The 230,686-nt window shown below is 64.6% G+C and carries 198 protein-coding genes, 10 tRNA genes and 11 pseudogenes (1 of these 219 cut by a window edge); 143 read left to right on the top strand and 76 right to left on the bottom strand.

The genetic code is table 11. The features are described from left to right. Window positions 1-126 precede the first annotated feature (126 nt). A pseudogene (gene istB / locus BIGA_RS00005) lies at window positions 127-913 on the top strand (IS21-like element helper ATPase IstB). A 112-nt stretch (window positions 914-1,025) separates the two neighbouring features. Here istB (BIGA_RS00005) and BIGA_RS00010 read toward each other — a convergent pair. Beyond that, window positions 1,026-1,489, bottom strand: a pseudogene (locus BIGA_RS00010) (IS30 family transposase); the annotation flags it as partial. Window positions 1,490-1,618: 129 nt separating this feature from the next. Between BIGA_RS00010 and istA the strand changes: the two are divergent. Both istA and istB (BIGA_RS00020) read left to right on the top strand, forming a co-directional pair. Then, window positions 1,619-3,086: pseudogene (gene istA, locus BIGA_RS00015) on the top strand (IS21 family transposase). Further along, window positions 3,083-3,847, top strand: a complete 765-nt coding sequence (gene istB / locus BIGA_RS00020) for an IS21-like element helper ATPase IstB (RefSeq protein ID WP_034259497.1) — start codon at window positions 3,083-3,085, stop codon at window positions 3,845-3,847. Before istA ends, istB (BIGA_RS00020) begins: the two are co-directional and overlap by 4 nt. Before the next feature lie 82 nt (window positions 3,848-3,929). Here istB (BIGA_RS00020) and BIGA_RS09395 read toward each other — a convergent pair. Next, a pseudogene (locus BIGA_RS09395) lies at window positions 3,930-4,106 on the bottom strand (helix-turn-helix domain-containing protein); the annotation flags it as partial. A gap of 475 nt (window positions 4,107-4,581) precedes the next feature. Between BIGA_RS09395 and BIGA_RS00030 the strand changes: the two are divergent. The 5 genes and pseudogenes from BIGA_RS00030 (at window position 4,582) to BIGA_RS09710 (ending at window position 11,263) form a co-directional block, all read left to right on the top strand. After that, window positions 4,582-5,571: an MFS transporter gene (locus tag BIGA_RS00030; RefSeq protein WP_034259502.1), complete on the top strand. Its 990-nt coding sequence runs from the start codon at window positions 4,582-4,584 to the stop codon at window positions 5,569-5,571. Between the two features lie 332 nt (window positions 5,572-5,903). Continuing rightward, window positions 5,904-7,019, top strand: coding sequence for a DMT family transporter (locus BIGA_RS00035; protein WP_202805494.1), 1,116 nt, complete (start codon window positions 5,904-5,906; stop codon window positions 7,017-7,019). A 475-nt stretch (window positions 7,020-7,494) separates the two neighbouring features. Continuing rightward, complete coding sequence (locus tag BIGA_RS00040; RefSeq protein ID WP_152596026.1) at window positions 7,495-9,300, top strand: hypothetical protein; 1,806 nt, start codon at window positions 7,495-7,497, stop codon at window positions 9,298-9,300. Window positions 9,301-9,571: 271 nt separating this feature from the next. Then, a pseudogene (locus BIGA_RS09705) lies at window positions 9,572-10,621 on the top strand (anion permease); the annotation flags it as partial. A gap of 18 nt (window positions 10,622-10,639) precedes the next feature. Beyond that, window positions 10,640-11,263, top strand: coding sequence for a DUF47 domain-containing protein (locus BIGA_RS09710; protein ID WP_033507500.1), 624 nt, complete (start codon window positions 10,640-10,642; stop codon window positions 11,261-11,263). Window positions 11,264-11,265: 2 nt separating this feature from the next. On the opposite strand, the gene BIGA_RS00050 is transcribed toward BIGA_RS09710, so the two are convergent. Both BIGA_RS00050 and BIGA_RS00055 read right to left on the bottom strand, forming a co-directional pair. Further along, the gene (locus BIGA_RS00050) at window positions 11,266-11,907 is read right to left on the bottom strand and encodes a response regulator transcription factor (RefSeq protein ID WP_033507498.1); all 642 of its coding nucleotides are present in this window, start codon (window positions 11,905-11,907) and stop codon (window positions 11,266-11,268) included. Then, window positions 11,904-13,115 (bottom strand): sensor histidine kinase, encoded by a 1,212-nt coding sequence (locus tag BIGA_RS00055; RefSeq protein ID WP_033507496.1) that lies wholly within the window; start codon window positions 13,113-13,115, stop codon window positions 11,904-11,906. The genes BIGA_RS00050 and BIGA_RS00055 overlap by 4 nt, the downstream gene beginning before the upstream one ends. A 139-nt stretch (window positions 13,116-13,254) precedes the next feature. On the opposite strand from BIGA_RS00055, the pseudogene BIGA_RS09755 reads away from it, so the two are divergent. From BIGA_RS09755 to BIGA_RS00070, 4 genes and pseudogenes are all read left to right on the top strand, one after another. Then, window positions 13,255-14,202 (top strand): annotated as a pseudogene (locus BIGA_RS09755) (ATP-binding cassette domain-containing protein); the annotation flags it as partial. A 75-nt stretch (window positions 14,203-14,277) separates the two neighbouring features. After that, window positions 14,278-15,405, top strand: a pseudogene (locus BIGA_RS09760) (ABC transporter permease); the annotation flags it as partial. Further along, window positions 15,392-16,702: an ABC transporter permease gene (locus BIGA_RS00065; RefSeq protein WP_081929277.1), complete on the top strand. Its 1,311-nt coding sequence runs from the start codon at window positions 15,392-15,394 to the stop codon at window positions 16,700-16,702. The pseudogene BIGA_RS09760 and the gene BIGA_RS00065, both read left to right, overlap by 14 nt. Before the next feature lie 129 nt (window positions 16,703-16,831). Continuing rightward, window positions 16,832-18,232, top strand: a complete 1,401-nt coding sequence (locus BIGA_RS00070) for an MATE family efflux transporter (RefSeq protein ID WP_081929279.1) — start codon at window positions 16,832-16,834, stop codon at window positions 18,230-18,232. A gap of 12 nt (window positions 18,233-18,244) precedes the next feature. Here BIGA_RS00070 and BIGA_RS00075 read toward each other — a convergent pair whose 3' ends face one another. Together BIGA_RS00075 and BIGA_RS00080 are read right to left on the bottom strand one after the other, a co-directional pair. Next, the gene (locus BIGA_RS00075; RefSeq protein WP_033507491.1) at window positions 18,245-19,594 is read right to left on the bottom strand and encodes a nucleobase:cation symporter-2 family protein; all 1,350 of its coding nucleotides are present in this window, start codon (window positions 19,592-19,594) and stop codon (window positions 18,245-18,247) included. 21 nt (window positions 19,595-19,615) lie between these two features. Next, window positions 19,616-20,197: a xanthine phosphoribosyltransferase gene (locus tag BIGA_RS00080; RefSeq protein ID WP_033507489.1), complete on the bottom strand. Its 582-nt coding sequence runs from the start codon at window positions 20,195-20,197 to the stop codon at window positions 19,616-19,618. A 157-nt stretch (window positions 20,198-20,354) separates the two neighbouring features. Between BIGA_RS00080 and BIGA_RS00085 the strand changes: the two genes are divergently transcribed. Next, entirely contained in the window at window positions 20,355-23,054 is a 2,700-nt protein-coding gene (locus BIGA_RS00085; RefSeq protein ID WP_033507488.1) for a UvrD-helicase domain-containing protein, read from the top strand. A 265-nt stretch (window positions 23,055-23,319) separates the two neighbouring features. Further along, window positions 23,320-23,946 (top strand): 30S ribosomal protein S4, encoded by a 627-nt coding sequence (gene rpsD, locus BIGA_RS00090; protein WP_033507486.1) that lies wholly within the window; start codon window positions 23,320-23,322, stop codon window positions 23,944-23,946. An 82-nt stretch (window positions 23,947-24,028) separates the two neighbouring features. Here the strand turns inward: rpsD and BIGA_RS00095 are convergent, their stop codons facing one another. Next, complete coding sequence (locus tag BIGA_RS00095) at window positions 24,029-24,394, bottom strand: phage holin family protein (RefSeq protein ID WP_033507484.1); 366 nt, start codon at window positions 24,392-24,394, stop codon at window positions 24,029-24,031. A gap of 124 nt (window positions 24,395-24,518) precedes the next feature. Here BIGA_RS00095 and BIGA_RS00100 point away from each other — a divergent pair, with 124 nt between their 5' ends. The 6 genes and pseudogenes from BIGA_RS00100 (at window position 24,519) to mltG (ending at window position 30,352) form a co-directional block, all read left to right on the top strand. Further along, a complete protein-coding gene (locus tag BIGA_RS00100) occupies window positions 24,519-25,193 on the top strand; it encodes a histidine phosphatase family protein (protein WP_033507482.1) in 675 nt (224 codons plus the stop codon). Between the two features lie 89 nt (window positions 25,194-25,282). Beyond that, window positions 25,283-25,636, top strand: a pseudogene (locus tag BIGA_RS00105) (DUF948 domain-containing protein); the annotation flags it as partial. A 30-nt stretch (window positions 25,637-25,666) separates the two neighbouring features. Beyond that, window positions 25,667-25,903, top strand: coding sequence for a hypothetical protein (locus BIGA_RS09085; protein WP_033507480.1), 237 nt, complete (start codon window positions 25,667-25,669; stop codon window positions 25,901-25,903). Between the two features lie 115 nt (window positions 25,904-26,018). Then, window positions 26,019-28,697, top strand: a complete 2,679-nt coding sequence (gene alaS, locus BIGA_RS00110; RefSeq protein ID WP_033507478.1) for an alanine--tRNA ligase — start codon at window positions 26,019-26,021, stop codon at window positions 28,695-28,697. Between the two features lie 10 nt (window positions 28,698-28,707). After that, the gene (gene ruvX / locus BIGA_RS00115) at window positions 28,708-29,166 is read left to right on the top strand and encodes a Holliday junction resolvase RuvX (RefSeq protein WP_033507476.1); all 459 of its coding nucleotides are present in this window, start codon (window positions 28,708-28,710) and stop codon (window positions 29,164-29,166) included. 13 nt (window positions 29,167-29,179) lie between these two features. Continuing rightward, window positions 29,180-30,352: an endolytic transglycosylase MltG gene (gene mltG / locus BIGA_RS00120; protein ID WP_033507474.1), complete on the top strand. Its 1,173-nt coding sequence runs from the start codon at window positions 29,180-29,182 to the stop codon at window positions 30,350-30,352. Between the two features lie 72 nt (window positions 30,353-30,424). On the opposite strand, the gene BIGA_RS00125 is transcribed toward mltG, so the two are convergent. Beyond that, window positions 30,425-30,889: a prepilin peptidase gene (locus BIGA_RS00125; RefSeq protein WP_051912058.1), complete on the bottom strand. Its 465-nt coding sequence runs from the start codon at window positions 30,887-30,889 to the stop codon at window positions 30,425-30,427. A gap of 54 nt (window positions 30,890-30,943) precedes the next feature. Here BIGA_RS00125 and aroC point away from each other — a divergent pair, with 54 nt between their 5' ends. The 5 genes from aroC to BIGA_RS00150 all read left to right on the top strand — a co-directional run bounded on the left by aroC (window position 30,944) and on the right by BIGA_RS00150 (window position 37,045). Continuing rightward, complete coding sequence (aroC, locus tag BIGA_RS00130; protein WP_033507472.1) at window positions 30,944-32,137, top strand: chorismate synthase; 1,194 nt, start codon at window positions 30,944-30,946, stop codon at window positions 32,135-32,137. A 100-nt stretch (window positions 32,138-32,237) separates the two neighbouring features. Continuing rightward, a complete protein-coding gene (locus tag BIGA_RS00135; RefSeq protein ID WP_033507470.1) occupies window positions 32,238-33,860 on the top strand; it encodes a bifunctional shikimate kinase/3-dehydroquinate synthase in 1,623 nt (540 codons plus the stop codon). Between the two features lie 21 nt (window positions 33,861-33,881). Beyond that, complete coding sequence (locus tag BIGA_RS00140) at window positions 33,882-34,331, top strand: type II 3-dehydroquinate dehydratase (RefSeq protein WP_033507468.1); 450 nt, start codon at window positions 33,882-33,884, stop codon at window positions 34,329-34,331. A 470-nt stretch (window positions 34,332-34,801) separates the two neighbouring features. After that, a complete protein-coding gene (locus BIGA_RS00145) occupies window positions 34,802-35,278 on the top strand; it encodes a hypothetical protein (RefSeq protein ID WP_051916974.1) in 477 nt (158 codons plus the stop codon). 105 nt (window positions 35,279-35,383) lie between these two features. Further along, entirely contained in the window at window positions 35,384-37,045 is a 1,662-nt protein-coding gene (locus BIGA_RS00150; protein ID WP_033507466.1) for a CTP synthase, read from the top strand. Between the two features lie 95 nt (window positions 37,046-37,140). On the opposite strand, the gene BIGA_RS00155 is transcribed toward BIGA_RS00150, so the two are convergent. From BIGA_RS00155 to BIGA_RS00165, 3 genes are all read right to left on the bottom strand, one after another. Then, entirely contained in the window at window positions 37,141-37,974 is an 834-nt protein-coding gene (locus BIGA_RS00155) for a TraX family protein (RefSeq protein WP_033507464.1), read from the bottom strand. A 319-nt stretch (window positions 37,975-38,293) separates the two neighbouring features. Then, window positions 38,294-39,496 carry a sensor histidine kinase gene (locus BIGA_RS00160; protein WP_033507462.1) on the bottom strand — a complete coding sequence of 401 codons (1,203 nt, stop codon included), beginning with the start codon at window positions 39,494-39,496 and terminating at the stop codon, window positions 38,294-38,296. Then, a complete protein-coding gene (locus BIGA_RS00165; RefSeq protein WP_081929281.1) occupies window positions 39,493-40,221 on the bottom strand; it encodes a LuxR C-terminal-related transcriptional regulator in 729 nt (242 codons plus the stop codon). The genes BIGA_RS00160 and BIGA_RS00165 overlap by 4 nt, the downstream gene beginning before the upstream one ends. A gap of 478 nt (window positions 40,222-40,699) precedes the next feature. On the opposite strand from BIGA_RS00165, the gene sufB reads away from it, so the two are divergent. The 6 genes and pseudogenes from sufB (at window position 40,700) to BIGA_RS00190 (ending at window position 46,899) form a co-directional block, all read left to right on the top strand. Further along, window positions 40,700-42,205, top strand: coding sequence for a Fe-S cluster assembly protein SufB (sufB, locus tag BIGA_RS00170; RefSeq protein ID WP_033507523.1), 1,506 nt, complete (start codon window positions 40,700-40,702; stop codon window positions 42,203-42,205). 5 nt (window positions 42,206-42,210) lie between these two features. Beyond that, window positions 42,211-43,434 (top strand): annotated as a pseudogene (gene sufD, locus BIGA_RS00175) (Fe-S cluster assembly protein SufD); the annotation flags it as partial. Beyond that, on the top strand, window positions 43,435-44,214 hold the full coding sequence (sufC, locus tag BIGA_RS09090; RefSeq protein WP_033507456.1) for a Fe-S cluster assembly ATPase SufC: 780 nt from the start codon (window positions 43,435-43,437) through the stop codon (window positions 44,212-44,214). A gap of 99 nt (window positions 44,215-44,313) precedes the next feature. Further along, the gene (locus BIGA_RS00180) at window positions 44,314-45,585 is read left to right on the top strand and encodes a SufS family cysteine desulfurase (RefSeq protein ID WP_033507521.1); all 1,272 of its coding nucleotides are present in this window, start codon (window positions 44,314-44,316) and stop codon (window positions 45,583-45,585) included. A gap of 118 nt (window positions 45,586-45,703) precedes the next feature. Then, window positions 45,704-46,261 (top strand): Fe-S cluster assembly sulfur transfer protein SufU, encoded by a 558-nt coding sequence (gene sufU, locus BIGA_RS00185; protein ID WP_033507455.1) that lies wholly within the window; start codon window positions 45,704-45,706, stop codon window positions 46,259-46,261. 62 nt (window positions 46,262-46,323) lie between these two features. Further along, the gene (locus BIGA_RS00190) at window positions 46,324-46,899 is read left to right on the top strand and encodes a metal-sulfur cluster assembly factor (RefSeq protein ID WP_033507453.1); all 576 of its coding nucleotides are present in this window, start codon (window positions 46,324-46,326) and stop codon (window positions 46,897-46,899) included. 154 nt (window positions 46,900-47,053) lie between these two features. On the opposite strand, the gene glgC is transcribed toward BIGA_RS00190, so the two are convergent. The 3 genes from glgC to BIGA_RS00205 form a co-directional block, all read right to left on the bottom strand. Further along, window positions 47,054-48,301, bottom strand: coding sequence for a glucose-1-phosphate adenylyltransferase (gene glgC, locus BIGA_RS00195; RefSeq protein WP_033507451.1), 1,248 nt, complete (start codon window positions 48,299-48,301; stop codon window positions 47,054-47,056). 141 nt (window positions 48,302-48,442) lie between these two features. Then, complete coding sequence (locus BIGA_RS00200; RefSeq protein WP_033507519.1) at window positions 48,443-49,309, bottom strand: TrmH family RNA methyltransferase; 867 nt, start codon at window positions 49,307-49,309, stop codon at window positions 48,443-48,445. 58 nt (window positions 49,310-49,367) lie between these two features. Further along, window positions 49,368-49,454: transfer RNA gene (locus BIGA_RS00205), tRNA-Leu, on the bottom strand. A 97-nt stretch (window positions 49,455-49,551) separates the two neighbouring features. Here BIGA_RS00205 and BIGA_RS00210 point away from each other — a divergent pair. The 6 genes from BIGA_RS00210 to era are packed head-to-tail and all read left to right on the top strand — an operon-like array spanning window position 49,552 to window position 54,833. Beyond that, window positions 49,552-50,349, top strand: coding sequence for a 16S rRNA (uracil(1498)-N(3))-methyltransferase (locus tag BIGA_RS00210; protein WP_033507449.1), 798 nt, complete (start codon window positions 49,552-49,554; stop codon window positions 50,347-50,349). 60 nt (window positions 50,350-50,409) lie between these two features. Beyond that, window positions 50,410-50,748, top strand: coding sequence for a histidine triad nucleotide-binding protein (locus BIGA_RS00215; RefSeq protein WP_033507447.1), 339 nt, complete (start codon window positions 50,410-50,412; stop codon window positions 50,746-50,748). Window positions 50,749-50,805: 57 nt separating this feature from the next. Beyond that, window positions 50,806-51,903 carry a PhoH family protein gene (locus BIGA_RS00220; RefSeq protein ID WP_033507445.1) on the top strand — a complete coding sequence of 366 codons (1,098 nt, stop codon included), beginning with the start codon at window positions 50,806-50,808 and terminating at the stop codon, window positions 51,901-51,903. Then, on the top strand, window positions 51,893-52,441 hold the full coding sequence (ybeY, locus tag BIGA_RS00225) for an rRNA maturation RNase YbeY (protein WP_033507443.1): 549 nt from the start codon (window positions 51,893-51,895) through the stop codon (window positions 52,439-52,441). Before BIGA_RS00220 ends, ybeY begins: the two co-directional genes overlap by 11 nt. A 9-nt stretch (window positions 52,442-52,450) precedes the next feature. Further along, the gene (locus BIGA_RS00230; protein WP_033507441.1) at window positions 52,451-53,854 is read left to right on the top strand and encodes a hemolysin family protein; all 1,404 of its coding nucleotides are present in this window, start codon (window positions 52,451-52,453) and stop codon (window positions 53,852-53,854) included. A 4-nt stretch (window positions 53,855-53,858) separates the two neighbouring features. Then, the gene (gene era, locus BIGA_RS00235) at window positions 53,859-54,833 is read left to right on the top strand and encodes a GTPase Era (RefSeq protein ID WP_033507439.1); all 975 of its coding nucleotides are present in this window, start codon (window positions 53,859-53,861) and stop codon (window positions 54,831-54,833) included. Window positions 54,834-54,990: 157 nt separating this feature from the next. On the opposite strand, the gene BIGA_RS00240 is transcribed toward era, so the two are convergent. Further along, the gene (locus BIGA_RS00240; protein ID WP_033507438.1) at window positions 54,991-57,024 is read right to left on the bottom strand and encodes an AMP-dependent synthetase/ligase; all 2,034 of its coding nucleotides are present in this window, start codon (window positions 57,022-57,024) and stop codon (window positions 54,991-54,993) included. Window positions 57,025-57,248: 224 nt separating this feature from the next. Here BIGA_RS00240 and BIGA_RS00245 point away from each other — a divergent pair. The 3 genes and pseudogenes from BIGA_RS00245 to BIGA_RS00255 all read left to right on the top strand — a co-directional run bounded on the left by BIGA_RS00245 (window position 57,249) and on the right by BIGA_RS00255 (window position 60,151). Then, window positions 57,249-58,395, top strand: a pseudogene (locus tag BIGA_RS00245) (NAD(P) transhydrogenase subunit alpha). 8 nt (window positions 58,396-58,403) lie between these two features. Continuing rightward, a complete protein-coding gene (locus BIGA_RS00250) occupies window positions 58,404-58,706 on the top strand; it encodes an NAD(P) transhydrogenase subunit alpha (RefSeq protein WP_033507434.1) in 303 nt (100 codons plus the stop codon). Next, entirely contained in the window at window positions 58,706-60,151 is a 1,446-nt protein-coding gene (locus BIGA_RS00255) for an NAD(P)(+) transhydrogenase (Re/Si-specific) subunit beta (protein WP_033507432.1), read from the top strand. The genes BIGA_RS00250 and BIGA_RS00255 overlap by 1 nt, the downstream gene beginning before the upstream one ends. Window positions 60,152-60,331: 180 nt before the next feature. On the opposite strand, the gene BIGA_RS00260 is transcribed toward BIGA_RS00255, so the two are convergent. Next, a complete protein-coding gene (locus BIGA_RS00260; protein ID WP_081929283.1) occupies window positions 60,332-60,787 on the bottom strand; it encodes a MerR family transcriptional regulator in 456 nt (151 codons plus the stop codon). Window positions 60,788-60,915: 128 nt separating this feature from the next. On the opposite strand from BIGA_RS00260, the gene BIGA_RS00265 reads away from it, so the two are divergent. Together BIGA_RS00265 and BIGA_RS00270 are read left to right on the top strand one after the other, a co-directional pair. Further along, window positions 60,916-61,776 (top strand): aldo/keto reductase, encoded by an 861-nt coding sequence (locus BIGA_RS00265; RefSeq protein ID WP_033507430.1) that lies wholly within the window; start codon window positions 60,916-60,918, stop codon window positions 61,774-61,776. Window positions 61,777-61,886: 110 nt separating this feature from the next. Next, window positions 61,887-62,528, top strand: a complete 642-nt coding sequence (locus BIGA_RS00270; protein ID WP_081929285.1) for a flavodoxin — start codon at window positions 61,887-61,889, stop codon at window positions 62,526-62,528. 30 nt (window positions 62,529-62,558) lie between these two features. Here the strand turns inward: BIGA_RS00270 and BIGA_RS00275 are convergent, their stop codons facing one another. Further along, window positions 62,559-63,428 (bottom strand): LysR family transcriptional regulator, encoded by an 870-nt coding sequence (locus BIGA_RS00275; protein ID WP_033507428.1) that lies wholly within the window; start codon window positions 63,426-63,428, stop codon window positions 62,559-62,561. A gap of 215 nt (window positions 63,429-63,643) precedes the next feature. Between BIGA_RS00275 and BIGA_RS00280 the strand changes: the two genes are divergently transcribed. Together BIGA_RS00280 and BIGA_RS00285 are read left to right on the top strand one after the other, a co-directional pair. Beyond that, window positions 63,644-64,492 (top strand): aldo/keto reductase, encoded by an 849-nt coding sequence (locus BIGA_RS00280; protein WP_033507426.1) that lies wholly within the window; start codon window positions 63,644-63,646, stop codon window positions 64,490-64,492. An 11-nt stretch (window positions 64,493-64,503) separates the two neighbouring features. After that, window positions 64,504-65,376, top strand: a complete 873-nt coding sequence (locus tag BIGA_RS00285; protein WP_033507424.1) for an aldo/keto reductase — start codon at window positions 64,504-64,506, stop codon at window positions 65,374-65,376. Window positions 65,377-65,503: 127 nt separating this feature from the next. On the opposite strand, the gene BIGA_RS00290 is transcribed toward BIGA_RS00285, so the two are convergent. Beyond that, a complete protein-coding gene (locus tag BIGA_RS00290; RefSeq protein ID WP_033507422.1) occupies window positions 65,504-66,514 on the bottom strand; it encodes an alpha/beta hydrolase in 1,011 nt (336 codons plus the stop codon). A gap of 279 nt (window positions 66,515-66,793) precedes the next feature. On the opposite strand from BIGA_RS00290, the gene BIGA_RS00295 reads away from it, so the two are divergent. The 3 genes from BIGA_RS00295 to BIGA_RS00305 all read left to right on the top strand — a co-directional run bounded on the left by BIGA_RS00295 (window position 66,794) and on the right by BIGA_RS00305 (window position 69,561). Further along, window positions 66,794-67,390, top strand: a complete 597-nt coding sequence (locus BIGA_RS00295; protein WP_033507420.1) for a 50S ribosomal protein L25/general stress protein Ctc — start codon at window positions 66,794-66,796, stop codon at window positions 67,388-67,390. A 188-nt stretch (window positions 67,391-67,578) separates the two neighbouring features. Next, window positions 67,579-68,706: a branched-chain amino acid aminotransferase gene (locus tag BIGA_RS00300; protein WP_033507418.1), complete on the top strand. Its 1,128-nt coding sequence runs from the start codon at window positions 67,579-67,581 to the stop codon at window positions 68,704-68,706. A 162-nt stretch (window positions 68,707-68,868) separates the two neighbouring features. Continuing rightward, window positions 68,869-69,561 carry a trimeric intracellular cation channel family protein gene (locus tag BIGA_RS00305; protein WP_081929287.1) on the top strand — a complete coding sequence of 231 codons (693 nt, stop codon included), beginning with the start codon at window positions 68,869-68,871 and terminating at the stop codon, window positions 69,559-69,561. A 109-nt stretch (window positions 69,562-69,670) separates the two neighbouring features. On the opposite strand, the gene rpsT is transcribed toward BIGA_RS00305, so the two are convergent. Further along, the gene (gene rpsT / locus BIGA_RS00310) at window positions 69,671-69,931 is read right to left on the bottom strand and encodes a 30S ribosomal protein S20 (protein WP_033507416.1); all 261 of its coding nucleotides are present in this window, start codon (window positions 69,929-69,931) and stop codon (window positions 69,671-69,673) included. A gap of 260 nt (window positions 69,932-70,191) precedes the next feature. On the opposite strand from rpsT, the gene lepA reads away from it, so the two are divergent. The 14 genes and pseudogenes from lepA (at window position 70,192) to BIGA_RS00370 (ending at window position 87,226) form a co-directional block, all read left to right on the top strand. After that, window positions 70,192-72,072, top strand: coding sequence for a translation elongation factor 4 (gene lepA, locus BIGA_RS00315; protein ID WP_033507511.1), 1,881 nt, complete (start codon window positions 70,192-70,194; stop codon window positions 72,070-72,072). Window positions 72,073-72,209: 137 nt separating this feature from the next. Then, entirely contained in the window at window positions 72,210-73,469 is a 1,260-nt protein-coding gene (gene hemW / locus BIGA_RS00320) for a radical SAM family heme chaperone HemW (protein ID WP_033507414.1), read from the top strand. A 215-nt stretch (window positions 73,470-73,684) separates the two neighbouring features. Further along, window positions 73,685-78,256 carry a glutamate synthase large subunit gene (gene gltB, locus BIGA_RS00325; RefSeq protein WP_033507412.1) on the top strand — a complete coding sequence of 1,524 codons (4,572 nt, stop codon included), beginning with the start codon at window positions 73,685-73,687 and terminating at the stop codon, window positions 78,254-78,256. 1 nt (window position 78,257) lies between these two features. Next, window positions 78,258-79,790, top strand: coding sequence for a glutamate synthase subunit beta (locus BIGA_RS00330; RefSeq protein WP_033507410.1), 1,533 nt, complete (start codon window positions 78,258-78,260; stop codon window positions 79,788-79,790). 89 nt (window positions 79,791-79,879) lie between these two features. After that, window positions 79,880-80,527: a response regulator transcription factor gene (locus BIGA_RS00335; protein WP_237744006.1), complete on the top strand. Its 648-nt coding sequence runs from the start codon at window positions 79,880-79,882 to the stop codon at window positions 80,525-80,527. Next, window positions 80,524-81,723 (top strand): sensor histidine kinase, encoded by a 1,200-nt coding sequence (locus BIGA_RS00340; protein ID WP_033507408.1) that lies wholly within the window; start codon window positions 80,524-80,526, stop codon window positions 81,721-81,723. The genes BIGA_RS00335 and BIGA_RS00340 overlap by 4 nt, the downstream gene beginning before the upstream one ends. 322 nt (window positions 81,724-82,045) lie before the next feature. Further along, a complete protein-coding gene (locus BIGA_RS09765) occupies window positions 82,046-82,759 on the top strand; it encodes an IS110 family transposase (RefSeq protein ID WP_237744007.1) in 714 nt (237 codons plus the stop codon). Between the two features lie 90 nt (window positions 82,760-82,849). Next, a pseudogene (locus BIGA_RS09770) lies at window positions 82,850-82,918 on the top strand (hypothetical protein); the annotation flags it as partial. 235 nt (window positions 82,919-83,153) lie between these two features. Further along, entirely contained in the window at window positions 83,154-83,327 is a 174-nt protein-coding gene (locus tag BIGA_RS09775) for a helix-turn-helix domain-containing protein (protein WP_237744025.1), read from the top strand. Between the two features lie 296 nt (window positions 83,328-83,623). Further along, window positions 83,624-84,286 carry a hypothetical protein gene (locus BIGA_RS00350; RefSeq protein WP_033505558.1) on the top strand — a complete coding sequence of 221 codons (663 nt, stop codon included), beginning with the start codon at window positions 83,624-83,626 and terminating at the stop codon, window positions 84,284-84,286. Between the two features lie 83 nt (window positions 84,287-84,369). Next, window positions 84,370-85,044 carry a hypothetical protein gene (locus BIGA_RS00355; RefSeq protein WP_152595944.1) on the top strand — a complete coding sequence of 225 codons (675 nt, stop codon included), beginning with the start codon at window positions 84,370-84,372 and terminating at the stop codon, window positions 85,042-85,044. Between the two features lie 35 nt (window positions 85,045-85,079). Next, the gene (locus BIGA_RS00360; RefSeq protein ID WP_051916976.1) at window positions 85,080-85,865 is read left to right on the top strand and encodes an ATP-binding cassette domain-containing protein; all 786 of its coding nucleotides are present in this window, start codon (window positions 85,080-85,082) and stop codon (window positions 85,863-85,865) included. 107 nt (window positions 85,866-85,972) lie between these two features. After that, window positions 85,973-86,656 (top strand): hypothetical protein, encoded by a 684-nt coding sequence (locus tag BIGA_RS00365; RefSeq protein WP_033505561.1) that lies wholly within the window; start codon window positions 85,973-85,975, stop codon window positions 86,654-86,656. A 111-nt stretch (window positions 86,657-86,767) separates the two neighbouring features. Next, window positions 86,768-87,226, top strand: a complete 459-nt coding sequence (locus BIGA_RS00370) for a hypothetical protein (protein WP_033505562.1) — start codon at window positions 86,768-86,770, stop codon at window positions 87,224-87,226. Window positions 87,227-87,311: 85 nt separating this feature from the next. On the opposite strand, the gene BIGA_RS00375 is transcribed toward BIGA_RS00370, so the two are convergent. Beyond that, window positions 87,312-87,554: a hypothetical protein gene (locus BIGA_RS00375; RefSeq protein ID WP_033505564.1), complete on the bottom strand. Its 243-nt coding sequence runs from the start codon at window positions 87,552-87,554 to the stop codon at window positions 87,312-87,314. 179 nt (window positions 87,555-87,733) lie between these two features. Here BIGA_RS00375 and glgA point away from each other — a divergent pair, with 179 nt between their 5' ends. From glgA to BIGA_RS00500, 25 genes are all read left to right on the top strand, one after another. Further along, window positions 87,734-88,969 (top strand): glycogen synthase, encoded by a 1,236-nt coding sequence (gene glgA, locus BIGA_RS00380; protein WP_033505566.1) that lies wholly within the window; start codon window positions 87,734-87,736, stop codon window positions 88,967-88,969. A gap of 152 nt (window positions 88,970-89,121) precedes the next feature. Beyond that, on the top strand, window positions 89,122-89,973 hold the full coding sequence (locus BIGA_RS00385; protein WP_033505568.1) for an ABC transporter ATP-binding protein: 852 nt from the start codon (window positions 89,122-89,124) through the stop codon (window positions 89,971-89,973). Window positions 89,974-90,112: 139 nt separating this feature from the next. Next, window positions 90,113-91,843 carry an ABC transporter ATP-binding protein gene (locus tag BIGA_RS00390; protein ID WP_033505570.1) on the top strand — a complete coding sequence of 577 codons (1,731 nt, stop codon included), beginning with the start codon at window positions 90,113-90,115 and terminating at the stop codon, window positions 91,841-91,843. Then, window positions 91,843-93,774: an ABC transporter ATP-binding protein gene (locus tag BIGA_RS00395; protein WP_033505571.1), complete on the top strand. Its 1,932-nt coding sequence runs from the start codon at window positions 91,843-91,845 to the stop codon at window positions 93,772-93,774. The genes BIGA_RS00390 and BIGA_RS00395 overlap by 1 nt, the downstream gene beginning before the upstream one ends. A gap of 282 nt (window positions 93,775-94,056) precedes the next feature. Further along, window positions 94,057-95,187: a tRNA (adenine-N1)-methyltransferase gene (locus BIGA_RS00400; protein ID WP_051916977.1), complete on the top strand. Its 1,131-nt coding sequence runs from the start codon at window positions 94,057-94,059 to the stop codon at window positions 95,185-95,187. Window positions 95,188-95,326: 139 nt separating this feature from the next. After that, window positions 95,327-95,884, top strand: a complete 558-nt coding sequence (locus BIGA_RS00405; protein WP_033505573.1) for a SixA phosphatase family protein — start codon at window positions 95,327-95,329, stop codon at window positions 95,882-95,884. 303 nt (window positions 95,885-96,187) lie between these two features. Further along, the gene (metE, locus tag BIGA_RS00410; RefSeq protein WP_033505575.1) at window positions 96,188-98,497 is read left to right on the top strand and encodes a 5-methyltetrahydropteroyltriglutamate--homocysteine S-methyltransferase; all 2,310 of its coding nucleotides are present in this window, start codon (window positions 96,188-96,190) and stop codon (window positions 98,495-98,497) included. Between the two features lie 82 nt (window positions 98,498-98,579). After that, on the top strand, window positions 98,580-99,419 hold the full coding sequence (gene metF / locus BIGA_RS00415) for a methylenetetrahydrofolate reductase [NAD(P)H] (RefSeq protein ID WP_033505576.1): 840 nt from the start codon (window positions 98,580-98,582) through the stop codon (window positions 99,417-99,419). A gap of 59 nt (window positions 99,420-99,478) precedes the next feature. Further along, window positions 99,479-102,607 (top strand): bifunctional [glutamine synthetase] adenylyltransferase/[glutamine synthetase]-adenylyl-L-tyrosine phosphorylase, encoded by a 3,129-nt coding sequence (locus tag BIGA_RS00420; protein ID WP_033505578.1) that lies wholly within the window; start codon window positions 99,479-99,481, stop codon window positions 102,605-102,607. Window positions 102,608-102,685: 78 nt separating this feature from the next. Beyond that, on the top strand, window positions 102,686-103,681 hold the full coding sequence (pyrB, locus tag BIGA_RS00425; RefSeq protein ID WP_033505580.1) for an aspartate carbamoyltransferase: 996 nt from the start codon (window positions 102,686-102,688) through the stop codon (window positions 103,679-103,681). After that, complete coding sequence (locus tag BIGA_RS00430) at window positions 103,681-104,100, top strand: aspartate carbamoyltransferase regulatory subunit (RefSeq protein ID WP_033505582.1); 420 nt, start codon at window positions 103,681-103,683, stop codon at window positions 104,098-104,100. Before pyrB ends, BIGA_RS00430 begins: the two co-directional genes overlap by 1 nt. A gap of 22 nt (window positions 104,101-104,122) precedes the next feature. Further along, on the top strand, window positions 104,123-105,574 hold the full coding sequence (locus BIGA_RS00435; protein WP_033505584.1) for a dihydroorotase: 1,452 nt from the start codon (window positions 104,123-104,125) through the stop codon (window positions 105,572-105,574). A gap of 15 nt (window positions 105,575-105,589) precedes the next feature. Beyond that, complete coding sequence (gene pyrF / locus BIGA_RS00440) at window positions 105,590-106,561, top strand: orotidine-5'-phosphate decarboxylase (RefSeq protein ID WP_033505586.1); 972 nt, start codon at window positions 105,590-105,592, stop codon at window positions 106,559-106,561. Window positions 106,562-106,622: 61 nt separating this feature from the next. After that, window positions 106,623-107,444 carry a dihydroorotate dehydrogenase electron transfer subunit gene (locus BIGA_RS00445; RefSeq protein WP_033505588.1) on the top strand — a complete coding sequence of 274 codons (822 nt, stop codon included), beginning with the start codon at window positions 106,623-106,625 and terminating at the stop codon, window positions 107,442-107,444. A gap of 41 nt (window positions 107,445-107,485) precedes the next feature. Next, window positions 107,486-108,430, top strand: a complete 945-nt coding sequence (locus BIGA_RS00450; RefSeq protein ID WP_152595101.1) for a dihydroorotate dehydrogenase — start codon at window positions 107,486-107,488, stop codon at window positions 108,428-108,430. An 81-nt stretch (window positions 108,431-108,511) separates the two neighbouring features. Further along, a complete protein-coding gene (pyrE, locus tag BIGA_RS00455; protein WP_033505591.1) occupies window positions 108,512-109,210 on the top strand; it encodes an orotate phosphoribosyltransferase in 699 nt (232 codons plus the stop codon). Between the two features lie 187 nt (window positions 109,211-109,397). Further along, window positions 109,398-109,733 carry an AbrB/MazE/SpoVT family DNA-binding domain-containing protein gene (locus BIGA_RS08860; protein WP_081929289.1) on the top strand — a complete coding sequence of 112 codons (336 nt, stop codon included), beginning with the start codon at window positions 109,398-109,400 and terminating at the stop codon, window positions 109,731-109,733. Beyond that, complete coding sequence (locus BIGA_RS00465; RefSeq protein ID WP_033505593.1) at window positions 109,730-110,080, top strand: type II toxin-antitoxin system PemK/MazF family toxin; 351 nt, start codon at window positions 109,730-109,732, stop codon at window positions 110,078-110,080. The genes BIGA_RS08860 and BIGA_RS00465 overlap by 4 nt, the downstream gene beginning before the upstream one ends. A gap of 111 nt (window positions 110,081-110,191) precedes the next feature. Beyond that, on the top strand, window positions 110,192-110,836 hold the full coding sequence (locus tag BIGA_RS00470; protein ID WP_033505594.1) for a GyrI-like domain-containing protein: 645 nt from the start codon (window positions 110,192-110,194) through the stop codon (window positions 110,834-110,836). Between the two features lie 114 nt (window positions 110,837-110,950). Next, window positions 110,951-111,661, top strand: coding sequence for a nucleotidyltransferase family protein (locus tag BIGA_RS00475; RefSeq protein ID WP_033505596.1), 711 nt, complete (start codon window positions 110,951-110,953; stop codon window positions 111,659-111,661). Between the two features lie 178 nt (window positions 111,662-111,839). Next, window positions 111,840-112,544, top strand: a complete 705-nt coding sequence (locus BIGA_RS00480; RefSeq protein WP_033505900.1) for a response regulator transcription factor — start codon at window positions 111,840-111,842, stop codon at window positions 112,542-112,544. After that, the gene (locus tag BIGA_RS00485) at window positions 112,516-113,772 is read left to right on the top strand and encodes a sensor histidine kinase (RefSeq protein WP_051916979.1); all 1,257 of its coding nucleotides are present in this window, start codon (window positions 112,516-112,518) and stop codon (window positions 113,770-113,772) included. Before BIGA_RS00480 ends, BIGA_RS00485 begins: the two co-directional genes overlap by 29 nt. A 121-nt stretch (window positions 113,773-113,893) precedes the next feature. Then, a complete protein-coding gene (locus BIGA_RS00490) occupies window positions 113,894-114,883 on the top strand; it encodes a D-alanyl-D-alanine carboxypeptidase family protein (protein WP_051916980.1) in 990 nt (329 codons plus the stop codon). 177 nt (window positions 114,884-115,060) lie between these two features. Continuing rightward, window positions 115,061-115,903 (top strand): ABC transporter ATP-binding protein, encoded by an 843-nt coding sequence (locus tag BIGA_RS00495; RefSeq protein WP_033505598.1) that lies wholly within the window; start codon window positions 115,061-115,063, stop codon window positions 115,901-115,903. Window position 115,904: 1 nt separating this feature from the next. Continuing rightward, complete coding sequence (locus BIGA_RS00500; protein WP_033505600.1) at window positions 115,905-116,654, top strand: ABC transporter permease; 750 nt, start codon at window positions 115,905-115,907, stop codon at window positions 116,652-116,654. On the opposite strand, the gene BIGA_RS00505 is transcribed toward BIGA_RS00500, so the two are convergent. Next, on the bottom strand, window positions 116,565-117,377 hold the full coding sequence (locus BIGA_RS00505; protein WP_033505602.1) for an ABC transporter permease: 813 nt from the start codon (window positions 117,375-117,377) through the stop codon (window positions 116,565-116,567). The genes BIGA_RS00500 and BIGA_RS00505 overlap by 90 nt on opposite strands. Before the next feature lie 97 nt (window positions 117,378-117,474). Here BIGA_RS00505 and BIGA_RS00510 point away from each other — a divergent pair, with 97 nt between their 5' ends. After that, window positions 117,475-118,428, top strand: a complete 954-nt coding sequence (locus BIGA_RS00510; RefSeq protein WP_033505604.1) for a LytTR family transcriptional regulator DNA-binding domain-containing protein — start codon at window positions 117,475-117,477, stop codon at window positions 118,426-118,428. Window positions 118,429-118,541: 113 nt separating this feature from the next. Here BIGA_RS00510 and BIGA_RS00515 read toward each other — a convergent pair whose 3' ends face one another. From BIGA_RS00515 to BIGA_RS00525, 3 genes are read right to left on the bottom strand one after another with little or no spacing between them, the layout of a single operon-like run. After that, window positions 118,542-119,465, bottom strand: coding sequence for a LysR family transcriptional regulator (locus tag BIGA_RS00515; protein ID WP_033505606.1), 924 nt, complete (start codon window positions 119,463-119,465; stop codon window positions 118,542-118,544). Further along, complete coding sequence (locus BIGA_RS00520; protein ID WP_033505608.1) at window positions 119,462-120,094, bottom strand: HAD family hydrolase; 633 nt, start codon at window positions 120,092-120,094, stop codon at window positions 119,462-119,464. Before BIGA_RS00520 ends, BIGA_RS00515 begins: the two co-directional genes overlap by 4 nt. A gap of 20 nt (window positions 120,095-120,114) precedes the next feature. Then, a complete protein-coding gene (locus BIGA_RS00525; RefSeq protein ID WP_033505610.1) occupies window positions 120,115-121,887 on the bottom strand; it encodes a bifunctional ADP-dependent NAD(P)H-hydrate dehydratase/NAD(P)H-hydrate epimerase in 1,773 nt (590 codons plus the stop codon). A 182-nt stretch (window positions 121,888-122,069) separates the two neighbouring features. On the opposite strand from BIGA_RS00525, the gene BIGA_RS00530 reads away from it, so the two are divergent. Next, window positions 122,070-123,113 (top strand): zinc-dependent alcohol dehydrogenase, encoded by a 1,044-nt coding sequence (locus BIGA_RS00530; RefSeq protein WP_033505612.1) that lies wholly within the window; start codon window positions 122,070-122,072, stop codon window positions 123,111-123,113. Window positions 123,114-123,118: 5 nt separating this feature from the next. Further along, on the top strand, window positions 123,119-123,487 hold the full coding sequence (locus tag BIGA_RS00535; RefSeq protein ID WP_033505903.1) for a metallopeptidase family protein: 369 nt from the start codon (window positions 123,119-123,121) through the stop codon (window positions 123,485-123,487). Between the two features lie 16 nt (window positions 123,488-123,503). On the opposite strand, the gene BIGA_RS00540 is transcribed toward BIGA_RS00535, so the two are convergent. Both BIGA_RS00540 and BIGA_RS00545 read right to left on the bottom strand, forming a co-directional pair. Continuing rightward, window positions 123,504-125,162 carry a serine/threonine-protein kinase gene (locus BIGA_RS00540; RefSeq protein ID WP_033505614.1) on the bottom strand — a complete coding sequence of 553 codons (1,659 nt, stop codon included), beginning with the start codon at window positions 125,160-125,162 and terminating at the stop codon, window positions 123,504-123,506. A gap of 97 nt (window positions 125,163-125,259) precedes the next feature. Continuing rightward, window positions 125,260-125,700, bottom strand: a complete 441-nt coding sequence (locus BIGA_RS00545; protein WP_033505615.1) for a helix-turn-helix domain-containing protein — start codon at window positions 125,698-125,700, stop codon at window positions 125,260-125,262. A gap of 389 nt (window positions 125,701-126,089) precedes the next feature. Between BIGA_RS00545 and BIGA_RS00550 the strand changes: the two genes are divergently transcribed. The 3 genes from BIGA_RS00550 to BIGA_RS00555 are packed head-to-tail and all read left to right on the top strand — an operon-like array spanning window position 126,090 to window position 129,007. Next, on the top strand, window positions 126,090-127,487 hold the full coding sequence (locus tag BIGA_RS00550) for a DMT family transporter (protein WP_051916981.1): 1,398 nt from the start codon (window positions 126,090-126,092) through the stop codon (window positions 127,485-127,487). A 60-nt stretch (window positions 127,488-127,547) separates the two neighbouring features. Then, window positions 127,548-127,784 (top strand): hypothetical protein, encoded by a 237-nt coding sequence (locus BIGA_RS09095; protein ID WP_081883094.1) that lies wholly within the window; start codon window positions 127,548-127,550, stop codon window positions 127,782-127,784. A 56-nt stretch (window positions 127,785-127,840) separates the two neighbouring features. Beyond that, window positions 127,841-129,007, top strand: a complete 1,167-nt coding sequence (locus BIGA_RS00555) for an SPFH domain-containing protein (RefSeq protein WP_033505617.1) — start codon at window positions 127,841-127,843, stop codon at window positions 129,005-129,007. 29 nt (window positions 129,008-129,036) lie between these two features. Here the strand turns inward: BIGA_RS00555 and BIGA_RS00560 are convergent, their stop codons facing one another. Next, window positions 129,037-129,558: a helix-turn-helix transcriptional regulator gene (locus BIGA_RS00560; RefSeq protein WP_033505619.1), complete on the bottom strand. Its 522-nt coding sequence runs from the start codon at window positions 129,556-129,558 to the stop codon at window positions 129,037-129,039. A gap of 195 nt (window positions 129,559-129,753) precedes the next feature. After that, a complete protein-coding gene (locus tag BIGA_RS00565) occupies window positions 129,754-130,272 on the bottom strand; it encodes a hypothetical protein (protein ID WP_033505621.1) in 519 nt (172 codons plus the stop codon). Window positions 130,273-130,345: 73 nt separating this feature from the next. Between BIGA_RS00565 and BIGA_RS00570 the strand changes: the two genes are divergently transcribed. After that, complete coding sequence (locus tag BIGA_RS00570; RefSeq protein ID WP_152595945.1) at window positions 130,346-131,353, top strand: hypothetical protein; 1,008 nt, start codon at window positions 130,346-130,348, stop codon at window positions 131,351-131,353. Window positions 131,354-131,491: 138 nt separating this feature from the next. On the opposite strand, the gene BIGA_RS00575 is transcribed toward BIGA_RS00570, so the two are convergent. Further along, window positions 131,492-133,093, bottom strand: coding sequence for an ABC-F family ATP-binding cassette domain-containing protein (locus BIGA_RS00575; RefSeq protein ID WP_033505625.1), 1,602 nt, complete (start codon window positions 133,091-133,093; stop codon window positions 131,492-131,494). 182 nt (window positions 133,094-133,275) lie between these two features. Between BIGA_RS00575 and BIGA_RS00580 the strand changes: the two genes are divergently transcribed. The 12 genes from BIGA_RS00580 (at window position 133,276) to BIGA_RS00635 (ending at window position 149,327) form a co-directional block, all read left to right on the top strand. Then, the gene (locus tag BIGA_RS00580; RefSeq protein WP_081929295.1) at window positions 133,276-134,484 is read left to right on the top strand and encodes an MFS transporter; all 1,209 of its coding nucleotides are present in this window, start codon (window positions 133,276-133,278) and stop codon (window positions 134,482-134,484) included. A gap of 104 nt (window positions 134,485-134,588) precedes the next feature. Next, entirely contained in the window at window positions 134,589-137,585 is a 2,997-nt protein-coding gene (uvrA, locus tag BIGA_RS00585; RefSeq protein ID WP_033505627.1) for an excinuclease ABC subunit UvrA, read from the top strand. Between the two features lie 5 nt (window positions 137,586-137,590). Continuing rightward, window positions 137,591-140,077 carry an excinuclease ABC subunit UvrC gene (uvrC, locus tag BIGA_RS00590; protein WP_051916982.1) on the top strand — a complete coding sequence of 829 codons (2,487 nt, stop codon included), beginning with the start codon at window positions 137,591-137,593 and terminating at the stop codon, window positions 140,075-140,077. Between the two features lie 94 nt (window positions 140,078-140,171). After that, complete coding sequence (locus tag BIGA_RS00595) at window positions 140,172-141,152, top strand: shikimate dehydrogenase family protein (RefSeq protein WP_033505629.1); 981 nt, start codon at window positions 140,172-140,174, stop codon at window positions 141,150-141,152. Beyond that, window positions 141,149-142,081: an RNase adapter RapZ gene (gene rapZ / locus BIGA_RS00600; RefSeq protein ID WP_033505631.1), complete on the top strand. Its 933-nt coding sequence runs from the start codon at window positions 141,149-141,151 to the stop codon at window positions 142,079-142,081. Before BIGA_RS00595 ends, rapZ begins: the two co-directional genes overlap by 4 nt. Window positions 142,082-142,247: 166 nt before the next feature. Next, window positions 142,248-143,195 carry a DNA-binding protein WhiA gene (gene whiA / locus BIGA_RS00605; RefSeq protein ID WP_033505632.1) on the top strand — a complete coding sequence of 316 codons (948 nt, stop codon included), beginning with the start codon at window positions 142,248-142,250 and terminating at the stop codon, window positions 143,193-143,195. 139 nt (window positions 143,196-143,334) lie between these two features. Then, window positions 143,335-144,540, top strand: a complete 1,206-nt coding sequence (locus tag BIGA_RS00610) for a phosphoglycerate kinase (protein ID WP_033505634.1) — start codon at window positions 143,335-143,337, stop codon at window positions 144,538-144,540. A gap of 91 nt (window positions 144,541-144,631) precedes the next feature. Next, window positions 144,632-145,426 (top strand): triose-phosphate isomerase, encoded by a 795-nt coding sequence (gene tpiA / locus BIGA_RS00615; RefSeq protein WP_033505636.1) that lies wholly within the window; start codon window positions 144,632-144,634, stop codon window positions 145,424-145,426. Window positions 145,427-145,550: 124 nt separating this feature from the next. Beyond that, entirely contained in the window at window positions 145,551-145,778 is a 228-nt protein-coding gene (secG, locus tag BIGA_RS00620; RefSeq protein ID WP_033505638.1) for a preprotein translocase subunit SecG, read from the top strand. A gap of 84 nt (window positions 145,779-145,862) precedes the next feature. After that, on the top strand, window positions 145,863-146,819 hold the full coding sequence (locus tag BIGA_RS00625; RefSeq protein WP_033505640.1) for an L-lactate dehydrogenase: 957 nt from the start codon (window positions 145,863-145,865) through the stop codon (window positions 146,817-146,819). Window positions 146,820-146,857: 38 nt separating this feature from the next. Next, window positions 146,858-147,694 (top strand): HAD family hydrolase, encoded by an 837-nt coding sequence (locus tag BIGA_RS00630; protein ID WP_033505641.1) that lies wholly within the window; start codon window positions 146,858-146,860, stop codon window positions 147,692-147,694. 124 nt (window positions 147,695-147,818) lie between these two features. After that, the gene (locus BIGA_RS00635; RefSeq protein ID WP_152595946.1) at window positions 147,819-149,327 is read left to right on the top strand and encodes an aminotransferase class I/II-fold pyridoxal phosphate-dependent enzyme; all 1,509 of its coding nucleotides are present in this window, start codon (window positions 147,819-147,821) and stop codon (window positions 149,325-149,327) included. Between the two features lie 219 nt (window positions 149,328-149,546). Here BIGA_RS00635 and tal read toward each other — a convergent pair whose 3' ends face one another. Continuing rightward, window positions 149,547-150,650, bottom strand: a complete 1,104-nt coding sequence (gene tal / locus BIGA_RS00640) for a transaldolase (protein ID WP_033505643.1) — start codon at window positions 150,648-150,650, stop codon at window positions 149,547-149,549. A gap of 142 nt (window positions 150,651-150,792) precedes the next feature. Then, the gene (gene tkt, locus BIGA_RS00645) at window positions 150,793-152,889 is read right to left on the bottom strand and encodes a transketolase (RefSeq protein ID WP_033505645.1); all 2,097 of its coding nucleotides are present in this window, start codon (window positions 152,887-152,889) and stop codon (window positions 150,793-150,795) included. Window positions 152,890-153,174: 285 nt separating this feature from the next. On the opposite strand from tkt, the gene hrcA reads away from it, so the two are divergent. Both hrcA and dnaJ read left to right on the top strand, forming a co-directional pair. Further along, window positions 153,175-154,272: a heat-inducible transcriptional repressor HrcA gene (gene hrcA, locus BIGA_RS00650; protein ID WP_033505647.1), complete on the top strand. Its 1,098-nt coding sequence runs from the start codon at window positions 153,175-153,177 to the stop codon at window positions 154,270-154,272. Window positions 154,273-154,325: 53 nt separating this feature from the next. Then, on the top strand, window positions 154,326-155,468 hold the full coding sequence (gene dnaJ / locus BIGA_RS00655) for a molecular chaperone DnaJ (protein WP_033505649.1): 1,143 nt from the start codon (window positions 154,326-154,328) through the stop codon (window positions 155,466-155,468). Between the two features lie 90 nt (window positions 155,469-155,558). Here dnaJ and BIGA_RS00660 read toward each other — a convergent pair whose 3' ends face one another. Beyond that, entirely contained in the window at window positions 155,559-156,359 is an 801-nt protein-coding gene (locus BIGA_RS00660) for a fructosamine kinase family protein (protein WP_033505651.1), read from the bottom strand. Between the two features lie 176 nt (window positions 156,360-156,535). Here BIGA_RS00660 and BIGA_RS00665 point away from each other — a divergent pair, with 176 nt between their 5' ends. Then, window positions 156,536-157,417, top strand: a complete 882-nt coding sequence (locus BIGA_RS00665) for an undecaprenyl-diphosphate phosphatase (RefSeq protein ID WP_033505653.1) — start codon at window positions 156,536-156,538, stop codon at window positions 157,415-157,417. A 155-nt stretch (window positions 157,418-157,572) separates the two neighbouring features. On the opposite strand, the gene BIGA_RS00670 is transcribed toward BIGA_RS00665, so the two are convergent. After that, the gene (locus BIGA_RS00670; protein ID WP_033505655.1) at window positions 157,573-158,409 is read right to left on the bottom strand and encodes a PAC2 family protein; all 837 of its coding nucleotides are present in this window, start codon (window positions 158,407-158,409) and stop codon (window positions 157,573-157,575) included. Between the two features lie 366 nt (window positions 158,410-158,775). Here BIGA_RS00670 and BIGA_RS00680 point away from each other — a divergent pair. The 20 genes from BIGA_RS00680 to BIGA_RS09100 all read left to right on the top strand — a co-directional run bounded on the left by BIGA_RS00680 (window position 158,776) and on the right by BIGA_RS09100 (window position 173,199). Beyond that, window positions 158,776-158,848: transfer RNA gene (locus BIGA_RS00680), tRNA-Gly, on the top strand. 29 nt (window positions 158,849-158,877) lie between these two features. Continuing rightward, window positions 158,878-158,948: transfer RNA gene (locus tag BIGA_RS00685), tRNA-Cys, on the top strand. A gap of 40 nt (window positions 158,949-158,988) precedes the next feature. Next, window positions 158,989-159,060, top strand: a tRNA-Val gene (locus BIGA_RS00690). Window positions 159,061-159,096: 36 nt separating this feature from the next. Continuing rightward, window positions 159,097-159,169, top strand: a tRNA-Val gene (locus BIGA_RS00695). 33 nt (window positions 159,170-159,202) lie between these two features. Next, window positions 159,203-159,278, top strand: a tRNA-Gly gene (locus BIGA_RS00700). A gap of 45 nt (window positions 159,279-159,323) precedes the next feature. Next, a tRNA-Val gene (locus BIGA_RS00705) sits at window positions 159,324-159,395 on the top strand. A 280-nt stretch (window positions 159,396-159,675) separates the two neighbouring features. Next, window positions 159,676-161,733, top strand: coding sequence for a threonine--tRNA ligase (thrS, locus tag BIGA_RS00710; RefSeq protein ID WP_033505658.1), 2,058 nt, complete (start codon window positions 159,676-159,678; stop codon window positions 161,731-161,733). A gap of 110 nt (window positions 161,734-161,843) precedes the next feature. Next, on the top strand, window positions 161,844-162,437 hold the full coding sequence (locus BIGA_RS00715; RefSeq protein ID WP_033505660.1) for an HIT family protein: 594 nt from the start codon (window positions 161,844-161,846) through the stop codon (window positions 162,435-162,437). A 132-nt stretch (window positions 162,438-162,569) separates the two neighbouring features. Continuing rightward, the gene (gene pgsA, locus BIGA_RS00720) at window positions 162,570-163,220 is read left to right on the top strand and encodes a phosphatidylinositol phosphate synthase (protein ID WP_033505661.1); all 651 of its coding nucleotides are present in this window, start codon (window positions 162,570-162,572) and stop codon (window positions 163,218-163,220) included. Between the two features lie 138 nt (window positions 163,221-163,358). After that, the gene (locus BIGA_RS00725) at window positions 163,359-164,114 is read left to right on the top strand and encodes a YebC/PmpR family DNA-binding transcriptional regulator (RefSeq protein WP_033505662.1); all 756 of its coding nucleotides are present in this window, start codon (window positions 163,359-163,361) and stop codon (window positions 164,112-164,114) included. Window positions 164,115-164,121: 7 nt separating this feature from the next. Beyond that, window positions 164,122-164,703, top strand: a complete 582-nt coding sequence (gene ruvC, locus BIGA_RS00730; RefSeq protein WP_033505663.1) for a crossover junction endodeoxyribonuclease RuvC — start codon at window positions 164,122-164,124, stop codon at window positions 164,701-164,703. Window positions 164,704-164,829: 126 nt separating this feature from the next. After that, window positions 164,830-165,447: a Holliday junction branch migration protein RuvA gene (gene ruvA / locus BIGA_RS00735; protein ID WP_033505664.1), complete on the top strand. Its 618-nt coding sequence runs from the start codon at window positions 164,830-164,832 to the stop codon at window positions 165,445-165,447. Between the two features lie 13 nt (window positions 165,448-165,460). Continuing rightward, window positions 165,461-166,525 carry a Holliday junction branch migration DNA helicase RuvB gene (gene ruvB, locus BIGA_RS00740; RefSeq protein WP_033505910.1) on the top strand — a complete coding sequence of 355 codons (1,065 nt, stop codon included), beginning with the start codon at window positions 165,461-165,463 and terminating at the stop codon, window positions 166,523-166,525. 72 nt (window positions 166,526-166,597) lie between these two features. Next, the gene (gene yajC, locus BIGA_RS00745) at window positions 166,598-167,008 is read left to right on the top strand and encodes a preprotein translocase subunit YajC (RefSeq protein WP_033505912.1); all 411 of its coding nucleotides are present in this window, start codon (window positions 166,598-166,600) and stop codon (window positions 167,006-167,008) included. 47 nt (window positions 167,009-167,055) lie between these two features. Beyond that, complete coding sequence (locus BIGA_RS00750) at window positions 167,056-167,640, top strand: adenine phosphoribosyltransferase (protein WP_033505666.1); 585 nt, start codon at window positions 167,056-167,058, stop codon at window positions 167,638-167,640. 39 nt (window positions 167,641-167,679) lie between these two features. Then, window positions 167,680-168,876, top strand: coding sequence for an ADP-forming succinate--CoA ligase subunit beta (sucC, locus tag BIGA_RS00755; protein ID WP_033505668.1), 1,197 nt, complete (start codon window positions 167,680-167,682; stop codon window positions 168,874-168,876). Further along, window positions 168,873-169,799 (top strand): succinate--CoA ligase subunit alpha, encoded by a 927-nt coding sequence (gene sucD, locus BIGA_RS00760; protein ID WP_033505669.1) that lies wholly within the window; start codon window positions 168,873-168,875, stop codon window positions 169,797-169,799. The genes sucC and sucD overlap by 4 nt, the downstream gene beginning before the upstream one ends. Beyond that, window positions 169,796-171,160 (top strand): cell division protein PerM, encoded by a 1,365-nt coding sequence (locus BIGA_RS00765; protein ID WP_033505671.1) that lies wholly within the window; start codon window positions 169,796-169,798, stop codon window positions 171,158-171,160. Before sucD ends, BIGA_RS00765 begins: the two co-directional genes overlap by 4 nt. Further along, a complete protein-coding gene (gene purH / locus BIGA_RS00770; RefSeq protein ID WP_033505673.1) occupies window positions 171,135-172,763 on the top strand; it encodes a bifunctional phosphoribosylaminoimidazolecarboxamide formyltransferase/IMP cyclohydrolase in 1,629 nt (542 codons plus the stop codon). The genes BIGA_RS00765 and purH overlap by 26 nt, the downstream gene beginning before the upstream one ends. A gap of 148 nt (window positions 172,764-172,911) precedes the next feature. Then, a complete protein-coding gene (locus BIGA_RS09100; protein ID WP_033505675.1) occupies window positions 172,912-173,199 on the top strand; it encodes a hypothetical protein in 288 nt (95 codons plus the stop codon). On the opposite strand, the gene BIGA_RS00780 is transcribed toward BIGA_RS09100, so the two are convergent. Continuing rightward, window positions 173,113-174,144, bottom strand: coding sequence for an MIP/aquaporin family protein (locus BIGA_RS00780; protein ID WP_033505677.1), 1,032 nt, complete (start codon window positions 174,142-174,144; stop codon window positions 173,113-173,115). The two genes, BIGA_RS09100 and BIGA_RS00780, sit on opposite strands and share 87 nt — an antisense overlap. 163 nt (window positions 174,145-174,307) lie before the next feature. On the opposite strand from BIGA_RS00780, the gene BIGA_RS00785 reads away from it, so the two are divergent. From BIGA_RS00785 to BIGA_RS00825, 9 genes are all read left to right on the top strand, one after another. Next, window positions 174,308-175,078: a pseudouridine synthase gene (locus BIGA_RS00785; protein ID WP_033505678.1), complete on the top strand. Its 771-nt coding sequence runs from the start codon at window positions 174,308-174,310 to the stop codon at window positions 175,076-175,078. Then, window positions 175,075-177,204, top strand: coding sequence for a bifunctional cytidylate kinase/GTPase Der (der, locus tag BIGA_RS00790; RefSeq protein ID WP_033505680.1), 2,130 nt, complete (start codon window positions 175,075-175,077; stop codon window positions 177,202-177,204). Before BIGA_RS00785 ends, der begins: the two co-directional genes overlap by 4 nt. Before the next feature lie 79 nt (window positions 177,205-177,283). Further along, a tRNA-Pro gene (locus BIGA_RS00795) sits at window positions 177,284-177,357 on the top strand. 284 nt (window positions 177,358-177,641) lie between these two features. Next, window positions 177,642-179,039, top strand: coding sequence for a UTP--glucose-1-phosphate uridylyltransferase (locus BIGA_RS00800; RefSeq protein WP_081929343.1), 1,398 nt, complete (start codon window positions 177,642-177,644; stop codon window positions 179,037-179,039). A gap of 133 nt (window positions 179,040-179,172) precedes the next feature. Then, window positions 179,173-181,098: a helix-turn-helix transcriptional regulator gene (locus BIGA_RS00805; RefSeq protein ID WP_033505684.1), complete on the top strand. Its 1,926-nt coding sequence runs from the start codon at window positions 179,173-179,175 to the stop codon at window positions 181,096-181,098. A gap of 11 nt (window positions 181,099-181,109) precedes the next feature. Next, a complete protein-coding gene (locus BIGA_RS00810) occupies window positions 181,110-181,430 on the top strand; it encodes a Sec-independent protein translocase family protein (protein WP_033505686.1) in 321 nt (106 codons plus the stop codon). A 23-nt stretch (window positions 181,431-181,453) separates the two neighbouring features. Continuing rightward, complete coding sequence (locus BIGA_RS00815; RefSeq protein WP_033505688.1) at window positions 181,454-184,048, top strand: DEAD/DEAH box helicase; 2,595 nt, start codon at window positions 181,454-181,456, stop codon at window positions 184,046-184,048. Between the two features lie 83 nt (window positions 184,049-184,131). Continuing rightward, window positions 184,132-184,479 carry an RNA polymerase-binding protein RbpA gene (locus BIGA_RS00820; RefSeq protein ID WP_033505690.1) on the top strand — a complete coding sequence of 116 codons (348 nt, stop codon included), beginning with the start codon at window positions 184,132-184,134 and terminating at the stop codon, window positions 184,477-184,479. Window positions 184,480-184,598: 119 nt separating this feature from the next. Beyond that, window positions 184,599-185,315, top strand: a complete 717-nt coding sequence (locus tag BIGA_RS00825) for an HAD hydrolase-like protein (protein ID WP_033505692.1) — start codon at window positions 184,599-184,601, stop codon at window positions 185,313-185,315. A gap of 220 nt (window positions 185,316-185,535) precedes the next feature. Here the strand turns inward: BIGA_RS00825 and BIGA_RS00830 are convergent, their stop codons facing one another. From BIGA_RS00830 to BIGA_RS00955, 26 genes are all read right to left on the bottom strand, one after another. Further along, the gene (locus BIGA_RS00830; RefSeq protein ID WP_033505694.1) at window positions 185,536-185,916 is read right to left on the bottom strand and encodes a hypothetical protein; all 381 of its coding nucleotides are present in this window, start codon (window positions 185,914-185,916) and stop codon (window positions 185,536-185,538) included. 43 nt (window positions 185,917-185,959) lie between these two features. Then, complete coding sequence (locus tag BIGA_RS00835; RefSeq protein WP_033505696.1) at window positions 185,960-186,607, bottom strand: MerR family transcriptional regulator; 648 nt, start codon at window positions 186,605-186,607, stop codon at window positions 185,960-185,962. Window positions 186,608-186,688: 81 nt separating this feature from the next. After that, a complete protein-coding gene (locus BIGA_RS00840; RefSeq protein ID WP_033505697.1) occupies window positions 186,689-187,126 on the bottom strand; it encodes an FHA domain-containing protein in 438 nt (145 codons plus the stop codon). A 5-nt stretch (window positions 187,127-187,131) separates the two neighbouring features. Continuing rightward, a complete protein-coding gene (locus BIGA_RS00845; protein WP_033505699.1) occupies window positions 187,132-187,962 on the bottom strand; it encodes a DUF881 domain-containing protein in 831 nt (276 codons plus the stop codon). A 4-nt stretch (window positions 187,963-187,966) separates the two neighbouring features. After that, window positions 187,967-188,299 (bottom strand): small basic family protein, encoded by a 333-nt coding sequence (locus tag BIGA_RS00850; RefSeq protein ID WP_033505701.1) that lies wholly within the window; start codon window positions 188,297-188,299, stop codon window positions 187,967-187,969. Then, window positions 188,299-189,258, bottom strand: coding sequence for a DUF881 domain-containing protein (locus BIGA_RS00855; protein ID WP_033505703.1), 960 nt, complete (start codon window positions 189,256-189,258; stop codon window positions 188,299-188,301). Before BIGA_RS00855 ends, BIGA_RS00850 begins: the two co-directional genes overlap by 1 nt. Before the next feature lie 3 nt (window positions 189,259-189,261). Then, window positions 189,262-189,867: a CDP-alcohol phosphatidyltransferase family protein gene (locus tag BIGA_RS00860; protein ID WP_033505705.1), complete on the bottom strand. Its 606-nt coding sequence runs from the start codon at window positions 189,865-189,867 to the stop codon at window positions 189,262-189,264. 13 nt (window positions 189,868-189,880) lie between these two features. Beyond that, on the bottom strand, window positions 189,881-190,732 hold the full coding sequence (hisG, locus tag BIGA_RS00865) for an ATP phosphoribosyltransferase (protein WP_033505707.1): 852 nt from the start codon (window positions 190,730-190,732) through the stop codon (window positions 189,881-189,883). Between the two features lie 36 nt (window positions 190,733-190,768). Beyond that, a complete protein-coding gene (locus tag BIGA_RS00870; RefSeq protein WP_033505709.1) occupies window positions 190,769-191,032 on the bottom strand; it encodes a phosphoribosyl-ATP diphosphatase in 264 nt (87 codons plus the stop codon). Between the two features lie 17 nt (window positions 191,033-191,049). Beyond that, window positions 191,050-191,715, bottom strand: coding sequence for a ribulose-phosphate 3-epimerase (rpe, locus tag BIGA_RS00875; protein ID WP_033505711.1), 666 nt, complete (start codon window positions 191,713-191,715; stop codon window positions 191,050-191,052). A gap of 52 nt (window positions 191,716-191,767) precedes the next feature. Then, on the bottom strand, window positions 191,768-192,736 hold the full coding sequence (gene lgt / locus BIGA_RS00880) for a prolipoprotein diacylglyceryl transferase (protein ID WP_033505713.1): 969 nt from the start codon (window positions 192,734-192,736) through the stop codon (window positions 191,768-191,770). Between the two features lie 26 nt (window positions 192,737-192,762). Then, window positions 192,763-193,638 (bottom strand): tryptophan synthase subunit alpha, encoded by an 876-nt coding sequence (gene trpA / locus BIGA_RS00885; RefSeq protein ID WP_033505714.1) that lies wholly within the window; start codon window positions 193,636-193,638, stop codon window positions 192,763-192,765. Between the two features lie 16 nt (window positions 193,639-193,654). Further along, window positions 193,655-195,745: a bifunctional indole-3-glycerol phosphate synthase/tryptophan synthase subunit beta gene (locus BIGA_RS00890; protein ID WP_033505716.1), complete on the bottom strand. Its 2,091-nt coding sequence runs from the start codon at window positions 195,743-195,745 to the stop codon at window positions 193,655-193,657. A 142-nt stretch (window positions 195,746-195,887) separates the two neighbouring features. Continuing rightward, window positions 195,888-196,319 carry a phosphoribosyl-AMP cyclohydrolase gene (gene hisI, locus BIGA_RS00895; protein WP_033505718.1) on the bottom strand — a complete coding sequence of 144 codons (432 nt, stop codon included), beginning with the start codon at window positions 196,317-196,319 and terminating at the stop codon, window positions 195,888-195,890. 30 nt (window positions 196,320-196,349) lie between these two features. Further along, on the bottom strand, window positions 196,350-197,120 hold the full coding sequence (hisF, locus tag BIGA_RS00900; protein ID WP_033505720.1) for an imidazole glycerol phosphate synthase subunit HisF: 771 nt from the start codon (window positions 197,118-197,120) through the stop codon (window positions 196,350-196,352). Window positions 197,121-197,304: 184 nt separating this feature from the next. Continuing rightward, on the bottom strand, window positions 197,305-198,498 hold the full coding sequence (gene rlmN / locus BIGA_RS00905; protein ID WP_033505914.1) for a 23S rRNA (adenine(2503)-C(2))-methyltransferase RlmN: 1,194 nt from the start codon (window positions 198,496-198,498) through the stop codon (window positions 197,305-197,307). 99 nt (window positions 198,499-198,597) lie between these two features. Beyond that, window positions 198,598-199,584: a phosphatidate cytidylyltransferase gene (locus BIGA_RS00910; RefSeq protein WP_033505722.1), complete on the bottom strand. Its 987-nt coding sequence runs from the start codon at window positions 199,582-199,584 to the stop codon at window positions 198,598-198,600. Between the two features lie 35 nt (window positions 199,585-199,619). Then, entirely contained in the window at window positions 199,620-200,174 is a 555-nt protein-coding gene (gene frr, locus BIGA_RS00915) for a ribosome recycling factor (RefSeq protein WP_033505724.1), read from the bottom strand. Window positions 200,175-200,230: 56 nt separating this feature from the next. Then, window positions 200,231-200,977 carry a UMP kinase gene (gene pyrH, locus BIGA_RS00920; RefSeq protein ID WP_033505725.1) on the bottom strand — a complete coding sequence of 249 codons (747 nt, stop codon included), beginning with the start codon at window positions 200,975-200,977 and terminating at the stop codon, window positions 200,231-200,233. Window positions 200,978-201,061: 84 nt separating this feature from the next. After that, window positions 201,062-201,511 carry a PH domain-containing protein gene (locus BIGA_RS00925; protein WP_033505727.1) on the bottom strand — a complete coding sequence of 150 codons (450 nt, stop codon included), beginning with the start codon at window positions 201,509-201,511 and terminating at the stop codon, window positions 201,062-201,064. A gap of 147 nt (window positions 201,512-201,658) precedes the next feature. Further along, a complete protein-coding gene (gene tsf, locus BIGA_RS00930; RefSeq protein ID WP_033505729.1) occupies window positions 201,659-202,510 on the bottom strand; it encodes a translation elongation factor Ts in 852 nt (283 codons plus the stop codon). A gap of 72 nt (window positions 202,511-202,582) precedes the next feature. After that, window positions 202,583-203,404, bottom strand: coding sequence for a 30S ribosomal protein S2 (gene rpsB, locus BIGA_RS00935; RefSeq protein WP_033505730.1), 822 nt, complete (start codon window positions 203,402-203,404; stop codon window positions 202,583-202,585). Window positions 203,405-203,631: 227 nt separating this feature from the next. Beyond that, window positions 203,632-204,114, bottom strand: a complete 483-nt coding sequence (locus tag BIGA_RS00940) for a peptide deformylase (protein ID WP_033505732.1) — start codon at window positions 204,112-204,114, stop codon at window positions 203,632-203,634. Window positions 204,115-204,152: 38 nt separating this feature from the next. Next, entirely contained in the window at window positions 204,153-206,237 is a 2,085-nt protein-coding gene (locus tag BIGA_RS00945; protein ID WP_033505734.1) for an AMP-dependent synthetase/ligase, read from the bottom strand. Between the two features lie 56 nt (window positions 206,238-206,293). After that, complete coding sequence (locus BIGA_RS00950; RefSeq protein WP_152595949.1) at window positions 206,294-206,776, bottom strand: hypothetical protein; 483 nt, start codon at window positions 206,774-206,776, stop codon at window positions 206,294-206,296. A gap of 140 nt (window positions 206,777-206,916) precedes the next feature. Further along, window positions 206,917-208,041: a GuaB3 family IMP dehydrogenase-related protein gene (locus BIGA_RS00955; RefSeq protein ID WP_033505736.1), complete on the bottom strand. Its 1,125-nt coding sequence runs from the start codon at window positions 208,039-208,041 to the stop codon at window positions 206,917-206,919. A 117-nt stretch (window positions 208,042-208,158) separates the two neighbouring features. Between BIGA_RS00955 and BIGA_RS00960 the strand changes: the two genes are divergently transcribed. Together BIGA_RS00960 and BIGA_RS00965 are read left to right on the top strand one after the other, a co-directional pair. After that, window positions 208,159-209,376 carry an NADP-dependent isocitrate dehydrogenase gene (locus BIGA_RS00960; RefSeq protein WP_033505738.1) on the top strand — a complete coding sequence of 406 codons (1,218 nt, stop codon included), beginning with the start codon at window positions 208,159-208,161 and terminating at the stop codon, window positions 209,374-209,376. Window positions 209,377-209,505: 129 nt separating this feature from the next. Continuing rightward, window positions 209,506-211,050 carry a substrate-binding domain-containing protein gene (locus BIGA_RS00965; protein WP_033505739.1) on the top strand — a complete coding sequence of 515 codons (1,545 nt, stop codon included), beginning with the start codon at window positions 209,506-209,508 and terminating at the stop codon, window positions 211,048-211,050. A 130-nt stretch (window positions 211,051-211,180) separates the two neighbouring features. Here the strand turns inward: BIGA_RS00965 and BIGA_RS00970 are convergent, their stop codons facing one another. Both BIGA_RS00970 and BIGA_RS00975 read right to left on the bottom strand, forming a co-directional pair. Then, window positions 211,181-212,995, bottom strand: a complete 1,815-nt coding sequence (locus tag BIGA_RS00970) for an AMP-dependent synthetase/ligase (RefSeq protein WP_033505741.1) — start codon at window positions 212,993-212,995, stop codon at window positions 211,181-211,183. A gap of 59 nt (window positions 212,996-213,054) precedes the next feature. Then, a complete protein-coding gene (locus tag BIGA_RS00975) occupies window positions 213,055-213,663 on the bottom strand; it encodes a M23 family metallopeptidase (protein WP_033505743.1) in 609 nt (202 codons plus the stop codon). A 208-nt stretch (window positions 213,664-213,871) separates the two neighbouring features. On the opposite strand from BIGA_RS00975, the gene BIGA_RS00980 reads away from it, so the two are divergent. The 3 genes from BIGA_RS00980 to BIGA_RS00990 all read left to right on the top strand — a co-directional run bounded on the left by BIGA_RS00980 (window position 213,872) and on the right by BIGA_RS00990 (window position 214,798). Then, window positions 213,872-213,947: transfer RNA gene (locus tag BIGA_RS00980), tRNA-Asn, on the top strand. A 62-nt stretch (window positions 213,948-214,009) separates the two neighbouring features. After that, window positions 214,010-214,552, top strand: a complete 543-nt coding sequence (locus BIGA_RS00985) for a flavodoxin (RefSeq protein WP_033505745.1) — start codon at window positions 214,010-214,012, stop codon at window positions 214,550-214,552. A gap of 170 nt (window positions 214,553-214,722) precedes the next feature. Next, window positions 214,723-214,798, top strand: a tRNA-Asn gene (locus tag BIGA_RS00990). Between the two features lie 95 nt (window positions 214,799-214,893). Here the strand turns inward: BIGA_RS00990 and tsaD are convergent. From tsaD to BIGA_RS01035, 9 genes are all read right to left on the bottom strand, one after another. Next, window positions 214,894-215,937, bottom strand: a complete 1,044-nt coding sequence (gene tsaD / locus BIGA_RS00995) for a tRNA (adenosine(37)-N6)-threonylcarbamoyltransferase complex transferase subunit TsaD (protein WP_033505747.1) — start codon at window positions 215,935-215,937, stop codon at window positions 214,894-214,896. Continuing rightward, a complete protein-coding gene (rimI, locus tag BIGA_RS01000; RefSeq protein WP_051912210.1) occupies window positions 215,930-216,457 on the bottom strand; it encodes a ribosomal protein S18-alanine N-acetyltransferase in 528 nt (175 codons plus the stop codon). Before rimI ends, tsaD begins: the two co-directional genes overlap by 8 nt. Beyond that, on the bottom strand, window positions 216,457-217,287 hold the full coding sequence (gene tsaB, locus BIGA_RS01005) for a tRNA (adenosine(37)-N6)-threonylcarbamoyltransferase complex dimerization subunit type 1 TsaB (RefSeq protein WP_033505749.1): 831 nt from the start codon (window positions 217,285-217,287) through the stop codon (window positions 216,457-216,459). Before tsaB ends, rimI begins: the two co-directional genes overlap by 1 nt. Window positions 217,288-217,376: 89 nt before the next feature. Continuing rightward, a complete protein-coding gene (gene tsaE / locus BIGA_RS01010) occupies window positions 217,377-217,940 on the bottom strand; it encodes a tRNA (adenosine(37)-N6)-threonylcarbamoyltransferase complex ATPase subunit type 1 TsaE (protein ID WP_033505751.1) in 564 nt (187 codons plus the stop codon). A gap of 1 nt (window position 217,941) precedes the next feature. Further along, window positions 217,942-218,916 (bottom strand): DNA polymerase III subunit delta, encoded by a 975-nt coding sequence (gene holA / locus BIGA_RS01015; RefSeq protein ID WP_033505753.1) that lies wholly within the window; start codon window positions 218,914-218,916, stop codon window positions 217,942-217,944. 5 nt (window positions 218,917-218,921) lie between these two features. Then, window positions 218,922-220,712, bottom strand: a complete 1,791-nt coding sequence (locus tag BIGA_RS01020) for a ComEC/Rec2 family competence protein (RefSeq protein WP_152595951.1) — start codon at window positions 220,710-220,712, stop codon at window positions 218,922-218,924. Continuing rightward, window positions 220,712-221,497: a ComEA family DNA-binding protein gene (locus tag BIGA_RS01025; RefSeq protein ID WP_081929299.1), complete on the bottom strand. Its 786-nt coding sequence runs from the start codon at window positions 221,495-221,497 to the stop codon at window positions 220,712-220,714. The genes BIGA_RS01020 and BIGA_RS01025 overlap by 1 nt, the downstream gene beginning before the upstream one ends. Window positions 221,498-221,701: 204 nt before the next feature. Then, window positions 221,702-224,668 (bottom strand): leucine--tRNA ligase, encoded by a 2,967-nt coding sequence (gene leuS / locus BIGA_RS01030; protein ID WP_033505755.1) that lies wholly within the window; start codon window positions 224,666-224,668, stop codon window positions 221,702-221,704. Between the two features lie 69 nt (window positions 224,669-224,737). Beyond that, window positions 224,738-225,688, bottom strand: a complete 951-nt coding sequence (locus BIGA_RS01035; RefSeq protein ID WP_033505757.1) for a magnesium transporter CorA family protein — start codon at window positions 225,686-225,688, stop codon at window positions 224,738-224,740. A gap of 246 nt (window positions 225,689-225,934) precedes the next feature. On the opposite strand from BIGA_RS01035, the gene BIGA_RS01040 reads away from it, so the two are divergent. Then, window positions 225,935-226,465, top strand: a complete 531-nt coding sequence (locus BIGA_RS01040) for a DNA-deoxyinosine glycosylase (protein WP_033505759.1) — start codon at window positions 225,935-225,937, stop codon at window positions 226,463-226,465. Window positions 226,466-226,482: 17 nt separating this feature from the next. Here the strand turns inward: BIGA_RS01040 and BIGA_RS01045 are convergent, their stop codons facing one another. From BIGA_RS01045 to BIGA_RS01065, 5 genes are all read right to left on the bottom strand, one after another. Beyond that, entirely contained in the window at window positions 226,483-227,199 is a 717-nt protein-coding gene (locus BIGA_RS01045; RefSeq protein WP_033505761.1) for an ABC-2 transporter permease, read from the bottom strand. Continuing rightward, window positions 227,196-228,092, bottom strand: a complete 897-nt coding sequence (locus BIGA_RS01050) for an ABC transporter ATP-binding protein (RefSeq protein ID WP_033505763.1) — start codon at window positions 228,090-228,092, stop codon at window positions 227,196-227,198. The genes BIGA_RS01045 and BIGA_RS01050 overlap by 4 nt, the downstream gene beginning before the upstream one ends. Continuing rightward, the gene (locus BIGA_RS01055; protein WP_033505764.1) at window positions 228,089-228,469 is read right to left on the bottom strand and encodes a GntR family transcriptional regulator; all 381 of its coding nucleotides are present in this window, start codon (window positions 228,467-228,469) and stop codon (window positions 228,089-228,091) included. Before BIGA_RS01055 ends, BIGA_RS01050 begins: the two co-directional genes overlap by 4 nt. A 154-nt stretch (window positions 228,470-228,623) precedes the next feature. Next, the gene (locus tag BIGA_RS01060; protein WP_033505766.1) at window positions 228,624-229,616 is read right to left on the bottom strand and encodes a hypothetical protein; all 993 of its coding nucleotides are present in this window, start codon (window positions 229,614-229,616) and stop codon (window positions 228,624-228,626) included. A 260-nt stretch (window positions 229,617-229,876) separates the two neighbouring features. Beyond that, window positions 229,877-230,686 carry the 3' portion of a S10 family peptidase gene (locus BIGA_RS01065; RefSeq protein WP_033505768.1) on the bottom strand. 756 nt of this gene lie beyond the right edge of the window, so only the last 810 of its 1,566 coding nucleotides appear in the window; its start codon lies beyond the right edge, outside the window; it ends in the stop codon at window positions 229,877-229,879.

Here is a 230,686-nt window from a genome sequence, read left to right on the forward strand (position 1 = left end):
TCGACGAGGCGAGCCTGATGACGCTGGCGCGCAGGATCGCCGCGGGCGAGACGCCGCACGACGAGCCCGCCCGGACCTGCACGACTACGACCGGTTCATGCGGCCGTCCGACGACCGGAAGGAGGCATGATGACCAAACCCGGAACCGCACAGCCCGACACGAGACGGCGTCGCGCGTCGACCGGGCAGCTGATGGACGGGATCATGGGACTCGCCCGCCGGCTGCCGCTGACCCGCCAGGTATTGGCCGACCAATTGGAGACGGCCACGCCCGCGCAGACGGGGGTTCATGCACGCGTGGATGAACGCCGAGATCGATTCCCGGGAACGTTCCAAACGCGCGCGACTGCTCAAGCAGGCCGGGTTCCCCCAAACCAAGACGCTCGACGGCTACGACTGGACACCCCTGCGCTTCCCCGTCGACTACGGGCGGCAGGCATTGGAATCCCTCGACTTCGTCGAGCACACGCAGGACGTGGTCATGTTCGGCCCTCCCGGCACCGGCAAGACCCACCTGGCCATCGCGCTGGCCCGGCAGGCCTGCCTGGAGGGCGTACCGACCAGGTTCTTCACCGCCGCCGAGCTCGTCATGCGACTACTGCGCGCCAACGCGGAGAACAGGCTCGACCGGGAGCTCTCCCAGATCGGCAGGGCCAGGCTCCTGGTCGTCGACGAGCTCGGATACATCCCGATCGACGAGGAAGGCAGCCGCCTCCTGTTCCAGGTCGCCGCCAACGCGTACGAAAGACAGAGCATCGTCTACACCACCAACATCGAGTTCAGCGGATGGGGCAGGATCTTCGGCGACCCCAACACGGCACGCCGCTTGTCAATCGACCGCACCGTCCACCACGGCAGGATGATCAGATTCGAGGGCGACAGCTACCGCAAAACCCACGCCCTCATGCAATAACCCAGAAACCACCGACCGGACAGGCCCAGCCACGACAAACCGGCAACATAACGACCGGTAACCCGGTCAACTTCCCCACGGTAAGACGGCACACGCCGAGTTGACAAAATACAATCACGGTGTCGGACTCCCAGTGGCCGAACTGCCCGCGCGAGTCCACAGCCCTGGGTCGTTGGCCGATGTCCACGCGCATCGGGATGCGCGGCCCCCTGACCTTGCGTCCCTTCCGTCCGGCCCGGCGCTTCCTGCCCGCGGCAGGTACTGGCGCAGGTCCAGGCCGCGCTGCGGCTTCGCGTAGATCCACTGGTGGAGGCACTCGTGACTGACCCGCATCACGGGGTCGCCGGGGTACTCCAGCTTCAGCCTGCCCTCGATCAGCTCGGGGCTCCATCCACGGCGCAGCGCGTCCATGACCCACGAGCGCAGCCGGTCCGAGTCCATGCGATGCGGTTTGCGGGACTCGTGGCGCCTCAGGTCGGCCCTCCGCTGCGCCGCGAGGGCGGAGTGGAACGGCATGGACGTCCACGGGCCGGTCTTCAGCCGCCGCGGCCGGTACGGGCGGTGCGTGTTTTTGTTCAATTGTTTGTTGAGGTTTTAGTCATGTAGTTTTTTCGGGTTTAGGCAAAGGCATGCCGACCACCCGTGGGCCTTATCTTGATGGTGCTTCGTTTTCCGTCAAGGAGGTCCGGAAAGGCTATGATCAGCATGCCCAAAGTCCAGTCTATCCGTCGTCGCAGGATGAACGGCGAGTCGATCGCGTCGATAGCGCGCAGCGAGAACGTCAGCGAGCCGACGGTGCGCAAGTACCTGAAGACAGGGGACCTGTCACCCAGGCCGCCGGTCAAGCGGAAACACGCGGAGTCGGTCATCGACCGTTACGTGCCGGTGATCGAGCAGTGGCTCGCGGAGGATCGCTGCACGTGGCGCAAGCAGCGGCATACCGCGACCCGGATATGGGAGCGTCTGCGTGACGAGTACGGGGCGGAGGTGTCGCTGTCGACCGTGACGAGGAAGGTCGCGCAGCTGCGGCGCGAGTTCGCCGCGGAGCGCGAGGCCGGCTACCTCGACCTGGTGTGGCATCCGGGCGAGGCGCAGGCCGATTTCGGCGAGGTCGACGTCAGGTTCCGGGGCGAGGTGTCGCGCATGCGTCATTTCGTGCTGGATTTCCCGTATTCGAACGTCGGGCCGGCGCAGCTGATGCCCGGGGAGAACGCTGAGTGCGCGTGCCAGGCGCTTCGCGACATCTTCGAGTGGCTGGGCGGCGTGCCGCCGCGGATCGTGTTCGATAACGCCGCGGGCGTGGGGCGCAGGATGTTCGAGCGGGTGAGGCTGACGCGCCTGTTCCAGTCGTTCCAGGCGCATTACGGGTTCGAGTACGTGTTCTGCAACGCGTACGCGGGCCACGAGAAGGGCGGCGTGGAGTCCCGGGTCGGCGCGGTGCGCCGCAAGCTGTTCGTGCCGGTGCCGAGCGTGTGGAGCATGCCGGCGTTCAACGTCAGGCTGCTCGAGCGGTGCCTCGCGCTGGGCGACAAGGACCACTACCGCAAGGGCGGGCGCGAGACGGACCTGTTTGCCGAGGACCGCAAAGCACTGCTGGCGCTGCCGGAGGCGCGCTTCGACGTGGTCACGTGGAAACGCATGAAGGCCGACAAGTACGGGATCGTCACCGTCGAGGGCAGGCACCGGTACGCGGCCGGCCCCGAGCATGCGGGGCGCGAGCTGATCGTCGGGCTGCGCGCGTTCGAGGTCGAGCTGCTCGATGCCTCCGGGGCCCGCATCACGACGCATCCGCGCGCCTACGGCGACAACCCCACCAGCAGCGACGACCCGTCCCTGCGGATCGGGCTGCCGTGGCGACAGGCCCGGGGCCTGGCCCAACAGCCAGGTCCGAGAGGCGCTTCCCGACCCGCTGCGCGAATGGCTCGACGGGCAGGAGCGCGCGGTCCTCGCCGAGGGGCTGCGCACGCTCAGGCAGGCCGAACGCGAGAGCGGATGGGCGAACGCGGTGGCGGCGATGGCCGAGATCCTCGAGACCACCGGCGGCATCGACCGCGCCGGCGTATGCCTGGCCGCGGCCCGACACGCCGCCGGGACCGAGCCCGTCGCCTACGACGAGCCCGTCGACCTGACCGAATACGACCTGGCGTTCGCCGGGAGGAAGGACAACGCATGAGCCAGAGGAACGAGGAACGCACGGACATCGACCGGCTGCGGGCGAGGGCCCGCGCCCTGTTCATCTCCCAAGCCACCATCGACGACCTGCTGGCCTGGGCCACGCCCAGGCAGCTCCAGGCCGTCGACAGGCTGCTGCACACGGAACTGGACAACCGTGAGACCTCGAAGCGCGCCAGGCTCCTGCGCCGCGCCCGGTTCCCCGTCCCCAAGACGCTGGACGGCTACGACTTCACGAACGTGAAGCTGCCCGACGGGTACGCCCGGGACGAGCTGCTCTCCCTGGACTTCGTCGGCAGGGCCCAGGACCTCGTGTTCTACGGGAAGACCGGACGCGGCAAGACCCACCTGGCCACCGCGCTGGGCATGAGCGCGATCGACCGGGGCATGAACGTACGCTTCCTGCCCACCGCCGAGCTCGTCCTTCAGCTGGGCCGCGCCAAGCGCGAGGGAACCCTCGAGACCATGCTCAAGGACATCGCCAAAGCCGATCTGATCATCCTGGACGAGTTCGGCTACGTGCCCTTCGACGTCGACGGCGCCAGACTGCTCTACCAGGTCATCGCCGGCAGCTACGAGAGAAGGAGCATCATCTTCACCACGAACATCGAGTTCAGCAAATGGGGCACGATCTTCGCCGACGACAAACTCGCCGCCTCGATCATCGACCGCATCGTTCACCACGGACGACTCATCGAGTTCACCGGACAAAGCCACCGCATCAGCCAGGCACTCATGTTCGGCAAACCCCAAAACCAATAAAACACACCCGGCCGGCACACCCACGCCCAAAACCGAAAAAAATACCTGACGAAAACCGAAACACCAACTTGACTAAAAACAGGTGCGATTCGTTCTCGTTGGACGCGAACCACAGTCCCCGTTTCAGATCGCGGCTGACGGTGGCCTTGTCCCGGCCGATCAGCCTGGCCGTTTCCCTGACGCTCAGACCCTGCTCGCAATGCAGCCTCTCGATCCGGATCCGCTCGTCCGGGGACAGGTGCGAATAACATGTACCCACGAGTGCAACACCTCCAGCTGGAACCTAGACACTTCCAACCCTAGGCAGGTGTTGCACTTCTATCTAGAACCCGCGGACGCCTGTGGCTTGACGGCCCGTTTGATAAAATGACTAACTGGCGGTCGCTTGCGGAATTGGCCTTTGTGCATACTTCCGTCGGCAAGCCCCTGAACGATAAAAACGCGTTGAGTTCATTTTGAGTTCAACGCAGACGTGGATTTCGGGGTGAATCTGTGAACATGATAGACACTGAGACACTACAGAGACGAGAGAGTGCCCCGTACATATTCTGATTACTGAGTGGGAGTAGTCCAGCAGAAAAGTGTTGCACCGCTCGGGGGTGCGTTCCGCGTTCGCGGGATGCGCCCCTGTTTCGTATGTGCCGATTTTGGACCCGCTAGCCGTGTGGCGCGGAAACGTTGACTTTCTTTGTAGAATGCTAGTTTTCTACCATGCTCGGCCGTCGCGGTGTGGCATGTCTGGCCGCTGGCTGCACGTGGTTTCCGAGCTGGGATTCGACATCTCCCGCACCGGCTATACGGTATCGCTTGTGCCCAGGGACCGTCTGCCGCACGCCAACGCGCTGATCGAGGGCGCCAACGCAATCGGCGAAGGCATCGGGCCGAGCGTCGGCGGATGGCTGTTCGACACGCTCGGGGTCGCTCTGTCCCTGCTGTTCGATTTCGTGACGTACGTGTGCAGCTCGCTGCTGGTGCTGCTCAACGTACTCGAACGCAGGAAACGGAAGACGGCCGCGGCATCGGAGCATACGCCCCGGCAGGATGAATCAGCGCGCGTCAAGACCGATGATGAATACGATGACGACGGTGATGTGCTGAGTGGCCTGCGCTTCGTCTGGGGGATCGGGATCATCCGTTCCATCGCGTTCTCCGCGGGCCAGTTCAACTTCTTCACCGCCGTGTTCTTTACGATCTACTACGTGTTCGTGATCCGCGTGCTGCATATGGATCCCGTGGCGGTGGGCCTCGCCGCCACGTGCAGCGGCATCGGCGGTATTGTGAGCTCCGTTGCGGTGGGGCCCTCATCCGGCGCATGGCGTCCGGCCCCCCTGTTCATCGCCACGCTGTTCGCGCCCGCTTTGGCGGCGCTGCTCGTGTCGCTGTCGGCCTTCACAATCGAGTACGGCAACGCCGTGGTGATCGCATTGGTATGCGTCTCCCAGTTCGTGTGGAGCTTCACCGTGACGGTGAACCTCGTCCTGAGCGAATCCATCAAACAGGTCACCGCCCCGGAACGGCTGCTCGGGCAGGTCAGCTCGGTGGAGCGCGTCATCGCCCTGGCAGCCGAGCCCATCGGCGCGCTGGCGGGCGGACCGTTCGCGGACATGATCGGAGAGGACATCGCCCTGTACCTGTGCGCTGTGGGACTGGCCGCATCCACGGCCTGGGCGTTGGACGAACACGGGATCCTGTCCTTCCGTAAGCCGGACGAATGGCAGTGCTGAATCCGCAGCCCCGTCCTTCCCACGCGACAGAACATGTCATGATCGGTATGATCGCGGAATCATTCGCTCCAGGGAATCGGTGCAGACTATTGTCATGCGTTGGGAGCAATTTCGCGACCGCGTTTGACATTTCCAGGAAGACCTCGTAGATTGGACCCGTCTAAAATCGTGTGGACTTTTCTGGGCGTAAGCCACCTTTTTGCCACGCAGCCGAGCATCGGTCGCGTGGTTTTTGTATTGGTCGGCAACATCCGACGAGATGACCTCTCTTCCGAAGACTCGGGACGTGTGAAGCTTGCCTTGCATGGGATGGGGCGAAGGAAGGAGAGAGCATGGAAAACGCAATCGATTCGCAGACGACGTCTGTGGTTACCTCGGCTTCGGGACATCGCCAGGTAACGGCTGCCCTGCAGGTATTTGCAGGTGGTGCCTGCTACGGCGCAATGGCCACTACGTACAAGCTCGCCTACGCGGCGGGTTACACTTCGGCGCAGGTGGTGGCGAGTCAGGCGTGGTTCGGCTGCCTGTTCTTCATCCTCGCAACGGTCGTACGTTTGCTGCGCGGCGGCCGTCTGAGCCGTCTTGGGGGCGCACAGGTGTTCAAGCTCATGGGGCTTGGTGCCCTCACCTGCACCACCTCGATTCTGTATTGCTATGCCATGAGCGTGCTGCCTGCTCCGGTGGCCCTCACACTGCTGTTTCAGTTCACTTGGATGGGACTTGTCTGGCAGACCATTATGATGCGGCGCGCGCCCAGGCTTCTTGAGATCGCCTCGGCCGCGCTCATCGTGTTCGGCACCGTGTTCGCGAGCGGCGTCTACAGGACGGGACTCGCCGGCTACAATCCTGTCGCGCTCGTCTGCGCCCTCGGCGCAGCGGTCACCTGTTCGTTGTTCGTCACACTTTCCGGAAAGGTCAAGGTGGACTGCTCCAACGAACAGCGAGGTGTTGTCGTGTGTCTGGGCGCGGGTCTCATGTCGCTCACCGTGTGCCCGGACTACCTCTTCTCCGGTGTTGTTTTCCAAGGCATCCTGCCTTTCGCCGCCATAGCGGGATTCTTCGGTCTTACATGTCCGGTGCTGCTCTTTGGCCTAGGCTCCCCGCACCTTCCCGCCGGGCTCTCGACCGTTATGGCCGCTGCGGAGCTTCCCGCCGGCCTCCTCATCGCCATGATCGTGCTCGGCGAGCCGCTTGGCATTGCCGAGTGGCTGGGCGTGGTTGTGATTCTTGCTGGAGTGTGCCTTGCACAGGTGCCCTGGTTTCCTCGCGCGGCACCGCGAGGAAGTCTGACCGCCGTTCCGATGGCTTATGCGGAGGGCAAGGCGCTCCTCAGGGAGTGGGGCCTGCCCGAGACGCTGCGCGGCGTGGGCGCCATCGCCTTGGGATACGCCGCGGGGCCCGAGGGCGCGGCCGCCCCGCGCAAGGACGGCTATGTTGTGCGCATCTAGCAGGATTTGGTCTTGCCAGAGGCGTCCGTCCTCCTCGGCGGGAATGCAAGCCGCTCGGAAGCTGTCGAGCGAACATCGGCGTTGAGTTCATATTGAGTTCAACTCAAGTGCTCGAAAATTGCCAGATTCCGGCGAATAGGGGGACACCGATACACCACGTGGACGAGAGGCTATGGAAGTGCACGATTTGATTACTGAGTGGGAGTGATGTAGACAGGGCGCACATAACGGCCCGATACGATGACATTGACTCTGTAGGGAGGTCTTCGGACCTCCCTTTGCTGTTGTCTGGTCCTATTCCGGCTCTCGTGCGGGCATTCGTTGGCGCATTCGGTCGTACGCATGGGCCGGTTCCCTGTAGCGTCAGTCCAAGTGCAATCTATGGTGATGCTACCGGGAGTGTTCCATCCAAGACTGATCTGGCTGCGGATTACACTTGTATACCAATCGAACGGGAAGAGCGATTGGGACGGATATGGAAGAAGCCTTGACCTCAGCGAGCAAGTGTTTTGCTCGCAAACCTGTGCCGAAATCATGGAAACGATGGGGGCTGTACCTCATTGAGTCCATGGTTCTCATCGGCCTGCTGTTCCTGATGTCTCGCCTGGTACCGGTTATGCCTTCATTCGTGATTGCGCTGCTTTGGGCGGTGCTGACTTTTGTCATGACGATCGGTCATGTTTACCGTGTCGTTGTAAAGAAGACATATCGTCAGGTCAGATATCGTGAAGGCGGTATGCACGCCCGCTTCAACAATGGGCGAATTCTGTCCATCATTATTGGATTCGTGTTTTCCGCGGTATGTTCGGCCGGATTGATCCTGAGCACTCCTCGATGGGGAACCCTCGAATGGATCCTTACCGTGATTTCGATTCCGCTGTATATTGTCGTGTTCCTTGTCGCGGACAAGTTGTCGCGTAGGGAATATACGGAGAATTACCGTTTGTCGGGCTGTTTGTTCTGGAGCTATATCGTCGTGGGGGTGCTACTGGTTGTTTTGTATACCGTCGCCACGTTGGTACGGCCGATGACGACGTACGACAGTGCGGTTGATGCGTTCCTGGCTGCGAAGAACCCTCTCGAAGGCGCATCTTCCACGTTGGTGTCCGAGTCGGGGATATTGATGAGTTTCGTGGATGGGATGAAGCTGTATGGCATCTCGACGGCATCCCACGTGTCCGCGGCCATCTCATTCGCGATCGTGATCATCTTGTCTGTTTCCACGTTCTTCGGCATCGCGGGTTTACTGAGGGTGGCTTCCATCGATATCGGTGAGATGAAGAGGGTGTTTTCGCCTTTGCCGGCGGAGGGACAGAAGATTGCGGATCTGCATGTCAAGAAGGCGTATATCGTCGTGGCTGCGGCTATGCCTGCCGTCCTGATCGCATCATTCGTCGGCGCCGATTCCTGGATGGCCACTGTAGCGACGACTCAAGGATATACCATGGCCGAACGATTCGTCCGTGACCAGATGGATCTTGCCATATATGTGCTCGACGGAAAATACTACGACCAGCGGGCAGTCGAAATGGTGCGTGAGGAAACCGAAAGGAAGGTCGCCAAGCTCAGCGAGAAGAATAGCGAGGTGCTAACGAATCTCATTAACGAATCGTTCGATAAGCGTCTCGAGAATGTGGATGACTACCTTGATTGGTACTACAGCCTGCCTGCCGATTACGAACGATTGGCGAGTATGATCACCGGTTCCGCGGAGGAATTCGTAACCGATCAGTTCACCGCGCACATCGAAAACGGCATCGACGACTCCGCTATTGACGAGCAGTTGGAGCGTTACGCCGCCCAGATCGACCAATATCGCACGGATGCGGAGGAGGAGCTCGCCGCGTATGAAATGGATGACGTACCCGAATGGCTGATCGTCGAGAAGGAGGAACTGGATGACGATTTCTTCTCCGACTCGTTTGAACCGGCCCAGCGGCTACTCGATGCGAATGATCGGGTCGTGATAAGCAGTACGATCGGCCTGGCCGCCGGTGTGCTCATGAAAGCGGCATCGAAACAGTTCTTTAAGAAATTCGTAAGTCAGATCGGAAGCAAACTCGGTGCGAGCGCTATAGGAAGCGCCATCGGCGGTACTGCGGGTACCGTTGCGGGTCCACTCGGCACGGTTGCGGGGCTTGCCGCCGGTGCCGCGGTCGGAGTCGGCGTGGACGCATTGATGTTGAACATCGACGAATGGCAGAACCGCGACGAGTACAAGGCGGAGATCGTCGAAGCCATCGAGGAACAACGCAGTGAGGTTTTGGGCGCATTGGGATAGGAGCCAGTCTGTTCTTCATCCACGCATGGTCTTCGCGGCAAGGCTGAACGAAGAGGCACGATATGGCGGAGCATCGACTCGGCATCGGCGTATTTCGCTGCAATGTCGTGTCGTGACATGGATGGAATACGACCGTGACGGGGGATGATTTCTGCCGCGACACGCCATTGATGAAACGCTACGTAGCCACGCTGCATGACTCTCGGGTGAACATCGGGTAAACTCAGTGTGTTCACTGTTGAAAACCTGAGCGAAAAAGGTGGCGAGTCCGTTGGACGTTTCATTCATGACTTTTATCCAACAGGTCCTCACCAATCCGGCGTTGATGGTGACTACGTTGCTCACGCTCGGCGTCATCTTCGTCAACGGTTGGACCGACGCCCCCAACGCCATCGCCACCTGTGTGACCACGCGCTGCATGCGTGTACGCTCCGCGGTCATCATGGCCGCGGTCTTCAATTTCCTGGGTGTGTTCATCATGACCCAGCTGAACGCCTCGGTGGCCTCCACCATCAGCAACATGGTGGATTTCGGCGGCAACACGCATGAGGCGCTGATTGCCCTGTGCGCCGCGCTGTTCTCCATCGTCGTCTACAGCGTGATCGCTTCGCTGTTCGGCATCCCCACCTCCGAAAGCCATAGTCTGATCGCCGGCCTGTCCGGTGCGGCCATCGCCATCCAGAGCGGCATCGGCGGCATCAACATGGACGAGTGGGTCAAGGTGCTGTACGGTCTGGTGGCCAGCCTGGTCATCGGCTTCGCGATGGGCTGGGTCGTCTGCAAGCTGGTCACGGTGATCTGCGCCGGCATGGACCGCCGCCGCACCAACGGGTTCTTCAAATACGCGCAGATCGTGGGCGCCGCCTCGATGAGCTTCATGCACGGCGCGCAGGACGGCCAGAAGTTCATCGGCGTGCTGTTCCTGGGCATGGCGTTCTGCAACGGGCAGTCCAGCGTGGCCGGCGTGGTGATCCCGGTGTGGCTGATGCTGCTGTGCAGCGTCATCATGGGCCTGGGCACCTCGGTGGGCGGCGAGCGCATCATCAAGTCGGTCGGCCAGGACATGGTCAAGCTGGAGAAGTTTCAGGGCTTCTCCGCCGACCTGTCGAGCGCGTTGTGTCTGCTGCTGATGACGGTGCTCGGCATCCCCGTGTCCACCACGCACACCAAGACCAGCGCCATCATGGGCGTCGGCGCGGTCAAGCGTCTGTCCGCCATCAACTTCGGCGTGGTCAAGGACATGATGCTCACCTGGGTGTTCACATTCCCCGGCTGCGGCATCATCAGCTACATCATGGCCAAACTGTTCATGTTCATCTTCGAACGGAATCTGCTTCACATGGCAAGAAAGAACGACGCGTTCTACTTCGACTCCTTTGACAGGAGCGCCGAATACGCCTGTCAGGCCGTGCAGCTGCTGGCGGACGTCATGCGCCATTACGACCCGGATACGCTCCAAGAGCGCATGGGGCAGATGCATGCCATCGAGCAGGCGGCCGACGAGGTGCGTCACGCGTTGGTCGACGAGCTGGTCACCGCGTTCATCACCCCGATCGACCGCGAGGACATCGCGCTGCTCAGCGACTATCTGGACAGCGTGGTCGATGAGATCGAAGGCGTGCTGCACCGGCTGTACTACGACAACGTTCGCGAGATCCGCCCCGATGCGCTCGTCACCCTCGACAAGGTGGTCGAGGAGGTGGGCCAGATGAAGGACCTGGTCGCTGAGATGCGCCGGTTCAAGCGGTCCAAGACCCTGCGCGAGCGTGTGTTCACGATCAACCGCATCGAGCAGGAGGCGGATACGATGTTCGTGGATGCGTTGCGCACGCTGCACACCGCCGAGACCGACCCGCTGCGCGTGTTCGCCTGGCATGAGGTGTACACGCAGCTGGAGGAGTGCGCCGACGCCTGCGAGAAGGTGGCCGACGTCATCGACAACGTGGTGATGAAGAACAGCTGAGCCTACCGCTCGCTCTTGAGCCAGGCGATGGCCAGCTGCGTGCGGTTGGTCATGCCGAGCTTGTCCAGGATTCCGCTGATGCGGTTGCGCACGGTGCCCTCCGACAGGCACAGTCGGGAGGCGATGTCACGGTTGTCGAGTCCCTGCGCGACCAGCGCGGCGATGTCCCGCTCGCGGTCGCTCAGATTCGGGAACGGATCGCTGGGCACGTCGCCGTCGTGGCGGTGGGGCCGTTCCGCCGTCAGCTTGCCGAGCACCTCGGCGCCGAGCACGACCTGACCCGCCATCACGGCCTGCAAGGCGGGGGCGACGGCGGACACGTCCTGCTTGATGAGGTATCCACGGGCGCCGATGGCGATGGCCTCGTCGATATAGGCCCGGTCCGAGAACGTGGTCAGGAACAGGATGCGCGCGGCATGGTCGAACGCCAGGATGCGCCGGGCCGTGTCCAATCCGCTCACGCCGGGCATCTGGATATCGAGCAGCAGCACGTCCGGCCGGTGGTGCGGGCCGGATCGATAGCGTTCCACGGCGTCGGTTCCGTTGTTCGCCGTCCAGAGCACCTCGGCCGCCCCGGTGGCGGCGAGGATGGTGGCCAGCGACTGGCAGACGATGGGGTCGTCATCCACGATGGCGGTTTTCATGCGCGTCCTCCCTCGGCGGTCCATGGTGTTTTGGGAATCGATGCGAAGACGCGCCATCCGTCGTTGAATGGTCCGCACAGCGCCGTGCCTCCCAACGCCCTGACGCGGGCCTCGATGTCGGCCAGCCCCATGCCGCGCGGAGCGGCGGCCTTGACGTGCGGCGTGCGGCCTCCGTCATCCTGCACGGTCAGCTGCCAGAAGGCGGGGAACTCGTGCAACAGCACCGACACCTGCGCGGCGTCGCTGTGATGGGCCACATTCGACACGGCCTCGCGGATCACCGCGGACAGGCACCGCGCGACCGGCGCGGGCGCCGTCCTGATATCGTTGCGCAGCCGAACGTCGAAATCCGCCGCACCGTCGAACGCGTGCGCCGCGGCATGGATCTGCGCGGCGAAATCCGTGCCGTCATCCTCCAGATCGTGGACGGAACGGCGGATCATCGTCATCGCCTGGTCCGCCGTATCGTGGATCTGTGCGAACCCACGGGCGGCATCGTGCGCGCCGCCGGCCTCGGCCACCAGCCGGCCCGCCTCGGCCTGCATGATGGCGCGGGTGAGCAGATGGCCGACGTTGTCATGGATATCGCGGGCGATGCGCGTGCGTTCGTTGACGGTGGCCGTATGGATGGCCGCGGCGCGTTCCTCGCTGCCGTCGGCGAGCCGGATCCGGTAGCGGCGCAGCATGTCCCGGGACTCATCCTCGATCCGGGTCCTGCCGGTGTCGAGCGCGTCGCAGCGCCTCGCGGATTCCCCGAGCAGCGCACCCACCGCCGCAACAACGACGATGAGATACGAATCCGGACCGGCCTGCCCGCGGTCGGCACCCAACCCGAACAGGCGCATCGCCAGCGGCGCGACCCACAGCCAGCACGACACGGCCATCATCCAACGCGGCGGCCCGGCCGCACCGTTCCCGCGGGCGGGCGATGTGTCGGCCCGTACTAAGCGGAGGGGCCGCAGACGCATGGCGTCATAGGCGATCGTCGGCAGGAACCAGAGGAATTCATCGGACAGACATGCCATAACCGCGTAGCAGCCCGGCATCAGGGGACGAAGCCGTGCGGCCGGCAGCCATTCGCACAGCGACGTGCAGCAGACCGCGGCCAGCAGCGCCACGACCGAACCCGGCCGCATATCGCCGGTGAGGGTGATATGCAGGATCAGGCACAAGGCGAACATCGCGGCCTTGTCGAGGAGTGTGCGCATGTCTCCACCATACCGTGACTTCGGGGACGGGCACGGTGACATTCGTCACGATCCGGGCGGAAACGATGACGTGTCTCACCATGCAGGCCCCGTCGGCATCCTGCATCATGGAGATACCTACACAAGACAGGAGGCAGCGATGACCACATCCGTTCCATCCGCGGTCAGCGTTCATGGGCTGGTCAAACGGTACGGCGACGTGCTCGCCCTCGACTATTTCGACCTGGACGTCAGACAGGGGGAGATCTTCGGCCTGCTCGGCCCGAACGGTTCGGGCAAAACCACCGCCATCAACTGCATCCTGGCGCTGCTGACCTACGACGCCGGGCAGGTGGGCGTCTTCGGATCGCCGATGACGCCCACCAGCTATGCGCTCAAACGACGCATCGGCGTCGTGCCGCAGGAGGTCGCCGTCTTCTACGAGCTGACCGTCGAGGAGAACGTCGACTATTTCTGCTCCCTGTACGTGCCCGACAGACGCACCCGAACCCCCATGGTCGACGAGGCCATCGCCTTCGTGGGACTCGACGACTACCGGCGGTTCCGTCCGGGCAAGCTCTCCGGCGGTCTGCTGCGCAGGCTCAACATCGCCTGCGGCATAGCGCACAGGCCCGACCTCATCTTCTTCGACGAGCCGACCGTGGCCGTGGACCCGCAAAGCCGCAACGCCATCCTGGAAGGCATCATGACCCTGCGCGACCGCGGCACCACCGTCGTGTACACCAGCCACTACATGGAGGAGGTCGAGCAGATCTGCGACCGGATCCTCATCATGGACCACGGCCGGCATCTGGCGCTCGGCACCGCCGAGGAACTGAAACTCATGATCGACACCGGCGAACGCATCACCGTCCAGACCCTGGACCTCACCCCGGCCACCCTGGAGCAGGTCGACGCCCTGCCCGCGGTCATCGCGGCCACCTATGACGGCCAGCAGCTGGACATCCGCTGCCGGCGCGGCGAGACCAACCTCATCGACATACTCGGCGTGCTGGAGCGATCCGGCACCAACATCGGACACCTGACCTCGCGTCCGCCGAGCCTGAACGACGTGTTCCTCGAACTGACCGGCACGGCGCTGCGCGACTCAAAGGAGCGGACGATGCTCACCACATTCATCGCACAGATCAAAACCATGCTGCACCGGCCGGCCATGATCTTCTGGGCGCTCGCCTTCCCGATCATCCTGGCCACCATGTTCCACGCCATGTTCCAGAACATCGAGAGCAGCTACAGCATCGAGGCCCAGCCCATAGACATCGTGCGTGACGACGCATGGGACGGCCTGACAGGCGCGCAGGACCTCGTGGAAGCCCTGCAGGACGCCGACACGGCCGTGCTCAAGGCCACGCAGGTGCCGGACGCGGACGCGGCGCTCGCCGACCTGCGTGAGGGTCGCGCGGTGGGCTATCTGGCCGCGCGGGACGGCGAACTGGCGTTCGTCATCAGCGATTCGGCCGCGACCACGGCCGAATCGGACGGGGCCGTGGGCATAACCCTCAGCATCATCTCGGATGCCGTGGCGCGGTACAACGACACGGCGCGGCTGGGGGAGGCGGTGGGGCGGTACGCTCCCGAAGCCTTTCTGGACGACTCCTTCACCGGGCAGCTGGGGGCCACCGCGGGGTTGAGCGAGGAGATCCGGCTCACCCGCACGGCCCCGGACGAACCCGTGCGCTACCAGTTCGCACTGCTGGGCATGGCCTGTCTGATGACCATGACCCTGGCCATCGGCGCCATCAGCGAATCCCAGCCGAATCTGTCCACCCTCGGCGCGCGCCGCTGCCTGGCGCCGCTGCCGAAGTGGCGCATACTGACGGCGGGGTTCCTGGCCGCCTGGCTGGTGTCCGCATGCTGCATGAGCCTGTCATTCGTCGTCATCCGATACGTGTTCTCGGTGGGCGTGGCCGGGCGTGAACCGTTCGCGTTCCTCGGCATCGGCGTGGCCACGTTCATGGCGTCGTCGCTGGGCTCGCTGATCGGCGCGTTGCCGAAACTGGGCGTGGGCTCGAAGGTGGGCATCTCCACCGGCATGACATGCCTGCTGTCGCTGTTCGCCGGGCTCTACGGCCAGCCGGCCATGCAGCTGGGCGACATGATCCAGCGGGAGCTGCCGCTGCTGGCGGACATCAACCCCGTCCGGCAGGTCTCCCAGCTGTTCCACGACATCCTGTATTACGACAGCCTGCAGCCCTTCGTCCGCACGGCCGCGCTGCTGGCGGGGATGAGCATCGTGTTCCTGGCCATTGCGGCGCTGATGTTGAGGAGGCAACGCTATGAACACCTTTAAAGCCGCATTGCGGGTCATCTGGCGGCACCGCGCCTATCTGCTCGTCTACCTGTTCGGGCTGAGCCTGATGATGATCGTCCTGATGTCCGGCTCGGTGGCCGGCGCGCAGCAGGATGCGGCGTCCGCCGGCGTCTACGAGTCCGATAGGGCCACGGTCGCCGTGGTGGACCGCGACGGCGGTGAGGCCGGCATCGCGCAGGGGCTGCGCGAGGGGCTCTCCGCCGGTTGCGATCTGATCGCGCTAGACGATACCGAGCGCGCGCTGCAGGACGCCGTGGCCACGAACTATGTGGACCTGATCATCATCGTGCCGGAGGGTTATGCCGCACGGTTCGCCGAGGCGGTTCGCACGGGCGGCGACGTGCCGGCGGTGCGGACCGTGACCAGCTACACCTCCGGCGTGGGGGCGATGGCGAGGATGCAGATGGAAGGGTTGCTATCGTCGCTCCGATCGGAATACCGCGCGCGGCTGGTGCATGCGGGAGTCGACACGGACGCCGACGGGGCGCTGCTGGCGCACAGCGTGCAACGGGTGATGGACGAGGCGCAGGTCAACGGACGCGACGGCATCGCCGTGGCGCAGACGGGAACGGCCGGCGACTCCCGCACCGGGGCGTCGATGTTCGGTGTGTCGATGAGATTCGGCGGGTATCCGATTATGGCATCGATGACCGTGACCGTGGCGCTGGTGGCCGGTGTGTTCAACGCGGGTCGGGTCCGGCGCAGGCTGGCCGCGTCGGCGGAGCATCCCTCTCGGCGGGGGATGGGCGTGTTCCTGGCCTGCCTGCTGCTCGGCGTCATCGCGTCGGCCTATTACCTGGCGCTGTCGGCGCTGCTGATGCTGCCGTTGGGCACGGACGCCTCGATCGCGCCGGAGTCCTTCGCGCTGTGCGCGGTGACGGTGCTGACGTACGCGCTGATGGCCGTGGCGTTGGGATTCGCGCTCGGGCAGTGCGGCGTGTCCGAGGAGGCGGCGAACGGGTTCGCGAATGTGTTCTCGCTGATGGTCGCCTTCACCGGCGGCGCCTGGTTCCCCGCCTCGCTGATGCCGGACGCCATGCTGGTGCTCGGCCATCTGCTGCCCGGCTGGTGGTACGGCGACGCGCTGGGCGCGGCGCTGGGACTGGGGGAGCATGCCGCCTCCGGTCCGGATGCGGGGGCGTGGGCGTCATCGACCGGTCTGGTGCTGATGTATGCGGCCGCCTTCACCTGCGTGGGATTGGCCGTGGGCGCCATCCGGGCGCGCCGGCCGCGCTCGGATACCGCGGAGAGGACCACCGAGCTGGCCGTCGGCTGAGTGCGATCGGTGGACGGTTCCGGGCCGCGCCGCCGGCCGCGATGATAGAATGCGGGCGTGAGTAGAGGACACGGAACGGCTGCGGCAGCATCGGACGTCCATGCCAAGGCGGACGCGAAGTACGTCCAGATGACCCAATCCCCGCTGGAACCGCTGATCCTGCGTCTGGCCGTGCCGGCCATCGTCTCGAATCTCGTCACCGTGACCTACAACATGGCCGACACCTGGTTCATCGGCCGGCTCGGCACCTCGCAGTCCGGCGCCGTGGGCGTGGCCTTCTCGGTGATGACCATCATGCAGGCCATCGGCTTCTTCTTCGGCCAGGGCGGCGGCAACTCGCTGTCGCGAGAGCTCGGCAAACGCAACGAGGAACGCGCCTCAAGACTGCTGTCGGTCGCCTTCTTCGGATCGGTGGGCTTCGGCGTACTGCTGGGCGTGCTGGGGCTGCTGGTCCTGCATCCGCTGGTGCGCGGCCTGGGCGCCACCGACACCATCGCCCCCTATGCGGTGCAGTACCTGACGCCGCTGCTGGTCGCCACGCCCTGCGTCACCGGCTCGTTCACGATGAACGGCCTGCTGCGCTTCCAGGGGTTGTCCGCCTATTCGATGATCGGTCTGGTCACCGGGGCGATCCTGAACATCGCTCTGGCCCCGGCGCTGATCTTCGGCGCCGGTCTGGGCATCTTCGGCGCGGGCTTGGCCACCGCGATCTGCCAGACCATCAGCTTCACGATCCTGACCGTGATGTGCGTCAAGGTGGGCGTGGTCCGGCTGTCCCCGCGATGGTTCCAGCCGGACATGCTGCTCATCCGGGAGATGATCGGCGGGGGACTGCCGTCGCTGCTGCGCAACGGCGTGGGGTCGGTGGCCGTGACCTGCGTGAATCTGGCCGCGAACCCGTTCGGCGATGCGGCGATCGCGGCCATGGCGATCGTCAACCGCATCGCGTTGACCGCCAACTCGATGATCGTCGGTTTCGGACAGGGGTTCCAGCCGGTGTGCGGCTATAACTACGGCGCCGGTCTGTTCGCCCGCGTCCGCCGCGGATTCTGGTTCGGCGTGCGCGTGGAGACGGCGATCCTGGTCTGCGCGACCGTGGTGTTCGCGCTGTTCGCCCCCGAACTGGTCGGCCTGTTCCGGGCCGACCCCGACGTGATCCGGATCGGCGAGGTGGCGTTGCGGCTGCAGTGCTGCACGCTGTGGATGAACGGGTTCAACATGATGTCGAATATGAGCCAGCAGACCATGGGCAGGACGTTGGCAGCCTCGATCCTGGGTGTGGCCCGTCAGGGGCTGTTCCTGGTGCCGCTGGTCTGGCTGCTGCCGGCGATCCTGCCGGCGTTCGGCCTGCCGGCGCTGCTGGGCATCCAGATGGCCCAGCCGATCTCCGACCTGCTGACGTTCGCGATCACGGTGCCGATCCAGCTGCGCATGCTGCGGGGGCTCAAGGCCGCGGAAGGCAATCCCGCCGACACGCTGGCGCGGTCCGTCGCCACGTCGTTGTCGTCGACCGTCAGGAAAGCCTCATAGCTGAGGCGTGAATCAGTCCTCCCTGGCGGCCAGGAAATGCTTCTCGCTGGGCAGGACCAGACTGAGGATCAGCGCGACGACGAAGGCCACCGCAATGCAGTTCGAGGCGAAGATCTGCTGGAACAGGGCGGGGAAGTGCACGAAGATGTCGCTCACCTGCGTGAATCCGATGCCGATCGTCAGGCTCAGCGCCGCGATGGTGATGTTGCGCTGGGTGAAGCCCGCCTCGGCGATCATCTGGAATCCGGAGAGGATGATGTTGCCGAACATCATAATCGTGCAGCCGCCGAGCACGGCCTGCGGCATCGAGTTGAACACCTCGGCGATGGCCGGCACGAAGCTGGCCAGGATCAGGATCAGACCTCCGGAGAGGATCACCTTGCGGTTGACCACCTTGGTCATGGCCACCAGGCCGATGTTCTGGGCGAAGCTGGTCAGCGGCAGGCATCCGAACAGGCCGGAGACCGAGGAGATCAGGCCGTCGCCGGCGATCGCTCCCGCCGTCTCGCGTTCGGTGGGCAGACGGTTCAGACCCACCTTCGTCAGCGCGGCCGTGTCTCCCAGCACCTCCACGGAGGAGACCACGTACAGCAGGCCCAGCGAGATGATCGCACCCGGGTCGAACTCGGGCTTGAACGGCATGATCCGCGGCACGGACACGATCTGCAGGTGCGCGAAACCGGAAAGATCGACCTTGCCCATCGCCATCGCCACCACATAGCCGACCACCAGGCCGAACAGCACCGAAAGCTGCTTGGCCGTGCCCTTCATCAGCAGCTGGAACGCCAGGCAGGCGACCAGCGAGATCAGGCCCAGCGTCAGGTTCTGCCAGCTGCCGAAATCCTCGGCCCCGGAGCCGCCGCCGAAACTTTCGGCGCCCACGGTCAGCAGCGAGAAGCCGATCGACGTGACCACGATGGCCGAGACGATCGGCGGCACGAACCGGCGCCAGTAGCGGGCCGTCAGACCCAGGACCAGCTCCAGCAGGCCACCGACCAGCACCGCACCGACCACGGCGCCATAGCCCTTGTCTGCGCAAATCGCCACGGCCGCAGCCACGTAGGTGAACGAGATGCCGGTCACCATCGGCAGCCGCGAGCCGATCAGCCACGCGCCGTACAACTGCAGGCAGGTGCCCAGGCCCGCCACCAGCAGACCGGCCTGAATCACCGTGGCCGACTGCTGCGCATCCATGTTTGCGGCCGACGCCACAATGAAAATCGGCGCCAGGTTCGCCACGAACATGGCCATCACATGCTGCAGCCCAAACGGGATGCCGCGCCAGAACGCAATCGGTGCATCCAAACTGCTCAGTGCTTCGAACGAAATGCCGGAGGTCGTTTTGGTCTTCTTCTCGCTCATATTCTCTCCTCTCGCGCGGGCTCAGTGACGGAACGTGATATCACCGGTCTCGGGATCCATCGACTCCACAATCGCCAGCGAGTCGACATCGTATCCTTCCTGACGCAGTCGGTCCCCGCCACCCTGGAATCCCTTTTCCACGGCGATGCCGATGCCTTCCACCGTGGCGCCGGCATGCTCGCAGATATCGATCAGGCCTCGCAGCGCCTTGCCGTTGGCAAGAAAATCGTCGATGAGCAGGACATGATCCTCAGGCCCCAGATACTTCTTCGACACGATGACGGGGAACTCGCGCTGCTTGGTGAACGAATACACGGTGGTCACGTATTGATCGCCATCCAGATTGATGGACTGCGCCTTCTTGGCGAACACCACCGGCACGTTGCCGAAATGGCGGGCAGCCACGCAGGCCATGCCGATGCCGGAGGCCTCGATGGTGAGGATCTTCGTGATCGTGCGCCCGGCGAAATGCTCGGCCCAGGCCCTGCCCATGGCGTCGTACAACGCCACGTCGCACTGGTGGTTGAGGAAGGCGTCGACCTTGAGCACATTGCCCGGCTTGACGGTGCCTTCCCTGCGGATACGTTCCTCGAGTTCCTTCATACTTCTCATCCTTTGCGCTGAATGCTGCCGACAACGTGCTGATGCGCGTATAACCGTCCAGCTTACGTGCGTCACCTGACCGAACGATGTGGTAGACATGAATGCGCCGATACCCGACGTATCGGACTCGATCGATTCTTGAAGGAAAGGGGCCAGCGTGCCACAGGATCCGGATCTCATCGTGCGTGCCGCCGACGATCTCATCGGCGACCTGAACCCGCAGCAGGCCGAGGCCGTGCAGTACCGCGGGCAGGCGCTGCTCATCGGCGCCGGCGCGGGCTCGGGCAAAACCCGCGTGCTGACGCGCCGCATCGCCTGGATCCTCACCCAGTTCGGCGCCTGGCCCAGCCAGATCCTGGCCATCACGTTCACCAACAAGGCCGCCGCCGAGATGCGCGAACGCCTGACCGGGCTGATCGGGCCGGTGGCCCAGCGCATGTGGGTGTCCACCTTCCACTCCGCCTGCGTGCGCATCCTGCGGCGCGACGGCGAGCAGATCGGACTGAAATCCGGATTCTCCATCTACGACACCGCCGACTGCGAGCGCCTGGTCAAGCTCATCGGCGCCGATCTGAACATCGACCTCAAACGCTATACGCCCCGCTCCATCCTGGCGCGCATCTCCGATTACAAGAACAACCTGCAGGGGTGGCGGGAGCAGCTGAACACCTACGCGGCCGACTACAAGCCGGGCCAGAAGGGCTACCAGCTCGGCCGGTTCGGCAACGTGGAGGAGCTGTACGCGGTCGTCTACGCCGAATACCAGCACCGGCTCGCCATGGCGAACGCCGTGGACTTCGACGACCTGATCGTGCGCACCGTCGAACTGCTGCGCGGCTGCCCGATGGTCGCCGAATACTACCGGCACAAGTTCCGCTACATCCTCGTCGACGAGTACCAGGACACCAACCACGCGCAGTACGTGCTCGTGCGGGAGCTGGCCGGCGTGGATGCGGGGGAGCGGCCCCAACCGGACGCCGTGGCAGCCGGACGGCAGGGGCCGGCCTGGATCACCGTCGTCGGCGACTCCGACCAGTCGATCTACGCGTTCCGCGGCGCGGACATCCGCAACATCCAGGACTTCGAACAGGACTTCCCGAACGCCAAGACCATCATGCTCGAACAGAACTACCGTTCGACGCAGACCATCCTGGACGCGGCGAACGCGGTCATCGCCCACAACGAGGGCCGCAAGCCCAAGAAACTGTGGACCGCGCTGGGCAAGGGCGAGCCGATCGTCGGCTACGCCGCGGACAACGCTCAGCAGGAGGCGGCGTGGATCGCCTCCGAGATCGCGCGGCTGCACGTCGAAGCCGGTGTCGCCTACTCCGATGTGGCCATCATGTACCGGGCGAACGCACAGTCGCGCTCGCTGGAGGAGGCGCTGATCAAGGCGGGTCTGCCGTATCAGCTGATCGGCGGCACGCGCTTCTACGAACGTCGTGAGGTCAAGGATGCCATCGCCTATTTGCAGGCGATCGTCAACCCCGCGGACGACGTGAACATGCGGCGCATCCTCAACGTGCCCAAGCGAGGGCTGGGGGCACGGGCCGAATCATTGGTCACGATGTACGCCGACACGCACGCCGCCACGTTCTTCGACGGCGTGCTCCACGTCGACGAGCTGGGCGCGCCCACACGCACCGCGACACAGCTGCGAGCGTTCCGCGACCTGATGACGGCGTTACGCGAGTTCGCCGTCGCCCATGACGGCAAGCCCTCCGAAATCGTGGCGGAGGTGCTCTCCAAGTCGGGGCTGCTCGAGGAACTGCAGCGTTCCGATGACCCGCAGGATGCCTCCCGCGTCGAGAACCTGTCCCAGCTGCAATCCGTGGCCGCCGAATACGAGCAGAAGACCCCGGACCCCTCGTTGGCGGGGTTCCTCGAGACCACGGCGCTGGTGGCGGATTCCGACCAGCTGCCGATGCAGGGCGAGGACAGCGGTTCGATCACGCTGATGACGCTGCACACCGCCAAGGGTCTCGAATATCCGGTCGTCTTCTTGACGGGCCTCGAACAGGGCACGTTCCCGCACTCGCGCTCGATGGAGGACACCAGCGAACTGGCGGAGGAACGTCGTCTGGCCTACGTGGGCATCACCCGCGCCCAGCGTCGGCTGTATGTGACCCGTGCCGCCGTACGCGCCCAATGGGGGCAGGCCGCCGAGATGATGCCCAGCCAGTTCCTCGACGAGATTCCCGACGAACTCATCGATTGGAAACGTCGCGAGGCGGGCATGGAGCGCATGCGCGGCGGCTGGGGCAACGGCGGTTTCGGCGACGACGAATTCGGCGGATGGGATGACGACGACTTTGGCGGCGTCAGCTACGGGGGAGCGGGGTCGACGTTCGGCTCTACCTACGGGTCGGCCCGTGGAACGGGCTCCTCCTATGGGTCCGGTTCGTCCTCCGCGGCGCGGTCCGGGTACGGATCGGGCCGGTCGTATGGCTCCTCGTACGGCTCACGGTCCACCTATGGCGGTTCCGGACGTTCATACGGCTCCTCGGGCTCATCGTATGGCTCGCGCTCGTCGAAATCGTATGGTTCCTCCGGCTCACGTTCGTCGTCCTACGGATCGGGCTCCTCCGGATCCGGCCGCAGCGGGAAGGTGACGACCCGCCGCATCGCGCCGTCGTCGGGAAGCAAGCCGAAGCAGAACCCGGGGGCGTCCACGGCAGGCAACGGGCTGTCGATCGCGGATTTCCAGATCGGCGACAAGATCACGCACGACAAATTCGGTCTGGGCACGGTCGTCGACCTGCAGGACAAGGGCCCCAAGTCGGTGATCACCGTCGACTTCGGGTCGGACGGCGTCAAGCGGCTGATGCTCGCGGTCGCCCCCATCGAAAAGCTCTAGTCCTCACCCGGGCGTCTTCCTCCGCGGGGAGCGCCCGGACCGCGTCCCGCAGTGGTCCACCCCCTGCGCGTATACTGGACAATTGGTGTCTGCCTGCCGGCTGACACCGTCTGGAGCCTTAGCCCATCAACGGGTCGGCGGCCGTCGGAATCCCGTTTCGCGGCCGTTCGTGCCTCGGCACGAGGAAGCGTTGGAGAGGCCGGCTCAGCACAAGGCGGTCCGCCGCCCTGTGTTCCGTTCAAACAACGACAGAAGGAATATCTCAATGACGAACGTTCAGCGTTCCCGCCGTCAGGTGCGTCTTTCCCGCGCCCTCGGCATTGCACTGACCCCCAAGGCTCAGCGCATCTTCGAAAAGCGTCCGTATGCCCCGGGTGAGCATGGCCGCACCCGCCGCCGCACCGAGTCCGATTACGCGGTGCGTCTGCGCGAGAAGCAGCGTCTGCGCGCCCAGTACGGCATCTCGGAGAAGCAGCTTCGCGCCGCTTATGAGAAGGGCACCCGTACCGCCGGCCAGACCGGTAACGCGATGCTCTCCGATCTGGAGACCCGCCTCGACGCCCTGGTGCTGCGCGCCGGCTTCGCCCGCACGACCGCCCAGGCCCGTCAGTTCGTGGTGCACCGTCACATCCTCGTCGACGGCAACGTCGTCGATCGCCCGTCCTACCGCGTCAAGCCCGGCCAGACCATCCAGGTGAAGGCCAAGAGCCAGACCATGGTGCCGTTCCAGATTGCCGCCGAAGGCGTGCATCGTGACGTGCTGCCCGCGGTTCCGGGTTATCTCGACGTGAACCTCCCGTCGCTCAAGGCGACCCTGACCCGCAAGCCGGAAGCCGAGGAAATCCCGGTGCAGGTCAACATCCAGTACGTCGTCGAATTCTATTCGCGCTGATCTGGATCTTTTACCAACAAGGACATACCGAAAAGACCCCGCAGGTTCGCCCTGCGGGGTCTTTTCGTTGTCCGGACGGCCGTCAGTCGCCGATCACGGCGCCGACGATGGCCGAGACGATGGACATGATCAGTGAGCCGAGCACCGACCACCAGAACCCGTCGATGCCGACGCCGACCCCGAAGATCGAGACCGCCAGCCAGGAGGCGAGCTCCATGAACAACCAGTTGATCACCAGAGCCACGATGCCGAGCGAGAGGATCGAGAACGGCAGCGCCAGCGTCTGGACGATCGGTTTGATGGAGGCGTTGATCAACGCCATGAACAATGCGAACGCGGCGATGCCGAGCACCGGCGGCTCACCGAGCGCGCGCATGCCGGGCAGCAGGGCCACCATGACGCCTGCTGCGATGGTCATCACCAGCCAACGAGAGATAAAACGTCCCATACCAGCCAGTAAACCATGCCAGGCGGGCCAACGACACGCCACACCTCCTTCGGGCATGTCGTAACCATTGCGGCACCCCCAACTTGCTGTGCCATGCGTCCGACCGGCACGGATAATGGAGGGCATGAGAGTGCATCTGCATATGGTCCGGCACGGACAGACGTTCTTCAATCGGTACAACAGGCTGCAGGGCTGGTCGAACGCCACCCTGACCGAGTCCGGCAGGGCCGACGCGGCCAAGGCCGGCAACAAGCTGCGCGATCTGCAATTCGCCGCCGCGTACTGCTCCGACACCACGCGCGCCATCGAGACCGCGGCGACCATCCTCGACATCAACGAACAGGCCGGCCACCATCGTCCGGAACTGACGACGGATATGCACTTCCGCGAACAGTACTACGGATACTTCGAGGGCCTGGACATGGGCATGGCCTGGCATGCGGCCGGTGCGCCGCACGGCGCCCCGAGCTACAACGCCATCGTGCGGCAGTACGGACCGGGCGCCACGCGGGATTTCCTCAAGGAGGCCGATCCCTTCCACGATGCCGAATCCGACGCGGAGTACTGGACGCGTGTGGAGGGGGCCTACGCGCTGATCGCGGCGAATCCCGACCTGCGTGACGGGGACGATGTGCTGGTCATCGGCCACGGCAACACACTGCTCAGCCTGATGCACCGCTTCGCTCCGGAGGGCTACGATCTGGGCGAACGCCCCGCCAACGGCAGCGTGACCGTATTGGATTTCGACACGCAGGCTCCGTTTGCCCAAGCGCTCACCGTGGTTTCGTACAACCAGTGACACTTGCCGGCGTCTGGGGCGTTGGCTACGCTGATGACGGTATTGTGTGCGCGGCATGAGGCCGTGCACCGGGAAATGTGAGGTTCATGATGGGTGTTGGAGAGATCGCCGGTCTGATTGCGGCGATAGCATTCGCCATTCTGGCCGGATTCCTGATCTATCCGCTGATCCGCCTCGGCAAGCTGTTCGATCAGCTGGCCGAAACCGTCAAGCAGACCGGTGACCACGCCATCCCGGCCCTTGACGAGAGCGTGACGACGGTCAAGCAGGTCAATAAGTCGTTGGAGGACGTCAACAAGATCTCCTCCGCGGCCTCCACCACGGCCAACAACGTGGGGGCGTTGACCGATCTGTATGGCTCGTTCCTCGGCAAGCCCGTCATCAAGGTCGCTTCCACGGTATATGCGCTGAAATCCACCGCGCAGTCGTTCATGTCCAAGCGCGTCATGCAGCAGCCGAACAAGGGGGGAGTGATGGTCAAGCGATTGTTCTGGATAGCCGTCGGCGTGGCCATCGGCATCGTCGCGGTCAGCAAGGCACAGGCGTACGTCAAGGCGAACACGCCGGATTCCGCGCGGCAGTTCCTGCTCGGACCCGATCAGGATCATGTGGCGGTCAGAACGCTCGAAGGGCTGGTCAACGAGTTCAACGCCACCCGTCGAGCCCGCGAGGCTGAGCTCAACGAACGATATATCGGCCGGCTGCGCTGATCCATTCGAGAATCGGCCGGCACGGCGCTCCCGCCCTCGCCGCCACCAATCATCATCGATACTGTTTTAGGGCCTGATACGCCCATGCTCTGATATCAAGGAGAGACAACCACCCATGCGCACCTCTGAAATCGCGAAGCGCTTTCTGGATTACTTCGAACAGCACGACCACCTCGTCGTGCCTTCGGCGTCCCTGATCTCGCCGAACCCGACCACCCTGTTCACCATCGCCGGCATGGTGCCGTTCATCCCGTATCTGATGGGCGAGCAGACGGCCCCCCATCCGCGCATGGCCTCGAACCAGAAGTGCGTGCGCACGCTGGACATCGACGAGGTGGGCAAGACCACCCGCCACGGCACGTTCTTCCAGATGCTCGGCAACTTCTCGTTCGGCGACTACTTCAAGGAAGAGGCCATCCACTACGCCTACGAGCTGCTGACCAAGCCCCAGGACCAGGGCGGCTACGGCTTCGACCCCGAGAAGCTGTGGATGACCACCTTCACCGATGACGAGGAGGCCCGCGCCATGTGGCGCAACGAGGGCGTGGACCCCGAGCACATCCAGATCATGGGCATGGAGGACAACTTCTGGACCACCGGCGGCCCCGGCCCCGGCGGCCCGTGCTCCGAGATCTACGTGGACCGCGGCCCCGAGTTCGGCATCGAGGGCGGCCCGATCGCCGACGAGAACCGCTACATCGAGATCTGGGACCTGGTGTTCGAGAACTTCGAGGTCGACAACGTCAAGTCCAAGACCGACCTGCACATCGTCGGCGAGCTGGAGAACAAGAACATCGACACCGGCGCCGGCCTGGAGCGCATGGCCTACCTGCTGCAGGGCAAGAACAACATCTATGAGACTGACGAGGTGTTCCCTGTCATCGAGGCCGCGCAGCGCATGTCCGGCCGCCTGTACGGCGACGACGAGGCGATGGACGTCAAGTTCCGCGTGGTCGCCGACCATGTGCGCTCCGCGCTGATGATCATGAGCGACGGCGTGCGCCCGGCCAACAACGGCCGCGGCTACGTGCTGCGCCGCCTGCTGCGCCGCATCGTCAAGGCGATGCGCACGCTCGGCGTGACCGATCCGGTGCTGCCGACGCTGTTCCCGGTGTCCAAGGACGCGATGGTGCCGAGCTACCCCGAGCTGGAGCAGACCTTCCATGACGTGTCCGAGGCCGCCTACGGCGAGGAGGACGCGTTCCGCCGCACCCTGGAATCCGGCACCGAGATCTTCGACATGGCCGTCGCCAAGGCCAGGAAGGCTGGCAAGGACACCGTCTCCGGCGCCGACGCCTTCACCCTGCACGACACCTACGGCTTCCCGATCGAGCTGACGCTGGAGATGGCGGCCGAACAGGGCGTGAAGGTCGATGAGGCGAAGTTCCGCGAGCTGATGGCCGAACAGAAGTCCCGCGCCCGCGCCGACGCGCTGAAGAAGCGCCACAACGTGGACCTGTCCGTGTATGACGACTTCAAGAAGACGCTGGCCGCGCCGATCGACTTCCTCGGCTACACCGACTACTCCAGCCGTTCGAAGGTCCTCGGCATCATGCAGGAGGGCAAGGGCTCCGTGCCGGCGGTCACCGCCCCGGCCACCATCGAGGTGATCCTCGACCGTACGCCGTTCTACGCGGAGGCGGGCGGCCAGCTGGCCGACCAGGGCGAGATCCTGTCCGACGACGGCGCGGTGCTTGAGGTCGATGACGTGCAGAAGCCGATCAAGGACCTGATCGTGCACCAGTGCCGCCTGACCGAGGGCACGCTGGTCGTGGGCACCGAGGTCAACGCCACGATCGATCTGGACCGCCGCGGCGCCATCGCCCGCTCGCACACCGCCACCCACATGGTGCACAAGGCGCTGCGCGAGGAGCTCGGCCCGCAGGCCACCCAGCGTGGTTCCGAGGACGCGCCGAACCGTCTGCGCTTCGACTTCCAGTGGTCCAAGGCACCGGCCAAGACGATCATGAGCGCCGTCGAGGCCCGCGTCAACGACAAGCTGCGCGACAACCTGGCCGTCACCACGCAGGAGATGAAGTTCGACGACGCCATCGCCCTCGGCGCCATGCACCTGTTCGGCGAGAAGTACGGCGACATCGTGCGCGTCGTCTCGATCGGCGAGGACGGCTGGAGCCGCGAGCTGTGCGGCGGCACCCACGTGGACCACGTCGGCAAGATCGGCCAGGTCAGCATCCTGTCCGAGGCGTCGATCGGCTCCGGCGTGCGCCGTGTGGACGCCCTGGTCGGCCAGAGCGCCTACGAGTACAACGCCCGCGAACACGCGCTGGTCTCCCAGCTGTCCGACAAGCTCAACGCCCGTCCGGACGAGCTGGCCGAACGCGTGAACACGCTGTTGGCCAAGCTCAGGGAATCCGACCGCCGTTTGGCCGCCATGTATGAAAGCCAGCTGGCCTCCGCGGTGCCCGGATTGGTGTCGGAGGCCAAGGCCTCGGCCGCGCCGGTCAAGGTGGCGGTCAGGAACGTGGGGCATTTCGGCTCGTTCGATGCTCTGCGCAAGACCGTGCTGGACATCCGCGGTCAGCTCGGCGAGGATGCTCCCGCTGTGGTGGCGCTGGCCGGCGTGAGCGCCGACGACAAGCCGATGGTCGCCGTGGCCACGAATGAGGCGGCACGCAAGAGCGGCATCAAAGCCGGCGATCTGGTGCGCGGCGCCTCCAAGATCCTCGGCGGCGGTGGCGGCGGCAAGCCGGACTTCGCCCAGGGCGGCGGCTCCGATGCCTCCAAGATCGATGCCGCGTTGCAGTCGCTGACGCATGAGGCAATGAAGGGCTGAACCGCATCATATGGTGTGGCTCGGTGTTGACTTGGGCAACGCCCGGGTCGGACTGGCACTGTCCGACCCGGGCCTGACATTTGCCCATCCGGCGGGGAACATCACGGTCAATGGCGATTCCTTCTTCGCATTGGACACGGTGATCGACGTCATCGAGGATGAAGGCGTGGACCATGTGGTGGTGGGGCTGCCCCTGCAGATGGACGGCACGGAGGGCAGAAGCGCCAAAAAGGCTCGTCGGTGGGCGGATAACCTCAAAAAGAGAATGTCGGCCCTCCTGGATGACGGCCAATTCGCGTTGACGGCCGTTCCGGCTGTAACATTGGTGGATGAACGACTGACCACCGTCAGCGCGCATCGGCTGCTGCATGATGCCCAGATCGGTGGCCGGCAGCATCGGTCTGTGGTCGACCAGCAGGCGGCGGTGGTGATACTGCAGACCGCGTTGGATAGCAGAGAGAACAGGTAAGAGGAGCGACCCCGTGTCCGATAGTTTCAGTGATTTCTTCGAAGAGAACACGCAGTGGTCCGATTTGGACGGTGACGGGTTCTCCGCATTGCCGCCGCGTCCGCCGCGTTCCCGGCGTGAAATGCGCCGCAAACGTTCGGAGCGCAAAAGGCATCGGATCGTGGCGGCTGTTGTTGTGGTAGTCGTTCTGGCGTTGGTCGGCGCGGCGGGGTTCTTCGGATACCGTGCATTGAAGCAGTGGAAGGCCGACCGCGAGGCCGCCCAGGTCGTCGTCGAGGATTATCCGGGGCCGGGCAACGGCAGCGTGCAATTCACTGTGGAAAGCGGCAGCGACTGGCATACGGTGGCGCAGAACCTGACCAAGCAGGACATCATCAAATCCCCCGAGGCACTGACCAGCATCGCCGGCAACTCCACGCTGTACCCGGGCACCTTCAGCCTGCAGTACCAGATGAAAGCTTCGGACGTGTTGGCGGTGCTGTCCGATCAAGAGCAGGCTGGCGGGTTCATCGAGGTCAGGCCCGGCGAACGTGTCAGCGACGTCATCGCCAACGCGGCGCAGGTCACCGGTCTGCCCGAAAGCGACTTCCAATCGATCATCGACGGGGACGGAGCCGGCATCCTGCCCGCTGAGGCCAACGGCAGTTTCGAAGGCTGGCTGGAACCCGGCTCGTACAACCCCTCGGAGGGACAGACCGCCTCGGATATCCTGACGCAGATGGTCAACGCCCGCATCGCCAAACTCGACGAGATGGGCGTGCCGACCGGCGAGGAACGCGAGAAGATCATGATCATGGCCTCCATCGCCGAGGCCGAGGTCAACTCGCAGGAGTACTACGGCAAGGTCACCCGCGTGATCCTCAACCGCATCGATGCCGGCATGCCGCTGGGCATGGACACCACCGTGGCCTACGGTCTGGGCATCACCGCGGCGGAACTGACCGACGCCATGCTGGCGGACGACTCCAACCCGTACAACACGCGCATCCATCAAGGTCTGCCGCCGACCCCGATCAGCAATCCGGGAGACAACGCCATCCAGGCCGCGATGAACCCCGAACAGGGCGATTGGCTGTACTTCGTCACCACGAACCTGCAAACCGGCGAAACCAAGTTCGCCGTCACCGAGGACGAATTCTGGAAGATCCGCGACGAGTACAAGAACAACAACCCCAACGCGAACTGACCGGTCACACCGGTCCCGATACCGTGTGAGGCGGCGTCATCCTGCGGGAGGCGCCGCCTCACACGTATTCCCTTATCCGCATACTCCCAGCGCCACGGTCGCGGCCACCACAATCACCGGCGCGAACGGCACCTTGCCCGCATAGGGGGTGTCCCCCTGCCAATCGAACCGTCGCCACAGCAGCATCCAGACCAGCCCCAGCACGCCCATCGCCAGCCACCAGACCACCACGCCCCACAAGCCGGCCGTCCCCACGGCCAGACCCATCAGCAGCGTCACGGTCACATCGCCGAATCCCAGCGCACCGGGCCTGACCAGCGCCAATCCGCACTGTACCGCGGCGCACAGCACGGCGAACAGCGCCGCCTGCAGCACCAGGAACAGGTCGTTGCCCAGCAGCGCGGCCACAATCAGGGCCACCAGCTGCAGCAGGCAGCCCACGGCCACCCACAGCCGCGGCACCCGACGGCATCGGATGTCCTCAACACTGATCGCCAGTCCACATAGAAGACTCGGCAGCGCAACAAGGTAGCCCATGCCGGTAGGATAGACCGAAGTTGCAAGGAACACCACTTACCAAGGAGTACAGGCATGTTGCGTTGGCAGACGGCAGGGGAGTCGCACGGCGAGGCGCTGGTCGCCATGATCGAGGGAATGCCGGCCGGCGTGCGGGTCACCTCGCAGGATATCGTCGGCGCCCTGGCGCGTCGCCGCCTCGGGTACGGGCGTGGTGCGCGCATGAAGTTCGAACAGGACCAGGTGCGGCTGCTCACCGGAGTGCGGCACGGCGAGACGCTCGGCTCGCCGATCGCCATCGAAATCGGCAACACCGAATGGCCCAAATGGACCCAGGTCATGAGCGCGGACCCGCTCGACCACGACCTGCCGTGCGAGGGACGCAACGCGCCGCTGAGCCGTCCGCGCCCCGGCCACGCCGACCTGACCGGCATGCGCAAATACGGCTTCGACGACGCCCGTCCGGTGCTGGAACGCTCCAGCGCCCGCGAGACGGCCTCGCGCGTGGCGCTCGGCGCCGTGGCGGCGTTGTTCCTGGAACAGTCGCTGGGCATTCGCACCGTGGCGCATGTGATCTCCATCGGGGGCGCGGGCGTGGAGGACCCCGCATCCGCCCCGCTGCCCGCGCCGGACGATGTGACGGCCCTGGACGCCTCGCCGGTACGGACCCTCGACAAGGACGCCGAGGCGCGGATGATCGCGCGCATCGACGAGGCGAAGGCCAACGCCGATACCTTGGGCGGCGTGGTCGAGGTCATCGCCTACGGCGTGCCGGCCGGCATCGGCACGTATGTGGAATCCGACCGTCGTCTGGACGCCGCGTTGGCCTCCGCGCTGATGGGCATCCAGGCCATCAAGGGCGTGGAGATCGGCGACGGCTTCCTGGAGGCCATGCGCCCCGGATCGCAGGCGCATGACGAGATCGTGGTCGGCGGCGACGGACGTATCACGCGTATGACGAACCGTGCGGGCGGCATCGAGGGCGGCATGTCCAACGGGCAGCCGATCCGCGTGCGTGCGGCGATGAAGCCGATTCCCTCGATCCCCAAGGCGCTGCGCACCGTGGACGTGCTGACCGGCGAGGCGGCGCAGGCCATCAACCAGCGTTCCGACTCCACCGCCGTGCCGGCGGCCGCCGTGGTGGCCGAAGCCATGGTGCGGCTGACCATCGCGCGGTATGTGTTGGAGAAGTTCGGCGGCGACAGCATCGCCGAAACCCGACGCAACGCCGAGGCGTACCTGGCCTCGTGGCCGGAGCATATGCGCTGATGCCCGTCGTCTGGTGCCCGGCGATGCGCGGATCGCACCATGACGACGACGGGTGTGAAATCATCCGTTATCTCGGACGGATAGGAGGAGGGAACTGACGATGACGAACCATCCGCAGGCCGTGGTCATCGGCATGATGGGCGCGGGCAAGACCCGCGTCGGACGGGAGACCGCGCAGCTGATGGGGCTGCCGTTCCTCGACGCGGACGTGGAGATCGAACGTCAGGTGGGCATGTCCATCCCCGAATATTTCGAGCGATATGGGGAACCGGCGTTCCGCGAGGTCGAAAGCGATCTGATCCGGCGAACCGTCAACGGGTTCGACGGCATCTTCTCGCTGGGCGGGGGCGCCCCGATGACGCCCGCGGTGCGCGAATGCCTGGCCGAGTACATAGCCGAGGGCGGCAAGGTGATCTATCTGATGGCCGACCCCCGCGAGGCGATGGAACGCGCCCGGCGCGGCGGCGGCCGGCCGATGCTCAACGGCGACGCCGACGAACGGTGGCAGTCACTGTACCAGGTGCGCGATCCGGTGTTCCGGGACGTGGCGAATGTGATGGTGCACACCTATGGTCTGTCGCCGGCGCAGGCGGCAAGGAGGATGAAGGACATGATCGAGGAACGAGCCGTGCATGTGACCGGTTCCGGCATCGACCCGTACGATGTGCGCATCGGCGAGCGGGCGATGAGCCATCTGCCCGAGCTGCTGGGGGAGAAGGCGGCCCGTGTGGCGCTGATCCATACGCAGCCCGTGCAGCGGCATTCCGACCACGCCCGTGCGTTGCTGCGCCAGGGCGGGTACGAGGTCGTGGACATCGTCGTGCCCGATGCCGAGGCCGGCAAGACCGTGGACGTGGCCAACGGCGTCTGGCAGCGGCTCGGCGAGGAAGGCTTCACCCGCTCCGACGCGATCGTGGGCGTCGGCGGCGGCGCGGCCACCGATCTGGCCGGGTTCATCGCCGCCACATGGATGCGCGGCGTGCGCTACGTGAACTGCCCGACCTCGCTGTTGGCAATGGTCGACGCGTCCACCGGCGGCAAAACCGGCATCAACACGCCGCAGGGCAAGAACTTGGTCGGCTCGTTCTACACGCCGGCCGGCGTGCTCGCCGACGTGCGGACGTTGGCTTCGCTGCCTAACGACATCTTCGTCGAAGGGCTCGGCGAGGTGGCCAAATCCGGATTCATCATGGACGAGGAGATTCTGCGGATCCTGGAAACCCATGCCGCGGCGCTGCGCGGGTTCGACGGCGCGACCTTCCTGGAATCGCCGCTGAAGGACGTGGTGTGCGAACTGATCGAACGCACGGTGCGCGTCAAGGTGCACCACGTCTCCTCCGACTTGAAGGAGCAGGGGCTGCGCGAATTCCTCAACTACGGACACACCCTCGGTCATGCCATCGAGCAGATCGAGCACTTCAGGTGGCGGCACGGCAACGCGGTGGCCGTCGGCATGGTGTTCGCGGCGGAACTGTCGAACCTGCTCGGGCACATCGACCGCGATCTGGTCGACTACCACCGTTCGCTGCTTGGAGCGTTGGGACTGCCGACCTCATGGGGCGGCGGCTCATGGTCCGACGTGCTGGCGCTGATGCACCGCGACAAGAAGGCACGCGGCAACATGCTGCGGTTCGTGGTGCTGGACCGCATCGGGCATGTCATTCACTTGGAGGATCCGCCGGCGGACGTCGTCGAGGAGGCATTCCGCCGCATCCGTCCGTGAAGCAAGAAAGGAAGTCATCGTATGACACGCAAGGTTATTGTCGTTAACGGTCCGAATCTCGGACGCCTCGGCGTGCGTGAACCCGACGTCTACGGCCATCAGGACCTGGAGACGCTGCGCCGCGACTGCACCGCATGGGGCAGGGAGCTCGGTCTGGACGTCGAGGTGCGCCAGACCGACGACGAGGCCGAGATGATCGGCTGGATGCACCGCGCCGTCGACGAGAGGACACCGGTGGTGATGAACCCGGCGGCGTTCACCCACTACTCGTACGGGCTGTCCGACGCGGCGCACATGGTCACCGACGCCGGTCTGCCGCTGATGGAGGTGCACATCTCCAATCCGTCGGCGCGCGACGCGTTCCGCAAGTACTCGGTCATCTCCCCGGTGGCCACCGGCACGATCACCGGCATGGGGTTCTACGGGTACCGGCTCGCCCTCGAGGCGGTCGCCCACCTGCTGGAGCAGTGACCCCGTTCGCTCGGCCCGTTCCGTCCCCTCCGTGTCCGGTTTTCGTTGGGCGAGCGCAATTACGTGCCGCGGAATAACCGGTTCGTGTCATGTATTCGGCGGGCGTGTGTAATATCCGACGGGAAACAACCGATGCGTGTCAGTCATTCCGCGTTGCATCGAGCATCGGGTCGATGACGTCATGCCTTCTCATGAGGCGAGCATACGGGGTCGAACGGCCGGACCGCAACGGCGGGCGGGCATTGTGGACGAAGGGACGCCATATCGGCGCGTCTGTGGATAACCCTTCCCATGCCGCCGCCATGAGCAAGCTGCACGAGCCCGTCAAGGGACATCGGAAACGAGATGATGCCCGGAACCAGGGGAGTGTTTCGACGCAACCATCTCAGGAAGGTCCGGCGACTGCTCCTGGGGCGACGCCGCGAGCCGTAGGAGTTGCGTTCCGCGCGGGGATGTGCGAGGCTGGAGGCATGACCCGTCGTGCAGTGGACAAAGCCGTCATCGTCGCCGGTGCCGCGTTCGCCGCGGTACCGCTGGCGATCGTATCGTTGTTCGTGTTGTGCCCGTTCGTGAACGACCGGACCGCGGCCGGCCTGGCCGACGACGTCGCCGGCGTTCCGTCGCCGGCCGACACCCGTGTCGCGGAACGGTTCAGCCTGGCCGGGAAACTCACCGGCAACGGGAACGGCATGCAGTATCTCGGCGGCGTGCTGGTTCAGAGCGATCTGTCGAGCGACGAATTGGACGGGTACTACGCGGCCTACCGCAAAGGCGATTGGGACATGCTGGTGGATGCGCAGACGACCCGGGACCTCGGCATCATCGACCGCGGCGATTACGCCTTTGCCTCGGATGTGTCGGATACGTCCGACGGACGGTGGTACATCGTCTATACGTGGGGCGATGGGATCGCCCCGTTCAGCTGGTTCGACCTTCGCGGCAACTGATGACGCGATGCGACCGGTCCGCCTGCGCGGCGACCGAATCCTGGCGTACGATGCGGCATCCGTGGAAACACGCCGGGTCATGCGCGGATGATAATGTGGAATTCCATGGTTAGAAGACAACATGGCAACTCGCAGGAACACGTTACCAAGCATATTTTCGTCACCGGTGGCGTGGTCTCGTCGTTGGGCAAGGGACTGACGGCTTCATCGCTGGGCCGCCTGCTGCGCTCGCGCGGCATCCACGTGCTGCAGCAGAAGCTCGATCCCTACATCAACGTGGACCCGGGCACGATGAACCCGTTCCAGCACGGCGAAGTGTACGTGACCGAGGACGGTGCCGAAACCGATCTGGACATCGGCCACTACGAGCGCTTCCTCGACGTCTTCCTCAGCCAGAAGGCGAACGTCACCACCGGCCAGATCTACCAGTCGGTGTTGCGCAAGGAACGCGCCGGCGAGTACCTCGGTCAGTGCGTGCAGGTCATCCCGCATATCACCGACGAGATCAAGTCCCGCATGCGCGCCCAGGCCTCCGACGACGTGGACGTGATCATCACCGAGATCGGCGGCACCGTCGGCGACATCGAATCCCAGCCGTTCCTGGAGGCCGCGCGCGAGGTGCGCCGCGACCTGGGGCCGGACAACTGCATGTTCGTGCATGTCTCCCTCGTGCCGTACATCTCCGCCGCGCACGAGTTGAAGACCAAGCCCACCCAGCATTCGGTGATGATGCTGCGTCAGTTGGGCATCTCCCCGGATGCGCTGGTGCTGCGTTCGGACCGTCCGCTCAACCAGTCCATCAAGGACAAGATCTCGCTGATGTGCGACGTGGATTCGGAGGGCGTGGTCAACTGCGTGGACGCGCCGAGCATTTACGACGTGCCGAAGATCCTGTTCGACGAGGGGCTCGACGCCTACGTGGTGCGCGAGCTGGGTCTGCCGTTCCACGACGTGGACTGGGACGAGTGGGCCGATCTGCTGGAGCGCGTGCACCATCCCAAGCATGAGGTCAACATCGCGATCGTCGGCAAGTACATCGACCTGCCGGACGCGTACCTGTCCGTCACCGAGGCGATCAAGGCGGGCGGTTTCGCCAACTGGGCCAAGGTCAACGTCAAGTGGGTGGCCGCCGACAAGTGCGCGACCCCGGAGGGCGCGGCGGCCGCGCTCGATCAGGTCGATGGCATTGTGGTGCCGGGTGGATTCGGCATCCGCGGCATCGAGGGCAAGATCGGCGCGCTGCGGTTCGCACGCGAGAACGGTCTGCCGGCGCTCGGCCTGTGTCTGGGATTGCAGTCGATGGTTATCGAATACGCCCGCGATGTGCTCGGCATCGAGGACGCGGACTCCACCGAGTTCGACCCCAACTGCGCGAATCCCGTCATCGCCACGATGGAGGAACAGAAGGATATCGTGGCCGGCAAGGGTGACATGGGCCATACGATGCGACTTGGTTCCTACCCGGCCGAGCTGCTGGAGGGCTCGCTGGTCGCCGAACTGTACGGCACCACGCATGTCACCGAACGGCACCGCCACCGCTACGAGGTGAACGTGGCCTATAAGGACCGTCTGCGCGAGGCCGGTCTGGTGATCTCCGGCCAGAGCCCGGACGGCGAGCTCACCGAGTTCGTGGAGCTGCCGCGCGAGGTGCATCCGTTCTATGTGGCCACCCAGGCGCACCCGGAGTTCAAGAGCCGTCCGACCAAGCCGCACCCGCTGTTCGCCGGTCTGGTCAGGGCCGCGCTGGTCCACCAGTCCGAACGCTGAGGGATTATCCCACCATCAAGCGGATGCGGGGCGGGAAGCAACTCATTGCTTCCCGCCCCGCATATATATGCAACCGTGCAACTTCGGTCCCGACGTCATGCGCCGTAGAATTGCGCGCCGAGCAGATGCATGAGTATCGTGATGACGGTGAGGTGTACCGGGTAGAACCAGTAGAACAGCCACTTGACGGGCCGGCCGCGTTGCCCGTTGTACAGCAGCATGAACGGGAGTGCCCCGATCATCATCCATTGGTAGTTGTAGGTGAACGGCATCCAGTGGATGCTCACCGGAAGACCGAGATACTCCTGTGCGAGTCCCGGCAGGATGCTGTTCGTGAGCGGTGCATAGTTGAACAGTATGAATATCGCACCGCAGAACACCGTGAACCATATGGCCAACCGATACCGTGACTTCCGGCAAACCCACATGATCAGACCGAGCATCACATATGCATAGCCGCCATCGATGGAGATACCCATGCCAAGCGCGGTGGGCGCCACAATCTCGACGAGGAGCCGAGGCAGGATGTCCAATTCGCTGATGGCTGGTTCGGCCGCGGTGAACAGCAGGTATAGGGTAACCTGCCACAGGCAATAGGCTGCAAGGCCTGCAACTCGGTGCGGTGGTTTGCGCAATGAGAGGATGCCGATGATCAGTGCGACGTGGAATAGGGGCGTAAACGCGTTGCCGGTGCGATTAAGGATCAATTCCATGAAGGCCATGCCGACGCTGGCGGTATACAGCCGCATGATGTAGCGGAAGATACTGTGGGTGTGCTCACAGGCCTGCACACACAGAAAAGTGAACAACGGCGCGGCGAGTCGCCCAATCCAGTGCATCGGCAGCTCAATGGCATGCGGAAAGAACAGTGCGGTATGGTCGATGACCATGAGCAGACACGCGGCGATTTTAAGCGTAAACGTGTTCATGATATTCAATCCGTGATCTATGGGGATGTGCTTCGTGTCTTATGGACAACGTCAATATAAGAGACAGCGGTGCGCCATCATCTAAAAGGTGATGGGGGTGGAGACTTGTGATGCTTTTTGTCCGTGCAACGCTTTGGTAAAGGAATACGATAATGGATGTAATTGTTGCAATCATCATGTCAAGTGTTTTGTCGGCCGCTCCGATACCATCTTGCGATGCGCTTGTTCCAAGGTATGCCCAATTACAGTCCACGTCCACGGAAGAAGAGCGGCTCCGCGATTGTCCTCCATGGCTTGAGTGGATGTGCGGCAGTGAATACTATGCGTAAAGTAGTGGTATTTGCGCACGTAACGTCCACACGTCATCTTCGATGGCGTACGTCATCGTCCCTCCCAACGCGCGGATTCGGCGTTCATGAAGGGCTAGACCATGTGATGAGTGCCGTTCCGATAATCGCGACGCATCATATGCGTTGGATTCGATGATGCTGATTTGGTTGTTCCTGATCGTTATGCGTATGACGTAGCTATCATTGCCTTGTCTCGCGTGCATGACGATATTGGTATAGAGCTGGTCGATGAGATCATGCAGTTCCTCCGCGACGGCGGAATCGGGACGATGGTTCGTTCCCTGATTTTCCGTGCGCACGACACTGGTTCCGAGAAACCCCAATGTTGCAAGTATGTGATCGTTGCAATCCAGCTGCTGCCGGAGGGCGTCAACGAACATCACGTTGTCGTGGTCTCGATTGACATATGCGGCAGAGTCGTCTGATCCGCACAGGATGTCGATGACGGTTCGGGTCTCCGCAAGCGTGTCCGCCGCGACGGATTTGATATCGCGCAAACATGCATGGCTGTTTTCCCCGGTCGCCGTGGCAGGCTTAGAGTCATCAGCCATCAGTGATATCAGCGTCAGGCCACGCGCCGTGGAATCATGTATGCGACTGGCCAACAGCAGATCCCGTTGCGACCGGTGATACTGTTCCTGCAGGGATTGCCGTTGCCGCAGCTCTTCTTGGATGCGCTGGAACTGTTGGAGGGCTGACATGCCGTACCCGGCTATGGCGGCGATGACGAATGTACCTAGCAGAGTGACGATGCCGGAGGGTGCCCAAGTCGGTACATGGAATACCAAGGCGGCAAGGTATGCCGCTATCTCGGCGATGAAAAGCATGGAAACCAACACATATCTGCGCTGGTGCGCCAGCATGCCGAAAACAAGCCACAGACTCCAAAGTTGTGGAGAAAACGGCATTCCCGGATACAATGTTGTGGCAACAGATAACGCGGTGATGCCGATGCCGCAGCATGCGGGCAGCCAATACATGCCGATGCTCATGCTTGCCAGTACACAGGCGAACATCAGATTGGCCATCGATTGATCGGATCCCGCAGCGTATTCGAGCATCGTCAGCATCACGACGAAGATGATGATTGCCAACGCATATGGACGTCTGCAACCACGGAATGCCGGGAAGATGTGAAACGAAGCCGGTCCGGTGGCGTTCGGCGTGCTCATCGCGCGCTCCTGAACTGGGTCCATGCACGGATGAGCTGGAGCTTGTTGCCGACTCCGAGCTTGCGTATGGCGTGGCGTAGATGCGTTTTGACGGTGGCTTCGCTCAACGCCATGCGGGCGGCGACCTCCTTGGCCGTCAATCCCTCTATCGTCCAATCCAGCACCTCCGTCTCACGCGGCGATAATTCCAGGGAAGTCGCATTCACCGCGCCGGGAACAGTCAACAAGCGGTACGCCTGCCCAGGCGAGGAGAACCCCTGCTGAATGTATGTCCGTCCTGCCGCACAGTCGGCAAGGCAACGCTGCAGGCCCTGCACATCGGCCTTATCCAACAGCGCCTGCGCACCGAACCGACGAGTCACATGCTCATATCGGCGCAGCGAATGCGCCGTCATACCGTAGATGACGATGCGGTCGGAGAAATGACGGATCCGCTGGCATACCATGCCGCCGTCGACTCCATCCATATTCATGTCCACCAATACGACATCGGGTCTGCTCCGCCGATCAACGCACAGATCAACGGCCTCGTCGCCGGATCTCGATGTCCAGATCACAACGGTGCCGTGCCGCGGCGCCATCCCGTTGACCACGGAACGCAACGCCGCAAGCGTCAGAGCGTCATCGTCGATGATTCCCACTCGCAGGTCTTCGGCAGCGCGTTCGACTTCGGCGGCATCATATCCGGATTCATCGCTGTGTTCGTCCCTCATCGTTCGATACATCCCTCCCAATATCGACTGGTTTCATGATATCCAGTAGGACTCCTCTTCACACGGCCTTGGTTCAGAGGACGGACCAGGGGCGCGCCTTAGCGGCAGTTCAAACGACGAACGGCTTCGGAACGTTGCACATTGGGCGGAGCGTCGTGCGGGCATGGGCTTGTACACATCACTCAGTAGGGGATTCTGTCATTCAGTTGGGAACCGAATCGGATGAGACCTGTGAACTGGGGCCCGGAAGAAGAGTGTTTCCGGCTGAAACAGGTGCTACCCGTCTGAAAAGTTTCCAACTGAATGAGAAAATCACCTACCGAACGTCAGGGGATCCCTCTGCTGACGCGCCCTCGGCACCCCCGTGAGCTTCCTCACATCCGCTCGGGGATGATTTTTCGGGCGGATACTAGTGTTTTCCCGCTGATTCCATTAGTGTTGCGGATGGAAGCAATTCGTATGAAGGAGGCAGCGCGCAGTGACGGACGAGATGACGCCACAGTCGCCCGGGCAGACGGGCGGCGCCGCGGCTGACGTGGAGATGAGCCAGTACGTGGCCGGCCGGTCCCGCGTCAACGAGGACAAGATCAGGCAGGATGACGAGATCATCAGCCAGTTCGGCGAATACGAGTACGGCTGGCATGATTCGGATGCGGCCGGCGAGGCGGCGAAGAAGGGCATCGACGAGAACGTGGTGCGCGCCATCTCCGCCGACAAGGGCGAACCCGAGTGGATGCTCGACATCCGTCTCAAGGGCTATCAGGCGTTCCTGGACAAACCAATGCCGGATTGGGGCGTGGACCTGAGCGGCTTCAACGCCGACGACTTCAAGTACTACGTCAAGCCGATCGACAAGCAGGCCGCCACCTGGGAGGATCTGCCGGACGACATCCGGAACACCTACGACCGTCTGGGCATCCCCGAGGCGGAGAAGAAGCGTCTGGTCTCCGGCGTGGCCGCCCAGTACGAGTCCGAGGTCATCTACAACTCCATCCAGCAGGAGCTGAAGGACCAGGGCGTGATCTTCGTGGACACCGACACCGCGGTGCGCGAATACCCGGATCTGGTGCGCAAATACTTCGGCACGGTCGTACCGCCGGACGACAACAAGTTCGGCGCGCTGAACACGGCCGCGTGGTCGGGCGGCTCGTTCATCTACGTGCCCAAGGGCGTGCATGTGGACATCCCGCTGCAGGCCTATTTCCGCATCAACACCCCGAATATGGGCCAGTTCGAACGCACGCTGATTATCGCCGACGAGGGCTCCTACGTGCATTACGTGGAGGGCTGCACCGCGCCGATCTACTCGACCGACTCGCTGCACGCCGCCATCGTGGAGATCATCGTGGAGAAGCACGCCCGCGTGCGCTACACCACCGTGCAGAACTGGTCGAACAACGTGTACAATCTGGTCACCCAGCGCGCCTACGTGCGCGAGGGCGGCACGATGGAATGGGTGGATGGCAACATCGGCTCCAAGGCCACGATGAAGTACCCGGCCTGCATCCTGGCCGAACCGTACGCCAAGGCCGAAACCATGTCGCTGGGCTTCGCCGGCAAGGGGCAGTACCAGGATACGGGCGCCAAGATGATCCACCTGGCCCCGCACACCAGCTCCACGATCGTGGCCAAGTCCATCTCGCGCGGCGGCGGCCGTTCCGCCTACCGCGGTCTGGTCAAGATCGTCAAGGGCGCCGAAGGCTCCTCGAACTCCACGGTGTGCGACGCGCTGCTGGTCGACGACTACTCGCGTTCCGACACCTACCCGCATGTGGATGTTCGCGAGGACGACGTGTCGATGGCGCATGAGGCCACCGTCTCCAAAGTCTCCGAGGACCAGCTGTTCTATCTGATGAGCCGCGGTCTGAACGAGGACGAGGCGATGGGCATGATCGTGCGCGGCTTCGTCGAGCCGATCAGCCGTGAGCTGCCGATGGAGTACGCGCTGGAACTGAACCGTTTGGTGGAACTGCAGATGGAAGGATCGGTGGGCTGAGTCCGATGGCAGAGAATACCGAAATCACCATTCCCGTGGCGGATCCGAACGACCCGTACGCGGTGCCGGCGGCCATGCCGTCGAGCGCGGACCGTGCGCCGCGCAGCTTCGATCTTGACGCGTTCGCGATGCCGACCTCCCGTCAGGAGGAGTGGCGGTACACGCCGTTGGACCGCGTCGCCGAATTCCTCGACGTGTTCGAGCCGAGCGGCCTGACCACGGTCGAGGTGACCGGCATCGACGGCTCGCCGTTGGACCCCGAGCAGGTCGGCGTCGAGGTTGTGGACAAGACAGTCGCGCCGAGCGGCACCGTGTCCAAGCCGAGCGACCGCATCTCGGCGGTCGAGTGGAACGTCGTGAAGACCGCGACCGTCGTGACCCTGCACGGCGACGTCGCCCAGCCGGTGCGCATCGCGGTCACCGGCGGCGGCGACGCGCCGGATGCGCTGCACCTGGTCATCGCGGCCGATGCCGGCACCCATGCCGACGTCGTCGTCGAACACCACGGCATGGCACGTCTCGCGGAGGGTGTGGAGATCGTCACCGGCCGCGATTCCAACCTGTCCACCACCTTCATCCAGGAGTGGGAGAAGGGCTCCAAGCATGTCGGCGGCCATCGCATCCATGTGGGCGAGAACGCCAGCCTGCGTCACTCGATGGTCACGCTCGGCGGCGACGTGGTCCGCATCCGCATGGACCAGGACTTCGGCGGCCCGCAGGGCGACCTGAACATGCTGGGCATCTACTTCGCTGATCCGGGCGAGCACATCGAGCACCGCACGATGGTGGTGCACAACCATCCGGACTGCAGGTCGCGCGTGGTGTACAAGGGCGCGCTCGACGGGCAGGGCGCGCACTCCACGTGGGTCGGCAACGCGCTGATCCAACCGACCGCGCCGGGCACCGATTCCTACGAGCTCAACCGCAACCTGGTGCTGACGCCGGGCGCGATCGCCGATTCGGAACCGAACCTGGAGATCGAGAACGGCAACATCATCGGCGCCGGACACGCCAGTTCGGTCGGGCGGTTCGATGACGAGGAGCTGTTCTACCTGCAGTCGCGCGGCATTCCGGAGACGGAAGCCCGCAAGCTGGTGGTGCGCGGGTTCTTCGGCGAGCTGGTCGAGGAGATCGGCATCCCGCAGATCGCCGACCATCTGATGACCATCATCGACCGCAGGCTCGCCCGCGGCGAGAACGAAGCCATGACGAACGTCTGGGAGGAGAAGATGTCGACGTTGGAAATCAAGGATCTGTACGCCTCGGTCGAAACCAAGGACGGCCGTAAGCAGATCCTCAAGGGTGTGAACCTGACCGTCAACTCGGGCGAGACCCACGCCATCATGGGACCGAACGGTTCTGGCAAGTCCACGCTTGCGTACACGCTGGCCGGTCACCCCAAGTATGAGGTGGAATCCGGCCAGGTGCTGCTGGACGGCGAGGATCTGCTGACGATGACGCCGGACGAGCGTGCCAAGGCCGGCCTGTTCCTGGCCATGCAGTACCCGGTGGAGGTACCGGGCGTGTCGATGACCAATTTCCTGCGCACCGCCAAAACCGAGATCGACGGTCAGGCCCCGGCCATCCGCACCTGGACCAAGGAACTGACCGAGGCCATGAAGCGGCTCAAGATGGACCCGAAGTTCGCCACCCGTTCCGTGAACGAGGGCTTCTCCGGCGGTGAGAAGAAGCGTGCCGAGGTGCTGCAACTGGAACTGCTCAAGCCCAAGTTCGCCGTGCTGGACGAGACCGACTCGGGCCTCGACGTGGACGCGCTGCGCATCGTGTCCGAGGGCGTGAACCGCGCCAAGGAGAACACCGGCCTGGGCATCCTGATGGTCACGCACTACACACGCATCCTCAAGTACATCAAGCCGGATATCGTGCATGTGTTCGCCGACGGCCACTTCGTCAAGACCGGCGGCCCGGAGCTGGCCGACGAGCTGGAGGAGAGCGGCTACGACCAGTTCCTGCCGGAGGGCGCCGACAGCGAATCCGCGCTGGCGTAGGCGCCGCGGTGGTGCGGATTCGCAGTATGCGGCGGCCTGCACCACCGGGATGCGAACACGGATGATGCATCGGCGGATTGAATGATGGAAGGCAAGGGCATGGTTGATTTCGATGCGATTCGGGCGGAGTTTCCGATTCTGGACCAGAGCGTTTACGGACATCCGCTCGTGTATCTGGATTCGGCGGCCACCGCGCAGAAGCCCCAGTGCGTCATCGATGCGGAAGCCGACTTCTACCGTCACGACAACGCCGCCGTGCACCGTGGCGCGCATGAATTGGCGGCGCGCAGCACGGTGGCATTCGAGCGGGCCCGCGCTTCGATGGCGCGTCTGGTCGGCGCCTGCGCGGATGAGGGCGGCGAGGAGATCGTCGTCACCGGCGGCGCCACCGCCGGGTTGAACCTGCTGGCGACCGCCTTCGGCAACGCCTCGCTGGGACGCGGCGGTTCGGCGGCCGCACGGTTCGCCCTGCATCCGGGAGACGAGATCGTGGTCTCCAAGGCCGAGCACCATTCGGTGCTGCTGCCGTTCCAGGAACTGGCCGCGCGTACCGGGGCCACGCTCAAGTGGCTGGATCTGGACGAGGAGGGCCGCATCCGGTCCGACATGGCCGATGAGGTGATCACCGAGCGCACCCGCGTGGTGGCGGTCACCCATGTGGCGAATGTGACCGGTGCGATCACCAATCTGGCCCCGATCGTCCGCCGCGCCCATGCCGTGGGCGCGCTGGTGGTGCTCGACGCCTGCCAGTCCGTGCCCCATCTCAAGGTGGACGTTCACGCCTTGGACGTGGACTTCGCCGTCTGGAGCGCGCATAAGATGTACGGCCCGACCGGGGTCGGCTTCCTGTACGGCCGCCGCGAACTGCTGGAGGCGCTGCCCCCGGCGAATTTCGGCGGTTCGATGGTCGAACTGGCCTGGATGGACCGTCCGGCGCAGTACATGGCGCCGCCCGCCAAATTCGAGGCCGGCACCCAGCCGGTCGCGCAGGTGGTGGCCGCCGGCGCGGCCGCGGAGTGGATGATGGCGATCGGTATGGACGCCATCGCCACGCACGAGCATGAGGTGGCCGCCGAACTGCTCAAACTCGGCGACGTCGACGGCGTGAGCATCCTGGGGCCGTGCGAGAACAGGGACCGGATCGGCACGGTGGCGTTCGACGTCGACGGCGTGCACCCGCATGACGTCGGCCAGTTCATCGATGCGCAGGGCATCGCCATCCGGGTCGGACACCACTGCGCGCAGCCGGTGCACCGGCATTTCGGCGTCTACGCCTCGAACCGCGCCTCCAGCGGCGTGTACAATTCCGTGGCGGACGCGCAGGCGCTGGTGGAGGCGGTGTCCAAGGTCAGGGCGTTCTTCCGCGTGTGACCGGATGACCATATAACCTCGCACCTGCCGTGGTATCGACATCATGCCTGTCTGCGGATACGATGATTGCGGTGTGAACGATAGGATGAACGGTGTTCGTCCGGTAAGGAGCGTGAAGATGGATTTCGGCATGAGCGGCGACGATCTGGAACAGATGTACCAGGAGGTGATCCTGGAGGCGTCCCGCAACCCGCACGGTCGCGAGCGGTTCGCGCCGGATCTGGCAAGTGAACAGTCCGCGCAGGCGGGGGAGAGCGTCGTCCGCGCCAGCCATGAGTATTGCGCCGCCGGGGAATCCCACCAGTTCAACCCCACCTGCGGCGATGAGGCGACGATCCACGCCGAGGTGTCGGATGGCGGCGATGGTCGCCCGCACACCATTGAACGCCTTGTATGGGACGGCCACGGCTGTTCGATCTCACAGGCCAGCCTGTCGATTATGGTTGACCTGGTTGAGGGCAAGACCGTGGACGAGGCGATGCGGCTGGCCGGTCTGTTCCATCAGCTGATGGATTCGCGCGGCGCCGGATTATCCGATGAATCCGCCGAGGAGGATCTGGGCGACGCCGTGGTGTTCCAGGGCGTTTCGAAATACCCGATGCGGATCAAATGCGCGCTGCTCGGCTGGGAGGGTATGAAGGCCTCCGTGGCCGAGGCCCTGGCCCGTATGCAATAGGTCTTGTGGTGGCGATTCGCGCCACGTACAATGGTCGCGATACATGATGAATGGGAGTGCGAATGAACGACAATCTGGTGCCCGAGCCACGCAATACGGTGTTCGATTCCGTGCAGAAGGCGTTGGGCGATGAGCAGGCGGCGCGCCGTGTGATGGCGAACCCCGCGCTAGCCAAGGGATTCCCCAACGGCCGTCCGCAGCAGGACGCCGATGCCGCGCCGGCTGCGGAGCACTCCTGCCAATGCGGGAGGCATGAGGACAAGGAGACAGCCGACGGCGGCATCCCGCTGACCTATGTCGACGAGATCGGGCGGGCGACCGCTGCCGACGTGCGCGAGGCGCTGCACCAGGTCATCGACCCCGAACTCGGCATCGACGTGATCGACCTGGGTCTCGTGTACGGCATCGAAATCGATGCGTTGGGGCGTGCCATCATCACGATGACGCTGACCACGCCGGCCTGCCCGCTGACCGACCTGATCGAGGACGAATGCGCGGCCACGCTGGCCGGACTGGTGGAGGAGTTCCGCATCGACTGGACCTGGCAGCCGCGGTGGACCATGGACATGATCACGCCGGAGGGACGCGACCAGCTCGCCGCATTGGGCTTCAACTTCGACGCCATGCCGAAGTACTGACTCATCCCCACACCGCCTCCTCCGAAAGATTCGTTCGTCCTCCTGTGATGAAGGGCTGGCGGCGAAGCCGACCGGGGAGGGAATACGGACTCATACCAAGAGGGGCCATCCGTCAGGATGGCCCCTCTTGTGCGTTCTGTGCCGTTACGCCGAATCAGTCGTCGACGATCGTGTTCTTCGGCACGACGGTGATGCCGTCTGGCGTCACCGTGAAGCCGCGGGCAAGATCATGCTCGGTGTCGATGCCGACCGTGGAGTTCTCGGTGAGCACGACGTTCTTGTCGAGGATGGCCTTGTACACGCGGGCGCGGCGGTTGACGACCACGCCGTCGAACAGGATCGAGTCCACGACCTGCGACCAGGAGTGGATGCGCACGTTCGGGGAGAGCACCGAGTGATGCACCTCGCCGCCGGAGACGATGACGCCGGGGGAGATGATCGAATCGGTGGCGTGGCCCAGACGGTCGCGGCCTGCATGCACGAACTTGGCCGGCGGCAGGTTGCCGGACATCGTGTAGATCGGCCACTCCGAGTTGTACAGGTTGAACTCGGGCACATAGGAGATCAGGTCCATATGCGCATCGTAGAACTGCTTGAGCGTACCCACGTCGCGCCAGTAGGCGTGATCGGTGGAGGTGGAGCCGGGGATCTCGTTGGTGTTGAAGTCGTAGACGCCGGCCTCGTTGCGGCTGGCGAAGTACGGGGCGATGTCGCCGCCCATGTCGTGCTTCGTGTTCTCGGCCTTCTCGTCCTGCGCCAGCGCGGCGAACAGGGCGTCGGTGTTGGCCACGTAGTTGCCCATCGAGGCCAGGAACGAATTCGGATCGTCCGGCAGGCCGGTGGCGGTCTCCGGCTTCTCCTGGAAGCTCTTGATCATGTTCGGATGGTCGGGATCGACCTCGATCACGCCGAACTGGTTCGACTGGCTGATCGGCTGGCGGATGCCGGCCACCGTGAACTCGGCGCCGGACTCGATATGCTGCTGCACCATCTGGCTGAAGTCCATGCGGTACACATGGTCGGCGCCGACGATGACCACGATATCCGGCTGGACGTCCTCGATGATGTTGATGGTCTGGTAGATCGCGTCCGCGGAGCCGAGGTACCAGTGCTTGCCCAGACGCTGCTGCGCCGGGACCGGGGACACGTAGTTGCCCAGCAGCGGCGAGAAGCGCCACGTCAGCGAGATATGGCGGTCCAGCGAGTGCGACTTGTACTGGGTGAGCACGATGACCTGCTGGTACCCGGAGTTGACGAGATTGCTCAACGGGAAGTCGACCAGACGGAATACGCCACCGAACGGCACCGCCGGCTTGGCGCGATCCCTGGTCAACGGCATCAATCGGGTGCCTTCACCGCCCGCTAGCACGATGGACAGAATCTTCGGATTGGATTTCGACATCCGATCACTCCTCTCTTAGAGCGTCTTACGACACCGTACTGCATTGCTGTTGGCCCGCTTCCTTGCAGACCACCTACAGTGTCAATAATTACATATTTTTTTCGTTTCGCAAGACAGGACGCCCCGCATGTCATCGACTTTTCAGTGAACACGAGTCGAATAGAAGGCGACGGCGCTGGAGGCCGCCACATTGAGGCTGTCCACGCCGTGGCTCATCGGAATCCTGACGGTCAGATCGGCGTGGGCGATCGTGCGGTGGCTCAGACCATCGCCTTCGGTGCCGAAGATCAGGGCGAGCTTTTCGATGTGGTCGGGGGCGTCGGCGCCGTTGTCCAGCCGGCGTACCAGTTCGTCCAGCGAGATCGAATCGTCCTCCAACGCCATCGCCGCGGTCGTGAATCCCAGTCGGTTCAGCTCGGCGAGTCCCTCGACGGGCCAGTAGTGCGTATCGTCGCCGCCGATGCGGGTCCACGGGATCTGGAACACCGTGCCCATGGACACGCGCGCCGCGCGCCGGTACAGCGGGTCGCCGCACGACGGGGTCACCAGCACGGCGTCGACGCCCAACGCCGCGGCCGAGCGCATCAGCGCGCCGACATTGGTGTGGTCCACGATGTTCTCCATCACGGCGATGCGGCGCGCGTTCCCGCACACCTGTTCGACGCTGGGCAGCGGCCACCGGCGCATGGCCGCCAGCGCGCCGCGGTGCAGACGGTATCCGGTCAGCCGCTTCAGCTGTTCGGGCGACGCCACATACACGGGCACGTCGGGGCCCCAATGCCCGTCAACGAAGCGGAAGGTCTCCGCCATGCCATCGATCCACGGCTCCTCGACCAGCAGCGAGATCGGTTCTCTGCCGGCGGCCAGCGCCCGGTCGATGACCTTCGGCGATTCGGCGATGAACAGCCCCTTGGATGGCTCCAGTCGGTTGCGCAGCTGGATCTCGGTGAGATTCGTATAGGCCTCGACACGTTCGTCGTCAACCGACTCAAGTGGGATGAAGCGCATGCCGCCGCCTTTCGCCTGATACAACAAAACCCCTTGGAAGCCAAGGGGTTTTCGTCTGTGTCCGGAGCGGGACTTGAACCCGCACGCCTGTATAAATAGGCACTAGCACCTCAAGCTAGCGCGTCTACCATTCCGCCACCCGGACAGGTGCCGTTCGGCAACGAGTATGAACTATACCATTCCATGTCGCAAATGCAAACACGGTGTGTCGCGGCTGGGGGGCGATGTGTAGCCTAGTATCCATGACCGAACCTCTGTTTCTGCTCGACCTGGACCATGACGACGTTCCGGTGAACAGCGACGAGATCCACGCCGGGTGGATCCTGACGCTGCCGCCGCATATCCGCAGGCATGCCGTGCAGGCGATGCGTCTCAAGGCCGGGGACGCGCTCACGCTGTCGGACGGCAAGGGGCTGCGGCTGCGGGCCACCATGGTCGATCCGGAGCAGGGGACCGCCGAGGTCGTGGAGTTCGGGCGCGAGCCACAGCCGGTCGTGCGTCTGAACCTGATCCAGGCGCTGGCCAAGAACGGCCATGACGAGCAGGCCATCGACATGGCCACGCAGATCGGCGTGGATACGGTGATCCCCTGGCAGGCGGATCGCTCGATCGCCAAGTGGAAGGCGGGGAGGACCGACCGCAAGTGGCGTCAGGTGCTGGAGGCCGCCACCGAGCAGTCGCGGCGCTGCTGGACCCCGGAGCTGGGCGACTGCGTCTCCAGCAAGGGGATCGTGGCCATCTGCCGGAGGGCGTGCGTGCACGGCGAGCTGGTGATCGTGCTGCATCAAGATGCCACGCGCAGCTGGCATGATATCGAGGAGTCGATCGCCGCGTTGTCGGACCGTTGTCTGAACGACGGCAGGACGCGTGCGATCACCGTGGTCGTGGGTCCCGAAGGCGGCATCAGCGAGGCCGAGGTCGACGCGTTCGTCGGCGCCGGTGCGGAATGCTGCGTATTGGGAACGAACATCCTGCGCGCGTCCGCAGCCGGGCCCGTGGCCCTGGCGCTGCTGTCCCGCGCGGTGGGACGCTACGCCTAGCGGGGAATATCCGTGCGGCGCAATAGCATGGGATGCGGCAGTAGTTCAACCAGGAGGATCATGATGAGCGAGCCCGATTGCCTGTTCTGCAAGATCATCGCCGGCGAGATTCCCAGCGAGAAGGTCTATGAGGACGAGACGACCTATGCCTTCAAGGACATCAGCCCCAAGGCGGCGGTCCATGTGCTCGTCGTACCCAAGCACCATTACGCGAACGTCGCCGAGCTGGCCGGCGCCGATGCCGCGCAGCTCGCGCACATGGTTCAGGTCGCACAGTCGCTCGCCGATGACGCCTTCCACGGGGCGTACCGCCTGATCTTCAACACCGGGCGCGACGCCGGGCAGAGCGTGTTCCACGTCCATGCCCATGTCCTGACCGGCGAGACACTTGACGAGTAGCGGTCTGCCGCGAACCATACTTCACCGATATCTCACCCACTCACGAGAAGGGATTCCGTGGCCACCACGACACGAACCATCACCATCCCGACGCAACTTGATCCCGTCGCGGTCCTCGGACCGGTCGACGAGGTCCTCAGGGAGGTGGAACGGGCGTTTCCGGACCTGACGATCATCGTACGGGGCAACCGCGTCGCCATCATGTCCAGGTCGAAGCAGACCGAACCGCAGGCGGCACGTGCCGAGGAGGTCGTCAACACCATCATCCAGGCCGCATATACCGCGCCGATGGACGCCGATACCGTACGTCGCATGCTCGATCAGGACATCCTGTCGAACCGCGTACGCCGGACGCATCCGGGGCGCGGCGTGGTGACGGAGTCGTTGCGTCGCGCCCTTCCCGATATCCAGGCGCGCCGCGACGAGGTCTCGCAGCACCACAAGCCGCACGTCCCCGGCGTCATCACATTCGCGAACGGGGCGCCGGTCCGGGCCAAAACCGCGGGACAGGTGGCCTATGTCAACGCCATCGAATCGCATACCGTCACCTTCGCCATCGGTCCGGCCGGCAGCGGCAAGACGTATCTGGCCGTGGCCAAGGCCGTGCGCGCATTCCAGGACCGCAAGGTGCGCCGCATCATCCTGACCCGTCCGGCCGTGGAGGCGGGGGAGAACCTCGGCTTCCTGCCCGGCACGCTCAACGAGAAGGTGGACCCGTACCTGCGGCCGCTCTACGACGCCCTCTCCGACATGCTCGGCCCCGACCAGCTGCGTCATTACATGGACGACGGCACCATCGAGGTGGCGCCGCTGGCGTATATGCGCGGCCGCACGCTCAACGACGCGTTCGTCATCCTCGACGAGGCGCAGAACACCACCGAGCAGCAGATGAAGATGTTCCTGACCCGACTGGGGTTCAACACCACGATGGTGATCACCGGCGACGTCACCCAGATCGACCTGACCGTACCGAACTCCGGACTGGCCTCCATCGAGCGGATCCTCGGCGGCATCGACGACATCGCATTCGTCCATCTGGATGCGGCCGACGTGGTGCGGCACGCGTTGGTCGGGCGGATCGTGGAGGCGTACGATCGGCACGCCTACGCCATCGGGCGTGGGACACGGCAGCGAAAGGGCAATGATGAGCGTTGAGGTGATCAACGAGACGCAGTGGGTCATCGATCCGAAGGTCTTCTCCGACCTCGGGGTGTGGGTGCTGGATCAGATGAGGGTCAGCACGCAGTCCGATCTGACGATCATGTTCGTGGACCCCGAACCGATCGCCACACTGCATGAACGGTGGATGAACCTGGAGGGCCCCACCGATGTGATGAGCTTCCCGATGGACGAGCTGCGCCCCGGCGACGGCCGCACGCTGGTCGAGGGCATCCTCGGCGACATCGTGATCTGCCCGTGGGTGGCCGCCCAGCAGGCCGCGGCCGCCGGGCACAGCGCGTTGGAGGAGATGCTGCTGCTGACGATCCACGGCACGCTGCACCTGCTCGGCTACGACCACGTGACCCCGGATCAGGAACGGCAGATGTTCGGCCTGCAACGCCAGCTGCTGCTCACGTTCTTCGCGCTGCACCACGGCATCGGGGAACCGGCCACACTGCCCGCCGGCACCCCCGATGCGCTGGCGCAGTACGATGAACGCCGCCGGCTGACGCGCGGATCGGAACAACGGTAAGGATGAGGCATGATATTCGATGATCCCTCGCTGATCGTGGTGATCGCGGTGCTCGCCGTGGCCGCCGCGCTGCTGGTCTGGCTGTCGTTGACGATGGCCTCCGCCGAAGGCGCGGTCTCCCGCGTCACCAGGGCCAGTCTGAACAACCTGATCCTGGAGACGCAGACCGATCAGGAGATGAGCCAGTTCACCCGCATGAAGCGCATCGAGCGCATCCATAAGGTGCAGAAGCTGATCGCCGACCGGTACGCCACCTCCGGATCGTGCATGTTCTTCCGCATCTCCTGCAATGTGCTGGACGGCGTGCTGGTGATGTGCATCGCGTCGCTGTGCGGGGCGCCGCTGTGGCTGGAGCTGGTGTGCGGCGTGCTGTTTGCGCTGATCGTGGCCGTGGTGTCGGTGCTGGTGCGTCCCCGTGCCGTGGGGGCGCTGAAGCCGGTGGACATCATGATCAAGCATGCGGGCGTGATCACGGTGGCCTCCGCCCTGACGCCGTTCGCCCGCGTGGGCGGCCAGAACGGCCAGAAGCGCAGGCGCGAGTCGGAGCTCTCCGACGACGAGGAGCTCGAAAAGCTGCAGATGGAGCAGGGCAAGGCCATGATCGACCGGCTGGTTGAGGCCAACGACTTCGATCCCGAGACCTCGGAGATGCTGCGCAACGTGCTCAAGCTCTCGGACACGCTGACCCGCGAGATCATGGTGCCGCGCACCGACATGATCTGCATCGGCAAGGAGCAGACGCTGGTCTCGATGCTGAAGCTGTGCTCCCGCTCCGGATTCTCCCGCGTGCCGGTGATCGGCGAGGACGTCGACGACCTGATCGGTGTGGCCTACCTCAAGGACGCCGTGCGTGCCACGGCGTTCAACCCGGCGGCCGGCGAACGCACCGTCGATTCGATCGTGCGCGACCCCCTGCTGGTGCCGGAGTCCAAGCCGGTGGACGACCTGTTCCACCAGATGCAGCGGTTGCGCCAGCATGCGGCGATCGTGGTGGATGAGTACGGCGGCATCGCCGGCTTGGTGACGATCGAGGACACCATCGAGCAGATCGTCGGGGAGCTGGAGGACGAGCACGACCGCACCCAGCATGCCGAACCGGTGCAGATCGGGGAACGCAAGTGGAGCATGCCCGCACGCACGCCGATCGCCGACCTAGAGGAGATCTTCGAGATCGACATTGACGAGGACGATGTCGACACCGTGTTCGGTCTGCTGACCAAGTTGCTGGGACAGGTGCCGATCGTCGGCGCGTCGGCGGTCACCCGCGGATTGCGACTCACCGCCGTGGATTCAGCGGGCCGTCGGAAGAAGGTCTCGACGATAGTGGTGGAGCCGGCGAACGCCGAGCATGACGATGATGGGGAACCGGACACGCAAGCCGAACAGGACGAAGCAGAGAACAAGGAGCAGTGAACCAGTGAACGACGCAACTCAGCAGACACAGGACCAGACTGTGTACAGGTCGGGATTCGTGGCCGTGGTAGGCCGTCCGAACGTCGGCAAGTCCACGCTGATCAACGCGTTGATCGGCACGCAGGTGGCCATCGCCTCTTCCCGGCCGGAAACCACGCGTAAGGCCATCCGTGGCATCCTGACCACCGACCATGCGCAGATCGTGCTGGTGGACACCCCGGGCATCCATCGCCCTCGCACGCTGCTCGGCCAGCGGTTGAACGACGTGGTGGACGAATCGTTGGCGGACGTGGACGCCATCGCGTTCCTGCTACCGGCCGACCAGGAGATCGGCCCGGGCGACAAGCGCATCCTGAGCCGGTTGCGCGCCGAGTTCGCCACCAAGCGGGACGACGGGAGCTTCTCCTGGAAGGTGCCGCTGATCGCCATCGTCACCAAGATCGACGAGCTCGACCGTGAGCAGCTGATCGCCAAGCTCATCCAGATCAACGAGTTCGCCGATTTCACCGACATCGTGCCGGTGAGCGCGCTGCAGCATGACAATCTGGCCGAGGTGCGCAACGTGCTGATCGACAATATGCCGGAGGGACCGCAGATGTACCCGGCCGATCAGATCACCGAGGAGCGCCCCGAGGACACGATCGCCGAGCTGGTGCGCGGCGCGTTCCTGGAGGAGCTGGACGACGAGCTGCCGCATTCGCTGGCCGTGGTGGTCGATTCGATCGAATACCCGGAGGACAACGAGACCGGCGAGGCCTATGACGGCAAGGTCGAGGTCATCGTGTCGATCTACGTGGAACGCGATTCGCAGAAGCCGATCATCATCGGCAAGGGCGCCGAGCACCTGGTGCGCGTCAAGAAGAAGCTGCGCACGCCGGTCAACCGCATCGTCGGGCGCAAGGCCAAGCTGGACCTGCATGTCAAGGTGGCCAAGGGCTGGCAGTCCGACCCCAAGCAGCTCGAACGCCTCGGGTTCTGAGCGCCGGCGCGTCCGGCGTTCTCCATTGCGGCGTAAACGCTGCAAACGACGCAAAGATCAACATGTGATGCGCATATGGCATATGACTGTGGGGTGCCGCCGGAGAACTCCGGACGGCACCCCACAGTCATATGCGCCTGGATGATGCGCCGCGGCGCTACTTGCGCTTGGTGTACATCTGCGTGTTGAGCAGCGTGGCGTAGCGCTTGATGACCTTCGGGCGGATGACCTTCATCGAGGCGGTCATCAGGCCGTTCTCCTGCGTGAACTCCTCGGGCAGGATGATGAACTTGCGCACCGATTCGGCGCGGGACACGCCCTCGTTGGCCTGATCGACGTACTTCTGCACCTCGGCGCGGACCACGGCGTTCTCGGCGGCCTCCTCCAGCGTCATGTCACGGTCCAGGCCCTTGGCCTCCAACCATGGACGCAGCGACTCCTCGTCCAAGGTGACCAGCGCGGAGATGAACGGGCGCTTGTCGCCAAGCACCAACGCCTGGGAGACGAATTCGCAGCGTTGGATGACCTCTTCGATCGGGCGCGGGGCCACGTTCTTGCCGCCGGCGGTGATGATCAGGTCCTTCTTGCGGCCGGTGATGTAGAGGAAGCCCTCCTCGTCCAGACGGCCGAGATCACCGGTCATGAACCAGCCGTCCTCGGTGAACGTGTCGGCCGTGGCCTCGGCGTTCTTGTGGTAGCGCGGGAACACGGCCGGACCTTGGATCTGGATCTCGCCCTCCTCGCTGATGCGCACATGGAAGCCGGGGTAGGGGATGCCGACCGAACCGGCCTTGAACGGCGTGCCGATCGGGTTGAACGCGCAGGGAGCGGTGGTTTCGGTCAGACCGTAGCCCTCATAGACCGGAATGTTCGCGCCGCGGAAGAACGCCAGCAGCTCCGGGTCCAGCGGGGCGCCGCCGGCCACGATCCACTGGGCGCGGCCGCCGAGCACCTGACGCAGCTGCGCGTAGATCATCGGGTCGAAGGTGGCGCGGCGGGCGGCGGTCAGGGCCTTGGGCTTGCCGTTGGCGCTGATCTCCTTCATGTAGTTCTGCGCGGTGACCACGCCGGCGGCGAACGCCACGCCCTTGACGCCGTGTCCGGCCTTCTGCGAGGCGGCGTTGTACACCTTCTCCAGCACACGGGGCACCACGATCATGACGGTGGGCTTGGCCTCCTGCAGATCGTTGATCAGCGTGGCGATGCCCTGCGCGATGTAGATGCGCAGGTTGCTGGCGACGACGATGTAGTTGACGGCGCGGGCGAAGGTATGCGCCTGCGGCAGGAACAGCAGCACGGAACCGTTTCTGTTGTTCAGCACGGCCGGCATGAACGACTGCAGCGTCATGGCGGTGGTGCAGTAATGCTCGTGGGTCATCTCCACGCCCTTCGGCGCGGCGGTGGAACCGGAGGTGTACACGATCGAGCACAGATCGGTCTTCTTCACCGAATCGATGCGCGCATCCAGCTCCTCGTCGGAGACCTGGTCCGCGTACGCCTGGATCTCGGCCAGGCCGCCGGTCTCCAGGCACAGGATGCTCTCCAGCGAAGGGCATTCCGCGATTGTGCCGTCGGCCTTGTTGCGCATCTCGACGGTTTCCACGATGAGCAGCCTGGCGTCGGAGTTGTCCACGATGTTGCGGATCTGCTCGGCCGAATCGGTCTCGTAGATCGTGGCCATCACGCCGCCGCACGCCATGATCGCCGCATCGATGACGTCCCACTCATAGGAGGTGCGGCACATGAACGCCACGGTGTCGCCCTTGCGCAGGCCGCGCTGCATCAGGCCCTTGGCGGTGACGCGGATGTCCTCCAGCACCTCGGTGGCCGTCTTGGTCACCCAGGCGTCGCCGGACTTGTATGTGTACAGCGGGTCGTCGCCCATGCGTTCGGCGCGCTGCGCGTACAGGTCGTAGATCGTCATGCCCTCATCCAGCGGGGGGATGCCTTCGGTGTACGCGGTGAGCAGACCGGTCTGCTGGTCGATGTACGTGGTCGTCGGACGGTCCTCACCCCAGGTGTGCGAATGCGGCAGACCGGTGACATCCAGCTGCCCGGCACCGGAGGGGGCGGCATAGTCGGGACCTTCGCCGGAGTCGTCGCTGACCGGGTGGACGAAGTCGCCGCCGAGCTGCAGTGCCTTCTGCGCCAACGAGGTGGCGGTGTTCTTGAATGATGTGATGACAGACACGTAATTCTCCTTATAGCCTGATATGGCCTCTCTCTGTCGAATGATAACCGGTCATCGGCGACACGTCACCTTACGGTAGCGTAGGAACGCCGCCGCTGCGCCATCCATGCGACGCAATCTGCATATTGGGACGGTGCTGTTGTTTTGGTCGGCTCCTTGGTTAGACTGTAAGGCTGTAACATACACCGAATCTTTTCTTCTGATAAGAAAGAGGAAGGGCTCACATGGCTGAAACAGCACAAGCCACCGTGACGTTCGGCGTTCTGAACGAAACGTCGGACCACGAGTCCCGCGTCGCGCTGACGCCGGATATCGTCATGCGGTTGCGCAAGGCGGGCGTCGCCTGCCTGATTGAAAGTGGCGCGGGCATCGCCGCCAACTATGTTGACGAGGATTACACGAAGGCGGGCGCCGAGGTCGTGTCCGCGGATGAGGTGATTTCCCGTTCGGACGCCCTGGGCTTCATCGACCGCCCGGGCGCCGAGTTGATTGCCCGCCTGAAGCCGGGCACCTGGGTCATCGGTATGCTCGGTTCCTTCACCGATGCCGATTACATTGCGTCCCTCGAGCAGGCCGGCCTGATCGGCGTCGGCATCGAGAAGCTGCCGCGTCAGCTCAGCTCCGCGCAGTCGATGGATGAGATGACCTCGCAGAACTCCGTGATGGGCTACAAGGCCGTTCTGGTGGCCGCCAACGCCTACGGTTCGTTCTTCCCGATGATGACCACCGCCGCCGGCACCATTCGACCGGCCAAGGTCCTCATCCTCGGCGCGGGCATCGCCGGACTGCAGGCCATCGGCACCGCCCGCCGTCTGGGCGCGGTCGTCACCGCGTACGATGTGCGTCCGGCCGCCCAGGGCGAGGTCGAGTCGCTGGGCGCCAAGTTCCTGGATCTGGGCCTCGACTTCTCCAAGGGCCAGGGCGAAGGCGGCTACGCCCGCCAGCTCACCCCGGAGGAGCAGGCCGCGCAGCAGGCCGCCGTCGACGAGAAGGCCGCCGGGTTCGACGTCATCATCACCACCGCCAAGGTGCCGGGCCGCAAGCCTCCGATGCTGCTGACCAAGGCCGGCGTGGACGGTCTCAAGCGCGGGGCCGTGATCGTCGACTGCGCCGCCAGTGAGCTGGGCGGCAATGTCGAGGGCTCCACCGTCGGCACCCAGGTGACCGAAGGCGGCGTGACCATCATCGGCGCCCCGTACCTGGCCAGCGAGGTGACGAACACCGCGTCCAACCTGCTGGCGCGCAACGTCGCCGACGTGCTCGCCCACTTCGTACGCGACGGCAAGCTGAGCGATGGATCTGAACGAGGAGCTCGACAACGCCCTCGTCGTCGCCGGCCGCGCCGAAGCCCCGGCCGCGGAAGGAAAGTGAGAAGAGACATGGATATCGTCGTAGCAATCACCCTGTTCATCCTCGCGCTGCTCATCGGCGTCGAGGTCATCGGCAAGGTTCCCGCGACCCTGCACACCCCGCTGATGTCGGGCGCGAACTCCATCCACGGCATCGTCATCGTCGGCGTGGTCATCGTGGCCGCGCACGCCACCTCGCCGCTGGCCTGGGTGTTCATCTTCCTGGCCGCCGTGCTGGGCACGATGAACGTCGTCGGCGGTTATGTGGTCACCGACCGCATGCTGGAGATGTTCAAGTCCGACAAGTCGAAGAAGAAGGGGGAGGACAAGTAATGGGTACCCTCGCGCAAACCCTGAGCACGCCGCTGGGCGTGGTCGAATGGTTCGTCTATCTGATCTCCGCCGTGATCTTCGTGATCGGCCTGCACCTGATGAACTCGCCGAAGACCGCCCGCAAGGGCAACCTGATCTCCGCCGCGGGCATGATCCTGGCCTGCGCGATGGCGTTCATCGTGCTGTTCGTCAATGAGATCTCCAACGGCTTCCAGCACGGCGTGGCCGTGGCGCTGCTGATCGTCGGCATCATCATCGGCGCCGTGGCCGGCGTGGTCTCGGCCAAGAAGGTCAAGATGACCGACATGCCGCAGCTGGTCTCCATCTTCAACACCGTGGGTGGCGGTGCGGCCGCGCTCGTGGCGCTCAACGACATCCTGACCTCTGAGGGGCTGCCGACCATCGTGGTGCTGATCACCGCCGGTCTGGGCATCCTGATCGGTTCGGTCACCTTCTCCGGCTCGCTGGTGGCCGCCGGCAAGCTGCAGGGCCTGAAGTTCATGCGTAAGCTGGCCATCCCGGCCAAGGGCGTGGTCAGCGTGGTCTGCATCGTGCTGATGCTCGCCTCGTTCGTCATGCTGTGCGTCATGCCCGAGCAGCGCCTGCTGTTCAGCATCCTGACCACCGTGTTCGCGCTGATCTACGGTCTGGTGTTCGTCATCCCGATCGGCGGCGCCGACATGCCCGTGGTCATCTCCGTGCTCAATGCCTGCACCGGCACCGCCGTGGCCATGAGCGGCCTGGCGATCAACAACATCGCCCTGATCGTGGCCGGCGCCCTCGTCGGCTCCGCCGGCGTGACCCTGTCCATCGACATGTCCAAGGCCATGAACCGCCCGCTGATGAGCGTGCTCGCCGGCGGTTTCGGCGGCGGCTCCTCCGCCGCCGGCTCGGCCGAGGGCCCGGAGGGCACGATGAAGGAGACCACCGCGGACGACGTTGCCGTGCAGCTCGTGTACGCGGAGAAGGTCATCTTCGTCCCCGGTTTCGGTCTGGCCCAGGCTCAGGCCCAGCGTGAGCTCGCCGATCTGGGCGAGCTGCTCAAGGGCCATGGCGTCGAGGTCTCGTACGCCATCCATCCGGTGGCCGGCCGTATGCCGGGCCATATGAACGTGCTGCTCGCCGAGGCCAACGTGCCGTACGAGGAGCTCATCGATCTGGATGACATCAACCCGCAGTTCCCGCAGGCCAATGTGGCGCTGGTCGTCGGCGCGAACGACGTGACCAACCCCGCCGCCCGCAAGCCCGGCACCGCCGTCTCCGGCATGCCGATCCTGGATGTGGACATGGCCCAGAACGTGGTGGTCATGAAGCGCGGCCGCGGCCGCGGCTACGCCGGCATCGAGAACGAGCTGTACTTCAAGGACAACACGCAGATGCTGTTTGGCGACGCGAAGGCCGGCCTGCAGGCCGTCATCGCCGCCGTCAAGGAGCTCATCAACTGACCGTGAGGTTTAGGCGTCGGTAAGCGTATGGGGGCATCCCTTCGGGGATGCCCCCATTGTCATATCCGGCAACGTATCCGCATTGGCGGCATTACATGGCCGGACAGCCGAGGGACGAGCGGCACGCTCATGCTAGGGCATGCTGCACGTTCGCATATCGATTGCGGCTGTCGGTCATCTTCATCCGTCGGCTTTGATATGGAATGTGGCCGCAAGACACTCCGGAACCTCGCTCGTCGGCGTGTCCGTATCGATCAGATTGCTGAAGTAGCGGGTGCGCCCGGACAGGACGTCGCCGTAGAAGGTCTGCTTGGCATCGATATAGTCGATGCTGTGTTGGATTTCCTCCATCCGTTGCATGAGGATGCGTCGTTTCTCCGCAAGAATGCGCTGGCGTTCGGGAACCGTCGTTTCGCCTTCCAGACAGAGCTCCATGTACTTCCGCATCTCATCGATTCCCATGCCGCAGGCGCGCAGGCAGTTGAGACTGTTGATCCACGCAATGTTGCGGTCGTCGAAGATCCGCCGGTTGCGCTCGTCTCTGCGCAGATTGGGCACCAGACCCGATCGACAGTAGAACTTCAATGTCTCGTAGCTCATACCGACCAGAGCGCAGGTTTCCTTCATCGTGTACATGATGCCTCCTCGCCGACCTGTTCGCCGTAAGTGGAACGGGTGATCCCGGGATTTGACCGGTAGCGGCTACCGGTTTCTACCATCAAGGATAACCGCTCGCTGGAGCGTGCGGTCAGAAAGGTTGCAATATGGAATACGTAACGTTGCGCAATGGCGTGATCATGCCGAAGTTGGGTTTCGGCGTCTTCCAGGTGTCCGGTGACGAAACGGCGCGATGTGTATCAGATGCCGTCGAAGTCGGGTACCGTCATATTGACACAGCGCAGTCCTATATGAACGAATCCGAGGTCGGCCAGGGTATTCGCGATAGTGGCATCGATCGCAGCGAACTGTTCATCACCACCAAGGTATGGATTGAGCATTACGGATACGTCGAGGCGCGCGAATCGGTTGAGCGTTCTTTACGGAGGTTGGGACTGGATTATCTGGATTTGGTCCTGCTGCATCAGCCATTCGCCGATGTATACGGTTCGTGGCACGCACTCGAAGAACTCTACAAGGAAGGCAAGGTCCGCGCCATCGGCGTGAGCAATTTCAGCCCAGTACGTCTGGCCGATTTGGCTGCATTCAACGAGATCGCACCGATGATCAACCAGGTGGAGACCAATCCGTTCCATCAGCAGATCGCCGCACACGAGCATATGGTGGCCCGACACGTCCAGCATGAGGCATGGGCGCCGTTCGGTGAGGGGCGCAGCGGCATGTTCACCAACCCCGTGTTGTCTCAGATCGCTGAAGATCACGGCAAGTCTGTGGCACAGGTGGTGCTGCGCTGGCTGATGCAGCGCGACGTGGTGGCGCTCGCCAAGTCCACGCATAAGGAACGCATGGCCGAGAACCTGGACATCTTCGATTTCATGCTCACCGACGCGGAGATGCAGGGCATCGCCACGCTTGACACGTCCGCCAGCCTGTTCTTCGATCATGATGATCCGCGCACCGTGGACATGTTCGTCCAAATGGTGGCGGACCGTCATGGCAAGGCGTGACCGCTGATGTTTCGGGTGGTTCGGCCGATCGCCGTTGGCCGGGCGGAGCCCGATAGGCGCATCAGATCAGGCGATGAGAGATCACTACGACATCGAATGGAGAACGAAAGATGAATATCACACGTACATGGCGCTCTTGGGCGGCACTGGGTTCAAGCATCGCGATCACCTTCGCCATGTCCGCATGCGGCGGCACCTCGGGCAATGAACCGAATGCGGAACCTCAACGGACAGCTCAATCCCGGCAGGACGGCGGAACCGCGGCTTCCGGCAACGTGCTGGTCGCCTATTTCTCGGCATCGGGAAACACCGAGCGTGTCGCGCAATACATCGCCGAGGCCACCGGCGGCGACCTGTTCCACCTCGAACCCGCCGATCCCTACACCGACGAGGATCTCGATTGGACCGATGCATCGAGCCGCGTCAACGCCGAGCATGAGGACGAATCGCTGCGCGACATCGAACTGGTATCCGCCAGCGTCGACAATTGGGATGACTATGACGTCGTGTTCATCGGATATCCGATCTGGTGGGGCATCGCCGCATGGCCGGTCAACGCCTTCGTGACGGCCAATGATTTCACAGGCAAGACGGTGATCCCGTTTTGCACGTCCTCCAGCTCGAGCATCGGCGATAGCGGCGCCTTGCTCGCCGATATGGCCGGCACCGGCGACTGGCTTGGGGGAGAGCGGTTCCCTTCAGGAGCCGACGAATCCGCAGTCGGCGATTGGGTTGCCGAACTCGGCCTGTGACCGAATCCGGCAACCGACTGGAGCTGAAGGTCATTCGTCCCGGTCTTGACGGCATCGGAATCGCACCCAATCGAAGATGCGGGTGGCCCGTTCGTCGCCGTCCGTTCGTGCCAACAGGCGGAACGAGGCATGGGCGTCGTCGTCGCTGATCGGCAGCACCACATGGCCCGTGTGCATCTCGTCCAGGTCGTTCTGCGGCGCGTCGGTGGTGAAGAAGATCGTCGAAGAGTTGCGGAGCATCTGGATGAACACCTGGCGGTCCTCCTGCACGATGAACCGGGAATGCGGCAGATGCCGGTCGCAGATGCCGCGCCAGAATCCGATGTCGTTGAAGAGCTGGAAGGTCTCGCCATCCAGATCATGAAACGTCACGCTGGATGCGTTCGCCAGCGGGTGGTGTTCCGAAAGCACGACGAACAGGTTCTCATCCATCAGATGGCAGGAACGGAACGCGGGGAACCGCAGATCCTCCAGACAGATGGCCAGGCCGATCGAGCCGGTGAACAGCCGGCGTTCGATCTGCGGCTGGTCAATCGTCTCCGACGAGATCATCACCCCGGGGAACCGTTCGGCGATCAGCGATGCCAGATGCCAGAGCGGGGCGGGCGCAATCGTGCCGATGCGCAGCACGTTCGCCTCGTGGGACAATCGGTCCAACGCCTCACGCATCAACCGTTCGTCACGCAGCATCGGACGGATGTATTCCAACGCCAGCCGGCCTGCCTCGTTGAGCTCCACATGACGCCCCTCGCGCGACAGGAGCTGGTGCCCCAGCTCCTGTTCGAGGCGTTGCAGCGAACGGCTGAGCGTGGGCTGCGGCATGCGCAGCTCGTCCGCGGCGGCGCTGATTGTGCCGTAGGTGGCGACGGCGTCGAACTGACGCAGCTGACCAAGATCCATCACATGCCTCCCTCGACGATGGGCGCATCATCGTTCGGTCGTCGGCTGATACACGGGACGTATGCATGTCATGCATACGTCGCCGGACATGTTGCATTATACCCTCCGGCGCGATTGCCCGATACTGGGAAAGTCCGGATCGCGCCGGGCCTTACGTCTGCCGACATGGGATCGGCCGAGTCCGCCGCAGTCCGCATGATGCGAAAGGAGCTACAATGATCGACTACACCATGAATGACGGGCATACCATTCCCGCCGTCGGTTACGGCGTGTTCCTGATGAGCCCGGCCGAGGTCGAGGCGCATCTGCCGGAGGCCATCGAAGCCGGCTATCGTCATATCGACACGGCCAACGCCTACTTCAACGAGAAGGCCGTCGGCCGCGTCGTCAAGCGCAGCGGCATCGACCGCAGCGAATTCTTCATCACCTCCAAGCTGTTCCCGCAGGATTACGGGCACGAGGACTGCGGCAAGGCCATCGACGCCACATTGCGCCGCCTGGACACCGACTATCTGGATCTGCTGCTCCTGCACCAGCCCTACGGCAGGTACACGGAAGCGTGGAAGACGATGGAGGATGCCGTGGCTGCGGGCAAGGTGCGTTCGATCGGCATGTCGAACTTCAGCCAGGCCAAGGCGCAGGAGGTGCTCGACATGGCTTCGATCACGCCGGCGGTGATGCAGGTCGAGATGCACCCGTATTGGAACCAGCATGGGATGAAGGCCTTCTTCAAGGACCGCAACGTGACGCTCGAGGCCTGGTATCCGCTTGGCCACGGCGATGCCAAACTGATGGCCGAACCGGTTTTCGCCGAGTTGGCGGAGAAGTACGGCAAGAGCCCGGCTCAGATCATCCTGCGCTGGCACCTGGAGGAAGGCAACGTCGTTTTCCCGAAAACGCTCAATCCCGCCCATATGGCCGCCAACATCGACATCTTCGATTTTGCGCTGGCTGCCGACGAGGTCGCCAGGATCAACTCCCTGCCGCAGAAGGCCTACTACACCGTGCCGGACGAACCCCCGGCGTTCGTGCTGCAGCACAACGACTGGGATGCTCAGGAGTGAGGGACATAACGATGGAATATCGCGAACTGTCGAACGGCGCGAGGATGCCGGTCATCGGATACGGCGTCTTCCAGATTCCCCCGGAGCGGACCGAACGGTGCGTGCGCGACGCGCTCGAGGTCGGCTACCGGCTGATCGATACCGCCCAGGCCTACGGCAACGAAGCGGGCGTCGGCAAGGCGATCCGCGAAAGCGGGATCGACCGGGGCGAGGTCTTCGTCACCAGCAAGGTATGGGTCTCGAACATGAACTATGAGCGAGCCAAGGCCTCAATCGACGCCTCGCTGGAGACAATGGGCCTGGACCATATCGATCTGATGCTGCTGCATCAGGCCTACGGCGACTACCACGGCGCCTGGCGGGCGCTGGAGGAGGCGTACCACGATGGCAAACTGCGCGCCATCGGCGTCTCGAACTTCTACCCGGTTCGACTCATGGATATGTGTGCCTTCGCGGAAATCCCGCCGATGGTCAATCAGGTGGAGACCCATGTGTTCTGCCAGCAGGTCGAAGCGCATGAGAACATGAACCGACTCGGCGTGGTCCACGAGGCCTGGGGGCCGTTCGCCGAAGGCCGCAACGGAGTGTTCGTCAGCCCCGTGCTGACCGGTATCGGCGAGAAGCACGGCAAATCCACCGCTCAGGTCATGCTGCGCTGGATGATGGACCGTGGCATCGTGCCGCTGCCGAAGTCCACGCATCGCGAGCGCATGACCGAGAATCTGGATGTGTTCGATTTCACGTTGGATGACGCGGATCGCTCCGCCATCGCTGCGATGGACGGTGGTCATCCGATTATTTGGGACCATGGCAGCGTCAAGGTAGGCATGGGCCTGTTCGATCTGATCGCCAACGTCCAGTTGCAGGGCTCCAAGCTGTACTGATTCGCTCCGGTGTCCCGCTGAATGCGCGGTTTCCGATTCGGACATATGCGAATCGGAAACCGAGTTCTTCGGGCGTCAAGGTTGCGATAGCAACGTAAGAATCAGAGGCTTCGGACAAATGTGATGCTTACAGCCCGAAGGTGCGGGTCACGAAATTGCTGACGCGGCGCCAGTAGCGTTCCGGATCCGTGGATGCGGCCATCGTATGCCCGGCCCCGGGGATCATCATCTTCTGACGGTCGATGCTGGCGCAGGCGTCGAAGTTCCTCTCCAGCGAGGCGGGGGAGACGAAGTCGTCGGCGCCGCCGTGGATGAACAGCATCGGGATTGTCGTATGGTGCAGCTGTCGTACGCACGATGCCTCACGGAACCCGTAGCCCGCGCGATGCCGGCAGATCAGGCTCATCGTGGCCACGAGCGGACGCGCGGCCCAGCGCGGCAGATGGTACAGCGAGCGGGCGTTGAACATGAACTGGTCCCACACGGAGGTAAAGCCGCTGTCCTCGATGGCGGACACCACGTTGCGCGGCAGCGAGGCCTCGCCGGCCGCCATCATCACCGCCGCGCCGCCCATCGAATTGCCGTGCAGCAGGATGCGTGCCTGCGGATCCGCCGCCGTGATCACGCCGATCCAGTCCATCAGGTCCACACGTTCCATCCACCCCATGCCGATGTAGCGCCCCTGGCTCAGCTCGTGCCCGCGCGAGGCGGGCACCAGCACCGTGAATCCCATCCGGGCATACCGGTGCGCGTACTTGGCCATCTCTGTCGGGTCGCCGCTGTATCCGTGGCAGCAGATCGCGTACAGGTGCGGAGTGGGGCTCACGCAATCGGGGTCGACGAGCCAGCCGTGCAGCTTGAACCCGTCGCGGCTCATCATCGAGATCGGCTGCTTGGACTCCTCGAACCAGTCGGCCGCCTCCTCCTGCTCCGCCATGTCGGCCGCAGGCGTCTCCGGTTGCGGATCCTCCAGCTCGCCGTCCTGCAGGCGGCGCATCATCGACCGCCGGGCCTGGGTGTCCAGGGCGAACGAGAAGAGGAGATTCGCCGTGGCGTATAGTGCGCCGACCGTGGCCGCGGCGGTGACGCCGGCTCCGATCAGAACCTTCTTCGTCAGCGTTGATGTTGTCTGCGTCATTGCAACCTCTTCCATGGACGGCCTTCTGTTGTTCAGTCTAGCGCCCGGTACACGGGTACGACGACCGCAACACGGCGGGCGTGCGATGCAGCCGGCGCGTGGGGCGCTGTCCGGGGTGTGCGTATACTTGATGACTGTTGCTTTGGCGAGGGAAACCGCCGTGGGTGGTTTCCGTAATCGACTCGGCGCATTCAGCCCCTCCTGCGGGGTCGTTCTGCGGCGCGTCGTGGCGTCAAAAGACAGAACGACAAGTGACATGCAACCCAAAGGAGGCCAGCAATGGCTAGCAACATGATCGTCCTCGAGGGCGAAGTTCGTGATGAGTTCGGCAAGGGCGCCGCGCGTCGTATGCGCGTGGCCAAGCAGATCCCGGCGACCATCTACGCCGGCGGTGCCGACCCGGTGTTCGTCAAGCTCCCGATGAAGGAGACCACGCTCGCCCTGCGTCACACCAACGCCCTGTTCACCATCAAGTTCGGCGACGAGCAGAAGATGGCCGTGGTCAAGGACGTGCAGCGCAACCCGGTCAAGCGCATCGTCGAGCACGTGGACTTCTATGAGGTCCGCGCCGGCGAGAAGATCGACGTCGAGGTGCCGGTGTTCGTCGAGGGCGAGCCGAAGGGCGCCGCCGTGGCGTTCGTGGACATCCAGGAGCTCAAGGTCCGCGCCGATGTGGCCAACCTGCCGGAGCGCATCGTGGTGAACGTGGACGGCATGACCGACGGCACCAAGGTGTTCGCCAAGGACGTCGTGCTGCCGGAGGGCGTCGAGCTCGACGTCGAGGATCCGGAGGAGTCCGTGGTCACCGTTGAGGTGCCGGAGGACGTTTCCACCGAGGAGGCCCCGGAGGCCCCGGAGGCCCCGGAGGCTGAGTGAGCGTAGCGCCATCCAGATGTAACCGATGAAAGGAACCCGCCTGTTGAGCGGGTTCCTTTCATATTGTGGTCGCCGTCCCGCATCCCGACATCGGGATGTGAGAGAGTACCAATCATGAAGCCCGGGCCACAAGCGCGGGAGCATTACCACTGAGCGCCGTCGCAAGGGCGGCAGGAAAGAAGTTGAGAATGACCGAACAGAACCATCACGATCCCGCGGCGCTGGACAAGCTCGCCGAACCGTTCACCGTGCTGCCGAACGACAACCCGGCCTCGGACGCCAAGCGGCAGGAACTCATCGACAAGCCGGCATTCGGACAGATTTTCTCCGACAACATGGCCCACATCTCCTGGACCAAGGGCGAGGGGTGGAACGACCGCCGCATCGAGCCGTATGCGCCGCTCAAGCTCGATCCGGGCGCTTCGGTGCTGCACTATGCGCAGGAGATCTTCGAGGGCCTGAAGGCCTACAAGCACGCCGACGGCTCGATTTGGATGTTCCGCCCGGATGCGAACGCCGAACGCTTCCAGAACTCGGCCAAGCGTCTGTACCTGCCGGAGCTGCCGGTCGACGATTTCATCGGCTCGTGCGCCGCGCTGGTCAAGCGCGATGCGGCCTGGGTGCCCTCCCGCCGCGAATACACGCTCTACCTGCGTCCGTTCATGTTCGCGTCCGAGCCGTTCCTGGGCGTGCGCGCCGCGCAGGAGGTCGACTACTGCGTGATCGCCAGCCCGTCCGGCCCGTACTTCCAGGGCGAGAGCCGCCCGGTGAGCATCTGGGTGGAGGACAAGTGGTTCCGCACCGGTCCCGGCGGCACCGGCTTCGCCAAGTGCGGCGGCAACTACGCCGCCTCGCTGATCGGCGAGTACAAGGGCATCGAGAACGGCTGCGAGCAGGTGTGCTTCGTGGACGCCGCCACCAAGACCTATCTGGAGGAGCTGGGCGGCATGAACATGATGATCGTCCACAAGGACGGCCACATCGAGACGCCGAGCCTGACCGGCAACATCCTGCCGGGCGTGACCCGCCGCTCGCTCATCCAGCTGGCGCAGGACAAGGGCCATGACGTGGTGGAGACGATGATCAAGCTCGACGACCTGCTGGAGGACATCAAGTCCGGCGAGGTCACCGAGGTGTTCGCCTGCGGCACCGCCGCCATCATCGCACCGATCGGCCGCTTCAAGTCCGAGAAGTTCGACGTGACCGTGGCCGGCGGCGAACCCGGCGAGCTGACGATGGACCTGCGCAACACGCTGCTCGGCATCCAGCTCGGCGAGATCGAGGATCCGCACAACTGGATGTGGAAGGTCTGCTGACCCGCACCCGAAACCGACACGATGCGCCCCGGCCTATCAACGGCTGGGGCGCATCGTGCGTCTGCGCGCCGCCGCGCAACACGCCGCCACATCCCGTGCGGGAACTGGGTAAGCTCGGTACGGAGCATGGTGCCTGTTTGGGAGAGGATCGGAAGGACGACGATGCAGGGAACGCAGGTGGCGCTGGAGAGCAATACGTTCTTTCTGATCATCGAGTACATCGCCATCCTCTGCTGCGGCATGGTCGGGGGACTGTCCGCCATCCGCAAGGGGTATGATCTGTTCGCCATCCTCATCACCGCATGGCTGACCGCGTTGGGTGGAGGCATCATCCGTGACGTGATGCTCGGCGCCGTCCCTCCCGTCGGCATCTCCGACCGCGGTTTCGTGTTCACCGCGCTGGCATCCGGGGTTCTGGTGGCCGTGATCCACCCCGAGGTCGACAAGCTCAAATGGTCGATGACCGCTTTTGATGCGATCGCGGTCGGCATGTTCGCCGTCAACGGCACCGAGAAGGCCATGCTGTACGGCACGTCGGGCATGACCGCGGTGTTCATGGGCATGTTCACCGCGCTGGCCGGCGGGCTGATCCGAGACATGCTCATCAACGAGGTGCCCGTGGTCATCCGCGACAAGCACTGGTACGCCGTGCCCTCGGCGGTGGGATGCGTGGCCACGGTGTTCGTCTGCAAGGGTGTGCAGGCGGGCGTCATCAACCAGACCGCCGAGATCGTCATCGACGTGTGCGTCGTCGTTTTGGTGGTGGCGATGCGGCTGCTGTCCGTGAAATTCAATCTGATGCTGCCGGGTGCGGTGGAACGGCACCACACGTATCTGCCCGGCGGCAGACGCTGATCACGCGTCTCGACGGTGTGTTGCGAATGCGGGATCCGATGGCCGATACAAGAAAGTCCCGCACCTCTTGCGAGATGCGGGACTCAAGCGATGACCTATATGGTCAGGCTCACAGGGCGTTGATGGCCACAGCGAGGCCGGACTTGCGGTTCGCGGCCTGGTTCTTGTGGATCACGCCGGCGCCAGCAGCCTTGTCGAGCTTCTGGGCGGCGACCTTGTAGGCGGCCTCGGCGGCGGCCTTGTCCCCGGCGGCGATGGCCTCGCGGGTGGCGCGGATCGCGGTCTTCAGGCTGGACTTGACGGCCACGTTGCGCTTGTGCGCCTTCTCGTTGGTCAGCACGCGCTTCTTCTGCGACTTGATGTTTGCCACTATCTACTCCAAACGACGTTTATACGGTAAGGACATACAAAACCATGATGATAGCATGTCCGGTGGAAAAACGAGGTGTCCGAACTGCGCGATTCGCGGTGTGTTGCGTGATTCGACCTCAATCATATGGCATGGAACGGATTCTGTGCCGTCCCGATCCGAACGCGCGGGACATGCCATGGCGTGCGGTCCACGCTCGGCGGGGAAGTTGCTAGGATGATATGAGTCTTCCATCCCCTGCCATTGAGGAGGCCTTTTTGGTGGCTACGCAGCATAACCAGCCGGGTTTCACCGATCAGTCGCTGATCCGCAACTTCTGCATCATCGCGCATATCGACCACGGCAAGTCGACCGTGGCGGACCGCATCCTGCAGCTGAGCGGCATCGTGCCCGAGCGTGAGATGCGCGACCGCTTCCTCGACCGCATGGACATCGAACAGGAACGCGGCATCACCATCAAATCCCAGGCCGTGCGCGTACCGTGGACCTTCGACGGCACCGAATACACACTCGGCATGATCGATACCCCGGGCCATGTGGACTTCACCTACGAGGTCTCCCGCGCGCTGGCCGCCTGCGAGGGCGCGGTGCTGCTCGTCGACGCCACGCAGGGTATCGAGGCGCAGACCCTCTCGAACCTGTACATGGCCATCGACCACAATCTGGCCATCATCCCCGTGCTCAACAAGATCGACCTGCCCAGCGCCGAGCCGGACAAGCACGCCGAGGAGATCGCCGGTCTGATCGGCTGCGAGCCGTCGGACGTGCTGCGGGTCTCCGGCAAAACCGGCGAGGGCGTGACCGACCTGCTCGACCAGATCGTGATGGACGTGCCCGCCCCCAAGGGCGATCCGGACGCCCCGGCCCGCGCGCTGATCTTCGATTCGGTGTACGACTCGTACCGTGGCATCGTGACCTACATCCGCATGGTCGACGGCGAGCTGCGCAGCCGCGAGAAGCTGCACATGATGGGCATCGGCATGACCCACGACCCGATCGAGATCGGCGTGATCAGCCCGGATATGACCCCGACCAAGGCGCTGGGTGCCGGCGAGGTCGGCTACGTGATCACCGGCGCGAAGGACGTGAGCCAGTCCAAGGTCGGCGACACGATTACCACCGCGGCCAAGGGCGCCACCGAGCCGCTGCCCGGCTACCGCGACCCGCAGCCGATGGTGTACGCCGGCCTGTTCCCGATCGACAACGCCCAGTATCCGGAGCTGCGCGACGCGCTCGACAAGCTCAAGCTCAACGACGCGGCGCTGATCTACGAGCCGGAGACCTCGGTGGCGTTGGGCTTCGGCTTCCGCTGCGGCTTCCTGGGCCTGCTGCACATGGAGATCGTCTCCGAGCGCTTGGAACGCGAATTCGGACTCGACCTGATCTCCACCGCGCCGAACGTACCGTACGAGGTGACCGCGGAGGACAACACGGTCCACCACGTCACCAATCCGAGCGAGTTCCCCGACGGCAAGATCAAGAGGATCGTCGAGCCGATGGTGGCCGCCGACATCATCACGCCGAAGGAGTTCATCGGCGCGGTGATGGACCTGTGCCAGGACCATCGCGGCCAGATGGGCACGATGGAGTACATCAGCGCCGACCGCGTGGAGATGCACTACCGCATGCCGCTGGCCGAGATCGTGTTCGACTTCTTCGACCAGCTGAAGTCGCGCACCAAGGGCTACGCCTCGCTGGACTACCATGAGGACGGCGAGCAGAGCGCCGACCTGGTGAAGGTGGACATCCTGATCCAGGGCGAGAAGGTGGACGCGTTCAGCGCCATCGTGCACCGTGACAAGGCGTACAGCTACGGCGTGATGATGACCAAGAAGCTGCGCGAGCTGATCCCGCGCCAGCAGTTCGAGATCCCGATCCAGGCCGCGATCGGCTCGCGCATCATCGCCCGAGAGACCATCCGCGCGCTGCGCAAGGATGTGCTCGCCAAGTGCTACGGCGGCGACATCACCCGTAAGCGCAAGCTGCTGGAGAAGCAGAAGGCCGGCAAGAAGCGCATGAAGATGCTCGGCCATGTGGAGGTGCCGCAGGAGGCGTTCATCGCCGCCCTCTCCACCGGCGAGGGCGCGAACGACCGCGACACCAAGGACAAGATCCGCGCCGCGCAGAAGTCCGAAGGCTGATGGCGTTCGAGGTTTACGTCCATGTGCCGTTTTGCCTGCGGCGCCGAGCCGTGAAGCAGGCAATCCGGTGGATTGCCTGTAGGCGAGGGGAGCGACCGCCAAGGCCGCGACGGCAGCGCCGCGTGGAGGTGTGAGTCATGTTCGAGGTCTACGTTCATGTGCCGTTCTGCCTGCGGCGCTGTGGATACTGTGATTTCAACACGTACACGGCCGTCGACCTGGGCGGCGGTGCGTCGCGCGGCAACTACGCCGCGATGACGATCCGCGAGATGCGGCTGGTCCGCGACTGGCAGGAGCGTCACGGCATCGCCGAACCGCCGGCCTCGACCGTGTTCTTCGGCGGCGGCACGCCCACAATCCTGCCTGCCGACGACCTGATCGCGATCCTGAACGCCATCCGCGAGCTCTGGGGCGTCGAGGACGGCGCCGAGATCACGACGGAGGCGAATCCGGACACGGTGGATGCGGCGACCATCCGCGCGCTGGCCGACGGCGGCTTCACCCGCGTCTCGTTCGGCATGCAGTCGGCCGTGCCGCATGTGCTGAGGACGCTGGACCGCACCCATACGCCGGCCAACGTGGAGGCCGGCGTACGCGCCGCCGGGGCGGCCGGCCTGCGCAGTTCGGTCGACCTGATCTATGGCGCGCCGGGGGAGGGCCTGGAGGATTGGCGCACGTCGGTGCGCACGGCCATCGATCTGGGTGTGAACCACATCTCCGCGTACGCGCTGACCGTGGAGCCGACGACCAAGATGGGCCGGCAGATCGCCGCCGGCGTGCTGCCGAAACCGGATGACGACGACGAGGCGGCCAAATACGAGATCGCCGACGAGTTGTTCTCCGCGGCCGGCCTGCAATGGTACGAGATCTCCAACTGGGCCCGCCCAGGGTATGAGAGCCGCCACAACCTGGGGTACTGGCGCAACGTCGACTGGGCCGGCATCGGCCCGGGCGCCCACTCGCACTACAACCGCGTCGAGCCTGCATCATGTCGCAGCGAGTCGGAACGCTCCGCCCGGCCGCATGGATCGTCCCCTCAGGACTGCGACGCCCATGGCGCCATCCGTTCCTGGGATCTGGCCCACCCGCGGCTGTGGAGCGAACGCGTCAACGCCGGACAGGTGCCATGGGCCGGCAGCGAATCCATCACGCCGATGGAGGCCCTTGAGGAAACGATCATGCTGGGCCTGCGTCTGCGTGAAGGACTGGACCTGACGGCGCTCAGGACGTCCCTCGATATCGGTGGGACGTCATCCGCGGCACTCGACGCGGGCGTTGAGGCATTGGAACGTGAGGGATTGGTCGAACGCCGCGGTTCCCGGCTCATACCCACGCTGCGCGGCCGTCTGCTCAACGACGCCGTCATCGAACGCATGTTCGACTGCTGCGGTCTGTAGCCGCGGGATGGTCTGCGCCAGACAGTCGCCGGGCGACGCGGTGATTCGAAATGTGGACACTGAAGTTGCGTGGTAACATCCGGGCGGTACTCTCAAGCGCAGTCAATCCGGATTGGGAGAGAACGGCCGTGCCGCAAGGCGCAGGATGTCTCATTATGCGGACATTTGTGACCTGCGGGTCGTATCCTGTCCGTAACGCAAGAAAGGTGATCCAAGTGACGTTGCATGCTCCGCTAGATCTGACCGTCCGATGCAAGGAGGGGCTCTACGACCCCGCCGCGGAACACGACGCCTGCGGCGTCGGCATGGTGGCCACGATGAACCGTCGGCCGGAGCGGCGCGTCATCGACAAGGCCATCGAGGTGCTGAGGAACCTGGACCACCGCGGCGCGGTGGGCGCCGAGGAGAACACCGGCGACGGCGCGGGCATTCTGATGGGCATGCCCGACGCGTTCATGCGGGCCGTGGTCGACGCGCCGCTGCCGGAACCGGGCCATTACGCGGCGGGCATCGCGTTCCTGGACCGGGACACCGCCGCATGCGGCCGCCAGCAGCAAGCCATCGCCGCCATCGTGCGCGAGGAGGGGCTGGAACCGCTCGCCTGGCGTACCGTACCCACCGATCCGAACGGGCTGGGATTGCAGGCGCTGGCCTCGATGCCCGCATTCGTCACGTTGGTCGTCGCCTCCCCGGACGGCTCCCTGGGCGGACTGGACCTGGAACGCAAGGCGTTCCGCATCCGCAAGCGCGTGGAGCACGAGGTCGGCGTGTACTTCGCCTCGCTGTCCGGCCGGACCATCACCTACAAGGGCATGCTGACCACCATGCAGCTGACCGGCTTCTTCCCGGACCTCAACGACGAGCGGATGGCGGCGCGCGTGGCCATCGTGCACTCGCGCTTCTCCACCAACACGTTCCCCAGCTGGCCGCTGGCCCAGCCCTTCCGACTGCTGGCCCACAACGGCGAGATCAACACCATCCAGGGCAACCGCAACTGGCTGCAGGCCCGCGAGGGACGTCTGAGCTCCGAACTGCTCGGCGAGTTCGAACCGCTGCTGCCGATTGCCACGCCCGGCTACTCGGATTCCGGCACCTTCGACGAATGCCTGGAACTGCTGCACCTGGCCGGCCGCAGCCTGCCGCACGCCATCCTGATGATGCTGCCGCCCGCCTGGGAGAACGACGACACGCTCGACCCCGACGTGCGCGCCTTCTACGAGTACAACAACACGCTGATCGAACCGTGGGACGGTCCGGCGCACATCATCTTCACCGACGGCACGCAGGTCGGCGCGCTGCTCGACCGCAACGGCTTCCGCCCGGGCCGCTGGCAGCTGGACGACACCGGCCTAGTCGTGCTCGCCTCCGAAGCCGGCGTGCTACCCGACGTGCCCACCGAACACGTGAGCGCCAAGGGGCGTCTGGAGCCGGGCCGGATGTTCCTTGTGGACACCGCCGAAGGCCGCATCGTGCCCGACGACGAGATCAAGCACGCGCTCGCCGCGCAGCACCCGTACCGGCAGTGGGTGGAGGGCAACAGCGTGCACATGAACGAACTGCCCGCCCGCGAACACGTCAACCACTCCTACGAATCGGTGCTCCGCCGCCAGCGCGCCTTCGGCTACACCGAGGAGGACATCAAGCTGATCCTCAACCCCATGGCGGACACCGGCAAGGAGCCGCTCGGCTCGATGGGCAACGATACGCCGATGGCCGTGCTCTCCGACCGCAGCCGCATGCTGTTCGACTACTTCACGCAGAAGTTCGCGCAGGTCACCAACCCGCCGCTCGACTGGGAGCGCGAACGGATCGTCACCTGTCTGGAATCGGCGATCGGCCCCGAGCCGAACCTGCTGGAGGACACCGAACTGCACGCCAAGAAGATCCTGATCCCGCTGCCGGTCATCAACTCCGAGGAGATGGCGCAGCTCAAGCGGCTCGACCGCGCCGCCATCCTCGACGGCTACTACCGGCCGTTCGTCGTCAAGGGCCTGTACCAGGTCGCCGGCGGCGGCCCCGCACTCGAATCGCGGCTCGACGAGATCTTCGTCGACATCGACCGGGCGATCGCCGACGGCGCGAACTTCATCGTGCTCTCCGACCGCGGCTCGGACCACACGTGGGCGCCGATCCCGTCGCTGCTGCTCACCTCCGCGGTCCAACACCACCTGCTGCGCCGGCACACGCGCACCCAGGTCTCGCTGGCCGTGGAGGCCGGCGACGTGCGCGAGATCCACCACGTCGCGCTGCTCATCGCCTACGGCGCCGCCTGCGTGAACCCGTACCTGGCGTTCGAAACCGTGGAGGACCAGGCCCGCCGCGGCTACCTCGCGGTCGATGCGGCCACGGCCGTGACGAACGTGACGCACGCCCTGTCGATCGGCGTGCTCAAGATCATGAGCAAGATGGGCGTCTCCACCATCATGAGCTACCGCGGCGCCCAGCTGTTCGAGGCGGTCGGCCTGAACCGGACCGTCATCGACCGGTATTTCACCGGCACCACCTCGCAGGTCGGCGGCATCGGACTGGACGAGATTGCCGAGGAGGTGGCCCGCCGCCACCGCGTGGCCTATCCGAACCAGTGGACCGTCACCGCGCATGACGAGCTGCCCACCGGCGGCGACTACAAGTGGCGGCGCACCGGAGAGAACCACCTGAACGACCCGGAGGCCATCTTCCTGCTCCAGCAGTCCACGCAGCGCGGCGACTACGGCATGTTCAAGCGGTACTCGGCGCATATCAACAGCACGTCGCACCGTCTGATGACGCTGCGCGGCCTGATGCGGTTCAAGCCGACCCGCCAGCCGATCCCGATCGACGAGGTCGAGCCGGCCAGCGAGATCGTCAAGCGCTTCTCCACCGGCGCGATGAGCTACGGCTCGATCTCGCAGGAAGCGCACGAGACGCTCGCCATCGCGATGAACATGATCGGCGCGCGCTCCAACTCCGGCGAAGGCGGCGAATCCGACGACCGGATCAACGACCCGTTGCGCGTCAGCCGCATTAAGCAGATCGCCTCCGCGCGCTTCGGCGTGACCAGCGACTACCTGGTGCACGCCACCGACCTGCAGATCAAGCTCGCCCAGGGCGCCAAGCCGGGCGAGGGCGGCCACCTGCCCGGCGCCAAGGTGCCGCCGTGGATCGCCAAGGTGCGGCATTCCACGCCCGGCGTGGAGCTGATCTCCCCGCCGCCGCACCATGACATCTACTCGATCGAGGACCTGAAGCAGCTGATCAACGACGCGAAGATGGCCAACCCGAAGGCCCGCATCCACGTCAAGCTCGTCTCCGAGTTCGGCGTCGGCACGATTGCGGCCGGCGTGGCCAAATGCCATGCCGACGTGGTGCTGATCTCCGGCTATGACGGCGGCACCGGCGCGGCCCCGCTCAACGCGATCAAGCACGCCGGCACCCCGTGGGAGATCGGCCTGTCCGAAACCCAGCAGACGTTGATCCTCAACGGGCTGCGCTCCCGCGTGACCGTGCAGTGCGACGGCGAGCTCAAGACCGGACGCGACGTGATGATCGCCGCCCTACTGGGTGCCGAGGAGTTCGGCTTCGCCACCGCGGCGCTGATCGTGGAGGGCTGCGTGATGATGCGCGCCTGCCAGAAGAACACCTGCCCGCAAGGCATCGCCACGCAGGACCCGGAGCTGCGCGCCCGGTTCACCGGCAAGCCCGAGCATGTGGTCAACTTCTTCATGTTCGTCGCCGAAGAGGTGCGCGAGCTGCTGGCCCAGCTCGGCTTCCGCACGCTTGAAGAGGCCGTGGGCCACGTGGAGTGCCTGGATCAGGATGAGGCGGTCAGCCGCTGGAAGGCGGACGGCGTGGACTTGACAAACGTGCTGATGCAGCCCGGCCCGGTCCCCGGCACGATCCTGCACAAGACCATCGAACAGAACCACGAGCTCGACAAGGCGCTGGACAACGAGCTGATCCGCCTGGCCGAACCCGCGCTGGAACGTCGCGAACCCGTGCGCATCGAGATGCCGATCCGCAACGTCAACCGCACGCTCGGCACGATGGTCGGCTACGAGATCACCCGTCGCTACGGCGCCGAAGGCCTGCCCGACGACACAATTGATATGACCCTGCACGGTTCCGGCGGCCAGTCTATCGGTGCGTTCATCCCGCGCGGCGAGACCCTGCGCGTCTACGGCGAGGTCAACGACTACGCCGGCAAGGGCCTGTCCGGTGGACGCATGATCGTCCGGCCCGAGGAGGGCGTGAACTTCGACCCGCACCGGAACGTGATCGCCGGCAACGTGACCGGTTTCGGCGCGACCTCCGGCGAGATGTTCGTCGGCGGCAAGGCCGGCGAACGCTTCGCGGTGCGCAACGGCGGCGCCACGTTCGTCGTCGAGGGCGTGGGCGACCACGGCTGCGAGTACATGACCGGCGGCACCGTGGTGGTGCTGGGACCCACCGGGCGCAACTTCGGCGCCGGCTTCTCCGGCGGCGACGCGTTCGTGCTCGACCTGGACACGTCCAAGGTCAACCCCGAGGCCGCCGCACACGGGTCGCTGCTGTTCGAACCGCTGGACGGGGCGACATCCGAGAAGGTGCGCGACCTGGTCAAGCGCCACGCCGAGGAGACCGGCTCGGCGTTCGCCGCCGCGCTGCTGGAGGACTGGGATGCGACGGCCGCCCGGTTCACGCATGTGGTGCCCAGGCAGTATGTGGCGATGACCGCGGCGATGCGCCGCGCCGAAGACGAGCATATCGATTTCAACGAGCCCGGCGTCTGGGAACAGGTGTACGAGCAGGTGATGGAAGGAGCGCGCTGACATGGCGGACCCCAGAGGATTCCTTAAAGTACGTACCCGCCGCGAACCGGCTGAACGCCCCGTCGAGGAGCGCATCCGCGACTGGATGGACGTGCACGCCGAATCCGGCCTGCAGCCGTGGACGCGCGAACAGGCGTCCCGCTGCATGGACTGCGGCACCCCGTTCTGCATGACCGGCTGCCCGCTGGGCAACCTCATCCCCGAGTTCAACGACCTGGTGTATCAGGGCAAGTGGGAGGACGCCTACCACCGGCTGTCCTCCACCAACAACTTCCCCGAGGTCACCGGCCGCATCTGCCCGGCCTTATGCGAATCGGCGTGCGTGCTGGGCATCCACCAGCCGGCGACGATGATCAAGAACGACGAATGCACGATCATCGACCAGGCGTGGCAGCTGGACTACGTCAAACCGATGCCGCCGCACCGCCTGACCGACATGACCGTGGCCGTCGTCGGCTCCGGACCGGCCGGACTCGCCTGCGCCCAGCAGCTGACCCGCGCCGGACACACCGTCGTCGTCTACGAGCGCGACGACGCGATCGGCGGCCTGATGCGCTACGGCATCCCCAACTTCAAACTCGACAAGCGGCTGATCGACCGCCGCGTGGAGCAGATGGAGGCCGAAGGCACGCGGTTCCGCACCGGCGTGGAGGTCGGCAAGGACATCTCCTGGGACGAGCTGCGTTCGCGGTATGACGCGGTAGTGGTGGCGATCGGCTCCACCGTGCCGCGCGACATGAACCTGCCCGGGCGGGACCTCGACGGCATCCATTTCGCGATGGAGTACCTGCCGGACGCCACCCGCCGCGTCTACGGCGTGGCGCCGGTCCATGACATCACCGCCGAAGGCAAGGACGTGATCGTGATCGGCGGCGGCGACACCGGCTCCGACTGCCTGGGCACCGCCATCCGCCAGGGCGCCAGGAGCGTGACCGTACTGCAGATCATGCCCAAGGAGCCCACGGAGCGCCCCGACGACCAGCCGTGGCCCACCTACGCACGCCTGTACCAGCGGACCAGCTCGATGGAGGAGGGCGGCGAATACCTGTACAACACGGATTCGGTGAACTTCATCGGTTCCGAGGAGGAGCAGGCCAGGGTGACGGTCGAGCATGCCGCCACGGCCGCCGGATTCGTGGCCGACGAGCACGGCCACGTGACCGGGCTCAAGGTCGTCAACGTCGCGCCGGGGGAGGACGGGCCGTTCACCCGCCAACCGGGCACCGAACGCGTGCTGCCCGCCGACCTGGTGCTGATTTCGGTCGGCTTCCTGCATCCGGACACGACGACGCTTGTTGAGCAGTTGCCGGTCGAACTGGACGGGCGCGGCAACGTGGCGCGTGACGACTCGTACGCCACGTCGCAGGACGGCGTCTTCGCCTGTGGTGACGCGGGCCGCGGACAGAGCCTGGTGGTCTGGGCCATCGCCGAAGGCCGCTCCTGCGCCGCCGCCGTGGATCGCTACCTGACCGGCGACACCGAACTGCCCGCGCCGATCGCCGCCTCGCGCCGGCCGATGGCGCTGCCGCGGTAGGGAACGAAACATTCCCTCCGCGCCATGAAGTTGTTTCCCCGCGTGCTTTGACTGTATAGTCAGTGCACGTGGGGAACAATGCTATTCACTTGGCGATTGCCGATAATGACGAGATCGTGCTGAGGGGACTCGCGGCGATCATCAGCCAGCAGCTGCCGCAGGTTCGTGTCAGATGGGTCGCCCACTCGGGGCATGAGGCCATCGAGCGGGCGCTGGATCCGCTGAACCGCGTCGGCATCCTGCTCCTGGACATGAGCTTGGAGGATATGCCGGGCACCGAAGCGTGCCGGCGGATACGTTCCAGGAACGGCATGCTGCCTATTCTGGCGATGACGGCCTTCTCGCTGAACCAGTACGCGGCCACGGTGGCGGACGCCGGCGCGCAGGGCATCGTAGGCAAAGACGATTTCAATGGTCTGTGCCAGGCGATCACGGCGGTGGCGGCCGGTGGTGTTCTGCCGGCGATGACCGGCGGCATGCGGAACGTCTTGTTTGAGTCGGCGCAGTACGCTCACAAGCGTCTGCGAGTAGCGGACGGGCCAAATCTGACATTGCTCACTGAGCGAGTACGGCAGGTGGTGGAGCTGTACGCGCAGGCGAACAAACCGGCCGTCATCGCTCTGCGGCTAAAGATTACGCCAGGGTCGGTCAAGACCCATCTGGACCGGGCGCAGAAACGGCTGGGGCTGTCCTCACGCGCGGAGCTGGTGGATCTGTGGTGGCGGTGTCAGGTATGAGCAGGAGGAACCGCGGCAATAGCACACACGAGGCCGTGCTTCGGGGCATTCACGGCATTCGCCGGCATATGGCCGCATGGTCGATAGCGGACAAGGTCATCCTGTGTCTGTCGGCAGCTGCGTTGGTCGTGGCGATCGCCGAATGGATCATGAACCCGCCGCATACGGTGGTGGGTGTCGTGGGGGCGATGCTGCTTTGTGTCGCGTTGGCGCTACTGCCGTGGCGGGGACGTTTGGCGGCGTGGATGATAGTGATTATCGGGGTCATCGGTGACATGTCCATCGGTTTCGATGCCACAGGGCCGAGTGGGACTTGGGCGTTATTGTTGGCGATGGTGGTCTTTGGCCGGCACCCTCGAATCCCGGAATGCATCGCCACAATCGGCATTACCATGGCCAGTGTGACATATGCCACGATTCGATATCCGGAGATCATGGGATATGGCATACCAAACGGCATCATGAACTTCGGTATTGGATTGTTCTGCGTTTATCTGATTGGGGTGTCGATCTGGTATCGGGAAAGGCAACGTGCCCAACAGGAGATACGGCATCAGATGGAACAGGCGCAGCTGCAATTGATGGCGGCCACATTGCTGCATGATGCGGTATCAGGCAGTCTGACCAGAATCCTCATCACCGCCGAACGCATGAAGCGGGAACGGCCTGATGACTATGCACGTTGCGGTATGGAAGACATCGTCGGGTACGCCACTGACGCGTTGCATAAGACTCATCAGGCCATCGAGATGGTCCACGGTGGAGGTTCGGCGGCGAACGGAACGGGACGGTTCACGTTGCTGGTCGCCGTTCGAGCTACTGCGTCATCCGGCGACCGAAGACTGCATGAGCTTGGGTACCACGGGGAGACCCTTATACAGGGGGAATGTAACCGGCAGTTGGACGATCGTGGTTATGCGTTCATCCAACTGCTGCATGAGATCTATACCAACATCGAGCGGCATTGCGATCCACAGTGCTCGACATACCGCATACATCTTCGATTCGCCGATGATGCGGTCACATTGCTACAGACCAACGGAACGGCAACATCGGAGCAATGGGTCGCCCCTCCCAAATCCGGGCGGGGATTGGCTTTGCACGGTGAACAGATCAAGGCGCTCGGCGGAACCATACGCATCGGCGTGAATGATGGGCAATGGCGGTTCTTCTGCATGATGCCGCTCAACAGTTAGCCGCATAACCACTGTGAATGCGCATACCAGAGCAACTATTTTGACGTTGATAATGGTTATGCCGGTTGGATTGACCGGTGATAATGGGAAAGTGGCGGCCGGGGCGGTGACCCACAATTTGACCGGCGGACCCTTCCAGGTCCTGTCCTTGTTTCGGTTTGTCCCGTCCCGGTCCGCCGGCCCGAAGGCCATGGAGGCATGACCTCATAGGAGCGTGGCCGCTCCGCCGGACCCTAGCAAGAACCATGGTAGCGTGCCCGCGCCGACGTCCTGTCTGCGCCGGAAGCCTCGGGAACGGCAGACATATGGATGGAGGACAAGGATGGAGCATCCCAGGATCTACGCGGGGGTGGACACCCATTCCGACACGCATACGCTCGCCCTGATCGACGAGCACGGCAGGCCGTTGGCCACGCAGACGTTCACGGCCGACCCGACCGGCTACGAGAGGCTGGTCGCCATGATCGGCGATCCCGATGCCTGCCTGGGCGTCGGGGTGGAAGGCACCAACTCATACGGGGCCGCGCCCGCCAGACGACTCGTCAAGGCCGGGTACGACGTACACGAGGTGCTCCGGCCCAAACGCTCGGTGCGACGCAGGGACGGCAAGTCCGATCCCGTCGACGCCCTCGCCGCGGCCCGCAGCGTGCTCGCGGGCGACGGGACCAGCGTGCCGAAAAGCGCGGATGGATGGGTCGAGGCGCTACGCGCCCCGGACGCGGAACGGGCGCAGCCGGTCACGGCGACGGCCGCGCTGTCCAACTCCGCGAAGGGCCTGCCGGCCACCGCCCCGGAACACATCCGGGAACGCTACCGCGGGCTGCGCACCCCGACCAGGATGCGCAGGCTCGCCGCATGCCGTCCCAGCGGGAACACGGTGGAACAGGGCATGCTCGTTGCGCTGAAGGCCTCGGGCAAGGCATGGAAGGCCCTCAAGGAGCAGGCGGACCTGCTGGAGAGGAGCATGAGACTCATCCTGGAGGAGCACGCGATAACGCCCGCCCGCTGCTCGACATCTACTGCGCCAGCACGGTGACCGCCGCGACCCTGGCCATCGTCGCCGGCGACAACCCCGAACGCATCCGCAGCGAGGCCGCGTCCGACCAGGCTCTGCGGCGCCTGCCCCATCCCCGCCTCCAGCGGCAAGTCCAACCGGCACCGGCTCAACAAAGGCGGCAACCGGCAGGGCAACTCCGCCCTGCACCACATCGCCATCGTCCGCATGCGCTACCACCAGCCCACCCGCGACTACGTGAATCGGAAGACCAAGGAAGGCAAAGGCAAGATGCAGAATCATCCGCTGCCCGGAACGCTTCATCGCCCGCGAGGCCTACCGGGCCCTCATCTCCATCCGCCGGGGACGGACGCCCCTGAACAAGCCACCGGCCGAACGCGGACGACGGCTTCGCGAGCTACGCGTCGCGCACGGCATCACCCAACAACAGGTCAGCGACGCCCTCGGCGTCCACTCCATCCGCATCAGCGAGATCGAACGCGGCACCCGCAACCTACCCGAACTCGAACGACGCGCCACCCTCTGGATCCAAACCATCACCACCCCGAACCAACCAAACCAACACACCGAAACCCTTGACAATGTATAGGAGCATCAAAACACATCCTGTATTCGTACGCTCTTCCACATGGTATCGGACGCGAGACCATCATTGGCGGTCTTGTCCCCTAAACGGGGTACAAGGCTGGTTTCGCTGAAGATAACGAAGCACAGTGTTGTTTGTCTTCCACAGTGGAAGGCATACAACATAAGGAGGCTCTTATGAGCATGAACGAGAAGGCGATCGTCGGCGAATCCGGGAATTGCAGAAAACAGCAGTGACACGCATAGGTGCAGTTTCGGAACTGCCCCATGTGCCAGGCAAAGCGTAAAGGATGGCGCACGATGAGGGGACTGATGTTCTGTGTAGCTCGAACGTATTGCACGGTGGGGGTGTTGCTGACGGTGGTGCTGGGTAGCGTCCTGCCGTGGGCGACAGTAGGATTGGTCTCCGGTGTGGCCGCATCCGATGTGGACGTACCTGCTGTAGTTGGCGGTGCATCGATTCCCATTGCCGGCATCCTGACGGTAATCGTGGTATGCGCCATCATGCATCGGCATATGCATGATGGGGTGTTCTCTATGATCGTATTATCGGAAACGCCGCTGTACCAATACGTACTGGCCCAAACGCTGCTGCCCATGTCAAGCGTGGTCGTCAGCACCTTGGTCTGGGTGGCGGTTCTGTCGGCACGTCAATCGGTCATATCGCCCGTTCTGGTGCTGAACATCGTCTTGTTGGGCGCGGTCATCAACGTGTTGGTCATCAGCATCTGCCTGCTGTGGTACCAGCTTTCGCCGAACCTCGATGAGCAGTCGGCGGCGATGGGGAGCGTGTTCATATCCGCCATGGTCGTGTGGCTGTCGCTATGGACTGAGCTGCAGTCGCTGGGAACGATTAACGGGTTGGTAACGACACTGGGACTCGTAGCTTTGGCAGCGGGCGCCACTGCATGGTGCGAGCATGTGTTCCGCCGCCGTTTTCCGCGGGCGCTGGCACAACCATGACTATAAAGCAACCAACACCGCTCCTGCCATTGCGTGCGGTTATTCCGATTTGCAGAATAGCCGCACTCGCACGAAAGTCCGCAATGAAAGCTTTTCTATTCAAGGAATTCCGCTTATTCACCTCGTTGAATCGGATGTGTTGGGTTTCGCTGATCTTTCCAGTACTTCTGGTGATCCACCCATTGTCGCTTCAGGCAGGGAACGCCCTGTTCAATGCAATGATCGATGTTCCGGCGTTCGGATGGTCCTTTGCCATTACCGTGGACTACACCACCTGGCAGGACTATCTGGAAGGCGTCCCCGAGCTCATCGTGCAATCGGGTACGTCATTCCGCACCTATCTGTTGACGAAGCTGTGGATGTATGAGGCGGCGACCACGGTCTTCCTCGTCATATCGTTGCTGGCGGCGCTGCATGCCGACCGCGGCGCCTTGCCGGCACCGGGTATGGTGGCGGCGCAGCTCCTCATGGCTTGTTTGATGAACTGGGCGTGGACCGCGCTGGACACGCAGCTCGCCATGTTCCTGCGGTTGCTGATGCCGAACACGGCGTTCCTCCTCACCGCCTGCATACTGATGATTCCGATGTTCGCCAGCATCGTGCTATGGGCGCTACCATTCGTCACTGCGGCGCTGATTTCCCTGGCGATCGTTCTGCTCTGCGCGGTGGGGGCGTTCCTGCTGTCGCTCACCGTGCTGCAACGCCGATACGCATCCACGTTGGGCGATCTCGGCACGATTGCCCCGCCAATCATGTAATCCATGAACAGTCATCATCGGGAAAGGACCCGTATATGAACACCGATACGATCATCGCCGTCGATCATGTGACCTTCGGCTACAGAAAACGCCAGACCGTGCTGGAGGACGTCTCCCTCACGGTGCCGCAAGGACAGACGCTGGCCCTGTTGGGCTACAACGGCGTGGGCAAGACCACGCTGTTCAACCTCATCGTCGGACTCCTGCGGCCTCGGAGCGGCCGCTGCGTCATCAACCAGGCGCTTGTGCCGTCGATGCGCGATGTGTTCCTGATGACGGAACGGGCCAACCTCGTCGATTCGATGACGCTCCGCGACAACATCAGGTTCCGCGCACTGCTGTTCGCCGACGGCGATTCCACGTCACGGAATGTGAATCCGGCTGACCTTGACGATGAGCCGTTGATCCGGGCGTTCGAGCTCGGGCCGCATCTTGACAAGAAGGTGTCGGAGCTCTCCAGCGGACTGCGCAAGCGCGCTGGCCTGGTGGCGGGCATGCTGTTCGATCCGCACGTCATCATGCTGGACGAGCCCACCAACTCCATCGACCCGATCACGCGCGACCTATTCATCGACTACATCAGCCAGCTGCACGTCGCCGGACGGACGATCCTGACCATCACGCATGATCTGGAGTACTGCTGGAAGGCCGCGGAGCGGGTCGTCATCCTCGACGACCGGCATATCGTCAAGGACATCATGCTCGTCGACGTGCCCGATTACGAAACCTTCACCGGCATCGCGACGTTGGGGCGTGACCGTGAGGGCGTGGACTTCGGCATACAACACGCGGGCGAAACGACATCGGAGAGCCGGGGATGAACCGTGGCGTACCCGCGTTCATCAAGTAAACACACGTATCCCAAACGGCATACGTGTGTTGCAAGAAGCGGGCAACAGACGGACTCATGGTAATGGAAGGAAGATCTATGAAAGCATTGGTGTTTTACGTTGCCCACATGTACCGCAGGCTCATCTTCGGCGTATACGCGATGCTTGCCGTACTGGTACCGCTTGTACTCTCCGGCGTGATGATGTCGTCGGACCAGGTCCCCGGCGCATTGGCGGGACGTGCCGTTGTGGAGTTCGCGTTGCCGGTCGGGAACCTCACGGCTGTGATTGGGGCGTGCCTGGTGCTGCAGCAGGATGTCGCCAGAGGAATGTTGGTCGACCTCAAGCTGAGCAACACCCCGGTGATGCGGTATGTGCTGGCGAATTCGATATACCCGATGACGACCGCCGTAATTTCAATGATGGCAACACTGGGCATCCTGTTCGCTCGGCATATTGATATACCCGTCATGACGGTATGCGATGCTTTCATCATTGAATTCATGGCATGCATCATCAGCATCGGCGTTTGCCTGATATTCTTCATGCTCAATCCGGAGAAGGATTCCCAGACCGCCCAGATGCTTGCGGTGTTTATGTGTTTCTGCATCGTAGCCGTTCTGCCGTTATGGACGGAATTCGAGGCATTCAGTCTGCTCAATGCCGTTGTCGCGCGGGTCGGGATCCTGGTGGCTCTCATCGCCGCCATATCCGGCTGTCGGTACGTGTTCGGACGACTGTTCCCCAACACGCTGGACCGCATGTACACGGAATCGGCATAATCCCCGAGTCGCCTCGCGTGCCTTGAATTATCCGGAATGCGCGACGGATTTCTGCGGTTGCTGTTGTACAGTAGCTTGCAGTGAATCCGTTCGCATCATGAAGGAGTGAGCATGCCGAACCGTGCAGAACGCCGTGCGCAGGAGAAGCGTAACCGCAGGGGCATCCCGCAGCAGTACGACCAGACCCGGGGTCGTGGCCGTTCCGGGATGATCGACGAATACGCGCTGCAGCAGAAGTCGATCCGTCTGCAGGAGGGCACGGACGGCGAGTGGAAGCCGACCGCCTCGTTCGAGACGCCGGAGATGACGGCCGATACGGATATCGCGCTGCGCAATCCGAAGCTCGTCAAGGCACCGCATTCGGTGCGTCAGTGGTTCCGGGTGTTCAGCTGGGCGCTGATCGTCATTGCGGCGATCGCGTTCGTGGTGGTCATGTGGCTGCCGACCAAGCCGATCTGGCTGGTGGCCGGCGTGGCCGTGGTCTTCGCGGTCGGCGTGCTCAGCCTGTTCTTCACCGCGGGAAACTCGAAGCACAACCCGAATCTGGACGCCAACGGCACCGCCGTGTGATCGGGCGGAAACCGTTCCTCCATCGTTCAGATCGCCTCCGACGAACGTCTCACACGCGCTCGTCGGAGGCGATCGGCGTTACACGTCACCAACCCAGCGGCGCATCCAGCATGACGTGGGTCGATGAGGTCACCAGCACGTCGATCGAGCGGCCTTTGGTCGGGTGCGACGAGGTCGAGAACGAGAAATGCCGCGTCTTACGGTCTGCATGGGCCTTGGCGACGACATCGCACAGGTCCGCGTACGTCTTCGTCGCGGAATCGGCGGAATGGAACTCGAACGGTACGCCGTCGATATACAGACGGTAGATTGCATAATCCTCAGCCATACGCTCATGTAAACACCGCAATCTTAAAATGCGGTGCGGGGCGTGTTGCGGCATGGGCGCGCGGATTGTCGACAACGGCGCACAACTTGTCGCAACATGGGCGGTATGTTGTGCGTTTTTTGTGTGCGGATGTCATACAGTAGACAGTGGCAGAGTCCATTTCTACAGAGAGGTGACCAATGAAGGTCGATATCCTGACCCGTGAGTATCCGCCCAAGGTCTATGGCGGCGCCGGCGTGCACGCCGAGGAGCTGAGCAAGGTCCTGGCCGAACGCATCGACGTGACCGTGCGCGCGTTCGACGGCCCGCGCACGGAGGCCGATGTGCCGGCCATCCCCGGCAGCGATCCCAAGGGCAGCCTGACGGTCGTCGGCTATGACACCCCGGCCGCACTCAAAGACGCGAACGGCGCGATCAAGACGTTCGGCGTGGATCTGCAGATCGCCAACGACGTCGACGCCGACATCATCCACGCCCACACCTGGTACGCCTGCCTGGCCGGCCGTCTGGCCCAGCAGCTGCACGAGATCCCGCTGGTCATCACCGCGCACAGCCTGGAGCCGTTCCGCCCGTGGAAGCGCGAGCAGCTCGGCGGCGGCTACAACCTGAGCTCCTGGGCCGAGAGGGACGCCTATGAGCACGCCGACGGCATCATCGCAGTCTCCGGCGGCATGAAGGAGGACATCCTGGCCGCCTACCCGAACGTCGATCCGGACAAGGTGCACGTGGTCTACAACGGCATCACGATGGACGACTTCGCCACCCCGGCCGACGACGATCCGGCTTGGGGCGTGTTCGACCGCTACCATATCGACCGCAGCAAGCCGACCCTGCTGTTCGTCGGCCGCATCACCCGCCAGAAGGGCCTGCCGTATCTGCTGCAGGCGCTGCACTTCGTGGACAAGGACATCCAGGTGGTGCTTGCGGCGGGCGCCCCGGACACCCCGGAGATCATGGAGGAGGTCAAGACCGCCTTCGCCAAGCTGGACGAGGAGCGCGGCAACATCATCTGGATCGAGGAGATGCTCCCCAAGCCGGAGCTCAACGCGCTTGAGCACGGCTGCGACGCGTTCATCTGCCCGTCGATCTACGAGCCGCTGGGCATCGTGAACCTGGAGGCCATGGCCTGCGGTCTGCCGGTGGTGGCCAGCGCCACGGGCGGCATCCCGGAGGTCGTGGTGGACGGCGAGACCGGCTATCTGGTCCCGATCGACCAGCTGCACGACGGCACCGGCACCCCCACCAACCCGGACAAGTTCGTGCACGACATGGCCGACGCGATCAACAAGGTCATGCGCGACCCGGAGCTGGCCAAGAAGATGGGCGAGGCCGGCTACGCGCGCGCCCGCGACAAGTTCAGCTGGGAGTCGATCGCCGACGCGACCATCGAGGTTTATAAGAAGATCCTCGGTTGATCGGATGAGGTTCGCACTACCTCGGGGTTCGAAAAAACTTTGGCGGCTTTTCAGCTAGGGTGCATTCGAACCCCGAGGTAGTGCGAACCTCTTTTTGTCCTCATGATGGCCGCCAGCCTGCAACCCCCGATTCTCCGGCGTACAGTGAACCTATGACCGATAACGAGATTGCATTGAAGCTTTCGCAGGTGGAGTTCCGCCGTCAGCGCCGCGTGATCCTGGCGGACGTGAACCTGGAGATCCGCAAGGGCGAGAAATGGGTGCTGTTCGGGCCCAACGGCATCGGCAAATCCAGTCTGGTGCAGATGATGAGCACGCGCGGATTCCCGTCCTCGGGCACCGTGGACATCCTGGGCAACCGGCTGGGCAAGGTGGATGTGTTCTCCTACCGCAACCGCATCGGATTGAGCTCGGCCGAACTGGCCCGGGCGTTCCCGCCGAACGAGGACCCGCTGGACGCGGTGGTGACCGCGCTGACCGCCACCACGGGGCGCTGGCGCGACGAGTACACGGCGGAGGATTTCGCCAAGGCGCGTGGGCTGATGGAGGAGTTCGGCATCGCCTACCTGGAGGGCAAGCAGATGTTCAAGCTCTCGGAGGGGGAGCGCACGCGCGTGCTGATCTGCCGCGCGCTGATGGCCGACCCGGATCTGCTGATTCTCGACGAGCCGACCACGGGGCTGGACTTGGGCGGACGCGAGCTGGCGTTGCGGGCGTTGAGCCGCATCGGCGCCGAGGACACCGACCGCACCGTGCTGCTGGTCACGCACCGCCTGGAGGAGATTCCGACCGGGTTCGACCATGTGGCCGTCATGGGCCGCATGAGCGGCGACGAGGCCGACGCCTACAGGGCGAACGTGGCGGGCAACAATCCCTCGCCCGGCACCATCGTGTACACCGGTGACCTGGAACACGGGTTCACCTCGGAACGGCTGACGGCCGTGTTCGGCCTGCCGCTGGACGTGACGCACGCCAACGGCCGTTGGTCCGCGTTCGCGCACTGACGACTCGCAAACGTCCTCATCTCCGTGTCGGGCGTATCCGCACCCGATTAGCTTACGGTGAAAGATAGTTCCTTACGTGTGTGTAGTCTGGTCTCGATTCACTGGACGACACGACGTAAGGAAAGGAGTTGAATGACGCATGTTCCGCATCATGACGCACTATCTCAAAGCGTATAAGTGGCAGGTGCTGGCGCTGATGGTCTTCCAGATCGCGCAGGCGCTGCTGGCGCTCTACCTGCCGAATCTGAACGCCGACATCATCAACAAGGGCGTCGCCTCGGGCTCCAGCTCGGAGATCTACCGCTACGGCGCGATCATGCTGGGTTTCAGCCTGTTGCAGGTCGCCGCGGCCATCGTGGCCACGTACTTCTCGTCCCGGTTGGCGATGCGCCTGGGCTATGAGGTCCGCCGTGACTACTTCAAGGCGGTGGAGGGCTTCTCGCTGCAGGAGGTGGAACGTTTCTCCGCCGGCTCGCTGATCACCCGCGCCACCAACGACGTGCTGCAGGTGCAGATGATGTTCTACCAGGGCTTCGCCGTCATCCTGCAGGCGCCGATCATGTTCCTGGGCGGCATCATCTTGGCCATCAAGCAGGATGCCACGCTCACCTGGCTGCTGGTGGTCATCATCCCGGTGATCTTCATCGTGGCCATGCTGCTCATGGGCCGCATGCGCCCGCTGTTCGGCCAGCTGCAGGACCGTCTCGACAACCTCAACCGCATCGTGCGCGAGCAGATCACCGGCGTGCGCGTGATCCGCGCGTTCACCCGTGAGGCCACCGAGGCGGAACGCTTCGAGAAGGGCAACTCCCAGCTGCGCCAGACCATGGTCGGCGTCGGCCGCCTGATGAGCCTGATGATGCCGCTGATGATGTTCATCATGAACCTGTCGAACATCTCGATCATGTGGTTCGGCGGCAAGCGCATCGACGCCGGCGGCATGGAGATCGGCAGCCTGCAGGCGTTCATCCAGTACCTGATGATGATCCTGATGAGCCTGATGATGGCCGCGATGATGTCGGTGATGATCCCACGCGCGATGGTCTCCGCCAAGCGCATCAACGAGGTGTGCGACACGACCTCGTCGATCACCGCGCCGGAGCATCCGTACCATCCGACCGACACGAAGGGCGTCGTGGAGTTCCGCCACGTCTCCTTCCGCTACCCGGGCGCCGAGGAACCGGTGCTCGACAACGTGAGCTTCACGCTCGAACCAGGCAAGACCCTGGCGATCATCGGCTCGACCGGTTCGGGCAAGTCCACGATCATCCGCCTGGCCCAGCGCATGTTCGACGCGACCGAGGGCCAGATCCTGGTCGACGGCCACGACGTGCGCGAATACGACCCGCACGAGCTGGCCGCGCTGTTCGGCACCGTGCCGCAGAAGGCCCTGCTGTTCACTGGCACCGTGGCCAGCAACCTGAAGTTCGGCGACCGCAACGCCGACGAGGCCAAGATGTGGAAGGCTCTGGAAATCGCCCAGTCGGACGGCTTCATCCGGGAGAACCCGGAGGGGCTGGACGCGCCGGTGGCCCAGGGCGGCACGAACTTCTCCGGCGGCCAGCGCCAGCGTCTGTGCATCGCACGCGCCATCATGCGAGACCCGAAGATCTTCACCTTCGACGACTCGTTCTCGGCGCTCGATTTCGCCACCGACCGCGCACTGCGCGACGCGCTGAAGCCGATCACCCGGCAGACGGCCGTGATCATCGTGGCGCAGCGCATCTCCACGGTGATGGACGCCGACCAGATCATGGTGATGGAGAACGGCAGGATCGTCGGCATGGGCCGGCATGAGGAACTGATGCGGGACTGCGAGACGTACCGCGAGATCGCGGACTCGCAGCTGAAGAACGAGGAGGTGGACTGATGCCCGGACATGGACGCGGCAACGCAACCACGGCTCCGACGACCACGAAGCCGCGCAGCCACACGCTCAAGCGTCTGGTGAAGTACATCCTGGCCGACAAACTGCGCGTGGCGATCGTCATCATCGCCTGCGGACTGGCCACCACCACCATGGTGCTGGGGCCGAAGATCATGGGCCAGGCCACGAACGTGCTGTTCGAGGGTGTGATCTCCAAGATGCTGCCCGCCGGCACCACCAAGGAGCAGGCCATCGCGGCCCTTGAAGCCAACGGCCAGGGCAGCATGGTGGACATGGTCTCCTCGATGGACATCCACCCCGGTCAGGGCGTGGACTTCGGCAAGGTGGCGATGATCCTGGGGGTCACCGCCGGCGTGTTCCTCTGCACCGTCACGCTGCGCTGGATTCAGGGCTGGACACTGACCCGCCTGGTCTCCAACGCGGTCTACCGCATGCGCCAGCAGATCGAGGCCAAGCTCGACCACCTGCCGCTGAGCTACTTCGACCGCGTGCCCCGCGGCGAGGTGATGAGCCGCACCACCAACGACATCGACAACATCGGCCAGTCGCTCCAGCAGGTGCTGGGCGAGTTCATCTTCGCCCTGTTCTCGATCATCGGCACCGTGATCATGATGATCACGATCTCGCCGCTGCTGCTGCTCATCTCGCTGATCGTGATCCCGTTCCTGCTGGCGGCCGCGTACTTCATCATCCGCAAGTCGCAGCCGTACTACATCCGGCAGTGGGATGCCACCGGCAAGGTCAACAGCCAGGTGGAGGAAATGTTCTCCGGTCATATGGTGATCCGCGCCTACGGACAGGAGGACGAGACGATCGACGAGTTCGACCGCCGCAACCGCGAGCTGTATGATAGCTCGTTCATGGCCACGTTGATCGCCGGCATCAACATGCCGGTCACGCAGTTCTTCGGCAACCTGAACTTCGTGATCGTGGTGGTCGTCGGCGGACTCAAGGTGCTCTCCGGCACGATGACGCTGGGCGACCTGCAGGCGTTCTCCCAGTATTCGCGCCAGCTCTCCCAGCCCCTCGGCCAGTTGAGCTCGATGGCCACCATCCTGCAGAGCTCCCTGGCTTCGGCCGAGCGCATCTTCGAGTTCCTGGACGAACCCGAGGAGGTGGCCGAACGCGAGCACACCCAGGACATCAAGGACGTCAAGGGTCTGGTGCGCTTCGACCACGTCAAGTTCAGCTACGATCCGGCCGAGCCGCTGATCGAGGACCTGTCGCTGGAGGCCAAGCCCGGCCAGACGATCGCCATCGTCGGCCCGACCGGCGCCGGCAAGACCACGCTGGTCAACCTGCTCATGCGCTTCTACGAGATCCAGGGCGGTTCGATCACCATCGACGGCGTGGATACGCGCGACATCACCCGTCACGACCTGCGCCAGCATTTCGGCATGGTTCTGCAGGACACCTGGCTGTTCGACGGCACGATCCGCGAGAACCTGCTCTACGGCCTGCACGAGGGCGAGACCATCAGCGAGGAGCGGATGATCGAAGGCGCCAAGGCCTGCCATGTGGACGAGTTCGTGCGCCGTCTGCCCGACGGGTATGACACCGAACTCAAGGATGAAACCGCCGAACTGAGCCAGGGCGAGCGTCAGCTGATGACCATCTGCCGCGCGTTCCTCTCCGACCCGGACATCCTGATCCTGGACGAAGCCACCAGCTCGGTCGATACCCGCACCGAGGTGCTGGTCCAGCAGGCGATGAACCATCTGCGCGAGGGACGCACGAGCTTCGTGATCGCCCACCGCCTGTCCACGATCCGCGACGCCGACCTGATCCTGGTGGTCAACCACGGCTCGATCGTGGAGCAGGGCCGCCACGAGGAGCTGCTCGCCAAGGGCGGCGCCTACGCGAACCTGTACCAGGCGCAGTTCGCGAACGGCGACAACATCGAGGACGACTGACTCCTTCGGTAGGTGATTTCCGTCTTCAGTTGGAAACCGTTGAACGATTCGGGCCCGGATACGCCGCATGAAGGCGTGTCCGGGCCCGCTTATACCCGGTTCAGTTTCCAACTGAATCACTGATTCCCATACTGAATGCATGTCGACCGGGCACGAAGGCAGCTTCCAGGACGTTTCCGATGTTCACCACGCATGAAACGTCGCCGGATGCGGCGCATGTGGGCCGATTCCGCCCCAATCGGTATGCTCGGGTGAGGATTCAGCCACGAGGAAAGGACGCGCATGCGCAGAGGGCCGCTGCAGGCGGGTGAGAAGGTGCAGTTCACCGACCGCCGGGGCAAGAAGATCACCGACCAGCTGGTGCCGGGCGGCACCACGCAGACCGAACACGGTCTAATCCTGCACGATGAGGTGATCGGACGACCCGAAGGCAGCGTCACCGTCACCGTCAGCGCCAAACGCGAGGCGCAGATCAACGCGCAGCATCCCGAACGCGACGCCGGCAAGCCGTGGAAGGGCGCACGGGCCATCGGCGGCTGGCAGTTCGCCGTCATGCGCCCACGCCTGGCCGACTACGTGCTCTCCATGCCGCGCGGCGCGCAGATCATGTACCCGAAGGACATCGCCCAGGTCATCCAGCTCGGCGACATTCGCTCCGGTATGACCGTGCTCGAATCCGGCGCCGGCTCCGGCGCGATGAGCATAAACCTGCTGGACGCCGTGGGGGAGACCGGGCATCTGACCACCATCGAGATGCGCGGCGAGTTCGCCCGCGTGGCGGAGGCCAACGCCACCGTGTACTACGGGTCCCGGCCGCAGTGGTGGAACCTGCTGACCGGCGACTTCGACTCGGTGGCCGCCACGTTGCCCGAACACTCGTTCGACCGCATCATGCTCGATATGCTCGACCCGTGGAATCGACTCGAACAGGCGTACCGCGTGATCGCCCCGGGCGGCGTGCTGATCTGCTACGTCACCACCACCACCCAGCTGAGCCGGCTCGCCGAGGCCCTGCGCGAGACCGGCGTGTGGACCGAGCCGGACGTGCAGGAGACGCTGGAACGCAACTGGAAGGTGCAGGGGCTGGCCGTGCGTCCAGACCATCAGATGATCGGGCACACAGGGTTCCTGGTGGTCTCGCGCGCCATGGCAGAGGGGTTCGAGGCGTTGAAGAAGCGCGATCGCCCGGCCAAGGACACGACCAGCGACATCGACGAGATGACCGCCGTGGAACGCGCGGCGCAGCTGGAGGAGCTGGAGCTGCGCGACATCTCCGACCGCAAGCTGCGCAAGGTGCTGCGCGACCTCGACGCGCAGGTGGCCGCGTTGCCGGACACGGAAGGCGCTGCGGACGCGACGGATGTCGGCGGTTCCGACGTCGGCGTGACGGGCGGTGCCGGCGCGCTCATGTAGTTGAGCGATTGCGTGGCCATGCCGCACCGGCGACGTAGTTTGTGCAAAAGCCGTGTCCGGATGCGGGTCGCGTGGCGCAATCTGCAAGAATGGTGAGTGGTGAAGGTCGGCGTCCCGCCGGCCATGGAAGGACGGGGCAGTGGGAGTCAATCTCAAGAAAGTGGCCAAGGCGGCCAAGGAATACCGGCATATCCTCATCGTGATGCGCCACGCCAAGGCCGAATCCCTGGGCAAGTCCAGCGACCGTGACAGGAACCTGACCGACAAGGGCCTCAAACAGGCCAAGACCGTGGCCAAGGGATTGGCCGAGCTCAAACTCGTCCCGGACCGCATCGCCTGTTCGGGCGCGGCCCGCGCTCTGCAGACCTGCGAGCGCATGCTCAAGACCTTCGGCGACCATCCCACGGTGGATTACCGCCAGAGCCTGTATGACAACGGCGTGCAGGCCGTGTTCGACGAGATCGCGCAGACCAAGGGCAAGCATCGGGTGCTGATGGTGCTCGGGCATGAGCCGACCGTGTCGATCAGCTGTCAGTGGCTGGCCTCCGCGGATTCCGATCCGTCGCTGCTCGACCTGCTCAATCTGGGCCTGTCCACCGCCGGCGTGGTGATCTTCGGTTCCGACGAGCCGTTCGAGCGTTGGCAGATCCGCACCGGCCAGCTCCTGGCCGTCCTCACCCCCAAGGACTTCGACTGATTCGTGACTGTGATACATTCCGGGCACAACGTATTCTTCAAAATCGTTGAAATTCCAACGTTTTGGAGACATGTGTCACGGTCACGATGCATCAGAGTCCGGGTGGAGGGCCGAGACGAGCAGTGAACCTAGGCTATAAACCTGGTTTATAACGACACTCAAATCGAGCTGATGACTTATATCCTGAACTTCTCTGATAGGCTGACCGCAACACGATAGCGAACGCATCCGGCGCGCGCGACGGTCCGGGAACATTCGGGGACCCGGACACGCAAGCGCCATCGTCAACGGTCAGGAGGCATCATGTCCACACTCACCTCGGTTTCCGGCTTTCCCCGCATCGGCGGCGACCGCGAATTGAAGAAGGCCATCGAGGGTTATTGGAAAGGCAAGCACGGTCTGGACCAGGTGCGCGCCACCGCCAAGGAGCTGCGCGAGCGCCATTGGCGGCTGCAGGCCGAGGCCGGCATCGATCTGATCCCGAGCAATGACTTCAGCTACTACGATCAGGTGCTGGACACCGCCATCCTACTCAATGTGATCCCGCAGCGCTACGACCGTCTGGCCTTCGAGAACCCCGAGGACACGCTGTTCGCGATGGCCCGCGGCTATCAGGGGCCCAAGGGCGACGTGACGGCCCTGCCGATGAAGAAGTGGTTCACCACCAACTACCACTACCTGGTACCGGAGATCGACAGCGCCACCGACATCCATCTCAACGGCACCAAGCCGTTCGACGAGTTCGAGGAGGCCAAGGCGCTCGGCATCCACACCAAGCCGGTGCTCGTGGGCCCCTACACGTTCCTGAAGCTCGCGCGCAACGCCAAGGCCGAGCCACTGGAGCTCGACAAGGGTCTGGTCAACGCCGTGGCCGCCGTCTACGCCGAGATCCTGACCCGCTTCGCCGCGCTCGGCGCCACTTGGGTCCAGTTCGACGAGCCGTATCTGGTGCTGGACAAGGAGGACGGCGACGTCGAGCTGTTCAAGACGCTGTACGCCAAGATCCTGCCCGCCCGCACCGGCGGCGTCAAGGTGCTGCTCAACACGTATTTCGGCCATATCGCCGACGTGTACGAGACCGTGAGCCTGCTGGGCTTCGACGGCATCGGACTGGATCTGATCGAGGGCCGGGACGAGAATCTGGAGGCCGTCGGCCGTTACGGCGTGGGGGAGTCGACCACGCTGTTCGCCGGCGTCATCAACGGCCGCAACATCTGGCGCAACGACTACGCGGCGAGCCTGGGGCTGGTCGACGCACTGCGGCAGGTCACGCCGAATGTGGCCGTGGCCACCGCCTGCTCGCTGCTGCATGTGCCGTTCAGCACCGCCGGTGAGGACGGTCTGGGCGATGAGGTGCTCCGGCATTTCGCGTTCGCGGTGGAGAAGCTCGGCGAGCTGCGTGCGGTCGCCGACCTGTCCGACGCCGACGAGGAGGCGAAGAAGGCCTCCGACCTCCTGCGTGAGAACCAGGCGCTGTTCGATGGCACGCGCGTCGAGCCCGACCGGGCCGTGGCCGACCGTCTGGCCGCGCTGACTGACGAGGACGCGACCCGCCTGCCCGCCCGCGCCGAGCGCCAGCGGCTGCAGCGTGAGGCCCTGCACCTGCCGCTGCTGCCGACGACCACCATCGGCTCGTTCCCGCAGACCGCCGAGGTGCGCGCCGCGCGTGCCCGCCTGCGCAAGGGTGAGTTGAGCCGCGAGGATTACGATGCGTTCATCCGCTCGCAGATCGATCAGGTCATCGCCTGGCAGGAGCAGATCGGGCTCGACGTGCTCGTGCACGGCGAGTTCGAGCGCAACGACATGGTGGAGTATTTCGGCCAGCGGCTCAACGGGTTCCTGTTCACCCGGAACGCCTGGGTGCAGTCCTACGGCACCCGCTGCGTCAAGCCCCCGATCGTCTGGGGCGACGTCTCGCGCCGCGAACCGATCACCGTGGCCTGGAGCTCGTACGCGCAGAGCCGCACGAACCATGTGGTCAAGGGCATGCTCACCGGCCCGGTGACGATCCTCAACTGGTCGTGGCCGCGAGAGGACGTCTCCAACGAACTGCAGACCAGGCAGCTGGCGTTGGCGATCCGCGACGAGGTGCTCGACCTGGAGCGGGCCGGCATCCGCGTCATCCAGATCGACGAGGCCGCGTTGCGCGAGAAGCTGCCGCTGCGCAAGTCCGACTGGCACAAGAAGTATCTGGATTGGGCGATCCCCGCGTTCCGCCTCGTGCATGCGGCCGTGCAGCCGACCACGCAGATCCACACCCACATGTGCTACTCGGAGTTCAACGACATCATCCGCGACATCGACGCGATGGACGCCGACGTGATTTCCTTCGAGGCCTCGCGCGGCGACCTGGTGGTGCTGGACGCCATCCACGACGCGCATTTCGAAACCGAAACCGGCCCGGGCGTCTACGACATCCACTCCCCGCGCATCCCCTCGGTCGATGAGATCGAGGAGCGCATCGACGAGATCCTGGCCAAGGTGGATGCCGGCAAACTGTGGATCAACCCCGACTGCGGACTGAAGACCCGCGGCAACGAGGAGACCTGGCCGAGCCTGAAGAACATGGTGGAGGCCACACGCATCGTCCGCGCCAGGCTGGCCGCCCGCTGACCGGCATATCGTACCGCACCATCCCGTTTCGGGCCGGTGATCCCTTGAGGATGCCGGCCCTGACATAGGAGAGTCGTTCACCATGAGCAAGCCGCTGTTCTCCCTGGAGGTGTTCCCTCCCAAACGCACCGCGCCGATCGGCACGATCTACGATACGCTCGACGGCCTGCACGGCGTCGATCCCGCATTCATCTCGGTGACCTACGGCACCGGCAAGCAGTCGGACCGTACGATCACCGCGCGCATCGCCAACACGATCCGCACCGAATACGGCATCCCCGCCGTCGCCCACCTGACCGCCCAGTATCTGGACCGCGATCAGACCGACGAGGCGCTGGACATGTTCGCGCAGGCCAAGGTCGCCGCCGTGCTCGCGTTGCGCGGCGACCGCAACCCCGAACGCGAGCCGGCCGGCGTGTTCATGCACGCCAGCGACCTGACCCGCTACATCCGCCAGACCCATCCGGAGATCACCGTGTACGGCGCCTGCTACCCGGAATGCCATCCGCAATCCCGGGATCTGGACGAGGACATCAGTTGGCTCAAGGTCAAGGTGGACGCGGGCGCCAGCCATCTGATCTCCCAGCTGTTCTACGACAACGCCGACTACCTGAGGTTCCTGGACAAGGCGCGCGCCGCCGGCATCGACGTGCCGATCGAGGCCGGCATCATGCCGGTGACCAACGCCGCGTCGGTCCGGCGCATGACCGGTATGTGCTCCTCCAAGGTGCCCGAACGGCTGGCCACCATCCTGGACCGCTGGGGCGATGATCCGAACACGCTCAAGGAGGCAGGCATCATCTACGCCTCCGAGCAGATCGCCGACCTGGTGGCCCGCGGCGTGGACGGCATCCACCTGTACACCATGAACCATCCGGGCGTGACCCGCCGCATCTGGCAGAACGTCCAGGGACTGTTCTGAGCGGTTCGCCGCGCGGTCAGGGCCACGCAGGACGGCGCTGCGGCATGTACATTGGAGATATGGAAGCACGGCAGGATCTCACCATCAGCGTCAGGGAACTCATCCATGCGGGGCTGCAGGACCTCGACCAGGCCAGGGGGGCGTTCCGCCAGCTGGCGGACAGGGGCATGACCGCGGACCAGCTGACGTTGACGCTGCGCATGCTGGAACGCACCTGCGACCCGGACACGGCGCTGACCAATCTGGTTCAGATCGTGGGCACGCAGGCCGACCGTGACGGGTGGCTGGGCGACACGCTGCCCGACGAATCGTCGTTCGCGCGCCTGATGTCGGTGCTCGGGGCCTCGGATGCTATGGGCAAGATGATGCGCGCCCGTCCGGATCTGGTGGAGGCCGTGGCGGTCGACCGCTGCGGCAGCCGCGACTTCGACCGCGCCCGGCGCCGCGAGCATATCCTGAACGCGGTGGGAGCCGATCCCGCGGATGCAACGGCCCCCACCGCCACGCTGGATCTGGCGCAGGCCACCACGGGGCTGCGCGCCGCATACTACAAGCAGCTGGCCACCATCATGGCCGAGGACATGACCGCGGCCGACCCGATCAGCGAGCAGCCGCGCATCAGCCGTATGCTTGCGGACCTGGCCGACGCGGCGCTCGAAGGGGCACTGGCCATAGCCCGTCATGAGGTGGCCGGCAGCGAGCGTTGCCGCTTCGCCATCATCGGCATGGGCAAGCTGGGCGCGCAGGAGCTCAACTACGTTTCCGACGTGGACCTGATCTACGTGGTCGAGCCGGTCGACGGCGCCGACGGCATGACGCTCACCCGCATCGGCACCAAGATGGCCACCACATTGCAGCGCGTCTGCCAGGCCGTAGTCATGGGCGTCACCGAACCGGCGCTCTGGCAGATCGACGGCGGTCTGCGGCCCGAAGGCAAGGACGGCCCGCTGGTGCGCCGTCTGGATTCCCATCAGACCTACTACGAGCAGTGGGCGGAGAACTGGGAGTTCCAGGCGCTGCTCAAGGCCCGCCCGGCGGCGGGCGACCCGGAGCTCGGACAGGCGTATATGGACATGACCCGCCCGTTCGTGTGGAAGGCGTCCCAGCGGGACAATTTCGTCAACGACTGCCAGCAGATGCGCCGGCGCGTGGAGGATCTGATCCCCGCGCCGCTCAAGGACCGTGAGATCAAGCTTGGGCGCGGAGGGCTGCGCGATGTGGAGTTCACCGTGCAGATGCTCCAGCTGGTGCACGGGCGCACCGACGAGTCGCTGCGCACCCGGTCCACGCTCGAATCGCTGCAGGCGCTCTCCGACGGCGGCTACGTCTCCCGCAAGCAGGCCGTGCGCCTGTCCTGGGACTACCGCTTCGAGCGCGTGATGGAGCACCGCCAGCAGATGTGGGCCCTGAAACGCACCCACCTGTTCCCTGATCTGGGGGCCGCCAGCGTCGGCGGGCTGGAGCGCAAGCGCGAGGCCAATGTGGACGAGTTCAGCCGCAACGGCGAGCTGCGCAGGCTCGCCCGCGCCTTCCGCATGCACCCCGAGGAGCTCGTCGCCGCATTCGACGAGACGCGCCGCGAGGTGCGCCGGCTCCATCTGGACATCTACTACCGGCCGATGCTGCCGATCAGCGCGCGATTGGATGATGAGGAGGTACGGCTGTCCGACAGCGCGATGCGCGACCGCTTCGCCTCGATCGGCTTCGAGGATCCGGACGCGGCGCAACGCCATGTGGAGGCCCTGACCTACGGCGTCTCGCGGGCCGCCAAGATCAACCGCATCATCCTGCCGGCCGCCCTACAATGGCTGGGGGAGGGCCAGAACCCGGATATGGGCCTGCTCAACTGGCGCAAGCTGGAGGAGCATTTCGGCGAGGAGAGCGAATACCTGGGCTTCCTGCGCGATTCGCCGTCCGCGGCGCAGCGGCTGTGTCATGTGCTGTCCAACTCCCGGTTCCTGGGCGACGCGTTGAACAAGTCCGTGGAATCGGTCACCTGGCTCGGCGACAGCCACCGGCTCGCGCCGCGCACACGCGAGAGCCTGGACACGCAATGCCGGGCCACGCTGGAACGCAACCGCAACGATATGCGCGATTTCGCCAATTCGGTGCGCGCGTTGCGCCGCCATGAGATCGAGCGCATCGGCCTGGCGTGGATGAACGGCGTCATCGACGACGACGCCAGCTTGGGCGGCATGACCGACGTGTATGACGCGATCATCGACGCGGCGGTGGATTGGGCGATCGGCAACCAGCTCAAGGCGTTCGACCTGAGCGAGCCGCCGGCCGCGATCGCGGTGATCGCGATGGGCCGGTACGGTGGTCGGGAGGTGAACTTCAGCTCGGATGCGGACGCGATGATCATCTACCGGCCCAGCGGCGAGGCCGACGAGGCGACCGCCAACCGCTTCGCCCGCAAGGTGGCCGACGACCTGCGCGCGATCCTGCAGGGACCGGTGTCGTTGGAACAGAGGATCGAGCTGGATCTGGACCTGCGCCCGGAGGGCAAGAACGGGCCGCTGGTCCGCTCCTACGCCTCCTGCAAGGAATACTACGGGTCGTGGGCCAGCACCTGGGAGCATCAGGCGCTGCTGCGCGCCCGCCACGCCGCGGGCGATCGCACGCTGAGCGAGGACTTCCTCAAGAACCTGGCCGATCCGCTGCGCTACCCGGACTGTCCGGTCTCGCAGGCGCAGATCGCCGAGATCCGCAAGCTCAAGGCCCGCATGGAATCCGAACGCCTGCCGCGCGGCGTGCGGCGCGAACGGCATTTGAAGCTCGGCAAGGGCGGGCTGTCCGACGTGGAATGGACCGTGCAGCTGCTGCAGCTCGAACATGCGGGGGAGCATGAGGGGCTGCGCGTGAACTCCACGCTCGGCGCCCTGGCCGAACTCGAACGGCTGGGGCTGATCGACGGCGGCGACGCCGCGCAGCTGCGCGACACGTGGCGGCTGTGCACGGCGGCGCGCAACGGCAACTACCTGTGGAACGGCCGCGCCAACCAGGCGGACATCCTGCCCGACGACATGTATTCGCTGGGCGGCATCGCCGTCTACCTCGGATACGACGCGCACCGCGGACAGGTGTTCGAGAACGATCTGCTCGGCGCGATGCGCCGCTGCCGGGACATCATGGAACGTCTGTTCTACGGTCTGGACGATACGGCCGACGAGGTGAACACGCGGTGAACGGGAGCGTCCCGAATCCGGTCTATAGTCGGATAGGTCACAACACGTGGCCACCTGGACGAAACGAAAGGTGAGCCGTTGTCTACTGAAGTCCCACCGTCGGAAACCCCATTCGTTGGCAAGAGCGTCGTGACGCTTGACGATCTGTCCCGTCACCAGATTCTCGAACTCCTGCACAAGGCCGCATACATCGACGCGCATCGCCGCGAGGTCTCGCACACCTGCGACGGCCGTGTGCTGGCCACCCTGTTCTACGAGCCGAGCACCCGCACCCGCCTGAGCTTCGAGACGGCCATGCTGCGCCTGGGCGGCAAGGTCATCGGCTTCGCCGGCGCGCAGCTGGCCTCGGTGACCAAGGGCGAGTCGATCGCCGACACCATCAAAACCGTGTCCAACTACGTCGACGCCATCGCCATCCGTCACCCGAAGGAGGGCGCGGCGCTCGTCGCCTCCCGCGCCGCCTCGGTCCCCGTCATCAACGCGGGCGACGGCGGCCACATGCACCCCACGCAGACCCTGGCCGACCTGGCCACCCTGCAGTCGCGCTTCGGCCGCATCACCGACCTGACCGTCGGCCTGTGCGGCGACCTGACCTTCGGACGCACCGTGCACTCGCTGATCGAGACGCTGTGCAGGTTCGGCAACGTGCGCTTCGTGCTGATCAGCCCGGACGAGCTCAAGACCCCGCAGTACGTCATCGACCGCATCAACGCCACGCCGTCCTGCTCGTACGTGGAGGTGCGCGACCTGGTCTCGGTGATCGGCGACCTGGACGTGCTGTACATGACGCGCGTGCAGAAGGAGCGCTTCTTCAACGAGGACGACTACCTGCGCCTGCGCGACACGTACATCCTGGACGAGGCCAAGCTGAGCCTGGCGCAGCCGCATATGGCGGTGCTGCACCCGCTGCCGCGCGTCAACGAGATCGCCGTCGAGGTGGATGACGACCCACGCGCCGCCTACTTCGAACAGGTCAAGAACGGCATGCTGATGCGTATGGCGCTCGAAAGCTCCGTCATCGGCGACGAACTGCCCGGATACGTTCCGCTCGAACCCAAGGAGGTGCAGGCCTGATGGAGGTCACCAGCATCCAGGACGGCATCATCATCGACCACGTGCCCGCCGGCACGGCGCTGAAGGTGCTCCAGTATCTGAAGATCGACCCGTCCAAGACGCGGCTCGCGCTCATCATGAACACCGACAGCCCGCGCTACGGCACCAAGGACATCATCAAGATCGAGAACGTGGAGGGCATCGACCTGGACGTGCTCGGGCTCGTCGCGCGGCAGGCCACCGTCGACATCGTCCGCGGCGGCCGCATCGTGGAGAAGGTCCAGCCGCACCTGCCCGAGCACGTCGTCAACGTCATCACCTGCGTGAACCCGCGTTGCGTGACCACCACCGAGCGCGGCATCGACCAGATGTTCCACCTTGCGCACTCCGAGCGGCAGGAATACCGCTGCGACTACTGCGACGAGGAAGCCAAGCTCTGAACCCAACCGAAAGCGAGACAGCATGATCACCCTGCATGACGTCAAGGTGTGGGATACCGGCGAGGTCATCGACCTGGTCATCCCCGGCACCGCCGCCGACCTGCTCACCGACGCCGACAGACCGTTCCCGCCCGCCGCCGCGCAGGTCGCGGACGGCGACGTGCACATCGACGCGACCGGTCTGACCGTCGCTCCGGGTCTGGCCGATCCGCACGTCCACTTCCGCGACCCCGGCCAGACCGCCAAGGAGACGATGGTCTCCGGCTGTGCGGCCGCGGCCTCCGGCGGGTACACGAACGTGCTTATCATGCCCAACACCGTGCCCGCGATGGACGGCGAGAAGGTCGCGGCGGGGCAACCCGGCACCGACGAGGTGCTGACCGCCGGGCACGACTGCGTGATCGACTTCCTGCAGCATTACGAGGCCGACCACGGCGTCACGCTGCCGGTGGCCTACGACCTGTGCGTGTGCGCGTCCAAGGGCCGCGCCGGCAAGGAGCCGACCGAGCTGGCCGACATCGCCTGGTACATGCCCGGCAGGCACACGGGCGAGAAGGACGCCGCGCAGCTCGCGCATCCGGTCACCGCGGTCAGCGACGACGGTTCCGCCGTGCCCGACGCGATCCTGGACGAGGTGCTCACCCGCATCAAGGACGCGGGGCTGTACCTGATCGAGCACTGCGAGCACCACGACACCGGCTTCATCAACGAGGGGCCGGTCTCCCGCCAGCTCGGGCTGCCCGGCATCCCGGAGGACACCGAGCTGCGGATCGTGGCGCGCGACATCGAGGCCGCCCGCCGCACCGGCGCGCACGTGCACTTCCAGCACGTCAGCACCGCCGGTTCGTTCGAGGCGATCCGCAAGGCCAAGGCCGAAGGCCTGCCGATCACCTGCGAGACCGCGCCGCATTACATCGCACTGACCGACGAGGCGATCCTGGAGTACGGCCCGCTGGCCAAGATGAACCCGCCGCTGCGCTCGGCCGCCGACCGCCAGGCCGTGCACGCGGCCATCGCCGACGGCACCGTGGACCTGATCGCCACCGACCACGCCCCCCACACGATGGAGGAGAAGAACGCCGGGTTGGAGGCCGCGCCCAACGGCATCATCGGCCTGGAATGCGCCTACGGCGTCTGCCACAAGGTGCTGGTGGACGGCGGCATCATCTCCGAGCAGCGGCTCATCGAGCTGATGGCCACCGCGCCGATGCATCTGATGGGCCATACGCCCACCGACGTGGCCGGCCTGCTCAACACCTCCAGCGCCTGCGCCACCAAGCGCACGCTGGACCTGGGCGCCGTGGAGCACCCCGAATCGGTGAACCTGGTGATCCTGGACACCGACCGCCCCTGGACCGTGGAACCGGAACGGTTCCATTCCAAGGCGCGCAACACCCCGTTCGGCGGGTGGCAGGTAACCGGCATGCCGCTGGCCACCGTCATCGCCTCGAAGCTCGTCTTCAGCAGACTCTAACCGGAAGGAACCGCCATGGATCGACTTATCGAGGCCATCGCAGCCACGCAGAACCCCAGCGTCGTCGGCCTGGATCCGACCGAGGCGCTGGTGCCGGCGCAGGTCGTCGCCAGCTTCGCCGACGAGATCGCCGACGAGGTGGAGGATGCCGCCGACCGCCCGGCCGCGCAGCTCGCCGTCGCCTACTTCGAGTACAACCGGGCGATCATCGACGCGATCGCCGACATCGTGCCCGCCGTCAAGCCGCAGATCGCCATGTACGAGGCACTCGGCCCCGCCGGCGTGGACGCGTACACGATGACCTGCGAATACGCGCAGTCGCATGGCCTGTACGTGATCGGCGACATCAAGCGCGGCGACATCGGCTCCACCGCGGCCGCCTACGCCGGGCACTTGGGCGGCGTGGCGTTCGGCGCGGGGGAGAGCGGGCCGTACGACCCGTGGCATGAGGATGCGGTGACCGTGAACCCGTACCTCGGCACCGACGGCATCACCCCGTTCGTCGAGGCCGCCACCGCCGCCGACAAGGACATCTTCGCGCTCGTGCGCACCTCCAACCCCTCCAGCAGCGAGATCCAGGAGCTCGAACTGGCCGGCGGCTGCCGCGTCTACGAGCATGTGGCCGATCTGGTGGAGCGTTGGGGCCAGGGCACCGTCGGGCAGCACCGCTATTCGCGGGTCGGCGCGGTCGTCGGCGCCACGCACCCCGAGGAGGGCCGCGCCCTGCGCGCACGCATGCCGCACACGTTCTTCCTCGTGCCCGGGTACGGCGCGCAGGGCGGCACCGCCCGCGACGTGGCCGGCATGTTCGACGACGCCGGCTCCGGCGCGATCGTCAACTCCTCGCGCGGCATCATCGGCGCCTGGAGGAAGACCGGCGCATACAGCGAGACGATGAGCGCCGAATCCGCGCTCGACCTGGTGGCCGACGCCGCACGCAACGCCGCCATCGCCATGCGCGACGACCTGCGCGCCGTCATGCCGTAACCAACATCCGACACCCGCAAGCATAAGGAAAAACACAAGACAACACAGACAAGGAGTCCCCGTGTCCAGCGCAACGTTCCTGCCGACCGTCGCCGAGGCGACCGCCGCGGGCTACTTCCCCGGCCGCCACACGGTCGAGGTCACCGAAGTGACGGAACTGACGCCCGGCGTCGTACGGTTCACGTTCCGCGACCCGTACATCGCCGCGCACGCCAAGCCGGCGCAGTTCGTCAACCTGTTCTCGCACGACCCGATGAAGCTGCTGCCGCGCCCGTTCGGCGTCAGCGAGGTCAGCGGCGACCTGGTCTCGCTGATCTTCGCCGTCGTGGGCACCGGCACCGCCGAATTCGCCACGATGCGCGCCGGGGACACGATCGACGTGCTCGGACCGCTCGGCGGCTCCTTCAAGGTCAAGGAGCCGGCACACTACGTGCTCGTCGGCGGCGGTCTCGGCGTGCCGCCGCTCATCTACGCGGCGCAGCGACTCGCGGAGCGCGACGACTGTGCGGTCACTGCCGTGTTCGGCTATCGCGACGCGCATTTCGCCGACGAGTTCGTCTCCCGGTACGTGGACACGCGCAGCATCGACGAGACCGAGGGCAACGTCGTCACGCTGCTCGACCGCATGGAGGCCGAGCTGACCGCGCCGCGCGAGGACGGGCTGAAGACCGTGTTCCTGACCTGCGGGCCGACGCCGATGATGAAGGCCGTGGCGCTGTGGGCGTCGCGGCGTGGCATCGAGTGCCAGGCGAGCATGGAGCAGCGCATGGGCTGCGGGTACGGCACCTGCGTGGTCTGCGTGGTCGACACGGTGGACGGCCGCAGGAAGGTGTGTTCGGACGGCCCGGTGTTCACCGCACAGCAGCTGGGATGGGAGGCGTGACGATGGACGAGACGACGACCACAACGACCACGGAGCAGCAGATGAACGATTCGCACATCAACGTCTACGAGCCGCACGAGTGGAAGCACAAGACCGTGGTGGCCGGCGTGGAATGGAAGAACCCGGTCGGCACCGCCTCCGGCACGTTCCAGCTCGCCGCCTGCCGCTGGTTCTACGATGTGGCCCAGATGGGCGCGATCTGCACCAAGGGCGTCTCGCCGGTGCCGTGGGAGGGCAACCCCGGTCCGCGCACCGCGGAATGCCCGGGCGGCATGGTCAACGCGGTCGGCCTGCAGAACCCCGGCGTGGACCATTATCTGGTCGATGAACTGCCCAAGCTCAAGGAGATGGGCGCCACGGTCATCACCAACGTGGCCGGCCACAGCGACGACGACTATGCCGAGGTGGTGGCCAAGCTCGCCGATTCGGCCGCCGACATGCTGGAGATCAACGTCAGCTGCCCGAACGTCAGCCACGGCGGCATGAGCGTGGGCACCGATCCGGTGGGGCTCGCCCGGCTCATCGAACGGCTGCGCAAGATCACCTCCAAGCCGATGATCGTCAAGCTCACGCCGAACGTCACCGACATCGCGGCCATCGCCCGCGCGGCCGCGGAATCCGGCGCCGACGCGCTGAGCCTGATCAACACGCTGGTCGGCATGCGCATCGACATCCGCACCGGCGAGCCGATCATCGCCAACCGCACCGGCGGTGTCTCCGGACCGTGCGTGTTCCCGGTCGCCCTCGGCTGCGTGTGGCGCGTGCGCCAGGCCCTGCCGGACATCCCGATCATCGGCATCGGCGGCATCGACTCGGGCGAGAAGGCGCTCGAATTCCTGTACGCCGGCGCGAACGCCGTGGAGGTGGGCGCCGCCGCGCTCTATGATCCGACCGCGCCGATGCGCGTGGCCCGCGAGCTCGACGACCTGCTCGACTCGCGCCCCGAACTCGCCGCCAAGCTCGCCGCCGGCCAGACCTGGCGGTAACAGATCGGCGCGCGACCGCATACCGTTTGCCCATACACAATCGTCTCCCGCTGAGGGAGACCTGATACCAAGGAGCTCATTATGACCGACGAATCGCTCGATCTGCGGTTCACCCGCTTCCTGCTGGAATCGCAGGCGCTCAAGTTCGGCGACTTCACGCTGAAGTCCGGCCGCAAGTCCCCGTACTTCATCAACGCCGGCGCGTTCAACGACGGCGGCAAGATCGCCCGGCTCGGCGAGTTCTACGCCGAGAAGATCGCCGCCGAGATCGAGGCGGGTTCGCTGCCCGGCGACATCGACACCGTGTTCGGCCCGGCGTACAAGGGCATCCCGCTGGCCGTGTCCACCGCCATCGCGCTGACCGGCGGCCATGGCATGCAGGTCGGGTACACGTTCGACCGCAAGGAGAAGAAGGACCACGGCGACGGCGGCATGATGGTCGGCACGCAGCTGGCCGACGGCATGAAGGTGCTGCTCGTCGACGACGTGATGACCGCCGGCACCGCCGTGCGCGAGGTCGTGCCCAAGCTCAAGGCCGAGGCTGACGTGCAGATCGTCGGCTTGGTGCTCTCGGTGGACCGCATGGAGAAGACCAAGGACTCCGACCTGTCCGCGGTCAAGGCCGTCGAGGCGGAGTTCGGCTTCCCGGTTATGGCGATCGCCAACGTGCGCGAGATCTTCGAGGCCGGCCGGTCCATCATGACCGCCGACGGCACGCCGTACGTGACCGACGAGATCGCGGCCGCCGCCGACGCCTACCTGGCACAGTACGGCGCCTGACGCCGTTCCTTAGTTCTCAAGTGCCGAGGCCAAAGACGGCCCCGGCACCTTTCTGTTTGCCGACTTGCATTCAGACGTCATCCATTGAGCTTTCAGATGGTGCAAAATGTGCATCATCTCATGCACATATCCACAAAATTCCTCAGGGCGGTTGCGCTGACTTTTCGGCTTTCTTATAGTCGCTGTCATGATGGCCGCAAACCATTCGCGAAAGGATATACTTATGGATATACAGGTTGCGGAAAGAGTGGATACCATGGTCAACGTTACTGTGCAACGCTGGGGAAACAGCGAAGGCATACGCATTCCCAAAGAGCTGCGCGAGCAAGCTGGCATCCATGCCGGCTCTATGCTCAATGCTGAATATGTTGACGGCACAATCGTGCTGCATCCGATCTCCGTCAGAACCACGCAAATCGGGACCTATCGGGTGCCTCGATTGGAGGATCTGTTTGCGGACTACAACGGGACATATCAAGGAGAAGAGTGGCAGACGGCCCCGTCCGTCGGAGGCGAGGCATGATCGCACACTTCGCGCAAGGCGATATCATCCGTGTTAACTTCGATCCCGCTGCGGGTCATGAGCAAATCAAACGGCGATATGCCGTTGTGGTCAGTAACGCCGCGTTCAACAGGATATGCAATTTGACGATGGTCTGTCCCATCACCAGCACGGACAACGGCTATCCGCTACACGTCGATCTGCAGGAGCCAACAACATTGCTCGGCACATCGGCCATTACCGGTTTCGTGCAGATTGAGCAGCTGAAATCCTTGGATCTGCACGCCCGTCACGCCCAGTATTGCGGCACCGTATCCGACGCCATCCGTACGCGACTCACAGAGCTGATACTGGCTTGTGTCATGTGAGCACTGGACGGCACACGTCCGCTGCACTGCGCGACTCGCATGTTCGATTGCGCGTGACTGCCGGTTCACAGTATGGTGAAGGCCACGACAGTGAATCGAGGGAGCTTCGCCATGGCGTTCGACTACAAAAAGGAATATCGGGATCTCTATCAGCCCGCGTCCCAGCCATCCATCATCACCGTGCCGCGAATGAACTTCGTCGCCGTAGAGGGAGTGGGCGACCCCAACGAGGCCGGCGGCGCCTATCAGACCGCGGTGCAATTGCTGTACGGCATCTCGTACACCATCAAGATGAGTAAGAAGTCCAAGGATCCCTCACAGCGGATCGATGGGTATTTCGACTACGTGGTCCCGCCCTTGGAGGGGCTGTGGTGGATGGATGGCATCAACGGCATCGATTACACGCACAAGGCACGGTTCAACTGGATCGCGATGATCCGGCTGCCGGAGTTCGTTACCCGCGAGGCATTCGCGTGGGCCCGGCAGGCATACTCGGCCAAGCACCCGGAGGCCGACGCCGATTGCGCGTTCCTGTTCGAGTTCGACGAAGGGACGGTGGTACAGGCCATGCACCGTGGTCCTTATGATGATGAGCCTGCCACCGTGGCCAAGATGGACGCCTATGCGGCGGACCAGGGCTATGAGCTCGACTTCACCCAGCGGCACCATCATGAGATCTATCTCGGCGATCCTCGCCGCGGCAAACCGGAGAATCTCAAGACCGTGATCCGTCATCCCGTGAGACCGATGCGTTAGCCGTCCGACACTCTGACAGCAATGCAGTAGCCCGCACGAAAGCCGAACGGCTGAAGTCGTCGCGCCGAGCGGCGTCTTCGCATATACTGAGCGTTCTGGCGGAAGGATAAGACGATGATCGATCTGAAGACATGGAAGCCGGCGGCGATGGCGGCAGTGAAAGAAGCATTCGGCGAGCGCCTGCTTTGCCTGGGATTGCAGGGGAGTTATCTGCGCGGCGAGGCTACGGCGGATAGCGATATCGATCTGTTGGTGGTGCTCGACCAGATGACGATCGATGATCTGGACGCATTCCATGCGGCGATGCGTTCACTGCCCGATGGCGAGCGCGCGGTCGGCTTCACCTGCGGGCGGGCGGAGCTGGCGGCCTGGCCGGCGTATGAGCTGTATCAGTTCGAGCATGGGACCGAGGTCTGGCTGGGCGATCTTCACACCCTGCTGCCGGAGTATGACGAGGATGACATCCGTCTGGGAGCCCGGGTCAGCGTCGCCAACCTGTACCATATGGTCAACCACACCTATCTGACCACGCGCGACCTCGATGAAACGGCACGGACGGATGCTCTCAAGTCACTCTTGAAGGCGTTCTTCTTCTCCCTGCAGATCGTCCACGCCGTCCGAACCGGAATCTTCGCTCCCACCAAGCGGCAGCTGCTCACGGAACTCACCGATGAGGACGAGCGGACGCTGCTCCGCCATGCCATGCCGAGCAACGCCGTCATGTCCGTCGGCAAGGCCAACGTCAACAACAATGACATCGCGGGCGAGACTCTCTATACGCTTCTCCAAGCATGGTGCTCCCGCACGCTGATTGCCATCCGCTGACGCTCGGTTGGATCTTTTCTCGTTCGAATGTCGCGCCTCCGCGCCCATTCCTTAATCCTTTCTTCACCCTCCGCCGGCCTCCATCCCCGCCCAGTACGCTACACTCGGTAGGGTTCGGCGGAAGTCCAGCAACGAGTGCAAGGAGGGTGCCGTGAGCGGTGACGGCGGCAAGGGGACCGTGCTGATCGTGGACGACGAGAAGGAGATCGCCGATCTGGTCGCCGTCTACCTTGAGGCCGAGGGCTATCAGACCCGGGTCCGCTATGATGCGGCGGGTGCGCTCGAAGCGGTCGCCGACCCCGACATCGCCATCGACCTGGCCGTGTTGGACGTCATGCTGCCCGACATGAACGGCTTCCATCTGTGCCGCGAGATCCGCAAAAACCACCGCTGGCCGATCATCATGCTGACGGCGCGCGACGATGAGGTCGACAAGATCACCGGACTGAACTTCGGCGCCGACGACTACGTGACCAAGCCGTTCCGCCCGCTGGAGCTCGTCGCCCGCGTCAACGCCCAGCTGCGCCGCTACACGCATTACGACCGTTCCGACGGCAGCACCCGCCGCGAGGAGGAACGCTATGAATACCGCGGGCTGGCGGTGGATCCGCGCACCCGTGCCGTGAGCGTGGACGGCCGGCGTGTGCGCCTGACGCCCAGCGAGTTCGCGATCCTGGTGGCGTTGTTCCGGCATCTGGGAGAAGCGGTGAGCGCCGAGGAGCTGTTCCATGCGATGTGGGATGGCGAACCGTATCTGAAGACCAGCAACGCCATCAGCGTGCATGTCCGTCATCTGCGCGACAAGATAGGAGACCAGGTTGATCGACCGCGATTCATCCACACCGTCTGGGGCGTTGGCTACCGGCTCGGCGACGACTGCTGAGGCCCCGGCCGGGCAGTACCGCACCGATCGCACGCACCGTCCGACTCGGCGGCCCGATTCCGGTTCCGCGTCCGTGCCGCCGGTTCGGGGCGGGGGCGCGCCGATTCCGGATGTCGCCAAGCCGGAGCATCGCAGACGGCGGGGTGCCGGCGGCCGGTTCGCCTTCATCCTGGCCCTGCGCATGCTGGGCGCCCTGGGGCTGGGTCTGGCGGCCGTGCTGCTGTTGCGACTGATGTGGAACGCCGATGCGATCGCCACCTGGCTGACCGACGTGTGGTATGTGGATTGGGAATCCGCGGTATATATCATCCAGGGCATGCGCAATCTGGCACCGGCGGTGGCGGTGCTGGTGTTCGCCCTCGGCTACCTGCTCATCGTCAGGCCGTATGTGGTGAGGATCTTCTCGACGCTGACCGATGGGATCGCCCAGCTGCTGGCGGATGACGGGCGCATGTCGGAGCTGCCCGACGAGCTGGATGATGTGGCGGTCGCGCTCGGCGAGGTGCGTCGGCGACTGGACCGCCGCGCGTTCGAGGCGCGGATGGCTGAACAGCGCAAGAACGATCTGGTCATGTATCTCGCGCATGACATCCGCACGCCGATGACCTCGGTGGTCGGCTATCTGAGTCTGCTGGACGAGGCGCGGGACATGCCGGAGGAGCAACGACGCCGGTACACGCATATCGCGCTGGATAAGGCCCAACGTCTGGACGCGCTGGTCGACGAGTTCTTCGACATCACCCGGTTCAATCTGTCGAACGTGCCGTTGGAGGTCGGCCCGGTGGATGTGAGCCTGCTCATGGTGCAGATGGTCGAGGAGTTCCATCCGCAGCTTGAGGCGCACGGCAACACCGTGCAGCTGCATATGCCCGACGCCCTGACCATTACGGCCGATGCGGAGAAACTTGCCCGCGTGTTCAACAACCTGATGAAGAACGCCATCGCCTACAGCGAGCGCGGCAGCGTCATCACGGTCGAGGGCACGGCGGACGAGGCGACCGCCCGCATCGCGATCGGCGATCATGGCCGCACCATCCCCGCGCGCAAGCTCGACATGCTGTTCGACAAGTTCTACCGTCTCGACTCGTCCCGCAGCAGCGCCGACGGCGGCGCGGGCCTCGGCCTGTCCATCGCCCGGCAGATCACCGAGGCGCACGGCGGCTCGATCGCGGCCTCCAGCGCCGACGGCGTCACCACGTTCACGGTGACGCTGCCCGTCACAGCCTGAAGCCGCAGAGCAGCGGCCTTCATCGTTCCTTAATCGAACGCTCATCATCCCGGGGCCCTCGGCAGGCGCGATTCCTCTAGCGTGAGGTGCGAACCAACCACCTGGAGGAAAGAGGCTTGAGATGAGCGCATCACGATATGACCACCCGATGCCCCGCACGGCGGCCTGCCGTCCCGCACGACGGGCCGATGCGGCGCCGGTGCCGACGGTCCCGCGTCGACGGTCGCATTCGTGGCGGACGACGATCGCGGTGGTGATGGCCGCCGCCATCGTCTGCCTGGCGGCGTTGCTGTATGCGACCGGCGGCGCGCCGTTCGGCCCGACCGTATCGTTCGATGGGCTGAACAGCCGGTACGCGATGCTCATCGACGCCGACAGCGGCGAGGCCATCGCATCGCGCGACGCCGACGCACGCATGTATCCCGCCTCGCTGACCAAGGTGATGACCGCGGTGGTGGTCCTCGACCACGCCGAGACGTTGGACGACGTGGTCGAGGCCCCGGCCGACATGTTCCCGGAGCTGTGGGAGCAGAACGCCTCGATGGCCGGCCTGCAGCCGGGGGAGAGCGCCACGGTGGAGGATATGCTGTACGGGCTGATGCTGCCTTCCGGGGCGGATTGCGCCATCGCGCTGGCACGGTATGTGGCCGGCGACGTCGAGGCGTTCGTCGAGCTGATGAACCGGACCGCCGCCGCGCTCGGCATGTCCGGCACGCATTTCACGAACCCGACCGGCCTGCATGACGCCGACCATTACTCGACGGCGCGGGACATGGCCACGCTGTTCGCCCATGCGATGCGCAACGGCACCTTCCGCACCATCGCAGGTTCCCCGTCGCATACGATGTCCAGCGCCAGCCTGCACGACGGGGATCTGACCGTCGAAAGCACCGTGTTCGAGGAGCTGGGCACGCCGTTCGTCGCCGGCGGGTGGATCGTGGCCGGCAAAACCGGATACACGCCCGAGGCCGGCCTGTGCCTGGCCACCGCCACTCGGTTCGGCGGCAGGACCTACATCCTGGTCACTGCGGGGGCGCCCGGCGACCACGCCACATCGCAGGCGGATGTGGATGACGCGCGCTACGTCTACGGCCAGATCCCCGGACTGTGATCCGTCCGCGGTCCGGCGGCGTCGCAGGCCCGGCGCCGGCGACACGTGTCGCCCTCGCTCCGTTCGTGCCCGCGTATGCTCCATTCGTCCGAAAACCGCCTCCCGTCAGGCATTTCCGCCGCGCGGAACGCCCCGATGGCGCAGGATGGTGGCATCGCCTCACGAAAGGAGCATACGATGACGACCATCATGTCGATGGATGGCGTCTGCCTGTCATTCGGCAGCAAGCAGGTGCTGCACAACCTCACCTTCGCCGTGCGGCGCGGCGAGACGTTCGGGTTCCTCGGCCCCTCCGGCGCGGGCAAGACCACCACCATCAAGCTGCTGACCCGCCAGCTGATCAAGGATTCCGGACGCATCACGCTGTTCGGCCGTCCGATCGAACGCGCGAGCGAATCCGACTACGAACGCATCGGCATCCTCTCAGACACCAGCGCCCTGTACGAGCGGCTGAGCATCGCGGACAACCTACGGTTCTACGCACGCCTGCGCGGCGTGCCGGAGCGCGGCGTCCAACCGCTGCTCGCCCGCATGCGGCTGGACAAGGACGCCAAGACGCTGATCAAGAACTGTTCGAAGGGCATGCGCCAGCGAGCCGCCCTGCTGGCGGCGATGATCCATTCGCCCGAGCTGCTGTTCCTCGACGAACCCACCAGCGGGCTCGACCCCGCCACGCGGGCCGAGGTGCACCGCATGCTCGGCGAGCTGAAGGACTCCGGCACCACGGTGTTCCTGACCACGCACGACATGGCCGAGGCGGACGCCGTCTGCGACCGCATCGGCATCCTCGCCGAAGGCCATCTGGTGGCCTGCGACGAGCCGGAACGGCTGAAACTGCGGTTCGCCCGCAACCACATCACCATACGGACCCGCACGCACGGTACCATCGAAACGACGAAGGACGCCGCGGCGGCCGAACAGATAGACGGCCTGCTGCGGTCGGGGGAGATCCTCTCCATCCATTCCGACGAACCGAACCTTGAGGAGGTCTTCCTCGAACTGACAGGAAAGGAGTTCTGACATGAACGCGAACACCCGCAAGATCGCCGTCCTGTGCGGCAAGGACGCCCGCGACGTTCTGCAGAACCCGACCATGCTGGTCTCCTGCCTCATGCCCATCGGCTTCATGCTGCTGTACCGGTACATGATGCGCCGCATCGGCGGCGACGCGGTGGACACGTCGGCCGGCCGCACGCTCACCGACGGGTTCCTGATGTCCACGGCCGCCATCTTCACCATCGCCATGGTCGGGTCGATGGTGCTGCTCTACGGTCTGGCCGAGGAGAAGGAGAAGCACACGCTGCGCACGCTGATGCTGGCGAACGTGGGCGCCGGACAGATCCTTACCGCCAAACTCGCGGTGACGCTTGCGCTGACCGCGATCACCGAGGCCGTCTGCTTCCTCATCATCGGCGCGCCGGCCCGCATGCTGCCGGCGTTCCTGGCGATCGGCGTCATCGGCGCGATACCGATCATGTTGGTCTCCGCGCTGCTGGGGCTCCTGTCCCGCGACCAGATGACGTCGGGCCTGTACGCGGTGCCGATGCTGCTGGTGGCGATCGCGCCGATGTTCTCGATGATCGGCGAGGAGGTGTCCAACGTGACGCGGTTCCTGCCGACGGGCGGCACGGATCAGCTGTTCAAGCTGCTGGCCGAGGACAGGCTGCTGAGCATGGACGCGTTACCGCCGGTTGCGGTGACCGCGGTCTGGATCATCGTCTGCACCGTGGCGTTCGGGCTGCTGTTCAGACGACTCGCCCGGGACAACTGACCGCGCGGCGGTGCGGAACCGCCGCAGGGACCAGCGGAACAGCATCAGGGAGGCCATGAGCCATATCAGGCTGATCGCCGCAACGGGCAGCCACCCCATCAGCGGCGATCGGCCTGCGGCCATGGCCATAACCGTATCCACATAGAGGTTCGCCGGCAGGAATTCGGACACCATCCGCAGGGAGGGATCCATCGGCGCCAGCATGCCGAACATCAGCAAAGTCACGATCACCAGCGAAGGCGTCGAGGTGTCCGACTGGCCGGCAATCACCCCGCCGAACGCCGTGGCCGCGGCGGCAATCGCAACCACGGCAGGCAGGCACGACAGCCACAGCATCACAGTGCATGTCGCGTCGAACGGGGAAAGCGCGGCCAGGGCAATCGCCGACAACGCCATGCTCCAGGCGACACCGGCGGCAAGCTTCGACCACATCATCGACGCGGGGGAGACCCCGGTTCTCGCCAGCGTCTGGCAACTGCCGCGCTCGCGCTCCTCGACCAGCAGATACAGGCCCGGCAACGTCCCGGCCATCGCGATCGCGAACAGCACCGTCAGCAGCAGCGTGAATGCCACGCCCAGCCGATCGTCGTCACCGCCGGCGAGCCATGCCCGCAACAGCAGTCCGGCGGCCAGCGGCAACAGCAGGTACATGAGATACACGGAACGCAGCATCATCATGATGTCATGCCGCAGCAGCGCCCGGAATGCTCGTGGTGCGGTCATGCGGTTTCCTCCTGCCTACGGTGCCGATCACGCCTGTTCCATCGTAACCGTTTGTTAGGCTGAATCCAGGTTCTGTCCGGTACGTGCAAGGAGAACGATGCACAGTTATGATTCCGTGGAATCGCTGATCGACGGTGAGCGCGAGTCGAACATCCATGTGGAATGCAGCCGGCCGGTCACGATGAGGGCGCTTGACACGGTCCGCGGACTGTACAAGAACCGGCGTTGTGCCTTCTACCTGCGCTCCGATCGCGGGTTCGACCGTGACAGCGTGCGCTCATACCTGCGCTTCTTCGGCGCGCTGTCCGGCACCAGGGCGGACGCCGAGACGGCGATCGACCATTTCGGATTGCGGCCCGTGGCGTCGAAACGCATCGGCAAGCTCGACGACGAGCAGCGGGCCATGGTGAACTTCGCCCGCATGAGCCTGGCCGATCCCGAGATCTGCTTCATCGAATACCCGCTCGGCTACCTTGGCTCGGCCGCGCGCTCATTGACGTTGCGATGGATCGCGGAAGCCAGCGAGCGCGGCACGTTGTTCATCACGACGGGCCAGCCGTTGCGTGATGCGCTGCTGATGCCCGGCACGGCGTGGTGGATGGAGGACGACCGGTGCATCGCGGCGCAGACGGAAACCGGCGACGCCGACGGCGGGAGTCCGATACCCGAATCCGCGCAGGATCCACAGCAGGACGATGCGGAACCCGACGAGGTGCAGGTCGTCAAGATCGTCTGCAAAAGCGGCACGACGACGTTGCTGTTCGATCCGCGCGAGGTCGACTTCATTGAAAGCATCAACCGGGCGAACTACGTATCGGTGCGCGGCCAGCGGTACCAGACCGCGCTGACCCTCGACGAGCTGGAGGCGATGCTGGAACGGTTCGGCTTCTTCCGCTGCCATCGTTCCTATATCGTCAACGTGCAGAAGGTCGCCAAACTGGAACGGTTCACCCGCAACAGCTACAACCTCACCCTGTCCGACGCGGCGCAGTCCACCATCCCGCTCGCCAAGGGCCGCGTGGCCGACATGCGCGAACACTTCGGCCTGTGATCAGGCACGCACGACCATCGCCCACTGTTCTATAGTCCGATAGAACAGTCAGCACACTGTTATATACGTGTCAATAACAGTGGCAACCGTGCCCCGTCCGGTCCGGGAAGGCGTTATCCGATGGGTTCGTAGCCGTGATTGGCGATGACCTCGCGCAGCCGGTCCAGATAGGTCTCGGCCGCGGCGGACAGGCGCGCACGCTCGTTGGAGATCCAGCCGACCGTCATCGTCTCGTCCGAGTCCAGCGGCACGGTGACAATCTTCTCGTTGTTGAGGTCGCCGTTGTCGATGCCGGTGCACACCGTGTAGCCGTTCAGACCGATGATGAAGTTGAGGATCGTGGCCCGGTCGGTCACATTGATCTGCTTGGGGGAGTTCTCCGGCCAGACCGCCTCCTCAGCGAAGAAGAAGCTGCCCTCCTCGCCCTGCTCGAACTGGATGAACGGATAGGGTTCCAGGTCCTTCATCGTCACCCTGTCCCGCCCGGCGAGCGGATTATCGCGCGAGATGAACACCTGCAGTCCGGAGCGGAACAGCGGGTGGAACTCCAGATGCTTCTCGCGCAGCAGCTTGCCGATGACCTGACGGTTGAATTCCGACAGGTACAGGATGCCGATCTCCGACTGCAGGTTCGCCACCTGGTTGATGATATCCCGGGTGCGGGTCTCGCGGATCGTGAACTCGTACTCGTCCGACTGCGTGGCGTTGATCATCTCCACGAACGCCTCCACGGCGAACATGTAATGCTGCGTGGCCACCGAGCACAGCTGCTTACGCGGCTTGGCGTTCTTGTACCGTTCCTCGAGCAGCGCCGCCTGGTCGAGCACCTGGCGGGCGTAGGTCAGGAATTCGGCGCCGTCCACGGTCAGCGCGATGCCCTGGGAGGAGCGGGTGAAGATCTCGATGCCCAGCTCCTTCTCCAGCTCGCGCACCGACGCGCTCAGCGCGGGCTGTGAGACGTACAGCTCATGCGAGGCCTCGTTCATGGACCCGCATTCGACAATCTTGACGATGTACTTCAGTTGCAGCAACGTCATAGTGCGCAACCCAACGAATGCAGGTCGGCACGCGCCTGTTCGGCGTCGGAGAACCGGAAGGCGTGCCAGCCCACGGCCTGCGCGCCAGCCACGTTCCTGGCGGTGTCGTCGAAGAACACGGTGCCGGCCGGCGTCAACCCGAATCGCCGCTCGGCCAGCCGGTAGATGTCGGCGTTCGGTTTGTGCATCTTCTCCACGCCGGACACCACCGTGCCGCGCAGCAGCCGTTCCAGCTGCGGATACTTCTCGAACGCGATGTGGAACGTCTCATGCGACCAGTTGGTCAGCCCCCACACCCGGTATCCGGCGGCGTTCAGGTCGCCCAGCAGCTGCTCCATCCCCGGCAGCATGCGGGGGAGCGCATCCCCGTAGTGCTCGATGTAGTACCGGAACACCTGCGCTACCTCCTTGCCGTGCTCGCGAACCACATCGGGATAGATGTCCGCAAAATCCTCGCCGGCGTCCATCCGGTCCTCATAGTGGAAGAACCCGCAGGGGTCATCGTCGGCGCAGATCCGGTCCACGAACACCTGCGGCAGGACGCCCTCCAGACAGGCGCGCGTCTGCCAGTCCAGCAGCACGCCGCAGAAATCGAAGACGACATCGGTGATAGGGGTTTGTTCGCTCATACCGCCCAGTCTACCGGCGACTACTGGATAACCTCCTCGAACACCCGTGGGATGGCCGCCACGATATCGGAGGCGATGATGGGGTGTCCGGGCGTGGGCGCCGGCTCCGCGTGATGTTGCCCATACACCGCCGGTGCCGACCAGCCGCGCTGTTCGGAATCAGCCGCGAGCTCGGCGGCGAGACCGTGCAGGTATGCGCCGACCGCGGCGATCTCAACCGTCGAGGTGTCGGTATGGGGGGTGTCAGGGGCGTTCTGGGCCAGCAGCGCGCCCAGCATGCCCGCCAGCACGTCGCCCGCGCCGGCGGTCGACAGCCATGCGGGCGCGGCGCCGGACAATATGGTCCGCTCCTCGCCGTCCTCCTCACCGACCAGGATCGTCACAGCCCCCTTGAGCAGCACCGTCGCGCCGGTCAGCGCGTGCGCGCGCCGCGCACAACGCCACGGTTCGGCCAGCACATCATCCACGTCGACGTCCTCGCCCAGGCGTTGCAGCAGTCGCGCCAGCTCGGCGGCGTGCGGCGTAATCAGCACCTGCGGCGGCACACGGTTAGGCAGCAGATCGAGCGCGCCCGCATCGACCACGATCGGCGGCATGTCATACGCGTCGTTTTCCGGCTCGACACCGTTCGGCGCATCCGGCTCGCCGGCATCGTAGTGGCGCAGCAGACGGCCGATCGTCTCGCGCTGGATGTCGTCGCCGTCCGGGTCGTCGTCGGCACCGGGCACGCCGGAGCCGACGACCCAGGACTGCACATGCCCCTTGCCCAGCACCGCTTCGGGGCGGGCGGCCAACACCATGTCCTGCGCCCGCTGCGGGCCCAGATACCGCACCATGCCCACATTCGCACGTGAGGCCCCCTTGACGGTGAGCACCGCGGCGCCGGGGTATCGGGCGGAACCGGTCACCAGCCCGACCACGCCGCGTGAGTACTTCGAATCGGTCAGTCGCGGCAGCCGGACCAGCTCGCCGGCGGTCTCGTCATCGACCATCTCCACCGCGGGTTCGGCGTCGTCCACGTCGAATCCAAAGTCCACCAATGTCAGCCGTCCCTGCACGTAGCAGGCGGGAGGCATCATCGCGCAAGGCTTCATCGCGCCGAACGTCACGGTCGCGTCGGCCGGGATGTATGCGCCGGGCAGCGCGCCGTCGTCGACCCCCACGCCGGAGGGGGCGTCGACGGCCACCACCATCGGGAACCGGCGTGTACGCTCGTATTCCGGTGCGGCGGGGCGTTCCGGCACCGCACCGTCCAGGCCCATCGAGGAGGCGATGGCCGCCGGGATGCCGCGCAGTCCGCCTTCGACGCCGATGCCGGTCATCGCGTCGATCAGCACATGCGCGCGGGAGATGATCGACAGCGCCGTCTCGAACCGTTCGCCCGCCTCGCCTGCGGAGAAGTCGCTCGCGCAGCCGGGAATCTGGGCGCGGGGATCCAGCACCAGTACCTTGCCGCCGGCGCGCACCATCGCGGCGAACGCGGACTCGTGCAGCGACCTGCCGACCGCCACCGCGGTCACGGAGGCACCGGCCTCGGCCAGACGGGCCGCCGCGTACACGCCGTCGCCGCCGTTGTCCCCGGCGCCGGCGAGCACCACGACGCGCGCCTCGGACAGGTCGATGCCCTCGTCGTCGAGCAGGCGGGCCGCGATCTCGGCCACCGCGCCCGCGGCCATGCGCATCAGCGGCACGCCGTCATCCAGCAGGGGGCGTTCCAGAGCGCGCACCGTGGCGGCGTCATACGCCGAGTGAAGCAGTGTTTCGCGGCGATCCGCATCCTGATCCGGTACCATGCATGTCCCCTTTCACATCCGTATCGGTTGAACACCACTTTACTCCGGCCGCACCGGCATCGGCGCACCGTGAGGCGCCCGCGCCCGCCGGTGCCCGCCGACGCACGCCGACGCACGCCGACGCACGCCACGTGCCGAATACCCGTAGAGTAGATGGTGCGAGCAACGGCGAAGGAGCAAGCATGACGATGGATATTCCGGCAACGATGAAGGCGGTGGTGTTCGAGAAGGTCGGGCAGTGGGCGGTCAGGCAGGTGCCGACGCCACGGCTGACCGGCCCGACCGACCTGCTGGTCAAGGTGCTGGCCTGCGGCATCTGCGGCACGGACAACCAGATCCTGCTCGACCCGCCCGGCGCGCACGCCACGCCCGGCGTGATCATCGGGCATGAGATGGTGGCCGAAGTAGTGGCCGTGGGCGACGCCGTGGACGCGTTCCAGCCCGGTGACATGCTGGTGGGCGACAACAACCTGCCGTGCGGTCATTGCACGATGTGCCACGGAGGGCAGTACAACGAGTGCGCGTCGCTGCGGTCGATGGGCGAGGACATCGACGGGTTCATGTGCCAGTACCAGGTCATGCCGCAGTCGCAGGCGATCAGGCTGCCGGCGGGGACCCCGGTGGACACGGCGGCGCTGACCGAGCCGGTCAACTGCGCGATGGGTGCGCTGCAGAAGCTTGACCTGCGGCCGGGCAAGTCGTATGCGGTGCTGGGGTGCGGGCCGATCGGGCTGATGTTCGTGGCGTTGCTCAAGGCGTCGGGCGCGGCGCACATCGTGGCCAGCGACCTGTCCGCGGAGCGGTTGGCGATGGCCGGCGAGTTGGGCGCGGACATCCTGTGCGACCGGGGGAGCGATCCGGTCGCCGCCTGCCGGAACGCGACCGACGGCATCGGCGTGGACGCGGCGATCGACGTGGTCGGCTGTCTGCTGCCGCAGGCGCTGGACTGCGTGCGCAAGGGCGGCGACGTGATCGCCTTCGGGCTCAACGCGCACAGCCGGCAGACCATCGACCAGGCGGATCTGGCGATGCGGGGCGTAACGATCCACGGCACGTTCATCGGCCACTTCACCTTCGAGACGACGGCTCGCATGCTGGCCGCCGGCGTGGTGGACCTGCGCCGGCTGATCACCGACCGCTTCGACATCGACGATTTCGGCGAGGCGCTGGCCGCGCTGCGCTCGGGTTCCAGCTGCAAGGTCGTGATCTACCCGAACGGACGGTGACCGGCATGCGGATCAGCGACGACGAGTTCGACGCCGCGGTCGCCGAAGCGCTGGACGGCGTACCGGAGCGGTTCAAGGCGGTGCTGCACAACATCGCCATCACCGTGGCCGACGAGCCGACGGACCGCGAGCGCGGCACCATGGCCGACCCGCACGGCGAATTGCTGGGACTGTATCAGGGCGTGCCGCTGCCGCAGCGCACCACCGGCTACAGCGGCGTTCTGCCGGACATCATCACGATCTTCAAGGGGCCGCATGAGCGGGTCTGCGGCTCGCGGGCGCAGCTGGTGGGGCAGATCCGCAAAACCGTGCTGCACGAGATCGGCCACTACTTCGGCTTCGACGACGACTACCTGCACGCGCACGGGTACTGATGAGCAACCATGGCCATCACCACGGCTGCGCGTACACCTCGAAGGAGTCGTATGCCGGCGGGTCGAACACGTCCATCGAGAACGGGCGCGAACCGCCTTCCGGCGGCCAGTCCACGTATGTGTCGAATCCGTAGATGATGGCGCCCGCATCGTCGCGCAATACCAACGACACGTTCAATTGGCTCGACTGCTCCCGCACGCGTGCCGAATCCTTCGCGACGGATATCTCACCCGAGAAGATCTCGCCGCCATATCCGTCGGATGCAGCATGCAGATTGGCGGACTTGAAAGATGCGGATTCACTGGAAGTCTCGTAGTTGTAGTCCTCGGGTTCCAGAACGGTGAAGTCGACGGTCGCGGGAATGATTCCGTTGCCATTGCCGGCCTGAGCTCCGAAATAAGTGGTCTCACCCGGGAACGAAAACATCAGCACTTGGGTGGCGGAGAACAGCACAGTGCCGTCCTCTCCCCGCCCGGTGATCTCGATGGAGGGAGATCGCACGCACAGGCTGTCGCTGGTGTTCCTCAGGCCGAACGCGTAGTGGACGTAGCCGGATTCGTCCGCCGACCAGCCAGTTTCCACCAGTTCGAGCGGGTTGCCGTATTCCGCATTGCCATGTGCGGCCCCGTCGCCCGCGGGATCCCGCACGGACGGGTCGGCGCCGGGATCCGCGGCGTCGCCATCATCGTCCGTTGACGGGTCGGGCCGGGATCCGGCGTGCTGCGACGTTCCGTTCGCCGCGCCTCCATCCGAGCCGTCCGCGATCCAGCGCGGAATCAGCACGGCCGCCGCCACGATGGCGATGACCGCCACGCAGGCGACCGCAACGGCGATAACGGTGCGGGGACGTGGTTTGCCGTTCGCCACGGGCCGTTGGACGGCGTAGGCGGGAACGTAGGAATCCACGGGATCGGTCGGCGAGGTGAGCGCCTGGGCGAACTGCGCCACGTTCTGGTACCGCGCGCTGGGCTCGAACGCCGTGGCGCGTTCGACGATCGCGCGCAGCCTGGGGGTCACGTGCAGGTCGTCGGACAGCAGCGGCGTGTATCTGGTGTCGTCCGGGTACACGCCGGTCAGCATGAATCCGAGGATGCGCCCGAGCGAGAAGATGTCGGATCGGACGTCGGTGGGCGCGAAGCCGTATTGCTCGGGGGAGGCGAATCCGTAGGTGCCGAGAGCGGTGGTGTCACGGTTCCGGTTGGCCGTGTCGGTCAGGGGACGGGCTATGCCGAGGTCGATGATATGGGTGCCGTCGTCCGCGACGATGATATTCGCCGGGGTCAGATCGCGATGGAGGATGCCGAGCCGATGCAGTTCCTGAACGGCCTCGCAGATCTGCTGCGCGAGGCTGACGGCCTCGTTCTGCTGCAGCCAGCCCCGTTCGGCGACGACCTGTTCCAGGGTGGGGCCAGGTATGTAGTCGAGAACGACGGCCACGCAGTCGGGCAGTTCGTACGTGGCCTCGACGCGGGGGAGTCGCGGGCAGGTGCTGCCGCCCAGGGCCGACCATACGCCACGCTGGGCCAGCACGGTCGGGATCTTCTTGCGGACGAACGGGCCGACGCCGTCGATGGTGACCAGTTCAGTGACGCCGCGCGGGCCGCGGGCCAGGACCTGTTCGACGTGATAGGCGTCGTCGATGCCCATCGCGTGCATGGTCTGGGTATCGTCCATGATTCTCCTTTACGTATCGCCTGCGCAGCGTTGCCATCCGGTTGCGGCACGGGCCTGCACCCCTCATCGGATGAACGGTCCCCGCCGCGATGCCGTCTCACTTCGATTGTAGGAGGGGTCGCTCGCCCAGACGTTGCAATTCGTCGTCGGTGGCGGCCAGGTCGAAGCCGTGCTCGATGCACCAGATGATGATGGCGTCACGGCGCTGCTTGCACCACAGCTCGGAAACGCCCGCCAGACGAAGCAGCCGTTGGGTTTCGCGCAGGTCGCAGTTCAGACCGATGGAGAGCATGATGGCATGGTCGCGGCCGGGGCGGCTCTTGCCGGAGAAGATGTCATAGACGACGGTGGCGTTCAGTCCCGATTCGCGGGCCACTGCGGCCCGCTTCAGATCGTGGGTATCGAGCAGGGCTCGCAGGTAGTCGGTAAGGTCGTGGTCGACGATGTGCTCTTCGTTGAGATAGGCGTCGATCTTGTCGGTGGCCAACAGCCGGTTGAGCAGTTCCTCGGTCAGGCGCGGTTTGTGTGCGACGGTCATGGTCCCTTCCCTCACCCTCCTGATATGGCAGCTGGCAGACACCGCTGAAAACTCCATCCTAGCGGATGAAATGCCAACACCATTCAGTTGGCGACTGACACGGCGTACATCCCGAGTTGCGACAATGTGCGGCAAGGTTGTGCAGCCGCAACACGCAGGATGCACCATATATCTCATAGAAAACTATTTTATTTACATATTGCTAATTTGCTTACATATTCACAAGTATTTACACTACAGTGGTGTAGTACAGCACAGGACGTCACGAGGGAAGAGGCAAACATGAGTGAACGCTGTCAGCTAGCCATGATTGTCGGACTGGTCGTGACGGCCGCCGGACTCGTCGCCGCCGGACTGACCCTGATGCTGCTGGAGAGAAAGGGACAGCGATGACCACGCCGAACACTCCGACGCCATACGGCGGCCAGCCGGCCGACGGCAACGTCAATGAGAACCAGCCCACCATGCCCATGCCGGTTGCACCACCGCAAGACGAACAGCCGCAGGCCGATGGCAACACGACCGAACGCAGATACGCCCTCGCCCCGCAGCAGCTCTTCCGGGCGATACACGACCAGCTGACCACCGGCGCGACGTTCACGCTCGACCACGAGAATGTCCAGAGCGGCACATTCGCCTTCCACTCCTTCGATGGAGCGCGCTTCACCCTATCGCTGATTGCCGAAGGCGCCGCCGGCACTGCGGTACGCCTGTCCGCGGTCAACGACACGAGCGGGCGACGGTCTACCGAGTTCTTCGATTCACTGGACAAACGCATCGGTGTGGTTCCTGCGCCCGGCACCAAGGGAGGCAAGGGAGCGGCATACGCCACCATTGCGCAACAGCGTAAAAAGACCTCGAAGCTGGCGGTGTTCGCGGTCATTGTCGCCGTGATATACGCATTCCTCGCCATAATCGGCGACGGCGGCCTTAGCATCCTGATCTTCCTGGCACTCATTCCGGCGCTGCTCGCCGGATTCTCCCTCTACATCACCCGCAGGGAAGGCAGCAGGCAGGGCAGACCTCTGGCATGGGCCGCAGTGATTATCATCGTCGGAGGCCTGGTGGCAGGCGAAGTGACAGGCATCGTCAAGGACAAGCAACACGAAATCGAAACAGCCGCTCAGTGCGTTGCATACACTTGGCCTGACTCGGAACTCGGCGCACTGCTGCCTGAACCGGAGTCCACAACCGGAGAGATCGGTCACGAAAGCGAAACAAGTTTCAGCATAGATGTCTGTGACGTGTCGGTCGAACAGTTCAACGATTATATTGACGCAGTGAAAGACAAAGGTTTCACCGTCGACTACAGCAAGAGCAGCGATAGCTTCCACGCCGACAATGACGCAGGATACAGCGTAAGCATCTACTATGCACTTTCCGATGAGAACGTCATGTCGATATCCATCGACGCTCCGGACGACGAGGCTGACGCCGCAAAGCCGGAAAGCGAATCCAGTGACGACGCAACCACCAAGGCACCGACCACGGAATCTCAGAATCAGCCGTCCGATTCCCCGACCGACGCAACCGCGGATGACTTCAAGGCAGCCATGGACAGTTACGAGGCGTTCTTCGATAAGTACGTGGAATTCATGACCACCTATCAGAATGATGGCCAACCGGTCAGCATGCTGGCGGATTATCTCGACATGATGCAGCAGTACACCGACACGATGGCCAAGCTCGACGCCATCGACGAGAACACCTTGACGCCGGAACAAAGCCAGTACTACCTGGAAGTCATGGGACGCATCAACCAAAAGCTGGCATCGGTGGCTCAATAGAAACACACCATGTCAGCCGCACCCGTGGGACACAACACAAAGTACATAAAGGAGTAGACCATGGATACGCAGCATCAGAACAACGACAAGGAACCATCAGGTTTCAACCGTGCCATACCCGGAACATCCGCGCTCGCAGGCGCACTTAAGGATACCTTCGGCGCCTTTCGCAATGGTTTGGGCATCACCGAACGCCAATACTCCACAACCTGCGAAGGCTGCGGGGCATCTCTTACCGGACACCGGCATGAAGTGGTGCGCTGCGAGTACTGCAATCGGGAGACGCAACTCAACTGACTGCACCGCCGATTCCATGTGGCAGCAACAACGAAGGTGAGTAAAAGGCACACATCATGGCAATCTTCAAAGCATTCAGCGGCGCCATTGGCGGCACATTCGCGGATCTATGGAAAGACGTCATCACCGCAGGCCCGTTTGACGAGCATACCGTTGTGGTGCCCGGCATCCCCCGGGAAACCAACAACGGCCGCGGTTCGAATGAGCACGGTTCCGAGGGCGTGATCAGCAACGGGTCACGTATCTATGTCCCAGAGAACACGGCCGCGTTCATCTTCTCCGAATCAGGCATCGAGAACGTCATCACGGAACCCGGCGGCTACGAGTACCGCAACGGCGAACAGAGTGTTCTGGCCGGAGACGGCATCGGGTCGCTGTTCGGCCAGATCGCCGACAGGTTCACATTCGGCGGCCAACCGGGACGGACGAAATACGTGGCGTTCATCAACCTGCGCGAGATCCGAGGCATCAAATTCGGCACGCCAGCACCGCTGGTGTACAACGACAAGTTCTACGGCACCGATCTCGAAATTCGGGCACGCGGCACGATGTCACTGAAGGTTGTTGACCCGGTGCGCTTCGTCCGCAACTTCGTACCCGGCAACGTGACGTCCTACTCATTCGATCAACCCGGTCCGCGTGAACAGATCCTTTCGGAGTTCAATCAGTCGTTCATCGTCGCGATCAATTCGTTGTCGGACGAATACCGAATCTCTCAGCTACCCGCGCACGCGAACGACATCGCGGAACGCGTACGAAGCGACGGAGCGAACGCCGGCACGTGGAACGACAGGTTCGGTTTCCAGGTCGTCGGCGTCGGCATCGAAGGCATCGAGTTCACTGAACCGTCGCGTCAGCTGGTACAGCAGTTCGCAGCCAACAAGATGAACGTCACCGCATACGAGGGCGTCTCGCAACAGGCCGGCAACATGGCGGCGCAACAACAGATCGCAAAAGGCATCGAGCGTAATGGTTTGGGCGATGGCGGCGGCATGCTGTTCGGCATGAACCTGGCACAGGCCATCGACCCGTTTACAGCGGCCAACAGAACCGAAGCCGTTGTCTCCAGTGCCGAAAGCGCGGGAGCACGCCCGGAGCAACGACATGTGATGAGCGTTGACGAGCAGGTCGATGCGCTGAAGAAACTCAAGGAACTGGTCGATGCGGGCATTCTCTCCCCGGAGGAATTCAGAATCAAAAAGAAGGAGATACTTGGACTGTGACGCGTGGCATCCAAGCAAACCTCGCCCCTTCACTTGCCGGATTTGCCGCCGGGAAAGATCAGATAGGTAAGCAGACCGGCCGCCGTACCGCTGGCGAGCGCGCCCGTGATCACGGCAAGCGCCTGCATGGTCATGCTGATTGACCGTTTTGGTTTCGCCGCGCGGGAGTTGGAGGTTTGTTCTAGCGCATTCGCAACACGGTTCATGTGAATGTTCGCATCGGCCGTTTCGCTGGCCCCTTCGTCCGATGAAACGGCCGATGCGGACGGGGCAAGCTCCTGCTCAATTGGATCATCGACCAAGGTTTTGATGACTTTTGCCAGGTCGCGGTTCTCACTGCCCGCAATCTCCGTGTTGAATACCGTGCGCAGTGCGAGGTACTGCAGTTTGGTCATCGGACTTTTGCCCGTCTCCAGGTTCGACACCGTCTGCCGTGCAACGCCAAGCTCGTCGGCAAGTTCCTGAGTGGTCCAGCCCGCAACCTTGCGGATGATGCCCAGATTCTCTTGGAATTTGCCGATCCACCGCTGTTCCATCTCGGCAGTCGCCATGTCGCACCTCCGTTTCATCCGTCCATCATACGCAGTACGCGGCAGATAAAACAAAGCGACATTAATCTCATTTCGAAGCGACGCGGAAAGTTACGCCCAACGCCGTTATCGCCATCTCCGTATCAACGATGCATGCGCCGTCCACCATGCTCTGCGGCAAACGGCGCATGCTCGAAGCGACCGACGGATTCCGAATCACGATACGGAGGTCTGCTTTCGCATCCGCCTCCTATCAATCAACGTCACGATGGCGCAGACAACGGTAAGGATGAAGGCCGCCACATACAAATACATTCCCCAGCCCCATGAAAAATGGTCCGAGGGAACCACTCCGCGGTCGGAAAAATCGTAATACTGCACTGCGAACGCGAGCAGTGACAATACATTGAACACCATGACGGCAATGGGCTTGCGCAGCACGGCGAACAGGAGCGCAAATAGGGCGAAAACACCGATGGCTATCGTAATGCCGAGCGTGACATATGCCTGTACACCTGATAAATATTCACTGTCGGCAGACATGTAAACCCGAATGAAATCCACCATTGAAGGATCGACTGCATTCATGCCTGTCGCATTGGTGAGATACGTGGCGTATTCGATATTCTTATCCTTGGCTACAGCATACGGCAGGAATAACGTAATAATCTCAAGCAACGGTCCCGCGGATAATACCAACCTATGCATCCACACCCTGGCATTCGGGTCCTTCATATCTGTTCCCTTCCATCTGTCATGCCGCCACAAACGCGGCGACACCCGGTTACAAGCAGCCCGCCACACGGCAATGAACCACGAAGACAACCGCTCATCCCCGCAATGGAAGCGCTTTGACCAATATAGGCGAATGCAGCGGCCCGTCATTCAGTTGACAACTGAAATCGGGACGTTGCCGCCAGGGGATAATGGCGAACATCCATTCGCATTCGCCGCAATGGCAGCGGCGAATATGCCGTGGCGGTCGTCCCCGAGCGCATGCCACGACATGCTTCCAGCCGAGAAAGGTGCCATCATGAAGAAGAAGCCACTGATCTGTTTGCTGTCCATGGTCATGACGTTGTCCGCGGCAGCGTGCGGCGGCGATCCGACGTCGGACACCGGCTCCCAACCGCAGTCGTCGGCGACGAACGACACGACAACCGACAATTCCGAACCAGCCCTTCCGAAGGTCACCGTATCCAGCCTGGACGAACTCAACACGGAAGTCACCGAGTATGTCGATTCCGCAATCGCGGATCTGCAAACACAGTATGACGCGCTCACCGCGTCGATCGGAGACTATAACGCATACGTTGAGAACATCGGCAACGTACAGCAGTTCTACGCCTCGGCGCTATCCGACACCGAAACCATGTGTCTTCAGATGTATCAGTACGCGTTGGACTACGTCACGTTCATCACGTCTTCCGATAGGAGTTTCTCCGATCAGTACGATGATATGGAAGAACTGTATGACGTGGTGTACGACGAAGAGGGGACACGCATCTACGATGACATCTACGACGGCATCATGTCCGACGCCTACGATTATTTCTACGATGGCGTAGTGTCCAGCGGATACGATCTCGTTCCGTACGACGAGTGGTCGGATTACAGTTCGGGCGAATATGACCTGTGGTCCGATACCCGTTCGGACATCTATGACATATGGTCCGATACCCGTTCCGATATCTATGATTTCTACTCAGACGTCCGCAGCGACATCTATGCCAAGGAAACGAAGGATCTGGAAAAGGACATCACCAGGTTCCAGGAGGATTTATCCGACCTCCGCGAAGAACTGTCAGACGAGTGACACGGCAAGATCAGCAACAACCCAAATGTCCGAATCCCCAGATTCTTGCTGTTTGAATGAAATGTGAGCCCTCACATCGCAAGAATCTGGGGATTCGGACATATATACGGCAGGTCGGCGGCCAGCCATCCTCGGCCGCTACTCCTCGGCCACCAGGTCCAGGTACCCGTCGTTCCAGAGGTCTTCGTCGCCGTCGGGCATCAGCAGCACGCGTTCGGGGTTCAGGGCTTTGACGGCGCCCTCGTCGTGCGTCACGAGCACGATCGCGCCCTCGTATTTGGCGATGGCCTTGAGGATCTCCTCGCGCGAGGCCGGGTCCAGGTTGTTGGTCGGCTCGTCGAGCAGCAGCACGTTGGCGCGGCTGGTCACCAACGTGGCGAGCGCCAGTCGCGTCTTCTCACCGCCGGAGAGCACGCTGGCCGGCTTGAACGCGTCGTCGCCGGAGAACAGGAACGAGCCCAGGATCGAACGCGCCTGCGTGTTGTCCAGTTCGGGGGCCACATGCTGCAGGTTCTCCAACACGGTGGCGTTCAGGTCCAACGTGTCGTGCTCCTGCGCGAAGTAGCCGACCTTGCAGCCGTGCCCGTACTCCACCACGCCGGTGTCCGGATCTTCGATATGCGCGAGCAGGCGCAGTGTGGTGGTCTTACCGGCGCCGTTGTATCCCAAGATCACCACGCGCGAGCCTTTGTCGATCGCCAGGTTGATGCCGGCGAACACGATGTTCGACCCGTACGCCTTGGAGATGTCCTTGGCCTGAATCGGCGTGCGGCCGCAGGGTGCCGGCTCCGGGAATCGGATGTCCGCTACCTTCTCCTTCTTCTGCGCCTCGCTGGTCTCGGCGAGCAGGCGTTCGGCGCGGCGCATCATGTTCTGCGCGGCCACGGCCTTGGTGGCTTTGGCGTGCAGGCGGATGCCCTGCTTCATCAGGCGTTCGGCTTTCTTCTCGGCCACTTCACGTTCGCGGCGTCGGCGTTCCTCGTCCACCGCGCGCTGGTGCAGATACGCCTTCCAGCCCATCGAATACATGTCGATCTGCCCGCGCTGCGCGTCCAGGTGCCAGACCTTGTTGACCACCTCGTCCAAAAGCTCGGTGGAGTGGGAGATGACCAGGAACCCGCCCTCGTATTTCTTCAGATACCCGCGCAACCATTCGATCGAATCGGCGTCCAAATGGTTGGTCGGCTCGTCCAGGATCATCGTGTCGGCATCGGAGAACAGGATGCGCGCCAGCTCCACACGGCGGCGCTGCCCGCCGGAGAGCGTGCCGAGCGGCTGGTTCATGACCTCCTGCGGCAATCCCAACGATTCGGCCATCGTGTAGGCCTCGGACTGCGCCGCGTAACCGCCGGCCTTGTCGAAGTCCTGCATCGCCTTGTCGTATCGGTTCATGGCCTTGGTCATCACGTCCGGATCCGGATCGGTCATCTCACGCTCGGCCTTGCGCATGCGACTGATGATGGCCGCGATGTCGCGCGCGCTCATCATACGGTCGAGCGCGGTCTGGTTCGGATCGTCCGCATGCGTGTCCTGCGGCAGATACCCGAGTTTGCCCGAGACACGCACTTTGCCGCCGGCGGGCAGCATCTCGCCGGTGATCACGCGCGTCAGCGTGGTCTTGCCGGCGCCGTTGCGGCCTACCAGACCGATCTTGTCTCCCTTGGATACGTGGAAGTCGGTGGGGTGCAGCAGCGTGCGTGCACCGATCTGAATCTCCAGTCCCTGCGCCTCGATGGCCATCGTTCACCCTAACCTGTGCCGTCCTCGCCGGCTCCCATCCAGGAGACGGCTTCCGATATCTCTATGTATGTGTACTCCGTGTTCAGCAACGCCAACGCTCCATCATACCGAATCCCCGGCACCATCCGGTTCACCATGCGAGTATCGTGAATCACGGCGTAACGGCGCACGAGGAAAGGGGCATGGTGAGAAACGACTCGGACGACAGGCTGATGAACCGCGACGTCGCGCTGGTCATGGCCGCCACCTTCTGCTTCATGGCCAGCAACATGCTGGTCTCGCCGCTGATGGCTGGCTTCTCGGAGAGCCTCGGCGCGGGAGGCGCGCTGATGGGCGTCGTGGCCGCGATGATGAACGTCGTCTCCCTGTTCTGCCGCCCGATCGCCGGCAATCTCGCCGACCGGACCAGCAAACGCACGCTGGTCGGCGTCGGCGCCGCGCTCTACCTGGTGTCCAGCGTCTGGTACGCGCTCGCCGGCAGCCCGGCCTCGCTGATCGCGGCCCGCATGGTCAACGGCGTCGGGTTCGCCTGCTGCTCGGTCTGTCTGGCGACATGGATGGCGATGCTGCTGCCGATCCGTCACATGGGCGCCGGCATGGGACTGTACGGCACGATGAACGCGCTGGCGATGGCGATCGGCCCGGCCGTCGGCATCCGGGCGCAGCAGCTCATCGGATACCGGTGCACGTTCCTGATCTCGACGGTGCTGGCCGCGCTGATGGTGATCGCCGTGCTGTTCGTCCGCAATGGCGGCCACCCCATACGGCAAGGCGGCGCGGATGCCGCCGGGACCGACGCAAGGCCCGCCGCACGCCGGTTCACGCTGCGTGCCATCGTCGAACCGCGCGTGGTGCCGTTGTCGCTGGTGTTCATGTGTTTTTCGATCCCGTACTTCGCGAATCAGTCGTTCCTGGTCGAAGTCGCCGACGCACGCGGCCTGGATGTGGACGTCAGCCTGTTCTTCCCGCTGTACGCGGCGGCGCTGCTGGTGCTGCGGCTGGCGTTCAGGAACCTGTTCGACACCAAGCCGTTCCGCCTGTTCTTCATCGTGGGCACGGTGGCGATGGTCGGCATGCTGCTGTGCCTGGCGCTGATGCGCAACGACTGGGTGCTGCTGCTCGGCGCGGTCCTGACCGCGTTCAGCTACGGCATGATGAGTTCGGTCACGCAGGCCGAGGCCGTCGTCATCGCGGGCAAGGAGCGCAGCGGCATCGCCAACAGCACGTACTATATCGGCATCGACCTGGGCATGTCGCTGGGTCCGATGCTCGGCGGCCTGTTCTACGGCTCGCTGCCGATCGCATGGTTCTATCCGCTGTTCATCATCGCGATGCCGGTCGCCTGGATCATCTACCTGTCCACCGCGCGCCTCGTCGCCCGCCGCGGATGACGCGGAACACGCCGTCGAACAACTGTTCGAATCATCGCGCCGAATGCGGTATCCTTGGCATGATATAACGGGCGACCAATCCATATCGGCATAAGGAGGCTGCGGTGGCTGCGAAACGTACGGCGTCGAAGAACGGCACGGTAACGGTGGAACGGGTGCTGACCAGCGACTCGTTCCTCGCGCGCGAGCTGGCCAAGGCCCCGATGAGACAGAACGGCACCTCGCTGATCGCCGACCTGGGGCATCTGCCCAACGACCTGAAGATCGTCATCCAGGGCGCTCGCGAACACAACCTGAAGGACGTGGACCTGGAGGTGCCGCGCAACCGCATGGTGGTGTTCACCGGCCTGTCCGGCTCCGGCAAGTCCTCGCTGGCGTTCGACACGCTGTTCGCGGAGGGCCAGCGCCGCTACGTGGAATCGCTGTCGGCCTACGCCCGCCAGTTCCTGGGGCAGATGGACAAGCCGGATGTCGATTTCATCGAGGGCCTGAGCCCCGCCGTGTCGATCGACCAGAAGACCACGAACCGCAACCCGCGTTCGACGGTCGGCACCATCACCGAGATCTACGATTATCTGCGATTGCTGTTCGCCCGCACCGGCATCCCGCATTGCCCGGAGTGCGGCGCGTTGGTCAGCGCGCAGACCCCGCAGCAGATGGTGGACGCGCTGCTGGCGTATCCGGAGCGCACCCGTTTCCAGATCCTCGCGCCGGTGGTCCGCGGGCGCAAGGGCGAGTTCGAGGACCTGCTGGAGATGCTGCGCGGCGACGGCTATGCGCGCGCGCTGATCGACGGCGAGATGCATCAGCTGTCCGACGAGATCAAGCTGACCAAGCAGAAGAAGCATACGATCGAGGTGGTCATCGACCGTCTGGTGATCCGCGACGGCATCCGCCAGCGTCTAACCGATTCAATCGAGACCGCGTTGCGCCTGGCCAAGGGCATTGTGGTGGCCGATTTCGTGGATCTGGACGAGAAGGACCCGGACCGCCGCAAGCCGTTCTCGGAGAAGCGCGCCTGCCCGAACGGCCACCAGCTGGAACTCGACGAGATCGAGCCGCGTACGTTCTCGTTCAACGCCCCGTATGGCGCCTGCCCGGAGTGCACCGGCATCGGCTACAGCCTGGAGATCGACCCCGAACTGGTGATTCCCGACCCGGACAAGACGATCAACGAAGGGGCCATCGAGCCGTGGGGGTTGACCAAGGGCACCGGCGACTACTATCGGCATGTGCTGGAGGGCCTCGGCGACGAGATGGGCTTCGATCTGGATACGCCGTGGCGCGAGCTGCCGGAGGACGTGCGCCAAGCCATCATGTACGGCCGGGACTTCCACGTCAAGGTCTCATACAGGAACCGCTGGGGCCGTCTGCGCGAGTATTCGACCGGATTCGAGGGCGTGGTGCGCACGCTGATGCGCCGCCATGAGGAGACCGACTCCGACCAGATGAAGCAGTACTACGAGTCGTACATGCGCGAGGTGCCGTGCCAGGCCTGCCAGGGGCGGCGACTGCGCCCCGAGGTGCTGGCCGTCACCGTGGGCGGCGAGTCGATTGCGGATGTGTGCGACATGTCCGCCGAGAAGAGCCTTGCATGGGTCAACTCGCTGGAGCTCGAAGGATCCGCCGCGCAGATCGCGGGGGAGGTGCTGAAGGAGATCCGCGCCCGCCTGGGCTTCCTCAACGACGTGGGCCTCAACTATCTGACTCTGTCCCGCGCGGCCAAGACGCTTTCCGGCGGCGAGGCGCAGCGCATCCGCCTGGCCACGCAGATCGGCTCCGGCCTGGTCGGCGTCATGTACGTGCTCGACGAGCCGTCCATCGGCCTGCACCAGCGCGACAACGAACGCCTGATCGAAACGCTGCACCACCTGCGTGACCTCGGCAACACGCTGATCGTGGTCGAACACGATCAGGAGACCATCGAGAAGGCGGACTGGCTGGTCGATATCGGCCCCGGCGCCGGCGAGCACGGCGGCGAGGTCGTCTACTCCGGGCCGGCGGCCAAGCTCATCGAGGCGCCCCGTTCGGTGACCGGCGACTACATCGCCGGCCGACGGCGCATCGCAGTGCCGGAAACCCGGCGCAAGGCCCGCAAGACCAAGCAGCTCAAGGTGGTGGGTGCCAGAGAGAACAACCTGAAGAACCTGACCATATCCTTCCCGCTGGGCGTGTTCACTTGCGTGACCGGCGTCTCCGGCTCGGGCAAGTCCACGCTGGTGAACACCATCCTGTACCCGGTGCTGGCCGACAAGCTCAACGGCGCACGCATCGTGCCCGGCAAGCATACGCGCGTGGAGGGGCTCGACCAATGCGACAAGGTGATCCATGTGGACCAGAACCCGATCGGCCGCACGCCGCGGTCCAACCCCGCCACCTACACCGGCGTGTGGGACAAGATCCGCACGCTGTTCGCCAAAACCACCGAGGCGCAGGTGCGCGGCTACGGACCGGGCCGCTTCTCGTTCAACGTCAAGGGCGGCCGCTGCGAGGCCTGCCATGGCGACGGCACGCTGAAGATCGAGATGAACTTCCTGCCCGACGTCTACGTGGAATGCGAGGAATGCCACGGCAGGCGCTACAACCGCGAGACGCTGGAGGTCAAATACAACGGCAAATCCGTGGCCGACGTGCTGGACATGCCCATCGAGGAGGCGGCCCGCTTCTTCAAGGCGTACCCGTCCATCTCCCGCTATCTGGACACGCTCGTGCAGGTGGGACTGGGCTACATCCGGCTCGGCCAGCCGGCGCCCACCCTCTCGGGCGGCGAATCCCAGCGCGTCAAGCTGGCCACCGAGCTGCAGCGCCGTTCGACCGGCAAAACCGTGTACATCCTGGATGAGCCGACCACCGGCCTGCACTTCGAGGATGTGCGCAAGCTGCTGCTCGTACTGCAGGGGCTGGTGGACAAGGGCAACACGGTCATCGTGATCGAGCACAACCTGGATGTGGTCAAGTCGGCCGACTGGATCATCGACCTGGGCCCGGAGGGCGGCGACGGCGGCGGCACGATCGTGGCCGAGGGCACGCCCGAACAGGTGGCCGAGAACCCCGACTCGTGGACGGGCCGGTTCCTCAAGCCCATGCTCGGCGGGAGGTGAACGGCATGGCATCGGGTTTGGTCGAACGGCACAGCCCCGAGGTATGGCGGAAGACCGCCCTGTCATTGCAGTCGTCGCAGCCCGGCGCGGACGGCGGCGCCGACGGGCCGGACGCGGCCACGCCGGATACCGCCACGGACGTGAACGCCAACGGCGCGCCGTTGCTCGGCGACACCCGCGACCTGTTCCGTCCGAAAACCAGTGACATCCCCGCCAAACCCGGCGTCTACAAATGGCGCGACGGCGAGGGCCGCGTCATCTACGTAGGCAAGGCCAAGAACCTGCGCAACCGCCTGAGCAACTACTTCCAGCCGCTGTACCTGCTGCACCCGCGCACGCAGACCATGGTGCTCACCGCCCGCAGCCTGGAATGGACCGTGGTCGGCACCGAACTGGAGTCGCTCACGCTGGAGTACACGTGGATCAAGGAGTTCGAGCCGCGCTTCAACATCAAGCTGCGCGACGACAAGACCTACCCGTATCTGGCGGTCTCGATCGGCGAGCAGGTGCCGCGCGTATGGGTCACGCGCAGCCGCAAGCGCCATGACACCAGGTACTTCGGTCCCTACGCCAAGGTGTGGGATATGCGCAAAAGCCTGGACCGGCTGCTCAAGGCGTTCCCGGTGCGCACCTGTTCGCCGAACGTGTTCCACAAGGCGCAGCTGACGAACCGCCCCTGTCTGCTGGCGTCGATCGGCAAATGCTCCGCTCCCTGCGTCGGCCGTATCAGCCCGAAGGAGCATCGGCGCATGTGTGAACGGCTGGTCGGCGTGATGACCGGACGGCTCGGCAAGTCGTACATCGCCCAACTCACGCGGGAGATGAAGCAGGCCAGCGCCGAGCTGGAATTCGAGAAGGCGGCGCGGCTGCGCGACGAGATCCAGATGCTCGGCAGCGTGGTGGAGCAGAACGCCGTCGCATTCGATCAGGATGTGGATGCGGACGTGTTCGGTTTCGCCTCCGACGAGTTGGAGGCCTCCGTCCATGCGTTCTTCGTGCGCGCCGGCGCGATCCGCGGTGAACGCAACTGGAGCGTGGAACGGGTCGAGGACATCAGCGACGGGGACCTGATGGCGGAGATGATCACCCAGGTGTACGCCGACATCCTCAACGAAACCGATGCGGAGATGTCGCGGTCCGTATCCGGGTCCCCCTCATCGGATGAAGATGACGACGCCCCCGACAGTGCCGAGGATGGTGCCGCGCGTCATGCCACGCCCGACGCGCCGATCGTGCTGTCCACTAGGCGCGATGCCATCGGCGTCACGCAGTCCGTCACCGCCGTCGACGCGCAATCGCGGGCGCAGGCTACACGCCGGCGCAACCAACGGCAGGACCAGACCGGCCGCGACGATTTCCTCGCGCCGATCGCGCCGGTGCCGCGGGAGGTGATCGTGCCGATCGAACCCACCCGCCACGAGGAGCTCGAACGGTGGCTGAGCGACCGGCGCGGCGGCGCGGTGACGATTCGCGTGGCGGCGCGCGGCGAGAAGAAGGCCCTGATGGACCGCGCCAACGAGAACGCCGCGCAGGCGCTCCAACGCAGCAAGATGAGCCGTATCAGCGACATGGCCACACGCAGCCGCGCCATGAACGACGTGGCGGATGCGCTGGGTCTGGACGAGGCGCCGCTGCGCATCGAATGCTATGACATCTCGAACACGGTGGGCGGAGCCTTCCAGGTCGCCTCGATGGTGGTGTTCGAGGACGGCATCGCCAAGAAATCCGAATACCGCCGGTTCGCCATCCGCGGCGCGGACGGCAACGGCGCGCTCGACGATCTGAGCGCGCTGTATGAGACGCTGACCCGGCGGTTCCGGCACGGCAACATCGCCGGCGACTCCGGCGAAAGCATCGACGCCGAACAGCGCGCCGCCAAGGCGGCGCAGCAGTCGCATGACACCTCGCACGGCACCGGCTCGGATGGCAACCCTGCGGACTCCGAAGCAACGGCCGACCAGGCGAACGCCGAGATCATCCAGCAGAACACCAATCGCCGTCATTTCGCCTACCGTCCGAACCTAGTGGTGGTCGATGGCGGCAAACCGCAGGTCATGGCCGCCGCCAAGGCGCTTGAGGACTGCGGCGTGGACGATGTGGCGGTTTGCGGCCTGGCCAAGCGGCTGGAGGAGGTCTGGGTGCCGGACGACGACTATCCGATCATCCTCAGACGCCAGTCGGAAGGCATGTACCTGCTGCAGCGCGTCCGGGACGAATCGCACCGCTTCGCCATCACCTACCACCGCCAGACTCGACGTAAGGGGGCGCTGCGCTCGGCGCTCGACGATATCCCGGGCATCGGCGCAACGTACCAGAAGCGACTGCTCAACCATTTCGGTTCGGTGCGCGCCATGCGCGAGGCCACCGTCGAACAGCTGGAACAGGTCAAGGGCATCGGCCACGCCAAGGCCGAGGCCATCTTCACCGCCCTGCACCCCGGCGACGGGGGAGCGGCTGCGACGCCCAAAGCCGGCGGCGACGCATCGGACTGAGCCGTTGCGGACGGCCGCGCCTGTCCATATTTACCTCCCCGAATCACAGGCGACATGGTTTTCGGCTAGCATGGGTACCGATGGAAGGAGGGCTATGTCGGTAGTGAATCATCGGTGCGCGGTGCTGGGCAAACCGATCGCGCATTCGCTGTCGCCGGTGCTGCACAATGCGGCATACCACGCGTTGGGGCTGGATGATTGGGCCTATGACCGGCACGAGGTGGGACAGGACGATCTCGACGGTTTCCTGCACGGGCTCGACCCGAGCTGGGTTGGTCTGAGCCTGACCATGCCGTTGAAGAAGACCATCCAGCCGTACGGCATCCCCTCGAACATCTGGGCCATGCAACTGGGCGTGGCCAACACGGCGGTGTTCGATTGGTCCGATATGGAGCATGGGCGCGACGGTCTGCCGGCGATCCGCCTGTACAACACGGATGTCATGGGCATCGTGCTGGCCATCGACCATGCGCTGAGTCAGCCGTCCTCAACCGATGTCGCCGCGCTGCTGGACGCGGAACCGTCCGGGGCGGCGTCCCGGCGGAGCGGGAGCGACCAACCGGCGCACGCCGTCATCCTCGGCAACGGCAACACCGCCATGTCCGCGGTGGCCGCCTGCACGATGGCGTTGGATTCCAGCATCGGCCATATCACCATCGCCGCGCGGCATCCGGACCGCAATCTCGACCTGGCAGCCGACCTCGGCGCACGATTGGGCGGAGTCACCGTTGACGCCATGCCCCTTGCAGAAGCGGTCGACAAAGCCTGCACGGCCGATCTGGTCATCAGCACGCTGCCCGCGCACGCCGCGGACCCTTTCGCACGCGCCGTGGCCGATGCGCCCGGCCCAGCCCCGCGCGGCATCCTGCTCGACGTGGTCTATGACCCGCGTCCGACGGATCTCATGCGCGTATGGTCGGACCGGGGCGCGCTGGCCATCGGCGGGCAGGAGATGCTCCTGTACCAGGCCATCCTGCAGGTGGCGCGTATGACCGGATCGGGGTCGATTGCGGACCTGGACGTTCTGGACACGATTGAACAGCCGATGAGGCAAGCATTGGAGGAGGCGCTATGACATCCGCAACGTCACGCGAACCGGCGAGCAAGGATGCGCTGTCGTCCGTGCCGGAACCGGCCGACGGCTTCGAGGTCCTGCTCATCACCGGCATGTCCGGCGCCGGGCGGTCGCAGGCCGCCAACAGCATCGAGGACATGGGCTGGTACGTGGTCGACAACATGCCGCCCAAGCTGCTGGTGCCGCTGGTGGACATGATGACCAACTCGGCGTCCAAGATCCACAAGCTGGCCTGCGTCATCGACGTGCGTTCGCGCAGCTATTTCGATGATCTGGCCCAGGTGCTCGGCCATCTGGACGATCTGGGCGTCAGGACGCGCGTCCTGTTCCTGGACGCCAGCGACGAGGTGTTGATCAAACGGTACGAATCGGTGCGCCGCCCGCATCCGCTGCAGCATGGTTCCCGGCTGATCGACGGCATCACCGAGGAACGTGCGCTGCTGGCGAATCTCCGGGAACATGCCGATATCGTCATCGACACCTCCGATCTGAGCATCCACCAGCTGAGCACCAAGCTGTATGAGGGATTGCTGGGGGAGGGCGCGACCACGGTGGCCGTGCACATCTTCAGCTTCGGGTTCAAGCACGGGGTGCCGATCGACGCCGATTTCGTGGCCGATGTCCGTTTCCTGCCGAACCCGTTCTGGGTGCCCAGCCTGCGCGAGTTGACGGGCATGGACAAGCCGGTCAGCGACTATGTGCTGTCCAGCGACGGGGCCAGCGAGTTCCTCGACGCGTACGAGAAGGCGTTGGCTGTGGCGATCGAGGGGTACGCGAAAGAGGACAAGCACTTCGTCACGATAGCCGTGGGCTGCACCGGGGGCCAGCACCGTTCGGTGGCCATGAGCGAGGCCTTGGCCAAGCGGCTGCGCGCACGCGGTCTGCAGGTCACGGTTTCCGCGCGGGAACTGGCCAAACGGCAACACTGAAGCTGGTACGGTAGTCGTATAGCGAGCATAACGGGCCCGAACTATGAAATCACCGGCTGTGCTTGTCCAAGTCGTTGGGTATCACAGATTCCCGGTACATTCGTGGAATGGGCACCGTTATCGTCGGAGTATATAGAGAAGTATTGGGATAGTAGGAGGTTGGCTCTTGGCTCTTCTGGATGATGTCAAAAGCGAACTGGCCGCAATCGACAACGAGCTGCCCGCCGCCAAGAAGGCACAGGCCACGGCGATGATCCGCTTCGGCGGGGGGTTGCGCCTGGTGCAGCGTCAGATCATCGTGCAGGCGCAGTTCGATTCGCTGGAGGCCGCCAAGTGGCTGCAGTCCACCATCAAGAACCTGTACGGCCATGAGGCGTCCCTGACGCAGGTGGCCCGGCAGACGCCGAGCGGCGTGGTGCAGCGGTATCTGGTGCAGGTGGAGCGCGGTGGCGCCGCCCTGGCGCTGCAGACCGGTCTGCTCGACCGCCGCAAGCATCTGGTGCTGGGTCTGCCGGCCGACATCATCAGCGGCAACATCGCTCAGGTCAAGGCCGCCTGGCGCGGCGCGTTCCTTGCCCATGGCGGGCTGTCCGATCCGGGCAAGGCCAGCTATCTGGAGATCGTCTGCCCCACCAACGAGGCGGCGTTGGCGCTGGTCGGCGCGGCGCGGCGACTGGGCGTGACCGCCAAGCCGCGTCAGCTGCGCAGCTCCGAGCGCGTGACGCTGAAGGATCCGGACGCCATCGAACGCATGCTCATGCTCATGGGCGCCCCGCGCTCCGCACGGGAGTGGACCGGCAAGCGTTCCGACGGCGAGGCCCGCGGCAAGGCCAATCGCCTGGCCAATTTCGATGACGCCAATATGCGCCGCAGCGCCAAGGCGGCGGCGGAGGCCAGCGACAAGGTGCGTAAGGCCTTCGAGATCCTGGGCGACGACATCCCCGAGAACCTCCGCGCCGCCGGCCAGCTGCGTCTGGACCACGGCGACGCCAGCCTGGAGGAACTGGGGCGTCTGGCGAATCCGCCGATCACCAAGGACGCCATCGCAGGCCGCATCCGCAGGCTCCTGCAGCTGGCCGAGAAGACCGAGAAGGCCCGCGCGCAGCAGCAGTAAGACATCGGGAGCCCTCCCTCGCCGGGAGGGCTCCTTTTTCGTTGCCCCGTCCACACAATGCACACATACGAGCGCACAGTGGTGTAGGATTCGTAAGTGGCAGGCTATGCCATTCCACGCATTCTGCGAAAGGACATACATGAAGACACTCAAGGATCTTGGAGATCTCAAGGGCAAGCGCGTTCTGGTGCGCGCTGATTTCAACGTTCCGCTGGACGGCACCACGATCACCGATGACGGTCGTATCAAGGCCGCCCTGCCGACGATCAAGGCTCTGCGCGAGCAGGGTGCCAAGGTCATCCTGATGGCCCACCTCGGCCGCCCGAAGGGCAAGGTCGTGCCGGAGCTGAGCCTGGCCCCGGTCGCCGCCCGTCTGGGTGAGCTGCTCGGCATCGAGGTTCCGCTGGCCGAGGACACCTACGGCGAGGACGCCCAGGCCAAGGTCGCCGCGATGAACGACGGCGATGTGGTGCTGCTGCAGAACGTGCGCTTCAACCCGGAGGAGACCAGCAAGGACGCCGATGAGCGCGCCGCCTATGCCAAGAAGATCGCCGCCCTTGGCGACGTCTTCGTCTCCGACGGCTTCGGCGTGGTGCACCGCGCCCAGGGCTCGAACTACGATGTGGCCGCCGATCTGCCGGCCGCCGCGGGCCTGCTGGTGGAGAAGGAAGTGACCGCGCTGTCCAAGGCCACCGAGAACCCGGAGCGTCCGCTGACTGTGGTGCTCGGCGGTTCCAAGGTCTCCGACAAGCTCGGCGTGATTGAGAACCTGCTCGGCAAGGCCGATCGTCTGGTCATCGGCGGCGGCATGGTGTTCACCTTCCTCAAGGCCAAGGGCTATGAGGTCGGCACCTCGCTGCTCGAGGAGGACCAGCTGGAGAAGGTCAAGGGCTACATCGAGACCGCCGAGAAGAACGGCGTTGAGCTCGTGCTGCCGACCGACATCGTGGTGAACCCCGGCTTCCCGGCCGGCGATACCCCGATCGCCCCGGAGGTCGTGGCCGCCGACGCCATCCCGGCCGACAAGATGGGTCTGGACATCGGCCCCGACTCCGCCAAGCTGTTCCATGACAAGATCGTGGATTCGAAGACCGTGGTGTGGAACGGCCCGATGGGCGTGTTCGAGATCAAGGAGTTCGCGGCCGGCACCGCCGCCGTGGCCCAGGCTCTCGTCGATGCGACCGCGGCCGGCGCGTTCACCATCGTCGGCGGCGGCGACTCCGCCTCCGCGGTGCGCAACCTCGGCTTCCCGGAGGACGGCTTCTCGCACATCTCGACCGGCGGCGGCGCCTCCCTCGAGTTCCTTGAGGGCAAGCAGCTGCCGGGCCTGACCGTGCTCGCCTGATGTTCGCGGGACTCCCGCCGGTGGGGGCTGGTACGCACACGGTGCCATGCCAGCTCCCGCCCGCGGGAGCCTTTTGGTATGAGGAGGACGAATGACGCTGAACCGCATCCCGTTGGTGGCAGGCAACTGGAAGATGAACTTCGACCACCGCGAGGCCACGTATTTCGTGCAGAAGCTGGCATGGCTGCTGCGCGACGCGAAGTTCGACCATAAGCGCTGCGAGGTCGCGCTGTTCCCGTCGTTCACCTCCATCCGCAGCGTGCAGGTGCTGGTCGAGGCCGACCACCTGCGCATACGGTACGGCGCGCAGTCCGTATCGGTCACCTCGCAGGGGGCGTTCACCGGCGATGTCTCCGCGGATATGCTCGCCCATCTGGGGTGCTCCTATGTCATCGTCGGCCATTCGGAACGCCGCAAGTACCATCCCGAGGACGATGCGAACATCGTCGATCAGGTCCGCGCCGTCCTGGCGGCGGGCATGCAGCCGATTCTGTGCGTGGGGGAGAGCTTCGAGGAGCGCCGGCAGGGCATCGAACTCGACTTCGCCGTCGGCCAGGTCAACGACGTGACCCGCGACCTGTCGGACGAGGAGGCGTCCAAACTCATCGTGGCCTACGAACCGGTGTGGGCCATCGGCACCGGCATGGTGGCCACCCCGCAGTCGGCGCAGGACGCCGCCAGGGCCATCCGCGACCATATGCAGGCCCAGTTCGGGGCGGCGACGGCGCAATCCGTGCGCATCCTGTACGGCGGATCGGTGACGTCGCATAACGCCGTGCAGCTGATCACCCAGCCGGATGTGGACGGGTTCCTGATCGGCGGCGCGTCCCTGGACCCCGAGGAGCTGGCGCTTATCGCCCGGCTGACCGTCAAAACCGCGCGATAGCGACACACACAACCGTTGACGCGAAGAAAACCCCGCATTCTCACAGGGTAGGGGTATTCTAGTTGGCAGTGTCTTACGAACTGGAGGTTCACCTGTGAACGCTTGGGAAGTTGTCGAGCTTGTTATGCAGATTGTTCTGGTCCTGCTCAGCGTGCTGCTCACGCTGCTCATCCTCATGCACCGAGGCAAGGGCGGCGGCCTGTCCGATATGTTCGGCGGCGGCCTGACCCAGAACGCGGGCACCTCCGGCGTGGCGGAGAAGAACCTGAACCGCTGGACCGTCATCATCGCGCTGCTGTGGGTGGCCATCGTCATCGCGCTCGGCCTGATGACCAAGTTCGGCGTGATCTGATTGGACGGATATCGTTGAAAACCCATGATGCCACGGCATCGTGGGTTTTTTCATGTTTCGGAGACGATGGAGGGAAGGACTCGTATGGTCACGATGAATCGGAACAAGGTGGTTGTGGTCGGCGCCGGCACCGTGGGGTCCACGGTCGCGTTCGGCCTGGTCAGCCACGGCCTGTGCAACGAGGTGGTGCTGATCGACCCGAATCGGACGCGGGCGATGGGGGAGAGCCACGATCTGGATGACGGCAGCGAGTTCTTCGACCGTCATGTCAACGTGCATGTCGGCGATTACGCCGATTGTGCGAACGCCGACATCGTGGTCGTCACCGCGGGGCGGCGCCCGCCGCAAGGGTCGAACCGGCTGCAGGAACTCGGGTTCACCGTCGGCATCGTCGGACAGATCGTGGACGACGTCATGGCCTCCGGGTTCGACGGCGTGCTCGTGATGGTGTCCAACCCCGTCGACGTCATGGCCTGGTATGCCTGGAAGCGCAGCGGACTGCCCCGTTCGCAGGTGCTCGGCACCGGCACCGCCCTGGACACCTCGCGTCTGAAGACGATCATCGGCGAGGAGACCGGACTGGATCCGCGCAACGTGGGAGGCTTCGTGATGGGCGAACACGGCGATTCCCAGTTCGTCCCGTGGTCCACGGTGTCGATCGGCGGCAAGCCGTTCGCACGATTCCTGTCCGACAACCAGGACCGTTTCTCGTCCGTATCGCTCGACGACCTCGAACGCAAGACCCGCGACCGCGGCAACGCGATCAAGGACGCCAAGGGCGGCACGAACTACGGCATCGCCTCCACAGTGGCCGGCATCGTGCAGACGATCCTGTGGGACGAACGGCGCATCGTTCCCGTGTCCACGCTGCTGGACGGCGAATACGGCGAGCATGACGTGTTCCTCGGCGTGCCCACCGAACTGCGCGCCAACGGCGCCAACGAGATCGTCGAACTCGATCTGACCGCGCAGGAACGCGAACGGCTGCACCACTCCGCCCAGATCGTACGGACGTACTGCAGCGGCCTGCTCACGCACTGAACGGACCCGCACACCCATCGACGAGGAGGCCTCCCACCATGACCGCATCCCTGCCCCGCATGATCGTCGCCGATCTGGACGGCACGCTGCTGCATGATGCCGACACGTTCGAGGGACGGTTCATCACCCGCCGCTCCATCGATGCGATCCACCGGCTGCACGACCGTGGGTTCATCTTCGCCATCGCCACCGCACGTCCGGTCAGCACCGGCTACGAGTTCGTCGAGAAGCTGCCGGTGGACGCCTGCGTCTACCTGAACGGCGCGCTGATCGACCTGTCGCCGGACCGCTCCGACTATGACATGCTGACCAGCGGCGTGCTCCCGCAGGACGGACACCTGCTGAAGATCGGGTTCCCCTCCGAACGCGCCGTTCAGGTCTGCCGGTATCTGCTCGAGGCGATGCCGGGGCTCAAGGTGGGCATCGTGATGGATGACATCAGGTATGTGAACTGGGATATCAGCGAGATGTGGAAATCCCAGCAGTTCGTGATCACGGATTTCTCCGACGTGCCGCCGGGGATCGCCGACAAGATCATCGCCGTGCCCCGCCCGGATCAGTGGGATACGCTGCGCGGACTGGTCCCGCCGGACTTTGAACTCAGCGTGAGCGAGAACACGTTGGCCATGCTGATGAATCCGCTGGCGAACAAGAAGCAGGCGCTGCGCACGCTGTGCGCCCGCATGGAGGTGCCGTTGGGGTCCACGGTGTCGTTCGGCGACGACCTCATCGACATCGCCATGCTGCGCGAGTCCGGTACGGGCGTGGCCGTGGCCAACGCCAATCCCCAGGTGCTGGCTGTGGCCGACGAGATCTGTCCCTCGAACAACGAGGACGGCGTGGCGCAGTGGCTGGAACGGCTGCTGGGGGAGTGAACCGGTCAGGCACCACGCTTCCGCATATTGAACTCTCACCATTGCGAATTGAACTTCTGTCCGGCGATTTCAGTACAGTATTGAACCGGTAAGAACAACCATTGAACCGGATCGGAGCGCAGCTATGGATCGTACGTCGGTATTCGCGGCACGATTGAACTCGGCGATGCAGACGCACGGATTCAAGCAGATCGACATCGTCCACCGCGCCGAAGAGAGTGGCGTGAAGCTCGGCAAAAGCCATATCAGCCAGTATGTCAGTGGAAAGACCATGCCACGCCCCGATATCGTCCGGTTCCTTGCAGCCACGCTGCAGGTCGATGAACGGTGGCTGCGCGGCGAGGACACCGCTCTGCCGCAACAGCCATCACCCGGCACCGCCGCCCCCTCCATCGACGGCCCATCGAAAGGAAAGCCCATGCGCAGGTTCCCCAAATCATCCAAGCTCGACAACGTGCTCTATGACGTCCGCGGCCCCGTGGTGGACGAGGCCGCGCGCATGGAGACCGACGGCACCAGCGTGCTGAAGCTGAACATCGGCAACCCGGCGCCGTTCGGATTCCGCACCCCCGACGAGGTCGTGTACGACATGCGCCAGCAGCTCACCGACTGCGAGGGCTACTCGCCGGCCAAGGGCCTGTTCTCGGCCCGCAAGGCGATCATGCAGTACGCCCAGCTCAAGGGGCTGCCGAATGTGACGATCGACGACATCTACACCGGCAACGGCGTTTCCGAACTGATCAACCTGTCGATGTCCGCGCTGCTCGACACCGGCGACGAGGTGCTGGTGCCCTCGCCGGACTATCCACTGTGGACGGCCTGCGTGAACCTGGCCGGCGGCACCGCCGTGCACTACGTATGCGACGAGCAGTCCGAATGGTATCCGGATATGGACGACATGCGCGCCAAGATCACCGACCGGACCAAGGCCATCGTCATCATCAATCCGAACAATCCGACCGGTGCGCTCTACCCGCGCGAGGTGCTGCAGCAGATCGTCGATATCGCGCGCGAGCATCAGCTCATCATCTTCTCCGATGAGATCTACGACCGCCTGGTCATGGACGGGCTTGAGCACATCTCCATCGCGTCGATGGCGCCGGACCTGTTCTGCGTCACGTTCTCCGGGCTGTCGAAGTCGCATATGATTGCCGGCTTCCGCATCGGCTGGATGGTCCTGAGCGGCAACAAGCGGATCGCCGAGGACTACATCGAGGGCCTCAACATGCTCTCCAATATGCGCCTGTGCTCGAATGTGCCGGCGCAGTCGATCGTGCAGACCGCGCTCGGCGGGCATCAGAGCGTCAATGATTACATCGTGCCCGGAGGTCGCATCTACGAACAGCGCGAATACATCACCGAAGCGCTGAACTCGATTCCGGGCATCACCGCCGTCAAGCCGAAGGCGGCGTTCTACATCTTCCCGAAGATCGACGTCAAGCGGTTCAACATCACCAACGACGAGCAGTTCGCGTTGGACCTGCTGCGGGAGAAGAAGCTGCTGGTGGTGCACGGCGGCGGGTTCAACTGGCATGAGCCGGATCACTTCCGCGTGGTCTACCTGCCGCGCATCGAGGTCCTCAAGGACGCCGTGGACCGCATGACCGACTTCTTCGGCCATTACCGGCAGTAGGGGCCGATTCACGGTTTCCGCACCGGCCGAGTTGTGAATTGAGATTGTTCCGTTTTCACACAATTCCGCACATGCGTGTCATTGGAATACCAGTGATTCGCCGGTGAAACGCACAAAAGCCGGATTCACGGTTTCGTAAAGGCCAAAACCGTGAATCCGGCCTCCATATGACTGAGGGGACGGTCCCGAAGGACCGCCCCCTCATGCTCTATGCGTCAATCAGCCGTTGACGCGGTCGATGCCGGACTGCACGTCGGCGATGACCGTATCCCAGGACTTGATGAAGGAGGCGACGCCGTCAGCCTCGAGCTTGTCGGTGACATCCTTGATGTTGATGCCCAGCTCGGCGAGCTTGTCCATCACGGCGTGGCTCTCCTCGTAGGTGCCCTCGATGCTCGGGGCGCCGTTGCCGTGGTCGGCCAGCGCGTTCAGGGTCTTCTCCGGCATGGTGTTGACGACGAACGGAGCGACCAGCTCGTCCACGTACTTGCAGTCGGAGTAGGCGGCGTTCTTGGTGCCGGTGGAGGCCCACAGCGGACGCTGCTTCTTGGCGCCCTTGGCTTCGAGGGCGGCCCAGCGCGGATCCTCGGCGAACTTCTTCTCGAACAGCTCGTAGGCCAGACGGGCGTTGGCCACGGCGGCCTTGCCTTCCAGGGCCTTAGCCTCGTCGGTGCCGATCTCCTCAAGCAGCTTGTCGACCGCGGTATCCACGCGGGAGACGAAGAAGGAGGCGACGGAGCCGATGTGCTTGAGGTCGTGGCCATTGGCGTCAGCCTGGGCGATGCCCTCGATGAAGGCGTCGATGACCTGCTCGTAACGCTCGAGCGAGAAGATCAGGGTGACGTTCACGGAGATGCCCTTGGCCAGGGTGGCGGTGATGGCCGGCAGGCCCTCGAGGGTGGCGGGGATCTTGATCATGGCGTTCGGACGGTTGACCTTCTCCCACAGCTCCACGGCCTGCTGCTCGGTGGCTTCGGTCTCATGGGCCAGACGCGGATCGACCTCGATGGAGACGCGGCCATCGACGAAGTCGGTCTTCTCGGCGATCTCACGGAAGATGTCGGTCGCGTTGCGCACGTCGGTGGTGGTCAGCTCGCGGATGGCGGTCTCCACGTCGACCTTGCCGAGCTCCTTGAGCTGGGCGTCGTACGGGCCGACCTGGCTCAGGGCCTTCTGGAAGATGGACGGGTTGGTGGTGACACCGACCACGTTCTTCTCGGCGATGAGCTCCTGCAGGCTGCCGGACTCGATGCGGGTGCGGGACAGATCGTCCAGCCAGATCGAGACGCCGGAGTCGGACGTACGCTGCGTTGCTTCAGTCATTTGTTGTTCTCCTTTTGATTCCGATATGGAACAAATCCATGATGCCGTGCCGCCGGAATGGAGGTCATTCGTCGACACCGTTCCGGCGGCCGGGTTATTCAGTTATCGATGGGGGAGTCCGGTCGTACGACCGGCCCATGACTCACTTGGCTTCGTCGATGGAGGCCTTGGCGGCTTCGACCACGTGCTCGGCGGTGATGCCGAGGTCGATCATGTTCTGCGCGCCGTCGCCCTGCAGACCGAACTGCTCGATCGAGACGGGCTTGCCGTAGGCGCCGAGGTACTTGTACCACGGCATGGCCAGACCGGCCTCGACGGAGACGCGGGCCTTGACGGAAGCCGGCAGCACGGACTCCTTGTATTCGGCGTCCTGCTCCTCGAACCATTCCATCGAGACCATGGAGACGACGCGGGCCTTGATACCCTCGTCGGCCAGGGTCTTGGCGGCAGCCACGGCCCACTGGACCTCGGAGCCGGAAGCCATGATGATCACGTCCGGGGTGCCCTCGGTGTCGACGAGCACGTAGGCGCCCTTCTTCACGCCGTCCTTGGCCTTCTCGGCGGTCTCGGCGAGGGTCGGCACGCCCTGGCGGGTCAGGATCATGGCGGTCGGGTAGGTGTTCTCCTTCTCGAAGAACGCGCGATAGGCCTCGGCGGTCTCCCACTGGTCGGCCGGACGGACGACCTCGAACTGCGGGATGGCGCGGAAGGAGGCCAGGTGCTCGATCGGCTGGTGGGTCGGGCCGTCCTCGCCGAGGGCTACGGAGTCGTGGGTCCACACGTAGAGGTTCGGGACCTCCATCAGCGCGGCCAGACGGCAGGCGGCACGCTCATAGTCGGCGAACTGGAAGAAGGTGCCGTTGAACACGCGGGTGTCGGAGCCGAGCAGGATGCCGTTGGTGATGGCGCCCATCGCGAACTCGCGGACGCCGAAGTGCAGCTGACGGCCATAGATCGAGCAGTTCGGATGCTGGGTGGTGGCGAACTCCTCCGGTGAGAAGGACGCGGCGCCCTTGATGTCGGTGTTGTTCGAGCCGCCCAGATCGGCGGAGCCGCCCCACAGTTCGGGCATGACGGCGGCCAGCGCGTTGAGCACGGCGCCGGAGGCCTTACGGGTGGCGACCTTGGCGCCGACCTCATAGCCGGCCTCCAGATCGTCGATGGCCTTGTCGAAGTCCTCGGGCAGCTTGCCGGCGTGGATGCGCTCGTACAGGGCGGCCTTGTCCGGGTTGGCGGCGGCCCACTTGGCGAAGGCCTCGTCCCACTCGGCGTGGGCCTTCAGACCGCGCTCGGCGACCTTGCGGGCGTTGGCCAGGGCCTCTTCGTCAACCGGGAAGTCGACGTCCGGATCGAAGCCCAGCGTTTCCTTCAGGCCGCGGACGGCGTCGACGCCGAGGGCGGAGCCGTGCGAGGACGGATCGTTGGTCTTGCCCGGGGTCGGCCACGCGATGAGGGTGTCGACCTTGATGAACTTCGGGCGGTCGGTGACCTGCTCGGCCTTCTCGAGGACCTTGGTCAGGCCTTCGATGTCCTCCTTGTAGGAGCCATCGGGCTGGATGAAGCTGATCTCATCGGTGTACCAGCCATAGGCCTCGTAACGCTTGAGGATGTCCTCGGCGAAGGCGATCTTGGTCTCGCCCTCGATCTGGATGTGGTTGGCGTCGAAGATCACGGTCAGGTTGCCGAGCTTCTGGTTGCCGGCGAGCGAGCAGGCCTCGGAGGAGACGCCTTCCTCAACATCGCCTTCGCCGCAGATGACCCACACCTTGTGGTCGAACGGCGAGGTGCCCTCGGGGGCGTCCGGATCCAGCAGGCCGCGCTCGAAGCGCTGGCCATAGGCGAAGCCGACGGCGGAGGCCAGGCCCTGGCCCAGCGGGCCGGTGGTCATCTCGATGCCCGGGGTCAGGCCGACTTCGGGATGGCCCGGGGTGCGGGTGTCCTTGCCGCCGCGGAAGTTCTTGAGGTCGTCCAGGGTCACGCCGTAGCCGGAGAAGTACAGCTGCACGTACTGGGTCAGCGAGGCATGGCCGCCGGAGAGGATGAAACGATCGCGGCCGGCCCACTTCGGGTCGTTCGGATCGTGCTTGATGAAGCGCTGATAAAGGGTGTAGGCGATCGGAGCCAGCGACACCGGGGAACCGGGATGGCCGTGACCGGCCTTCTGAACGGCGTCCGCAGAGAGCACCTTCGCCATCTTGATGGCGCGCTCGTCCAATTCAGACCACGTGTTATCGGTCATAGATTCTACTTTCCTTCCAATACGTCGAACGCCACGCCTTCGGCTTGTGCCGGGCCATGAACGTCCTCACATTGCTCTTACATCCTAACTTTCAAGACCGACCTGACAAGGCATTGTTCGCGTGTTTTCGGCCATTTCGCGATGTTAACGCTCACAATTCAGCTGCCGTTCACCGGCGACGAACGGATTAGCACTCCGACGCATGGACTGCTAATACAATGGGGAATGATCGAACACTCAGCCCAACACGCGGGACACGCCCGATACGGCACAAGGAGGCACGGGATGACACAGTCACGACGCATGCTGGTACTGCGTGCCGTCGTCGAGGACTACATCCGCTCTCAAGAACCCGTCGGCTCCTCGGCGGTGGCCCACAACCACGACCTGGGCGTCAGCTCCGCAACCATCCGCAACGACATGGCCGCCCTGGAGGACGAGGGGTACCTCACCCAGCCCCACACGTCCGCCGGCCGCATCCCCACCGAGAAGGGCTACCGGTACTTCGTGGACCGGCTGGCCACCATCGCCCCGATCTCCGAAGCACAGCGCCGCGGCATCAACAGCTTCCTGTCCGGATCGGTCAGCCTGGAGGACACCCTGCACCGCGCGGCACGGCTGCTGGCCCAGATCACCGGGCAGGTCGCCGTGGTCGCCTCCCCGTCGCTGTCCAAATCCACGTTGCGACATGTCGAGATCGTCCCCGTGTCCATGTCCGCACTGCTGGCGGTGGTCATCACCGATACCGGACGCGTGGCCCAGCACCTGCTCTCCATGGGCGTCATGCCCCGCACCGACGAACTCTCCCGGTTCTGCACGCGGGTCAACGCCGTCTGCGACGGGCAGACGCTGGCGCAGGCCGCACGTATCACGCGGGACATGATCACCGACCCGCAATGGCAGCCGATGCGGCAGCTGGCCGAATCGCTGGCGGGGGCGTTCGCCTCGATGGCCGATGACGAACGGACCAGCGAGCTGTACATGGCAGGCACGTCCCGGCTGGCGCACCAGCGGCCCCTGGCCGATCTGGCCCCGCTGTTCGACGCGCTGGAGGAACAGGTCGTCCTGATGAAACTGATGAGCGCCCTCAGCGAGGAGGTGGACGAGAACGGCGTCAGTGTGGCCATCGGCTCCGAGACACATACGCCGGGGCTGCTGCACGCCTCGGTGGTGACCAGCGGATACGGCCGCATCGACACGGCGGCGGGGGAGCCGGACGCGGACGGCACCGCCGAGCGCCCCGAGGGATCCGAGCCCGTGGCGTTCGTGGGATCCATCGGCCCCACGCATATGGATTACGCCACCACCATGGCCGCGGTCCGCGCCGTGGCCCGGTACCTCACCGCGTTCCTGGCCCATGACGGCCCCGCGACGCACTCCTGACCCAGCCTTATGGCACAATGACTCGCGAACATCCAACACGAAGGAACGAACCAGTGGCAGACTACTACGAAGTATTGGGCGTGGACCGATCGGCCAGCGATGACGACATCAAGAAGGCCTATCGCAAGATGAGCCGCAAGTACCATCCCGACCTTGCCGGCCCGGAATTCGAGGAGCAGTATAAAGAGGTCAACAACGCCTACGAGGTGCTCTCCGACCCCGAGAAACGACGTATGTACGACGCCGGAGTCGACCCGAACAATCCCAACGCCGGCGGATTCGGCGGCGGATTCGGTATGGGCGACATGGGCGATATCTTCGGCCAGTTCTTCGGCGGCGCGTTCGGTGGCGGCGGCCAGGGGCCGATCCCGCGCACCCAGCCCGGACGCGATGCGCTGGCCAGCGCGTCGGTGGACCTGAAAACCGTGGTGTTCGGCGGCACCGCGCATGTGAAGATCAACACGTTCGGACTGTGCCAGGAGTGCGGCGGTTCCGGTGCCGTCGGCGGCGCCCAGCCCGCCACCTGCCCGGACTGCCACGGACAGGGATACATGCAGAAGGTCGTGCGCACGATGCTCGGCCAGATGATGACCTCGGCCCCGTGCGAGCGCTGCGAGGGCCACGGCACGATCATCCCCAACCCCTGCCCCTCGTGCATGGGCCACGGCCGTGTGCGCACCACCCGCACCGTCGGCGTGACGATCCCCGCGGGCATCAGCGACAATTCACGGCTGCGCCTGGCCAACCAGGGCGAGGTCGGCGAAGGCGGCGGCGCCGCCGGCGACCTGTATATCGACGTGCGGATCAAGGCCGACAAGCAGTACACGCGCAACGGCGACGACCTGCACTGCTGGATTCAGGTGCCGATGACCTGGGCCGTGCTGGGGCACGATCTGCAGATCGAGACCTTCGACGGCGCGAAGAACGTCACGATTCCCGCCGGGTGCCAGCCGGAGGACACGGTGACACTCAAGGGACTCGGCGTTACACGGCTGCGGTCCAATGGCGAGCGCGGCGATCTGGTGGCCCATGTGGCGGTGCGCATCCCCACCAAGCTCAGCGACGAGGAGCGCGACCTGATCGAGCGGTTCGAGGCCAGCCATGACGCGGACGCCACGCATGTGGCGCAGAGCTCGCGGCCGACCGCCGGCGCGAAGAAGGGCTTCTTCTCCAAGCTCAAGGACGCGTTGAGCTGAAACATTATAGACGCCCGGCCTGGCCGGCCTCGTCGGACTTGATCCGCATCGATGGCCGGCCAGGCCGGGCGTTTCTTATATCTGTATCTCTCAGCGAAGCGTGGACAGCAGCGACCGGCACATCGACCGGTATTCGCTTACGTACCCACCGCCAAAGAACACGCAGTGACCGGCGATCGGGTACAGCTGCCACAGCGTGCGGCGCTCCAGATACCCGGCCTTCAACGGGTGCACGGACTGGTATCCCTCCAGGATCTCGGTCAGATACGTCATCCCGAACAGATGCAGCATCGCCAGGTCCTCCTCGCGGTGCCCGCCGTGCGCGGCCGGGTCGATCAGCACGGCCTCACAGGTGCCCGAATCGTCCGTCCACATCACATTGCCGCTCCACAGGTCGCCGTGGACGCGTGCGGGCCTGTCATCGGCCGCACGCCCCAACAGCTGCGGCAGCGCGTTGATGACGCGTTCGGTCAGATCACGGTCGGTGCGGTCGAGTTCGCCACGGGCAACGCCAAGCTCCACCATGGGGCGCAAACGACCTTCGGCCAGATACGTGGCAGCGTCGGTCCAGGTTCCCGTATCCATCGGCACCGGATCCTGCAACGGTCCGAAATAGCAGGTCCCCTCATACCCGTCCGGTGCCGAACCGAAATACGCCGCACCCGCGTCATGCATCCGGGCTAGTGCGGCGCCGAACGCATAAGCCGCCTCACGCGTGGGCGCACAGGACGACACACGTTCGATGTCCAGATATCCGTCGCCCCAGCCGTATACGTCCACCACGCGCGGACCGCCCTGCGCATGGGCTTCCCCAAGCCATTGCAAGCCACGGCCCTCGCATTCGAAGAACCCCTTCGGGCTGAACATCCTGCTCTTGTGATACGTGGACATGTCTCTGCCGCCTTTCCGTCAGCCGCCGTCAGCCGGTATCAAGCTGCGGCCCTCCGAATCCGAATGACCACCATTGTGTGCTCGCTGCCCGACATCATGCCCGCCCCGGTCTGTCGCGTCCTAGCGCTAGGGTGGTGTGTTGGCATTGCTGATTACACCATGGAGTATGAGGGACTATGAATTTCTTCGAAGCGATTGTGCTGGGCCTAGTGCAGGCGTTGACCGAGTATCTGCCGGTCTCCTCCAGCGCCCATATCCGCATCCTCGGCGATCTGATGTTGGGATCGGATCCGGGAGCGGCGTTCACCGCCATCATCCAGCTGGGTACCGAACTGGCCGTGCTGCTGTATTTCCGCAGGGACATCATCAACATCCTGTCGGCCTGGTTCCGTTGCCTGTTCGGGCGTGAGGGATCCGACTGGCGCTCCCGCATGGGTGCCGGGAACAAGGACGCGCGGCTGGGCTGGTACATCATCCTAGGCACCCTGCCGATTCTGGTCTGCGGCCTGCTGTTCAAGGACATGATCGAGACCACGCTGCGCAATCTGTGGATCACCGTGACCGTGCTGCTGGTGTTCGGCGTGCTGCTGTGGATCGTGGATGCCAGGTCGCGTCAAGTCAAGACGATGGAGGAGATGACCGCCAAGGATGCGTTCATCTTCGGTCTGGGCCAGATGCTGGCGCTGATTCCGGGCGTCTCGCGTTCCGGCGGCACGATCACCGTGGGCCGTGCGATGGGCTACACCCGTGAGGCCGCGGTGCGCGTCAGCTTCCTGATGGCGATTCCCGCAGTGTTCGGGGCGGGCATTCTGGAGACGGTCAGCGCGATCAAGGACATCAACGAAGGCAACGCGGGCATGTTCCCGGGCTGGGGGCCGACCATTGTGGCGGCGATCGTGAGCTTCGTCGTCGGATATATCGTGATCATCGGTTTCCTGAAGTTCGTGTCCACGTTCTCGTACAAGGCGTTCGCGATCTACCGCATCGCGCTGGCCGTGGTGGTGGCGATCCTGCTGATCGCCGGCGTGCTGCCTCCCATCGAGGCCGCCGTGGCCTGATCTGCGTTCTGCCGCCGCACGCCGTTCGCGGCACAGTATGGCGATGGCCGTGCACGTTTATCCAACGTGCACGGCCATCGTCATATTCCTCGAATCGTATGGTTCGAGATCGCCGTTCAGGGCCGTCGAGGCAGCGCCGTTGAGACAAACCCCAGTCAGGCGGGGGAGTTGCCGCAATCCTTGAGGAACTCCTCGGCCTCCTTCACCAGCTGCTCGGCCTGCGGGGCGTTGAACGGCGGCATGTCCTGCGCGGGTGATTCACCGTCGTAGGCGCGTTCCAGCTCCTTCACGTAGGCGTTGAGGTCGTCGTTGCACCGCATCAACGCCGCCGCCTTGCCACGCCACCGTTCGGCCTTCCCGACCAACGCGCCGCCGTCCAGCGAGACCCCCAGCGCCATGGACAGATGGTCCAGCAGCCTCAGCGTGGCGGGGGCGCATTCGTCGCAGCCCAGGTACTGCGGGATCGACACCCACATCGACGTGGTGTCGTATCCGTCCTCGCAGGCCATGGCGTCCAGGATAGTGGGGATGCCGACGGGCCCGTTGTACTCCTGGTCCATGCTGCACTGGCAGGTGCTGTCCGAGACGTCCACCGGCAACGGCCTGGTGTGCGGGCAGTCGGCGAACATGGCGCCCAGCGTGATGATGCGGTCCACTTCGAACTCCTCGGCCACATGCAGGCTTTCCCGGCAGTATTCCAGCCACCGGTAGTTGGGCTCCGGCGCTATCTGCGCCAGCACATGCAGCTCGGGGGTGATCGTGATGTCATAGAACGTGGTCTGGGGCCAGAGAATGCGCCTACGGCCCTGGATGTTGCAGGTGATGGGCCGGGCGACCTGATAGTCGTAGTACCCGTCGCACCGGATATGGCGCACCTCAGTGGACTCGTACGTCGCCACCAGGTGACGGATCACATCGGTGGCCGATTGACAGGCGTCGTTCCACCCCTCGAAAGCCGCCAGCAGGACGGTCGTTCTCCGCGCTTCACTCATACTTCATAATCTAACGTGCCATCCGTCCCTGCGGTAACCGCTTTGCCATCGGTGAAGACCATCCGCCATGGCCTGGACCTTGTCCCACAGGCGCAAGACGCGTGCATCGCCGGCGCCGACGGTGCGTATGCGTTCAACATGACCGCGGATCACGTCTGGCCGCCGTCGCCTGTCGGCCACCGGATGCGCGTCGAAGGCCCACACGCATGTCAGATATTCAGATACATGCCGAAGGTCCTCAAAACGTTGCAATTCCAACGAAAAGACGCACACGACACGCACGCGACACGCTGATTTTGCAAATCACACGATTGTCGTTATAGTAGTTACTCGTGCTCAGGCGGCGGGAACGCTGCGGAGAGCATCGCGGACATAGCTTAGTTGGTAAAGCGCAACCTTGCCAAGGTTGAGACCGCGGGTTCGAGTCCCGTTGTCCGCTCTAAGGTCCGAAGAGTTGACGACCTTTACGGTGGGTTAGCCAAGCGGTTAGGCAGCGGCCTGCAAAGCCGTATAGACGAGTTCGACTCTCGTACCCACCTCTCGGTGGCGGGCGCAAGTCCGTCGGCGAGACGCAGACCCGGGCGGTTGGCGCAGTGGTAGCGCACTTCCCTGACACGGAAGGGGTCACAAGTTCGAATCTTGTATCGCCCACTCACGGAGGGGACTCCGTATAACTGAAGAGATTACGGGTGATTGGCGCAGCGGCTAGCGCACTTCCTTCACACGGAAGGGGTCGTAGGTTCGATTCCTACATCACCCACTGGGCTCCCACTTCTCACGGTGGGAATCCTTTGCGGACATAGCTTAGTTGGTAAAGCGCAACCTTGCCAAGGTTGAGACCGCGGGTTCGAGTCCCGTTGTCCGCTCCATGATTGGCCGTCATGCCTGATGGTATGGCGGTTTTTTCATGCCCCGGGCGGTTGGCGCAGTGGTAGCGCACTTCCCTGACACGGAAGGGGTCACAAGTTCGAATCTTGTATCGCCCACCCACATCCTTCCCGATTCTCCGACACGGCGGTCATCCGAACGGCACCAGCCATCCGTCTCACGCCGCCATACCCAACCCCGACCAACGCCGAGGCCCAGGTTCCGACACCATACGCACCGCGGAGATCATCGGACAGAACCATACCAACATGACGTCGGAACGCGACAGGCCGCCCCGGGACATGCCTTGTCGCACGCGCCCCCTATCGTGTGTGCTGTCAACACCACAGTCCAGGTCTGCACATTGGTACCGCGGACCCCGATAGCAAAGGACATCCCATGGCTGAACAAACCATCTCCATCACGATCAACGACGAACGGAAGGAGGTGGATGCAAGCCTCACCGGAACCGACCTGTTCGCCGAGAACAAGGACATCATCGCCGTGCGTCTGAACGGCGAACCCCGCGACCTGTACACGCCGCTGCACGACGGCGACGTGGTCGAACCGATCACCCTCGACAGCGAGGATGGTCTGGCCATCATGCGCCACTCGGCCACGCATGTCATGGCCCAGGCGGTCCAGGAGATCCGCCCGGACGCCAAGCTGGGCATCGGTCCGGTCATCAAGAACGGCTTCTACTACGACTTCGACGTCAAGGATCCGTTCACCCCGGAGGATCTCAAGGAGATCGAGAAGCGCATGCAGCGGATCATCAAGTCCGCGCAGTCGTTCCGCCGCCGCACGGTGACCGAGGATGAGGCGCGCGCCGAGGAGGCCGACCAGCCGTACAAGCTCGAACTGATCGGAGACAAGGAGGCCGCGCTCGACCCCGAGGCCGCCACCGAGGTCAGCCAGGCCGAGCTGAGCATGTACGACAATGTGGACCGCGAGGGCAACACCGTCTGGAAGGACCTGTGCCGCGGCCCGCACCTGCCGAACACCCGCTTCATCAAGGCCTTCAAGCTGGAGCGCGTGGCAGCCGCCTACTGGCGCGGCTCCGAGAAGAACCCGATGCTGCAGCGCATCTACGGCACCGCGTGGGCCAGCAAGGACGACCTGAAGTCCTACATGCAGCGCATGGAGGAGGCCGCCAAGCGCGACCACCGCAAGCTGGGCCAGGAGATGGACCTGTTCTCCTTCCCCGAGGAGCTGGGCCCGGGTCTGGCCGTGTTCCATCCGAAGGGCGCGGCGATCATCAACGCCATGCAGGACTACTCGCGCGAGATGCACCGCAAGCACCACTACAGCTTCGTGCAGACCCCGCACATCACCAAGGGCCATCTCTATGAGATCTCGGGTCACCTGCAGTGGTACAAGGACGGCATGTACCCGCCGATGCGCATCGACGAGGAAAAGGACGAGAACGGCAACATCGTCAAGCAGGGCTTCGACTACTACCTGAAGCCGATGAACTGCCCGATGCACAACCTGATCTTCCGTTCCCGTCAGCGCTCCTACCGCGAGCTGCCGCTGCGCCTGTTCGAGTTCGGCACGGTCTACCGCTACGAGAAGTCCGGCGTGGTGCACGGCCTGACCCGCGTGCGCGGCCTGACGCAGGATGATTCGCATATCTACTGCACCCGCGAGCAGATGCGCGACGAGCTGAAGAACCTGCTGACCTTCGTGCTGAACCTGCTCAAGGACTTCGGCCTGAACGACTTCTACTTGGAGCTGTCCACCAAGGACGAGCACAAGTTCGTCGGCTCCGATGAGATCTGGGAGGAAGCCACCAACACGCTGGCTGAGGTGGCCAAGGAATCCGGGCTCGAACTCGTGGCCGATCCGGGCGGTGCCGCGTTCTACGGTCCGAAGATCTCCGTGCAGGCCCGTGACGCGATCGGCCGCACCTGGCAGGTCTCCACGATCCAGCTGGACTTCAACCTGCCCGAGCGCTTCGGCTTGGAGTACATCGCCGCCGACGGCACGCACCAGCGTCCGGTGATGATCCACCGCGCGCTGTTCGGCTCGATCGAGCGTTTCTTCGCAATCCTGCTGGAGCACTACGCGGGCGCGTTCCCGGCGTGGCTGGCCCCGGTGCAGGTGCTCGGCATTCCGGTGGCCGACGAGTTCGCGCCGCATCTGGCCGGGTTCGTCAAGTCCCTGGAGGACGAGATGGTCCGCTGCGAGATCGACTACTCGGACGACCGCTTCGGCAAGAAGATCCGCAACGCCTCGAAGTCCAAGGTGCCGTTCATCCTCATCGTCGGCGAGGAGGATATGTCCAAGAACGCGGTGAGCTTCCGCTTCCGCGACGGCAGCCAGCTCAACGGCGTGCCGGTGGATCAGGCCAGGGCCTGGATCCTGGAGGCCATCGCCAAGCGCGTCCAGATCAACACCGCGGACGATTTCAAGGCCGCGGTCGGCGAGCCGGTCGAAGCCGCCGACGCCGAGTGACGGCGTAACGCCAACGACTCGATGACAACGGGGATGGAGCGGACTGTTCCATCCCCGTTCCGTTAGGCGTCGCCTACAATATGTGTTGGTGACCAGCGAAGGAGGCAATCATGGTTGATGAGACGACGCGCGTGGACGACCCCGCGCAGTTCCCGCCGCAGGAGGATACGGTCGAGCGGTTGTGGACGCCGCAGCGCATGACCTACGTGCTGCGCAATGACGAAGGCAAGGTCACCAAACCCAAGACCAAGGAGTGCCCGTTCTGCGCGGGACCGAACAAGTCCGACGAGGACGGTCTGATCGCCTGGCGCGGCACGCATGTGTTCGCCATCATGAACCTGTACCCGTACAACGTGGGGCATCTGATGATCTGCCCGTACCGCCACGTCAGTCTCATCACCGATCTGGACGACGCCGAGCTCTTCGAGTTCGAGAAGGCCACCACGCTGGCGATGACGGTAATGAAGGAGGTCTCGCACCCTGACGGCTGGAACATCGGCATCAACCAGGGCGAGGTGGCCGGCGCCGGCATCGCCGCACACCTGCATCAGCATGTGGTGCCGCGCTGGAACGGTGACGCGAACTTCATGCCGATCGTGGCGCAGACCCGCACGATGCCGATCCTGCTGTCCGACCAGCGCGCCGCCTACGCGCAGGCGTTCGATAGGCTGGCGGCCGACTTCGGTCTGCCGTCCGAGCACTGATTGCACGGATACCGGCGGCTGCCGATGGTACCGGCGGCCGTTGTACCGTACAACGGGTCGTTGATGCGGATGCGATGCGGGAAACCGGCGTTGCCTGGTTTCGGCATGCGACTGATATGAGGAGGATATGCGGTGGAACGGTTCCGCAGCGGTTGGAAACGTATCATTGAGCCGATTGCGCGACTGTGCGTAAGGCTGGGGATTAGTGCGAACGCCGTGACCGTGGTTGGTTCGGTACTGTCGATCCTGGTGGCGCTGCTGACTGGTATGACCGGCTGGCTGTTCTGGGGCGCGTTCGTGCTGACGCTGCTGGTGCTGTTCGATTCGCTCGACGGTTCGGTGGCCGCGTTGTCGGGCGGCGGCACACGGTTCGGCGCGTTCCTGGATTCCACGCTCGACCGCATCGCCGACTGGGCCACGCTGGCCGGCATCATCCTGTACGTCAACCTGCACAGCGATTTGTGGTACGACCCGACGGAGACGTCGTTCCCGGACTACATGACCCCGTACATCACCGGCGTCACGCTGTACGCGATCATGACCTCGTTCGTGACCTCCTACGCCCGCGCCCGCGCCGAATCGGTGGGTTGCGAGGCCAAGAACGGCGTGGCCACGCGCGCCGACCGTCTGACGATCATCCTGATCGGCATGGCGTTGACCGGGCTGACCGGGCAGATCGCCATCCTCGCCGTGGCGATGACGCTGCTGGCCGTGCTCGGCACCATCACCGTCGTCCAGCGCATCCTGGAGGTGCGCCGACAGATGTCCCGAGCAGGGGAGTGATCCACGGGGCCGCCGCCCGGAGCACGGAACGGACGCCGGAGGATTCCGTATGCGTCAATGGGCGAAATCCGTACTTTGTCAGCGAACCGCCTTACAATCGTTTCGTTTGCATACTATCCGTTCATCCTGAGGAGCATTATGTCAGGTCATTCCAAGTGGGCGACCACCAAGCACAAGAAGGCCGCCATCGACGCCAAGCGCGGCAAGCTGTTCGCCAAGCTCATCAAGAACATCGAGATCGCGGCCCGTCTGGGCGGCGGCGATCCGGACGGCAACCCGACCCTGTACGATGCGATCGTCAAGGCCAAGAAGGCCTCGATGCCGGCCGACAACATCAAGCGCGCCGTCAAGCGCGGCTCCGGTGAGGAAGCCGGCGGCGCCAACTACGAGGAGATCGTGTACGAGGGGTACGCGCCGGCCGGCGTGGGCCTGATCATCGAGTGCCTGACCGACAACCGCAACCGTGCGGCCGCCGACGTGCGCTCCACCCTGTCCAAGGGCGGCGGTTCGCTGGCCACCACCGGTTCCGTGAGCTTCAACTTCGAGCGCAAGGGCCAGATCGTGGTGCCGTCCGAGGGCGTGGACTACGACAACCTGTTCGAGATCGCGGCCGAGGCCGGTGCCGACGACGTGGCCGATGACGGCGAGGTGTTCACCGTCATCACCGAGCCGGGCGATCTGGTCACCGTCCGCAAGGCCCTGCAGGACGCCGGCATCGACTACGACTCCGCTGATCTCGTGCAGAGCCCGAAGAACGAGGTCGAGCTGAGCCTCGAGGACGCCCGCAAGGTCTCCAAGCTCATCGACAACCTGGACGACCTGGACGACGTGCAGAACATCTACAGCAACTGGACCGCCTCCGACGAGGTCATGGCCCAGCTCGACGAGGAGTGATCCGCGCGTGATCATCATGGGCGTCGACCCCGGGCTCACCCGCTGCGGGGTCGGCGTGATCGAAGCCGGCGTGACCCGCCGGCTTTCCTTTATCCACGTGGATGTGGTCCGTTCCGACCCGAAGCTTTCGCAGGATCTGCGGCTGCTGGCCATCTACAACGGCCTGGTGGAGAAGATCGAACGCTTCGCGCCGGACATGGTGTCGATTGAACGCGTGTTCGCGCAGGAGAACCGCAACACCGTGCTCGGCACCGCGCAGGCCGCGGGGCTGGCCATGCTGGCCGCGGCGCAGCGGGGCATCCCCGTGGCGTTGCACACGCCGACCGAGGCCAAGCTGGCGATCACCGGCAACGGCAAGGCCGAGAAGATCCAGGTGGAGCGCATGGTGGCCCGCGTCCTGGGGCTGAACACGCTGCCGCAGCCCGCGGATGCCGCCGACGCGCTCAGCGTGGCCATCTGCCATGCACTGAGGCCGCAGGGCGCCCTGCAGGGCGGCGAACGCGAACAGCATCTGACGCCGGCGCAACGTCGGTGGGCCGAAGCCAGCCAGCAGGCGACCCGTCGCCACGGCGCCCGACGCGACATGTAGACGATGCGCCAGCGTCACGACGCATCAACGTCACGATGCGTCAGTGTCCGCAGGTCGCCACGGCGTCCGACGCGACCTGTACACTGTCGAACGGATGTTCGACTATCGACCCGCCGGAGGTGAATGATGATCGGCTTGCTCAACGGCCATGTGGAATCGGTGGACGCCGATGCCGCGCTGATCAGCGTGGGGGGAGTGGGCTATGAGGTGCGCATGCCCGCCGCCGACCTGTCGGCCCTGCACGCCGGGCAGGAGACCCGCGTGTTCACCTCGCTCAACGTGTCCCAGGATGCCGTGACGCTGTACGGGTTTCTGACGCAGGCGTCCAAGCGCATGTTCCTGCAGCTGCAGAAGGTCAGCGGCATCGGCCCCAAGGTGGCGCTGTCGCTGCTGTCCACACTGCCGCCCGACCGTCTGGCCCGCGCCGTGGCGGACGGTGACGCCGCCGCGCTGGCCAAGGCCCCGGGCCTGGGCAAGAAGGGCGCGCAGAAGATCATCCTGGAGCTCAAGGGGTCGATCGACCTGAGCCAGATCGAAGGGTCGTCCGTACCCGCGGCGGCGCAGGTCGACACCGGTTCGATGCAGGTGGTCGAAGGCCTGATGTCGCTGGGGTGGAGGCAGCAGGACGCCGAGCACGCCGTGCATGAGGTCTGCGTGGAGGAGCATATCGAAACGCCGCTGACGAATCAGGACATACCCCGCGTGCTCAAACTCGCGTTGAGCGCCCTGGACCGCGGAAGGTGAGGTGACCGGTCACATGGCAGAACACGCATTCGCGCAGACCGACAACAGCGGTGTGAACGAGGAGTCCCTACGCATGGTCTCCGCCACGCCGATCGGCAACGAGCCCGTCAGCGACGAGGAGCTGCGCCCCCACGTCCTTGACGGCTTCATCGGGCAGCCGCGGCTGAAGGCCCAGCTGCAGCTGTTCCTGGACGCCGCCCGCAAACGCGAGGTCCCGCCGGACCACATCCTGCTGGCCGGCCCTCCAGGCTTGGGCAAGACCACGTTGGCCATGATCGTGGCCAACGAGCTTGCAGTGCCGATCCGGGTGACCTCCGGACCCGCCATCCAGCATGCGGGCGACCTGGCCTCGATCCTCAGCTCCTTGGATGCCGGGGAGGTGCTGTTCATCGACGAGATCCACCGTCTGCCGCGGGCCGCCGAGGAGCTGCTGTACATCGCCATGGAGGATTTCCGCGTGGACGTCATGGTCGGCAAGGGGCCAGGCGCCACATCCATTCCGCTGACGCTGCCGCGCTTCACCGTTATCGGCGCCACCACGCGCGAGGGTATGCTGCCCTCTCCGCTGCGCGCCCGGTTCGGCTTCACCGCGCACCTCGACTTCTATCCCAAGGAGGAGCTGGAGAAGCTCATCGAACGCTCCGCCGCCGTGCTGGGCATCAACCTGGCCGAGGGCTCCGCCGTGCAGCTGGCCATGCGTTCGCGCGGCACGCCGCGTATCGCCAACCGGCTGCTGCGCCGTGTGCGGGATTGGGCCATCGTGCACAATCTGTCCGCCGTGCAGCCGGATGACGTGTGCGAGGCGCTGGCGCTGTACCAGATCGACACCGAGGGACTGGACCGGCTCGATATCGCCGTGCTGAACGCCATCGTCTGTCATTTCAACGGCGGCCCCGTGGGCCTGAACAACCTCTCGGCCATGGTGGGCGAGGAGTCCGAAACCGTGGAGACGGTCTGCGAGCCATATCTGGTGCGCGAGGGCTTCCTGATCCGCACGCCGAAGGGGCGCGTGGCCACCGCCAAGGCCTGGGAACATCTGGGCCTCAAGCCTCAGGATGATGTCAGCAAGCTATTCTAAAATCTGAGTTTTGGACAATGTAGCGGCGCTCGCGCCGGCACTCGTAAGGAGATATTCGTGGATTTCGTGCTTATGATCGTCATTCTTGTCGCCCTGATCGCCATGATGTGGTGGCAGTCCCGCAAGGCCAAGCAGCAGCAGCAGGAGCGCAAGGACTTCCGCGAGAGCCTGCAGCCGGGCACCGAGATCATCACCATCGGCGGCATCATCGGCAAGGTGGTGTCGGTCGATGTCGAGTATGAGGAGATCGTCATCGACTCCGAGGGATCGCTGCTGCGTTTCGGCTTCAACGCCATCAGCCGCGAGTACACCCGTCCGGCGTTCGTGCATGACGACGAGGTGGACGAGAACGGCAACCCGCTGCCGCAGGATGACGAGCAGGGTCAGGTGCCAATGGACGACGCCATCGAGACGGCCCCGGAACCCGCCGAGGTCATCGAGACCTCCGAAGCCGGCGACACCGCCGACACCGAGTCGAAGTAGCACCGCACACGGCAATTCGGACAAATCAAGAAAGGCAGGGACATCGCATGGCCGCGCAATCGGATATTCGCATCAACCGACTGGCACTGGTGGGAGAGGAGAACGCGGACCATGTGATGTCCCTGATTCGTTCCATCCCCGGTTTCCCCAAGGAAGGCATCATCTTCCGCGACTTCATGCCCGTGCTTGCCGACGCCAGGGGCCTGAGCATCCTGATGGACGCCCTGGAGGCCGCGCTGCCGGTTCCCGCCGATCAGTTCGACGCCGTGGCGGGCCTGGAGGCCCGTGGATTCCTGTTCGGCCCCGCGCTGGCCGCACGTCTGGGCAAGGGGTTCGTCGCGGTGCGCAAGGCCGGCAAGCTGCCGCCGGAAACCGTGCATGAGGACTATGCGCTCGAATACGGCACGGCCAGCATCGAGATCGAGACCTCGGCCGTCAAACCGGGCGATCGTGTGCTGGTGGTGGATGACCTGATCGCCACCGGCGGCACCGCCAAGGCGGCCGCCGACCTCATCGAGAAGTGCGGCGGCACCGTGGTGGGATTCAGCTTTGTCATGGAACTCGAAGGACTGTCCGGAACCGACGTGCTGGCGGGATACCCGCTGAGCACGCTGGTCACCATGCCGGCCTGAACGTCAACGTATCAATCACCATCGAAGAGGGAAAGCCTGATGGATCTTTACGAATATCAAGCCAGGGAGCTGCTGGACGAGCAGGGGATCCCGACGCCGCGCGCCATCTTCGCGCAGAACTCCCATGAGGTCGCCGAGGCGGCCGACGCACTGGGCTATCCGTGCGTGGTGAAGGCCCAGGTCAAGATCGGGCACCGCGGCCAGGCCGGCGGCGTCAAGCTCGCCCGTACCCGTGATGAAGCCGTGCTGGCCGCCGAGCAGATCCTGCCGATGACCATCCACGGGCACAAGGTCCACGGCGTGCTGGTGGCGGAAGCCAAGAACATCCTGCACGAGTATTACGTGTCGATCTCCGTGGACCGCTCCTCCCGTGATTTCGACGTGCTGGCCACCGCTAACGGCGGCACGGAAGTGGAGGAGATCGCCAAGGAGCATCCCGAAGCCGTCAAGCGCCTGCATATCACCTCGCTGGAGGACTTCGACATCGAGGCGGCGCGGCGGATGGCGAACGCCATCGGCTTCTACCACGCCGACGTGGAGCAGGCCGCGCAGATCCTACTCAAGATGTGGCGCTGTTTCAAGGACAACGACGCCACGTTGGTGGAGATCAACCCGTTGGCCAAGATCGGCGATCCCGACGATGAGTCATCCAAGTCGCTGTGCGCGTTGGACGCCAAGATCTCGCTGGACGGCAACGCCGCGTTCCGCCATGACGGTTGGCGGCGGTTCGAGGACCCCGTCCACGAGGATCCGTTCGAGCGCCGGGCCAACGAGCACGGGCTGCACTACGTGCACCTGCACGGCGAGGTCGGCGTCATCGGCAATGGCGCGGGACTGGTGATGAGCTCGCTCGATGCGGTCTCCGGGGCCGGCGAGGACCAGGGCACCGGCATCAAGCCGGCGAACTTCCTCGACATCGGCGGTGGCGCCTCGGCGGAGGTCATGAAGGAAAGCCTGCAGATCGTGCTCTCCGACCCCCAGGTGGAGTCGGTGTTCATCAACGTCTACGGCGGCATCACCTCCTGCGAGCAGGTGGCCGAGGGCATCCTGGAGGCCATCGACGTATTGGAGGGCTCCAAGCCCATCGTGGTCAGGTTCGACGGCAACGCCGCGGCCGAAGGCCTGCGGATCCTTGCGGAGTCCCGCAACCCCAACATCCACGTGTGCACCACCATGGAGGAGGCGGCCCAGCTCGCCGCCCGTATCGCCGCCGACGTCAAGGAGGGACAGGCATGAGCACGTTCATCGAAGACAACGCCCCGGTCATCGTCCAGGGCATGACCGGGCATCAGGGCATGACGCACACCGCCCGCATGCTCAAGGCCGGTACCAACATCGTGGGCGGCGTCAACCCGCGCAAGGCCGGCACCGCGGTCACCTTCCCCGGCGCACGACAGGGCGCGGATGCGCAGATTCCGGTGTACGCCACCTGTGCGGACGCCCGCACCGCCACCGGCGCCAAGGCCAGCGTGGTATTCGTGCCGCCCCGTTTCGCCAAGGACGCCATCGTGGAGGCCATCGAGGCGGGCATCGAACTGATCGTCGTCATCACCGAAGGCATTCCCGTCGCGGATTCGGCGTACTGCGTCGAACTCGCCCTGCAGCACGGGGTGCGCATCGTCGGGCCGAATTGCCCGGGGCTCATCACCCTGCCGTCCACGCCGGATGGTCATGGCGTGAACCTGGGCATCATCCCCGACGGCATCGTGCCCCGCGGCCCGCTGGGCCTGGTGTCCAAGTCCGGCACGCTGACCTATCAGCTGATGGGGGAGCTGTCCGATATCGGCTTCACGGCCTGTCTTGGTGCGGGCGGCGACCCAATCGTCGGCACCACGTTGCAGGAGGCGCTGAAGGTGTTCGAGGCCGACGAGGACACCCGGGCCGTGGTCATGATCGGCGAGATCGGCGGGACCGCCGAGCAGGAGGCCGCCGCTTGGGCCGCAACGCATATGACCAAGCCGATCGTCGCCTACATCGCGGGGTTCACCGCGCCCGAAGGCAAGCAGATGGGCCATGCCGGCGCCATCGTCTCCGGAGGCAAGGGCACGGCGCAGGACAAGAAGGAAGCCCTTGAGGCGGTCGGCATCCGAGTCGGACGCACCCCTGGTCAGGCCGCCGCATTCATGCGTGAGATCCTGGAGGAACGCCACATCGTATGAACGGCGTCGTCAAGGGATTGTGCAAAGGCGCCGCCGTTTCGGCGGTCACGGTGGTCATTGCCCTGACCGGCGTCGGGTTCTATCTGGCGCTGATGCTGCTGGTGATCGCCATGGAGGAGGGCGGCGAGAACCTGACCGTGCACGCCCTGCCGTTCGCGCAGACCACGCTGCTGCTCGCCCAGGGCATCGGCTTCGACTGGGGCGCGTTCCGCCTGACGATCACGCCGCTTCTGCTGACGTTGCTGATCATCGGCATGATCCGTGCCTGGTGCCTGCGATGGGGAACCGGCTGGCCGGTTTTCCTGGGCGGCCTATGCACATGGACGGCCATCACGGCGGGTATGGCGGGCAATGTGGAGGCGACTCTGATCGACCCGTGGTGGCTGATGCTCGCGAAATCCGCGGCGGTGTTCACCTTCGGCTTCGGCACCGCGGTATTCGGTTCCCCCGCCACACGCGAATCCCTGTCCGAACGGTATCGCGCCCTAACCGGCGCCGTGGTTCGACGCATCGGCCGTGTATCCGCCGCGACCGGAGCCATCATCATCGCGATCTATCTCATCCTGGGCACCGGAACGGTTCTGGTGTGGGCCATCCGCAACCACGGCACCGTGGCGGAATTGTTCTCACTGGCCGATATGCAGATCGGGTCGCGAATCCTGACCACCATAGCCTGCGTCGTCTGGCTGCCGAACCTGTGCCTGTGGGGACTGTCCTGGGTGTTCGGCGGCGGGTTCTCCGTCGGCGATGTGGCCACGTTCACCCTGTGGGTCAGCCGATCCGATGGGCTTCCGGCCGTTCCTGTGTTCGGCGTGTTCCCCGACGCCGTCGATAACGATCCGCTGAGGATCGTGCTGATGCTGCTGCCGCTGGTCATCGGGTTGATCGCCGGACTGACGGTTATGCTGCTGCCCCGGTGCTTCGGCATCGGCATACCCCGCACCTTCCAGGAATACGACCATCGTTCGATCGCGAAGGACTTCATCTGCTCCGCGGTGGCGCTATGTCTCACCGCAGCCATGGTATCGGTGGCGTTCGCCGCGCTGTTCGCCTGCTCCAACGGCGCGTTGGGGCATCAGCGGCTCAGCCATGTCGGTGTGGATGTGATGCAATCCACGCGCATCATCGGCCAAGCCACGCTGGTGGGTCTGTTCACCGCCTGGCTGCTGGTGTTGGTTGGCGTCTACGCGGTTTTCGGGATACGCTGGGCTCGGGAGCGCCACACCGGTCAACGCCGGGAAAGGATTTCACAGCCGCATGACGGCGTGACCAATCATGAATCCGCCATTACACCCCGTGTGGTGAATTCAACGCATCAAGCGAAGGAGGAACAGGGTGACAACAACGAATCGGCCGATTAGGCGTGCGCTGGTATCGGTCTTCCACAAGGAAGGCATCGAGGTTCTGGCCAAGGCCTTCATTGAAGCGGGCACCGAGGTGGTGTCCACGGGTTCCACGGCGCACCGTCTTGCCGAGCTTGGCGTGCCGGTCATCGAGGTGTCCGAAGTCACCGGCTTCCCCGAAAGCCTTGACGGTCGCGTCAAGACCCTGGATCCGCATATCCATGCCGGCATCCTGGCGGATATGACCAATCCGGATCATGCCGCCCAGCTGGAGCAGCTCGGCATCAAGCCGTTCGACCTGGTGGTGGTGAACCTGTATCCGTTCGCCGACACCGTGCGTTCCGGCGCCGACGAGGCGGCGACGATCGAGAAGATCGACATCGGCGGCCCCTCCATGGTGCGTGGCGCGGCCAAGAACAACGCCACCGTGGCGATCGTGACCGATCCGGCGGATTACGCCCTGGTCGCCGCCCGTGTGGCCGACGGCACCGGCTTCTCGTTGGAGGAGCGCCGCTGGCTTGCAGCCAAGGCGTTCGCGCACACCGCGGCATACGATGCCACCATCAACGAGTGGACCGCCAAGCATTGGCCGAAGCCGGCCAGCGTCGACACCGCGCAGGCCGATGACGTAACGCCCGTGGACGAGGCCAAGTTCCCGGCCACGTTCACCCGCACCTGGGACCGCGCCCATGTGTTGCGCTACGGCGAGAACCCGCACCAGCAGGCGGCGCTGTATCTCGATCCGCTGAACCAGCACGGCTTCGCCCACGCCGAACAGCTCGGCGGCAAGCCGATGAGCTACAACAACTACGTGGACGCCGACGCGGCATGGCGTGCGGTGTGGGATTTCGCCCCGCAGATCGCCGTGGCCGTGGTCAAGCACAACAACCCGTGCGGCCTGGCCGTCGGCGGCACCGTGGCCGAGGCGCATCGCAAGGCGCATGCCTGCGATCCGATGAGCGCCTACGGCGGTGTGATCGCCGCGAACTCCACGGTGACGCTTGAGATGGCGGAAGGCGTCCGCCCGATCTTCACCGAGGTCATCGTCGCCCCCGATTACGAGCCGGAGGCGCTGGAGCTGCTGCAGACCAAGAAGAAGAACCTGCGCATCCTCAAGGTCACCGAACCGCCGAAGGCCAAGACCCAGTTCCGTGCCATCGACGGCGGGCTGCTCGTGCAGTCCACCGATCTGATCGACGCCACCGGCGACGACCCGAACGCATGGAAGCTGGTTTCCGGCGAACCCGCGGACGCCGAGACGCTGAAGGATCTGGAGTTCGCCTGGCGCGCCGTGCGCTGCGTGAAGTCCAACGCCATCCTGCTGGCGCACGACAGCGCCACCGTGGGCATCGGCATGGGCCAGGTCAACCGCGTCGACTCCTGCAACCTGGCCGTGGAACGCGCCAACACGCTGGCTGACGGCGCCGACCGCGCCACCGGTTCGGTGGCGGCCTCCGACGCGTTCTTCCCGTTCGCCGACGGCGCCGAGATCCTCATCAACGCCGGTGTGAAGGCCATCGTGCAGCCCGGCGGATCGATTCGCGACGAAGAGGTGTTCGAGGCGGCGCGCAAGGCCGGCGTGACGATGTACGTCACCGGCACCCGCCACTTCTTCCACTGATCGGTACGCACGCATCGCCGATTGCGTGAAGGGCCTTGGACCGGGTCGATACCCGTCCAGGGCCCTTCGCATACCCGCCTGCCATGCAGCGCGTGTATATTGGTTGAGGTATTGATACGTATTGACGGACGACCGACGAGGAGCACCGATGGCAGAACACCCCAGGGTTTCCGAAGAGCATGAGGGCAAACCGGCGTTCGAATGGGCCGTCGCCATTTTGGTCGTGGTCTCCGCCGTCGTCGCATTCCTCGGATACACGATGGCCGCCACGGTGATCATCGCCGTGACGGCCATCGTAACCGGCATCATCCGGTTGGCGCTGCGGGACCGCAGCCCGTGGAAGGTGAGGTCAGTGGGATTCGACTCCTTCATCGGCATCGCCCTGGGCGTCGGTCTGCTGGCCACCTACTTCAGCATCGGCATGCTCATCGGCTGATTCCGGCATGTCATCCGCGGCGGAGGCATCCTCATCGGAGGCATCCTCATCGGCATCGGTCACATCCTCAACCGAGGTCTCGGATTCGCTCTCCGATTCCGTCCCGGCATCGCTCCGGTCGTCCGCGTCCACGATCGCGATGCGGCTGGTCTGCGAACCGCGCACCATCTGCACCACGATCATCGGCAGCGCCACCAACGCGGCGGCCAGAACCGGGCAGATCCAGAACACCCACAGCTGATCCAGCGGGTTCTGCGTCAGGTTTTCAGCGGCTGAGAACACCGCAATACCAGTGGAACGCACCGGATTCAACGCGGCGCCGGTCACCGGCGCGGCCACCGCGGCGCATGCGCCATACGCCACGCCCATCGCCAACGCATAGCCGGGACGGGGAACGCCCCGATCATCGGTCATCCGCATCGCCGTACCGACGATAACCAGTCCCGCGACGACCTCGATGATGATCGCGGCGATGCCGAACGACACCCCGGACTGATTCAGCTGCCCGTACAAGAGCGAACCGTCATCGAACCCGTTATTCACATAGAGCATCCATTGGTCCACCGTCACCGCATCCGATGTCGGCAGCATGACCTTCATCGTCACCGCACCGGCCGCCACACCACCCAGCACCTGGGCCACAATAGCCAGCACACCCTCTAATACACGGGTCTTTGACACCAGCATCGCAGCCACGGTGATGGCGGGGTTGAACTGGCAGCCGCACACCCCGCCCAGCATCATCGTCACCGCGGCATAGATCAGACCGGTCGCAATCGCGATAAAGGGCAGGTACGACGGGCCATACAACGTCAAATCAATGGTGCTGAACAAATAGATACCGAGGCAGATCAGAAAACTGCCCACCAATTCGCCGCCCGTGCGCAACACGATCGGCAACGTGTTGACGGAGGTACGGGACTGTGTCGCTTCCGCAGCAGTCATAACTCACATTCCTTCATTTGTCATATGGCGCGGGTTCAAGCCCGCCGAACGAGTGTCATAGTACCAGCAGAATCCGGAAAACAACCGTACCGGTTCGCCATTCCGACGTCTGCGTCTACGTGTACGATGATTCCGTCCATATTCCGGCCACGTTGGGAGAACGATGCCACACGCATATTCCCGCGCCGCCAAGGCGCATGACAACACCGATGGGATCCGTCTGCAGAAGCTGTTGGCCCAGGCGGGATTCGGTTCACGACGCAAATGCGAGGAGATCATCCTGGATGGACGCGTGGAGGTCGACGGTGAACTGGTCACCGAGCTCGGCACCCGCGTTGATCCCAAGAGGCAGCAGGTCCGGGTCGACGGATCCCGGGTCCGGATCAACCCGAACCATGTCACCCTCGCGTTGAACAAGCCCCGCAAGGTGCTCAGCACCATGGACGACCCCAAGGGTCGGTTCACGCTGCGAGACATCGTGGGGGACAAGTACGAGCGCATCTTCCATATGGGGCGTCTCGACTATGATTCCGAAGGCCTGATCCTCATGACGAACGACGGCGAACTGAGCCAGCACGTCATGCATCCCAAGTATGAGGTGGCCAAAACCTATATCGCCACGCTTGAGGGGCGGATCAGCGGCACCGTGTGCCGCCGTCTGGTGTCCCAGGGCGTACAGCTGGACGACGGCTGGATCAAGCTCGACCATTGCGCCATCCTGGATTCCAGCCGTGACACCACGCTGGTCAAGGTGGTGCTGCATTCGGGTAAGAACCGCGTGGTCCGCCGCATCTTCGGCGCCGTCGGCTTCCCCGTCAAGCGTCTGGTGCGCACGCAGATCGGCCCGATCAAGCTGGGCGACATCAAGCCCGGCTCGTACCGCGTGCTTTCGCAGACCGAGGTCCGTTCGCTGTCCAAGGAGGTCGGGCTGTGATCCGTGTAGCCATTGACGGTCCCGCCGGGGTCGGCAAATCGTCCACGTCCAAGGCGCTGGCCCGGCATTTCGGGTTCGCCTACCTGGATACGGGCGCGATGTACCGCGCCTGCGCCTGGTGGTGCATGAAACAGGGCATCGACCTGGACGCCGAGCAGGTCGATGAGCAGCTGGTCACCGAGACGGTGGGCGAGTTCTTCACCGAGGGGCATTTCGACATCAGCGTCGATCCGGCCGATCCCAAGGTGCTGGCCGACGGCGAGGATATCAGCGACGCGATTCGCGCCTCCGAGGTCTCCTCGCACGTCTCCAAGGTCTCGAACATCATCCCGGTGCGCCATGTGCTGATCGCCGCCCAGCGCGCCTACATCGCGCGCGAGGCCGCCGAGGATTCGTTCTCCGGCGGTGCGGGCATCGTGGCCGAGGGCCGTGACATCACCACCGTGGTGGCGCCCGACGCCGAGGTGCGCGTGCTGCTCACCGCGCGTGAGGAGGTGCGTCAGGCCCGCCGCACCGGCCAGGCCGTCAAGGGCGTGGGTGGGGAGGACGTCGCCGCCCGCGACCGCGCCGATTCGAAGGTGACCAGTTTCCTGGAGGCCGCCGACGGCGTGATCACCGTTGACAATTCCGATATGGATTTCGACGAGACGCTGGCCGTGCTCGTGCGGATGGTCGAGGATGCGATCGAGGAGCAGGAGTACGAGCGGTACGCCGCGAATCTGACCGGCTACGAGTTGGATGAGGGCGACGAGGCGCTGATCGACGGTTCCGCGTTCGATGACCGCTCGGAGACGTACACGCCGAAGGCCGTGGGCGTGCTGGCGATTGTGGGCCGTCCGAACGTGGGCAAGTCCACGCTGGTCAACCGCGTGCTCGGCCGCCGCGCCGCCGTGGTGGAGGATACGCCGGGCGTGACCCGCGACCGCGTCAGCTACGACGCCGAGTGGGCGGGCACCGATTTCAAGTTGGTCGATACCGGCGGCTGGGAGGCCGACGTGGAAGGCATCGACTCCGCGATCGCCTCGCAGGCGCAGATCGCCGTGCAGCTGGCCGACGCCGTGGTGCTGGTGGTCGACGGGCAGGTGGGCATGACCGCCACCGACGAACGCATCGTGAAGATGCTGCGCGCCTCCGGCAAGCCGGTGACGCTGGCCGTGAACAAGGTCGACGACCGCGAGAGCGAATACATGGCCGCCGAGTTCTGGAAGCTCGGTCTGGGCGAGCCGTACCCGATCTCCGCCATGCACGGCAGGGGAGTGGGCGATCTGCTCGACGCCGCGCTCGACAACCTGAAAAAGGCGGAGAAGACCTCCGGTTTCCTGACGCCTTCGCATCTGCGCCGTGTGGCGCTGGTGGGCCGTCCGAACGTGGGCAAGTCGTCGCTGCTCAACCAGTTGGCGCACGAGCAGCGCGCGGTGGTGCATGATATGGCCGGCACCACGCGCGACCCGGTCGACGAGATCGTGAACGTGGACGGCGAGGACTGGCTGTTCATCGATACGGCCGGCATCAAGCGCCGTCTGCACAAGGTATCGGGCGCCGACTACTATTCGTCGCTGCGCACGCAGGCCGCCATCGAGCGCGCCGAGCTGGCGCTGGTGCTGTTCGACGCCTCGCAGCCGATCTCCGATCAGGATCTGAAGGTCATGAGCCAGGCCGTGGACGCCGGACGTGCAATCGTGCTGGTGTTCAACAAGTGGGACGCGATGGACGAGTTCGACAAGCAGCGTCTGGAACGCCTGTGGATCACCGAATTCGACCGCGTGACCTGGGCGCAGCGCGTGAACCTGTCGGCCAAGACCGGCTGGCATACCAACCGTCTGGCCTCGGCCATGCGCAAGGCGCTGGAGTCCTGGGACCAGCGCGTGCCCACCGGCAAGCTCAACGCGTTCCTGGGCCGCGTGCAGGCCGCGCACCCGCATCCGCTGCGTGGCGGCAAGCAGCCGCGCATCCTGTTCGCCACGCAGGCCTCGAACCGCCCGCCGCGGTTCGTGATCTTCGCCACCGGGTTTCTGGAGCACGGCTACCGCCGGTATCTGGAACGCTCGCTGCGCGAGGAGTTCGGCTTCGAGGGCACCCCGATCCAGATCTCGGTGAACATCCGCGAGAAGAAGCGCCGCAAGTAGCCCCAAGACTGCGCGACGCGCCACGATTTGGTTTACGCGTGTTTCGTGGTAAACTGTCCTCTTGTGCGAAAGCACAGTTCGGGCCGTAGCGCAGCTTGGTAGCGCACTTGACTGGGGGTCAAGGGGTCGCGGGTTCAAGTCCCGCCGGCCCGACAATTAGGGCGGAAACCATCAGGTTTCCGCCCTTTTGCTTGCTGCCGACAGTTATCCCCGCCCGAGACACCCCGCCACCGCACGCATCCGCAGGCTCTTCACCGATTGTTCACCGGGTATGGGCGTAGGAACACGTCCATACCCCCGTAGTGACGCTAGACTGTTGAGATATTGGCCCACGTGACACACGGTCCGCGTGAGATATTGGTTCACGCGCGACGGCGTCGAAGTCTGAAGGAAAGGGTAGGGACGTGAGCGACGTATTCGAGCATTCGGCCGAGAAGATGAAGGCCCACGGCATGAGCGACACGGCGGTCGCCCAGTTCAAGCGGCTGTATGACGTCTGGCGAAACGAGGAGGCCAGCAGCTGGATCCGCGAGGAGGACGTGGAGCCGCTGACCGGCGTGCCCAGCTTCCATGACGTCTACAAGACCATCGACCATGACAAGGCGGTCGGCGCCTTCGCCAAGACCGCGTTCCTCAAGCTCAACGGCGGCCTGGGCACGTCCATGGGCCTGGAATGCGCCAAGTCGCTGCTGCCGGTGCGCCGCCACAAGGCCAAGCAGATGCGGTTCATCGACATCATCATCGGCCAGGTGGTCACAGCCCGCACCAGGCTCAACGTCCGTCTGCCGCTGACGCTGATGAACTCGTTCCGCACCTCCGAGGACACGATGAAGGTGCTCAAGGCCAACCGCCGCTTCACGCAGGACGATGTGCCGATGGAGATCATCCAGCACGTCGAGCCGAAGATCGTGGCTGAAACCGGCGAGCCGGTGGAGTTCTCGGAGAACCCCGATTTGGAATGGTGCCCGCCGGGCCACGGCGACCTGTATTCCACGATCTGGGAGTCCGGTCTGCTGGACATCCTGGAGGAGCAGGGGTTCAAGTACCTGTTCATCTCCAACTCCGACAACCTGGGCGCGCGCCCCTCACGCACGCTGGCCCAGCACTTCGAGAACACGGGCGCGCCGTTCATGGTGGAGGTGGCCACCCGCACCTACGCCGACCGCAAGGGCGGGCACATCGTGCGCGACAAGGCCACCGGCCGTCTGCTGCTGCGCGAGATGAGCCAGGTGCATCCGGACGACAAGGCGGACGCGCAGGATATCGCCAAGCACCCGTATTTCAACACCAACAGCATCTGGGTGCGCATCGACGCGCTCAAGGCCAAGCTCGCCGAGTACGACGGCGTGCTGCCGCTGCCGGTGATCCGCAACTTCAAAACCGTCGATCCCACCGATGCCAATACGCAGAAGGTCGTGCAGCTGGAAACCGCGATGGGCGCGGCCATCAGCCTGTTCGACGGCGCCATCTGCGTGCAGGTGGACCGCATGCGGTTCCTGCCGGTCAAGACCACGAACGACCTGTTCATCATGCGCTCGGACCGGTTCCACCTGACCGACTCCTACGAGATGGAGGACGGCAACTACATCTTCCCGAATGTGGACCTCGACCCGCGCTACTACAAGAACATCAACGATTTCAACGAACGGTTCCCGTATTCGGTGCCGTCGTTGGCCGCCGCGAATTCGGTGACGGTGCGGGGCGACTGGACGTTCGGACAGAACGTCATCATGTTCGCCGACGCCACGCTGGAGGACCAGGGACGCCCCAGTTACGTGCCGAACGGCGAGTATGTGGGACCGCAGGGCATCGAGCCCGATGATTGGGCGTTCTGACACCTCATCGGACAAGAAAACGACAGTTTTTTGTGAAATGTCGCGCGGACGGAGGAAAAACACTCTAATATGGAACAAGGTGTGTTGTGAGGTGCACACTTACATACAGGACTCTAACGATACGTGAGGACGAATGGCAGAGGGTAGCAACGGAAGACGTCGTTTCTCCGACAAGTGGGGCAAGCATGAGCTTGACGTGTTGGCAGTGTTGTCGTCGGCCTTCCCGCAGTGGCTGACCTCCCGCCAGATCGCGCAGCGCGTCAAGGCGTATGCCGATTCCTACGGTGAACTGGCCGACCAGGCGGCCAAGGCCGCCTTCGCCAAGCAGTTCCAGCGCGACCGCGCCAAACTCGCCGCCATGGGCATCGCCATCGAGTCGCGCCAGCCCGAGTATTCCTCGAAGTCGGAGGGGCAGGATTTCGCCTCGTACCGCCTGCAGCTGGGCGACGAGCCGCGCATCCGCCTGCGGTTCGCCCAGGAGGATCTGCCGATCCTGGCCGCGGCCAACTATCTGGCCCGTTCCATGTCGATCTCCTCCGCACCCTCGCAGCAGCAGGTGCAGCAGCATGCCTCGCGCACCGCGCCGCGCGTGCCCCAGACGCCGATCCCCGGACTTGGTCTGGATTCGATCGCCCCGGGTCTCGGCACCCAGGCCATCCCCGACGCGCTGGTGAAGGTCATCGATTCGCGCCGGTTCGCCGCCACGGTCGACGTGGACGGCGAGCTGCTCAACGTGGCCTATACCGATTCCGACGACCTGGCCATGTTCGTCCTGCAGCACCCGGGCGCCGCCATCGTCAGCCCGCAGGAGGCCGTGGACGCGTTCCATCGCAGGCTCAACGCCGCCTCGCAGTTCCAGCTGGCCGACGAATCGGCCAGCCCCGCCTCCGCCACCGTCGTCTCCCCGTCCATCAGCCGTCAGTCCGAGGACGACGAGGAGGATCCGGAGGAGATGGCGGCCCATCAGAAGAAGAACGCCTCCTTCCAGACCGGCAGCGAGGTGGATCGCCGCCTGCGGCTGATGCTGTTCCTCTCGGCCCATCTGGGCGAGGAGTTCTCGCTGGAGGAATTGGCGGAACGGTTCATCGGCAAGCCGAAGAACAATGACGAACGCCGCAAGCACGTCGCCACCATCCATAAGGACATCAACACCCTGACCACGGTGTCCGACGACGGCGAGATGGCCGGCAGCCAGTTCTTCGACATCGACTGGTCGCTGCTGGATGCCGAGGGCATCGTCTCGGCCACGAATTCGCTCGGTCTGGAACGCCTGGCCGGCATCTCCCCGCAGTACCTGAGCATGCTGACGGCCTCGGTCAGCTACCTGGCGCATTCGCCGCTGCTGCCGGAGGAGCAGCGTGCCAAGGCCGCCTCGTTGAACAAGCGGCTGCGTCAGCACGTGGAGCCCGGCGAGATCCCGTGGCTGAGCCTGACCGGCTACGAGGTGGAGCCCCACAGCTTCTCGGTGGTCAAGCGGGCGATCTCCACCGATTCGCTGCTGGATATGGAATACACCGACGGCGCCGGCCGCACGCGCCGCAAGCTGGTGGCCCCGGCCAAGATCTTCGTGGATGAGGGCGCGTACTATACGGCCGTGTGGACCGACGTGGCCGACGCTGCACCAAAGGACAAGCTCAAGTACGTCAAGAAGGACATGACGATCAACAAGGCCACCGGGGAGCCCCGCATCTGGCAGACGCTGCGCCTGGCGCGCATCGAGCATGCCGAGCTCGTCAAGCCCACGCAGAAGGTCGACATCCCCGATGTGCCGGTCAGCGAACTACGCAAATGGAACTTCGACAACGGCACGCCGGCGGTGTTCATCACCGACCAGCCGCATCTGCCGTTCATCAAGACCCTGTCCGGCGCCACGGTGGAAAGCTGCGGGGCGGGGGAGAAGGTGCATCTGACGGTGTCCTCCGATTCGTGGTTCGTGGCCTTCTGCATCTCCCACGCCCGTCATATCCTGGCCGTGGCGCCGGAGACGCTGCGCACGATGATCATCGCCCGCGCGCAGCGTGAGCTGAGCGTCGGCCAGCACGACGAGCAGCAGCAGTAGGAGGAGTCGCCATGCCTTGGTGGATCTGGTTGGTGCTGGTGGTGTTCATGCTGGTCATGCTCATCGCCGGCCTGGCATACGCGGCCTTGCACCTGTGGCGGGCGTTCGGGAAGGTCTCCCGGATCGGCGCCGTCATCGGCGAGCATGTGGCCGCCTTCCAGGACACCGCACCCTCCGAGGAACAGCCCGAGCCGCCGCTGTTCACCCAGCCGCTTTCGGTGGCCTCCGAGCGCTACAGCCAGGCCCATGCCGAAGTCATCCGCCGCAGGGAAGCCAAGCGCAGCCGCCATGTGGAGGCTTGGGCGCGCTGGCGTCGATTCAACAACGACTGAATGAACCGGGGATTCATCTGACCATGCCACGACGTCATCATCGCCGTTCCGTGGACGGCACCGTATCCGCACCGCACAACGATGCCTCGCCGTCGCCCTCGCAGCGGTATCAGACCTTCCGCCGCAACCAGGAGCGTCGCAAGTCGGTCGCCGAGCAGTTCGCGCGGACGCTGCCGTTCGAACTCGACGAGTTCCAGCGGCAGGCCAACGAGGCCCTGGAGGCGGACCGCAACGTGCTGGTGGCGGCGCCGACCGGCGCGGGTAAGACCATCGTCGCCGATTTCGCCATCTATCTGGCACAGCAGCGCAACGTCAAGGCGTTCTACACCACACCGATCAAGGCGCTCAGCAACCAGAAATACCATGATCTGGTGGCCGTGTACGGGGCCGATCGCGTGGGGCTGCTGACCGGGGACACCTCCATCAACTCCGAGGCGGACATTGTGGTGATGACCACCGAGGTGCTGCGCAACATGCTCTATGAGCGTTCGTCCACGCTCACCGCGCTGCGGTACGTCATCCTGGACGAGGTTCATTATCTGGCCGACCGGTTCCGCGGACCGGTGTGGGAGGAGGTCATCATCCACCTGCCGCGGAGCGTCCGCGTCGTGGCGCTGTCGGCCACGGTCTCCAACGTGGAGGATTTCTCGGGATGGCTCTCCTCGGTGCGCGGCGAGACCGCACTGGTCGTCTCCGAGCACCGTCCCGTGCCGCTGGAGCAGCATGTGCTCGTGCAGGCCGACGATCGGACCGAGCCGGAACTCATCGACCTGTACCGTCATGACGCCGACGGACGCCCGACCACCGCGCTGAACGCGCATCTGGTCAGCAGGCTGGATCAGCTCGACCGGCAGGCGGCCCGGCGCGCGGGCAACCGCGACCGCGGCCGGGAACGCAGGCGAGCCGGTCGCACGCATCAGTCGCAGCGCAAACCGGAACGGCATGTGCCGCGCCGTTGGGCCGTGGTCGACGAACTCGACTATCTCGGTCTGCTGCCGGGCATCACGTTCATCTTCTCCCGCAACGGCTGCGACCAGGCCGTGGACCAGTGCCTGAACGCCGGACTGGAGCTGACCACCGAGGACGAGGTGCGGCGCATCCGCCGCATCGTCGATGAGATGGTCGAGGGACAGCTGAGCGCGGAGGATCTCAAGGCGCTGAGGTTCTCCCGCTTCCGGTTCGCGCTGGAGGAGGGCTTCGCCGCCCATCATGCGGGCATGGTGGCGCTGTTCCGGCAGATCGTCGAGCGGCTGTTCGAAGAGGGACTGGTCAAGATGGTGTTCGCCACCGAGACGCTGGCGCTGGGCATCAATATGCCGGCCCGCTGCGTGGTGGTGGAGAAGCTGGAGAAGTTCGACGGCACGGGCCATGTGGCGCTGACGCCGGGGGAGTTCACCCAGCTGACCGGCCGCGCCGGCCGCCGAGGCATCGATACGATCGGCCACGCCGTGGTGGTGGACCATCACGGCTTCGTGCCGGCCACGGCCGCCGCGCTGTCCAGCAAACGCGTCTACCCGCTGCATTCCAGCTTCCGCCCGACCTTCAACATGGCGGTGAATCTGCTCAATTCCAGCGATGTGGACACCGCACGCGTCACGCTCGACCACTCCTTCGCCCAGTGGGAGGCGAACGAATCCGCGGGACAGCTGGAATCGCAGATGGTGGCGCTGGAGCAGGCCCTGCAGGGCTACGAGCAGGCGTTCGACTGCGACCACGGCGATTTCCGCGAGTTCATGACGCTGCGTATGCGGCTGACGGATCTGGAGCGCAACGACCGTCGTCGGATCAAGCACGAACCGTTTGCGTCCGAGCAGGAACGCCGGCAGGCGATGCGCGAGCTGGACCGCCGGATCGCGCGCTTGCGCCAAGCCGAGCAGCAGCATCCGTGCCGGCAGTGCCCGGATCTGCAGCGACACCTGACCTGGGGGCATCGTTGGGCTAGGGAGACCCGCGAGCTGGAACGCGTCAGGCACCGCTACGAGTCGCGGACCGGTTCGGTGGCCCGCCAGTTCGACCGCATCTGCGGCGTGTTGGATACGTTGGGTTATCTGGAACGTGCGGAGCGCAACGGCCGTACGGACTACCGGCTGACGCAGGCGGGCCAGCTGCTGCGTCATCTGTACAGCGAACTGGACCTGACCGTGGCGCAGGCGTTGCGTGAGGGCGTGTTCGACGGTCTCAACCCCTCGCAGATGGCGGCCGTGGCGTCGGCGCTGGTCTACGAGGCGCGTCGGGGCAACGGGGGAGAGCCCCGACATTACCCCGGCGGTCACCGTGGCGCGGTGGCCCAGGCCGCGGAACGGCTGCGCGCGATCGCCGCGCAGGTATCGGACCTGTGCGAGGACGCGGCGTTGGAGGAGCCCCGCCAGCTCGACTTCGGTCTGACTGATGTGGTCTACGAATGGGCCGAGGGCGAAGGGCTGTATCGTGTGCTGTACGGCACGGAGCTGACCGGCGGCGATTTCGTCCGCAACGCCAAGCGGTTGGCCGATCTGCTGCAGCAGATCGCCGTGGCCGAGCCGTATCTGGGGGAGGACGGCGCCGATGTGGCACGGACCGCACGACTGGCCATGGAGCAGGTCAATCGCGGTATCGTGGCGTATTCGGGGGTTGACTGACGACCCGGGGGAATACCTGGGAATAACGGACACGTCCGAACTGTTTTGTAGCGTAAAGGAAACGAACAAGGAGGCATGGCAACATGGCGGAACGCAGTCTGCGCGGTATGAGCATCGGCGCGAAGTCCCTGGAGTCCGACGAGAACGTCGATTTCGCGGCGCGAAACGACGTGGCGTACATCTGTCCGAAGGGGCATCGCACGATTCTGCCGTTTGCGGAGGAGGCCGAGGTCCCGGACGAGTGGGAGTGCCGTTGCGGCGCCGTGGCCCATCGTGAGGGCGATGAGGACGCCGAGGCCAACGAGATCACCAAGCCCACCCGCACCCATTGGGATATGCTGTTGGAACGCCGCAGCATCGAGGAGCTGCAGACCCTGCTGGACAAGCGGCTTCAGATGCACCGTGACGGTTGGATTCCCGACTACGAGTAAGACGATTCGCCTGTTCTTCAGCAGAAATTCGATGCCCGGTCAACTCGACCGGGCATACTGATGTGTCAGACGTCACGAATATCGACGGTGTGGGCCGGAACAGCCCGAGAGGAGAGATAATGACCAATCATCCGAAGAAGGTCGTCCTGCTGGATCTGGACGGCACGCTCACGCAGTCCGATCCCGGCATCATCGCCTGCGTCATCAAGGCGTTCGAGGGCATGGGACTGCCGGTTCCGGATGACGACGAGCTGCATCGCTTCATCGGCCCGGCCATCATCGAATCGCTGCGCCGCAACCATGTGCCCGAGGACATGCTGGACCGTGGCGTTGAGATCTACCGCGATTACTACGCCAATCAGGCCGTGTTCGACGATCCGAACAACACGGGTCAGAAGGTGCCGGGCCGCCTGGTCAACACCGTGTATCCGGGCATCCCGGAACAGCTGGCCGCATTGCGCGCCAAGGGGTATGTCCTGGCCATCGCCACCTGCAAGCCCGAATACCAGGCCGTACCGATCTGCGAGCATTTCCATGTGGACCGCATGGTGGACGGCATCTACGGCGCCAGCAAGGACAATTCACGCATCGACAAGGACCAGGTCATCCGGTATTGCTTCGATCTGATCGGTTTCGACGCCCAGGCCGGCGATCGCGCGGTGATGATCGGCGACCGTTGGACCGACATCGACGGCGCCCGTGCCTGCGGCGTCGATACGATCGGCTGCCGCTGGGGTTATGCGGAACCCGGTGAGATGGAGGAACACGGCGCGTATGAGATCATCGACCGCGTCGACCAGCTCGCCGACGCCGTGGAACGCTACTTCGCGCAGTGAGACTATTATCCGATAATGTACGTTATGTCAGAAAAGGAAGTGGCGTAAGCATCAGTCGGATGGTGATCTCCACTATCGGATGACCGTTGCGCCTTCAGCGCCACATCCCACCAAACGCATCACATATGGGTGAAGGGACGGATGCTGATTCCGTCCCTTCACCCATATTGCTATAACGACCAAAGTCACGCGCGTGCAGCGCAAAGCCACACGTCGCGCGTTATTGCTTGTCCGTCGTCGCATGCGTGGCATGCAGCGCGGCGCCCATCTCCGTGTAGGTGGCCCGCTGCGCCTGCAAGATCATCAGCACCAGCTCCGTGCCGATCAGCAGCACACTGACGATGCCCGCGGGCCATGCCGCGGAGATGTAGAACGCCAACGCGTCGGCGCCGAACGAATCCTGGCATACCTTGCCGATGACGAACGGCACCATCGCCAGGATCAGCGACGCCAACTGGGCGCCGATAACCGGCCAACGCACCGGTTCCACGTCGGGATGTCCGGGCTGCAGCAGCTTGCCGCGCCTCACGCAGATCACGCACACGACCACCGCCCAGATTATGGACACGATCCAGAACACTGCCGGAAGCAGATCGATCATCGGCGCCTCTCCCCTATGCCATTCAACGAATCCATCAGACGCGTCACGCGGCCTGACGCGCCGCCCGCTGGGCCTCAAGCTTCTTCCGCATACGCATGGCGGTCAGCTCGTCGATCGGACGGCCGGACGACAACGCGGCCGGCTTGGACGCAAGATCCACGTAATCCTCATGCTCCAGCGCCTCATCGATCTCATGCCACAACGAGCCGACGGACACCCCGAACACGGCCTTGCCGCTGCGCAGCAGATTCAGCATCTGCTCGCTGGTCGTGCACTCGTAGACCTGCTGCCCGTCGCACATGATGGTGACGTCGGCCAGCTGCGCCGTGGTCCGCCTGGACAGGAAGCCGATGGCGGCGGTCACGTTCTGCAGGTTCACGCCGGCGTCCAGCAACCGCTTGGACACGGCCAGGATGACCACATCCTTGAACGAGTACAGACGCCGCGAACCCGAACCGTGCGAGGGCGTGATCGACGGCTCGACGATCTGCTTGCGTGCCCAGTAATCCAGCTGGCGGTATGTGATGCCGGCGACCTTGGACGCCACGGTGCCGCGGTATCCGCGCCGGGTGTCCTCCGCGTCCTCGGTGGCGAACAGCTCCCCCTGCACCGCCCCTTCCGCGGACAGATCGACACGATCCTTCAGCGGAACATGCAGATGCAGCTCCACATCATGATGCCGTTCGACCATAGTCCACTCCTTCAACTCGCACGGACGCTGTCAGAAGTCACGTATTCTGCAACCAGTCTAATCCGTCCGAGCGTACCAGATCTAGGAGATAACGGAGGATTTGGTGAAGAAGACCAGCCGGAACTTGCCGATCATGATCTCGTCGCCGTTCTTCAGCTGCGCGCGCTCGACGCGCTGGCGGTTCACGTAGGTGCCGTTCAGGCTTCCGGAATCCACTACGGTGAAGACGCCATTGGCTCGGATGAACACCGCGTGGGAACGGGAGACGGTGGAATCGTCGAGCAGGATGTCGGCCCGTGAATCACGGCCTACGGTCACCTTGTCCTCGTCAAGCAGGTACCGTGAGCCGGAGACTGCTCCCCTGGTCGAGATCAGCAACGCCGTTCCCTCGGACAGGCGGGCGATGGTGTCGAGATCCTCCTGGGTCAGGGGACGGTCGCCTGTGGAGGTGACGGGGATGGTAATGGCGGGCAGACCGATGATGGTCGTCTCGCCTGCGCTTGGAATCGGTTCAGTCATACAGGCTATTCTACAGTCTTTGCGTACCGGTATTGCGGAACCGAGGCGACCTCGTCGATTTTCACCAGATCGGACGAGGTCACGTCCACCTCGGCGCCGAACTTCACCTTGAGCCGCGATCCGACGCCTCCGGCGATGTTCACGGCGTTCTGCAGGTTCTGCGAGTCCCCGATGGCCTTGATGACGTACGGGCTGGACAGGGTCTGGCCGTCGCAGATCAGCCCGTTCTCACCGTCGGCGATATAGGTCTGGGTGATGACGCGCACGTCGTTGATGGCGATGACCTCGGCGCCGGCGTTGCGCAGCTCCTCGATCAGACTGAACATGGTGGCGGCGTCCACGGCCTCGATGGAACCGTGCGTGACGCGTATGGTCACCCCCTCCCCCTCGGCCGGCAGTCGGCCGGAGAGGATGCCGCTGGTCTGTTCATTCTGCTCGGCGATGCGTTGGGCCTCCTGCTGCTTGTCCGAGGCCTCCTGCAGGGAATTCAGCTGCTCCTGCAGTTCGTCGCGGCGCTGCTCCTGCTGTTGGATCTGGTTGCTGGTCTCCGAGATCAGACGCGTGAGCTCCTCCTCGCTCATCGTCTCGTACGCCGACCGTGTGTTATTGAGCTGGATGACGTAACCGTACCCCAGCATGGCGCACAGGAGCACCACGAAGACATTGGTGATGAGCCTCGCCTTGTTGCGGTTGGCGTCCAGCGACGACGTGCGTTTGGGTTTGCGCGCGACCACCGGGAACGAACCGGTCTCCACACGGTCGTTCTCCTTGTCCTTCGCGTGCTGCCGGTGCATCCGGCTCAGCGTGTCATCGGCTTCGGGTTTGCGCATGGCCATGGGTTCAGCCTCTGAAGATGAAGCGGCGAATGGCCGACACGTTCGAGAAGATGCGGATGCCCAGCACCACGATAACCGCGGTCTGCAGCTGGGACCCCACACCGAGCTGGTTGCCGAGGACCACTAGCAGCGTGGCGGTGATGACGTTGGTGAAGAACGAGATCACGAACACCTTGTCGGAGAAGCTGCGCTGGAAGTACGCCCGTGCGGCGCCCAGCAACGCATCCAGCGCGGCCACCACCATGATGGGCAGATACGGCTGCAGAAACACCGGAATATCCGGTCGGACGAAGATGCCGACCACCACGCCGATAATCAATCCCAGTACTGCCGCCATCACTCGCTCCTTCTTGCGTGGGTCACATCGCCGGAAACCGCCGCTTCCAGTCTAATCGAATCGGATTTCGCCACCTGCGGATAGATGCCCGATTCGGCATATGATTCGTATAACGCCGGCTGGCTATCCGCGCTCACGGCACGGGCCAGCGCATCCTTGTCCCCGATGGCCTGGATGGTGTACGGGCTCTCGATCGAGTTCACGCCGATGAGGATCGTCTGCCCCGCGGTTCGGATGGAGGTCTGCACACCCAATCGGTACCCGTTGACGGCCATCGCCTCCGCGCCGGACTGCCAGAGCAACGACACCAGCTGCTGCAGGTCGGCATCGGTCACCACACGGATCTGCCCGCCGGATGATTCGCGCGGCAATGCGCCGTCCGCTGCGATCGGGTCGGCGAGCGTCAGGGTGATGCCCTCCCCCTCCACCGGCAGCATGCCGCTGCTCAGCTCGTCCTGAATCAACGTGTCGTTCTGCCCGTAATCGGCCATATCCCTTGTGATCTCATCGATCTGTCCGCGCAGGTCGTTGATCTGCCCGGTCAGGTCCTCGACCTGGCTGGTCTGGTCCTCCAATTCGGACGCCCAGCTCTCGCGCACGGCACGACGCGGATCGGTATGCAGCTGCTGCACGAAGAGCGCCCCCGCGAATCCGACCGCCACACAGATCACGAACACCACCACGCGCGTGGCCCATGTGGCCGCCGGAGACGATGGTTTCCTGGCCAACCGCGAATCCATGAACAGCGGGTCCATCGGTCGATTGGTCAGATCGTCGATCAGTTTCAACGAGTCATCGTCCAGCTTGCGGCGGTGCCCCCGCACGGCACCGGCCCCGCCCGCCGGCCGTACATGGTGGGAATCCACCGCGGCAACCGACGCGGAGAACACGGCCCGCCTGCGTAGCGGGGTGTTCTCCTGCTCCACAGGGAACGAACGTGGCGCGTCGTCAATCGGCATCGTTCACCGTTCCTGGCGGAGCAGCTCAAGCCCCTGCCGGTAATAGATCACTCCGGCCAGCCAATACAGGGCCACGCCCCAGATACCGGCGGCCAATGCCGCCAGATGGAGCAGATCGGCCGCCTGCGTGTTCCAGATATCCGAGAAGATCAGCGCCACGATGGACATCATCAGCATGGCCGTGCCGGTCTTGCCGACGAAGTGCACCGGCAACGGCCCATAATCATGCTGGGCCAGCACCAGGATCAGCACCGCCATCAGCACATCGCGCGCTCCCACCACGATCAGCATCCACCACGGTATGATGCCTGCGACGCCCAAGGCCAGGATGCTGCAGAAGATCAGCAGCCGATCGGCGATCGGGTCGAGGATCTGTCCGACCTTGCTCACCTGGTTGAACGTACGGGCGATGATACCGTCCAGGCTGTCCGAAACGGCGGAGATGGCCAGGACGATCAGGGCCGTGATCATCTCGTGCCGCGCCACCAGCATCGCGATGATCGGGATGGAGATGATGCGCAGCACGCTGATGAGATTGGGAATCGTGAACACCATATCCCGAGCTTCGGGGCTGTATTGTGTTTCGCTGTTGTGCTCGTGTTCGCTCATTCGTTCCGCACCGCTACATTCTCGACGCCTGCAGCGCCGTGACGATGATCGCACGCGCCCCCACGTCATACAGGCGATCCATCAGCTGATTGACCTGGGCCTTGGGCACCATGACGCGCACGGCCGCCCACTGCTTATCGTGCAACGGGGAGACCGTGGGGCTTTCGAAACCAGGCGTGATGGCGACGGCGGCCGAGACCTTCTCCACGGGGATGTCGAAATCCATCAGCACGTACCGTTGCGCGGTGAGCACACCCTGCAGACGGCGACCCAGCACGGTCAGACGCCCGTCCTCGGCGTCCAGGCGCGGGGAGCGGATGAGGATCGCCTCGGAATGCAGGATCGGATCGCCGAACACGCGCAGACCGGCGTTGCGCAGCGTGGTGCCCGTCGAGACCACGTCCGCAATCAAATCGGCGACGCCCAGCTGCACGGAAGACTCCACCGCGCCATCCAGGTGGATGATGTCGGCGTGGATGCCGTGCCCGGTCAGGTAGTCGGAGACCAGCTTGTCATACGAACTCGCCACACGCTTGCCGTCGATGTCCGCCAGCTCGTGGATCGGGGCGTCGTTCGGCGCCGCGAAACGGAACGTGGAGGCACCGAATCCCAGCTGCATGTGCTCGATGGCCTCGGTGCCGGAGTTGAGCAGCAGGTCGCGTCCGGTGATGCCGACGTCGATGGTGCCGCGTCCCACGTACACCGCGATGTCCAGCGGACGCAGGTAGAACAGTTCGATCTCGTTGTCGGGATCCTCGACCACCAACTGGCGCGGGTTGCTGCGCAGCCGATACCCCGCCTCGGACAGGATGTTCCACGCAGGTTCCGAGAGCATGCCCTTGTTGGGCACGGCAATTCTGAGCATGTTATCTCCTTCGGTGGCGCGATGACGCCGTCATGGTCACAGATACTTGTACACGTCGTCGAGCGTGATGCCGCGGTCGATCATCATGACCTGGAGATGGTACAGCAGCTGGCTCATCTCCTCGGCGGTGCGGTCGGCGCCCTCGTATTCGGCGGCGATCCAGGTCTCGCCGGCCTCCTCGACGATCTTCTTGCCGATGAAATGCGTGCCCTTGTCGAGTTCCTCGACGGTCAGGGACCCCTCCGGGCGCGTGGCGGCCTTCTCGCTCAGCTCGGCGAACAGTGATTCAAACGTCTTCATAAGTGATACAGCACCTTTCAGGCCTTGAACGCGGCGGCGGCCTCGTCGCGGATGGCGTCGATCGCCGCGGCGGGGTCCTCGGCCCCGTACACGGCGGAGCCCGCCACCAGCACGTCGGCACCGGCCTCGGCCACGATATGCGCGGTCTTGGGGCTCACGCCACCGTCGACCTGGATCTTCACGTCCAGGCCGCGACGGGTGATCTCGTCACGCAGGCGGCGCACCTTGCCCATCTGGTTGTCCAGGAACTTCTGGCCGCCGAAACCGGGCTCGACGGTCATGATCAGGATCATGTCGAATTCGTCGAGGATGTCGAAGATCGGCTCCACCGGTTCGGCCGGACGCACCGCGAAGCAGGCCTTGCAGCCCATCTCGCGCAGCTGGCGGGCCAGACGCACCGGGGCGTGGGTGGCCCCCATGTGGAAGCTCACCGACGCGGCGCCGAGCTTGGCGTATTCGGGCGCCCAACGGTCCGGGTCCTCGATCATCAGATGCACGTCGACCGGCAGGTCGGTGACCTCGCAGATACGCTTGACGATCGGTTCGCCGAGCGTCAGGTTGGGCACGAAATGATGATCCATCACGTCGACGTGAACGAGATCGGCGTTCGCGATCGCCTTGAGGTCACGCTCGAGATTGCAGAAATCAGCGGACAGGATGCTGGGTGCGATTTGAATGCTCATGGTACCTACTCTATCTTTCTTTTGCGACGTTATGACCGAGTTTAGCCGAGTGTCATGCAACATTGTCCGAATGTTCCGGATCCGCCGACGATTCGGACGGCTCGGACGACGCGGACGACTCCGGTTCGGCCGGTTCGGATGCGTCGGACGCCTCGCCTGACGCCGGATGCCGGGTCCGTTCGCCCTGCATAGCCTGTTCGGACGCGGTGACCGCGGCCAGACGCTCCCGCAGTGATTCGGGGGCGGATCCGATCCTCTGCACGGCGACGAATGCGATGACGCCGCAGACGAACACCGCGATGGACACCCACACATTGATCCGCACACCGAGGAAGGTATGGGCGTAATCGATGCGCAGCGCCTCGATCCAGGTGCGTCCGGCCGTGTACCACATCACATAGATCGTCAGCAGTGAACCGGCCTTGAGCACGGCCGAGGCCCTGCGGCCGATCCAGATGATGAGTGCCGCCCCGATCAGGTTCCAGATCAGCTCGTATAGGAACGTCGGGTGGTACAGCGCATCGGATCCGTCGATTTGGAGCCCCCACGGCAGCGTGGTCTGGCCGCCGTAGAGCTCCTGGTTGAACCAGTTGCCCAGACGCCCGATGGCCTGGGCCACCAGCAGCGCCGGGGCCACGGCATCGGCCAGCAGCGCCATCGGGTAGTGCTTGTGCCGGCACCAGCCCCAGGCGGCCAACGCGCCGAACAGGATGCCGCCCCAGATGCCCAGGCCGCCGTTCCAGATGCGTATCATCTCCATCGGATCGCCGTCGGGGCCGAAGAACCGTTCGGGCGTGGTGACGATGTGGTAGACGCGCGCGCCGACGATACCCGCCAGCACCGAGACGATGGCGATGTCGAGGATCTGGTCGAAGTCGCCGCCGACCCTTTTCCACCGCGCCGTGGTGATGGCCACGGCGGCGATGATGCCCGACAGGATGCACAACGCGTAGAGGTGTATGGTCAACGGGCCGATCTCGAAGGTGGAGATCGACGGCGAAGGTATCGATGCTAGTGTCATAGTCCCCGATAGTAGTACGGAACCGCTCAGCGACGGGCGTTATGCACGCCCTCGGCCAACGATTCGACCTTGGCCGCCAGAGCGGACAGGCCTTCGCGCACATCGCGCGCGGCGCGGCCGGTATCGTCCAGCAGGGTGTGCACCAACGCCGAGCCGACGATCACACCGTCGGCGTAGCGGCCCACGGTGCGCGCCTGCTCGGGGGTCGAGACGCCGATGCCCACGCAGACGTTCCGCGCCCCGGCGCGGCGTGTGCGCTCGACCAGTACCTCGGGGGACGACGAGAGCGTATCCCGCTCCCCCGTGACGCCCATGCGCGAGGCCGCGTAGATGAAGCCCCTCGCGTTGCGCGCGGCGTTCGCCAGACGCTCGTCGCTGGAATCCGGGGACACCAGGAAGATCCGGTCCAGTCCGTGCCGCTGCGAGGCCTCGATCCATTCGCCGGCCTCGTCGGGGATCAGATCCGGCGTGATGATGCCGGCGCCGCCGGCGTTCGCCAGATCGTGCGCGAACCGTTCCACCCCGTAATGGAAGACCACGTTCCAGTAGCTCATGATCAGCGGCACGCCGCCGGCGTTCGCCACGGTTTCCACCGCACGGAACACGCCGGCCATGCGCTCGCCGTTGTCCAACGCCACCTGCGAGGCGGCCTGGATAACCGGGCCGTCCATCACCGGATCGGTGTAGGGCAGGCCGATCTCCACCGCGTCGACGCCATGCGTGACCATCGTGCGCAGCGCGTCATGGGTGGTTTCGGAATCCGGGAACCCGTACGGCATATAGCCGATGAAGGCGGGACGGTCCTGCGCGCGGAACGCGTCGAACATGGCCTCGCTGGGGCTGGGGCGGCGGCTGAGGCCCAACGGCTGTGGAGCGGTGGTCCGTGCTGTTGTCTGAGTCATCATGTTCACCTCTGTCTCACTCGCTGACGGCGTTGCCGTGCGCGCCGTTGGCGTCCAGCGCCTTGCTCTGTTCATCGGTCAGGTAGCCGAACCAGCGTCCGGCCGTGGCCACGTCCTTGTCCCCGCGTCCGGAGAGGTTCACGATCATCACCGGCTCGTCGATCCCCCGCGCCTTGAGGTCGGCGGCCGCCTTGTAGGCGCCGGCCACGGCGTGGGAGCTTTCGATGGCGGGGATGATGCCTTCGGTTTCGCACAGGTCCTTGAAGGCGTTCATGGCCTCGTCGTCGGTGGCGTAGTCGTAGGTCACGCGGCCGATCTCCTTGAGCCATGCGTGTTCGGGGCCCACCGAGGCGTAGTCCAATCCGGCGGAGATGGAGTAGGTGTCCAGGGTCTGGCCTTCCTCGTTCTCCAGCAGATAGGACTTGGCCCCCTGGAACAGGCCGATCTGCCCTGTGCCCGGAGCGAAGCGTATGGCGTGCTCGCCGGATTCGGGGCCGTGGCCGCCGGCCTCATAGCCGTACAGACGCACGCGCTCGTCGTCCAGGAAGGCGTTCATGATGCCGATGGCGTTGGAGCCGCCGCCCACGCAGGCGCAGATGGCGTCGGGATGGTCGATGCCGTACTCGCTGCGCAGCTGCTCCTTGGCCTCCTCGCCGATGATCTTCTGGAAATCGCGGACGATGGTCGGGAACGGGTGCGGTCCGGCCACGGTGCCGAGCAGGTAGTGGGTGGTCTCCACGTTGGTGACCCAATCGCGCAGCGCCTCGTTGATGGCGTCCTTGAGAATGCGGGAGCCGAGCTTGACCTCCACCACCTCGGCGCCGAGCAGTCTCATGCGGGCCACGTTCAACGCCTGGCGGCGGGCGTCCACCTCACCCATGTAGACACGGCACTTGAGCCCGAGCAACGCGCAGACCGTGGCCGTGGCCACACCGTGCTGGCCGGCGCCGGTCTCCGCGATCACGCGGGTCTTGCCCATGCGCTTGACCAGCAGGGCCTGGCCGAGTGCGTTGTTGATCTTGTGGGCGCCGGTATGGTTCAGATCCTCGCGCTTGAGGAACACGCGCGCGTTGATGCCGACGCGTTCGTTGAGCCGCTGCGCGAACCGCGGCACCTCGGTCAGCGGCGAGGGCCGTCCGACGTACAGCCGGTTGAGGCGGTCGAACTCCTCGCGGAACGCGGGATCGGCCTTGGCCTCGTCGTATACCTGTTCGAGTTCGGTCAACGCGTGGATCAGGGCCTCGGGCACGAACCGGCCGCCGAACCGGCCGAAATACGGGCCGTTATGCTCCGCCAGCGGACGGCGTTCCGACACCTTCACACGCCTGCCGGCCTCCACCAGCCGCTCGACGGCCAGAGCATGACGTTCGGCGGTGGCCACGCCCTCGCCCACCAGCACGGCATCCGCACCGGCGCGGGCGTAGTCCTCCAGCTCCACCGGGCCGAACACGCCGGATTCCGCCACCTTGATGACGTCCGGCGGCAGCGCCGCGGCCAGTTCCCGGTAGTTGCCCACGTTGACGGACAGGTCCTTGAGATTGCGCGCGTTGATGCCGATGACGGCGGCGCCCGCCTGCACCGCGCGTTCGATCTCCTCGGCGGTGTGGGTCTCCACCAGCGCCGTCATGCCGAGTTCGTGGGTCAGGTCCAGGAGCTCGCGCAGCGTGGCATCGTCCAGAGCCGCCACGATCAGCAGCACGATATCAGCGCCATGCGCCCGCGCCTCCCAGATCTGATACGGGGTGGTGATGAAGTCCTTGCGCAGCACGGGGATATGAACGGCGGCACGCACGCGGTCGAGGTCGTCCAGCGAACCGAGGAACCGGCGCCCTTCGGTCAGCACCGAGATGGCCGCCGCGCCTCCGCGCTCGTATTCGGCGGCCAACGCCGCGGGATCGGGGATATCGGCCAGATGCCCCTTGGACGGCGAGGCGCGTTTGATCTCGGCGATGATGGGCACGGCATCGGCATGACGAAGCCATCGGCGGGCGTCCAGCGGAGCGGGGGCCGCGGCCGCGGCCTGCTTCACTGCGTCCAATGGCATGGCCTGTTCACGGGTACGCTGATCCTGCAGTGCACCCGCCACCAATTCGTCAAGTACCGACATGGGTTCTCCTTGGTTGTGTGGTTGGGTACCGCACACTGTAGCGAACCCGTGTGTTGAAACCACCCCACCGTCTTGCTATGCGGCTACGGGAGAGCCCTGACAGGCCGGTTATCTCATATGGTGAGACCGCCGGTGCGGTCCGTCAGCATTCGCCATCCGTCATCCCGTCCGCGGAATCCAGTTCCTCCGGACGCACGCCCACCACCACGGGAAGCCTGCCGCCTTCGTCGAAGCAGGAGCGCTTGCCGGTGTGGCAGGCCGCGCCCACCTGGTCGACCTGCACCAGCAACGCGTCGCCGTCGCAGTCCAACGCCACCGACTTCACATACTGCACATGTCCGGAGGTATCGCCCTTGCGCCAGTATTCCTGGCGGGAACGGGACCAGAAGGTCACGCGCCCCGAAGTCAGCGTGCGGCGCAGCGCCTCGTCGTCCATATAGCCGACCATCAGCACCTCATGGGTGTCGTACTGCTGGATGACGGCCGCGACCAGCCCCTTGTCATCGTGCTTGAGCCGATCCGCGATGCGCGGATCCAATGTGACGTCGTTATCGTACCGTTCGGTGGGATGCATCGGAAATCTCCTTGGTTCGTATCGGTTCGGTCAGCGGACGGTGTATCCGGCGGCCCGCAGCGCGTCCTTCACGTCGCCGATCGTCATCTTGCCGTAGTGGAACACGGAGGCGGCCAGCACGGCGTCGGCCCCGGCCTCCACGGCCGGCGGGAAATCCTCCACTTTGCCCGCACCGCCGGAGGCGATGATCGGGATCGAGACCTCCCGGCGGACGGCACGGATCATCTCCAGGTCGAACCCGTTCTCGGTGCCGTCGGCATCCATCGAGTTGAGCAGGATCTCTCCCGCGCCCAGCTCCTCGGCCCGCTTGACCCACCAGATCGCATCGATGCCGGTGGATTTACGGCCGCCCATCGTGGTGACCTCGAAACCGGATTGCGTATGCCGCTCCCCCCGTTCACGGCGCGCGTCCACGGACAGCACCAGCACTTGGCTGCCGAAACGGTCCGCGATACGTTCGATCAGGCCGGGGTCGTTGATCGCCGCGGTGTTGACACCCACCTTGTCGGCGCCGCACCGCAGCAGACGGTCCACATCCTCCGCGGATCGGACGCCGCCGCCCACCGTCAGCGGGATGAACAGCTCCTCGGCGGTCCGGGTGACGATGTCATACGTGGTCTGGCGGTTCGAGCTGGATGCGGTGACGTCCAGGAACGTCAGCTCGTCGGCACCCTGCCGATAGTATTCGGCCGCCAGTTCCACCGGGTCGCCGGCATCGCGCAGGTTCTCGAAATGCACGCCCTTGACCACGCGTCCAGCATCGACATCCAGGCAGGGGATGACTCGTACGGCCAATGACATCTGTTTCCTCGCTCTCTGTGTGGAACATGCCCGTGTGGGCCACGCCCGCAACCATAACTGCAGCCATGCGGCGGGATGCCCGCCGGCACACCCAAGGGTAGCCGTTCGGCGGCGGGACGCCGTCGCATGTTCCGTCAGGCGGAATGCGTTCCGCGGCGCCGCGTGGGTCCCGCCGCCGATCGTCTCAGCCCCGGGACCCGGTCTCGCCGCCCGGCTGTTCCTTGGCGGCCAGCTGGCCGCAGGCGCCGTCGATGTCCTGGCCGCGGGTGTCGCGCAGGGTGGCGGTGACGCCGGCGGCGTGCAGGATCTCCAGGAACCGCTGCTCGTCCTCCGGCTTGGACGCCGTCCAGCGCGAGCCTTCGATCGGGTTCAGGGGGATCGGGTTGACATGGGCCCAGTCGTCGCCGTAGTGGTTCAGGCGCTTGGCCAGCAGCCGGGCGTGCTCGGCCTGGTCGTTGATGCCGCGCATCAGCGCGTATTCGATGCTGACGCGCCGCTTGGACGCCAGGAAGTAGTCGTGCGCGGCGTCGAGCACCTGCGTGGTGTTGAACCGTTTGTTCATCGGCACCAGCTCGTCGCGCAGCTCGTCGCTCGGGGCGTGCAGGGAGACGGCGAGCCGGACGGGGATGCCCTCCTCGGCGAGTCTGCGGATGCCGGGCACCACGCCCACCGTGGACACCGTGATGTTGCGCGCGGAGATGCCGAACCCCTCCGGAGGCATCGCGCTGATCTGCCGAACGGCGCTCAGCACGGACCTGTAGTTGCCCATCGGCTCGCCCATGCCCATGAACACGATGTTGCTGAGCCTGCCCGGCCCGCCGGCAATGTCGCCGTCCCGCATGGCCTTGGCCGCCACACGCACCTGTTCGACGATCTCGCCGGCCGACATATTGCGGGTCAGACCGAGTTTGCCGGTGGCGCAGAACGGGCAGCCCATGCCGCAGCCGACCTGGCTGGAGATGCACAGGGTGGTGCGGTTGGGGTACCGCATGAGCACGGATTCGATCAGCGAACCGTCGAACAGACGCCACAACGTCTTGACGGTCATGCCCTCATCCGCCACCTGACGCGTGACCTCGGTGATCAGGGTCGGAAAGAACGCCGCTGCGGCCTCGTCCCGCTTGGACGCCGGAAAATCGGTGAACTCCGCGGCGTTGACATCGAAATGCCCGTAATAATGGTTGGCCAGCTGCTTGACGCGGAACTTCGGCAGCCCCAGCTCCCCCGCCCTGGCGATGCGCTCCTCGGGCGTCATATCGGCGAAATGGACCGGCGGTTTGCCTCGTCGGGCATGGTCCTTGGCCAGCACATCCCGGAACGCCCCGGTGGTGCCGCCCGGCGTGATGCCGGTTTCCGGCATGTCCTCCAACTGTGTCATATCCATCTGTCTCCGCTGTTGCTTGCGTATCGCTACCTTACCTATCAATAGCAAAAGCCCCGGAATGATCCGGGGCGATGCATCGGGGGGGGCAGTCTGCTACAGGCCGGCCGCCCATAGCAGGATGGCGATGAACGGCGCGCTGATCAGGATCGAGTCGACGCGGTCCATCACGCCGCCGTGGCCCTTGAGCAGATGGCCCATGTCCTTGATGCCGATATCCCGCTTGAGCATGGACGCGCACAGGTCGCCGAGGGTGCCGACCAGACCGACCATGACGCCCATGACGATCGGCACCCACCATCGCGTGGCCCAGGTGGCGCCGTCATACGTGCAGGCGAAGACCGCGAACGCCCCGACCATGGCGAAGAGCATCGAGCCGACCAGTCCTTCGACTGATTTCTTCGGCGAGATGCGCGGCGAGAGCTTGTGCTTGCCCAGCCATGCGCCGGCGAACAGGCCGCCGGTATCGCTCAGGGCCGGCAGGAACACCAGCATGATGGCGTGGGCCACCGGATGCCCGCCGAAGGTCAGCGGGATGATCAGGCACCCGGCCAGCAGCGGGATGTACAGCACGGTGAACAGCGACACCGCCACATGGCTGAGCCTGCTGTGGTTGTGTTCCCCCCGTTCGTGGTTGAAGGAGGATTCCAGACGGGCGCCGGCATCGGTATGCGAGAGCTTGTCCGCCACGGCCAGCGACAGGCGGTTGCCGAGGCTGAGCTTCATGGTGGCCGACAGCGCCACCAGCAGCAGCATGCCCATGATGCACAGGGCCAGCGTCATGATGTGGTGCGGCGAGTAATAGGTGGCCAGCAGCGTGGCCGCCGAGCACAGCCACAGCGTCACCACCGGGATGTGCAGGCCGGCGGTGGCGAAGTCGACGCGCAGCTCCCACAGGGCCAGCATCATGAACACCACGATCAGTACGACGAACAGGTCGATCCTGATCAGCAGGCACGCGAGGATGACCACCACCAATGCCGCGGCGGTGGCGATGGCCTGGGGCATATTGCGCCCGGTCCGTTTGTTGATCGAGGCGATGGCCTCCTCGGCTTCCTTCTCACGCTGATCGTGGTGTTCCATACCGTTCCTTCTCCGACGTTCCCGTGTCAGGAGGATCAGACCTCCATGATCTCCCTCTGCTTGCCTTCCAGCAGCGCGTCGATCTCGTCGGAAACCTGCTTGGTGACCTTGTCAAGCTCCTTGAGCAGACGATCGCCCTCGTCCTCGCCCATCTCGCCGTCCTTGACGGCCTTGTCGATGCCTTCCTTGGTCTTGCGGCGGATGTTGCGCACCGCCACCTTGCCGTCCTCGGCCTTGGTCTTGGCGAGCTTGACGTATTCCTTGCGGCGATCCTCGGTCAGCTCCGGCAGCGTGACGCGGATCACGTTGCCGTCACGGTTGGGGCTGACGCCCAGATCCGAATCGCGGATGGCCTTCTCCACGGCGGCGGCCTGCGACTTGTCGAACGGGGTCACGGCCAGCGTGCGCGGTTCGGGCACGCCGATGGAGGCCACGGCCTTCAGCGGCGTCGGGCTGCCGTAGTAGTCGACGGTGATGCCGTTGAGCAGCGCCGGGTTCGCGCGGCCGGTGCGGATGCCCGCGAAGTTCTCCTTGGTGGCCTCGACGGACTTCTTCATCTGTTCCTTGGCCTGATCGATAACGGTTGCCATAGTGTTCTCCTTCGATATGAATGGGAAATCTTCGTTGAATGCTGAATCGTCCGCGCTCACTCGACGACGGTGGATTCCGCCGTGGACACCAGCGTGCCGATCTCCTCGCCGAGGAGGGCGCGGGTGACGTTGCCGGCGCCTTCGAGACCGAACACCCGGATGCGCTTCTTGTTGTCACGCGCCATCGACAGGGCCGAGGCGTCCATGACGGCCAGATTGTCGACCAGCGCGCGGTTGTAGCTCAGCGTGGCGAAACGCTTGGCGTTCGGGTCCTTACGCGGATCCGCGGTGTACACGCCGTCGACGCCGTTCTTACCCATCACCACTTCATCGCAGTGGATCTCCAGCGAACGCTGGATGGACACGGTGTCGGTGGAGAAATACGGCATGCCGGCGCCGGCGCCGAAGATCACTACACGGCCCTTCTCCAGATGGCGGATGGCCTTGAGCGGGATATACGGCTCGGCCACCTGGCCCATCGTGATGGCGGTCTGCACGCGCGTGGCCTGGCCCTCCTGCTCGAGGAAATCCTGCAGGGCCAGGCAGTTCATCACCGTGCCCAGCATGCCCATGTAATCGCCGCGGGAACGGTCGATGCCGGCCTGCTGCAGTTCGGCGCCGCGGAAGAAGTTGCCGCCGCCGACCACGATCGCCACCTGCACACCCTGCTGCACCGCGGGAACGATCTCCTCGGCGATGCGGCGCACCACCGATGTGTCGATGCCCACCGCGCCGCCGCCGAAAGCCTCGCCGGAAAGTTTGAGAAGCACCCTACGGGGTTTATCGCTGACGTCTCCTGTCATCGGGTATCCTTTCTTGGATTCCGTCGGAAGTTACCGTTATCCCAGCCTATCCGCAAAACGCGACACGTGGGATACCGACACCCGTCAGGCCATATCGCCTTCGAAATCGCCGTCCATGCCGCCGAACCCACCATCGAATCCGGACTGGGCGCCGTCGAAGGAGTCGCCCCCGATGAACTCGCGGGTGGTCATGCCGTTCATCCGGCGGGAGTCGTCCACGGCCCCCTGCATGATCTCGCGCACGCCGAACCCGTCGATGATGTTGATCAGCTTGACCACGCCGTCGCCGGAGGAGCTGTCATGGGTATTCAGCACCAGCGTGGACATGCCGAACAGCCGCTGCAGGAACGTGCGCTCGACCGAGATGTCGACGATGCGGAACAGCTTGATCAGGTTGAACTTCTGGTTGAGCACGCCGGTTTTGATCGACAGCTCCTGGTCGGTCAACGTGTAGACCGTGAACGTGAACGGGGTGCGGCACCAGTTGCGCTTGCGCTGGTTCCACAGGACATTGCCGCTCGCCACCTTGGCCATGGTCGGATCCTTTCTGATCGGGCACGTATCTCCAAAATCCAGCATACTGCGCCGGTGATCGGAACCACGCACACCGGGCAAACGAAAAGGGTCCGTGCCCATACCGGACACGGACCCCGATGCGTATCAGCGTGTCAGCCTACCGGCTCACGCCTCTTCGCCCTTGCCGACCTCGACGCGGGCGAATGCCAGCGCCTGGCCGCCGACCTCCTTGAACAGGTCGCCGACGGACTTGGACGGATCCTTGACGAACGCCTGCTCGAGCAGGACGTTCTCCTTGTAGAAGGCGTTGAGACGGCCCTCGACGATCTTCGGCACGATCTTCTCCGGCTTGCCCTCGGCCAGAGACTTCTCGGTGGCCACGCGGCGCTCGGACTCCACGACCTCGGCCGGGACATCCTCACGGGTGAGCCACTGGGCGCCCATGGCGGAGATCTGCAGGGCGGCCTCGTGGGCCACGGCGGCGCCGGCCTCGTCGGTGGCGATCATGGCCACGATGCTCGGCGGCATCTCGACGGACTTCTTGTGGGCGTAGATCTCCACGTGCGGGCCGGTGATCTTGGCGAACTGGCCGACCTTGACGTGCTCGCCGAACAGGGCGGCGGCCTCCTCGACGGCCTCCTTGACGGTGCCGTTCTCGGCGGCGCCCGCCAGCAGGGCCTCGGCGGAATCGGCATCGGCCTTGACGGCGTAGCCGAGCACCGTGTCGGCGAACTCCACGAACTTCGGGGTCTTGGCCACGAAGTCGGTCTCGGAGTTCAGCTCGACCGCGTAACCGGTCTGGCCGTTCGCGGACTCGACGACGGTGGAGGCGATGGTGCCTTCCTGAGCCTTGCGGCCCTCGCGCTTGCCGGCGGCCTGGATGCCCTTGGCGCGGATGATCTCCTTGGCGCGAGCGACGTCGCCGTCGGCCTCGGTCAGGGCCTTCTTGACGTCCATCATGCCGGCGCCGGTCTCTTCACGCACCTGCTTGATCAGAGCTGCAGTGATTGCTGCCATTGGTTTGTCTCCTCTAAAACTGTTCGATTCACTCCACGATGGGAGGCTGGCACCTCCCATCGTAAGGGAAACTCACTCGGCCTTGGTCTCTTCGCCCTGAGCGTCAGCGGCGGGGGCCTCGGCGGTGTTCTCCTGAGCCAGGAGCTCCTTCTCCCACTCGGCCATCGGCTGCTCGGACTCGCCTTCGGCCTTGGTGGCCTTGCCGGAACGCTCGAGCAGACCGTCGGCCACGGCGTCGGCCATCAGGCTGGTCAGCAGCTCGATGCCGCGGATGGCGTCATCGTTGGCCGGGATCGGGTACTCGACGGCTTCCGGATCGGTGTTGGTGTCGACGATCGCGATGACCGGGATGCCCAGCTTGTGGGCTTCCTCGACGGCCAGCGACTCCTTGTTGATGTCGACGACGAACATGGCGGACGGCGTGCGGTTCATGTTGCGGATACCGCCCAACTGCTTGGCGAGCTTGTCCTTCTCGCGCTCGAGCAGCAGCAGCTCCTTCTTGGTCAGACCGGAGCCGCGCACGTCGCTGAAGTCCATCTCCTCAAGTTCCTTGAGGCGGGCGACACGCTTGGACACGGTCTGGAAGTTGGTCAGCATACCGCCGAGCCAGCGCTCGGAGACATACGGCATGTTCACGCGGGTCGCCTGCTTGGCCACGGCCTCCTGCGCCTGCTTCTTGGTGCCGACGAACAGCACGGTGCCGTTGTGAGCGACGGTCTGCTTGATGAAATCGTACGCAGTGTCGATCATGTCGAGCGACTTGAACAGGTTGATGATATGGATGCCGTTGCGCTGGGTGAGGATGTACTGCTTCATCTTCGGGTTCCAGCGGCGGGTCTGATGGCCGAAGTGCAGGCCGGCCTTGAGCATTTCGCTCATCGTGATCTGAGCCATGATATGACTACCTTTCATTGTCGGTTCTTGCCTGGCCATGCGCACCTGCGTGCAATCCCCGAGGGGACCGACCGACACAGGCCGTCGCGGACATGGCGCGAATTGGTGTGCGCCGGTAGACGATATTGGGTGGCTCGTCCCGCCTGCGACCGCGGGACTCGCCGGATGGCGCACGAGGCTCGATAATAACACAACGCCCCGCCATCCGATGGATGGCGGGGTCGCGCTTAACGGCTGCCGCGCATCATGCGCAAGGCCTTGCGGCGCTCCTCCTTCTCCAGCCGGTCGATATAGACGTGTCCGTCCAGATGATCGCATTCATGCTGGAGCATGCGCCCCATGATACCGGTGCCTTCCAGCACGACGGTCTTGCCGTCCAGGTCGATGCCGCGGACACGGGCGTAGTCGGCCCGCTTGGTGCCGTACCACAGACCGGGCAGCGACAGGCACCCCTCATCGCCGTATTGTTCCCCGCGGGTCTCCTCAAGCACCGGGTTGAGCACATACCCGATCTTGCCATCGATGTTGTAGGAGAAGGCGCGCAGGTTCACACCGATCTGGTTGGCCGACAGGCCCGCCCTGCCGGGGTTGTCCACCGTGTCCAGCAGATCCTGCACCAGACGGCGCACAGCCGGTGTGATCGTCCCGATCGGATCGCACGGCGTGCGCAGGACGGGATCGGGTACCACGCGAATCTCACGAATCGCCACGATATTCCTCTTTTCTGCATTGACCGGTATGCCCGGTGTCAGTCGTTATCCTGCATGGCGGCGTCGGCCCCGTCATCGTGCACGGACGGCTCGTCCGCGTCGGGCTGTCCGTCCTCCGGCTGCTGACGCCGAATCTTCTCGGACACGCTAGCAAGCGAATCTGACATATTCGTCTTGGCCTGGTCGATGGCCTGGCGCATCTTCGGGCTCATGGTCTCGGAGGCCTGGCGAACGCTTTCCGAGGCCTGGCGAACCGTTTCGGTGGTCCTGTCCAGGATGCGCACCGTGGCGGGCAGCGAGCGGACGGGGTTCTTCGGCGCGTACAGCACGTCCTCGATCAGATCCGCGTACCGCTGCAGCACCTTGGGACGCACCACCTTCATGCTCGGCGTCAGTGTGCCCTCCGCCTGGTTGAAGTCGTGGTCCAGAATCACGAACTTGCGCACCGACTCGGCGCGGGAGACATTGGCGTTGGCGTGGTCCACGAACTGCTGGATATAGGCGCGCACCGCATCGTTGCGCACGATCTGCTCATGGTCCATCGCCGTATCCAGCCCCTGCCCCTGCAGCCAGCTGGCCAGCATCTCGTCGTCCAGCGCGATCAACGCGGCGACGAAGGGCTTGTTGTCCCCGACGATGACGGTATGTGCCACGATCGGGCAGGTGTTGATGATGTCCTCCATCGGCGCGGGGCTGATGTTCTTGCCGCCCGCCGTGATGATGATGTCCTTCTTGCGTCCGGTGATGTAGAGGAAGCCGTCATCGTCGATGCGGCCCAGGTCGCCGCTGTGCAGCCAGCCGTCCTCCTCAAGCACCTCGGCGGTGAGCTCGGGCTGCTTGTAGTAGCCGAGGAACACGTTCGGCCCCTTGATCATCACCTCGTCGTCATCGGCGAGCTTCAGCGCGATGCCGGGACCGGGCTTGCCGGCCGAGCCGACACGGTTCGCATCCTCGAAATTGACCACGCAAGGCGCCGCCGTCTCGGTCATGCCATAGCCCTGGATGAAGGTGATGCCGTCCATGCCGTTGAAGAAATGCGCCAGGTCGGCGTTCATCGGGGCGCCGCCGCACGCCAGGTACTTGAGGTTGGGTCCCAGCGCCGATCGCACCGAGGCGCCGACGACCTTCATGTAGAACGCATGCTGCAGCCGTTCGGCCACGGGATGCGGCCTGCCGGCCATCTCGTCCTTGGACCATTGGGTGAAATGTGCCACGGCCTTGGCGAAGATCCGTCCGCGGATACCAGCACCGGCCTTCTGCGAGGCGGCGTTGTAGACCTTCTCGAACACGCGCGGCACCCCCAGCAGATAGGTGGGCTTGAATCCCCTCAGATCGGCCAGCAGATGGTCGGCGTTGGGGATGTAGCCCACCACGCCGTTCGCGCCGATCGCCACGTACTGGATGTACCGGGCGAAGCAATGCGCCAGCGGCAGGAACAGCAGCAGGCGGCTGGGCTGGAACAGCATCTCGTCCAGCACGTCGTATCCCGCATACACGATGTGGGTGAAGTTCCGGTGCGAGAGCATGGCGCCCTTCGGACGCCCCGTGGAACCGGACGTGTACACGATGGTGGCCAGATCGTCGGCCTTGACGCGGGCGATGGCCTCGTCCAGCTCGGCATCGCTGACCGCCCCGCCGAAATCGACGACCGCGTCCACGCCGGCCGCGCGGAAGTTGAACACGTATCCGAACCCTTCACGACCGCCGCACAGATCCTCCAGGATGTGTGCGTGCGCGTCGTCCCCGGCGAACGCAATCACCGGGTCGACGTCGTTGACGATGTTCTCGGCCTGCCTGGCGGAATCCGTCTCATAGATCGGCACACTGACCGCGCCGATGGCCGCGCAGGCGAAATCGACGACGCCCCAGTCGTAGCAGGTCGGCGAATAGATGACGACCATGCTCCCCGGACGCACGTCCAACGCCATCAATCCCTTGGCCACGGCACGCACACGCTCCAGCATCTGCGCGGCGGTGACATCGTGCCATCGACGGGTGTCCTCGTCCTGCCACTGGGCGACGACGTCCTCGGCGTCGCGGGCCGCGCGTAATGCGAGCAGCGAGTAGATGGTGTCCTGTTCGGTGGTTTCACGGATGGGGTCCACGGCATATTCACGCAACATGACTCTCATCTTAGTGCCGGCGCACGGCGGTGCCGAATCGGCACGCCGCCGGCCGCTCAGCCCACATCGGCCAGCGTGCACATCCATCGGCTGCCCACGCGCTTGAACACCAGGTTCGCCCAGTAGTGGGTGCGTCCGATGGTCAGATGGGCGGTCAGCTCCAGCGTGCCGGGACTGACGAACATGCCGAGGATCTGGTGGGGCACCACCGGCAGGAAGCAGAATTGCTCCCTGAGCTCCCGGTGATTCTGCATATGGTTCTCCAGCAGGTGCGACATCGTTTCCAGTTTGGTCAGACAGTTCGCTGTCAGGTTGCGCTGCAGCATCGACGGGGCCAGCCGCCCGCGCATGACATCGGTGCACCGGCATGCCAGCCAGCAGGAGGACAGAGCCAGCGACCGGCTGTCCTCAGGCGTGATATGGTCCTCGAAGCACCGGACGATATGATACGGCACCGGCTGTTTGGACAGTTCGATCTGAATGAACCCGTCGTCGCTGGGCAACCCTTGCGCCGTTCGACGTTGAACATCCCCTTGCATAGTGACCCCCTTTGGTCAATGGCCGTCCCCCCGCATCCTTTTGACGCAAGGTAATGGGCCGTTACCATCCCACAACAGCACAAAACAATTCGCCCCGCAACCGTGCGGGGCGAAAATGTGGATAAGTGGACAACGGCCGGTCAGACGCCCCTATGGGCGTTCACCGCCACGCCGCAGCGCTGGAAGCTCTTCAGGTCCACATAACCCGTTGAGGCCATGGCCCGGCGCAACGCACCGATGAAGTTAGTGGTGCCGTCCGCCTGATGGCTGGGACCGTACAGGATCTCCTCCAGGGTGCCGACGGTGCCCACATTCGTGCGGTAGCCGCGGGGCAGCGTCTGGTGACGCGCCTCGGCGCCCCAGTGCATGCCCTTGCCCGGCGCCTCGGTGGCGCGGGCCAGCGGAGCTCCCAGCATGACGGCGTCGGCGCCCAGCGCGAACGCCTTGACGAAACTGCCCGACGTGCCCATGCCGCCATCGGCGATCACCTGCACGTACCGTCCGCCGGACTCGTCCATGTAATCGCGGCGAGCCTCGGCCACGTCCGCGATGGCCGTGGCCATCGGGGCCTCCACGCCGATCGTCGCACGCGTGGCGGAAACGGCGCCGCCGCCGAACCCGACCAGCACGCCGGCCGCGCCGGTGCGCATCAGGTGCAGGGCCGCCGTATAGTTGGCCGCACCGCCGACGATGACCGGCACGTCCAGGTCATAGATGAACCGCTTGAGGTTCAGCGGCTCGTGCGTGTTCGACACGTGTTCGGCGGAGACCACTGTGCCGCGGATGACGAACAAATCGACGCCGGCGTCCACCACGGTGGAGTAGAACTGCTGCGTGCGCTGGGGCGACAAGGCGCCGGCGACCGTGACACCGGCGTCACGGATCTCATGCAGACGCATGGTGATCAGCTCGGGCTTGATCGGCTCGGCGTATGCGCGCTGGATGGCGCTGGTCGCCTCGTCGGCGGGCAATGCCGCGATCCGGTCGAAAACCGGCTGCGGATCCTCGTACCTGGTCCACAGGCCTTCGAGATCCAGCACACCCAGACCGCCGAGCTTGCCCATGGCGATGGCCGTTGCGGGGCTGGTCACCGAATCCATCGGCGCCGCGATGACCGGAACATCGAACTCGTAGGCATCCACCTGCCATGCGGTTGACACATCACCCGAATCACGGGTACGGCGCGACGGGACGATCGAGATGTCGTCGAGCGAATAGGCAAGACGCCCCTTCTTGCCCAAGCCGATTTCAATTTCCTGAGACATACCTTCAAGGCTAATGCTCAGGTGGGACTCGGTGTCAACATCGTGGACAAACCCGACGCGCATCGCCGGCTTGCGATATGACTGGAACCATCGCCACGCACCGTATGAGGAGGAACCATGGCCAAGATCAAGGTCGCAGGCAAGGTCGTCGAACTCGACGGCGACGAAATGACCCGCGTGATCTGGAAGGATATCAAGGACCGTCTGATCCTGCCGTATCTCGACATCGACCTGGAATACTACGATCTGGGCATCGAGAACCGCGACGCCACCGACGACCAGGTGACCATCGACGCGGCGCAGGCCATCAAGCGCGAACATGTCGGCGTCAAATGCGCCACGATCACACCCGACGAGGCACGCGTCGAGGAATTCGGCCTCAAGCGCATGTGGAAGTCGCCCAACGGCACGATCCGCAACATCCTGGGCGGCACGATCTTCCGCGAGCCGATCGTCATCTCGAACATCCCCCGTCTGGTTCCCGGGTGGACCAAGCCGATCGTGGTGGCACGCCATGCGTTCGGCGACCAGTACAAGGCCACCGATTTCAAGGTTCCCGGGCCGGGGCGGCTCACCGTCACCTTCACGCCCGAGGACGGCTCCGAACCCATCGAGCATGTGGTGTTCGACTACCCCGGTTCCGGTGTGGCCCAGGTGCAGTACAACCTGGACGATTCCATCCGCGGCTTCGCCCGCGCCTGCTTCAACTACGGTCTGATGCGCGGATACCCGGTGTATCTGTCGACGAAGAACACGATCCTCAAAGCCTACGACGGCCGGTTCAAGGATCTGTTCGCAGAGGTGTTCGACACCGAATACCGGCAGCGGTTCGAACAGGCCGGTCTGACCTACGAGCACCGCCTGATCGACGATATGGTGGCCAGCTCGCTGAAATGGCATGGCGGGTACGTGTGGGCATGCAAGAACTACGATGGCGACGTGCAGTCGGACACCGTGGCACAGGGATTCGGATCGCTGGGACTGATGACCTCGGTGCTGATGACCCCGGACGGCCAGACGGTCGAGGCCGAGGCCGCCCACGGCACCGTGACGCGCCACTACCGCCGTTGGCAGCAGGGCGAGAAGACCTCCACCAATCCGATCGCCTCGATCTACGCCTGGACCGGCGGCCTCAAGCACCGCGCCAAACTCGACGGCACGCCCGAAGTGGAGCATTTCGCCGTCACGCTGGAGCGCACCATCATCCGCACCGTGGAATCCGGCCGCATGACCAAGGACCTGGCCATGCTCATCGGCCCCGACCAGCCGTGGCTGGACACCGACGGGTTCATGGATGCGCTGGATGAGGAGCTCGCCAGAGCATTGCACGGCTGACACGGCGACCGCCGCAGGTCGACGCCCGGATCGCAGGGTTTTCCGCCGGCATCCGGGCGTTGGTGTATCGCGCCTACTAGAATCGTGGTGCAGTAGTGGTAGTGGTAACACGGCAAAGTTGAGGTAACGATGCGACGCAGGCAGGTCTTCGTCCGGCTGGCGGCGGCTGCAGCCGTCCTTTCGTTGGCGGTGCCGCTCTCCGGCTGCACCGCACGGCAGGAGGAGCCCGAGCCCTCCGATCCGCAGGCGCACGAGGCGGGCACGGTGGCCATCTTCACACCGACCGACGGCCTGACCATTTCACAGCACACACCGTTGAACAAATGGCAGGCGTTGACGCCCGAGCTCGAACAGGCCTTGCAGGAGCAAGGCTTCTCCCGGGAAGACATCCATGTCCACACCTCGGACGGATTGGCACGGCAGAGCCGGGACATCCAGGATTATGTGGTCGAGGCGCTCACCCCGAACGAGGACGACCCCCAACCCGACGAGATCACGCTGGTTGTGGCCCCCGCGGTGGAGGCGGGCGACGCCACCCGCCAATACGGCGACTACGTGACCGAGCATATCGACTGGAGCGCCGACGACATCGACTCACAGGACGAGGAGACCTCCGAGGACGACCGGAAGGCCGAACAGGACGCGCAACGACTGGTGACGGCGCTGGATCTGGCCAGGGAAGCGGGCATGCGCGTGGTGCTGATGGCCAGTACGATCACCGGATTCACCCCGGACGCCTACGTGCAGATGTCCGACGCGGAACGGATTGGCGCCATTCAAGCGCAGAATATCGTGGACAAGCTCAAGTTGGACACCACCAGCGTGGAGAACCCCAAATACATCGAGGTGATGCTCCCCCGCAACACGGTATCCGAGGATACCTCCGACACCGACGAGAGCGAACAGGAGACCGACGACTTCGCCGCGGCGGCGTTCCGCGGCGCGTGGAACGTGCTCGCGCCGTATTTCCAGGACGGACGCGCGTTGAGTCCCTCCGGTCTGCTGACCGCCGAGACCACCGCAGACGATTGGCGTTCTGTGGCGTTCGACGCCTCCGACGAGGACGCGATCGCATCCGAACTGACCCAACGGCTGCGCATGGACGATGCCGATGCCAGGCACACGCGCGTCGACGGCATCATCGCCATGAACGATTACGTGGCCTCCTCGGTGATCGGCCAGCTGTCATCACTGGGCTACGTCGGCACGTCGGCCGACATCAACCCCTCCATCTCGATCTCGGGCATTGTCGGGAACATCGCCGGACGCAAGGACCTGGTCAAGCAACCGGTCCCGGATCCGATCAAGGCGCCGGAGGAATCGGGCGATAACGCCGACGGAGATATCGACGACGACATCGAACGCATGAATTCCCGCTGGCCGATCGTCACCGGATATGGGGCGTATCTCGACATCATCCCCCGCATCGTCGACGGCCAGCAGTGGATGACCGCGCTGGAGGACCGTGTGGCCATCAGCGATGATGTGGCCCAAATCTGCGCGCGCCTGGACGCCGACAAGCCGCTGGATGACCTGGAAGGCATCAGCACCACGGACATCAACGGCTCCAAGGTGCCCACGCTGACCGAACCGCTGGTGGCGGTAAGCGCCAGCAATCTCAAGGAAGCGCTGATCGACCCCGAATACATCACGCTTGCGGACGCGGGGTTGTAACGAAACCGCGCCCGGTCATCCGCGACCCATCCGAGATATCCGAGTCATCGGAACCACCGCGAACGACGATCGGGGAGAGACCTGTGCGGGTCTCTCCCCGATTATCGTTGTCGCTTCGCGTTTCGTGGATTCAGCGCTTCGCCGGGGCGTAGATCACGGTGTCGATGAGATCGCGATAGTGCTCGGTGACCGCCTGGCGGCGGGCCTTCATGCTCGGGGTCATCAGACCGTTCGCCTCGGTGAATTCGTCTGGCACGATCTCGAACTTGCGGATCGACTCGGCGCGCGAGACCAATTCGTTCGCCACGTTGACGGCGCGCTCCACTTCGGCGCGAACGATCGGATTGCGGGCGGCCGTCTGCAGATCAGGCATGGGCTCGGCACCCTGGGAGGTCAGCCACAGATTCGTCTCCCCCAGATCCAACGTGATGATAGCGGCGATGAACGGTTTGCGATCGCCCACCACCACGCACTGGCCGACCACCGGGGACGTCATCACCGACGCCTCCATGGCACCGGGGGACACGTTCTTGCCGCCGGCGGTGATGATCAGGTCCTTCTTGCGCCCGGTCAGGGTGACGAACCCCTCGTCGTCGATCGAACCGAGGTCCCCGGTGTGCAGCCATCCGTCGACGATCTGCTGCTCGGTGATCTCGGGGTTGTTGTGGTACCCCTTGCACACCGCCGGACTCTTGATGCACAATTCGCCGTTCTCGTCGATGCCCATCGTCACGCCTTCCAGCGGCAGGCCGATGGTGCCGATCTTGTAGCCGACCGTCGGGTTCACGCTGGACGGTGCGCAGGTTTCCGTCATGCCGTACCCTTCGAGCAGCGGCAGGCCCACGCCGTTGAAGAAGTGCGCGACCGACACGTCCAACGGGGCGCCGCCGGAGACCGCGTATTCCACGCTGCCGCCGAACACCTCCATGATGGTGGAGTACACGAGCTTGTTGTACACGGCGTGCTTGATGTTCAACGCCGCCGGAATGCCGTCGCCCGACTGCTGGGCCTTGGACCATTCACGGGCTACCACCGCGGCGTCGGCGAAGATGCGCCCCTTGAGCCCGCGTCCGGCCTTCTGCGAGGCGGCATTGTAGATCTTCTCGAAGATGCGCGGCACGGCCAGGATGAAGGTGGGCTTGAACGCGCTGAAATCGGCGAGGATCGTCTTCAGGTTGCTGGACAGGCCCAGCGTGACGTTGCCGGCGAAGCAGAAGAACTGCATATACCGGGCGAACACGTGCGCCAACGGCAGGAACAGCAGCAGGCGGCGATTCGGCTTCATAGCGATGTCGGGCATGGACTGCACGCCCGAATACGTGATGAACACAAAGCTGCCATGGGTCAATTCAATCCCCTTGGGCACCCCCGTGGATCCGGAGGTATAGACGATGGTGGCCAGATCATCGCCGCCGACGGCGCGCTCACGCTCATAGAACTCGGCATCGCTGACGCCGCGGCCATACTCCCGCAGCGTTTCGATGGCGCCGCGGTCGATCACGTAGACGTCGCCGAGATCGGGGCAATGCTCGCGCACGGATTCGATCTTGTCCCGCTGGGCATCGTTTTCGGCAAACGCCATCCGCACCTGCGAATCGTTGAAGATCATCTCCACCTGAGCCGGCGAATTGGTTTCGTACACCGGCACGGTCAAGGCGCCGATGGACATGATGGCCATATCCAACGCCGTCCACTGCCAGCACGTGTGCGCGATCACGGAGACGCAGTCCCCGGGCATGATGCCGCGGGCGATCAGCCCCTTGCCCAGCGAGACCACCAGATCCTTGAACTCCGCGGCGGTGAAGGACCGCCATTGGCCCTGCTCGTCCTTGTATTCAACCAACGAATCCTGCGGGGCGCGCCGCACGCGCTCCTCGAGGATGGAGAACAGGTTGACGTTGGTGTCGATCGGCTCCTGCAACGGCCGTGTGTATTCCTTGTCCATGTCGCTCCCTGACGATGAAACCCTGACAGTTGGATTGTACTATGGCGCGACCCCATAACCTACGTTTCCGTAACCGGCTTGAGCACGATTTTGCGTGTCTCGGCCTGTCCCACGGGGTCCAGGTACTGCTCATCGCCGGTCCTCACGCCCCAATGCACGCAGGATTCGCCGCAGTGGTCGGATTCGCCGGCAACAGTCGCGAACCGGTCGCCTCGACCGATTCGGCTGCCCGCCGGCAGTGCGGTTTGGGCGGGTTCGAACGTTGACGTCAGCCGCCCGTGCCGGATCGTGACTACCGATTTGCCCGCCACCGTGCCGGAGAATGCGATGATGCCATCCGCCGGGGCAAGCAGGTCGCCTCCCAGTTCCACGGCCAGATCCACGCCGCGATGCCCGGGATCCCACGGCTGCGGCGGCGGATCGAACGCACCCACCACATGGGCGTCGGCCACCGGCCATGCCATCGAGGCCCTGCAACCCCTCACATCAGCCACGGCGGCCGACGCCACCGTGGCACTCCGACGCGGAATCGCCACCACCATGCACAGGCAGAGTGCGAGTCCCCCGCCGATGCAGGCCATGGCCGCACCCCGCCGCATATGCTCCCGTCGCCGCTGCTCCCGGTATCGCCTGCGCCGCAGCCGATTCGCGTACCCGTCGTCCATCATTCCCCCATTCCATCCGTCTCCCCCGATCACCAGTGTCGCAGCCACGCCGGGTTCAAGTCCAGCCGTTCCCGGCAATGTGGTCGAACGCCGTCAGGTTATCCACCGCAATACGGCACCCCGCCCCGTTGCGACACGCCGAAGTTGCACTCGTGTCATTTACGGCTATTCTTATCTTCTTGTGCGCGGCAGTTCGCCGGGCGCGGAACATTCCTGCGTAGCTCAGTTGGCAGAGCATCCGACTGTTAATCGGACGGTCGCTGGTTCAAGCCCAGCCGCAGGAGCCACAACAAAAGGCCATCTCCCGGGAGATGGCCTTTCGCATATCCCGACAACAGGAGGGTGCCGTATGCTGGTGGTATTTTTCTCACGTCCCGGCGAGAACTTCAATGTCGGCGTCGTCGCCGAAGGCAGCACCGCCAAGCTGGCGCACATCGTGGCGGAGTCGACCGGCGCGCCGATGGTGCGCATCGTGCCGGACCAGCCGTATCCGACCGGCTACGATGACGCCAAGCAAATCATCCAGCACGAATTGGAGACGCAGGCTCGCCCCGCAATCAGGCTGGAGGCCTTGGCGTCGGAGCCGTTCGACGCGGAGCAGGCCATCGCCGCGGCCGACCGCATCGCGCTCGGCTACCCGATCTGGTGCGGATCCCTGCCGATGCCGGTACGCACGTTCCTGGACGAGCATGACCTGGGAGGCAAGACGATTCTGCCGTTCTGCACCAATGAGGGCAGCGGGCTGGCCCGTACGGTGGACGAGCTGCGCGACGCACTGCCCGACAGTGACATCCGCCCCGGTCTGCCGGTTCTCGGTTCGACGGTCCAGCACGACCCCACCTGCGCCAGGGCCGCCGTCGCCGTATGGCTTGACGACCATTCCTCCCGCTGACGACGGCCTGCGCCCGCTCGTCCCGACCAACAAGACGGAAGGAACCGCCGCGGCCATACGCAGCGCCAACGACAGACCGGAGACAGGACCGACATGCCGTGATTTGCATTCACGGGAAAAAGGGATAAACTTTATATCTTGTGCGCGGCAGTTCGCCGGGCGCGGAACATTCCTGCGTAGCTCAGTTGGCAGAGCATCCGACTGTTAATCGGACGGTCGCTGGTTCAAGCCCAGCCGCAGGAGCCACAACGAAAGGCCATCTCCCGGGAGATGGCCTTTCGCATATCCCGGCATCCGTGTCTGCGCCAGCGCCGTGCCGGCGCAGACACGGATGCCGACGCTCACATGCAGATGCGGTCCAACGGCATGGCCGAATCAATCGGGAAATCAGGCGATGATGGAGCCACACCGGCCTCCACCAGATTCACGCCCAACATGGCGACCATCGCACCGTTGTCAGTGCAGAGTCTAAGCTCCGGCACACGCACCTCAACGCCATGTTCGGCCCCGACCTCCAACAGTTTGGCGCGCAACTGGGAGTTGGCCGAAAAGCCGCCGCCCACGATCAGCGTGCGCGAACCGTACTGCTCGCAGCCGCGCATCGCCTTCCTGGCCAATACAGTGGCCACCGAATCCGCCAAGGACGCGCACACGTCATCCACCGGGATATCCATGCCCCGATCCTGCCGTTCCTCAATCCACCTGGCTACAGCGGTCTTGACGCCGGAGAAGCTGAAGTCGTACGGGTGTTCGCGGCCGGCCTTGCCCTGCGTCAATCCTTGCGGCACCGCGATGGCATGCGGGTCGCCCGCCTGCGCGTGCCGGTCGATGTGGGGGCCTCCCGGGTACGGGAAGCCCAGCAGACGGGCCACCTTGTCGAAGCACTCCCCCGCCGCGTCGTCCAGCGTGGTGCCGACCACGTCGATATGCCGCGCCACATCCTCCACATGAAGCAGCGAGGTATGCCCGCCGGAGACGATCAGCGCGAGCGTGTCCGGCGGGAACGGACCGAATTGCAGCTGGGTGACGGCGATATGCCCGATGACGTGGTTGATACCGTAGATGGGCTTGTTCGCCGCCCAGGCCAACGCCTTGGCCCCGGATACGCCCACGGCCAAGCATCCCGCCAGACCGGGGCCGGCGGAGACCGCGATCGCGTCCACATCGCCGATGGTCATGTCGGCGTCGGCCAACGCCTTGGAGACCACGGGCACGAACGCCTCGGCGTGGGCGCGCGAGGCGATCTCGGGGATCACGCCGCCATAGCGGGCATGTTCGTCCATCGACGAGGCCACCACGTTCGACAGGAGTCGCCGCCCACGGACCACGGCCGCGGCCGTTTCGTCGCAGGTCGACTCGATGCCGAGCACCACCGGTTCACTCATGAGCGTTCTCCTCCTGGTTGCGTTGCGGCGCGGCGGCCGCGCTTTGGAATCCGACCGTCCGCGGGGCGAGGTCGAGCGCCATCGTGTAGGCGTCGACGCCTTCGGGCTGATAGTACCGTTTGCGCAGCCCCATGCGGCGGAATCCATGCCGTTCGTACAGGCGCAGCGCCGGCCCGTTATCCACCCGGACCTCCAGCAGCATGCGCCGGGCCCCCTGGGCGCGAGCCTGGTCGATCAATGCGGCCAGCAGCCGCGTGGCGACGCCCTGCCGCTGACAATCGCGTTCCACGCCGATGGTCATCAGTTCGGCGTCGTCCCCGTCATACCAGAATCCGGCATATCCGTGGATGGCCGTATGGTCGGCATCGTCCACGGCCAGCAGATAGGTGCGCGCGAAGGCGTCAAGTTCCTGCCCGACCGCGTCCCGGCTCCACGCCCCGACGCCGAACAGCTCGTGTTCGAGTTCGGCGATGCGTGCCACGACGATGCCGCGGTCCACCGTGTTGCATCCGACGATTATCATGCGTTCCGCTCCGCCCCGCCATGGTGCAGCACCTGCTTGAGCGGCTTGGGCACCGACACGTCCGGACGGCGCAGGTACAGCGGCTCCACCGTCCGGCCGTGGCCGGCGTCCCGATGCGCCGTGGCGTGCCGTGCGAACAGCGCCAGGCCGTCCGCGCCGCAGTCGAACGGCGTCGCATCCGCGACCATGCCGACGGACTCGATGCTTTCCCATGCCGCCGCGTATTTGCCGGCCCCGTGGCCGATGATATCGACCAGGACGCGGCGTTCCGGCCGTGCCTCGCGCAGCTGTGCGACGGCGGCGTTCACCCGCTCGGCGATATAGTCGGGGTAGTCGATGTCCATGTCGATCAACGGGCGCATTCCGGGAGCCGTGTCCGGCGCATCGGCGTACAGCGCGCAGTACAGTTGCCGACGGCGCGCATCATTGACGGCCAGCGTCAGCCGAATGTCGCCTTCCTGCAGCGGCTGGAATGCCGGTATTCCGGCAGGCGCGGCGATCGACGCGTCACGTAGATGCGCGGCCAACTCGTGCTGCGGGGCGAGGATATCCTGCCCGATCAGCGTGGCGCCAGTGGCGTAAGCGATGGTTTTGGCCGCCACAATGCCGGCGCGCAGTCCGGTGAACGGTGCGGGGCCGATGCCGACGACCATCGTGTCGAGATCACGCGGCCGCAGACCGGCTTCGGCGACGGCGCGGGCGATGTTGCTCTGGAGTCGTTCGACATGGGTGCGCGAATCGGTTTCGATGATCGGCTCGCGTCCGACGATGCCGACCGCCGACCCGTACGAGGTGTCAATCACCAGTGTGCGCGTCACATCCGCCATGCTGCCTCCTGCCGTTGCCTGTTTGACCATCTCACTGTACAACCCTCCGGCAACGAGGACTATGCGGCGATTCGACGCGGGCGAACACGCTAGCGCGGCAATGCCGTCAGACGGCTGTCCCAGTCGCCTCCGCACGGCGTGATCGTGACGATGCGGGCACCGTCGCTGGTCGGTGCAACGCCGGAATCGTCGTGCGCGGAGGGCCGGCTGATGCCGATCTCCAGCCGTTCGGGGGCGAGCGCGGCGGCCATCTGTTCGCCCCATTCCATCAGGATGACCGTATGCTCGCCCGGTTCGCCCAGTTCCTCGTCCAGTCCGAGCGATTCCAGTTCGTCCAGCAGTCGGTCGACGCTGTTCTGTCCGGGTGCGTAGGCGGTGCCGCCCAAGCGGTAGGCGTCCACGTGGATGAGGTGTGCGGGCGAACCGTCGGCGAAGCGTCCGTCGAGTTCGCGGGCGATGGTGAAGGTCGGGGAGACGATGGGGCCGTCGATGCCCAGTCCACGGCCGAATCCTTGGGCGAAGGTGGTTTTGCCTGCGCCGAGCGGTCCGGATAGGAGGATGACGTCGCCGCCTGTGGTGATCGAGGCGACGGCCGCGCCCAGTTCGCGCATGGATTCCGTGGTTGCGGCGGTGATGGTGAGTGGGGTTGTCATATCAGTGTTCGCGTCCTTTGCTGCCGATGAGGATGATGGCGCGTTCCAAGGCGTAGACCGGGTCTCCCCCGTTGGTTTTGCTCTGTTCGTCCGCCCATGCGAGGGTTTGGATGCATCGGCCGAGCCCGGCGGATGTCCATCCGGACAGTTGCCGCATGGCGATTTTCAGGACGTACGGGTTGGTTTTGGCCTCCGCTTGGGAGATGACGCCGGATTTGACCGCCGAGGCCTTGGCCAAGGTGCGCAGTTTCATGGCCAGTGCGCCGATCAGGGCGATGGGTTCCGTGCCTTGTTCGATGGTGGATCGCATGGCCACGATGGCGTCGGCGGTGCGTCCCTCCAGGGCGCGGTCGGCCACGGAGAATCCGCTGACCTGCGGGTCCGCCGTCAGGTACTGGTTGACGCGTTCGATGCCGATGGGATCGTCGTCGAAGTCGAAGCATAGCTGCCCGCACATGGCGGCCAGTTCGCCGGTGCGCTCGCCCAGGACGGCCACCAGCTGCTGGGCCGCCATGGGGTCCACGCGCCGGTGGCGCCGTTCGAACTGCTGCATGACGAAGTTGATCTTGGCGTCGGCCTTCTTCAGGTCGGGGACCTTCTCCTCCCGGGCGCCCGCCTTGATGATCAGGTCGTGGATGCGTTTGCCTTTGGTCCCGCCCTCGTGCTGGCAGATCACCGGGCTGGCGTTGGCGTCGTTGTTGGATTGTCCGCAGTATGCGGCGATGACGTCGCCCAGTTTCTCGTCGGCGTTCTGCAGGTTGCGGACCACCACGATGGCGCGGTCGGCGAGCAGGGAGGGGCTGACCGCCTCGTCGAAGGCGTACCGGTCGGCGTCGGTGGCGTCCAGTTCCACGACGTCCGCGTCCGGGTAGGCGTTCAGCGCCTGGTGGGTCAGGTCGCGGACGCGCTGGTCGTTGAGGTAGGAGTCTCCCCCGTAGACGATGGATACCATGGCTTTGGCTGACGGCTTGGGCATACTGTTCAATCTCTCCGCATCGCTGGACATTTCCCCCGGTTGTCCGGGCTGTGATCCGCCCGGTCATCCCATGAGCCGAACACCTTGGGGGTCTGGTTGATCCATAGGCCGATCCGTTCGTACCGGTTCCGCATCGCCTGCCATGGTTCGCCCGGTTCGTCGGCGCGTGCCTGCAGCCGTCTCCCGTTGGCGCGCCATCGGCCCACGGCAGCCACCAGCACCGCGATAGCCGCCTCCGCGCCCAGCACGCTCACGGCGCCGGTCACACCATCGGCCCACGGCAGCGTCATGCGGTCGTCGCCACCCAGCCACATGGCGCAGCATTCCATGACCTTGGTCCCCCACCCGGCGACCCATGCCAATGCGCCGCCCACGGGCGGGCAGCACCACGCCGTCAGCAGACCGGCCAGGCCGGTCATGGTGGCGGCCCCGACCACCGGGGACACGATCAGGTTGGCGGGCACGGACATCAGCGGGATGGCGGGCTCCATCAGGATCTGCACCGGCAGCGTGCAGCATTGCGCCGCAACGGTCAGGGCCACCGCCTCCGCCACGATCGCGGGCAGGAACCGTTCCAGTCGTGCCGCGATCGCACCCGTGCAGGTGATGATGCCGAACACCGCCGCGCAGGAGAGCGCGAACCCGTAGCTTGCGGCCATATCTGGACGCGCCACGATTACAGCAACCGCCGTCCAGCACAGGGCGCTCATCGCCTGCGGACGGCGCCCCGCGGCCGTGGCCGCGGCTGTGAGACACCCCATGATCAGCGCCCTGGTCACCGAATCCGAGGGGAACATCAGCGCCGACAGCCCCAGATATGCGCCCACGGTGGCGACCGCCACCACATACCGGTGGGCGAGCAGCCGCGCGCACAGGCGGCGCACCAACGCCGCCACCAACACGAAATGGCCTCCTGAAACCGCCATGAGATGCATGATCCCCGAGCGGCGGAACCGCTCTTCCAGCTGACCGGCATAGGTGGCGTCGATTTCGGAGGCTCCCCCGGACCGTGCGGCGTACCGTTCCGATCCCAGCACGCCGATGGTCAGTCCCGGCACCAGCACCCTGGCTTGATCGGATAGGTCGTCCGTAGCCGCGAAGAACGCCTCCTGCATATGCGCCACGATGCGGGACCCCAACGGCGGCGCCAATGCCAGCTGTGCGCCGTGCGCGTCATCGAGGGTCAACCGCACCCGCTGCCCGCCGAACTTGTTCTCCGCCAGATGTCCGGAGAACCGGTAGCGCGCATCGCGGGCCAGCGCGGCGCACTGCTCACCCGAGGCGTAGAGCCGCACATCCACGGAGGTGACCATATCCACCCCGTCGATCGTCACCCGGGTCAGTCGCGCCTCGCTTTGGCAATCCGCCTCGAATGTGTCGGCCACCGTCACCGGGGCGCGCACCGTGCCCTGTATCACGGCATGGACCGGACCATCGCGCACGCGAACCGACACCGGGTCATGCCAGACGACGGCGTTCACGCACCAGGTGGATACGCACGCGGTCAGCGCGGCGCAGCACACCATCGTCGTCATCCACACTGTGGCACGCGTCGGCCGCCAACACCCACGCATGACCGCGATTCCCACGCCCACGCCCGCGGCCGCGCCGAACGCCCCGGCCGCCAACACCCAGCCGATACCGACGTCCGTCCACCAACCATCGGCGGCCGGTTCCATCACGGCGGCGAACAGCCACCGGGTGCCCAGAGCGGCCGCCCAGACCGTCAACGCCACCGGCAGCATCCGCCAATCACGGCTGCCCTGCTCCCTCCGTCCGCATCCGTCCATCCGCATCACCGCACCACCACCTGATCCCGCATCCTCTCCAGGGTTTTGGGGCCGATACCGGAGACTTCCAGCAGTTGATCGACGCTGCTGAACCGCCCCACCTGCGAGCGATAGTCGAGGATGCGCTGTGCGATGGCCGGTCCGACGCCGGTGATGGTGTCCAGCTGTTCGAGTGAGGCGGTGTTCAGGTCGATCCGTCCCTGCTCGTCGATGCCCGGAGCGGCGCCGCCGGCATCCGGATCGGAGGGCTCCGGGGTTTGCGCGCCGCCGGACGACGCGTCGTACGATTCGCCGGACAAGTCGTCGGATGCGACGTCCTGCGACTCGCCATTGCCGGACGCGGACGCACCGTCCCCGGATGTTTCCTCACCGAATGCCCTCTCTTGGGCGGCATCGGAGGACCGGTCCCGGCGCTCTATGGAGGCTTCCTGCTCCCGGTAGGCGGCGTAGTGCAGCGATTGACGGACGAGCAGGGTCAGGCTGGTGCTCAGTGCGCAGCACAGCAGCAGGACGACGATCAGCGCGTGCACCGGCTTGACCGTCAGCCGCGGGCAATCACGGCGGAACCGTGATGTCAGCTCGTCGTCATCGAGGCGGTCCGTCGGCTGCACCCCGGTCAGACCCGTGAGTCGCACGCGTCCCGTGCCATGCGCCTGTTCACGCGCGATGCCGCGCACGGCATCCGGTTGCGGGCATGACGGCGGTCTGGGCGGCGAGAGCAGCCGTTCGCGCGGCTCCAAGGCGTCCAGTCGTCCCATCGCCGGTGATATGCCGGCATCCGTTCTCCGCATGGTTCCACGATGCCGCCGGAACCACTTGGAAGTCCAGCGCCGCCGGGCGATGTGGTCGAACGATTCCGGTTATCCACCGCCACTCCCGCCGGACGGTCGGCGTCACGCCCGCGTATACGGCGGTGGGCGGCCTCCCGTGCCCGGAAGGCCGCCCACCGTAGGGTAATGCGGCGGAAGAGGGTATCCCCCTTGCGCCCCGATCGATTATTCGGCCGGCACGATCGAGACGATCTTCGGCGCCTTGACAATCACCTTGCGCGGCGTCTTGCCGCCCAGACGATCGGCCACGGCCTCCAGCGCCATCCGTTCGAGCTCGGCCGAATCGATGTCCGGGCTGACCTCCAGCTTGGCGCGCACCTTGCCCTTGATCTGCACGACCGCGGTGATGGTATCCTGCCCGACGTACCGTTCGTCGGCCACCGGCCAGGACTCGTGGGCCAGCGAAGCGGCGTGGCCGAGGCGGTTCCACAGCTCCTCGCAGATATGCGGCGCGATCGGCGCGAGCATGAGGATCAGCGGTTCCACGGCGGCGCGCGGCACCGCATCCAGCGAGGTCAGGTGGTTGTTGAGCACGATGAGCTTGGCTATGGCGGTGTTCGGGCGCATGCCCTCCATCTCCACCGTCACGTCGGCGATGGTGTTGTTGAGCAGCTTGAGGGTCTTCAGATCCGGCTCGTCCTCGCTCACGCGCACCTCGCCGGTGGTCTCGTCGACCACGTTGCGCCACAGGCGCTGCAGGAAGCGCATGCCGCCGACCACGTTGCGGGTGTTCCATGGGCGGGACTCCGCCAGCGGGCCCATGCTCATCTCATACAGGCGGAACGTGTCCGCGCCGTAGTTCTCGTACATGTCATCGGGCGTGATGATGTTCTTCAGGCTCTTGCCCATCTTGCCGAACTCGCGGTTGACATGCTGGCCGTTCCAGGTGAACGTCGGCTCGCCGTCGGCGCCGGCCGGGCCTTCCTCCACCTCGGCGGCCGGCACGTACTGGCCGCGGTCGTCGGTGTAGGCGTAGGCCTGGATCATGCCCTGGTTGAACAGCTTGTGGAACGGCTCGGCCGAGTCCACATAGCCCAGGTCGAACAGCACCTTGTGCCAGAAGCGCGCGTACAGCAGGTGGAGCACCGCGTGCTCGACGCCGCCGACGTACAGGTCCACGCCGCCGGAACGGCCGTTGCCGCGGTCCGGGCCCATCCAGTAGTCGTACTCGTCCTTCTCCACCATGTGCTCGGTGTCGGTCGGGTCGAGGTAGCGCATGTAGTACCAGCAGGAGCCGGCCCAGTTCGGCATCGTGTTCGTGTCACGATAGTAGGTCTTCGGGCCCTCGCCCAGGTCCATCGTGACCTTGACCCACTCCTCATTGCGGCTCAGCGGCGCCTCCGGGTTGGATTCGGCGTCCTCCGGGTCGAAGGTCTTCGGGCTGTAGTCGGGCACGTCCGGCAGGTTGATCGGCAGCTGCTCGTCCGGCAGCAGATGCGCCACGCCGTCCTCGTCGTAGACGATCGGGAACGGCTCGCCCCAGTAGCGCTGACGGCTGAATAGCCAGTCACGCAGACGGTAGCTGACGGTGCCCTTGCCCACGCCGGCCTGTTCCAGCCAGGCGTTGACCTTGGCGATCGCGTCGTCCACGCGCAGGCCGTCGATGGACAGCGGCTGGCCGTCGGCGCGGGTGGCGTCCACGGAGGAGTTGATGACGATGCCGTCGTGGGAGACGAACGGCGCCTTGCCCTCGTAGTCGGACAGGTCGTCGCCGGATTCCGGCAGCGGCTGGACCGTGTAGATCACCGGCAGGCCGTACTTGACGGCGAAGTCGTAGTCGCGCTGGTCGCCGCCCGGCACGGCCATGATCGCGCCGGTGCCGTAGTCCATCAGCACGTAGTCGGCGGTGAACAGCGGCAGCTCGGCGCCGGTGATCGGGTTGATGGCGTACAGGCCGGTGAACAGGCCCGTCTTCTCGCCCGCCTCATCCACGCGGTCCTTGGCGGTCTTGGCCTCGGCCGCACGGCGGTAGGCGGTCACGGCCTCCTTCGGCGTGGCGTAGCCGCCGGTCCAGGACTCGGGGGTGTTCGCCGGCCAGGCGTCCGGCACGCAGGCCAGCAGGTGATGCTCCGGGGAGACCACGGCGAACGTGGTGCCGAACAGCGTGTCGGGACGGGTGGTGTAGATCTCCATATCCTGGTCGCCGGACGGGGTCTCGACCGTGAAGTGCACGGAGGCGCCGTGCGATTCGCCGATCCAGTTGCGCTGCATCAGCTTGACCTTCTCGGGCCAGTCGATGGTGTCCAGATCGCTGATCAGACGGTGGCCGTAGGCGGTGATGCGCATCGACCACTGGCGCAGCTCGCGCTGGAACACCGGGAAGTTGCCGCGCTCGGACTTGCCCTCGGCGGTGACTTCCTCGTTGGCGAGCACGGTGCCCAGGCCCGGGCACCAGTTGACCGGGGACTTGGAGATGTACGCCAGACGGAACTCGTTGAGCACGTCGGTCTGTTCGACGGCGGTCAGTTCGTTCCACACCTTGCCGTCGTGACCGGGGATGGCACGGATGCCGGATTCGAACTCGGCCACCAGATCGGCGATCGGACGGGCGCAGCCCTTGGATCCGCTCGGGTTCGTGGCCTCCGGGTCGTACCAGGCGTCATAGATGCGGGAGAAGATCCACTGCGTCCAACGCACATAGCCGGGGTCGATGGTGGCGAAGGATCGACGGTCGTCGAAGCTCAGGCCCATGCGGTGCAGCTGGCGGCGCATGTTGGCGATGTTCTGCTCGGTGGTCACGCGCGGATGCTGGCCGGTCTGCACGGCGTACTGCTCGGCGGGCAGGCCGAAGGCGTCATAGCCCATGGCGTGCAGCACGTTCTCGCCCTTCATGCGGTGGTAGCGGCTGACCACGTCGGTGGCCAGATAGCCGAGCGGATGGCCCACGTGCAGGCCCTTGCCCGAGGGGTACGGGAACATGTCCATCGCGAAGTAGGACTTGCGGCCTTCGGCGTTGCGGCCTTCACCGTCCTTGAGATCGCCGTTGACGTTCGCCGCCCAGAAGGTGCCGTGCTCGTCCCAGTACTGCTGCCAACGCTCCTCGATGCCCTGCGCCATCGCGGCGTTATAGCGGAAGGCGGGTTCGCCGGAATCGACCGCCGGCGCCGCCGTGTTCTTCTCGTTGTCACTCATGGTCAACGATTATCGCCACGTAACTGGACACCAAGCGGGGCATCGTCCGCTGTCCGGACGGGCCCCGCGTCACTTGAACCAGCGGGAGCGGGTCAGGAACCAGGTCACCGCCGCGGCCAGCGCCATCGAGACCACCACGATGAGCAGGAATCCCCACGGTTTGTCGGTGAACGGCATGCCCATCATGCCGCCGTCGAAGTTCATGCCGTACATCGAGAAGATGAGCGTCGGAATCGACAGCGAGATGGAGATGATCGTGAAGATGCGCATCACGTTGTTCAGGTTGTTGGACACGATCGAGGCGAAGGCGTCGGTCATGTTGGCCAGAACGCCGCTGTAGATGTTCGCCATCTCGATGGCCTGCTTGTTCTCGGTGATCACGTCCTCGAGCAGGTCCTCGTCCTCCGGGTACTGCTTGATGCGGGCCAGCGTGGTGAGCTTCTCCATCACGATCTCGTTCGATTTGAGCGATGTGGTGAAGTACACCAAGGTCTTGCTCAGTTCCAGCAGCATCAGGATCTCGCGGTTCTGCATCGAATGGCGCAGCTTGAGTTCGAGCTTGTCGCTCTCCCTGTCGATGATGCGCAGGTACCGCAGGTACATGGTGGCGTTGCGGTACAGGATCTGCAGGATGAACCGCGTTTTCATATAGGTGTTGAACCCGCGGATCGTACCCTCCATGAACGGGTGGAGCACGGGGGTGTCCTGCATGCACACGGTGATGATCATGTTCTGCGTCACGATGATCGACAGAGGGATCGTCTCATACCAGTCGCGTCCGCCACGCTCCTCCACGGTCGGGATGTCCACGATGATCATCGTGTAGTCGTCCTCGACGTCCACGCGCGAACGTTCCTCATCATCCAGCGGGGCGCGCAGGTCGGCCAGATCGATGCCGGTCTCCTGCGCCACGGTGGCCAGCTCCACGTCGGTCGGGTCGGAGAGACACAACCATGATCCGTTCTCCGGTTTACTGATCTGTTCCACCTGGCCGTTGATGGTGTTGAACATACGCAACATGGGTCTCTCACCCGCCTTTCACTGACTGTTGGATAGCATGCGGCGGCTCATCCGAGCCGTATAAAGCATAGCCCCTGTCCCCCGACTTTGCGCCCGTTGCGGACACAAGTTCAACCGTTGTTCATATACGCCGTTCCGATTCGGCGGATTCCGCGCGCCGGCCCGCGCCCCGGGCCGCAACGGGGCCGGCCGGACCTTCCCCGACGGGTTCCCCGCACGCGAATCCATGCGATTACGATGGCGGTTATGACGGAACATGTGGAGCACGGGTTCGGCCCGGTGTGGGATGCGGAGTCACGGGTGCTGGTGCTGGGCTCGATGCCCAGTCCGAAGTCGCGGGAGGCGTCGTTCTATTACATGCACCCGCGCAACCGGTTCTGGCCGGTGATGGCCGCGGTGTTCGCCGATCCGGCGGATCCGGAGGACGCGCCGGGCGATACGCCGGATTCCCGGCGCGCGTTCGCGCTGCGGCATGGCATCGCGCTGTGGGATGTCATCGCCGAATGCGATATCGACGGCGCATCCGACGCGTCGATCGCCAACGCGGTGCCGAACGACCCGGTTCCACTGATCCGGGGTTCGCGCATCGCATTGGTGGCCACGACCGGAGCCAAGGCGACGCAGCTGTATCGGCGGCTGTGCACGCCGTTGCTGGAACAAGCCGGGCTCTCGGTGCCGCACATGGGATTGCCGTCGACCAGTCCGGCGAACGCGGCGATGAGTCTGGACCGGCTCATCGCCGCGTACCGTGAGGTGTTGACGCCGACGGGTCGATAACCGCGACGCCGTGCGCGTCACAGTTCCGTCCGCGTATAGATGCGCAGGCAGATGGCCGCGCTGGCCGCCATGATCGCCACGGTGAGCGCGGCGCATATCCCGCAGCACAGGGCCAGCCGTTCCGGGGACAGCAGCCAGAGCAGCCCGTCGGACCATGCGGCCACCACGGATTCGTCCAGACTGCCCACGAACAGCGCCACCATCAGCACGGCGAACACACCGAGCATCGGCAACATGGTGGTGGCCGTGGTGGCGCCGAACCGGTAGAACAGTATGGTCATCGCGCACACCATGACGGTGCAGACCAACAGGAACGCCAATCCGACCAGCAGAGCCGCGTGCACGGCGTCCGCGGAGCACATCGCCGCCATCATCCCGGCGGGGCCGCCCAGCCCCGGGGCCACCGCCGCGATGCCGATGTTCAGCCCCACCGCGACGGCCGCCGTCAGCAGGCCGACGATCACCAGCGTCAGCAGGGTCAGGTATCGCCCCGCAACGATATCGCTCCGGCTCAACGGCAGCGTCATGCGATACGACTTCCATCCCTTCAGCTCATCGTATTGCCCCAGCTGCATGCCCACCATGGGGTAGGTCATGAACAACGCCGCGGCCACCACCGTGGCCGGGGATTGCGCCTGCAACCCCAGCCACAGGCACAGCACCAGCGAAATGGGCAGGTTCAGCAGCATCCTCTGCCGGATCATCATCAGATCGAGATGCCATGCGCGGATCATCGTGAGACCCCCTTGATCGTGAAATGCAGATAGTCGTCGATGGTCATGCGGTCGCAGGGGATGTCGGGGAACGCCTCGGCGAACGCGAACCGATCCGGCACAGCCAGATCGACGCCGTATTCGTGACGCAGGATCCTCGGTGCCGTGCCGCCGAACACATCCGCGCCAAGGATCGCGTCGATGTCACGCGCCCGGCATCGGGCCACGCCCATCGTGTCGGTGATCTCGTCCTTCGGCTTGTCGAAGACGATGCGGCCGTCATCGATGCAGACCACCCGGTCCGCGATCCGTTCCAGGTCGGAGGTGATGTGGCTGGACATGAGGACGCCGTGCCCGTCATCCGCCACGAATTCGCGCAACAGGTCCAGTACCTCGTCGCGAGCCATCGGATCAAGTCCGGCGGTGGCCTCGTCCAGGATGAGCAGCCGCGCCCCATGGCTGAGCGCGCAGGCGAGCGACAGCTTCATGCCCATACCCCGGGAGAGTTCCTTGACCTTCTTGGTGTCCCGCAAGTCGAACCGCTTCAGGTATGCGCGGAACCGGCGTTCGTCCCACTGCCGGTAGCATCGCCGGAGCACCCCGTTGATGTCCCGGATGCGCAGCGCATCGGGGAACGCCAACGTGTCGAAGACAACGCCCAGCAGTTCCTTGGCCGCCACGCCTTCCGACCGGCCCATCTCGCGGATCGGCGCACCCATCACCGTCCCCTCGCCGCCGTCGGGGCGGATCAGCCCCAGCAGCGCCTTGATCGTGGTGGTTTTCCCTGCCCCGTTGCGTCCGACGTAGCCGACGATCTCGCCGGGGCGGACGGTCAGGTCCACATTCCGCAGTGCGAAATCGCCATACCGTTTGCATAATCGATGGGCCTCAAGCAGAGGCCGGGAGTCGCTCATGATGCGTCGCCTTCCATGATGAGATCCATCATCTCCCGCAGCTCGTCATCGCCGATGTCGGCGGACCGCGCGTCATCCACCAGCCGCATGAGTCGCTGCTCGATCTGGCGACGGCGCTCCTCGCGCAGCAGTTCGACATTGCCGCCGGTGACGAAGCTGCCCTTGCCCTGCACGGTTTCGATGAACCCCTGGGCCTCCAGATCCGTATACGCCCGTTTGGTGGTGATCGCGCTGATGCGCAGCCCGTTGGCGAGCGCGCGGATCGAGGGCAGCTTCTGCCCCGGCTGGAGTTCGCCGGTCAGGATGAGCTCCTTGATCTGCGTGGTGATCTGCTCGTAGATCGGTCTGTTCGACGAGTTGGAGATGATCAGGTCCACTGTGTGTTTCCTTTGCCGTTGTCCGGTGGCCGCCGCGCATGGCTTGTGCGGCGGCCACCGTGCCCTTGACGAAAGCGTCCTCCCGGAAGAGCCCGAGTGTATATACCCTCTATACACAGTATATACACGCGATGGCGGTGCGTCAACACGCCCATCAGAAGTCCGGCTCCCCGTACCGTCCCGCCTCCGTCCCATACGGACCGGCATAATCGGGTATGGCCCCGAGCATGCCGCCGACGTATGCACCGGTCTCCTGCGGCCATGGCGATTCGATGCGGCGGGTGCGCTCGCGGGCCTCCATCGACGAGATCCGATACGGGCCGTCGACGCTCCAGCCGTCCATGTACGGGGCGAGCCGCGCATCGTCGGGTTCCGGCACCGCGATGTCGATGCGTTCGGGATGCAGACCCGGGTCCTCGGCGTCCACACGTTCCCGCAGCAGCGCTATCCGCCGGGCCACCTGCACGCGGTCCGCGCCCTCATAGCGTTCCAGCGCACGCTCCAGGGCCGATAGGAATTCACGCCGCCGCGCCATTGCCAGGTATTGCTCCGCCTGATGATCCATGTCGGCCATCAGACGATCGCATGCATACCGCTCCCGGGCGCGCCGCTTGGCCTCCTCCCATTCGGCCCGTTCCCGCCGGTCCTTGCGGCGCCGCTCCATCGCCGACGCGAATTCGTTGAACGCCGACGGGATCTTCTCCTCCAGCGACGACGTCGCCGTGTCCTTGGCGCTTCTGCGGCAGGCGACGTCGCCATCCGTCCTGATGGAGATCTGCAGCAGGCCCGTGCCGATGAACTCGCGTACGCGGCACGCCAGCCAACGCGGCTCATCCGGATCCGCGCCGACGCTTGAAGCCGGCCTGCGCGGGGCGTTCGGCGCGCACACCTCCTGTACACGCAGGAAATACGTCACGCCGTCGTCGGTGGCGCACACGATATGCGCCCACGTCGCATCCTCGCGGTGCAGCCGCAGCAGGTCCCCGTCGTCGGGCGGCGGCACGGCGAATCCGCGGTCCAGTGCCGACGTTCCGATGAGTCTGATGATCGCGGCCGCACGCTGCACATGCTGTTCGCTCACGTATTGGTTGTCCCGATCGTCCCTGAACCGGTCGACCCATGCCTCGATGGCCGTATCCTGCGTCATAGTGCCCCCTTGCCTATTGTCTTGCATACTTGCATACCGTGGTGAACGCCGCGCGCATCCCACGCGCGATGTTGCACCACAGCATGGCACATGCGACGGCCCGCCGCCACCGTCTTCGGCGACGACGTGAATAAGTGGATGAAACAACGGTTATCCACCGCCGGAGCCGCCCCAAACGCGACAACGGCGGCGGGACGCCGTCACGGACATCCCGCCGCCGAATCCTCATGCGGCCGTTGCGCACGCCGATACGCGGAACCTCACCAGTCGATCCGCGGCACCGGCAGCGCCGGACGCTCGTCGATGGACGGCAGGTCGGCGGCGTCGGCCGCATAGAACCGCTTGAGGTCGGAGGAGAACTTGCGCAGGCTCTCCTTGGCCGAATACAGCATGTGACCGGCCGGGTAGTAAGTGAACGCCACGTTGCCGCGCAGCGGTTCGGGCAGTCCCAGATGGTCGATGTCGCATTCGGTCTGGAAGAACGGCGTGCACAGGTCGTACCAGCCGTTGCCGATCAGCACCTTGAGCGTGGGCTGGTGCACGATCGCCGCGGCCAGGTCGGCCGTGACCGACGGGAACGGGATGATCTCGCCCTCGATGCACTTGGTGTGCGCGGGCAGGCGGTGCCACCACATCCAACCCTTGCCCGGTTCGGTGGATTCCCAGTCGAAATCCGCGAACCCCCGACGCTCGGGGACGCGGTCCCAGCCCAGCTCGTCGCGCAGATAGGCATTGACCAGGCTGGAATACGCAGGGTCGAGGTAGACATCATCGACCACGAAGGTCTCGTCGTCGCTGACCGGATCGAGATCATACCCGGCGGCGCGGCCGTCGTACCGGCCCACGATCCGGCTCCGGTCGAGCAGCAGACGCTTGCGGAACCGGGTGTCCAGCACCCGCAGGTCGGAGGCGAACACGTAATCGGCGTCCAGGCCGGTCAGTTCGGCGTAGCGTTCCGCCACCCTGCGCTTCGTCCCGTCATCCAGGCGGGCGCCGGCGGAGAGCGCCAGACGCAGCGGGCCGTCGGCGAAGGCGCGGGCCTGTGCCAGATGCTCCTCAAGCGTGAGCCC

Source organism: Bifidobacterium pullorum subsp. gallinarum (genome assembly GCF_000741215.1).
Classification (GTDB): domain Bacteria; phylum Actinomycetota; class Actinomycetes; order Actinomycetales; family Bifidobacteriaceae; genus Bifidobacterium; species Bifidobacterium pullorum_B.

Excerpts from the sequence above, each read along its gene's own strand:
- BIGA_RS09765 (WP_237744007.1), top strand. The coding sequence starts at position 82,046 with ATGGAGCATCCCAGGATCTACGCGGGGGTGGACACCCATTCCGACACG.
- BIGA_RS00765 (WP_033505671.1), top strand. The coding sequence starts at position 169,796 with ATGAACGGCGTCGTCAAGGGATTGTGCAAAGGCGCCGCCGTTTCGGCG.
- BIGA_RS00520 (WP_033505608.1), bottom strand. The coding sequence starts at position 120,094 with ATGAGCGAACAAACCCCTATCACCGATGTCGTCTTCGATTTCTGCGGC.
- BIGA_RS09095 (WP_081883094.1), top strand. The coding sequence starts at position 127,548 with ATGGATACGCAGCATCAGAACAACGACAAGGAACCATCAGGTTTCAAC.
- BIGA_RS00850 (WP_033505701.1), bottom strand. The coding sequence starts at position 188,299 with ATGGCGGCAGTACTGGGATTGATTATCGGCGTGGTGGTCGGCATCTTC.
- BIGA_RS00725 (WP_033505662.1), top strand. The coding sequence starts at position 163,359 with ATGTCAGGTCATTCCAAGTGGGCGACCACCAAGCACAAGAAGGCCGCC.
- tkt (WP_033505645.1), bottom strand. The coding sequence starts at position 152,889 with ATGACCGATAACACGTGGTCTGAATTGGACGAGCGCGCCATCAAGATG.
- BIGA_RS01050 (WP_033505763.1), bottom strand. The coding sequence starts at position 228,092 with ATGAGCGACTCCCGGCCTCTGCTTGAGGCCCATCGATTATGCAAACGG.
- thrS (WP_033505658.1), top strand. The coding sequence starts at position 159,676 with ATGGCTGAACAAACCATCTCCATCACGATCAACGACGAACGGAAGGAG.
- BIGA_RS00255 (WP_033507432.1), top strand. The coding sequence starts at position 58,706 with ATGGGTACCCTCGCGCAAACCCTGAGCACGCCGCTGGGCGTGGTCGAA.
- BIGA_RS00975 (WP_033505743.1), bottom strand. The coding sequence starts at position 213,663 with ATGATGGACGACGGGTACGCGAATCGGCTGCGGCGCAGGCGATACCGG.
- hisI (WP_033505718.1), bottom strand. The coding sequence starts at position 196,319 with ATGCATCCCACCGAACGGTACGATAACGACGTCACATTGGATCCGCGC.
- BIGA_RS00435 (WP_033505584.1), top strand. The coding sequence starts at position 104,123 with ATGATCACCCTGCATGACGTCAAGGTGTGGGATACCGGCGAGGTCATC.
- BIGA_RS00870 (WP_033505709.1), bottom strand. The coding sequence starts at position 191,032 with ATGAAGACGTTTGAATCACTGTTCGCCGAGCTGAGCGAGAAGGCCGCC.
- BIGA_RS00125 (WP_051912058.1), bottom strand. The coding sequence starts at position 30,889 with ATGGGCTACCTTGTTGCGCTGCCGAGTCTTCTATGTGGACTGGCGATC.
- BIGA_RS00135 (WP_033507470.1), top strand. The coding sequence starts at position 32,238 with ATGACGAACCATCCGCAGGCCGTGGTCATCGGCATGATGGGCGCGGGC.
- pyrH (WP_033505725.1), bottom strand. The coding sequence starts at position 200,977 with ATGACAGGAGACGTCAGCGATAAACCCCGTAGGGTGCTTCTCAAACTT.
- tsaB (WP_033505749.1), bottom strand. The coding sequence starts at position 217,287 with ATGGCGGATGTGACGCGCACACTGGTGATTGACACCTCGTACGGGTCG.
- hisG (WP_033505707.1), bottom strand. The coding sequence starts at position 190,732 with ATGCTCAGAATTGCCGTGCCCAACAAGGGCATGCTCTCGGAACCTGCG.
- BIGA_RS00145 (WP_051916974.1), top strand. The coding sequence starts at position 34,802 with ATGACCCGTCGTGCAGTGGACAAAGCCGTCATCGTCGCCGGTGCCGCG.
- glgA (WP_033505566.1), top strand. The coding sequence starts at position 87,734 with ATGAAGGTCGATATCCTGACCCGTGAGTATCCGCCCAAGGTCTATGGC.
- BIGA_RS00285 (WP_033507424.1), top strand. The coding sequence starts at position 64,504 with ATGGAATATCGCGAACTGTCGAACGGCGCGAGGATGCCGGTCATCGGA.
- BIGA_RS00665 (WP_033505653.1), top strand. The coding sequence starts at position 156,536 with ATGAATTTCTTCGAAGCGATTGTGCTGGGCCTAGTGCAGGCGTTGACC.
- BIGA_RS00050 (WP_033507498.1), bottom strand. The coding sequence starts at position 11,907 with ATGAAAACCGCCATCGTGGATGACGACCCCATCGTCTGCCAGTCGCTG.
- BIGA_RS00490 (WP_051916980.1), top strand. The coding sequence starts at position 113,894 with ATGAGCGCATCACGATATGACCACCCGATGCCCCGCACGGCGGCCTGC.
- BIGA_RS00660 (WP_033505651.1), bottom strand. The coding sequence starts at position 156,359 with ATGTCCACGTATCACAAGAGCAGGATGTTCAGCCCGAAGGGGTTCTTC.
- BIGA_RS00515 (WP_033505606.1), bottom strand. The coding sequence starts at position 119,465 with ATGACGTTGCTGCAACTGAAGTACATCGTCAAGATTGTCGAATGCGGG.
- rpsD (WP_033507486.1), top strand. The coding sequence starts at position 23,320 with ATGACGAACGTTCAGCGTTCCCGCCGTCAGGTGCGTCTTTCCCGCGCC.
- BIGA_RS09085 (WP_033507480.1), top strand. The coding sequence starts at position 25,667 with ATGGTCAAGCGATTGTTCTGGATAGCCGTCGGCGTGGCCATCGGCATC.
- holA (WP_033505753.1), bottom strand. The coding sequence starts at position 218,916 with ATGCCCAAGCCGTCAGCCAAAGCCATGGTATCCATCGTCTACGGGGGA.
- BIGA_RS00250 (WP_033507434.1), top strand. The coding sequence starts at position 58,404 with ATGGATATCGTCGTAGCAATCACCCTGTTCATCCTCGCGCTGCTCATC.
- BIGA_RS00925 (WP_033505727.1), bottom strand. The coding sequence starts at position 201,511 with ATGGCCAAGGTGGCGAGCGGCAATGTCCTGTGGAACCAGCGCAAGCGC.
- alaS (WP_033507478.1), top strand. The coding sequence starts at position 26,019 with ATGCGCACCTCTGAAATCGCGAAGCGCTTTCTGGATTACTTCGAACAG.
- BIGA_RS00965 (WP_033505739.1), top strand. The coding sequence starts at position 209,506 with ATGCGACGCAGGCAGGTCTTCGTCCGGCTGGCGGCGGCTGCAGCCGTC.
- BIGA_RS00780 (WP_033505677.1), bottom strand. The coding sequence starts at position 174,144 with ATGACTGCTGCGGAAGCGACACAGTCCCGTACCTCCGTCAACACGTTG.
- BIGA_RS00365 (WP_033505561.1), top strand. The coding sequence starts at position 85,973 with ATGAAAGCATTGGTGTTTTACGTTGCCCACATGTACCGCAGGCTCATC.
- frr (WP_033505724.1), bottom strand. The coding sequence starts at position 200,174 with ATGGCAACCGTTATCGATCAGGCCAAGGAACAGATGAAGAAGTCCGTC.
- BIGA_RS00890 (WP_033505716.1), bottom strand. The coding sequence starts at position 195,745 with ATGTCGGTACTTGACGAATTGGTGGCGGGTGCACTGCAGGATCAGCGT.
- uvrC (WP_051916982.1), top strand. The coding sequence starts at position 137,591 with ATGGCATCGGGTTTGGTCGAACGGCACAGCCCCGAGGTATGGCGGAAG.
- BIGA_RS00510 (WP_033505604.1), top strand. The coding sequence starts at position 117,475 with ATGCACAGTTATGATTCCGTGGAATCGCTGATCGACGGTGAGCGCGAG.
- BIGA_RS00155 (WP_033507464.1), bottom strand. The coding sequence starts at position 37,974 with ATGAACACGTTTACGCTTAAAATCGCCGCGTGTCTGCTCATGGTCATC.
- BIGA_RS01060 (WP_033505766.1), bottom strand. The coding sequence starts at position 229,616 with ATGACGCAGGATACGGCCATCGAGGCATGGGTCGACCGGTTCAGGGAC.
- BIGA_RS00140 (WP_033507468.1), top strand. The coding sequence starts at position 33,882 with ATGACACGCAAGGTTATTGTCGTTAACGGTCCGAATCTCGGACGCCTC.
- BIGA_RS00910 (WP_033505722.1), bottom strand. The coding sequence starts at position 199,584 with ATGGAACACCACGATCAGCGTGAGAAGGAAGCCGAGGAGGCCATCGCC.
- rpsB (WP_033505730.1), bottom strand. The coding sequence starts at position 203,404 with ATGGCTCAGATCACGATGAGCGAAATGCTCAAGGCCGGCCTGCACTTC.
- BIGA_RS00630 (WP_033505641.1), top strand. The coding sequence starts at position 146,858 with ATGACCGCATCCCTGCCCCGCATGATCGTCGCCGATCTGGACGGCACG.
- BIGA_RS00830 (WP_033505694.1), bottom strand. The coding sequence starts at position 185,916 with ATGATCGATCTGCTTCCGGCAGTGTTCTGGATCGTGTCCATAATCTGG.
- BIGA_RS00750 (WP_033505666.1), top strand. The coding sequence starts at position 167,056 with ATGGCCGCGCAATCGGATATTCGCATCAACCGACTGGCACTGGTGGGA.
- BIGA_RS00055 (WP_033507496.1), bottom strand. The coding sequence starts at position 13,115 with ATGCGCACACTCCTCGACAAGGCCGCGATGTTCGCCTTGTGCCTGATC.
- BIGA_RS01025 (WP_081929299.1), bottom strand. The coding sequence starts at position 221,497 with ATGCGGAGAACGGATGCCGGCATATCACCGGCGATGGGACGACTGGAC.
- BIGA_RS00610 (WP_033505634.1), top strand. The coding sequence starts at position 143,335 with ATGAAGACACTCAAGGATCTTGGAGATCTCAAGGGCAAGCGCGTTCTG.
- BIGA_RS00200 (WP_033507519.1), bottom strand. The coding sequence starts at position 49,309 with ATGCGCTTCATCCCACTTGAGTCGGTTGACGACGAACGTGTCGAGGCC.
- BIGA_RS00080 (WP_033507489.1), bottom strand. The coding sequence starts at position 20,197 with ATGAAGGAACTCGAGGAACGTATCCGCAGGGAAGGCACCGTCAAGCCG.
- BIGA_RS00295 (WP_033507420.1), top strand. The coding sequence starts at position 66,794 with ATGGCTAGCAACATGATCGTCCTCGAGGGCGAAGTTCGTGATGAGTTC.
- BIGA_RS00840 (WP_033505697.1), bottom strand. The coding sequence starts at position 187,126 with ATGACTGAACCGATTCCAAGCGCAGGCGAGACGACCATCATCGGTCTG.
- BIGA_RS00845 (WP_033505699.1), bottom strand. The coding sequence starts at position 187,962 with ATGGCCATGCGCAAACCCGAAGCCGATGACACGCTGAGCCGGATGCAC.
- BIGA_RS00970 (WP_033505741.1), bottom strand. The coding sequence starts at position 212,995 with ATGGACAAGGAATACACACGGCCGTTGCAGGAGCCGATCGACACCAAC.
- sufC (WP_033507456.1), top strand. The coding sequence starts at position 43,435 with ATGTCGACGTTGGAAATCAAGGATCTGTACGCCTCGGTCGAAACCAAG.
- BIGA_RS09100 (WP_033505675.1), top strand. The coding sequence starts at position 172,912 with ATGGCAGAACACCCCAGGGTTTCCGAAGAGCATGAGGGCAAACCGGCG.
- BIGA_RS00270 (WP_081929285.1), top strand. The coding sequence starts at position 61,887 with ATGAATATCACACGTACATGGCGCTCTTGGGCGGCACTGGGTTCAAGC.
- BIGA_RS00495 (WP_033505598.1), top strand. The coding sequence starts at position 115,061 with ATGACGACCATCATGTCGATGGATGGCGTCTGCCTGTCATTCGGCAGC.
- BIGA_RS00625 (WP_033505640.1), top strand. The coding sequence starts at position 145,863 with ATGGTCACGATGAATCGGAACAAGGTGGTTGTGGTCGGCGCCGGCACC.
- BIGA_RS00030 (WP_034259502.1), top strand. The coding sequence starts at position 4,582 with ATGTCTGGCCGCTGGCTGCACGTGGTTTCCGAGCTGGGATTCGACATC.
- BIGA_RS00210 (WP_033507449.1), top strand. The coding sequence starts at position 49,552 with ATGACCGAACCTCTGTTTCTGCTCGACCTGGACCATGACGACGTTCCG.
- sufB (WP_033507523.1), top strand. The coding sequence starts at position 40,700 with ATGACGCCACAGTCGCCCGGGCAGACGGGCGGCGCCGCGGCTGACGTG.
- BIGA_RS00355 (WP_152595944.1), top strand. The coding sequence starts at position 84,370 with ATGAAAGCTTTTCTATTCAAGGAATTCCGCTTATTCACCTCGTTGAAT.
- BIGA_RS00075 (WP_033507491.1), bottom strand. The coding sequence starts at position 19,594 with ATGAGCGAGAAGAAGACCAAAACGACCTCCGGCATTTCGTTCGAAGCA.
- ruvB (WP_033505910.1), top strand. The coding sequence starts at position 165,461 with ATGGCAGAACACGCATTCGCGCAGACCGACAACAGCGGTGTGAACGAG.
- BIGA_RS00570 (WP_152595945.1), top strand. The coding sequence starts at position 130,346 with ATGAACCACGAAGACAACCGCTCATCCCCGCAATGGAAGCGCTTTGAC.
- hemW (WP_033507414.1), top strand. The coding sequence starts at position 72,210 with ATGTTCGAGGTCTACGTTCATGTGCCGTTCTGCCTGCGGCGCTGTGGA.
- BIGA_RS00835 (WP_033505696.1), bottom strand. The coding sequence starts at position 186,607 with ATGGTCGAACGGCATCATGATGTGGAGCTGCATCTGCATGTTCCGCTG.
- BIGA_RS00150 (WP_033507466.1), top strand. The coding sequence starts at position 35,384 with ATGGTTAGAAGACAACATGGCAACTCGCAGGAACACGTTACCAAGCAT.
- tsf (WP_033505729.1), bottom strand. The coding sequence starts at position 202,510 with ATGGCAGCAATCACTGCAGCTCTGATCAAGCAGGTGCGTGAAGAGACC.
- BIGA_RS01020 (WP_152595951.1), bottom strand. The coding sequence starts at position 220,712 with ATGCGGATGGACGGATGCGGACGGAGGGAGCAGGGCAGCCGTGATTGG.
- BIGA_RS00430 (WP_033505582.1), top strand. The coding sequence starts at position 103,681 with ATGGAGGTCACCAGCATCCAGGACGGCATCATCATCGACCACGTGCCC.
- tpiA (WP_033505636.1), top strand. The coding sequence starts at position 144,632 with ATGACGCTGAACCGCATCCCGTTGGTGGCAGGCAACTGGAAGATGAAC.
- BIGA_RS00290 (WP_033507422.1), bottom strand. The coding sequence starts at position 66,514 with ATGACGCAGACAACATCAACGCTGACGAAGAAGGTTCTGATCGGAGCC.
- BIGA_RS00190 (WP_033507453.1), top strand. The coding sequence starts at position 46,324 with ATGAACGACAATCTGGTGCCCGAGCCACGCAATACGGTGTTCGATTCC.
- trpA (WP_033505714.1), bottom strand. The coding sequence starts at position 193,638 with ATGACTCAGACAACAGCACGGACCACCGCTCCACAGCCGTTGGGCCTC.
- secG (WP_033505638.1), top strand. The coding sequence starts at position 145,551 with ATGCAGATTGTTCTGGTCCTGCTCAGCGTGCTGCTCACGCTGCTCATC.
- BIGA_RS00950 (WP_152595949.1), bottom strand. The coding sequence starts at position 206,776 with ATGCAAGGGGATGTTCAACGTCGAACGGCGCAAGGGTTGCCCAGCGAC.
- BIGA_RS00180 (WP_033507521.1), top strand. The coding sequence starts at position 44,314 with ATGGTTGATTTCGATGCGATTCGGGCGGAGTTTCCGATTCTGGACCAG.
- BIGA_RS00400 (WP_051916977.1), top strand. The coding sequence starts at position 94,057 with ATGCGCAGAGGGCCGCTGCAGGCGGGTGAGAAGGTGCAGTTCACCGAC.
- BIGA_RS00820 (WP_033505690.1), top strand. The coding sequence starts at position 184,132 with ATGGCGGAACGCAGTCTGCGCGGTATGAGCATCGGCGCGAAGTCCCTG.
- BIGA_RS00390 (WP_033505570.1), top strand. The coding sequence starts at position 90,113 with ATGTTCCGCATCATGACGCACTATCTCAAAGCGTATAAGTGGCAGGTG.
- BIGA_RS00040 (WP_152596026.1), top strand. The coding sequence starts at position 7,495 with ATGGAAGAAGCCTTGACCTCAGCGAGCAAGTGTTTTGCTCGCAAACCT.
- BIGA_RS00525 (WP_033505610.1), bottom strand. The coding sequence starts at position 121,887 with ATGGTACCGGATCAGGATGCGGATCGCCGCGAAACACTGCTTCACTCG.
- BIGA_RS00945 (WP_033505734.1), bottom strand. The coding sequence starts at position 206,237 with ATGTTGCGTGAATATGCCGTGGACCCCATCCGTGAAACCACCGAACAG.
- BIGA_RS00065 (WP_081929277.1), top strand. The coding sequence starts at position 15,392 with ATGAACACCTTTAAAGCCGCATTGCGGGTCATCTGGCGGCACCGCGCC.
- BIGA_RS00505 (WP_033505602.1), bottom strand. The coding sequence starts at position 117,377 with ATGACCGCACCACGAGCATTCCGGGCGCTGCTGCGGCATGACATCATG.
- BIGA_RS00785 (WP_033505678.1), top strand. The coding sequence starts at position 174,308 with ATGCCACACGCATATTCCCGCGCCGCCAAGGCGCATGACAACACCGAT.
- ybeY (WP_033507443.1), top strand. The coding sequence starts at position 51,893 with ATGAGCGTTGAGGTGATCAACGAGACGCAGTGGGTCATCGATCCGAAG.
- BIGA_RS00635 (WP_152595946.1), top strand. The coding sequence starts at position 147,819 with ATGGATCGTACGTCGGTATTCGCGGCACGATTGAACTCGGCGATGCAG.
- BIGA_RS00580 (WP_081929295.1), top strand. The coding sequence starts at position 133,276 with ATGGTGAGAAACGACTCGGACGACAGGCTGATGAACCGCGACGTCGCG.
- sucD (WP_033505669.1), top strand. The coding sequence starts at position 168,873 with ATGAGCACGTTCATCGAAGACAACGCCCCGGTCATCGTCCAGGGCATG.
- aroC (WP_033507472.1), top strand. The coding sequence starts at position 30,944 with ATGTTGCGTTGGCAGACGGCAGGGGAGTCGCACGGCGAGGCGCTGGTC.
- BIGA_RS00955 (WP_033505736.1), bottom strand. The coding sequence starts at position 208,041 with ATGTCTCAGGAAATTGAAATCGGCTTGGGCAAGAAGGGGCGTCTTGCC.
- BIGA_RS00330 (WP_033507410.1), top strand. The coding sequence starts at position 78,258 with ATGGCGGACCCCAGAGGATTCCTTAAAGTACGTACCCGCCGCGAACCG.
- BIGA_RS00070 (WP_081929279.1), top strand. The coding sequence starts at position 16,832 with ATGACCCAATCCCCGCTGGAACCGCTGATCCTGCGTCTGGCCGTGCCG.
- BIGA_RS00395 (WP_033505571.1), top strand. The coding sequence starts at position 91,843 with ATGCCCGGACATGGACGCGGCAACGCAACCACGGCTCCGACGACCACG.
- rpe (WP_033505711.1), bottom strand. The coding sequence starts at position 191,715 with ATGAGCATTCAAATCGCACCCAGCATCCTGTCCGCTGATTTCTGCAAT.
- BIGA_RS00360 (WP_051916976.1), top strand. The coding sequence starts at position 85,080 with ATGAACACCGATACGATCATCGCCGTCGATCATGTGACCTTCGGCTAC.
- hrcA (WP_033505647.1), top strand. The coding sequence starts at position 153,175 with ATGACACAGTCACGACGCATGCTGGTACTGCGTGCCGTCGTCGAGGAC.
- BIGA_RS00275 (WP_033507428.1), bottom strand. The coding sequence starts at position 63,428 with ATGGATCTTGGTCAGCTGCGTCAGTTCGACGCCGTCGCCACCTACGGC.
- sufU (WP_033507455.1), top strand. The coding sequence starts at position 45,704 with ATGGATTTCGGCATGAGCGGCGACGATCTGGAACAGATGTACCAGGAG.
- BIGA_RS00100 (WP_033507482.1), top strand. The coding sequence starts at position 24,519 with ATGAGAGTGCATCTGCATATGGTCCGGCACGGACAGACGTTCTTCAAT.
- glgC (WP_033507451.1), bottom strand. The coding sequence starts at position 48,301 with ATGTCGAAATCCAATCCGAAGATTCTGTCCATCGTGCTAGCGGGCGGT.
- BIGA_RS00280 (WP_033507426.1), top strand. The coding sequence starts at position 63,644 with ATGATCGACTACACCATGAATGACGGGCATACCATTCCCGCCGTCGGT.
- leuS (WP_033505755.1), bottom strand. The coding sequence starts at position 224,668 with ATGAGTGACAACGAGAAGAACACGGCGGCGCCGGCGGTCGATTCCGGC.
- BIGA_RS00370 (WP_033505562.1), top strand. The coding sequence starts at position 86,768 with ATGCCGAACCGTGCAGAACGCCGTGCGCAGGAGAAGCGTAACCGCAGG.
- BIGA_RS01040 (WP_033505759.1), top strand. The coding sequence starts at position 225,935 with ATGACGGAACATGTGGAGCACGGGTTCGGCCCGGTGTGGGATGCGGAG.
- BIGA_RS00215 (WP_033507447.1), top strand. The coding sequence starts at position 50,410 with ATGATGAGCGAGCCCGATTGCCTGTTCTGCAAGATCATCGCCGGCGAG.
- BIGA_RS00420 (WP_033505578.1), top strand. The coding sequence starts at position 99,479 with ATGGAAGCACGGCAGGATCTCACCATCAGCGTCAGGGAACTCATCCAT.
- BIGA_RS01035 (WP_033505757.1), bottom strand. The coding sequence starts at position 225,688 with ATGTTGCGTATGTTCAACACCATCAACGGCCAGGTGGAACAGATCAGT.
- BIGA_RS00855 (WP_033505703.1), bottom strand. The coding sequence starts at position 189,258 with ATGCCGATTGACGACGCGCCACGTTCGTTCCCTGTGGAGCAGGAGAAC.
- BIGA_RS00575 (WP_033505625.1), bottom strand. The coding sequence starts at position 133,093 with ATGGCCATCGAGGCGCAGGGACTGGAGATTCAGATCGGTGCACGCACG.
- BIGA_RS00165 (WP_081929281.1), bottom strand. The coding sequence starts at position 40,221 with ATGTATCGAACGATGAGGGACGAACACAGCGATGAATCCGGATATGAT.
- BIGA_RS00475 (WP_033505596.1), top strand. The coding sequence starts at position 110,951 with ATGATCGATCTGAAGACATGGAAGCCGGCGGCGATGGCGGCAGTGAAA.
- BIGA_RS09710 (WP_033507500.1), top strand. The coding sequence starts at position 10,640 with ATGGCAAGAAAGAACGACGCGTTCTACTTCGACTCCTTTGACAGGAGC.
- tal (WP_033505643.1), bottom strand. The coding sequence starts at position 150,650 with ATGACTGAAGCAACGCAGCGTACGTCCGACTCCGGCGTCTCGATCTGG.
- ruvX (WP_033507476.1), top strand. The coding sequence starts at position 28,708 with ATGGTGTGGCTCGGTGTTGACTTGGGCAACGCCCGGGTCGGACTGGCA.
- BIGA_RS00035 (WP_202805494.1), top strand. The coding sequence starts at position 5,904 with ATGGAAAACGCAATCGATTCGCAGACGACGTCTGTGGTTACCTCGGCT.
- BIGA_RS00960 (WP_033505738.1), top strand. The coding sequence starts at position 208,159 with ATGGCCAAGATCAAGGTCGCAGGCAAGGTCGTCGAACTCGACGGCGAC.
- BIGA_RS00670 (WP_033505655.1), bottom strand. The coding sequence starts at position 158,409 with ATGAGTGAAGCGCGGAGAACGACCGTCCTGCTGGCGGCTTTCGAGGGG.
- BIGA_RS00815 (WP_033505688.1), top strand. The coding sequence starts at position 181,454 with ATGCCACGACGTCATCATCGCCGTTCCGTGGACGGCACCGTATCCGCA.
- BIGA_RS00465 (WP_033505593.1), top strand. The coding sequence starts at position 109,730 with ATGATCGCACACTTCGCGCAAGGCGATATCATCCGTGTTAACTTCGAT.
- BIGA_RS00385 (WP_033505568.1), top strand. The coding sequence starts at position 89,122 with ATGACCGATAACGAGATTGCATTGAAGCTTTCGCAGGTGGAGTTCCGC.
- BIGA_RS00340 (WP_033507408.1), top strand. The coding sequence starts at position 80,524 with ATGAGCAGGAGGAACCGCGGCAATAGCACACACGAGGCCGTGCTTCGG.
- BIGA_RS00230 (WP_033507441.1), top strand. The coding sequence starts at position 52,451 with ATGATATTCGATGATCCCTCGCTGATCGTGGTGATCGCGGTGCTCGCC.
- BIGA_RS00500 (WP_033505600.1), top strand. The coding sequence starts at position 115,905 with ATGAACGCGAACACCCGCAAGATCGCCGTCCTGTGCGGCAAGGACGCC.
- BIGA_RS00375 (WP_033505564.1), bottom strand. The coding sequence starts at position 87,554 with ATGGCTGAGGATTATGCAATCTACCGTCTGTATATCGACGGCGTACCG.
- BIGA_RS08860 (WP_081929289.1), top strand. The coding sequence starts at position 109,398 with ATGATGGCCGCAAACCATTCGCGAAAGGATATACTTATGGATATACAG.
- BIGA_RS00095 (WP_033507484.1), bottom strand. The coding sequence starts at position 24,394 with ATGGGACGTTTTATCTCTCGTTGGCTGGTGATGACCATCGCAGCAGGC.
- tsaE (WP_033505751.1), bottom strand. The coding sequence starts at position 217,940 with ATGACAACCCCACTCACCATCACCGCCGCAACCACGGAATCCATGCGC.
- BIGA_RS00555 (WP_033505617.1), top strand. The coding sequence starts at position 127,841 with ATGGCAATCTTCAAAGCATTCAGCGGCGCCATTGGCGGCACATTCGCG.
- BIGA_RS00805 (WP_033505684.1), top strand. The coding sequence starts at position 179,173 with ATGGCAGAGGGTAGCAACGGAAGACGTCGTTTCTCCGACAAGTGGGGC.
- BIGA_RS00160 (WP_033507462.1), bottom strand. The coding sequence starts at position 39,496 with ATGAGCACGCCGAACGCCACCGGACCGGCTTCGTTTCACATCTTCCCG.
- BIGA_RS00470 (WP_033505594.1), top strand. The coding sequence starts at position 110,192 with ATGGCGTTCGACTACAAAAAGGAATATCGGGATCTCTATCAGCCCGCG.
- metE (WP_033505575.1), top strand. The coding sequence starts at position 96,188 with ATGTCCACACTCACCTCGGTTTCCGGCTTTCCCCGCATCGGCGGCGAC.
- BIGA_RS00450 (WP_152595101.1), top strand. The coding sequence starts at position 107,486 with ATGAACGATTCGCACATCAACGTCTACGAGCCGCACGAGTGGAAGCAC.
- BIGA_RS00300 (WP_033507418.1), top strand. The coding sequence starts at position 67,579 with ATGACCGAACAGAACCATCACGATCCCGCGGCGCTGGACAAGCTCGCC.
- pyrE (WP_033505591.1), top strand. The coding sequence starts at position 108,512 with ATGACCGACGAATCGCTCGATCTGCGGTTCACCCGCTTCCTGCTGGAA.
- pyrF (WP_033505586.1), top strand. The coding sequence starts at position 105,590 with ATGGATCGACTTATCGAGGCCATCGCAGCCACGCAGAACCCCAGCGTC.
- lgt (WP_033505713.1), bottom strand. The coding sequence starts at position 192,736 with ATGACACTAGCATCGATACCTTCGCCGTCGATCTCCACCTTCGAGATC.
- BIGA_RS01045 (WP_033505761.1), bottom strand. The coding sequence starts at position 227,199 with ATGATCCGCGCATGGCATCTCGATCTGATGATGATCCGGCAGAGGATG.
- yajC (WP_033505912.1), top strand. The coding sequence starts at position 166,598 with ATGATCGTCATTCTTGTCGCCCTGATCGCCATGATGTGGTGGCAGTCC.
- BIGA_RS00565 (WP_033505621.1), bottom strand. The coding sequence starts at position 130,272 with ATGAAGGACCCGAATGCCAGGGTGTGGATGCATAGGTTGGTATTATCC.
- BIGA_RS00530 (WP_033505612.1), top strand. The coding sequence starts at position 122,070 with ATGACGATGGATATTCCGGCAACGATGAAGGCGGTGGTGTTCGAGAAG.
- hisF (WP_033505720.1), bottom strand. The coding sequence starts at position 197,120 with ATGTCATTGGCCGTACGAGTCATCCCCTGCCTGGATGTCGATGCTGGA.
- ruvA (WP_033505664.1), top strand. The coding sequence starts at position 164,830 with ATGATCGGCTTGCTCAACGGCCATGTGGAATCGGTGGACGCCGATGCC.
- BIGA_RS00825 (WP_033505692.1), top strand. The coding sequence starts at position 184,599 with ATGACCAATCATCCGAAGAAGGTCGTCCTGCTGGATCTGGACGGCACG.
- BIGA_RS00860 (WP_033505705.1), bottom strand. The coding sequence starts at position 189,867 with ATGAGCGAACACGAGCACAACAGCGAAACACAATACAGCCCCGAAGCT.
- BIGA_RS00350 (WP_033505558.1), top strand. The coding sequence starts at position 83,624 with ATGAGGGGACTGATGTTCTGTGTAGCTCGAACGTATTGCACGGTGGGG.
- BIGA_RS00305 (WP_081929287.1), top strand. The coding sequence starts at position 68,869 with ATGCAGGGAACGCAGGTGGCGCTGGAGAGCAATACGTTCTTTCTGATC.
- BIGA_RS00715 (WP_033505660.1), top strand. The coding sequence starts at position 161,844 with ATGGTTGATGAGACGACGCGCGTGGACGACCCCGCGCAGTTCCCGCCG.
- BIGA_RS00265 (WP_033507430.1), top strand. The coding sequence starts at position 60,916 with ATGGAATACGTAACGTTGCGCAATGGCGTGATCATGCCGAAGTTGGGT.
- BIGA_RS00800 (WP_081929343.1), top strand. The coding sequence starts at position 177,642 with ATGAAGGCCCACGGCATGAGCGACACGGCGGTCGCCCAGTTCAAGCGG.
- BIGA_RS00545 (WP_033505615.1), bottom strand. The coding sequence starts at position 125,700 with ATGACCGTCGCACACAAACCGCGCCTGACCGAGGAACTGCTCAACCGG.
- BIGA_RS00535 (WP_033505903.1), top strand. The coding sequence starts at position 123,119 with ATGCGGATCAGCGACGACGAGTTCGACGCCGCGGTCGCCGAAGCGCTG.
- BIGA_RS00560 (WP_033505619.1), bottom strand. The coding sequence starts at position 129,558 with ATGGCGACTGCCGAGATGGAACAGCGGTGGATCGGCAAATTCCAAGAG.
- BIGA_RS00810 (WP_033505686.1), top strand. The coding sequence starts at position 181,110 with ATGCCTTGGTGGATCTGGTTGGTGCTGGTGGTGTTCATGCTGGTCATG.
- BIGA_RS00540 (WP_033505614.1), bottom strand. The coding sequence starts at position 125,162 with ATGGACGATACCCAGACCATGCACGCGATGGGCATCGACGACGCCTAT.
- BIGA_RS00550 (WP_051916981.1), top strand. The coding sequence starts at position 126,090 with ATGACCACGCCGAACACTCCGACGCCATACGGCGGCCAGCCGGCCGAC.
- BIGA_RS00260 (WP_081929283.1), bottom strand. The coding sequence starts at position 60,787 with ATGTACACGATGAAGGAAACCTGCGCTCTGGTCGGTATGAGCTACGAG.
- sucC (WP_033505668.1), top strand. The coding sequence starts at position 167,680 with ATGGATCTTTACGAATATCAAGCCAGGGAGCTGCTGGACGAGCAGGGG.
- BIGA_RS00985 (WP_033505745.1), top strand. The coding sequence starts at position 214,010 with ATGCTGGTGGTATTTTTCTCACGTCCCGGCGAGAACTTCAATGTCGGC.
- rapZ (WP_033505631.1), top strand. The coding sequence starts at position 141,149 with ATGACATCCGCAACGTCACGCGAACCGGCGAGCAAGGATGCGCTGTCG.
- istB (WP_034259497.1), top strand. The coding sequence starts at position 3,083 with ATGAGCCAGAGGAACGAGGAACGCACGGACATCGACCGGCTGCGGGCG.
- tsaD (WP_033505747.1), bottom strand. The coding sequence starts at position 215,937 with ATGAGTGAACCGGTGGTGCTCGGCATCGAGTCGACCTGCGACGAAACG.
- metF (WP_033505576.1), top strand. The coding sequence starts at position 98,580 with ATGAGCAAGCCGCTGTTCTCCCTGGAGGTGTTCCCTCCCAAACGCACC.
- rlmN (WP_033505914.1), bottom strand. The coding sequence starts at position 198,498 with ATGACACAGTTGGAGGACATGCCGGAAACCGGCATCACGCCGGGCGGC.
- BIGA_RS00595 (WP_033505629.1), top strand. The coding sequence starts at position 140,172 with ATGTCGGTAGTGAATCATCGGTGCGCGGTGCTGGGCAAACCGATCGCG.